The sequence below is a fragment of the Eggerthella hominis genome (assembly GCF_014287365.1).
Classification (GTDB): Bacteria; Actinomycetota; Coriobacteriia; order Coriobacteriales; family Eggerthellaceae; genus Eggerthella; species Eggerthella guodeyinii.
In genome coordinates this window covers 56,840-287,525 of sequence record NZ_JACOOA010000005.1, presented here as the reverse complement: position 1 = coordinate 287,525, position 230,686 = coordinate 56,840, and the positions used below count along the sequence as shown (strand labels likewise).

Here is a 230,686-nt window from a genome sequence, read left to right as displayed (position 1 = left end):
CTCGTCGCGCAGCGGGCAGTACTCGGCGCTGATGACGAGCGTGCGCGGCTGGCCCGACAGGTCGGGGTCGAGCAGCGGGGCGAAGTAGGGGTTGTCGAGGTCGGCGGGGCAGGAGCGGTACAGCTCCATGTAGCCCTCGATGTCGCGCCAGGTGAGCAGGTAGTCCTCGCCGTTCTCGCGCACCGAGTCGAACCACGACGTGAAGGGGTCGTGGTCGTTGTACGTGACGGGGTACAGCAGCATCTGCGTGCGCGGCTCGAAGTCGCCGCGGTCGCGCGCCATGAGCGACAGCGCCGCCGCGAGGTTGCCGCCCGCGCTGTCGCCGAACAGCACCACGTGCTCGGGGTCGACGTCGGCCAGCAGCGTGCCCGCGTACAGCTGGCGCGCCACTTCGTAGCAGTCTTCGGCCGCCTGGGGGAAGCGGTGCTCGGGCGCGCGCCGGTAGTCCACCGACACCACGCGCCGCTCCAGCTGGATGGCCATGGTGGTGCACGCGTCGATGTAGAAGTCCACCGTGCCGTTCACCCAGCCGCCGCCGTGGAAGAACAGGATGGTGCCGCGGGAATCCTCGCACACCTTGAGCCCCTCGGCGAGCGAGAAGTCGAAGTCGAGCGGGGTGAACACGCGCAGCGGCACCTCGAAGCCGTCCGGCATCGTGGCGGTGGCCTCGTCGATGCGGCAGCGGGGGTTGGGCAGCACGAGCTTGGCGCTGACGTCTTCGGCGAAGCGCTGCGCCTTGTAGAACTCCCTGATGTCGGGCCGAAGCCGCGTTGCTGCCTTGAATGCAGCGAGAACCGCCTTGTTGATGGGCATGCGATGCCGTCCTTTCTCGGAAGCCCATCGTAGCATAAGCGCGCCCCGGCAAGCAGAGCGTTACGCAAGGCTCACCCAAGAGAGGAGGGCGGGCGCGTTCACCGGCCCTCCCGCGCACCGCGCGCGGCATGACCCCATCCCCGGGAGCGCGCACCCTCCCGGGAGCGCGAACGGGTGTTTCACGTGAAACATCCGTTCGTGGCGCGGCTACTCCTGCACCTTCAGCGCCAGGGGCACGCGCTTGATGCGCCTCGTGTGCAGGAAGGCGACGACGGCGTACACGGCCACGCCGATGAGCACGACCACGACCAGGCGGTCGGCGGGCGTGAACACCTCGATGCTGCCGTTGTACTTCATGAACACCACCTTGAGCAGGGCCGTGATGCCGCCGATGACGAGCGGCAGGCTCACCAGCAGCGACGCGATCACCGTCACCGTGATGGAGTGCAGGTACAGCTTGTTGATCTCGCCGTCGCGGTAGCCGAACACCTTCATGTACGAGATGGCCCGCGCGCTGCGGTCGATGACGGTCTTGGTCAGCAGGTACATGAGCACGAGGTAGACGAGCACGGCGGCCGCCACCAGCATGCCCACCATGTCGCCCATGGAGTCCCGCATCTGCGCGCCGATCTTGTCCATGTCGGCCGGCGTGAGGTCGCTGGCCAGGTACCGCTCGTCGAGGTCGAGCGCCTCGTCGGACGCGTAGCCGTTGAAGTGGCCGGCGTCGTTGCCGAACAGCTCGTTGAAGTCGTCGAGCGACATATAGACGGCCGTGTCCGTGGAGCCGCCCACCACCGAGGTGGGCACGAGGTCGTAGGACGTGTCGGCGTACGCATCGTCGAACGTGGCGGGTTCTCCCACGACCATGCCGCACTTCTCCGCCAAGCCGCGTCCGACGGCCACCTTGCCGCCGCCTACGTCCACGTCGTCCCAGTAGCGCGAATCCTCCTGGACGCCGTACACGGTGACGGTCTCGGCGCCGCTGTCGAGGGGCCGGGCGGTTTCCAGCTGGGCGGCCGCGTACTTCTCGGCCTGCGCGATGGCGGCGTCGGCGTTCTCCCGCGTGTTCACGGGGTTCGCGTCGGCATCGACGCCGGCGGCCTTCTGCGCCAGCTTCGCCAGCTCCGTCGGGTCCATGGCCTCGAGGTCGGCTTGCGATGCGGTGGCCAGCGTCGTCGCGGCGGCGAAGGCCTCGCGCTCCTCGGCGCTCGCGTCGATCTCGAGCGGCGCCTTCAGCGTGTACTGGTGCTCCGCCGCCAGGTTGTCGCGCAGCGAATCGGCGTAGTGGTCCATCGTCGGCATCATGCACAGGCCGAACAGCAGCAACAGGCTGGCGAACGCTATCCCCACGAACAGCGTGGCGAAGTGCGAGAGGTTGCGCAGGAACACGCGCAGCCGGAAGCGGGCGACGAAGCCCAGGCGCTGGTTGAGGCGCATGCCGCCGCGCACGCCCGCGCGCGCCGTCTCGCGGCGCAGGAACTGCAGGGGCGTGCAGCGCAGCTTCCGGCACAGGCCGACGAACGTGATGCCGATGAGCAGGGCGAACGGCAGCACCGTGGTCAGGAGGAACACGCGCCAGTTCCAGAACGCCTCGTAGGGAGGCAGGCTGTAGCTGTTGTAGTAGAGGTTCTTCATGGGCTCGGCGAGGGCCGTGTAGCCCAGCACGTTGCCCGCGACGGCGGCCGCCAGCCCCACGAAAAGCGGCAGCGCCAGGTAGTGGCCGATCAGCTCGCGCTTGCGGTAGCCCGAGGCCAGCAGCGTGCCGATGATGGCGCTTTCCTCGTCGATGGTGGCCGAGGTCAGCACCACGAACACGAACGCCATGATGATGACGATGAGGAACAGCAGCACCTCCCACATGAGCTGGTCGCCCTCGACGTCCTCGCCGGGGTAGACGATGCCCTGGTTCGCGTCGGCGTCCACGAGGTCGGTGAGCACGGCGCCGTTCTCGCCGAGCGCCTCGACCAGGTCGCTTTCCAGGTCGGTGCGGTCGGCGGGCGACAGGCCGCGGTCGTCGCAGACGAACGAGTAGGTGAACGTCTCGCTGCCGGACAGCCCGTCGAACGCAGGCGCGTCCACCACGCCCGAGCTGAACGTGAGCGTGTTCATGACGAAGTCGCTGTTCTTCTCGAAGAGCGCCGCGTAGTCGGGCAGCGTCATGATGCCCGACACGGCGAAGGCCCGCCCGTCCACCTGCACCTCGTCGCCCACCTCGATGCCGTTGTGCTCGCAGAAGACGCGGTCGAGCGCGATCTCGTCCGCGCCGCGTGGGGCGCGGCCCTCGACGTAGGCGGCCTCGTTGAAGCCGGTGCGGTTCTGGTGGATGCGCACGACGGCATCCTGCACGCCGCCGTCCTGGGCGAGCGCCAGGTCGTAGCTGAAGTTCTCGTGCACGGTGACGCCGAGGTCCTCCACGGCCTCGACGGCCTCGACGGGCGCCTCGAAGCTGGTGGTGAAGCGGCCGTCCTCGACGACGTAGGCGTCGCGCATGCCGTCGATGATGCGCTCAATGCTGCTGGCCGCCACCAAGAAGCCCGAGACGAGCGTGATGGACACGGTCATGAGCAGGAAGATGCCCAGGTACTTGCCCAGGTTGTGCTTCAGCTCGCGGGGCAGGCGGCGGACGAGGGGAGAAGGCACGGCGCACCTACCATTCCAGGTTGCGGGCGGGCACGAGCGCGGCGTTGCGCTCGTCCTCCACGAGCGAGCCGTCGCGCAGGCGCAGGATGCGGTGCGCCATGTGCTTGATGGCGTCGTTGTGCGTGACGATGACGATGGTGCAGCCGAAATCGCGGTTGACCTGCTCCATCAGCTCCAGGATCTCCTTCGAGGTCTGGTAGTCCAGCGCGCCGGTGGGCTCGTCGCACAGCAGCAGGCCGGGGTTCTTCACCAGCGCGCGGCCGATGGCGCAGCGCTGCTGCTGCCCGCCGGACACCTGGCGGGGGAACTTGTCGCGGTGCTCCCAAAGGCCGAGCGAGTGCAGCAGGTCGTCGAGCGGCAGGGGGTTCTTGCTGAGGTAGCGGCACACCTCGATGTTCTCGCGCACGGTGAGGTCGGGCACGAGGTTGTAGAACTGGAACACGAAGCCCAGCTCGCGGCGACGGTACTCGCCGAGGTCCTTGGCGGAGAGCCCCGTGAGCTCGCAGCTGCCGACGCGGATGCTGCCGGCGTCGGCGGGCTCCAGCCCGCCCACGAGGTTGAGGAACGTCGACTTGCCCGAGCCCGACGGCCCCAGCAGCACGCACACCTCGCCCTTCCCGATCGAGGTGGCGATGTCCTTGAGCACCGTCACGCGGGCTTCGCCTTCTCCGTAGTGCTTGTACAAACCGTCTACCGTGAGAAAAGGCCGGGCAGGCGAGACGTTCGTGCTCTGGTTCATGGGCGCTCCTGTGCGGATGGGTATAAGTTAGATGCATCAAACTTTATAGCACTCGCCCTCGGACAGCGCAAGGAAGAAATACCTTTCGGAACACGAACGAATGTTTCACGTGAAACATTCGAAGCCGCGCAACGCTTCAGCGCGAGGGGGCGCGGCGGGCGCGGAGGGTGCAGGGGGCACGGGGCGGCCGGGGCGCGGCGGGCGCGGAGGGCGCTGGGGGCTGGGGGTGCGATGGCGCGAGGGGCGCGAGGCGGCCGGGGGAGGGCGGCCGGGGGAGGGCGTACGCAGAGGGCGTACGCAGAGGGCGGCCGGCCGCGCCGCTGCGCCGCTGCGCGTTTTTTGCCGCGCTGGAAGGGCGGGTCTGATTTCGTTAAACATTGTTCATTGACAATCGTTCAATGGCGTGGCATGATCGACGAGGAACGACGGCGAGGCGGAAGGGCGCGACGTGGTGCGAACGGTGAAGGATCCGGAGGAGCGGAAGCGGGACATTCTCGAGACGGCCATGGAGCTGTTCGTCGAGCGCGGCTACGAGGCGGTGTCCATGCGCGACATCTCGCACGCGGCGGGCATCACGCCGGGGCTGTGCTACCACTACTTCGACTCCAAGCAGAAGCTGTTCTCCGCCGCCCTCGAAGCGTACGCGGAGGAGTGCTGCCGCGACTACCTCCGCATCCTCGACGATGCGAGCATCTCGCTGACCGACAAGATCGACGCGCTGTTCAGCGCCGTCGCCGACGAGGGAAGCCTGCGCTACCACGAGTTCTTCCACGAGGAGGGCAATCGGGAATTCCACCGCCAGCTCGGCTTCGAGCTGTGCGACCGCATCCGCCCGCACATGGTCGCCGCCCTCAAGGCCGACGCGCGCAAGCGCGGCGTGACGGTGGCGTCGCCCGAGGTGCTGGTCGATTTCATCACGCACGGGCAGATGAACATCCTGACGAGCGCGAACGCGCCCGACCCCGAGGCGCTGGCGCTCGTTCGGAGCTACGTCTACGCGCTCCTCGATTCCCAGACCGCGCCGCTGGACTAGCCGCCCCATCCCGCCACACCCGCCCCGGCCCGCCGGGGCATTTTTCGAACCGATGATTGAACAGCGTTTAATGAAGCGAAGGACACAGGAATGCAACGAGACGAACGAGGAAAGGAGCAAGCATGAGCGAATCGACAGACGGCGTCGTGCGCGACGCCAAGGAGGTTTCCCGGCAGGCGTTCGACGCGCAGGCGCCGACGTACGACGACGACATGAAGGGGGAGCACGCGCGCCGGCTCTACCCCTACGTGCTGGAGGAGGTGGCGGCCGCCGCGCCCGCGCGCGTGCTGGACGTGGGATGCGGAACCGGCGCGCTCGCCCAGCTGGTGCTGGAGGCGCTTCCCGACGTCGAGCTGGACGGGATCGACCTGTCCGCGGCCATGCTCGACCGCGCGCGGCAGCGGTTGGGGCGGCGCGCCGCGCTGCACCAGGCGGACAGCGAGCATCTCCCCTTCGCGGACGAGACGTTCGACGTCGCCTACTGCAACGACTCGTTCCACCACTATCCCGACCCGCGCCGCGCGGCGTTCGAGGCGTGGCGGGTGCTGCGCCCGGGCGGCGTGCTCGTCGTGGGGGAGTGCTGGCTGCCGGCCCCGGCGCGCACGGTGATGAACGCGTTCATGCCGTACAACAACGAAGGCGACGTGCGCATATACTCCGAGCGCGAGCTGCGCGATATCCTGGGGACGTGGTTCGGCGAGGTGGGGTGGAAGCGGGCCGGTTCGAACGCGTGCCTTGCGAGGGCGGTGAAATGAGCGGGTTGACCCCGGCCCTCGCGCGCTACCTGCTGGCCATCCGGGACGGCGTCGAGCGGCGCGTGGAGCTGGCCGACCGGCTGGAGGTTTCCAGGCCGAGCGTGACGAAGGCCGTCGAGCGGCTCGAGGCGATGGGGCTCGTGACGGAGGGCCGCGGCCATCGTCTGGCGCTCACCGCGCAAGGCGACGAGGAGGCGCGCACCCTCGCGGCGTCCGTGGAGACCGTCGAGCGGTGCCTCGTCGCCCAGGGCATGGCTCCCGGCTGCGCCCGCCGCATGGCCTGCGAGGGCGCCTTCGTCCAGCCGTGTCCCGTGCGGTACAGATAGGCAATAGAATATGTTGCTATTTCAAATAGCAACATATTCTAACCATTGTAAGCAACGTATTTTGTTGCTATAGTTGCTGTTCCAGATGACAATCGGTAAGGAACGGCTATGGATCACTATTGTGCGCTCGTCGCCGAGGTGCGCGCGGCGCGAAGCTGCGGCGATCGCGATCGCGAGGCTTTGCAGCTCCTCATCGCGGACGCGCTCCCGTATCTCAACGCCCTCTTCGAGGCAGGCATCGAGAAGGACGTCGCCTTCGGCCGCGCCGACGAGGTACAAGGGCTGTTTCGCGACCCCTTGACGGCGTTTCTGTACTACCGCATGCTCGGCTTCATCCTGGGGTTCGACGTGCTGTGCGGCGGCCTGGGCGTGGGGGCGTGGAGCGTGCGCGTCGATTCGGGCGGGTCGGCAAGCCAAGACGGCCCGGCTTACCGCAACGCCCGCGCCGCCCTCGCCGAAGCCGGGAAGGGCCGGCGGTTCGACGTCGCCATCTGCTCGGGCAACCTGTTCGACGACATGCTGGTCACGCTCATGGACCATGCGCTGAGCATCTGCAGGATGAGAACCGCCGTGCAGAACGAGACGGCGCTCGCGGTGGAGCTGCTCCGTCCGCTCGTCCCCTCCGGGCAGGAGGATCGGCCGCCCGCTTCCGCAGAGCGCTTGTCGGCGCTCGGGCTGTCTGTTTTGAGCGGTTGGCGAGACAACAGGGGCCTGATAGGCAGGGCGCTCGCGTGCGGTTCGGCGGGCACCCTGTTTCTCGCGGGGAAGCCGAGGGCCCTCGGCCGGCTTTCCGGGACGTCCTCCGAGTTCGAGCTGACGGGAGGCGACCTCGTGGGGGTGTCGTACGGCCTCGCCGAGATCGCCCGCTCGGCGCGCCAGGGCATCGACCGCCACCTGTCGCAGGGTCGGGTGGCGCAGGAGCGAAACGCCGTCGCGCTCCTCGCGTTCTCCCTCGACCAGCTGTTCGGGCGGTGACCGGGCGGTGACGCCCGCCGCTCGACGAACGGCGGGCGGGCGAAGAAGCCTTACGGCAGGTCGATCACCGTGGTGGTGCTGACGGGGGCTTCGGGGGACTCGGTATCGGCGCTCCAGACGCTGACGGCGGGCGCCGGATCCTCGCCGGCGTCGACGGCGTCCATGAGGGCCTTCCACTCCTCGGGGCTCTCGGGCACGAGCCACACGCCGCCGAGCTCCTCGATGAAGTCGCCGTAGTAGGGGCCGGTGGTGCCGTACACGGTGATCTCGTCGCCCGAAGCCAGCTCGTCCGCCCAGGCCAGCTGGTCGTCGAGCGGCACGTTCGTGGTCACGAACCCCTGCAGCAGCGTGAGCAGCGCGCCGGTTTGCGTCGGATCGGCGTACGCCAGCTCGATGAACTCGGTCATCATCTGGCGGTCGACCACCTGGCGGATCATCTCCTGCTGGTAGCCGGTGTCGCCGTAGCCGGTGCGCGCGCGGGACAGCGCCATCGCCCTCCACGGCGTGAGCGTCTGCTCGCCGGCGTCGAACACCTCGTCGGGGTAGTCCTTCGTGTAGAAGTTGTACGTCAAGCCGTAGGGCAGGTCCAGGTCGAGGCCGCCGAAGTGCTCGACGATGCTCTGCAGCCCGTCGAACCCGACGACGACGTACTGCGACACGTCCACGCCCACGACGTCGGACACGGCGGCGCACTGTTCCTCGGGCCCGGCGATGGTGAGCATCTGGTTGAGCTTCGAGGTGTTGCCGTCGGGGAACACGTAGGCGGTGTCGCGCGGCACGGAGACGAGCGTGATCTGGTGGCGCTCGAAGTCGAGGCGCATGAGCATCATGAGGTCGGCGTGGCCGGGCGTGTACTGCTCCCAGGAGTCGTCGCCGATGACGAGGATGTACTCGGGATCGGGCGCGGGCGGCTCCGGCGTGTCGTTCACGACGAGCTGCTCGGTCGGCGCCGGCTGCGCGTCGCTTTCCTGCGGGGCCGGCGCGGAGCAGGAGCCCAGCACGACGGCGAGCGCCGCCGCCAGCGCGACGAGCAGGGCGAGCAGCCCCGGACGGACCTTCGATGTTGTGCGGCGCTGTGCGATGGCGACCATGCGAACCACTTCCTCGTACGAATGCTGCGTGACGTTTCCGCCTATGATACCTGATAGGCGAACCGACGGGGACGTGATCGGGCTCAACGGCCCGTCGGCGGGCTAAAGGTGATTACAAAAATAATTGAATGAAACGCGATTGGCTTCCGGGAAAAACGGCATGCGATAAAGTCAGACCGGTGCAAGGTTCCCTAGAGTCGAGAGTGCGTTTATTGAACATCAAGCAGATCAGATACTTCGCCTCCGCGGTTGCCCATGGCAGCTTGACCGCGGCGGCGAAACACGAGTACGTCAGCGTGCAGGCGATCTCGAAGTCGCTGAGCGACCTCGAGCGGGAGCTGGGGTACTCGCTCTTCTCGCGCAAGAGCCACGGCATCGCCCCCACGGCGTTCGGCAACGCGTTTCTGCGGGAAGCGACGTCGGTGCTCAAAGGGTTCGAGCGTCTGGAGGCGTTCGCAACGTGCTGGGGGGGGGCTCGAATCTCAGAGCAAGGTGTTCCATATGGCGCTGTGCCTGCCGCCGTTCTACAACTTCGATCAGACGTGCCGTCGCATCGCCGCGATGGCGCAGCGGATAACCAACGCGAGCGTGACGGTGTCGCTGGCTCCCAGCGGCAAGGGCCTGAACGGGCTGCACGTGGGGAGGTTCGACGCGCTCCTCACCCTGGGCGCGGTGTCGCACCCCTCCGTGGACTGCGTGCCCGTGGGCGCCGTGCCGCTCGGCGTGTTCATGGCGAAGAACCATCCCTGCGTGGCGCGCGACGAGGTGCGCCTCGACGACTTGAAGACGTATCCCGTGCTGACCTCCGAGGGCTTCGAGCTGTTCAACGACGTGGTGGTGTCCACGTATCGCAAGCGCGGGGTGGACATCGCGTGCTCGCCGATGACCTCGCAGGAAATCGATCGGTTCCTGCGCGAGCGCCTCGGCTTGGTGCTGGCCGTGGGCATTCCCGCGCTCGGCGGCATGCTGCCCGGCGCGACGATGCGGCTCATGCGGCCCGAGGACGGCTTGCCGATCGCGATTTGCCTGGTCACGGCAAAGGGAGTCAAGCGTCCCGAGTACCGGGCGCTCGAGGGCACCCTCGCCAGCGGCTTGAAGGCGCTCGCGGGCGAGGCCTTCGAGTAGCGCTTGGCGCGCCTCTAGCGCGCGTTCGCGCGCGGCGCGTCGGCGGCCAGCGCGTCGGCGGCGAGGTGCAGCGCGTCGAGGATGCAATCGTTGCAGCTGCGCAGAGGCTGCCTCGTCTTGATCCCCTTGAGCTCGGGGCACAGCGTGGAGCCGTTGTGCGCGCGGAAGTCGGCGACCAGCTTGCGCATGATGCGGTAGGTGCCCTGCTTGCTCGTGGGGTCGTCCTTGCCGTTGCTGTTCGCCAGGCCGATGATCATCGCGGCGCCCGTGAGCGCCCCGCAGGTTTCGGTGAGCCCGCCCATGCCCGCGCCGAGCGCCTCGGCGGCGCGGAAGCACTGGTCCTCGTCGGCGCGCACGGCGGGCGCGAGCGTGCAGGCCACCGCCTGCGCGCAGTTGTAGTTCATGCCGTGCAGCTCGAGCGCGCGTCGGTCGAGCGCCTCGCGGTCGGCCAGCTGCGCCGTGCGGGGATCGGCGTTCGTCATGGGTGCTCCTTTCGTGTGATCGTGGCTATGATAGCGCTTCGCCGCGCTACACGGTATCATGGCCCGAAGGTTTCACGTCGATCGGTTCGGAAGGGGCGTTGTGGGCGCGCAGACCATTCTCATCGTGGAGGACGACGCGGACATCAACGCGCTGCTCGCGAAGATCGCGGCGCGCGAGGGGTTCGCCACCGTGCAGGCGTACTCGGGCACCGAGGCGCTGCTGCGGATGGAGCGCGCGGCGTTCGACCTGATCCTGCTCGACATGATGCTGCCGGGGATGGAGGGCTCCGAGCTCATGGCGCGCCTGAGGGGCGAGCTGGGCTCGTCGGTGCCGGTGATCGTGGTGTCGGCGAAGGCGGGCTCCGCCGACAAGGTGGGCATGCTGGCCGCGGGCGCGGACGACTACGTGACGAAGCCCTTCGACCCCGACGAGGTGGCCGCGCGGATGCACGCGGTGCTGCGCCGCGCCGCGGGCGGGGCCGCGGCGGCCGGCGGGTCGGGCGCGAGCGCGGGCGCGGGCGCAGCCGCAGCCGACGTGCTCGCGCATCGCGACCTGCGGCTGGACGTCGCGTGCAGGCGCGTGACGCTCGGGGGCGCCGAGGTGGCGCTGACCGCGCACGAGTTCGACATCCTGCACGTGCTCATGCAGGCCCCCGACAAGGTGTTCTCGCGCGAACTGCTCTACGAGCTGGTGTGGAAGAGCGGCTACTACGGCGAGGAGAACGCCATCAACGTGCACGTCAGCAACATCCGCAAGAAGCTGGCGGCGGCGGGCGCCGAGGGCGACTACATCAAAACCGTGTGGGGCATCGGCTTCAAGCTGGCGTGACGGGGCGACGGTGCATCTTTATGCTTTCCTTATTCTTTCTTGAGGACTTATTTCCAGCCGGCATCGTAGAGTGCTCCCCGAAGCGAAACGCAAACGGGAGAAAGGGAGCACGGGCATCATGGACGCGGTAATCGAAACGAGGGGGCTGACGAAGCGCTACGGCGGCTTCGCGGCGCTCGACGACGTGAGCATCTCCGTGCGTCGCGGAGAGATATTCGGGCTGGTGGGCGACAACGGCGCGGGCAAGTCCACCCTGTTCAAGCTGCTGTGCGGCCTGGCGTTCCCCACCGAGGGGGAGATGCGGCTGTTCGGCGCGCACGAGCGCGGCGAGGTGGAGCGGCAGCGGGCGCGCATCGGGTGCATCATCGAGAGCCCCGGGTTCTACCCGCAGCTCAGCATCGAGAAGAACCTCGAGTGCTGCCGCATCCAGAAGGGCGTGCCGGGCAAGGACGCGGTGGCGCGCCTGCTGGACGCGGTGGAGCTGGGGCACGCGAAATCGCGCCGGTGCAAGGACCTGTCGATGGGCATGAAGCAGCGGCTGGGGCTGGCCATGGCGCTGATGGGCGAGCCCGAGGTGCTGATCCTCGACGAGCCGGTGAACGGCCTCGACCCCAGCGGCATCGCCGAGATCCGCGCGCTGCTGCAGCGGCTCAACCGTGAGAAGGGCATCACCGTGGTGCTGTCGAGCCACAACCTGCCCGAGCTGGAGCAACTGGCCACCGAGTACGCCTTCCTGCGTCAGGGCAGGCTCATGGAGCAGGTGAGCGCCGAGCAGCTGCAGGCCCGCTGCGCGGACTGCATCGACATCGCGGTGTCGGACGCCGAGCGCTATCTCGTGCTGCTGGAGCGCGAGCTGCATCACGAGCGCTACCAGGTGCTTCCTGACGGGACCGTGCGCATCTTCGACCCGCAGCTGGAGGCGGAGGCGTACAGCCGCCTGGCCGTCGAGCAGGGCATGGGCGTGTCGCGCCTGGAGCGCCGTCGGACGTCGCTCGAGCAGTACTATTTCGAGTTGAAGGAGAAGGGGGCCGCGTGATGCTGAACTACGTGAAAAGCGAGTGGTACCGCATCGTGCACGGTCGCGAGCTGTACCTGTTCACCGGCGCGCTGTGCGCCATCGTGCTGGCGGGGAACGTGCTGCTGTGGGTCATGTCGACCACGCCCGACTTCCCCTACGCCACCGTGCGGTTCTCGATGAGCAACCTCATCTCGATGCTGACGTTGCTGTTCTTCATGGCGGGCTTGCTGGTATGGGTGCTGTTCGCCGACGACCGGAAGGACGGCACGTTCAAGAACGCCATCGTGCACGGCTGCTCGCGACGCGACCTGTTCGTGGGGAAGTGCCTCGTGGCGACGGCGCTCGGGCTGTGCGTCATGGCCGTGGTTTTGGCCGTGTACGTCGGCAGCGCGGTGCTGCTGCTGGAAGGCTCGACCGAGGCCGTGTTCATCCTGCTCAAGGGCGTGGCGGCGGCGTTGCCGTTCACCGTGGCCTGCATCGTGCTGGGCGTGGCGGTGTGCTCGACGCTGCCGAAGACCATCGCCGCGTTTCTGGTGTGGCTGGCCATCGTGAGCATCGTCCCCGGAGTGTTGGGCGTGATCGGGATGGGCGTCGAGCCGGTGGCCCGGTTGGCAAGCTGGCTGCCCGCGAACTTCTTCTCGAGCGAGGTGGCCATCAACCAGAGCGGCCTGGCGCAGTTTCTGTGGGATACGCCCGCGGGGTTGGCGAAGTGCATGATCGCCGGGTTCTCGGGTATCGTGGTGTTCGGCGTCGCGGGGCTGTGGCGCGCGAACAGGGCCGAGCTGTAGGGGCCGGGCGGGGAAAGGTGCGGGCATGACGGTGGTTCTCGGGGTGCTGGCGGCGGTTGCAAGCGCGTGCGCGGCGTACTTCGGCGCGCGCTACCTGCTGCTCAAGCGCTCGCTTCGGCAGGTGAACCGCGACTTGTCCGAGATCGTGGAGCGCCTCGAGGACAACCGCATCGTGAAGCTGCCGGTGCCCGATGCCGAGCTGGAGGCGCTGCTGGGCACGGTGAACCGCGCGCTCGAGGGCATCCGGCGGCAGGCGGTGGCCTACGCTCGCCATGAGGCGGAGCTGAAGACGCAGGTGGAGTGCATCAGCCACGACCTGCGCACGCCGCTGACGGCGATCCTGGGGTACCTGGCCCTCGTGGACGAGGACGGCGTGGACGCGGAGACGCGCGCGTCGCTGGCCACGGTGCGGCGCAAGGCCGACGCGCTGCAGCGCCTCGTGGCGCAGTTCTACGAGCTGTCCCAGGCGCGCAGCGAGGACGCGCCCTTCGAGCGGGGCGCGGTGGAGGTCGGGCGCCTGCTGCGCGAGTCGGTGGCGGGGCGCTACCGCCTGTTCGAGGAGCGCGGGCTGGAGGTGCGCCTGAGCGCGCCCGACCGGCCGGTGACCGTGCAGGGCGACGCGAACGCGCTCGAGCGGGTGGTGGAGAACCTCGTGCACAACGCCGGCAAGTACGCGCGCACGACCTTCGACGTGGAGGTGATCGAGGGGCCGGGCAGCGTGCGCGTCGTGTTTTCGAACGACGTGGACGCGCTGCCGTCCGGCGACGCGGAGCGGCTGTTCGAGCCGTTCTACACCGCGGACGCGGCGCGCTCGGACGCGTCGTCGGGGCTGGGCCTGGCCATCGCGCGGTCGTTGGCGAGCCGAATGGGCGGCACGCTGGACGCGCGGTTCGAGCGGGTGGGCGACGCGTCGTGGTTGCGCTTCGACCTGCGGTTGGACGCCGTCGAGCCCGACCTCGGCGCGCGTTTCTAGCTTCGGTCCGCTGCGCGCGCGGGCTCGTTCGATTCGAGCTCGTGCCCGAACAGGGCGAGGTAGCGGGTGCTGATCTCGTGCGCGCGGGTCATGTCCTCGACGCCGATCTCCTCGACGCAGCGCATCTCGATGGCGCGCAGGGCGTCCATCATCTCGTTGCAGTGCCGGGCGCCCTCGGCGGTGAGGGCGTGCAGCTTGCTGCGCCTGTCGGCGTCGTCCTGGCGGTGCTCGGCCAGCCCGCGCCGCTCGAGGCCGGCCATGATGGAGCCCACGGTCTGCTTGGGGAGGTACAGCACGGCGGCCAGCTGCTTCTGGCTGATGCCCTCCGGATGCTCGCCGAGGAGGTAGAGGATCGACATCGAGTGGTACGATTCGCCGTAGCGCTTCGCGAACTCGCCGTACAGGTAATCCATCTGGAAGAAGTCCTCGTACATGTCGTCGAGGCACTGTTCGATGCGCTCCATCGCCTTCCTTCCGCCGTCGTGCGCACATTTAGTCCGATCTCAGACGATACTAGCAGAGCGACGGGGAATTGCAAGGAGGTGCACGGGACGTTCCCGTTCCGACACGACCGCGGCCGCCCCGGAAGGCGGCCGCGTCGGATAAGGGGGCAGGAGAGGGAGGGGTCCCGCCCCCGTGCGTCAGTGCGCTCGCGGTTAGGCGAAGTCGAGCTCGCCGATGGTCGTGTCCTTGGCGCACGCTTCGCCGACCAGCTGGCCGAACGTCACGCAGCGGCCATGGCTGACGCCGGGGCAGTGCACCGGGTAGTCCTTGCCGAAGAAGTCGCCCTGCACGTTGCCGATGGCGAACAGGCCCTCGATGGGCTCGTCCTCGGCGGTGAGCACCTGCGAGTCGGCGTTCACGTGGAGGCCGAACGGGATGGTGAGCGTGGAGCACACGTTCTTCGTGGCGTAGAACGGCGCGGTCTTCACGGGCGCGAGCCACTGCGCGGGCACGTCGAAGTCGATGTCCTCTCCGGCCTCGGCCATGCTGTTGTAGCGCTCGACGGTGGCCTTGAACGTGTCGGCCGGGATGTCGAGCTGCTTGGCCAGGTCGTCCAGCGTGTCGGCCTTGATGAGCTTGCCGTTGCCCAGCCACTTCTCCATGACGGCGTCGAGGCCGTCGGTGAAGCGGTCGAAGCGCTCGGGCTGCTGCTGCATGAGGTACGTCTCGTAGTCGCCGTCGAAGATGGACCATGCCACGTTGCCCGGGGTGTTCATGCGGGCGTTCGTCAGCATGGGCTCGAAGGGCATCTCGGCGCCGTAGCGCTCGCCGTTGGCGTTCACGGCCAGCCAGCTCATGATGAAGGACGTGAGGTTGAACTCGAGCGTGTCCAGCGTGAACTGGTGGATCATCGGCGCGGCTTCGCTCTTCGACAGGGCGGCCCCGGCCCACATGCCCATGGTCAGGCCGTCGCCGTTGTTGAAGCCGGCCGGCGCGTAGCAGTTGGAGTCCGAGCGGTTCGAGATGGGGCAGAACGCGTCGATCATCTCCTGGTTGCCGCCGATGTCGCCCGTGGCCAGGATGACGCCCTTCTTGGCGTTGTACTGCACGTGCTTGCCGTCCTTCGTGGTGGCGATGACGCCGGTGATGCCGCTTGCCGCGTCGCCCACGAGCTGCGCGGCGCGCGCCTCGAACACGAATTCGGCGCCGTTGTCGACGGCGGAGTTGTACACGAGTTCGCCCAGCGTCACGTTGACCGGCTGGCCGTCGTCGCGGGCGTCGTACTTCTCGCCGCCGCGCACGAACGACACGGCGTCGGGGTAGACGCGCCAGTGGTCGGACAGCGTGGACCAGTTGCCGTACTTCGCCGTGCCGGACAGCGCGGACACCATGCTCACGCCGTTCTTGGAGCCCAGCTCCTCGATGTAGTCGAACACCTCGCCGGAGCGCGAGGCCCACACGTAGATGAGGTCGTAGTTCGTGGTCTGATGCGAGGCTTGATGCAGGAAGCGGGTCGCCACGCGCGGGTCGAGGTCGAAGCCGTTCGCCTTGTGGTACTTGCTGCCGAGGTGGCCCACGTCCACGCCGCGCACGGAGAACGTGGTGTTGCGCTCGATGACCACCGTCTTGGCGCCGTTGCGAGCGGCCGCTTCGGCGGCGTTGATGCCCGCGAGGCCGGCGCCCACGATGACCACGTCGTAGTCCTGCGTCTCGGCCACGTCGGAGATGGGCTCGGGCGCCACTTCCCACGTGTGCTTCGCCGCGGCGTCGCCCTTCGACGAGCCTGCGCCCGCGCTGCCGGTTGCGGCGTCGGAGGACGCGGCGGGGCTGCATGCCGGCAGCGCGACGGCCGCGGCGGCGGCAGCGCCGGTGACGAGCGCGCCCTTCAAGAAATTCCTGCGGTTGATATCCATTCAGATACCCCTTCCCTCAGGACCCCTCGGGGGTCCGTATCCCTTGGTCCCGCTGAGCGGGCTGCGCAGCTGTGCGCTGCGCTGGGATCAGGGTGCGGGTTGGGGGCGCGCCCGCGCAACGCGCGATTCGCCTTATTTTGCAATATCAGGTGTCTCCCGTGACTTATTCCGCCCGCTCACGTGATTCGGGTGACGGCGTCTGATCAGGCGAGAAGACGAAATCGATGAATTGCTGGCGATCGTGCACGCCCGCCTTCTGGTAGATGTGCCGCACGTGGGTGCCCACGGTGTTCTCGGAGATGCTGAGGCGCTCGGCGATCCAGGGCTGGGTGCGCCCGTAGGCCAGCAGCACGCCGATCTCGCGCTCGCGCGTGGTGAGGCCGATGCCGTCGAACCACGCGTCGAGGCGCGCTTCCTGGGTTGCGCGCTCGTCGCCCGAGAGGTCGGGGCGGGCGCGGCCGAACAGCATCCACATGTCCTCGCTGCTGAGCAGCAGCACGGTGGCGATGACCACGAGGTAGCCCACCACGGTGGTCTCGGCGGCCACGTTGCCGTGCATCGTCTCGTCGTTGCCCACGAGCATGATGCCCACGACGGCGCCCACCACGTAGCACAGCACGGCCAGCAGCCGCATGAGCGCGATGGTTTTGAGCGGGTCGCGCGATTGCGCGTAGGAGATCTGGGAGAACGCGACCCAGATGAGCAGGTCGAGGATCGTGTAGCCGCTGATGATGATGGCGCCCGACACCCAGAACAGGTCGGTGCCGAACAGGAACGCCATCAGCATGAAGCCGGCGATCATGGCCAGCAGCCCCACGCGGTACACGGTGCTGGCACGGCGCTCGGCCAGCACGACGATGGCGAAGATGAGCACGGCCGTGATGCCGCGCGCCACCTGCACGAGGATGCCGTTGGAGTACCCGCCGCTGGCGATGGGCGAGAACGACACGAGGTGCTGCAGGTAGCCGAAGCCGGTCATGACGAGGGCTACGGCGCACAGCAGCATCATCGACGTGCCGAGGTGCACCTTCAAGCGCGAGCGCAGGCCGCGCTTCGGCCGCGGGTCGAGCGGGGTGGTGCGGCGATAGGTGCGCAGCTCGGGCGCGATGGCCACGAACAGCGCGCCGGAGACGAGGGGCAGCAGCGCCGAGAACACGGCGGCGGCCTCGGGGATCATGAACAGCAGCGGCGTGTCGATGACGATGGCGCAGGCGAACCCGCCGGCCACGTAGGGCGTGGCGCTGCGCTCGCCGTCGTGGCAGTAGGCGGCGCCCCATCCCAGCTGGTACGTCGCCATGAACGCGCCGGCGCACAGGCCGCCGGCCGCGAGCGCGATCCAGTTGTGGTTCATGCCGGCCAGCAGGAACAGCAGCGAGCCCGCCGTGCCCAGCGCGGCGAACGCGAGCGGCACGCGCTTCTGCGCGAGCAGGCTGTTGCATGCCGCGGGTTTGACGAGCGCGAGGGCGAGCCAGGGCAGGCTCAGCCCGAACACGGCCACGGCCGCGAGCTCCGCCATGAAGCCCTCGGCTTCGGGGCGGACGAAGAACAGGCTCATGAACAGCGCGTCGAGCCAAGCCCAGAAAAACGCCGAGCCGATGATGATCTTGATGCCGGTCGTGCCGTGCACCCGTTCCAGCAGTTTCATGCGATTCCTCCCTAGACGCAGGCGATTATACCCCAGCGCCCCCGTGCGTTTGCGGCTGGCCGAAAGGTGTACCCTGCGCGTGATGTCCGGCCAACCCGAATCGCGTTCGCCCCCTGCCGAATGTTTCACGTGAAACATTTGTTCGTTGGCAATGTTTCGGGGGGGGGGGCGAGCGTTTGCGGCGCGACCCCCGATGCGAACCTGGTCGGGTGCGTCCAGTACCCCCCCCCCCTTTTTTTTGCGGGTCGGGCTGTTTCTGCCGAATCCGGTACGTTCTTGCCATCTGCGCCCTCTTCGAAGACGGAGGGGAGGGCGAGGACGTGAAGCGCGGGGCGGATTCGGATCGCCGCGCCGCCGCGCCGAATGTTTCACGTGAAACATTTGTTCTTGTACGTTGCGGGCGCGTCGCCCCGCCCGCGCAGCGCCGCGCGTGCCCCCTCGACCGCCTTCCCGGCCGCATGCGCCGTTTGCCTCGTTTCCGCCGATGTGGTGCTTGTTACGCATTCGTTCCCCAATATGTTGCGATTTTGATAACATATTGTGCTACCATGGTCGCTCCCACAACGCACCGTAACCGGAGAACGAAGGACCGATACCATCATGCAGATTTCCAAGCGCAACGGCACGACGGAGCCCTACGTCGTCGACAAGATCAAGCGCGCCATGGGCGCGGCGTTCGCCAGCGTGGGCACCCGCCTGGACGACGAGGAGGCCGACCGCCTCGTCGCGGGCATCGAGCGCGCCATGGGCGACGCGGCGCGGGCCGCAGGCGACGCCATCGCGGTGGAGGACGTGCAGGACCTCGTGGAGCGCGCGCTCATGGAGGCGAACCACTACGAGGAGCTGAAAAGCTACATCCTGTACCGCGAGGACCGCGCCCGCAAGCGCGCGGCGCGCGAGCGCCTGTGCGCCCAGCTGCCGGACGTCTCCGCGCTGCCGGGCGTGCTGGCGGCGGTGCAGAAGGAATTCCCCGGCGAGGAGTACGAGCTGGCGCACCTGAGCGCGAAGTTCCAGTCGTTCGCCAAGCCCGACGCCACCGACGACCAGAAGCTGGCCATGCTCGTCAAGGCGGCGGTGGAGCTGACCACGCAGGAGGCGCCGCGCTGGGAGATCATCGCCGCGCGCCTGCTGATGGTGCAGTTCGACCGCGCCCTGGCCGAGCGCTTGGCGGCCCGGCGCATCGGCACCTTCTCGCAGAAGGTCGCCTTCCTCGCCGAGGAGGGCCTGTACGGCGACTACATCCTGCAGCGCTACACGCCCGCCGAGCTCGACGAGGCGGCCGGCTTCATCGACCTCGGCCGCAACGACCTGTTCACCTACGCGGGCCTGCAGCTGCTGCTCGACCGCTACGTCATCCGCACGCATCAGGGCGCGCCGCTCGAGTCGCCGCAGGAGATGTTCCTCGGCATCGCGCTGCACCTCGCCATGGAGGAGCGCGCGGACGAGCGCATGGGCTGGGTGCGCCGCTTCTACGACATGCTGTCCACGCTCAAGGTGACCATGGCCACGCCCACGCTGTCGAACGCGCGCAAGCCGTTCCACCAGCTGTCGTCGTGCTTCATCGACACGGTGCCCGACAGCCTGGACGGCATCTACCGCAGCATCGACAACTTCGCGAAGGTGAGCAAGTACGGCGGCGGCATGGGCCTGTACTTCGGCAAGGTGCGCGCCAGCGGCAGCGCCATCCGCGGCTTCGACGGCGCGGCCGGCGGCGTCATCCGGTGGATTCGCCTGGCCAACGACACGGCCGTGGCGGTGGACCAGCTGGGCATGCGCCAGGGCGCCGTGGCGGTGTACCTGGACGCGTGGCACCGCGACCTGCCCGAGTTCCTCGCCCTTCGCACGAACAACGGCGACGACCGCATGAAGGCGCACGACGTGTTCCCGGCCGTGTGCTACCCCGACTACTTCTGGCAGCAGGCGCGCGACAACATCGAGGGCGACTGGTACCTCATGTGCCCGCACGAGATCGCCACGGTGAAGGGCTACGCGCTGGAGGACTGCTTCGGCGAGGAATGGACGCGCAAGTACCTCGAATGCGTGGCCGACGCGCGCATCAAGAAGCGCGTCATCCCCCTCAAGGACGTCATCCGCCTCATCATCAAGAGCGCCGTGGAGACGGGCACGCCGTTCACGTTCAACCGCGACGCGGTGAACCGCGCGAATCCGAACAAGCACCGAGGCGTCATCTACTGCAGCAACCTGTGCACCGAGATCGCGCAGAACATGGGCGCCATCGAGCAGCTGGAGCAGCGCATCGAGGACGTAAACGGCGAGCAGGTGGTGGTCACCGTGACGAAGCCGGGCGCGTTCGTGGTGTGCAACCTGGCCAGCCTCTCGCTCGGCCACATCGACGTGGACGACCCGCAGGAGCTGGCGCAGGTGACGGAAAGCGCGGTGCGCGCGCTCGACAACGTCATCGACCTCAACTTCTTCCCGGTGCCCTACGCCGAGATCAACAACCGCCAGTACCGTCCCATCGGCCTGGGCGTGAGCGGGTACCACCACCTGCTGGCGAAGCACGGCATCCGGTGGGAGAGCGAGGAGCACCTTGCGTTCGCCGACCGCGTGTTCGGCGACGTGCACTACGCGGCGGTGCGCGCCAGCTGCGCCATCGCGCGGGAGAAGGGCGCGTACGGCTACTTCGAGGGAAGCGGCTGGCAGACGGGCGACTACTTCCGCGACCGCGGGTTGACGGAGGGGCGCTGGGCCGACCTCGCGCGCGACGTGGCCGAGCACGGCCTGCGCAACGGCTACCTGCTGGCCGTGGCACCCACGAGCTCCACGAGCATCATCGCCGGCACCACCGCGGGCCTCGACCCCGTCATGAACCGCTACTTCCTCGAGGAGAAGAAGAACGGCCTCATGCCGCGCGTGGCGCCCGAGCTGTCGATGGACACGTTCTGGTACTACAAGAACGCCCACCTCATCGACCAGGCGTGGTCGGTGCGCGCGTGCGGCGTGCGCCAGCGCCACATCGACCAGGCGCAGAGCATGAACCTCTACATCACGAACGAGTACACGTTCCGCCGGGTGCTCGATCTGTACCTGCTGGCCTGGGAGGAAGGCGTGAAGACCATCTACTACGTGAGGTCGAAGAGCCTGGAAGTGGAAGAATGCGAAGTGTGCTCGTCGTAATGCGTTCCGTCGGCCTGCCGGCCGGCGGAACCTGTCGACAGGCTGCGCCGCGAAGCAAGTCCCCGAAGAGCGCCCCTCGCTGACCGACTACGCCAACCTGCGCGTTGATATGCGCCCTGCGGGCGCATGGAAGGAGATAGCCTGCAATGTCTCAACTCAAGAAGAAGCCCCTGTTCAACCCGCTGGGCGACACCGATGTGCTCGACCGGCGGATGATCGGGGGCAACACGACGAACCTCAACGACTTCAACAACATGAAGTACGAGTGGGTGAGCGACTGGTACCGCCAAGCCATGAACAACTTCTGGATACCCGAGGAGATCAACCTCGGCGTGGACATCAAGGACTACCGCAAGCTGCCCGCGCCCGAGCGGCGCGCCTACGACAAGATCCTGTCGTTCCTCATCTTCCTCGACAGCCTGCAGTCGGCGAACCTGCCCAACGTGGGCGAGTACATCACCGCCAACGAGGTGAACCTGTGCCTGGCCATCCAGACGTTCCAGGAAACGGTGCACAGCCAGAGCTACAGCTACATGTTGGACACCATCTGCGAGCCGCAGGAGCGCAACGACGTGCTGTACCAGTGGAAGGAAGACGAGCACCTGCTGGCGCGCAACGAGTTCATCGGCAACCTGTACAACCAGTTCCAGGACGACAAGAGCCCCGAAGCGCTCGCGCGCGTGCTGGTGGCGAACTACATCCTGGAAGGCGTGTACTTCTACAGCGGCTTCATGTTCTTCTACAACCTGGGGCGCAACAACCTCATGCCGGGGTCGGTGCAGGAGATCCGCTACATTAACCGCGACGAGAACACGCACCTGTGGCTGTTCCGCAACATCCTGCTTGAGCTCAAGGAGGAGGAGCCCGCGCTGTTCACGCCCGAGCTGGTGGAGGAGTACCGCGCCATGATCAAGGAGGGCTGCGAGCAGGAGATTCGCTGGGGCCACTACGCCATCGGCGACGACGTGGCCGGCCTCAACAAGCAGATGGTGACCGACTACATCCAGTACCTCGGCAACCTGCGCTGCACGCAGCTGGGCTTCGAGCCGCTGTACGAGGGCCACGAGCGCGAGCCGGAAAGCATGTCGTGGGTGAGCCAGTTCTCGAACGCGAACATGATCAAGACCGACTTCTTCGAAGCGCGCAGCACCGCCTACGCGAAGTCGAGCGCCCTGGTGGACGATTTGTAGGGAGCGCGGCGCAGGTGCGGGCGGCGCGGTCGACGGCGCTGGCACGACCTGGTTGGTTGGCGCCGCTGCACGGCTCTCGGCTCCTTGTGGGCGCAAAAGCGCTCCCATGACAATTTTCGCCGGTCTGGTTCTCGGCGCGAAGCCGGGAGAAATTTCGCCACCTGGGGTTTCAGGCTCTGCCGAGGCTGCGGCGCGCGCCGCATGCGCCGCGAAATTGTCATGGGAGCGCTTTTGCGCCCACGTTGGCGCGGCATCGTGGGCGGTTGCCGGGCGTTTCGTTACAGCGTCAGCAGGTTTCGCTGGATTTCCTCGCACGCCGCTTCGGGGACGTCGGCCGACTGCGCGAAGGTTCTCCATTCCCGGACGGCCCCGTTCACCTGCTCGGTCAGCTCCAAGGCGCGGATGCGCGGGATGTCCATGGCCTTCGCCGCAGCGAGCAGGTCGTCCAGCCCTATGTTCTCGGCCTTGCCTGCAACGGTCATCTGGTGGCGGGACAGCCACTTGTTGCCCGGATCGTTCGCGTACGTCACGTCGTATGCCGGGGCAAGGCTCCATGTTCCGCGCCTGTCCATCAAAAACGACAGGTTCTTCACGTGGTCGTCCTGGTTCCTGGCCAGAACGTTGAACGTCATTCTGAGGTACAGCTGCTCGAGGCTGTCCTGGCCGAGATTCAGGCGTCGCATGACGCTGGCGGCTTGCTCGTAGCTGTGCGCCGCCGGAGCGTTGAAGTCGAAATGGGCGAGGCCGCCGAGGGTTTGCATATGCAGCTTGCCGCCGTCTGCCGTCCGATCGAAGCGCCTCGTCATGAAATGCCGGCGCCCGTTTTCCTCGAACAGCTCGCACGCGCTCATCTCGAGCCCCGCCGCGATCGCCATGGTGTAGTAGGCGAACTCTATGCGCGTGTACGCAGGTCGATCGTAGGAATCTCCCTTGTCCTTATTCTTCTCGACGCCGTCGAACTTGATCAGCCAGTGCTCGTATCCAGGATCGGCTGCTACCTGCCCCGAGCGAACGTCGTTCGTCGTTCGGTTCCAGGCGATCACGGCTTTCGCGCGGGCGCCCCCGGCCGACGTTCCCACGCTCACCAAATGGGCGAGGCCCTTGGCGTCCATGGTCTCGCGCATTCCCTCGCGCCGGTTCAGCACGTCGTTCGCGACGCCGACCAACGCGTCGATGTCGACGTCGTCGTTGCGGGCGAACCGGTCGTAGGAAGGCTCGTACTCCAAGGCGCCCATTCCGCGTTTGCCGGTATAGAGCAAGCGCTCGACGGCGCTGAGCCTCCGGTAGTCCCTGCCGTGTTGGGCCAGATAGCTGTCCAGCAGGGCGTTGCCGAATTTGTCCGGCAGCGAATCGGCCAGCATGCCGGGCAAGCCGTGGAACGACTCGCCGTTGAGGGTGGGAAACGAGTAGAGGGCGCCGGACAGGGGCATCTCGAGCGGGGAGAGCTCGATGCCGCTCAGCGTGAAATCGGGGTCGTAGTTGAAAACGGGGATGTCGTCGACGTCCTCTTGCTGGACGGCTCCGATGCGGGTGCCCCACAGGGAAACGTTTGCCGCGATCATCGTTCGTCACCCCACGTCCAACCCTTGTTCGGCTGCGCGCTTTTCGAGGAGGCGGCCCGCTTGCGTTTCTGCCGCCCGTCGAATGCCTCGGTGGGCGCCATCCGGTATTCGGGAACCAGCAGGTCGATATTGCGAAGGATTCCCAGCGATCGCAAGATGCCGAGAAAGCCGTCGAGCGCGATGCCGTCGCCCGACTCGAGGCGCGCCACCGTGCGCGAGGAAACGCCGCTTTTCTTCGCCAGCTCCGCTTGGGTGAGCCCGAGCGCGAGCCTTTGGTCGCGGATGCGCTGTGCGAGCTCCGAAAGCACCGCCGTGTTGTTCTCGTAGCCGGTCAGTTTCATATCCACCTCTTTATATGCCATATTTGTCTGTTTTACGCTGCTATTCTATAGTAATCTGCCATATTTGGCTAGTTGCTATTGTTTGATTGAGATCAAGGCGAAACGTTTCCGTGGGCGCTCGCCCGCACAGGTTATACTGTCACCCTATGGAAACCGACGAACCGAAGCGCGGCATACGGAAGTTCTTGCTCAAGCGGATGCTGTTCATCCCGCTCGGCATCGTCGCGCTTGCGGCGACGATGGTGGCGCGGGCGAACCCCGACGCGGCCGAATGGTACAGCCAGGCGGTGTACCCCGTGCTGTCCAGCGTCGTGGGCTTTCTGCCGTCGCTCGTGGGGTTCTCAGTAGCCGAGTGGGTCACGGCGCTGTTCCTGCTGTTCTGCGCGGGGTACGTCGTTTACTGCATTCGCAAGATCGTCGTGAGCAAGGGCGCGCGCCTCATGGCGGCCTACCGCGGCGCGATGGGGGTGGTGGCCATCTGCTGCGTGGTGTACTTCCTGTTCACGGCCTTGTGCGGGCTGAACTACTACCGCTACACCTTCACCGAGCACGCCGGCTACGACGTGGAGGAGGCTGACGCCGATCCGGCGCAGCGCCAGGAGGAGCTCGTGGCGCTCACTGCTTCGCTCGCCGGCGAGCTGGGGCAGACTCGGGCGCTGCTGGGCGACGACGCGGACCTGTTCGAGGCCGAGCCGGGCCAGTTCGAGCGCTACGCGCAGGAGTCGGTGGAGGCCATGCGGAAGCTGGCCGAGCAGTACCCGGTGCTGGAGCGGCCGCTGTACTCGCCGCCGAAGCCGGTGCTCGCCTCCGAGCTGATGTCGTACGCGAACATCGGCGGCATGTTCTTCCCCTTCACGATGGAGTCGAACATCAACGTGGACAACCCGTCGTTCGCGATCCCCTGGGCCATGGCGCACGAGCTGGCGCACCAGTGCGGCTTCATGCGCGAGGACGAGGCGAACTTCATCGCGTACCTGGCGTGCAAGGAGTCGGACGATGCGCTGATGCGCTACAGCGGCTACCTGCTGGCGTACGACAACGCCATCTCGGCGCTGCGGAAGGTCGACCCGGAGGCGGCGAGCGCGATCGCCTCGGGGCTGTCGGCGGCGGTGCAGCGCGACCTCGCCCAGCGCGCGGAGCACTGGGCGAAGTACGAGGGCCCGGTCCAAGACGTCTCCAACGCCGCCAACGACACGTACCTGAAGGCGAACAACCAGACCGACGGCATGCGCAGCTACGGCCGCATGGTCGACCTGCTGCTGGCCGAGCAGCGAGCGGAGGGGGAGGGCGCCTAGCCCCAGAACCCTGCCGCCTCCACCTCTTGCAGGATGACCTCGGCGGGCAGCAGCGTGGCTTCGGCAATGTCGGCGCCGGTGGCGTCCAGGTAGCAGCGCACCAGGTCGTAGCCGCAGGCGTATCCGGCGCAGTAGGGCAGGCCCACCGTCGGGTAGCCCTGCGCCGCGGCGATCTCGTCGCCGTAGAGGTACGCCGACAGCCCGGCCATGCCCTGCACGTCGAGCGCGGCGCGGATGGCGGGCTTGACGGTGCTCTCGAGCACGTCGGCACCCGTCTTCGTCACCCAGGGCCCGGCGTTCTCCTCGCCGTACAGGCTGACGGCGAAGTTCTCGGCCAGCCCTTCGCTCACCATCATCTCGCCGAGGGTGATGTCGTCGCGCCAGGCGATGAACTGGAAGCGCACGTTGTGGTTCGTCTCGTGCGCGAGCGCGGCGGGCAGCCGACGCACGGTGTCGTCGCTGGGCACGAGCCACGCCAGCACGTAGCCGGGGATGCCGCCGTCGCCGCAGTAGCCGTCGCTCGCGGCCAGCGCGGGGTTGTCGGGGTCGCCCAGCAGGATGGAGAACAGGTAGTCCTGCACGCGCAGCTCGATGCCGCGCTCGACGAAGCGGGCGAGCGCGCGCTCGACGGCCTGCCGGCTCGCGCGCCACAGGTCGTCGTCGGCCAAGCGCCGGACGGCGTCGGCCCAGCTTTCGTCCACGCGCGCGGGCGGCAGGATGCCCAGCATCTCGCTGGCCATCACCACGTCGTAGCCGCCGGGCTGCGCGGAACGCAGCGGCACGCGGTAGCAGTCCCATTTCGCCTTGAACGGCGCCATGAGCTCGTGGCGGTAGATGTCGGCGCGCTTCGCGGGCGGTGCGGCGATCATACGCGCGTACGCGTCGCCCGTGCGCAGCGCGCGCACGGCGGGCAGCGCAGGCGACGGCGAGGCGGCAGGTTTCTTGTGGGACATGGGCGTCTCCTCTCATCGGGGAGGCCAATCCTACCCCCTCACGTCGCGTGAGGGTCAACGCCTTCGTGCCCTTTTTCTTCTCGACGCTCCCCATCAGGCGGAAGGGCTATAATAACCCCATGTCAGCCGAAGGGGAGGAGCCCTCATGATCGTGCTTGCCGTCGTGGTCGCGCTTGTCGCGCTGCTTGCAATCGTGCTGGTGGTGAACGCGGCGCGGCTCAAACCGACGCCCGTTCCCGACCCCCTGCCCCCGAGCGGCATCGAGGGCGACGACGCCGCGGTCGCGCGCTTCCAGGAGCTGCTGCGCTGCGAAACCGTGTGGGACCTGCACAACCCCGACGCCGACCGCAGCGCCTTCGACGAGTTCGTCCCGCTGCTGCGCCGTTTGTACCCGACGGTGTTCGAGCGCCTGGAGCTGGAGCTGATCGACGGCTATGGCATCTCGCTGTTGTGGAAGGGTGCCGACCGCGCGCTGGCGCCGGTGGTGCTCATGGCGCACCATGACGTGGTGCCGGCCGACGCGTCCGAGTGGACGCACGACCCCTTCGCCGCCGACATCGTGGACGGCAGGATCTTCGCGCGCGGCGCGGTGGACACGAAGTGCATCTGGGCGGCCCTCATGGAATCCGCCGAGCATCTGCTGAAAGAGGGGTACGTCCCTCCGCGCGACGTGTACTTCTTCTCGTCGAACACCGAGGAGGACGGCGGCGACACGGCGCCCCACATGGTGGAGCACCTCAAAAGCATCGGGCGCGTGCCGTACATGGTGCTGGACGAGGGCGGCGCGGTCATCGACAACCCGCCGCTGGGCGTGAAGGGCCAGTTCGCCGTCGTGGGCGTGGCCGAGAAGGGCATCTTCGACGCGTTCATCACCACGAGCGCCGAGGGCGGGCATGCCGCCACGCCCTCGCTCGAGGACGCCACGGCGAAGCTCGTGTCGGGCCTCGACGGCCTGCAGAAGAACCCGCCGGCGTCCAAGCTGTCCGCTCCGGTGGCGGCCATGCTGCGCGAGCTGGCGGCGCACGGCAGCTGGGCCTTGCGCATCGTGTTCGCGAACCTGTGGCTGTTCCGGCCCGTGGTCATCCGCATCATGCAGGGCGACCCCGAGACGGCGGCCATGGTGCGCACCACGTACGCGCTGACGCAGCTCGAGGGGAGCCCCGCGCACAACGTCATCCCGAAGCGGGCGAAGGCGACGGTGAACGTGCGCGTCGATCCTGGCGAGACGGTGGACGCGGCCTTCGCGCGCATCAAGGAGCGTTTCGACGAGCGCACCTCCTACGAGCTGGCCGAGGTGAGCGAGCCGTCGCCCATCGCGCCGTTTGCGGACGACCCCGCGTTCGACTACCTGCGCGCCGTCATCCGCAGCGTGTATCCCACGGCCGGCATCGCGCCGTACGTGCAGACCAGCTGCAGCGACGCGCGCCGCTTCCATCGCATCTGCCCGCGCACGTACCGCTTCGCCGGCATCCTGTTCAAGGGCGACCAGCGCAACCGCGTGCACGGCCAGGACGAGAACCTCGACGTGGACAGCTTCAAGCGCGGCATCGGGTTCTACACGGAATTCATCCGACATCTCGACCGATTGGGGAAGTGAGGCATCGTGGCCGACACGAAGGGGGCCGCCGAGGCGGCGAAGCAGGGGAAGTTCTTCTACGGATGGTGGATCGTCGCGGGCGGCCTGCTGATCATGGCCACCTGCTACACGGTGTTCGTGAACTGCATCCCGCTGTTCCAGACGCACATCGTGCGCGACCTGGGGCTGACGGTGGGGCAGTTCAACACGGGCGTGTCCATCACCACGGTGGTGGCGGTGTTCGCGTCGCTCGTCATCGGGCGGCTCACCGACAAGTGCTCGGCGCGCGTGCTGGGCACGGTGACGGTGCTGACCAGCTCGATCGTGCTGGTGGGGCTCTCGTTCATCACGGCGGTGTGGCAGCTGTACGCGCTGTGCGTGGTGGCCGGCATGGTGGTGGTGGCCGGCACGCGCCTCTTGGTGTCGGTGGTCATCTCGAACTGGTTCACGCTCAAGCGCGGCTTGGCGGTGTCCATCGCGCTGTCGGGGTCGGGCATCGGCGGCGTCGTGCTGTCGCCGGCCACGAGCGCGATGATCGAGGCGTCCGGCTGGCGCTCGGCGTTCCTGCTGCTGGCGGTGGTGTGCCTCGTGGCCGCGCTGCCGCTCGTGCTGGCCACGTTCAGCACCCGGCCCAGCGACAAGGGCCTGCTGCCGTACGGCGCGGGCCAGGTGGAGCAGACGAAGGCCGACCGCTCGCCCGACCGGCCCGTCAACGTGTCGATCGGCTGGAAGACGCTGCGCTCGAGCACGGCGTTCTGGCTGCTCGTGATCGGCTTCGTGGCCATGGGCATCACGAACGGGTGCATCATCACGAACTCCATCGCGAACATGACGAGCGTGACGGTGGGCGGCACCGAGGTGGTCACCGGCGGGCACTCCACCCTGTGGGCCGGCAGCGTGTGGTCGTTCTACCTGGCCGTGGTCATCGTGGCGAAGGTGGCGCTCGGCGCCATCTACGACCGCTGGGGCATGCGCGCGGGCACGATCCTCGGCACGATCACGTCGGTGCTGGCCGGAACCATGCTGCTGTTCCCGACCACCGACTGGGGCCCCATTCTGGCCTGCCTGTTCTTCGGATTCGCCACCTGCATGGGCACGGTGGCGCCGCCCATCATGGTGGTGAAGGAGTACGGCAAGAAGGACCTCGGCACGGTCACGGGCATCGTCACGGCGTTCGAGCTGCTGGGCGCTGCGGTGGGTGCGGTGGTGTCGGGCGTGATGTTCGACGCGTACCTGTCGTTCGCGCCGGTGTGGATCATGGTGATCGTGGCGAGCGTGGTCATGGGCGCGGCGCTGCTGGCGTCCATCCCCGCGGCGCGCCGCCTCGTGGCGCGGCGGGTGGCTGCGGGCGCGCCCCAGCTGGACGCCGAAGGGTTCGAAATCGACGTCGACGGTCAGCGCTTGACTAAAGCATAGCGTTCTAGTAGGATTTAGCGCGACACACAGGAAGCCCGCCCTGCGGGCACCGGGCGCAGCCGGGCAGGCGCGACCGGAGAAGACGGGAAAGCAGGCGCATCATGACCGTACATGCAAGCGTTGCCGAGCTCATCGGCAACACGCCGCTCGTAGAGCTCGTGAACTACGAGGCGAACAACAACCTGGACGCCACCATCGTGGGCAAGGTGGAGTCGTTCAACCCGGCCGGTTCCGTCAAGGACCGCATCGCGAAGGCGATGATCGACGACGCGCTGGCCGCCGGCAAGATCGACGACGACACGGTGCTCATCGAGCCCACCTCGGGCAACACCGGCATCGGCCTGGCCGCCCTCGCCGCCGCGCGCGGCATGCGCCTCATCATCACCATGCCCGAGACGATGTCCATCGAGCGCCGCAACCTCATGAAGGCCTACGGCGCCGAGCTCGTGCTGACCGACGGCGCGCAGGGCATGAAGGGCGCCATCGCGCGCGCCGACGAGCTGGCGGCCGAGATCCCCAACTCGTTCATCGTCGGGCAGTTCACGAACCCGGCGAACCCGGCCGTCCACGAGGCCACCACGGGCCCCGAGATCTGGGAGGCCACCGGCGGCGACGTGGACATCTTCGTGGCGGGCGTGGGCACGGGCGGCACGGTGAGCGGCACGGGCGCGTACCTGAAGCGCATGAACCCGGACGTGCGCGTGGTGGCCGTGGAGCCGGCGGCGTCGCCGGTGCTGTCCGAGGGGCGCGCCGGCGCGCACAAGATCCAGGGCATCGGCGCGGGCTTCGTGCCCGACACGCTGAACACCGAAGTGTACGACGAGGTGATCACCGTCGCCGACGAGGACGCCTTCGCGGTAGGTCGCGAGCTGGCGGCGAAGGAGGGCCTGCTCGTGGGCATCTCGTCGGGCGCGGCCGTGGCCGCCGCCACCGAGCTGGCGCGCCGCCCCGAGAACAAGGGCAAAACCATCGTGGTGATCCTCCCCGACACGGGCGAGCGCTACCTGACGACGGCGATGTTCGGCTTCTAGGAAGCCGCGACGCGAAGGGCCCCGCGGCATGCCGCGGGGCCCTTCGTCGTGAGAGCCCGTCGCCGTCCGAAACGGACGCTTTCGGACGGCGACGGCATGCGAAGCGGTTTCGCGTGCGAACCTACTCGCCCTCGATGGCGTCGATGGCGTCGATCACGGTGCCGCGGAAGCCGTCCTTCTCGAGCGCGGCCACGCCCTTGATGGTGGTGCCGCCCGGCGAGCAGACGGCGTCCTTCATCGCGCCGGGGTGCGTGCCGGTTTCCAGGTACAGCTTGGACGTGCCCATCATCATCTGCGCCGCGAGGCGGTAGGCGGTCTGCCGCGGCAGGCCGTGCTTCACGCCGGCGTCGCCGAGGGCCTCCAGGAACATCGCGGCGAACGCGGGGCCGCAGCCGGCGATGGAGCTGGCCGTGGACAGCAGCTTGCCGTCGACCCACTCGATGAGCGCGATCTGGCCGAACAGGTTCTCGAACGTCTGCAGCTGCTCGTCGGTGAGCGAATGGCGCTGCTCGCAGGCCACCACGCCCGCGCCCACGGCGATGGGCGTGTTCGGGATGGTGCTGAGGTGGTGGCTGTTCGGGGCGAGGATGCCCTCGTAGAACGCGAAGTCGCGCCCGGCGGCCACCGAGATCACGGCTTTGCCGGCAAGCGTCTCGCGCACCGGTTCCACCACCTGCTCGATGAGGTAGGGCTTCACGGCGAGAACGACGAAGTCGCTGGCTTCCACCACCTCGGCCGCCTCGCGATGCGCGTGCACGCCGAGCTTCTCGGCCGTGGCCTGCAGCTTGTCGAAGTGCCCGGCGCACGCGTGGATGTGCTCGCCCGAGAGCGCGCCCGAATTCACGAGGCCCTGCGCCATCGCCTGGGCCATGTTGCCGAACCCGATGAAGCCGAGCTCGATGCTGCTTGCTGTGTCCGCCATGCTGAGAACCTTTCCGTTGCGACTGCGTTTTTACTGGCTCATGATTGTACGCCAGGCGAGGCGCGCTTCCAAACGACGATTCTGTGACGTGGGGTTCGGGCCGTGAAAAAAGGCCGGAACCCCGAGGGGCTCCGGCCTTCTCGAACCGGTTGCGCCGTCGCGTCGCGTGCCCGTTACGCGGCGGCCTGCTCAACCTCGTCTGCCTCGCCGGCGTCCTTGTCGGCCGAGCGGGCGAGGATGTTCGCGTACACCGCGCCGGAGATGTTGTGCCACACGCTGAACACGGCACCGGGCACCGCGGCCAGCGGCATGCTGGCGAAGTGCACCGTGGCGAGCGAGGTGGCCAGGCCGGAGTTCTGCATGCCCACCTCGATGGACAGCGTGCGCATCTGGGCCTTCGACAGGCGCAGCGCGCGTCCGGTGAGGTATCCCAGCGCGTAGCCCAGCACGTTGTGCAGCATGACCACCACGATGATGAGCGGCCCCACCGTCAGCAGCTTCGCCTGGTTGGCGGCCACCACGGCCATGATGATGAGCGAGATGCCCACCACCGACACGAGCGGCAGCACGTTGGCGCAGACGCTGGCAGCCTTCTCGAAGAAGTAGTTGATGAGGAAGCCCAGCGCGATGGGCACGAGCACCACCTGCACGATGGACAGGAACATGTCCAGCACGTTCACGTCCACGGTCTGGCCGGCGAACAGCAGCACGAGCAGCGGCGTGACGATGGGCGCCATGATGGTGGTGCACGCGGTCATGCCCACTGACAGCGCCACGTCGCCTTTCGCCAGGTACGTCATGACGTTGGAGCTGGTGCCGCCGGGGCACGAGCCCACGAGGATCACGCCCACGGCCAGCTCGGGCGGCAGCTGGAACACCATCGTCAGCAGGAACGCCAGCACCGGCATGATGATGAACTGCGCCAGGATGCCCACGATGACGGCTTTCGGCTTCGTGAACACCACCTTGAAGTCGGCCAGCTTGAGGGTCATGCCCATGCCGAACATCACGACGCCCAGCAGGATGTTCACGTAGCTGGTCTTCACGACGGCGGACACGGGACCGGGAAAGACCAAGGCGATAATCGCGACGGCGAGTGCGATGATCGCCATGTACTTTCCCGCGAAGTCGCTGATCTTGGTAAGCGTCTTCACAGGGGATTCCTTTCTCGAAGGTGGTAGGGTTGGGAAAGTATACCGCTTCACTGGGTGAAGCACGAGGGGCATCCGGGCGAATGCGTCCGGAAATTTTTTCAGCTGAGCCCGCACGGATCGACCGTAGGATTCGTTATAGAGGATAGAGGAGGTGAAGCGGGGCTTGAAGAACAGATTGCGAGACGGCGAGGCGTTCGATCGCTTGGTCGAAGAGCATTACGACGACGTGCTGGCGTACTGCCGACGGCACGCGCCGTCCTACGACGACGCGCCGGACGTGGCGCAGGAGACGTTTCTGCGTTTCGTGCGCAGCGGGCGCTCGCCGGGCGAGGGCAAGCCGCTCGCGTACCTGTTCACCATCGCGCGCAACCTCTGCATCGACGCCGCGCGGGTGCGCCGGCTGCCCGTCGGGCCGCTCGATACGGACCTGCCCGACGGCTCGCCCGACGCGGACCCGGCGGTGGCGATTGCGGGCGGCGAGGTGGGCGCGCTTGTGGAAGCGCTCGACCCCGAGCTGCGCGAGGTGGTGGAGCTGCGCTTCGACCAGGGGTTCAAGGTGGGCGAGATCGCGAGCGTGCTGGGCGTGTCGCGGTTCGCGGTGAACCGGCGGCTCAATCGGGCGCTCGCGGAGTTGCGGCGCGGTTTGGAAGGAAGGAACGAGGCATGAGCGGAACGGGAAAGCGGGACGTGGAGCGGTTGCTGCGGGCGCACTACCGCGCCGAGCGCGGCGCGCCGGACGCGGCGTCGAAGGCGGCGACCCTTGCGGCCGTGCGCGCGGCGGTGGCGTCGGGGCGGCCGGCGGGCGCAAGGATGGGCGCGGAAGCCGCGGCGGGCGCATGCGCGGGCGAGCGCGGCCGCAGGGCGACGTTCGCCGGGTTCGTGGCTGCCCAGGCGCGCTTCATCCATCCGCGCGTGTGGGTGGCGCAGCTTGCGCTCGTGGCGATGATGGTGGCGGTCTGCTTGCCGTCGAGCGGCATGGTGCGCGGCTTCTCGGTCGTCTCGGGCATGCTGGCGGCGGCGACGGTGCTCGTGGGCCTGCCCGACCTGCTGGCCAGCGCCACGCACCGCGTGGCCGAGCTCGAGTACGCCTGCCGCTTCGACTGCCGCGCGGTCGCGTTGGCGCGGCTCATCGTGCTGGGATGCTCGGACGTGGTGGCGGTCACCGCCATCGCGCTCGCGGCGCCGATCGCGCTGGGGGCCGATCCCTTCGCGTCGTTCCTGCACGCGTGCGTCCCTTACTTCCTCTCGTGCGCGGGCGCGCTGCTCGCGGCGCGGCGCTGCCCGCCGTCGCAGGCGCTGCTGCTGGCCTGCGTGTGGACGCTGCTGGTGATGGCGGGGGCGTATGCGGTGCACTCCCTCGCGCCCGGCGCGTACGCCCAAGCGTCGGTCTGGCTGTGGGCGCTCGTGGCGGCGGCTTCGCTCGGTTGGGCCGTGCGCGAGGTGCGCACGTGGCTCGGCAGCATCGCGGCCGGCCTCGACGTGTTCGCGCCCGCCCCGACGCCTCGATGAGCCGATGGATCCGATGAGCCCAGCGACCCCGACCTACCCGACGACCCTACGATGACAAGGAGCATGGCATGGACCTGACGATAGACCGCCTGACCAAGCAGTTCGGATCGAAGATCGCGGTCGACCGCGTGTCGGCGCGGCTCGAGCCCGGCGTGTACGGCCTTTTGGGCGCGAACGGCGCGGGCAAGACCACCCTCATGCGCATGGTGTGCGACGTGCTGCGCCCCACGTCCGGCGAGATCCGCTTCGACGGCCGCGACGTGCGCGTGCTCGGCGACGAGTACCGCGCCTGCCTGGGCTACCTCCCGCAGGATTTCGGCTACTACCCCGACTTCACGGCGCTCGACTTCATGTGCTACCTGGCCGCGCTCAAGGGGCTCGACCGCCGCGCGGCGCGCCGCCGCTCGCTCGAGCTGCTGGAAACGGTGGGGCTCGCCGACGTGGCGCGCACGAAGGTGCGCACGTTCTCGGGCGGCATGAAGCAGCGCTTGGGCATCGCGCAGGCCGTGCTGAACGACCCGGCGGTGCTCGTGCTCGACGAGCCCACGGCCGGGCTCGACCCGAAGGAGCGCGTGCGGTTCCGCAACCTCATCGCCAGCTTCGCGCAGGACAAGATCGTCATCCTGTCCACGCACATCGTGTCGGACATCGAGTACATCGCCGACGAGATCCTCGTCATGCGCGCCGGCTCCTTCATCATGCAGGGCGCGCCGACGGACATCGTCGCGGCGGTGACGGGCAAGGTGTGGGAGTGCCACGTGGACGCGCGGCGCGCCGACGAGCTGGCGGCCACGAGCTGCGTGAGCAACGTCCACTACGCCGCGGACGGGCACGCGGTGGCGCGCGTCGTGGCCGACGAGGCGCCGGTGGCCGGCGCGCGGGCGCTCGATCCCACGCTGGAAGATCTGTACCTGTACGTGTTCCGCGACGAGGTCCCTGCGGCCGTCGCGTCCGACTCCCGAGGAGGGCACCATGCTTGATCTGGTGAGATTCGAACTCAAGAAGCTGCTCGTGCGCCGCACGTCGCTCATCGCCTGCGCGGGCATCCTCGTGATGCTGTGCGGGATCATGACGCTCAACATCGTGCAGACGAAGACGACCTCCAGTGCTGACGAGGTGCTGAGCGGCACCGCTGCCATCGCGTACCAGAAGGAGAAGACCGCCGCGCACGAGGGCGTGCTGACGGTCGAGCGCGTGCAGGACGAGGTGGCCGCCTACCAGGAGCTCGCGTTCTCGAAAGTGGACCCCGTCGACGTGAGCGGGCTCAGCGACCAGGCGGCGTACACGCTCATGAACCAGGCGTACGACGAGGACGAGTTCCGCGCGATCTACGACGCGTACTACTCCTACCTGTTCTCGCCGTGGAAGGAGGGCGCGCTCGAGCCGTACCAGGTGGCCGCGCAGCTCGACGACGGCGCCGCCGACGGGTTCTACGAGGCCATCGCCGACAAGCTGCAGCGCACGCTCGACGACGGCATGGGCGGCACCTGGGTGTACTCCGATGCCGAGCGCGCGTACTGGACGGAGAAGCAGGATGCGGTGGGCGAGCCGCTCGCCTACGGCTACGCGGGCGGATGGAGCGACGTGCTGGCGTGCCTCGGGTTCTTCGCGTTCGCGATGGTGGCCGTCTGCGTGGCGCTCACGCCCGTGTTCGCGGGGGAGTACCAGGATCGCACCGACGCCGTGCTGCTCTCGTCGCGTTACGGCCGCTCGAAGCTCGTGGCGGCGAAGATCATCGCGGCGCTCGTGTTCGCCACGGCCTACTTCGCGCTGGCGACGCTCATCATCATGGGCGCGGCGCTCGCGTTCTTCGGCGCCGAGGGCGGCGATCTGCCGGTGCAGGTGCTGTCGCTGGGCATCCCGTACGACCTCACGATGGCCGAAGCGACGTGGACGGCGGTGGGAATCGCCTACCTCATGACGCTCGGGTTCGCGGCGCTCACGCTGCTGCTGTCGTCGAAGCTGCGCTCCCAGCTGGCCATCTTCGTCGCCTGCGCGGCGCTCATCTTCCTCACGGGCATGGTTCCCTCCGGCGGCAACGCCGTGCTGCTGCACGCGCTGTACCTGTTCCCCCTCAACGCCCTGGTCGACCAGGTGCTGTTCAACGCGCTCGTGTCGTACGAGGTGGGGCCGTTCGTGGTGGATCTCGTGGGCCTGCTCGTTTGCATCTACGCCCTCGTGCTGGTCGTGTGCGTGCCCTTAGCCGCAAGAGCCTTCAGGAGGCACCAGGTGGTGTAGGGGAGGGGCGGGGCGCTACTCCAGCACTCCCTTGACCGCTTCGGCGGCGGCTTCGTTGAACCCTTCGCTGTAGGCGCTCGGCACCACCACCATGCCGCCGTTCTCCTTCACGCTGTCGTACACGAGGTTCATGGTGCGCAGCTGCAGGGCCTTGTCGGGCTTGCCGTAGATGTTCGCGGCATCGACGTACATCTCGGAGATGTCGCGCTCGACTTCGGCGAGGATCAGGCGCGCGTCGCGCTCGCGCTCGGCCTGGGCTTGGCGCGACATGGCGGCCTGCAGCTCCTTCGGGATGACGATGTCCCTGATCTCGACCGAGACGACGGTGATGCCCCAGTCGTCGACCTTCTCCGAGATGATGCGCTTGAGCTCTTCGTCGAGGTACGTGCGCCGCATGGCGATTTCGGAAAGGCAGATCTGCCCGATCACGTCCCGCATGGCCGTTTGGGCGGCAAGGGATATGATCGACTCGTAGTTGCGCACTTCTTTGCAGGCGCGTTCGACGTCCCAGACCACCCAGAACAGCACCGTGTCGACGTTGACCGGCACGAGGTCGGAGGACAGCGTTTCCTCGGCGTCGAACGAGATGGTTCGGATGCGCTGGTCGATACGGGCCGCTTCGGACTCTATCACGGGCAGGGTGAAGTAGATGCCCGGTCCGGCGATGCGGTTGAACTTGCCGAGCCGCATGATGACGGCCTTCTCCCATTCGAAGGCGATGTGGACGGACAAGAAGCAGACCAGGCCGGCGAGCGCGGAGAGCGCGATGGTCCAGATGCTCGTGTTCGACCAGGTGAGCGCCAGTCCGATGGCGGTGGGGACGATGAACATGCACGCTGAGAACACGAACGACCCGCTGTGCGAGGTGGTCGAGCTCTGGTCGCTTTGCTGTTGAGGTGCGCGCGCGGCGGCGTCGTTCGCGTTTTTGTTCCGTGTCATGCTTCACCCTCCTGAACGGGTGCATCGGCGCCTCGACGGCGCGCGACGCGTTTGGAAACCTGGTTGGGGATGTCGTCGATGGGAACCCCGAGATCGAGGCATTGCTTGATCATGATATCGATGACGTTGTCCGCGGGGGAGTCTTCTTTGGGCGCGTCGGGCTGCGCGATGTCGCACACGAACGTGCCGCGCCCGCGGTGCGCCATGAGGTAGCCGTCGTGCAGAAGGCTCTGGTACACCTTGTTGACGGTGTTGTAGTTGATTTTGAGTTTGATGGCCAGGTCGCGTACCGTGGGCAACTTGTCGCCCGGTCGATAGTAGCCCGACGAGATGAGGTACACGAGCCGGTTCTTCAGCTGGAGCCAAATAGGGATGCTGCTTCGCTCGTCTATTTCGAAAACTTCCACTCGGTCACTCCGTTTCCCGTGGCGCTACAGCCCGGCGAACATAAATAGGGAAAGATGCGTTCCCGCCTGCATAAGGCAGTAGCGGAGGAAAAACCCGCCGATGATCACCGATGCGCCGGTGCAACACACGATTACGCGCAAGGCGATAGATCGCGCGATCATGATGACTTCGATGCTCAGGGGAATTATAAGGCCGCACGCCGCGAAACCCAGCCAGAATTGCCCGGCGTAGCTCCCGATGGCGAGCGATTCCATCGAGACGAGCGCCGCTGCGTTATCTCGCAGCGCAAGCGCCATGATGCCGCAGAGGACGATCTCTCCGACGATGACCGCGCAGTCCGCGGCGATGAGGGCCCTATCCGGTTCGGCGAGCTGCGTTCGCGCAGATCCGATCTTGCTGCTGGCGAACGACGCGACGATCAGGACGGCCGCGATTCCGGTCGACAGGGCCGAAAGCAGGAAGAGCGCAGGCAGCAGGGGCGACGACCAGAGCGGCACGGCGGCGATGCCTGCCAGGAGGATGCCGGTGTACAGCGCCACGATCAAGGCGGTCGCGGCCGAAAGCGCCTTGACGACGCGGAAGGCCGTCGTGTCAGACCCCTTCCCGCGCAGCTCCATGGCGATGCATGCCACGATGAGGACGGCCAGGGCGATCAGCGAGAATGCGCCGATGGATATGGGCGTCAGCGTGGGCTTCAGGAACAGAAGGTACGCATCGGAAGATCGACCGAGATCCTTGAGCAGGCAGAGCGCGCCGAATGTCAGAGCAGCTGCCGTAAGGACGAGCGAGGGTAGCCAGACAGCGTGGGCGAACGGCGTCCAAGCGCCATGGCGATGAGACGCGATGCGTTCGCAAGCGTACGCAACCAGGTAGAGGCCCGTCCCGAGTCCCCCGAAGAAGAGGTACCACGTTATGAGGTCGTTCGCCAGCACCGGCGCCGCTTCGCCTCCTCTCAACCTGCATCGCTGCGAGCCAGCCGTCGTTGCGACGAGATCGCCTTTGCCGCTCGCAGGATCGCGTAGCAGCCGATGATGCCAGTATAAACGACAATGCTGCCGAACGCCTTCTGTCCGGCTCCCGAAGCCGAAGGGGCGAGAATGAGCAGAAGATGGAGATAGATGAGGAAGAAGAACGGATAGGCGAGCATCTGCACGCGCTTCCATCGCTGCGCGTCCATGCGTTTCCGCAGGCTTTTGAACGACGTGAGCGTGAGCGGCGCCAGGAGGACGACGAGCATCGCCGAGACTGCGAACGACGCGATCATGGTGGCGGGCATGCCGCCCAGGTTACCGGGAACGTAGCGGAGGTAGGACGCTCCGTAGCCGACCACGTGGCCGCAGGCGAGTATCGCGGCGATGATGGACAGCTCCCCGCGGATGGGCGTCAGGTAGCGTCGCGGCTTGGAATCGTCCGGAAGGACGCCGATGAACATGACTACGGCGAACATCCCGAAGGCGAGCAGGCACCGTTGCACGTAGGGCTGCAAGGCACGGTCGAGCATCGGCGCGAAACTGCCGAAGGCATGCGAGGCGAACAGGGTCGCCACGATGGCCGCGGCTGCGTAGAAGACGATCGGGCGGGCTTTGATGGCGTTTCTGCACGCCAAGGCGAACAGGACGCTTGCCGCGAGTGCGATGAGGGGTTCCATGGACGACCTCCTGTCGTTAGGGGGCGATGAGCGCGGTTCCGAAGCGTCCGACGGCGCGGTACAGCGGGTGGGCGCTTTCCTCTGTGCAGCGCGCGAAGAAGCAGGCGAACCATTTGGTCGCGTGGATGCGCTCGAATTCCGCGAGGCGCTCGGAAGCCGCCGCTTCCGCTTTCCCGTCCCCGTCGCGCAAGGCGCATGCGCGCTCGCCGTGCAGGCGGGCTGCGAACTCGAGTTCGGTGGAGATGCAGTCGGCCGGTACGTTGGCGTCGCTGCTGCGCTTGAACCCCGCTTGGCGATAGCATCGCTCGGCATCGAGGGCTGCGGGGTTGACGAACAGTCGCGCGCCGGTTTTCGGCTTGCCCGCCCGCACACGCTCCTCGTCGAGGAAAACGCCTTCGAACAAGGGGATCGCCGGGTGGTCGGGGTGGTTGAACAGCCGCGTGTACTCGCGGCGGGCGTCGGCGAGCGATGACGATCCTGCGGTCAGGCTGGCAGCGAGCTCGGCGAGCTCGGCGCGCGCCCGGCTCGTTGCCGCTCGATCGAGCGAGAGCTCGCGAGCGATCGCTTCGACATCGCGTTCGAGCGATTCGTCGCTCAGACGGGGGAACCAGCTTGCATCGGGAAATTGCAGGAGCAACGCGACGAGCGCGTAGCCGTCGGCGAGCGCCGTCTCCCGCACGAGGTCGCTGGAGATCGGTTGGTCGGTCGTTTTCATGACGCCTCCTCGGACGCCCCCTTGGGCGCCGCAGCCGAACGTGGCGCGCTTCGGCTGCGGCGGGAAGGAGGGAAATCGTGCTAGCTTTTCTTGGCCGTCACGTAGTAGACGTTCGGCTCGGTGCCGGCTTCTACGAGCAGCCGCTCGTAGTCCTTGCCCTTGAGGAACGTGGCGACATCGCTGTTCGGGTCGTCCATATCGCCCCAATGCCGCGCGCGGCCCGGACACAGCTCCATGCAGGCCGGCACTTCGCCGCGGTCGAGGCGGTTCGTGCAGAACGTGCACTTCTCGGCTGTGCCCGCCTTGTGCTGCGGCGCGTCGTAATCCCCGAGCGGGAAGTCCACGACGTATTCCGGCTCGTCCTCGATGAGCGTGCGCACGTCGTAGGGACACGAGGTTATGCAGGTGCCGCACCCGATGCAATCGTCCTGTTTGATGGCGACGATGCCGTCGTCGCGCTGGTAGGACGCTCCCGTGGGGCACGTGGCCACGCACGCCGGCTTACTGCAATGCTGGCAGTTGACGGGGTAGTGCATACGGTGCAGGTCGGTGGGGTAGGTGCCCCGTGCGGTGTCCATGTAATCGCCGCCGTCGGTATCGACCCTGTTCCACCAAACGGTTTGAGCGAGGTTGTTGTTGACCTTGCAGGCGACGCTGCATGCGTGGCATGCGATGCAGCTTGAAAGGTCGATCGCCATTGCGTATCGCGTCATGATGCCTCCCTCCCTATGCCTTCTCGATTTGGCACAGCGTATCGAACGGATGGTTCGTGGGGTAATAATCGCGCGTAGCTATCGAGGTCAATTCGGAGTAATGGCCCTCTTTGTACTGCTCTTGGAGCCAGGTGTGCTCGGTCCAGACGAGCCCGGGCCGCATGCTGGGATCGAGATGGGCTTTCATGACGACGCTTCCCCGATCGTTGAATACGCGCGCATAATCCCCTTCGACGATGTTGCGTTCCTGGGCGTCGTCCGGGTTTATCTCGACCGTCGGTTCGGGCTGCAGCTCCGTGAGGATGGGGCTCAGGGCGAACGTCGAGTGGACTTTGAACTTGTCGCGGTGCGTGAGGATCGTCAGCGGATAGGTTTCCCGCAGCGGATTGCTCTCATAGGCCTCGATGGGTTCTTCGTAGAAGGGGAGCGACAGCAGAACCGTGTCGAGCTGCTGACCGTAGTCGTAGCGGGGCTTCACGTCTTCGAGGAAGAACTCGGCGCGGCCCGACGAGGTGACGAAGGGGTTCTCGTCGCGTCCGTACAGATACGTTTCGGGAAGGACCTGGATGCGCTTCTTATCCTTCACCGTGTCGAGATCCAGGCCCAATGCCCGGGCACCGTCGCTGTCGAGGAGGATGTTGTGGTAATCGTCGGTGGTCAGGTCCATCCCCTTCAGGCCCATGCCTATGCCCAGCAGTCGCGCGATTTCGACGTCGTCCTTGCATTCGAACTGCGGCTCGATTGCCCTTTCGTTGAAATCGCACGTCATGCCCGGTGTGGTCGAGATCGTCTCGTATTCGAACCAGTGCGGTGCCGGTAGGATGATGTCGGCGTATCGAGCGGTGTCGTTCATGATCGTGTCGACGAACACGAACAGCTCCACCTTGTCGAGCGCCTTGATGAGGGCGTTGCGGTCGGTGTGACACGCCAGGGGGTTCGAGCAGTAGCAGAACAGGCTCTTGACCGGGAACGGCATGTCGCCGTACGTCCCCGTCTCCATGATCTGGGGAAGGTAGAGCAGCGTCGTCGAAAGCCCCCCGATTGCGCCTTCGGGATAGAGGAGGCCGGCCATGTTGGCGGCCGCCCAGCCCGAGCTCGATCCGCCTTGGGCACCGCCCACGCCGGCACCCGGCTTTCCGAATTGGCCGGTGACGAGCGGCAGCGTCATCTGGCAATGCGTGATGCTGGCGCCGTTGCCCCAATGGTCGTTTCCGAACCCGACGTTGAGGTTGGTCGGCCCCTCGGCGTACATCCGCGCAAGCTCGCGGATGGTGTCGGCCGGAACGCCGCATGTTTCCGCGGCCTTTTCCGGGGTCCATTCGGCTATGCGCTCGACGAGCATGTCGAATGCGGTGGTAACTTCGTGTCCGTCAAGCGTGAAGCTGCCGCGAATGGCCGGCGAGGCGATTTCCTCGAGCGTGCCCTGCTTTCCGGTTTCGTCTACGACGACGATGGGGTCGATGACGGTCGGTTGGCCTGTCATGGGGTTGAGGGGGCCTTCTTGGGGCTCCGTCCCGAAATCGCTCATGCGGAGGAACTTGTTGGTGCCTCTCTTGACCAGATAGGGTGCGACGGTGTACTTCATCAGGGCCTCGTCGTCTTGGAGGCCTTCGTCGATGACGACTTTGACCATCGACATGGCCAAGGCGCCATCGGTTCCCTGTTTGATGGGCACCCATAGGTCCGCTTTCGCCGCCGCGTCGGTGTAGTTGGGATCGATGACGATGTGCTTGGCGCCGTTCTTGAACGCTTCGAGGAGGTAGGGCCAGCGGGCCATCTGCGAGATGGTGGTGTTGGCCCCCCAGGTGAATATATATTTCGAATCGAGGACGTCGCGCGGATGATTGCCGATGAGGTAGGTGGCCATGCCGTACATGCGCCAGCCCTGCTCAAGCGCTCCCATATCGTAGCCCTGCTGATAGGTCGTGCCGCCGAGCAGGTTGAACAGGCGCGAGTACACGAAGTAATTGTAGGCGTACGTGCCCGCCCCGAAGGTTTGACCGATGCTGGCGGGCCCGTACTCCGCGAGGTAGCCCTTCCATTTCGTGCAGATGTATTCGATGGCTTCGTCCCAGGTGAGACGTTCCCATGCTTCCTCGCCGCGCGCGGTGCCCTCCACGCGTCGCATGGGGTACTCGATACGCTCGGGAGCGTATATCCTTTGCGCTTGGGTCAGCCCGCGCTGGCAGATGCGCGTATCGAGGGGATTCTCCTGAGGCTTCACCGAGGTTTTCACGACTTTGCCCTCGCGGACGTGCACGTTCATGCAGCATCCGCCTCCGCAGTTCCCTCGGCAGATCCCCTGAAAGATTCGCTCGTCAGGAGGCTCTACGGGTTGTACAGCCTCCTCGAGCTCCGGTTTCGGAGCGCATCCGGCTCCTGACAGGGCGACGAGCCCTAAAGCCGCCGCCGACCCTTTGAGAAACGTCCGTCGGCCAAAGCTCGCTTGGGACGCGGTTTCAGTGCTGGTATTCAGACTCATGTCTCATACCCCCTTGTTCCACAGAGTTGATGTTTCCTGCGTGAAAACGAGAAAGATCATTCAGTGGCTGCTCCTCCCCATGATCGTTCGAGTAAGGGGATCCCCATTCCCTACGTGCTGTGCAGAACGACATGTCGAAAGGTGAATGCAAGGCGATGGCCGCGTCCGGATTCCCCCAGTATCCTCCTTCATATTGTCTATATTATCATACGAATACTATGATTAATAGGTATGGCGGAGGAAGGGGTTATCCTATTTTCAGGATCATGCGCTGTGCCGGGGTCGGCCCCTTCGGGCGACATCGGGCGGTGCAGGGGAGGGCGCGTCGAGGCGTTGCAAGATGCCGTGCGCCTACCTCCGTAACCCTCGACGAAGCTTAAAGTGTCAGATTGGCACTCCAAGCTTCGTCGAGCTCTGCTCGATGCAATTGAAAGCGATAGTCTTCCGGAAAGCAATTCTCGGATAATGGGAGGCTATTCGGATCGGGAGGTCTCCTTTTCGAGCAGCTTCTCCAGGGTGCGCCAGGCGAGCTCGGCGCACTTGACGCGGGCGGGCATGCGGGCGATGGACTCGAGCTCGGCGGCCTCGTCGAGGTCGGCGCGCTCCTCGTCGGTGAGCGGGCGGCCCTTGATCATGTCGAGGTAGAGGCCGCTCAGGCGGCGCGCCTCGTCGACCGTCTCGCCGGTGACGAGGTCGGCCATCATGTCGGCGGCCGCCTGGCTCACGGCGCAGCCGTGGCCGGTGAAGGCGGCTTCCTCGATCACGTCGCCCCTCAGGCGCAGCGCCAGCGTCAGCTCGTCGCCGCAGCTGGGGTTCACGCCGTCGTGCGTGCACGTGGGCTCGTCCATCTGGTACTTGTAGTCGGGGTGCGCGTTGTGCTCCATGAGCGCCGCGGTGTAGATGCTAGCCATTGAACGTCCTCCAGACGGTATCCAAGCCGGCGACGAGCGCGTCGATGTCGCCCTCGTCGTTGTAGAACGCGAGCGACGCCCGGCAGCACGACTCCACGCCCAGCCAGGCGAGCAGCGGCTGGGCGCAGTGGTGCCCCGCGCGGATGGCCACGTTGTGCTCGTCGAGGATGCTGGCCACGTCGTGCGGGTGGATGCCGCGCACGTTGAAGCTGATGGCCCCGTGGTGCTGCGCCGGGTCGGGGTGGCCGATGATCTCGATGTACGGCAGCGCCGCCATGCGCTCCATGGCGGCGCGCACGAGCGCCTGCTCGCGCGCCTGCAGCGCGTCCCAGCCGATGCCCTCGAGGTAGCCGAGCGCGGCGGCGGTGCCCACGATGCCGGCGGCGTCCTGCGTGCCGGCCTCGAACTTCTCGGGCACCGGGGCCCATACGGCCCCGTCCTGCGTGACCGACGAGATCATCTCGCCGCCCGTGAGGAAGGGCGGCATGGCCTCCAGCAGGTCGAGCTTGCCCCACAGCACGCCCACGCCGAAGGGCCCGAGCGCCTTGTGCGCCGAGAACGCGAAGAAATCGCAGCCGAGCTCCTGCACGTTCACGGGCATATGCGGCACCGATTGCGCGCCGTCCACCACCATGAAGCCCCCGTGCGCGTGCACGCGTCGGGCCATGGCCGGAACAGGGTTCTCGATGCCGAGGACGTTCGACACCTGGGCGGCGGCGACGATCTTCGTGCGCGGGCCGATCTTCGCGTCGAGCTCCGCCTCCGAGATCACGCCGTCCTCGTCGGGGAAGAGGTACACGAGGCGCGCGCCCGCGGCGCGGCACGCCTGCTGCCAGGGGATGAGGTTCGAGTGGTGCTCCATGATGGTGATGCACACCTCGTCGCCCGGCTCGAGCACGGTGGGCGCGAAGGCGAGCGCCACGAGGTTGAGCGCCTCGCTCGCGTTGCGGCAGAACACGATCTCGCGCGCGTCGGCGGCCCCGATGAACCGCGCGACGTGGGCGCGGGCCTCCTCGATGGCCTCGGTGGCCTCCACCGACAGGCGGTAGAGGCCGCGCAGCGCGTTCGCGTTCATGGTCTCGTAGAAGGCGCGCTGCGCGTTGAGGGCGACGGCGGGGCGCTGGGCCGTGGCCGCGCTGTCGAGGAAGGCGAGGTCGGGGTTGGCCGCCAGCAGGGGGAAGTCCTGCTGGTAGGGGTTCGCGGCGATGTTGGCGGGGTCGGTTGCGCGGGCGCTCATGCGACGGCCTCCTCGAGCGCGATGCCGCGGGTTGCGGCGAGGCGGGCGACGGCGGCGCGGGTGCGCTCGTCGGGCGCGTCGATGGCCGCTCCTTGATACGTGGCGGTGATGAACAGGCGCTCGGCGTCGTCGGGGGAGATGCCGCGGCTGGCCAGGTAGAGCAGCTGCTCGGGGCGTACGTGGCCGATGGTGGCGCCGTGGTTGCCGGCCACGTCGTCCTCGTCGCAGAGGATGACCGGCACGGTGCGGTTCACCACGCGCTCGTCGGCCAAAAGCACCGTCTCCTGCTCGGAGCCGACGGAGCCCTTGCAGCCGTGCACGAGCTCGATGGTGCCGCGCAGCGTCTTGCTCGATCGGCCCGCCAGCACGCCGTTCGCGTCGAGGTTGCAGACGGTGCGGCGCCCGCGCTGGTGGGCGACGTAGTTGAAGTCGCGCTGCTGGGCGCCGTGCCCCAGGTAGCGCGTGTCGATGTCGAGGCGCGCGTCGTCGCCGCGTAGGTCGGCGTCGAGCCCCGTGTAGGAGCGGCCCGCGCCCAGCACGATGTGGCGCACCTGCACGCGGGCGCGCTCGTCGGCCACGATGCCCGCGTCGTCGAGGGCGATCCACGAGTCGTCGAGCGTCTGCGTGCAGCTGACGTCCACGTGCGCGTCGGCGCCGGCGAACACGCGCAGCCGCGTGCCCACGACGCCGGTGCCCGGGGCGGGCGAGTCGAGCGCGATGGCCAGCGACAGCGACGAGCCCGGAGCGGCCACGACGTCGATGGCAGCCGCGTTGGCCGCGCCGTCCACGCCCTCGACGCGCACCGTGGCGCAGGTGCGCTCGCCGGGGCGCGTGGCGAGCACGATAGGCTCGCCCGCCACGAACTCGAGGTACTCCCGCGCCTCGTCCCCCATGCCCGTGGTGAACACGTCGGAAGGGGCGAGGTAAAGGTTCTCAAGCGCCTGCTGCTGATAGAGGGAGAGAGCCCCATCCTCCATGGCTGTCGTCCCATCCTCCATGGCTGCAGGGAGGGTTCCTTGGTCGTCAACCTGGTGCGCAGCCGATGTCGGGACGCTCGCGGGTTCAACGGGGGAGAGCCCCTGCGCGGCCAAGAGAAGGGGGTCGGCCATGGAGCGGAGCGCGCGATCGAACGCATCAGCTTCCCCTCGCAGCCCTTCCTCGCATGACACCTCAACCTGCTGGGCGGACGCAAGTCCGCTGGGCAGCTCGATGTCCGCATCGTTCATGTGCAGGCGGTGCCACGTGGGGGCGGGCATCGCGTTCGCGTGTTCTATCGTGAGGGTTCCCATTATCCGATGGCCCCTTCCATTTCAAGCTTGATCAGGTTGTTCATTTCCACGGCGTACTCGAGCGGCAGCTCCTTCGACACGGGGTCGGCGAAGCCGTTCACGATCATCGTGCGCGCCTCCTCTTCCGACACGCCGCGGCTCATCAGGTAGAACACCTTGTCGTCGCCGATGCGCCCGATGGTGGCCTCGTGGCCGATGTCCACGTGCTTGCAGCGGATGTCCATGGCCGGGATGGTGTCCGAGCGGCTGAGGTCGTCCAGCATGAGCGACTGGCACGACACGCTGGCTGCGGCGCCTCGAGCGTTCTCGGTGGCCACGATGGACGAGCGGAACGTCGAGACGCCGCCGCCCTTCGAGATGGACTTCGTCTCCACGGTGGCCGACGTGTCGGGCGCGGCCAGCACCACCTTGCAGCCGGTGTCGAGGTTCTGGCCCGCGCCGGCGAACGTGATGCCGGTGAAGCTGCTGGTCGCCTTGCGCCCGGCGAGGATGGACATGGGGTAGAGGTAGCCCACGTGGCTGCCGAACGACCCGCTGATCCACTCGACGGCGCCGCCTTCCTCCACCACGGCGCGCTTCGTGTTGAGGTTGTACATGTTCTTCGACCAGTTCTCGATCGTGGAATAGCGCAGGGAGGCGCGCTTGCCCACGAACAGCTCCACCGCGCCGGCGTGCAGGTTCGCCACGTTGTACTTCGGGGCCGAGCAGCCCTCGATGAAGTGCAGGCTGGCGTCGTCCTCCACGATGATCAGCGTGTGCTCGAACTGCCCCGCGCCCTTCGCGTTCAGGCGGAAGTAGCTTTGCAGGGGGAAGTCCAGCTGCACGCCCTTCGGCACGTAGACGAACGAGCCGCCGCTCCACACCGCGCCGTGCAGCGCGGCGAACTTGTGGTCGGTGGGCGGGATGAGCGTCATGAACTTCTCGCGGATGAGCGCCTCCCACTTCGGCTCGCGCAGCGCCTCCTCGATACCCGAGTAGACGATGCCCATGTCGGCGGCCGTTTTCTGCATGTTGTGGTACACCAGCTCGGAGTCGTACTGCGCGCCGACGCCGGCCAGGTAGGCGCGCTCGGCCTCGGGGATGCCCAGGCGGTCGAACGTGTTCTTCACGTCGTCGGGGAGGCTGTCCCAATCGCTCGCCTGTTCGGCGTTCGGCTGCACGTACGTCACGATGTGGTCCATGTCGAGGCCCTCGAGGCCGGGGCCCCAGTCGGGCGCCTCCATGCGCTGGTAGGTGTCGAGCGCCTTCAGGCGGAAGTCGAGCATCCAGGACGGCTCGTCCTTCTTGGCCGAGATCTCGCGGACGATGTCGGGCGTGAGGCCCGCGTCGAGGTAGCGGGAGGCGTCGGTCGCGTCGCTGATGTCGTACAGCGTGCGGTCGACGTCTTCGACGTAGGTGCGGTTTTCTGCTGGCATGTGGGCCTCCTAGCGCTCGATCTGCTCGAATTGCTCGAAGCCCTGCTCGTCGATGGCGTCGATGAGCGACGCGTCGCCCTCGGCAGCCATGCGGCCGCGCACCATGACGTGCACGCGGTCGACGTCGAGGTGCTCGAGGATGCGCGTGTTGTGGGTGATCACCACGAGCGCGCCGCCGGTGGTGCGGCGGTACGCGTCGATGCCGCGCGACACCACGCCGAGCGCGTCCACGTCGAGGCCCGAGTCCGTCTCGTCGAGGATGGCCAGCTTGGGGCGCAGCAACAGCAATTGCAGCATCTCGAGCTTCTTCTTCTCGCCGCCCGAGAAGCCCACGCCCAGCTCGCGGTCGAGATACGACGGGTCCATGTCCAGCTCGTCGGCCAGCGCGCGCACGTGCTTCTTGAACTGCTTGCCCTTGAGCTCGCCGTCGCGTCCGGCCATCGTGGCGCGCAGGAAGCTGGACAGCGGCACGCCGGGGATCTCGACGGGCGCCTGGAAGCTGAGGAACAGCCCCGCGCGCGAGCGCTTGTCGGGGGAGAGGTCGGTGATGTCCTGGCCGTCGAACTCGACCGTGCCGCCGTCCACCGTGTAGGCGTTGTCGCCCATGACGACGTGGCCGAGCGTGGACTTGCCCGCGCCGTTCGGGCCCATGATGACGTGGGTCTCGCCCGCGCCCACGTCGAGGTCGATGCCGTGCAGGATGGGGGTTTCGTCGGCCGAGGCGGAAAGCCCGCGGACGGAGAGGAGCGTATCGCGCGTCGTGGTCGTCATGTGCTGTGCCTTTCGTTAATCATATAGTTTTGCTAGGATTAAGATAAGGGCAAGCGAGAAATTGTCAAGACTTAATCCTACTTGTTTGCTAGAATTTACGGAAACCGGTCGAAGCCGCCTCCTTGGCGCGAAGCGTGGCTTGCGGTTCCCGTCTCTATGGCGCGGGAATGCGTTTGCGAGCCGATGCGCGTGTTCCGCGCCGATTCGCGACGGGCGCGACGGGCGCGGCGCGCGATCGGCGCGATGCGGGACGGGCTGGCCCCACGGCTTTCGTCGCGCCAAAGAAACAGGGCAACCCTACCGCTTCGGCGGCTGCCCCTTCCGGGCGCCCGCCGCTCGTGGATGGCCGGTTGCGAGAAGGTTGACCGCCTGCTGGGCGCAGCACGAACGGATGTTTCACGTGAAACATCCGCAGGGAGGAACGCGGGACCGTCGCGCGGGCGCGCTCATGCGCGCGGCACGCGAAACGGAAGCGAAAACGGAAAGGACGACGGATGCTCGTATCGACGAAAGGGCGCTATGCGCTGCGGCTCATGGTGTGCGTGGCGCGCGCCGGCGCGGAGGGCAAGGTCGCCCTGCGCGAGGTGTCGGAGCGCGAGGACATCTCGCTCAAGTACCTCGAGCAGCTCGCCCGCCCGCTCGTGCAGGCGGGCCTGCTGCGCAGCGTGCGCGGCAAGGGCGGCGGCTACGCGCTGGCCCAGGAGGCCGCCGCCATCAAGGCCGGCGACGTGCTGCGCGCCGTCGAGGGGACCACGGCTCCCGTCGCGTGCCTCGACCTGGAGGAGGGCATGGCTTGCCCGCGCGCGGGGGAATGCACCACCGTGCGCTTCTGGGCCGGCCTCGACGGCGTCATCGAGCGCTACGTGGACGGCGTCACGCTCGCCGACCTGGCCGGCGAGCCCGGCCCGCTGCCCGTGCCCGCTATCTAACGCGGGTGTGACGAGGCCCTAACGAGTTAGATCACGATGACTTTTCCGCTCCGGGGAAGCGATGCGCGCGCCATACAATGACCGGACAGCGTATCGAGGTTCCACCGAAGGAGTTGCATGAAACGGGTTATCGTGATCGGCGCCGGCGTGGCCGGCTTGGCGGCGGCTGTGCGGTTGCAGCACGCCGGATACGAGGTGACGCTCTTCGAGAAGGAGCCGCTCGTGGGCGGCAAGATGAACCAGATCCGCGAGGACGGGTTCACCTTCGACGTGGGGCCGACCATCGTCATGATGCCCGAGCTGTACCGCGAGGTGTTCGAGGCGTGCGGCCGCGACGCGGACGACTACATCCCCATGGAGAAGGTCGAGCCGCTCATGGACATCTCCTTCGGCCCCGGCGACCGCATGCGCCTGTCGAACGACCTCGCGTCCATCACCGCAACCGTCGAGGCCATCGGCGAGAAGGACGCGCAGGGCTACTTCGAGTACCTGGCGCTGCTGTACAAGCGCTACCTCATCGCGAAGGACAACTTCCTGCAGCGCTCGTTTCGCAAGCCCTCCGACTTCTACAACCCGAAGAGCCTCGTGGCCGGCGTGCGCCTCCACACGCTCGGCGACGCGTACTCGTCGGTGGCGCGCCACGTGCGCGACGACCGGCTGCGCAAGGCACTCGCGTTCCAGACGCTCTACATCGGCATCTCGCCGTTCGAGGGGCCGTCGCTGTACATGATCATCCCCATGATCGAGCTCGTGTACGGCGTGTGGTTCATGAAGGGCGGCATGTACACGATGGCGCAGGCGCTGGGGCGGCTGTTCCTCGAACAGGGCGGCGACCTGCGCATGTCCACGCCGGTGGAGCGCATCGTGGTGGAGAACGGGTGCGCGTGCGGCGTGGAGGCGGGCGGCGCCACGCACTACGCCGACTACCTCGTGTGCGACGCCGACTTCCCGTACGCCATCACGCAGCTCGTGGACGAGGCCGACGCGCGCGGCAAGTACACGCCGCAGAAGATCGAGGAGATGGAGTACTCCTGCTCGTGCTTCATCCTGTACCTCGGCCTGGACAAGCGCTATCCTTCCGACGCCGTGCACTCCATCAGGTTCGCCTCCGATTTCGAGCGCAACATCGACGACATCTTCGACGACGCGCGCTTCCCCGACGACCCGTCGTTCTACTGCTACGCGCCCTCGTCGCTCGACCATTCGCTCGCGCCCGAAGGCTGCTCGACGCTGTACGTGCTCGTGCCGGTGCCGCCGCTGTCGCCCGCGTCGCCGCGCTGGACGGACGCGGAGGTGGCGCGCTATCGCGACCAGGTGCTCGACCTCATGGAGCGCGAGACGGTGTACGAGGACGTGCGCGACCACATCGTGTTCGAGCGCGCCTACACGCCGCTCGACTTCGCCGAGCGCTTCAACGCCTACGACGGCGCGACGTTCGGCCTGCGGCCGACGCTCGCTCAGAGCAACTACTGGCGGCCGCACAACAAGGCCGCCGACTGCAACTGCCTGTACTTCTGCGGCAGCAGCGTCCATCCGGGCGCGGGCGTGCCCATCGTGCTGATGAGCGCGAAGCTGGCGGTGGAGGAGTTGATGCGCGATGACCGCGTCTCCTAGCGCGTTCGCCGACCGCGCCGACGATTTCGCCTGGTGCGAGAGCGTGATCGAACGGAACTCCAACAGCTTCTACCGGGCGTTCTCGCTGCTGCCCGAACCGAAGCGCCAGAGCGTGTACGCGCTGTACGCGTTCTGCCGCCTGGCCGACGATTGCGTCGACGTCGACGCCAGCGCGGCGAAGCTCGAGCAGGTGAACGACGATCTCGTGGGCTTCTTCGCGGGGCGCGTGCCCGACGCGCCGCTGTGGCGCGCGCTCGACGCCGTGTGCTCCCTGTTCGACCTGGAGGCGGCGCCCTTCTTCGACATGCTGGAGGGGCAGCGCCGCGACCTGGCGTTCCGCCAGCCCGAGACGATGGGCGACCTGGAGGAGTACGGCTACTTCGTGGCGGGCTCGGTGGGGCTCATGCTGCTGCCGATCCTGCACGCCGGCTCTGCGGTGGACGATCGCCTGCGCGACAGCGCGGTGGCGCTCGGCGTGGCCATGCAGCTGACCAACATCCTGCGCGACGTGGGCGAGGACCTGGCCAACGGGCGCGTCTACCTGCCCGCCCGCGTGCTGGAAGCGGCGTCGTACGGGCCGGAGCGCCTGCGCGCGCACGTGGTGGACGGGTCGTTCCGGGACGCGTGGGAGGCGGTGGCGCGCCGCTCGGAGGAGCTGTACCGGCCCATGGAGCGCGACGTGTTCGCGCTCGACGGCGACAGCCGGCTGCCCACGCTGTCGTCGCTGTACCTGTACCGCGGCATCCTGGACGAGGTGCGCGCGGGCGGCTACCAGTGCTTCGAGCGCCGCGCCGCCGTGCCGAAGGACGCCGCGGCGCAGCTGGTGGGCGACGCCGTGCGCGCGCTCGAGGAGGGAGGGCGATGATGGAGAACCTGATCGGCCTGGGCGTCTCGCTCGCGTACGTGCTGGCGGTGCTGGGCGCCTCCAGCCTGGCCGCGCGCCGCGGCGCCACGTCGGAGGCCACCCGCAAGCTCGTGCACATCGCGCTGGGCGGCTGGTGGCTCATCGCGGCGGGGTTCTTCACCTCGGCCGTGTGGGCGGCGGTGCTGCCCGCCACGTTCGTCCTCGTGAACGCGTACGCGTACCGTCGGCAGAAGCTGACGTTCATGGAGCGCGACGGCGGCGAGGACACGCCGGGCACGGTGTACTACGCCGTGTCGCTGACGGCGCTCGCGCTGTTCTCGTTCGGCATCGGCGCGCCGTACGTGGGCGCGCTCGGCATCTTCTGCATGGCGTTCGGCGACGGGTTCGCCGCCGTGTTCGGCAAGCGGTTCGGGAAGCGGAGTGTGCCCGGCGCGCCGGGCAAGACCTTCGTGGGAAGCGCGACGATGTTCCTCGCGAGCTTCGCGTCGTGCGCCGCCGTGCTGGTGACGTCCGGCGTGCCGATGGCCACGGGCATCGCGCTCGTGTTGGCGGCGGCGGCCACGCTGCTGGAGTTGTTCTCCGTGGACGGGCTCGACAACCTGTTCGTGCCGCTGGGCGTGTCGGCGCTGTACGCGGTCGCGTTCCTGCCCGCGGCGGCGTACACGCCCGCGCTCGTAGGAATGCTGCTGTCCGGCGCGGTGGCGCTCACGTCGTTTCGGCTGCGGCTGCTCACCGTGCCGGGCGGCCTCGGCGCCGTGGCGGTGGGCACGCTCGCGTTCGCCATCGGCGGCTGGCCGCTGTGGTTGCTGCTCATGTGGTTCTTCGGCAGCTCGAACATCGCCTCGAAGCTCATGGCGCGCCGCGCGGCGAAGCGCGACGGCGGCGCTCCCGCGTCGCGCAAGCACGGCGGCCCGCGCAAGCTGCGGCAGGTGCTGGCGAACAGCGTGCCGTTCCTCGCGTGCGCGCTGGCCTACACGGCGCTGGGCGACCCGTGGCTGCTCATCCTCGCGTCGGGCGCGCTGGCGGCCAGCACCGCCGACACGTGGGCGTCCGAGGTGGGCGTGTACAGCCGCCGGCCGCCCGTGAACATCCTCACGCGCGAGCCGATGCAGCGCGGGCTGTCGGGCGGCGTGAGCCCGCTGGGGCTCGCGGCCACCGTCGTCGGGTCGGCGACCTCGGCGTTTCTGGCCATGCTGCTGTTCCACGCGTTCGGCTACGCGCTGCCCACCGGGCCCGACGCGTTCTTCTTCATCGTCGCGTGCGGCATTGTGGGCTCGCTCGTGGACAGCCTGCTGGGCGTGCTCATGCAGGCGAAGTACCGGTGCCCGGGCGACGGCGAGGACGACCTCGTGGAGACGCCGCCGTGCGGCGCGCAGGCCGCGCTCGTGTCCGGCTACGCCTGGGTGACCAACGACGCCGTGAACCTCATGAGCGGCATCGCCGTCGTGCTGCTCGGGCTGCTCGTGGTGGTGTAGGGAGCGGCGCCCGGACGGCGGCACCGGCGATCTGGGCGCAAAACGGCACCCATGACAATTTTGGGATGCATTCGACTGCCGTATCGCTTCGGTGACGCACAAAAGCCCAGGTGGCGAAACCCCTCTGCTCGTTCACCGCACGATTTCTCCCTTCGGAATTGTCATGGGTGCCGTTTTGCGTCCAGAAACTTGGCGCGGCGGGGCGCGAGGGGGGCGTTGCGAGGGTTCTGTGGCTTGACGGTAACGTTTGGGTGGAGAACGTACGGGCTTCATATTCCTCGGGTATGTTCGAAGGGAGAGACCGGCGATGGGCGCCGGCGAGAACGACGCGAGGAGGACGTGCGATGGCGCAGCGGGCAAGCGACGAGGGGACCAAGAAGGGCGGCCTTTTCGACGATCTGTCGTTGGCGCAGGTGGCTGCCGGTGCGTTAGCCGCGGTCACCTCCATGTTGCTGGCTTCCCAGATCGGCATCTACGGCTCGGTCATCGGCGTGGGCGTGGGCTCCGTGGTGTCGGCCGTGGCATCGCAGCTGTACAAGAAGTTCCTGCAGCGCTCGGCCGACAAGCTGCGCGACCTGCATCCCGGCGAGACGGCGGCGATGGGGGCGAAGGGCTCGAAGGACGACGCGGGCGAAGGCGCGGATGCGGAAGGCGGAACGGGCGCGGGCGAGCGCGCGGACGCGGCATCGCACGCCGCGGCGACCGCGCGGCTCGACGCCGCCGAGACGACGGCGCTGCCGACGGCCCCGTCGCGCACCCGCACGCCGCGCGCGGACGACGCCTCGCTCAGCGGCGACGCGGCCGTGCGGCGGGCGCGCGCCGAGCGCCAGCGCAAGAAGAAGTTCAAGCGCGGCGTGGTGATCGTGTCCATCGTGTCGGCGCTGCTGGCCGTGGCGGTGTCGGCGTTCGTCGTCGACTTCGTGTCGGCCGGCCAGGGCGTGGGCGCGAAGACCGACCCCATCCTGCCGTCGCGCAGCCAGCCGGTCGACGATGCGCCGGCCGCTTCGTCCGGCACCGACGCTTCGTCGGGCTCCTCCTCGTCCGGGACGAAGGACGACGCGTCCAAGGACTCCTCGAAGGACCAGAACAAGGACTCGTCGGGCGATCAGGGCTCGTCGGGCTCGGGCTCCGGCTCGGGAACCGATTCCGGGTCGAGCTCGGGGTCGGGGTCGTCGGGGTCCGGTTCGTCGTCGGGCTCGGGCTCCGGTTCGGACACGGGGTCGTCGGGTTCGGGCGGCTCCACGGGCTCCGACGGCTCGTCGGGCAGCGGCAGCGGCTCGGGCAGCGGCGATACGGGCTCGGGCGGCGCGACGCCCAACACGGGCAGCGACGGCTCCAGCGGCGGTTCCGGCTCCGGCTCGGGCAGCGCGAGCGGCTCGACGGGCTCCGGAAGCACGGCCGGATCGACGACGGGCTCCGGCGCGTCCGGCACCCTCGGCTCCGCCCAGCCGGCCACGGCCGCGACCGCAGGGGCCGCGGCGGCGTAACGGCGCGGCAAGGGGTATACTGGCCGGTATGGAATCCCTCGCCGTCAACATCCCCGACGTCGCGCTCATCATCGAGGGCGGCGGCATGCGCGCCAGCTACACGGCGGGCGCGGTGGTCACGCTGCTCGAGCGGCAGCTCAACTTCGGCCGCGTCTACGGCATCTCCGCCGGTTCCAGCCACACGGTGAACTACGTGTCGCGCGACATCGCGCGCACGAAGGCGTCGTTCGTCGATCTCGTGAAGGACCCGCGCTTCGGCGGTCTCGGCAGCTTCGCGCGCGGCACCGGCTACTTCAACGCCCCGTACCTGTACGAGGGCATCGCCGAGGAGCACGCGGGCTCGGGCGACACGATGGCGTTCGATTGGGAGACGTTCCGGCGCAATCCCGCCGACGTGCACATCGAGGGCTTCGACGCGGAGGCGGGCGCCACGGCCGCGTGGACGAAAGCCGACATGCCCACGATGCGCGCCATGATGCTGCGCGTGCGCGCGAGCTCCACGATGCCGCTGTTCATGCCGCCCACGACGATCGACGGGCGCACGTACCTCGACGGCGGCATGGGCGAGAGCTGGGGCATCCTGCTCGACGCGGCGCGACGCGACGGCTTCGAGCGGTTCTTCATCATCCGCTCGCAGGTGCGCGGCTACCGCAAGAAGCCCCTCGCCGCGCCCGTGCGGGCCCTGTTCCGCACCGCATTTCGGACGTATCCGGCGGTGGCCACGCGCACCGTCGAGCGCTGGCGCCCCTACAACGCGCTGTGCGACGAGGTGGAGCGGCTCGAGCGCGAGGGCGCGGCGTGCGTGTTCTATCCCGAGGAGATGCCCGTGTCGAACAAGGAGACGAGCTACGCGAAGCTGCAGGCGGCCTACGAGCGCGGGTACGCGCAGGCGCAGCGAGAGGCCGATGCGTGGGAGTCGTGGCTGCGTCCCGCGCAGGCGACGGGGTAGCGCGTGGAGCTCGGCATCACCATACCCCTGCAGCGCCACCTGCGCCTGCCGCGGCCGCCGTACGGCGAAGTGGACGACCTGCTGTTCTGCTGGGAGGCGCATCGCGTGGCGCTCGGCGGCTGCGACATGCTGCTGTTGGCGAACGCGAGCAACCGGTTCGCGGCGTTCGCGTGCATGCAGCCGGGGGAGTGGCGCGATTGGGAGCGCGTTGCGCTCGCGGCGCTGCGCGCCTCGCTTGCGGCCAGCGGGTTCGACGAGGGCGCGATCGACGCGTACCTGTTCTTCGGCGGCGCGACGGACGTGACGCGCACGCACGGTCGGCGGCCCGTCGCGTTCCTCAACGTGCTCGTGGACAAGCTGCTGCCGCTCTCGCTGCCCCTTCCGCTCGACGAGGGCGCGCCGTTCCCGCTCGAGCTGTGCCGCCTCGCCAACGAACGGATGGCGTGCCGGGCGGCCGGCTTCGAGGGCCTCGGCCTGCCGGCCGAGCGCTTCGCCGCCGACCTCGCGCGTTTGGGGATCGGCGCCCCGGCGTAGGCGCACGCGCGCGGCCGTGCTACCATGGTCGCCGACAGAAAGGACGCGCATGACGGCAACCGGCGACACCGCCACCTCGAAACTCGAACTGATCATGGGGCGCGACGGGCTCGCGCGCCTCGCGGAGTCCACCGTCATGGTGCTGGGCGTGGGCGGCGTGGGCTCGAACTGCGTCGAGGCGCTCGCCCGCGGCGGGGTGGGCCGGCTCATCGTGGTGGACCACGACGTGGTGCAGGCCAGCAACATCAACCGCCAGGCCATCGCGTTTCGCAGCACCATCGGCCGCAAGAAGGTGGACGTCGCGCGCGGCATGATCGCCGACATCAACCCCGACGCGCAGGTGGAAGCGCTCGACGAGTTCGTGCTGGCCGAGAACGTGCCGGCGTTCCTGGGCGCCTACGCCCACCGCGTGGACTACGTGGTGGACGCCATCGACACGATCTCGGCGAAGCTGGCCGTCGCGCAGTACGCCGACGCGCACGGCGTGCGCCTCGTCAGCAGCATGGGCGCGGCGAACAAGCTGCGGCCCGACTGCTTCCGGTTCGCCGACGTGTTCGACACGGTGAACTGCCCGTTGTGCCGCATCATGCGCAAGGAGGCGCGCAAGCGCGGCATCCGGCAGCTGCGCGTGCTGTACTCGTGCGAGCAGCCGGTGGCCGTGCCCGTGCGCGAAGGCGCCGAGCGGCGCGAGCGGTCGAACCTGGGCACCGCCTCGTTCGTGCCGCCCATCATGGGTCAGATGATCGCCGGCGAGGTGCTGTGCACGCTCGCGGGCGTGGGGCAGCGCGACGGCGCGGACGCGGGCGAGGGCGAGGGGCGCGCATGAGCGGGCCGGCGCTGTTCGACATGCATTGCCACCTGGACTTCGCTCCCGACGCGCAGGCGGCGGCGCGCGCGCTGGCCGCGCGCGGGATGGGGGCGTTCTCGGTGACGGTGACGCCGCGGGGCTACGCGCGCGCCGCTGAGCTGCTGGCGCCCTGCGATGCCGTGCGCGTGGGGCTGGGGCTGCATCCCTGGTGGATCGCCGACGGCAGCTGCGACGAGCGGGACGTGGCGCTGTTCGAGCGGCTGGCCGCGGACGAGCGCTTCATCGGCGAGGTCGGCCTCGACTTCGCGGGCGATCGTGCGGCTGCGCGCGAGGCCCAGGTCGCGGCGTTCGAGCGCGTGGCGCGGGCGTGCGCGGGCGGCGGGAAGGTGCTGTCGATCCACGCGGTGCGCGCGGCGGGCGAGGTGCTCGACGTGCTCGAGCGCGCGGGGGCGCTGGCGGGCAACGCCTGCATATTCCACTGGTTCTCGGGGACGTCCGACGAGCTGCAGCGGGCCCTGCGCGCAGGGTGCTTCTGCTCCGTCAACCCGCGCATGCTGGCCGCGAAGCGCGGCCGCGCCTACGCGCAGGCCGTCCCCGCCGAGCGCCTGCTGCTGGAAACCGACGCCCCGTCCGAGGCCGGCGAGCCCTACGATCCCGCCGCCGAGGCCGCCCGCTTGGCCGCCCTGCTCGAAACCCTCGCCGAACTGCGCCGCACACCCGTCGACGCCTTGGCCGCCCGCATAGCCCAAACCAGCCGCGCGCTGCTCGACTTCGCCTGAGGCGGCCCCTCGTCAACCAGCAGCCTCTTCGAGTGCGAGCGCCTGCCCGTTCGCGTGGCCCGTCCGTGGCCAGATCCGACAGGTTTGGGAGAGGTTCTTGAGTTATGCACCCCTCTGGCAGCCAAGATAGCGCGCACGGCACGGGTTTTCGAACATGCATTTCATGTAGTGCCTGTTCAGCGTGGAGGACTGTATCCTTGCCTCTTTGCGCACTGTCTGCTAAGGGTGCATAACTCGACGACCAAGACGTTTTCGGCTGATTTTCGTGCCAAAGGGGTGCATACCTGGAGGACTTTGCTCGGTAGGTGCTCCGCAGTGGGGGCGAAGCGCGAAGGGCTGTTTGCGAGATCGCCCGCTTCCGACTAGGCAAACACGTGCGGGCTTCTAAAAGCCCGCACGTGGGAGGGAGGGGCGTGCGGCGCGGGGCGTTTCGGAGGGTTCTATTCCTTCGCGATGAGCTCGCGGGCGGCTATGCGGCCGAACACCATGCATTCGGTGATATTGCCGCTGCCCTGGTACTTCGAAGCCCAGATGGAACCGAACTCGCCCGACGAGTACAGGTTGGGGATGGGCTCGCCGTCCACGTCGATGATCTGAGCCTTCTCGTTGCGGCGCGGGCCGCCGTCGGTGTTGAGCACCTCGGGGATGCATTCGATGGCGTAGAACGGAGGCGTGCGCACGGGCGTCAGCTGGTCTGCCGGGCGATGGAACTGCTCGTCCTCGCCGTTGTCGCACGAAACGTTCCACCGGTTCACCGTGTTCACCAGCTCGTCGACGGGAACCTCGATCTGCACGGCCAGCTCCTCGATGCTCTCCGCGGTGTACGCATAGCCGTCGGCCACGGGGTCGATGCTCGGATCGTTCTCGGACTTATCGGTCTGGTTCTGCAACGTGTTGCTCGTGGAGTTCGCGCCGAGGTACGCGCTGTACTTCAGGCCCTCGGAGTCGAAGACGAACCACTGCTTCGGAGGCAGCGGCAAGCAGCGCCAATCGCCGCCGAAGTTCTGGTGGCCGTGGCGGCAGCCGTAATGGAGCTCGAGCGGCCCCTCCTCGCCAGGAGCGAACATCGTCGTGCCTTCCCATTCCTGGTAGAAGCGGCGGCCGTTGATGCCCACGACGATGCCCTGGGCCTTCTTCAGCGAGCGGTAGGCCATCATCTTCTCGCCGTCGATGCTGATGCCGTTCGACCAGGCGCCCGCGAAGCTGTTCATATGCCACATGCTGGCACCGAGCTTCGCGCAGATGCGGTGGCCGTCGCCCGTGTTCATGGTGGCGCCGGCGGCGTGCATGCGCTCGAACGACAGGTAGTCCTGCAGCATCTCGGGGTCGTTCTCGAAGCCGCCGCACGTCATCACCACGCCGCGGCGCGCCTTCGCATAGACGCTCTTGCCGCCCTTCTCGTACACGCCGCCAAGCACCGCCCTCGTCTCGGGGTCTTGCACGAGCGCGGTGAGCGGCGCGTTGGTCAGGCGCGTCACGGCGTCTTCGTGCTGGTCGAGGAATTCGCTCAGAAAGACGCTGATGTGCTTCGGACGGTCGGCGTTGTCGCTTTTGAACTGGCATTTCGAGAACGCGTCCGAATGCTCGATCTCGAAGTACTCGGCTTTGCCGGCCTGCGGCGTCACCTTGACGTCGCTCTCGAACATGCCGAGCCCCGTGAGCCATTCCCAGTTCTCGGCCGCGCCCTGCGCGTACGTCTCGTACATCGACGCGGGCGTGCTGGTGAAGCCTTCCACGAGGGCTTTCACGTAGAGGGCGAAGTTGTCCGGGTCGTCGGTGATGTGGAACGACCCGCTGCACACCGGCGAGTTGCCGCTGCCGGTGGGCGTCGACCCCTTCTCCAGCAGCAGCGTGGTCAGCCCTTCTCCTTCGGTTGCCAGCGCGGCGGCCGTGGCGAGGCCGGCTGCGCCCGCGCCCACCACGATGACGTCGTACTCCTCGTCCCATGAGATGTCGGCCACGGACGTCGCGGCGTCGTTGGCGGCGTTCTGCGCCGGCTTCGGGCCGCACCCCGCCAGTCCGAGCGCGGCCGCGCCCAATGCGGCCATGCCGCTTGCCTTGATGAAGCTGCGCCGCGAGAGCGCGTCGTTCTTTTCCATGTCTCCTCCTTGATTCCGGTGCCTCTGCCGGTTCAGCGTACGACGATGCGAGCGTTTGCGATGAGACCCGGATCGGAGTAAAGGCCTGGTGAGCGTGTCGCCCGAATCGGGCGAACTTGTCCTCGCACCCGGTTGGGGAGGGACGCGGGTTCCGTTCCGTGCGATAATGCGGCACGGGGAGGGATGGAGATGGAAGAGAAGCGGAACCGGTGGGAAGTGCGGGCGGGCACCGTGGCGATGGCGGTGGGGTTCTTCGTGTGGTACACGTGCTCCAACTGGGTGAGCGCGCTGACCTACGACGCCTCGTTCTCGTACTGGTGGCTCAACAAGTCGGGTGCCGTGGTGCTGGTCACCGTTCTCGCCTGCGCCGTCTTGTGGCGCATTTCCGTTCCTGCGCGCGTGGCGCGGGCGCTCGACTGGGCGTTCGCCAGCGTGTACGCGTGCTCGCTCGTCGTGCTGCTCGGAGGGGCGGGCGTGGGGAGGCCGTTTTCGGATGTGTGCGGGCTGCTGCTGTTCGCGGCGGCTCAGACGTGGATGGTCGTGCGCTGGGGGTCGTGCTACGCGCGCTCGTCCACCGACGAGGTGACGCGCGCGCTGCTGCTGGCCATCGCGCTCGTGGCTGCCGCGAAGTGCGTGACGACGTTCTTGCCGGAGACGGCGACGATGGCGCTCATGTTGGCGCTGCCGTTCCTGTCGACGGGGATGCTTGCGGTTCGCCTGCGCGATGCGGGCGACGAGCGTCCTGCCGAGCAGTGGTTCTCGCGCGCGTCGCTTCCCTCGTTCGGCCGCATCGTGATGGCGATGGCGGTATTCTTCTTCATCTGGTCCATCCTCAACATGACCTTGAAGCACGGCACCGGCCACTACAGCTTCGGCGCGGCTGCCACGCCGGTGTACACGCTGCTGTCGCAGGCTATTCTTTTCGCGTTCTGCGCGTTCACCTGCTGGTGGGTGTTCGGGCGCCGCCGCCGTCTCGACATCACCGTCGTGTGGCGTTTCACGTACGTGCTCATGGCGCTCGCGCTGTTCATGCTCGTGGCGTTCGGCATGGCGCAGTTCATCCAGGCGTTCACGGGGGCGGCCGTGGTGGTGGCGAAGATGTTCTTGTGGCTGGGGCTGGCGAACGTGGCGCATCATGGCGTGTTCAAGCCGTTCATGGTGTTCTGCCCGGGCATGCTGCTGTACTCGCTTCCCGATTGGCTGGGGCGCAGCGCCGCGTCGTTCCTCGGGCTGGAGTCGCTCAACCCCGCCATCGCCTCGTTCATGCTCGTGGTGACCGTGGTGATGGTGGCGTTCTTCCTGCCGTCGCGCTCGCCCGACGTGCAGCTGCTGCTATCCGATCTGAACGGCGACGGGCATCGCGTCATCGGCGAGGGGGACGGCATCGACGAGCGCTGCCGCGCGGTGGGGGAGCGGCGCGGGCTCTCGCCGCGCGAAATCGAGATTATGCAGTACCTGTGCAAGGGCCGTTCGCGCCCCTACATCGCCGAGACGCTGTACCTGTCGGAGAACACGGTGCGTACCCACTCGCGCCGCATCTACGGCAAGCTCGACGTGCATAACAAGCAGGAGCTGCTCGACCTCGTGCGCGGGGAATGACGGCCGCCATCCTGCCGTTTGCTTGCCCCGCGCTACGGCTTCCCACCGGCATGGTGACGGTTGCTCGCGCTTGCGCTCGGCGCGGGGCGCGCTCGCGTATCGTGGACGGGTACGCAGGCGGCAGCGGCGGCGAAGGAGGCGGCAGGGCATGTTGACGAGCACCGTGCACGATGTGGCCCTCGTGTTCGAGGGCGGCGGGATGCGCAACTCGTACTCGGCCGGCGCGATCAGCGTCATGTTGGAGCGCGGGCTGTTCTTCGACGACGTGTACGGGCTGTCCGCGGGCGCGACGAACGCGATCGACTACCTCTCGCGCGACGCGCGTCGCAACGAGGCCTCGTTCACCACCTGCCTCGACGGCCTGTCGTTTCGCTGGTGGGTGACCCCGTTCGTGGACACCGACGGCGTCAGCGCTGCGCTGCACGGGGACGCGCGGGCCCGCTCGGGCTGCGCGCTGCCGTTCGACTTCGACGCCTTCCAGGCGAACCCGGCGCGCGCGACCATGCAGGCCATCGATCGCGACACGGGCGAGACCGTGTACTTCACGCGCGACGATTTCCCCACGGAGGCTGCGCTCATGGAGCGCGTCCGCGCCTCGACGAGCTATCCCATCGTCCTGCCGCCCACCGTCATCGACGGGCGCGCGCTGTACGACGGCGGCATCGGCCGGGGCGGCGGCATCATGGTGCCGCGCGCGCTGGACGATGGGCTGCGGAGGTTCTTCGTGGTATGCACGCGCCCGCGCGGCTTCCGACGGCCGCTCAAGCCCAAGCGCTTCTACGACGCGTTCTTCTGGCGCCGGCCCCGCATGCGGGAGGCGCTCAACACGTGGAGCCGCCGCTACGACGCCGAGCTCGACCGGCTCGATCAGCTGGAAGCCGAGGGCCGCGCCTACGTGTTCTACGCGAACGACCAGGGCGTCAAGAACACCGAGCGCGACGTGGAGAAGCTCGCGCGCAACTACGAGCGCGGCCGCGTGCAGGCGCGCTCCGAGCTGGGCGCATGGATGAGGTTCCTCGAACGCCGCTGACGGGAACGTCCCCGTCTAGCGCCAGTCGTCCTCGTCGGCGAACTGCCAGCCCAGCAGGGCATCGCCTATCAGGCGGAACGTGAAGGGGAGGGGCTTTTTGAGGTTGCCCTGGTCGATATGCTCCGAGATGCCTTCCAGCTCGTCGAGCAGGTCGAAGAACGACGTTTCTTCAAGCGAGGGCATGCCGGCGGCTATCTCGTCGGGCGAGATGGTCATGATGCCCAAGACGATGTCGAGGTAACCGCCGAGCTGGTCGTTGCTGCGCTGCAGCTCCTCCACGGCGTCCTTGTCGAAGAACGACTCCTCGATACAGTACCAGCCTTTGACGTCGTCGTCGGCATCGTCTTCCATGAGCTCGCTGGGGATGATGCCGTGCTCCGCGAGATCGTCCACGGTGAAGCACGACATGAGCGTGTCGGGCGTGACGAGCACCCCGTCTTCGTCATCGAGGTCGCTCATCACGTAGACGACGCGTGCGACCAGCCCGTTTTCCACGACGTCCAGCGCCACGCCGTAGTGGTATCCCGGATTCGCGTGACGCGTGCCCCAGTAGAGTTCGCCGTTGTTCTCGATAAGCGTTTTGACGGTTGCGGCCATGGGGATCCCCTTCGCGTGACGTGCCTGATCGGATCAGTCGAGTATAGAGCATCGCGGCGCGCGGTGGTACGATGGTCGCCGACTGAAAGGAAAACGACATGCCGATCATCCATCTCGACGGCCTCGACGACCCGCGGCTCGCGGCGTACTCGGGCATGACCGACGCGCAGCTGCGCGACTGCCCCGACAGCGTGCACGGCCTGTTCATCGGCGAATCGCGCAAGGTCATCGAGCGCGCGCTGGCCGCCGGCGTGCGGATGCGCTCGCTGTTCATGGAGGAGAAGTGGCTCGACCAGACGATGCCGCTCGTCGATTCGCTGCTGGACGGCGACCCCGCCTTCCCGGTGCTCGTGGCCACGCGCGAGCAGTTCCATGCCCTGACCGGTTACGAGGTCACGCGCGGCGCGCTGGCCGCGTTCGAGCGGCCCCCGCTGCCGAGCGTGCCCGACCTCCTGGCGAACGCGCGCCGGGTGGCCGTGCTCGAGGACATTACGAACTACACGAACATCGGGGCCGTGTTCCGCTCGGCTGCGGCGCTCGGCATCGACGCGGTGCTGGTCACGCCCTCGTGCCACGACCCGCTGTACCGCCGCGCCGCGCGCGTGTCGATGGGGACGGTGTTCCAGGTGCCGTGGACGCGCATCGGGGGCGAGCGCGCGTGGGCGACCGAGGGCGTGCCGCTGCTGCGCTCGCTGGGCTTCGCGACGGCCGCGCTCGCGCTGTCCGACGACGCGCTCTGCCTGCACGACCGGCGTCTGCGCGATGCCGACCGCCTCGCGCTCGTGCTGGGCACCGAAGGCGACGGCCTGGCCCCCGCAACGATCGCCACCTGCGACTACACGGTGAAGATCCCCATGGACCACGAGGTGGACTCCCTCAACGTGGCGGCCGCCAGCGCCGTAGCGTTCTGGGAGCTCAGGACGAAGTGGCGGTAGGAGCTACCCCAGATCCAACCCGCTGATGACCTCCTGCAGCGCCTTCGCCGACGCTTGCAGCCTTGCCAGCTCGTCGGTCGACAGCGGGCAGGGCACCTGGTACTCGATGCCGTCCTTGCCCACCACGGCCGGCATCGACAGCACCACGTCGTGCAGGTCGTGCACGCCATGCTGGAAGTTCGACACGGGCAGGATGGGCTTCTCGTCGCGCACGATGGCCTCGCAGATGCGCTTCACCGACATGGCGATGCCGTAGTAGGTGGCCCTCTTCTTCGCGATGATCTCGTAGGCGCTGTTCTTCACGTCCTCGGCGATGCGCTGCATGGACTCGTCGTGGTCGAAATGGCCGCGCAGCTCGCAGAAGTCGTTCACGGGGATGCCCGAGACGTTCGCCGTGCTCCACGCTGCGATCTCGCTGTCGCCGTGCTCGCCGATGATGCGCGCGTGGACGTTGCGCGGGTCCACGCCGAGGTGCTCGCCGAGGATGTACTTGAAGCGCGCGGTGTCCAGCACGGTGCCCGAGCCGATGACGCGGTTCTCGGGCATGCCCGACAGCTTGAGCGCCACGTGCGTGAGGATGTCCACCGGGTTCGACACCACCAGCAATATGCCCTGGTAGTCGCGCCGCGCGATCTCGGGGATGATGGACTTGAAGATGCCCACGTTCTTGTGCACGAGGTCGAGGCGCGTCTCGCCGGGCTGCTGGTTCGCGCCGGCCGTGACGATGATGATGGCCGCGTCCACCGCGTCGTCGTAGTCGCCCGCGTAGATGTTCATGGGGCCGGCGAAGGGCATGCCGTGCGCGATGTCGAGCGCCTCGCCCTCGGCGCGGTCGCGATCGACGTCGATGAGCACCATCTCGGTGAACAGCTCGCTCTGCATGAGCGCGAACGCCGTGGCCGAGCCCACGAACCCGCATCCGACGATGGCCACTTTCCGATCATTGACAACGCGCTGCATAGGCACCCTTCCGTTGGCTCGTACGCTTCATGTTCGACTGAGAACCTACTGCATGCCGCTGCCCGCGTCAAGGACGTTCATCGATTGTCTGTACCGAAAGAGGGATAGGGGTTCCATTCTGATCGTCTGGCGCGCGGAGCGTGCCAGGCATCGTTCGGGCGAAGAGGGGAAGGTAGGCCGCATGCGGGGAGGGGGTCCGCCGATGCTCGTCGTGCGATTGACGGGAAAGCGCAGGGCCGGCCGGCATGGGCCGCCCCTGCGTGTGGGGTAGGTCGAAGATACGGGCCCCTAGGCGGCTGCGAGGTCGATGGAGATCGCGGGGATGACGGTGGAATCGTCGCTCGCGGTGGCGCTGTCGACGGTGATATCGACGCGCGTGCCCGTGATCAGGCCTCCCGTGGTGTCGGTGGCCTTGTCTTTCGCGAACGTCATCGTTGCTCCGTCATCGGTGACGATGGTGACGGTGTTCATGGTGCCGTCCGTCACCGCCCCTGTGTACACCGCGTTCGTCGCCGCGTTCGCGTCGTCGTCCTCCACGCTGACGACCGTTGCCGTGCTGGGGTCGCTCGTGAGCTCGCCGGTGTACGTGATGCTGACCGAGTTCCCCGTCTGGATGCCGTTCTTGTAATGGTGCTGGGCATCCGTCACGTTCAGCGTGATCTCGACGCCGTCTATCTCCACGGTCAGCGTGTTCATGGATGCGTCCTTGACCGTGCCCGTTGCAGTTTGTTGGGTGGGCTCGGGTGCGGGCGTCGGATCCGGTTCAGGCGCGGGGACGGGGGTGACTACCGGGGCCGGCTCGCCGCCTTCCGTTTGGGGCGTGGCCGCCGGTTCGCCGCTCGTCTTGGCGGGCGCTGCGCTCGCGGTCGGGGCCTGCGTGGTCAGGTAATCGCCGTAGATGTAGGCATCGGTGCCGTTGTAGTTGACGCGCGACCAGCCGTTGTCGCACACGCCGGTGCGCTGGATGGATTGGCCTTGGGCAAGGTTCCCCAGAACCTCGGAATCCGTGGAATACGAAGCGCGTATATGCACGCCTGCCGTGGCGTACGTCGTTTCGTCCACGGCCTTGATGTTCATCTGCTGCTTGGCCTGCTCGACGGTGTTGGGGTCGTTGTCGGTTATCTTGACCACCTTGACGCTGGAGCTGTCGGTACCGTCGATCGTGCCGAGATAGGTCACTACCACCCAGTTGCCTTCGCGCATGCCGTTCACGAAGTCGTGTTCGCAGTTGCTGGAGTTGAACGTGATCTCGGTTCCGTCGTTCTGCTTGACGGTGATGGTGTTCATGCTCATGTCGACCAGCGAGCCGACCACCTGCTGCTCCTGCTGCTGCGTGGGCGCCGCTCCCTTGTCCTCGACCAGCGTCACGTTGACTCCCTTTGTGCCGTCGGCGCCCAGATCGCCTTCGTAATGCACCACGATCTCGTCGCCGGCAACCATGTTGGCGGCCGATACGGTGGCTTCCGACACGTCGAACGTGTAGGATTGCGCGTTGCTCTCCATCACCAGATCCTTGCCCGAGAAGCTCACGAGCGTGCCTTCGATCGAGGCTTCCTGCTTCTCCGCTGCCTGTTGTTGCGGCTGCGGGTCGGCCTCCTTCTGATCAGGGCTGCTGCATCCTGCGAGTGTTCCCGCAAGCACCGCCGCCGCTATCAGCGTTGCCGCTTTCCATCCTCTTCCCCTCATCGCGAATCTCCTTTTCAGCAGGGTGCGCTCACGCACCGCATGGCTTAGGTATGTCCAAAGACTTCTACGATTATATCTTCGGGAATGTTTGCCGATACGCTTTCGACCACGGTTCAACAGGCGGTGGAGGACGCAAGTTCCGTGCGGCAGTTGGGCGGCATCGAGATGGCCGTCGCCTGCGGTGAGGCGTCGCTCTCGGCGTGTTTGAGATCGCGGCCCGCCTCGTCAAGGACGTTCATCGATTGTCTGTACCGAAAGAGGGATAGGGGCCCTATACTGATCGCATGCGCGCGAGATGCGCCGCGCCGGGCCGTTGCGAGGAGGAGCCATGTCCGCGAACCGTCAGAAGCTCAAGCTGCTGTACCTCATGCAGATGCTCGAGGAGGAGACCGACGCCGAGCGCGGCCTCACGATGACGCAGGTCCTCGAGAAGCTGGAGGAGCTGGGCATCTCGGCGGAGCGCAAGTCCATCTACCGCGACATCGAGGCGCTGCGCGAGTTCGGCGTGGACGTGCGCACCTATCAGCGCGCGCCGGTGGAATACGCCGTGGAGCACCGCGCGTTCGCGTTCGCCGAGCTGCAGCTGCTGGTGGACGCGGTCCAGAGTTCGCGCTTCCTCACGCAGCGCAAAAGCGACGCGCTCGTGGAAGGCGTGAAGCAGCTGGCCTCGCGGCGGCAGCGGGCGCTGCTCGACAAGCGCGTGCACGTGGAGGGCCGCATCAAGATGCAGAACGAGTCGGTGTTCGGCAGCGTCGACCGCATCCAGGAGGCCATCGCGCGCAAACGCAAGATATCGTTCACCTACTTCAAGTACGACGCGGCGAAGCGCAAGGCGCCGCAGCGGGGCGGCGAGCGCTACGTCGAGACGCCCGTGCAGCTCGTGTACGCCGAGGGGTACTACTACCTGGTGGTGTTCAACGAGAAGCACGACGGCTTCGCGAACTACCGCGTCGACCGCATGGACCGCATCGAGGTGCTCGACGAGCCGGCGCTCAAGAACGAGCGCATCGCCACGTTCGACGCGCGCGAGCTGGAAAGCCGGGCGTTCGGCATGTACAGCGGTGAGCCGGTGGCGGCCACGCTGCTGGTGGACGAGGAGGTCATGGGCGCGGTCATCGACCGGTTCGGCAAGGACGTGGAGTCGATGCCGACGGGGGAGGGCCGGGCGCGCGTGTACGCGACGGTGATGAAGAGCCCCGTGCTGTTCGGCTGGCTGGCCCAGTTCGGCGGGCGCATCCGCATCGAGAAGCCGGCATCGCTCGCGCAGGAGTACCGCGCCTACCTCGCCGACATCGTCGCCGCGTACGAGTAGGCGCCGCCGCGCCAGCGCCCCGGCTGCCCGCGCGCCTCACACCGCTCGCGGCATCGCGGCCGCGCCGTGCTTGCAGGCAGGCCGGCCGTCGCCGATGACGAGCCGTCCGCCGTCGTCGAGAACGACCTCGAGCTCCACGAGCAGCCCGTGCTCGTCCGTGCTCATCACGAGGTCGCTCACCCGCCGCCCGATGGCGTACGAGCAGGGGCGCAGGCTCTTCCAGCGCAGCCCCGCCACGGGCGCGTCGGTTTCCACGCTGCCGACATGCAGCGCGATGTGCGGCTCCCGCATCACGAACGCGGCGAGGTCGCACGTCTCCAGCCTGAGGACGGTGGGCGCGCCGGGCAGGTAGGCGCGGGCGCGCTCGTCCCAGAGGGTGAGCACGTCGGCCACGTACGCTCCGATCGCCCCGCACGCCTGCCGTCTGGTGGCGGCGGCCAGGCCGCGCGCGTCGTCGAACCATCGCTGGTACAGGCTGGCGAACGCCGCTGCGGCGTCGACGGGGGCGGATGCGCTCATCGCGCGTCCCCCGCGTACGGTACCGCGCGCCCCTGGCGCCACGGGTCGGCTTCCGCGTCGACCTGCAACGCGCGCAGCTCCGTTCCCGGCTTGGGCTCGCCGAGGACGAGCGCGCCGTCCCCGTGCTGGAATCCTGCGATGCAATAGGTCGCCCTATGGCGCGACGGTTCGTGCATGATGCTTCCTCCTCTTTCGCTTCGATGTCGCCTATCCTAATCGTGTGCGTGGGCGCCACGTGTCCCATGCGTGGGACATGCGCACGGTTTTTCGCGATCACGGTCGCTGATGCGTGCAAATGGCGTGCACATGCGGCTCTTTGTGATGAAAAATCGGGTTTTTGGCAATCCGCGCCCATCCGAACCTGCTGTTTTGCCACCACGGAAACCGGCGACCTGGGGTTTCGCGCATGGAAATCCCCGAGAAGAACGCCAAGATTGCCAAAAACCCGATTTTTCCGCACATAGCCCAGCCCCACCGTGCATCCGGGTTCCATCCACCGTGCGTCCGAAGGTCGCGTCCCGATTCGTGCATTCGGGTCCTCGTCCTCGAGGCGAAGCGCGCACGCGGAGGACGCCGGCGCGTCCGTCCATCCCGTGTGCCTTCTTCGCCGGTTGGTTGGCAGGGGGTTGCGAGCCGCCTCGTTGCGTTAGAATGACGCACGGAGACTACGGGGCGCGCAGGGCGCGCGGCCTCGATTACGGGATAGAGTGGACGGAGAACCGTTGAGCAAGCTATCGATAGCGCCCCGGTCGCGCGACGACGCGCGCATCGCCGCGCAGCTGGGCGCATACGGGCGGCGCGTGGAGGCCACCCCGCCGGGCATGTGCCCGCTGGCCGTGCAGCTGACGATGCTGCAGGCGAGCGGCGCGCAGACGTGCGGCAAGTGCGTTCCGTGCCGCGACGGCATCCCGCAGCTTGCGACGATGCTGCAGCGCGTGGTGGACTGCGACGCGGACGAGGGCGTGCTGGAGAACCTGCGCGCGCTCGCCGAGATGATCCGCGACACGTCCGATTGCGCCATCGGCTACGAGGCCGCGCGCCTCGTGCTCGAGGGCCTCGAGACGTTCGCCGACGAGTACGCCAGCCACCTGCACGCGCGTTCCTGCCAGGCGGGCGTCGGCCAGACGGTGCCGTGCGAGACGATGTGCCCGGCGCACGTGGACGTGCCCGGCTACATCGCGCTCACGGCGGCGGGCGACTACGCCGGCGCGGTGAACATGGTGCGCAAGGACAACCCGTTCCCCACGGCGTGCGCGTTCGTGTGCGAGCACCCCTGCGAAACGCGGTGTCGCCGCACGCTCATCGACGCGCCGCTCAACATCCGCGGCATCAAGAAGTTCGCCGTCGACCAGATGCCGGCCGACCAGGTGGCGCCGCCGCAGCGCGGCGTGGACACCGCGCGCACCGTGGCCGTCATCGGCGGCGGCCCGAGCGGGCTCACCTGCGCGTACTTCCTCGCGCTCATGGGGCACCGCGTGACGGTGTTCGAGGAGCGCTCCCAGCTGGGCGGCATGCTGCGCTACGGCATCCCCGCCTACCGCTTCCCGCGCGAGCGCCTCGACGAGGACATCCGCGGCATCCTGAACGCCGGCACCATCACGGCGCGCTGCGGCGAGGGCGTCGGCGCGCACGAGATGGCCGAGATCGCCGACACCTACCATGCCGTGTACGTGGCCGTCGGCGCCCAGACGGGCAAGACGCTCTCGCTCGACGGCGTGGATGCCGAAGGCGTCATGTCGGCCGTCGACCTGCTCGGCGCTATCGGCGACGGCGTCTACCCCGACTTCACGGGCAAGCGCGTGGTCGTGGTGGGCGGCGGCAACGTGGCCATGGACTGCGCGCGCACGTCGGTACGCGCGGGCGCGTCCGAGGTGTCGGTGGTGTACCGCCGGCGCCAGGACGACATGACGGCGCTTCCGGCCGAGGTGGAAAGCGCCATCGCCGAAGGCGTGGAGATGATCGTGCTCGAAGCGCCGGCGTCCATCGAGACGGACGAGCGGGGGCGCTGCACGGCGCTCATCACGCAGCCCCAGATGATCGGCCCGGTGCGCGGCGGCCGACCGGCGCCGGTGGCGGCCGACAAGCCGGCGCGCCGCATCGAGGCCGACGTCATCCTCATCGCCGTGGGCCAGAACGTGGTGTCGGCCCCGTTCGAGGAGTTCGGCATGCAGACCACCTGGGGATGCTTCAACGCCGACGAGCGCCTCGCGGCCGAGGGCTACGACAACGTGTTCGTGGGCGGCGATTGCCAAACCGGTCCCTCGACGGTGATCCGCGCCATCGGGGCGGGGAAGGTGGCCGCGCGCAACATCGACGAGTTCCTGGGCTACCACCACACGCTGCCGTGCGACGTCGAAGCGCCGCCGGCCAGCCCGAACGACCGCACGCCCAAGGGGCGCGTGGAAATCACCGAGCGACCCGCGCGCGAGCGCAAGCACGATTTCGAAGGCGTGGAGACGGGTATGAGCCGCGAGGAAGTCGTGCAGGAATGCGGACGCTGTCTGCGCTGCGACCACTTCGGGTGCGGCGTGTTGGAAGGAGGTAGGCACCAGTATGCCTAGCATCACGATAGACGGAACCACCCTCGACGTTGCCGAGGGCGCAACCATCCTCGATGCCGCGCGGCAAGCCGGCATCCGCATCCCCACGCTGTGCTTCCTGCGCGAGCGCAGCGCCGTCGCGTCGTGCCGCGTGTGCGTCGTGGACGTGGAGGGGCTCGACCAGCCGGTGCCCTCGTGCGCCACGCCCGTGCGCGACGGCATGGCGGTGCACACGAGCTCGCCGCGCATCGAAGCGTACCGCCGCATCGCGCTCGACCTCATCATCGCCGATCACGGGCTCGATTCCACGAACTACTGCTTCTCGTGCGACAAGAACGGCGCCTGCGAGCTGCAGGCCCTCTGCCGCGAGTACGGGGTGCTCGAGTCGCCCTACGAGACGGCGCAGAAGCGCGAGCCGGTGCTCGACGACAACCCCTTCCTTTCCTACGACCCCAACCTGTGCATCCGCTGCCAGCGCTGCGTGGGCGCGTGCAACGACGCCGCGCGCAACCACACGCTGCGCACGGGCAAGCGCGGGACGCGCACGCTCATCGAGGCCCCGTTCGGGGAGGGCTGGCGCGCCACCGACTGCGAATCGTGCGGCAACTGCGCGCAGGCGTGCCCGACGGGCGCGCTCACCGAGAAGCGCCGCGCGGCCTACCGTTCGTGGGAGACCGAGCGCGTGCGCACCACGTGCCCGCACTGCGGCGTGGGCTGCCAGCTCGACCTCGTGGTGAAGGGCGGCGCCATCGTTGACGCCGAGGCTGCGCCGGGACCCTCGAACCGGGGGCTCTTGTGCGTGAAGGGCCGCTCCGCCAGCTTCGACTTCGTCGACGCGCCCGACCGCATCCGCACGCCGCTCGTCAAGAACCGCGAGACGGGCGAGTTCGAGCCCGCCACCTGGGACGAGGCGCTCGATCTCGTGGCCCGGCGCTTCACGGAGCTGCGCGACGCCCACGGCGGCGAGTCGCTGGCGGCGTTCGCCTGCTCGCGCTCGACGAACGAGGACATCTACCTGTTCCAGAAGATGGCGCGCACCGCCCTCCAAACGAACAACGTGGACTGTTGCGCGCGTGTTTGACACGCCCCCACGGTCGCCGGTCTGGCGACCATGCTCGGTTCCGGCGCGATGACGAACTCCATCCAGGACGTCACGCGCGAGGCGGAGGTCATCATGCTCGTGGGGTCGAACCCCGAGGAGGCGCACCCCGTCATCGGCATGCAGATCCGCGCGGCGGTCGAGCGCGGCTGCCGCCTCATCGTGGTCGATCCGCGCGACATCGGCCTGGCGGCGCATGCCGACATCCATCTGAAGCTGCGGCCGGGAACGAACGTCGCGTTCGCGAACGGCATCGTGAACTACCTGATCCAGAACGACCTGTACGACGAGGAGTTCGTGCACGAGCGCACCGAGGGCTTCGAGATCCTCGCGGCCACCGTGCGCGACTACACCCCTGAGCGGGTGGAGGACATCTGCGGCATCGACCGGCGCGACCTCGTGGCCGCGGCCAAGATGTACGCGACGGCCAACGCCGCCGCCATCGTGTACTGCCTCGGCGTGACGGAGCACTCGACGGGCACCGACGGCGTCATGGCGCTGTCCAACATCGCGATGATCGCCGGCAACCTGGGGAAACCCGGCGGCGGCGTGAACCCGCTGCGCGGACAGAACAACGTGCAGGGCGCCTGCGACATGGGCGCCGGCCCCGACGATCTGCCCGGCTACCAGAAGGTGGCCGACCCCGAGGCGGTGCGTCGCTTCGAGAGGGCGTGGGGCGCGACGCTGCCCCGCGCGCGCGGCCTCAAGGCCACCGAGTGCTTCCCGGCCATGGTGGAGGGCGGCGTCAAGGGGCTGTTCCTGTTCGGCGAGGATCCCGTGCGCACCGATCCCGACACGCACCATGTGATCCGCGCGCTCGAGGCGCTCGAGTTCTTCGTGGTGGACGACCTGTTCATGACCGAGACGGCGAAGTACGCCGACGTCATCCTGCCCGGCCGCAGCTACGCCGAGAAGGAGGGCACGTTCACGAACACCGAGCGGCGCGTGCAGCGCGTGCGCAAGGCCGTGGACATTGCGGGCGATACGCGCCTCGACACCGACATCTTCATCGAGGTCATGAACCGTATGGGCTATTCGCAGCCGCACCTGACGGCGGCCGAGGTCATGGACGAGATAGCGGCCGTCACGCCCACGTACGGCGGCATGAGCCACGCGCGCCTCGACGGCGATGCGGTGGGCGGGCGCGGCCTGCAATGGCCCTGTCCGAACGCGGAGCATCCCGGCACGCCCATCCTGCACATGGGCGAGTTCGCCCAGGGCCTCGGCGCGTTCTCCACGCCCGACTACCAGCCCTCGGCCGAGCTGCCGGATGCGGAGTACCCGCTGGTCATGATGACGGGACGTATCCTGTACCAGTACAACGCCTGCGCCATGACCGCGCGGACCGACGGCGTGAACGAGATCGCTGACCATTCGTTCATCGAGCTCAACACGCGCGACGCCGAAGCGCTCGGCATCGCCGACGGCGACCCCGTGCGCGTCTCGTCGCGCCGCGGTACCATCGCGTCCACCGCGCACGTGTCCGAGAAGACGAACCCCGGCCATACCTGGATGCCCTTCCACTTCCAAGACGGCAACAGCAACTGGCTCACCATAGCCGCGCTGGACCGCGTGTCCAAAGCCCCCGAGTACAAGGTGTGCGCCGTGAAGGTGGAGAAGGCGTAAGAGAAAGCGAGTGCGATCGTGAAAACGATTCAGGTTGTTGCAGCCATCATCAAGAAAGATGGCAAGATTCTGGCTACGCAGCGTGGTTACGGCGACCTTGAAGGAGGTTGGGAGTTTCCTGGCGGAAAAGTCGAACCGAACGAAACGCCTGAGGAGGCTCTCGTTCGCGAGATTGAAGAGGAATTGCGAACGCGCATCGAGGTTGAATCGTATCTTACGACCGCCGAACATGATTACGAGAAGTTTCACTTGAGCATGCGATGCTACGTCTGCTCGCTTGTCGAGGACCATATGGTCCTCACCGAACATCATGCGGCGCGCTGGCTCGATGGCGAGACCATCGATTCCGTAGCATGGCTTCCGGCCGACATCCAGGTGGTCGAAGCGATCAAAGCGGCGAACCTCGTATAAGACGTGGCTCGCCGCTTTCGAGTGGGCTATTGGTCCAAATCGCTTGTGAGGTAGTCGTATAGGTCTGCTCGCACCGGCTGGTCGAGGTGGTAGGTGATCTCGACGGCCGAATTAGTGGTGTTGGGCATAGTGAAGAGGCGGTACGTTCCACTTGGGGCGATCTCCCCAAGGAAGTAAAACTCCTTGCCTCCGTCTTTGTCGTCCTTGTTCTTGCGAACGAACAGGTACGAGCGCATGCCGTTTCCGGGCCACGCTTGCAGGCGTTTGATTTCGGGGGATTGAAGCGTTCTCGGTGCTTTCGAGATGGCTATGAGCTCGCGGTCCGATACGAACCGGTCTTCGTATCGGATGGTGTCGCTAATGCTCGGGTCTTTGTCGTAATTGATGAAAACGGGAAAGGTGTTCGTGCCTTCGTCGTACTTATATCCGCTGATGATCTGGCCGTTTACATCCTTTTCCCAATTGAGCAGCCTGCAGACGTCTTCGTACGTGTACTTGGCGTTAAGAACGAAGCTCGTGTCGCGATACGGCTCGCCGTATAGCGATGCGTTTCTGGAGATGCCAAAATCGATTGCCTCGAGAACCTGGCGCTTGAACTCCTCCTGGTTGAGCGAAGCGGCGAATTTCGCATTCAGCAGGTATCGTTCTCCGTCGAACGCAATAAGAGGTTGTCCGGACGACGAAAAGCTTCCGGAGAGCACCCGGCAGGCGGATTCGACGGTTCGTTGATTCGTCGATCGCCCCGTTGCCTCGAAGATGGCCTCGAAAAAGCGTTTGGTGGGTAGCTCCGAATTGCTCATGAGCTCTTTCATGAGCAGAAGCTCTTCGATGCGCTTTCCATTCGCTAGTTTCTGAGAAATGAATTTCAACGCGATGCATTGTGCGTCATCGAAAACGGTAGCGTATCGAGGCTCGTAGCGCTCGAGAAAAGCATGGTATGAGCCGAACTTCGCGAATATGCGTTGAGGGTCGATCGACTCGTTCTCGTCGAAATCGAACAAGGTGGGAATGCGACCGAGCATTTGTTTCAGATGCTCGTATTCCTCGCGAATGAGTTTGACCCCGTTGAAGCTGCCGTCGTCGATGGAGCGGAAAATGCGCGTTTCGGATACGCGATCGAAATTGATGGTTGAACAGCCGGGTATGATGGTCGAACCCTCTTTTACGAATGCTCGCAAACTGTCTTTGTTGTACGTGCGATCTCCCGATAATGCGATGGGGATGAAATAGTTCTTCTGGTAATTGCCGATGAAGTCGAGGACGAGCGTGTACTCTTTTTCTTCGGCCTTTCTCAATCCGCGGCCGAGTTGTTGGATGAACACGATTGCCGATTCCGTTCGGCGAAGCATGATGATCTGGTTGACGGAGGGTATGTCGATCCCCTCATTAAAAATGTTCACGGAGAATATGTATTCGATTTCTCCGTTCTCGAGCCGGAGGATGGCGTCGTCGCGAACCTTGTCCGAGTCGTTTCCGCTCAGCGCCATCGTTCGGTATCCCAAAGCATTGAGCTCTTTCGACAGGGCAGCCGCCTCTTCGTTCTTATTGCAGAAGATGAGCCCCCTTCGGTTCTTCTTGTCCACGGAGTATGCTTCGATTTTCTCGGCAATGTGACGCGCGCGCTCCTGGGAGCAGAGCATAGCGAAGAGCCGCGGATCATCGACGACTTCGTCATCGATGAGCAAGTCGGCGATCCCGAAGTAATGGAAAGGTGCCAGCATGTCGTTTTCAAGTGCGTCCTGCAGCGTGATGCGATATGCTATAACGTGATTGAACAGGCTGTACACGTCGTAGCCATCGGTTCTGTCGGGAGTTGCGGTCATACCGAGGAAAAAGGCAGGCGTAAAGTGATCCATGATGGCTCGGTAGCCATCCGCACCGCTGCGATGCGCCTCGTCGATGATGATGTAGTCGAATTCGGTAGGATCGAATTCGACAAGGTGCCTCTTAAGCGTTTCAACCATGGCGAATGTGCATTGCGCGGTTGGCTTGGCCGAGCCGGATCCGTATGTCTCATAGGTGTAGCGATCGCCGAGGACCGTTTCGAAGCTCTTTTTCGATGCATCGAGAATACGCATTCGGTGAGCGACGAACAACACGCGTTGAGGTTTGGTTGCGAGAACGTCGAATGCTGAGAGGTAGGTCTTGCCGGTCCCTGTCGCGGATATCAACAACGCTCGCGGTTCTTCGCGGTCATGCAGCTCGTCAAGCGCTTCGAGCGCATGCTGCTGCATGCTGTTCGGAACGACGGTCGATTCGCCGTCGGCACTAAGAACCGTTTGTCCAGCTTTGAACGTGCTCCTGCGAGTGCTCTTAGGAGCGTCTTCCTTTGCGTTGTATCGTTCGTATTCGCCGATCCATGCTTCGGTGAGGTTCGTCGTGACGGCATCGCTCCAGAGATTCTCGAACTCTTTGCACGCGGATTTGAGCATTTCTCCGTTGGCGTACGAATGGAAGAGCACGTTCCATTCCTTATTGCAGGTGAGGGCGGTTTGCGTGCAGTTAGAGCTGCCGATGATGACGGTGCTCAGCTCCCCCTTGTTGAAGAAGTAGCCTTTTGCATGCATATTGCCCTGGTAGACGCGCGTTTCGATATTCGGAAACTCGAGGAGTTTTCTCAGCGCTGCCGGACTGTTGAAATTCAGGTACGTGGAGGTGAGAAAGCGCCCGGGAATACCATTGTCACGCAGCTCGTTGAGCACTTCGATGAGCGCTTGCAAACCGCCATCCGAGATGAAGGCGACGGAGAAGTCGAAGCTTGCGCACGATTTGAGCTGGGTTTTGATGACCGAAAGCAGGTTGGTGGCGGATCTTTGATCGTTCGCTATGATGCGTGGGTTGAGAGGGCTGTCCGATCGTTCGGTTTCTTTTCCCGAGTCGATGTAGCTCGCGTGGAGACACTGCTCGAAACTGACGATCGCATAATCACGAGGATCGGCCAATGCTAGCTTCTTTCGTCGGGGACACTACCGTTTCAGTATACTCGAGCTGGACTTCGATGAGTATCCGGGTTCGGGACATCCCGACGCGTTCCTTCCGCCACGTTTCCAAAAGATTTCAAGGGCGTGGGGCTTTGTTGAAGTTGACCTGCGCGCGTTGACGATGCGGGCGGTGTCCGTGCATCATTGACCCATACTTTTTCGGAACATCACGGTGAGGAGCGGCACATGACGAAAACGCGCGTCGGCATATTCGGATACGGCAACCTCGGGCGCGGCGTGGAGCTGGCCTGCAGGCAGAACGACGACTTGGAGCTTGTGGCGCTGTTCACGCGCCGCGACCCGGCGAAGGTGGTGCCGGCCACCGCGGACGTGGCGGTGTACGCCGCCGACGACCTGGCGGCGCATGCAGACGACATCGACGTGCTCGTCCTGTGCGGCGGCAGCGCGAACGACCTGCCCGAGCAGACGCCGGCGTGCGCGAGCCTGTTCAACGTCGTGGACTCGTTCGACACGCATGCGAACATCCCAGCCCACTTCGCACAGGTGGACGCCGCCGCGCAGGCGGGCGGCAAGGTGGCCATCATCTCGGCCGGCTGGGATCCGGGCATGTTCTCCATCGCGCGCCTGTACGCCTCCAGCGTGCTGCCCGACGGGCGCGACTACACGTTCTGGGGCCGCGGCGTCTCGCAGGGCCACAGCGACGCCATCCGCCGCATCGACGGCGTGGCCGACGCGCGCCAGTACACGGTGCCCGTCCCGGCGGCGCTCGAGGCCGTGCGCAACGGCGAGAACCCGCAGCTGACCACGCGTCAGAAGCACACGCGCGAGTGCTTCGTCGTGGCCGAGGAGGGTGCCGATCTGGCCGCCATCGAGCAGGCCATCGTCGAGATGCCGAACTACTTCGCCGACTACGACACCACGGTGACGTTCATCTCGCAGGAAGAGCTCGACCGCGATCATGCCGGCATCCCGCACGGCGGTTCGGTGATCCGCTCGGGCGCGACCGGCGAGAAGGGTGAGCACACCCACGTGGTGGAGTACTCGCTCAAGCTGGACTCGAACCCCGAGTTCACCGGCAGCGTGCTCGCGGCCTGCGCCCGCGCTGCGCATCGTCTGAGCCGCGAGGGCGCCGTGGGCTGCAAGACGCTGTTCGACATCGCGCCGGCCTACCTCTCCGCGAAGAGCGACGAGGACCTGCGCGCCGAAATGCTGTAACTGCGCGGATCGCGCGCCTGCACAGGCGTTGCAAAGGGCCCCGAGGGTACGATTTCCCATCGTCCGCTCGGGGCCCTTCTTTTTTTCTGGGGGGAGGGGGTCAGGGGCGGGCGTCTCGATTCCTGCTCATGAGCCGCGCCGATTCCGCCAAAACGGCATGCCCTTCGTCGTCCATCGCGTCGTAATACCTCTCAAGAGCGGCACGGTGGGGGTCCTCCGACGCCGGCGCGTGCACGAGCCCCGCGATCTCGTCGATGGTGCAGTTGAGCGCGACCGCGCAGTTGTACGCCTGCTCGAGGGTCATCTTCGTCGTGCCGGTTTCCCATGATTTGTAGGTGTGCCTGTTAACGCCGATCTTATCTGCGAAAACGTCCCTGCTCTTGTATCCGGCGAGTTTCCTCAACCGCATCAATTGGAGATCCATGATGTCTTTCCTTCGATCGGCGAATGAGCAAATCATACAAGGAACGTGTCGAATGTTCAATTTACTTGGATGTTTTCGCTTGACATAGATACATATGCTATCTATTATGCTCGACAATAGGTATGTAACCTATCCGTTACACCTACCGAGAGCGTATGGACATCCGCTTGTCGTCGGGCCTCGTCGTTTGCCTGGCAACAAGACGTTCGGATGGAAAGGGACGAGGTGGCAGGCTACAGCAACAAGGCGTTCTCACAGCGCCTGGAGGCGAGACGCGTCGAGGCGAAGCTGTCGCTTGAGGGCCTCGCCATCGAATCGGGCATTGCATCCGGTTTGATCGCTCGCTACGAGGCGGGACAGGCCACGCCGGATCTGGAGACGGCCTATACGCTCGCATTGACCCTCGGGTGCGGCATCGACGATTTGGCGGGTTTGCCGTTGCCGAGGGAGCGCGGACGATCTCGCACTTGAACCGCCGACGTTGCAGCGACCCTGCGGCAAGCCCATCCCTCCCTTCCGAGCTTGCCGCAGGGGTCCGAAAAAGAGGCGCGAAACAAGGGGCGGAATCGAAAGGGGCGGTTCATGGGGAAGACGAATGCGCGTTTGCGACACCTTGTATTGGGTTTGGCGGTTGCGGCGGCTACGGTGCTCGTCGGTTGCGCGCCGCAAGCGAATGACGTGGCGGGAAGCGGCAGCACCGGTCAGGACGAACCCGCTGCCGTCGATTTCTCCTGGTCGCAAGAAGCGGATTGCGCGATGTGCCATGCGGCGGAATCGGCGTCCATGGAGGATGCATCCTGCCAGGCTGCGATGCACGAACAGCAAGGCGTGCCGTGCTCGGGATGCCATGCGGACGAAGCGGGGCTGGCAACCGCTCACGAAGGGGCCACGACCGCATCTTCCGCCCCTGCGCGCCTGAAGTCGACTTCGATCGACGAGTCGACGTGCACGAGCTGCCATGGGGACCGTGCGGCGCTTGCCGTCGAAACGGCAGAGAGCGCTGCGCTCGTGGATTCGCAAGGCACGACGGCGAATCCGCACGAGCTTCCTTCGTCGCCGGACCACGACGGCATCGCTTGTTCCGATTGCCACCAGATGCATGTCGCCGGCGCTTCGGGCGAGCTTGCCAAGAAAACCTGCATCGCATGCCATCACGAGGACGTATTCGAGTGCGGAACCTGTCACGAGGAACAATAGGCAGGTAGAGGGCCTGCTTGTTGCATAAGGAAAGGGGAGCGTCATGGAACATGCGGTATCGAGGAGAGGGTTTCTGGCGGGCGCGGCACTTGCTGCTGCGGGAGTTGCGGGTGCGGGCCTTGTCGGCTGTTCGGACGGTGCGTCGGCCGCGGGCGGCGCATCCGCCCCGACGTCGTCCGCTATTCCCAGCGCATGGGACGAGGAAGCCGAGGTCATCGTCGTCGGCGGCGGCGTAGGGCTGGCGGCCGCTATCGAGGCGGCCGACGCGGGCGCGAGCGTCGTCCTCCTGGAAAAAGGCGACCATGCGGGAGGCTTGTGGATGACCGCCGGCGGCAGCTGCACGATGGGCGGCAACAACGTCGTGCAGCAGCGCGACGGCGTCAAGGACGACGACGAGGCGTGGTTCGAAGCGGAGATGTACAGCTGCGAGTACCGCGGCAACGCCGAGATCATGCGCATGCTCGTCGAGAAGGGCGCCGATACGGTGAAGTGGATGGAGGATCTCGGCATCGTGTGGGCGCCTATATCCGCAGGCGTGCTGGGCGGCGATGTCAAGCGCGGTCTGGCTCCGGATGTCAACCCCGGCGTGTACGAGGGCGGAAAGGGCACGCCGAACAGCGGCATCTGCTGGACGCAGGTGTGGGAGAAGAAGCTGGGCGAGCTCGAAGTGCCCATCAAGCTCGAGCATCGCATGACGCGCGTGTACCGCGAAGCCGACGGCCCCGTCGTGGGCGTGGAGGTCGAAACTCCCGAGGGGACCAAGAACTTCAAGGCGACCAAGGGCGTGATCCTCTGCACGGGCACGTGGACCGACAACGCCCATATGGCAGCCGGATGGGATCCGCGCATCGTCGGGCCCGACACCTACGGCGACGGCGGCGTGCCTGCCGAGAACCTGCTGTACGTCGACAGCTCGGGCGACGGCCATATCGCTGCATCGAAGATCGGCGCCGCGTTCGCCGACATGTCGTTCGTGTCGTATCTGTACCTGTTCTTCGGCGCGCGCTCCTACTGGGGTTGGGGCGAAGACCCGGTCGATTGGACGACGAACGAGAACTACGCGGCAGGCAAGGGCCTCTCCCGCAAGCCGGAGCTGTACCAGAAGCCGATCATCGTGAACGGGAAGGGCGAGCGCTTCGTCAACGAGGCGTCGGCTGCCGACGAGATTCCTGCCGGCCGAGGGGCGCTCTCCGAGAATCCCGAGATGCCGTTCATGGAGGCGTACTTGTCGCTCGAGCAGCCGCGCAACGTGTGGATGGTGGCGGATTCGACGACGGCCGAGGAGTTGAAGTGGCCGATCGACGAAATGAGCAAGCCCAACCCGAAGACGGGCAGCATGTTCGATCCCGCATGCCTGGCCATCGCCGACACGATCGACGACTTGGCGAAGCAGATGGGCATCGACGCGGCGGCCCTCAAGGCGACCGTCGACCAGTACAACGCCGATGCCGATGCGGGCGAGGACTCGGCGTTCGGCAAGCCCGGCCCCCTGAACAAGATCGCGACGCCGCCGTTCTATGGCGCGAAGGCGAGCCTCATCCGCCACACCCAGCGCAACGGCGTGCGGGTGAACACGAAGTCGCAGGTGATCGATGGCTGGGCGGCGATCGACAACCCGCTTGAGCCTGCCGCTTCCATCGACGACGAGCCGGTGATCCCTCATCTGTACGCCGCGGGCGAGTTGGGCGACGCGCTCGGCTGGCGCCGCGTGCACAACTCGCTCGGCCATTACACGACCGCCGCCCGAAACGCCGGCGCGAATGCCGCGAAGGAGACGGAGGCGTAGCGCGTCTCGCGAGTACTACCCCGCTTACGAGGGCCGGCCGCATCGCATCCGATGCGGCCGGCCCTTTCTCGTCAGATCAAAATGCCGTTGCAGTGGTCGATCTCGTGCTGGATGATCTGGGCGGTGAATCCCGTGAACGTTCCGGTGCGCGGCTTCATGCCGAGGTCCTGGTAGCGCACCTTGACGGTGCGGTAGCGCGTCGCGGTTCGTGTGCCCGCAAGCGACAGGCAGCCCTCCTCGGCGGGGTAGGCGCCCGCCTGCGACACGATCTCGGGGTTCAGCATGACGAGGTAGGAGCCGTCGTTGTCGAAGGCGATGATGCGCTTGAGCTGGCCGATCATGTTCGCGGCCATGCCCACGCAGGAATGGCGGTGAGCCTCCAGCGTGTCGAGCAGGTCCTGCGCGATGGGCAGGTCGGCCTCGGCAGCCGGCTCCGATGGGCGTTGCAGGACCAGCTCGTTTCTCATGATAGGACGAATCATCGCGGTGCGCCTCTCCGGAATCGCGGATGTTTCCTGCGATTCTACCATGCGCCCGCCGTCACAGGATCGCCGCAGCCAGCGCGGCGAGGGCGAACAGGGTGCCGAACGCCGCCGCGACGACGCGCTCCCCGGAGGTGAGCTCGAAGCCGACGCCGCGCATGCCGTCGAGCCGGCGGGCCTTCGCATGACGGGGGCCTGGCTTCTCGCTCAGCAGGCCGCCGGGGATGACCCGGACCTGCACGGGTTCGGCCGTGCGCTCGTGGGCTCCGCGGATCTGCTCGGCGTGGGCTGCGCTGCTCATAGGGTTCTCCTTCGTTTGCTTTGTTCTCGTACCGTGCAGGATACCGGAGGACCGAGGGTCCGCATGTCCCACTAAGGGTACAGCGAAGCGAGCGTAAAAAAGCCCGACGGACTATCCGCCGGGCTGATCGCACGAGGTGGAGCGAGCGCTACTCCTTACCGGTCCAGCAGTACGTGCACACCTTCTCGGGATCGATGCCGATGGCTTCCAGCATGCCGTCGAGCGACTGGTAGCCCAGCGAGTCGAAGCCCATCTGCTCGCAGATGGAGCGCAGCATGCACTTCCCGCGCTCGGTGGAGCCGTCGGCGTACTCGTCGAGGTGCTGCGCGCCCTCGTCGCCTTCCAGCTGGTGCACCATGCGGCGCGAGAGCAGCTCCATATCGGAGCGGCTGCTGGAGAAGCTCAGGTACTTGCAGCTGAACATGATGGGCGGGCAGGCCGAGCGCATGTGTACTTCTTCGGCGCCGCACTTGTACAGGAAGTCCACCGTCTCGTGCAGCTGCGTGCCGCGCACGATGGAGTCGTCCACGAACAGCAGCTTCTTGTCGCTGATCAGCTCGGGGATGTGGATTTGCTTCATCTTCGCCACGCGGTTGCGCACCTCTTGGTTGCTCGGCATGAACGAGCGCGCCCACGTGGGCGTGTACTTGATGAACGGGCGCGCGAAGGGGGTCTTGCACTCGGTCGAGTAGCCGATGGCGTGGGGCACGCCCGAGTCGGGCACGCCGGCCACGTAGTCCAGCTCGGGGATGCCGCCGTCGCCCGCTTCGTCGCGCGCCATGATGGCGCCGTTGCGGTAGCGCATGACCTCGACGTTCACGCCCTCGTAGTTCGAGTTCGGGTAGCCGTAGTACACCCACAGAAACGCGCAGATCTTCATCTTGTCGCCGGCGGGGGAGATGGTGCGGTACTCGTCGGGGTTCACCAGCACGATCTCGCCGGGTCCCAGCTCGTACTCGTCGCGGAAGCCCAGCTTGTGGTACGCGAACGACTCGAACGAGATGCAGAAGCCGTCGTCGCTCTTGCCGATGAGCACGGGCAGGCGGCCCATCCGGTCGCGCGCGGCGATGATCTGGCCGTCCTGGGTGATGATGAGCAGCGTGAGCGACCCGTCGATGGATTCCTGCGCGTGCTTGATGCCGGAAACGAAGTCGTCCTTCTGGTTGATGAGCGCGGCGACCAGCTCCGTGGTGTTCACTTTGCCCGAGCTCATGGCCATGAACTGCCGTCCGCCGCTGGCGAAATTGGCTTCCACCAACTCTTCGGCGTTGTTGATGGCGCCCACGGTGGTGATGCCGAACGTGCCCAGGTGGGAGCGCACGAGCAGCGGTTGCGGATCGGTGTCGCTGATGCAGCCGATGCCGCTGCAGCCGTGGAAGCCCTGCAGGTCGTCTTCGAAGCGCGTGCGGAACGGGGTGTTCTCGATCGAGTGGATCTCGCGCTGGAAGCAGCCTTCCTCGGCGTCGTGGAAGATCATGCCCGCGCATTTCGTTCCCAGGTGGGAGTGGTAGTCCACGCCGAAGAACACGTCCAGCACCACGTCGTGATGTGCTGCCGCCCCAAAGAATCCGCCCATTGCTTGCCTTTCGTCGTGCCTGCTGCTCGTCCGTGTCAACAAAGGTTTTAGTATACGGCTCCGAGCGGTCCGAAGGAACCAAACGCGCGCACGATTCGCGGTTTCTGCACGATCGCGGGCGTCACTTCTGCTTGTCGGCCTTGTCGGGCACCAGGAATATGAACACGAGGGAGCTGATCAGCAGCAGGAACGGGTAGAACAAAAACGGGATGATCTGGAACGCCGACACCGCGAAACCCAGCTCGGCGGCGGCCGAGATGGCCACGAGCATCTGCGCGCCGTAGGGCAGGATGCCCTGGAACACGCACGAGAACGTGTCGAGCAGCGACGCCGTCTTGCGCTTCGAGATGCCGTACGTCTTCGCCATGTCGGCCGCGATGGGGTTCGAGATGACGATGGCCACGGTGTTGTTCGCGGTGGCGATGTCCATGGCGCCCACGAGCAGGCCCATGCCCAGCTGGCCGCCCTTCTTGCTTTTGAACAGGCTCTTGATGCCGTTCAGCAGCGCGACGAAGCCGCCGTACTCGCGGATGAGCGCGCAGATGGCCGACACGAGCAGCGCTACCATCGTCGTCTCGAACATGCCCGCGGCGCCCGAGCCCATGTTGGCCAGCAGGTCGGTGGCGGCGGTGGCGCCCGTGGCCACCATGATGATGGAGCCCGACAGGATGCCCAGCAGCAGCACGATGAACACGTTCACGCCGATGATGCCGCCGATGAGCACGATGAGGTAGGGGATGAGCTGGACCAGGTCGTACTCGTGCACGACGCTGCCGCCGAGATCGGCGCCGAACGACAGCACGAGGATGACTGCGAGCGATACCAATGCCGCCGGCAAGGCGATCTTGAAGTTCTCGCGGAACTTGTCCTTCATCTGGCATCCTTGGCCCTGGCAGGCCGCGATGGTGGTGTCGGAGATGAACGAGAGGTTGTCGCCGAACATGGCGCCGCCCATGACGCTTGCCACGCACAGCGGCAGGTCGAAGCCCGACGCGGCCGACACCGCCACGGCGATGGGCGTGATGAGCGTGATGGTTCCCACCGAGGTGCCCATCGACAGCGACACGAAGCAGCTGACCACGAACAGCACCGCCACGGCGAACTGCACGGGGACGACGGAAAGCAGCAGGTAGGCCACGCTTTCAGCGCTGTCGCGGCCCACGGTGCCCACGAAGATGCCGGCCACCATGAAGATGAGTACCATGGTGACGATGGTCTTGTCGCCCATGCCGCGGCCCATGATGACGAGCTTGTCGTCGAAGGGGAGCTTGCGGTTCTGGAAGCACGCCACGAGCAGCGCGAGGAGGAAGATCACCACGACGGGGATGCTGTAGAACCCCATGGGAATGCCCATCCCGTACTCGAACAGAACGCCGAGCCCCAGGTAGCATACCAGGAACACCCCGATCGGCAGCAGCGCTTTGACGTTGCCCTTCTTGGCGGTTTCGGTGGTTTTCTCCTCCATGTTCGCCCCTTCTTACCTTCGGTCGTTACGTGCGGTTTCCCATGATACCGCAAGGCGGGCGCGATGGGGGCCGGGGCGCGCGCTCCGAATGCTACACTGTGTCCGGAACGGATGAGCGGAGGAAAGCGACGACATGAAGAAGATATTGCTGGTGGCGACGGGCGGGACCATCGCGTCGGTGGAGGACGGGCGCGGGCTGGCTCCGGCGCTCGGCGGCGAGGAGCTGGCGCGCTACGTCCCCGAGATCGAGGGGTTGTGCGACTTCGACGTGGTGCAGCCCATGAACATCGACAGCACGAACATGCGCCCCATCGACTGGATGCGCATCCGCGACGAGATCGTGGGCGCCTACGACGCCTACGACGGGTTCGTGGTGCTGCACGGCACCGACACGATGGCCTACACGGCCGCCGCGCTGTCCTACCTGGTGCAGGGCAGCCCGAAGCCCATCGTGCTGACCGGCTCGCAGCAGCCCATGGCCAGCCCCTTCACCGACGCGAAGCTCAACGTGTACCAGAGCCTGCTGTTCGCTTGCGACGACCGCTCGTGCGACGTGTCCGTCGTGTTCGGCGGCGCGGTGATCGCGGGCACGCGGGCGCGCAAGCAGCGCACGATGAGCTTCAACGCGTTCACCAGCGTGAACTTCCCCGAGATCGCGCTCGTGCGCGGCGGGCGCGTGGTGCGGGCCGGGGCGCCGGTCACGTGCGCGGGCGGGGGCGGCGCGCCGCGCGTGTACGACCGGATGAACGAGCGCGTGTTCGTGCTCAAGCTGACGCCCGAGATGGACCCGAGTATCTTCGACCTGCTCAAGCGCGACTACGACGCCGTCATCCTCGAGACGTTCGGTATCGGCGGCATCCCCGACTACGGCGACTACCGCCGCGCCATCTTCGGCTGGGTGGACTCCGGGCGCACGCTCGTCGTGACCACGCAGGTGCCCGAGGAGGGCTGCGACCTGGGCGTGTACGAGGTCGGCCGCGCGTACGCGGGGCACCGCGGCATCCTCAAGGGCGGCGACATGACCACCGAGGCGCTCGTGGCGAAGACCATGTGGGTGCTCGGCCAGACGGGCGACCCCGACGAGGTCCGCGACCTGTTCTACCGCGTGGTGAACCACGACCGGGCGGTGGAGGAAGGCTAGGCGTCCTCGCCCCCGGCGCGACCGGTGCCGAGGCGCACCGTGCGCAGCGGCTGGTAGATGGCGCCCGCGCGGTCGAGCGTGCTCTTGTACAGCGTGACGTCGACGGCTTCGTCGTCTTGGGGAAACGCCAGATGGGGCAGGCCGACGTGCGGGATGCGGGCGCGGCGCGCGAGCGTGAGGTGCGCTTTGAACGGCTTGGCGTCGAACGGCACGTCGCGGTCGCGCAGCTCGTCGCGAAGGCGCGCTGCCAGCTGCTCGAGCTCGGGCGCGGGGGCGATGCCCAGCCATAGGGTCGCGTCGCTTGCGCGACCGAATTTCCCCAGGCCGTCGCTGCGCAGCGGAACGGGGGACGCGCCGGTGCAGGCGGCTTCCAGCGCGTCGGTCGCGGCGGCGAGCTGCGCCTCGTCGACGTCGCCGAGGAAGGCGAGCGTGAGGTGGTAGGTGTCGCGCGGCAGGAAGCGCCCCTCCATCGACGCGCTCAGCCGGCGGGCGAGCGCGGCCGCGTCGTCGGCGAAATCCGGCGGCAGGTCGAGTGCGATGAACGTCCTCATGCGGCCTCCTTATTCCATGTCGAGCGGCATCTTGCGCGCAGGCGCGGGGAAGCGGCGGTCGAGCAGCGCGAGGTCGTCGCGAGTGAGGCGCAGGTCGAGCGCGGCGGCGTTGTCGCGGGCGTGTTCGGACGCGGCGGCCTTGGGGATGGCGACGACGTCGCCCGATCGGATGGCGAACGCGAGCAGCACCTGCGCGGGCGTGGCATCGTGGCGTGCGGCCACCTCGGCGACGGACGGATCCTGCAGCAGCCCGCGGGCGCGGGCGAGGCGACCGGCCTGCGCGAGCGGGCAGTACGCCATGAGGGGGATGCCGCGCGCGGCCTGCCAGGGCGCGAGGTCGAACTCGATGCCGCGCGATCCCAGGTGGTAGAGCACCTGGTTGACGGCGCACGCGTTGCCGCCCGGCACGCTCATGAGCTCCTCCATGTCGGCCACGTCGAAGTTCGACACGCCCCAGCGGCGGATGAGCCCCTCGGCCCGCAGCTCTTCCATGCAGGCCACCGTCTCGGCGAGGGGCACGTCGCCGCGCCAATGGAGCAGGTAGAGGTCGAGCGCGCCCGTCCCGAGCCGGTCGAGCGAGGCGCGGCAGCTGTCGAAGATGTGCGCGCGCCCGGCGTTGTGCGGGTAGACCTTCGACACGAGGAACAGCCCGTCGCGGTCGAGCGGGGCGATGGCCTCGCCCACGAGCCGCTCGGCGGCCCCCTCGCCGTACATCTCGGCCGTGTCGATGAGCGTCATGCCGCACGCGACCCCCGTGCGCAGCGCCTCGATCTCGCTCGCGCGCCGGGCGAGGTCGTCGCCCATATACCACGTGCCCTGCCCGATGGCAGGTACAAGCGTCCCGTCGGGAAGCTTCACGGTGCGGTTCGTCATAGGGGGCTCCTTTCCCTCGAGCTTCGCTACCATTCCAGTTCGCGCTCGGCCCAGGCCTTCATCTCTTCCAGGATGGGGACGAACGCGCGCCCGCGTTCGGTCAGCCGGTACTCGACGCGCGGCGGAACTTCCCCGTAGTCGATGCGCTCGATGAAACCGTCGTCGGCCAGCTCGCGCAGCTGCTTCGACAACGTCGACTCCGAGATGCTCCCGATGCAGCGGCGCAGCTGGCCGAAGCGCGAGACGTCCTTCATGCCAAGGTAGAACAAGATCTCGATCTTCCACTTGCCGCCGATCATCCGTTGCAGCGTTGATACCGCGGGGCAGCGCTCCACTTCATCGCCCGACCGTCGCGCCATGCGCATCCTCCGTGTTCGTCCCTACTCCATAAAATGACAGTACTTCATTCTTCGTAGCTCAAGGAGCATAGTACAGCCGAGCAACGAGGAAAGGAAGGACCATCATGCATTTTGCGCGTTCGATCTGGCGCCCGCCGTACGAGGCGGGGTCGGCGCTGTTGCAGGTGACGGCGGGGTGCACGCACCATCGCTGCCGCTTCTGCGACCTGTACGACGTGCCGTTCGCGCTGTCGCCCGACGACGAGGTGGAGGCCGACATCGACGAGCTGGCGCGGTTCTCGCCCGGGGCTCGTCGCGTGTTCATCACGGGGGCGAACCCGTTCGGCGTGGCGAACGCACGGCTTGCGCCCATCTTGGAGCGCATCCGCGCACGCATCCCCGGTGTGAGGACGATCGGCGGGTTCGTGCGCATCGGCGATCTGCGCCACAAGTCCGACGAGGATCTCGAGCAGTGGGCGCGTCTCGGTGTGGATGACCTGACCATCGGCGTGGAGACCGGTTTCGATCCGGCGCTCGCGTTCATGGACAAGGGGCACACCGCCGCCGACGAGCTTGAGCAGTGTCGCCGGCTCGACGCGGCGGGCATCCGCTACAGCTTCTTCTATCTGGCCGGCATCGCGGGCGCAGGGCGGGGAGAGGAGGCGGCGCGGGCATCGGCGGAGGTGTTCAGCCGGCTGCGCCCGGTTCGGATCGGCGTCCTGTCCATGACGCTGTTCCCCGCGTCGCGCCTTGCCGAGGATGTGCGTGCGGGGCGGTTCCAGATGGCGAGCGAGGGGGAGCTGCTGCGGGAGATCCGCACGCTCGTCGGCGAGCTGAGGTGCGAGACGGCGCTGTCCACGGCCCACGTCTCGGACGCGGTGCATGTCGAAGGGCTGCTCCCGCGCGACTGCGAGCCGATGGTGGCGCGTCTCGACCGCGCCATCGCGCAGCTCGACGAGGACGCGCTGTCACGGTACCGCCGCAGCATCCGGTCGTTGTGAGGGGGCGTGATGGAGTTCTCCGGACGCACGTGGCGCCCGCCGTACGAGCGGTACACGCCCATCGTCGAGGCCACCGCGGGATGCGCGTGGGGCCGCTGCACGTTCTGCACGCTGTTTTGCGAGGAGCGGTTCTCGGTCGGTCGGCTCGATCGTTTCGAGTGCGATCTCGACGAGGTCAAGCGCTTCGTTCCCCATGCGCGCCGCTTGTGGCTCACGGGAGGGAGTCCCTTCCAGATGAGCTTCCGGCAGCTTGAGGAGCGGGCGATGGCCGTATGGGATCGCCTCATCAAGTGCCAGAGCATCGCCATGTTCGCTTCGGTTCGCGACATCGCTCGCACGTCGGACGAGGAGCTGCGGAGGCTGCGCGCGTTGCACGTGAACGGCCTGACGATCGGCATGGAGAGCGCGAACGACGAGGTTCTCGAGCGGGCGGGGAAGGGGTACGGCCGCGCGGACGTGCTCGCGCAATGCCGGCGATTGGACGCGGCGGGCATCGAGTACAACCTGATCTACCTGACGGGGCTTGCCGGTCGCGGGCGCGGGAGGCACAACGCGCGCACGACCGCCGAGGTGCTCAACCGGCTGAATCCGCGGATACTGGAGATCAGCTCGCTCGAGCTGATGCCGGGAAGCGAGCTGGCTCGCCGCACCGCAGCGGGAGAGTTCGCGCCGGCGAGCGCGGCGGAGCGGATCGACGAGCTGCGCGTGCTGGTCGAGGAGCTGCAGCTGCGCGTGCACCTGGAAGCGAGCTCGCAGACGAACCCGCTTCCACTGGTGGGGATGCTGCCGTACGACAAGCCCTTGCTGATCGCCGCGCTCGAGGAGGGCGCTGCGCGGGCGCGCGCTACCCCCGCTTGGAGCCCTGCCGGCTGATGCCGCCCTTGTGGCCCGATGCCTTGTTCGGGCCCAAGCCGCCGCGCAGGGCGCGGTTGAGCTTGGGCGGCAAGGGGCGCTCGGCGGCGTTCGGTTTCTTGTCCATGCGGCTAGACCAGCTTGCCCTTGCAGTGGTCGATGCCGTGCTGGATGATCTGCGCCGTCCAGCCGGTGAAGTCCTTCTTACGCGGCTTCAGCTCGCCGTCGACCAGCTCGTCGTACCCGACCTTGACGCGGTCGAAGCGCGTCACCTTGGAGTCGGCCTCCAGCGACAGGCACCCCTCGACCGTCTTGAACGCGCCGAGCGCCTGCAACAGGCGCGGGTTGTACATGACGTGCGGCTGATCGTCGTCGTCCAAGTACGCGATGATGCAGGTCGTGGCGCCGATCTGGTTCGCTGCCAAGCAAGCGGCGCCGTCCATTGACGTCAACGTTTCCACGAGGTCGTCCGCCACCTGCGCGTCCTCGGCCGTGGCAGGGGTGCACGCCTGCGAGAGGATGGCCTCGTCCTTTACCAGTTCTTTGATCATGATGCTCCGTTCAAGGATGTCTCGTCGTTCGATGCTTGTCCGAGGATTCTATCATGAAGGAGGGGGCGGGTTGCCGCTGCCGTCGTTTTTGCGCTTGAGCTTGCCCGCGATGCGCGACGCCTTGTCGGCGGCAGCATGGCCGAGCTTGGGAGCGTCGTCGTGCACGCGGGTTGCGGCGGTCTTCGCGCCGTCGGACACCGCGTGCCCCAGCTTGGGAGCCGTCTCGCGCACGTGCTCGGCCGCCGTCTTCGCGCCTGCCGCAGCGGCTTTCGCGCCGGTCTGGGCTCCTGCGGCGACGGTCTTGGCCCCGGCCTTCGCCGTGCGGGCGATGTCGGGCGCCACCTCCTTGGCCTTCGCGGCCGCTTTGCGCACGTAGGGCTCGGCCACTGGCGCCACCTTCGGCGCGACTTTCGCCACCGTCCTCACCGTGGGCATAGCGCGGGTCGCCACGCGCTTGGCGCCGGCAGGCAAAGGCGCGAAGCGCAGCACCCTCTCAGCAACATCGACGGCCTTGTCGAAGGTCTCAGCATACTCGGCCGCGGTCTTGGATGGCTTGCTCGTGTCGCGCGCGGGTTCGCTTGCAGCGTCAGCGGTGTTCTCGTTCATGGCGTCCTTTCATGCGATGAGACGGAATCGGTTCGCGATCATTGTGCTGTGGAACGTGAAAGATTGTCTCATCAGAGTGGATAGTAAGCCGATGTTCGATGGCGCTAATCCAATTGCGTTAGATATGCGAAACGCTTTGTATGGTCAAAAAGACGCTGATGAGGATTGTGCCGACGTCGATGCCAGTACTGACAACATAATCGAGCATGCATTTGCCGCGCTTCCACTTGGAGGGGTACTTGTTCGATATACTGAGTCGTACCACTGTGCATGGTTCGTGCACTAAAAGAGCGATGGTTACTTATGCACCTTGTATTGATCTTTTGCATTTTGACGCAATGCGGCTCCTCTCGTTCTCATCTATTTCCTAGAGGGCGTTATGCAGCCAGCTATTTCTCGCTTTCTCAAAATCCGCTCTCAATTGAGCGAGCCTTGTATAATAGGTATTAAAGTGTTTCGAAACTTCAGCGGCTCTTTCTTTTGACGAAGGAAAAGGTAAGACGATTTCGAGGTATCTTGACCCGGCGTCTTCTCTATTTGTCTGCATAAACACTATTCGCTGCCATTGGGCAAGCACGACGTCCAAGTCCATCGCCCAAGTGAGATAACTTGCGTCAAAAGGCGCCTGATCGGTTACGGAAAGCACCAGGATTTCTTTTGTAAGAACAACTTCTTCTTGTCCGGGCAGTATCATAGAAGGTTCGCCAATATTCTTTGAGCACCTTAGAGGCGTAAGAATGCTATATGCTTGCAATCCGCTCGAAGGGCCTTTCCAATATTTCTCTGCGACGTTTTTGGGCACTAGGTTGGTTGGGTTGATGTTAACCAGACCTGCGCGAAGGTCGGATACTTTTATATAGGGAATGCTTCCGTTTCTTAAGTCTGCAGATGGACTCCCGTGTCCTCCTCGGGCAACTATTAATTCTTGTTCAATTAACTCGCCAATTGTTTTAAACGTAAAATCAGGGATTTTGCTGGAAAGATAATTGTGAAAATCATCAATTTTTGATCGATCTGAGTATTGAGGGACACCGATGTACGGTGTCTGTTCCGCCTTCAAATAACGAGAAGAGAGAGTAAGGTCTCCATTTTTGATGGATTGAACATCTTCCAAGACGACATCGTCAATCTGGTCGATTCTCTCGCCTCGATCGCTAATCTTAAAAAGATCACCCCCGTCTTTATTGATGCCTATTGTGGGGGCGCTCGAAACCCAGACAAAACCTTCTTTAAACCAATTAGGTTTTTGCATCGAAGTCAAATGCTTATCGGAGCTTCCTTTTTCGAATACGTAAAAGTTTGTTTTTGCTCTGCAAAATCCCTGAAAAGCTTCCATAGGGATATTAAGGACTCCCCTTAATATGAAACGCTCGTTTACCCATTTTCTAAACCATTCGTACGATTTAGAAAAGAAGTAAGTTTCAGGCAACACTATGCCAAGTCGGCCTCCTTCTTCGAGAAGGTTCCAACATTGTTCTACAAAGACGATGCCTAACTCTGTATCGTTGTAGTCGGAGGCAGGCGCGCCGCCAGATGTGTGCCTGCAGATGGAGTACCCGTTTTTTCTTGCGTCTGAAGCGGAAAGCTTGAGTCCAACTCCGAAAGGTGGGTTTGTCGCTACGACCGTATATCCTCCTTCGTCCATCATATCGAGAAGTCTTGGATAGCTGTCTTTCCAGCGATTTTTGCGTATCGAGTCCCCTACTATGACATTCGTCGATCCATCACCGATACCAACCATAAACGACCGAGTCAATTTAACGTTTATTGCATCGCGATCTACTCCAAAAAGATTGTAATGCGCCCATGTTCTCGCTTCTGCTTTTTGCGCATCAGTTTGGCATGAGGCGAGTACTGTCGAATAGGCCGAATCCAAAAACCCTCCTGTGCCACAGGCGGGGTCTATCATTTTATCGTGGGAAGTTATCCCTAAAAGCGACACCCCAGCTTCTATGACCCTCCAAGGGGTGAAATATTGCCCATCGCCAATTTTGAGATTAGCGGTTCTGAAAACCTGAAAAGCTATCGACAAAGCTGTCGGTTCAGCCTCTTTCATATTCAAAAATTGAAGCTCAAGTACGATTCTCTGAATGGAATCGACATCGAATCTCACGCAGTCGCTATCGTCTGATGTAAAAAGAGTTGGATGAGCGTTTCTGTATCTTTTGTAATAGGAGTTAATTAGCCGTGCGGTTTCGCAGGGGTCATCATGCAGTTGAAAAGGCACAGGCTCCGTTGGATGCATCATCGCTTGTGTGTCTGAGTCAAGCTTTATCATAAGCACATTAGCTATTTCATTGAGCCTTTGCTCCGGTCTTGTTGAAAGGGAGTCCATTGCAGCAATTCCATCGAGAATAGCATCGAAGGTAGCTCGAAGCTTTGCGGCGCTTGGTCGGAGAAGATCCGAATAACGCAAAGGATCTTTGGTCGCTTTGATAATATTATCTGCTGGCCTGGGGGGATTAGTGCTCTTTTCGACATCCCAGCTTCCATCAGGGAGCTTATATACTTTTGCAGATTCCGTTCCGTTGGTCCAAAAACCCAATCGAGCATGAGGCTCTAACCCAAGATAAATTTCAAGTTGAGAAATGCCTGCGCTAATGTCCGGCTGTTTGGTTTCAATCAGAATATCGACATGGTCCCACAGACCGACATTTTCTGGCGAGTCGAATATCGCAAGGTCGCACGGAAACCCTTTGAAAGATTTGCCAGCCTCTCGTTTGCTTGCTTCCGAAGGATTTTGGGGGACGCGCCACTCTTTATCCTCCGTGTCGCAAGACGGGCATATAATCTGGTCTCGATTCCATCCTGAGCTAACTAGTTGTTCGAGTAGGGGCAGACGAACTAAGTTGTGTTCCGGTCTGTTGGCGGAGTTCTTCATTAAAGGCTCTTTCTTGAAAATGGTTAAATGCGCTGTGTATTGCGAAGATCGCGACCGTTTTTATTCCCACTCGATCGTCGCAGGGGGCTTGCTGGTGATGTCGTATGCTACCCGGTTGACTCCTGGGACTTCGGCGACTATACGACCTGACACGCGCGCCAGCACGTCGTACGGCAGCTTCGCCCAGTCGGCGGTCATCGCGTCGGAGCTCTCGACGGCTCGCAGGATGATGGGGTAGGCGTACGTCCGCTCGTCGCCCATGACGCCGACGCTCTTGACGTCGGGCAGCACGGCGAAGTACTGCCACACGCTGCGCTCGTCGTTGCGGTCGCCGGTCTCCTCGAAGATGCGGGCGTTGTAGGCGTCCAGCTCCTCGCGGACGATGGCGTCGGCGTTCTTCAAAATCTCCAGCTTCTCGCGCGTCACCGTGCCGATAATGCGGATGGCCAGGCCCGGGCCGGGGAAGGGCTGGCGATGCACGATGTGGTCGGGCAGCCCGAGCGCCGTGCCCAGTGCGCGCACCTCGTCCTTGAAGAAGTGATCCAGGGGCTCGATCAGGTCGAAGGACACGCCGTCGGGGAACGGGATCAGGTTGTGGTGGCTCTTGATCGTGGAGGCCTTGCCGCCGGTCTTGCGGGCGCCGCTCTCGATGATGTCGGGGTAGATGGTGCCCTGGGCCAGGTACTTCACCGGACGCCCGCCCTCGGCGAGGTCCTCCGCCACGGCGAAGAACTCCTTCCAGAACTGCGAGCCGATGATGCGGCGCTTCTGCTCGGGCTCGACGACGTCGGCCAGCAGCGCGGCGTAGCGGTCCTCGGCGTGCACGTGCACGAAGTCCACGTCGAACTGCTTCGTGAACACGTCCTCCACCTCTTCGGGCTCGTTCTTGCGCAGCAGGCCATGGTTGATGAACACGCAGGTCAGCTGCTTGCCGATGGCCTTCGCACACAGCGCGGCCACCACGGAGGAGTCCACGCCGCCCGACAGGCCCAGGATCACGCGGTCGCTGCCCACCTGCGCGCGGATGGCTTCGACGGCGTCGTCGATGATGGAGTCCATCGTCCAGGAGGGCTCGAGGCCGCAGATGCCGAACAGGAAGTTCTTCAGCAGCTCGTCGCCGTGCGGCGTGTGACGCACCTCGGGGTGGAACTGCGTCGCGTACAAACGCCGCTCTGCGCACTCCATCGAGGCCACGGGACACGTGTCGGTCGAAGCCGTCACCGCGAAGCCCGCGGGCACCTCGGCCACGGCGTCGCGGTGGCTCATCCACACCGTCTGCTCGACAGGCGTCTCGCCGTACAGCAGGGACGCACCCTCGTCGCAACGCGTCAAAGCGGCGGCCCCGTATTCCCCGGCGTCGGTGTGGCCCACGGTGCCGCCCAGCGTGACGGCCATGATCTGCTGTCCGTAGCAGAAGCCCAGCACGGGGATGCCCAGCTCGAAGATGCCCGGGTCGATGGACGGCGCGTCCTCGGCGTACACGCTGGCCGGTCCGCCCGACAGGATGATGGCCGCCGGCGCGAGGGCGCGCACTTCCTCGGCGGTGATGTCGCACGGGACGATCTCCGAGTACACGTGCTGATCGCGCACGCGGCGGGCGATCAGCTGCCCGTACTGGGCTCCGAAATCGACGACGATGACCAACTGGCTGGACGGGGTGGTGGACACGGGTGGCTCCTTCGCATGAACGTATCGCTCTCGTTTTTCGCTAGCCATCTTACACGAAAAGCAAGCGATTGGCGGCTTGGCGAAGTGCGCTGCACAGGCTTTGCATGAAGGAGCTATAAGTAAAATAATTAAGGTATATCTCTTTCCGTATGCCGTATACTGAACCTATGGTTGAAGGGGGTGCGATGGTGCGAGGTCTTGCGAGGCTGCTGCTTGTCGGGTTGCTGCTGGCGTGCGGCGCGTTGCTGCCCGCGTGCGAGCGCGAGACGCCGGCGCCGATAGCGCCTCCCGAGCACGCCGTCGCGCTGGACGCCATCCCCGCGTTCTCGGGCGATCCGTTCGTCGAGATCGACGGCAACGAGCCTTCCTTTTCCGAGGCCGAGCATCAGCTTGCGGCGTTCGAGGCGTATGCGCCGCTCGACGGGCTCGGGCGATGCGGGACGGCGTTCGCGGTCGTCGGTCCCGAAACGATGCCGACGGAAGAGCGCGGGAGCATCGGCGGCGTGAAGCCGTCCGGCTGGCACCTCGTCAGGTACGACATCGTCGACGGGGCGTACCTCTTCAATCGCTGCCACCTCATCGCGTACCGGTTGGCCGGCGAGAACGCCAACGAGCGCAACCTCGTCACGGGAACGCGGTTCATGAACGCCCAGGGCATGGCGCCGTTCGAGAGACGGGTTGCGGATTACGTCGATCGGACGGGCAATCGCGTTTTGTACCGCGCGACCCCCGTGTTCGAGGGGGACGATCTGGTTGCGCGCGGCGTCCATCTCGAGGCGGAATCGATGGAGGACGACGGGGCGGGCGTCAGCTTGAACGTCTTCGTCTACAACGCGCAGCCCGGCATCGAGATCGACTACGCGACGGGGGAGAGCCGGCTGGACGGAACGCTCGCGCCTCCGGACCGATTCGACGCGTCGCAGCACGCCTACATCCTCAACGTCAACACCAAGCGCTTCCATCGGCCCGATTGCCCTTCGGTCGACGACATGAAGGCGGCCAACCGGGAAGGCTTCGACGGCACGCGCGAGGAAGCCGAAGCGCGCGGGTACGCTCCCTGCGGAAGATGCGAGCCGTAGCGATCTCGGCCTCCTCGCGATGTTGCCCCTGTGGTTTCTCTTCGCTCCTCGCTCATCCTCGTGTACAATTCGCGGCATGGAGAACGCGCGAAACGACATAGAGGCGCTTGACGACCTGGAGCTGGACGCGCCCGCGCCCGCCCCGGCGGTCGACGATGCGCCCGCGGCGAAGCGCCCGCGTCGGGAGCCGCCGTCGGACGAAGAGCGCCAGCAGATGCACGCCTCGTTCAACGACCGCATCTCCTATCTCTGCAAGATGGCGGCGCTCGTGGTGGCGCTCGTCTCCCTTGCCACCATCGCGCTCGGGCAAGAGCTTCCCCAGTTCGTTCTCATGGGGCTGTGCCTGTCGGTGGCGCTGCTGGCCATCGCCATGCTGCAAGACCATCATCAGCGCAAACGATAACCGCATCGACTCAACCAAGGATACGCACGCATGATCATCGAAGCATTGAAGGCTTTCCTCATCGGCATCGTGGAAGGCATCACCGAATGGCTGCCCATCTCCTCGACCGGCCACATGATCCTCGTGGACGAGTTCGTGAAACTGCAGGTGTCCGACGAGTTCCTCGCCCTGTTCCTCGTGGTCATCCAGCTGGGCGCCATCATGGCCGTGCTCATCCTGTACTTCCACAAGCTCAACCCGTTCTCGCCGAAGAAGGACGCCGTCGAGAAGAAGAGCACGTGGCGTCTGTGGGGCATGGTGGCCATCGGCTGCATCCCGGCCGCCATCATCGGCCTGGCGTTCGACGACCTGGTCAACGAGTACTTCTACAACAAGGTGACCGTGGCGGCCATGCTCATCCTGTACGGCGTGGTGTTCATCGTGCTCGAGCGCCGCAACCGCCGCCGCCTGCGCGAGGCCGAGGCCGCCCTCGAGGCGCCGCGCGGCCGCCATGCGCGCGTGGCGTACGGCGACGCGGCCGACGAGGCCGAGGCGTCGCTGTTCAAGATCACCGACGTGGACGAGATCGACTGGAAGACCGCGCTCAAGATCGGCTGCTTCCAGGTGCTGGCCATCATCCCCGGCACGAGCCGCTCCGGCGCCACCATCATCGGCGGCATGCTGGCCGGCTGCTCGCGCACCGCGGCGGCCGAGTTCACGTTCTTCCTGGCCATCCCCATCATGTTCGGCTGGGGCCTCGTGAAGTGCCTCAAGTTCTTCGCGGCCGGCATCGCGATGACGTCCACCGAGGTGCTCGTGCTCGTGGTGGGCATCGTCACGGCGTTCGCCATGTCGGTGGTGGCCATCAAGTTCCTCATGGGCTACATCAAGAAGAACGACTTCACGGCGTTCGGCTGGTACCGCATCGTCGTGGGCGTGCTCGTCCTGGGCTACTTCGTCTTCGAGAGCATGGGCATGCTGCCGTAAGGCGCGCTTGCACGGAGCATCGCACGGTTCGCGGCGCGCCTTCGGGCGCGCCGCGTGCGTTCGGGGAGGCGTCTCGGGCCTCGGAGGGCTCTCGTCCCCGCGATATCCCATGAACTTCCTCGCAAATTCGGGCGGCGCGTCGTTGGAGCGCGTCGCTTTTGCTATGATGTCAGGCACACGTGATGCCCGCGACGCGGGTCGAGCGTTACCGCATTTGAGAGTCATGAGAGGAAAAGCCGATGTCTGAAGAGAACAGCTCCCTGGCGGAGATCCAAGAACATCGTGCCAAGATCGACGAGATCGACCAGCAGATCGTCGCGCTGCTCAACAAGCGCGCCGGCCACTCGCTGGTCATCCGCGGTCTCAAGCCCGGAGCCCATCTTGGGCTGTACGACGCCAAGCGCGAAGAGGAGATCTTCGCGAAGGTGAGCAGCTACAACGAGGGTCCCCTGTACAACGAGAACCTGCGCGAGATCTACTCGGCCATTCTCAAGATCATGAAGGAGACCCCGTCCGTATGAGCGAAGCGAAGATTGCCCCCATCCCCGACTTGGGAACCCGCACCGACGAGATCACCATCTTCGCCGGCCCCTGTTCCGTCGAGTCGGTCGAGCAGTTCGACGAAGTGGCGGAATGCGTCGCGGGCCTCGGGTTGCAGTGGATTCGCGGCGGCGCGTTCAAGCCCCGCACGAACCCGCACTCGTTCCAGGGCCTGGGCGAGGAAGCCCTCAAGATCATGCGCGACGCGGGTCAGAAGTACGGCCTCAAGACGCTCACCGAAGTCATGGACTCGGCGCACTGCGAGCTGGTCCACTCCTACGTGGACGGCCTGCAGGTAGGCGCGCGCAACTTCCAGAACTTCAGCCTGTTGAAGAAGATCGGCCAGGTCACCGCCGAGTCGCATAAGATGGTGCTGTACAAGCGCGGCTTCGCGGGCACCATCGCCGAGTGGCTGGCCGCCACCGACTACCTCACCGCCGAGGGCAACGACAACGTGGTGCTGTGCGAGCGCGGCATCCGCACGTTCGAGACGGCCACGCGCTTCACGCTGGACATCGCCGCCATCCCGGTGATCCACAAGCAGTCGCTGTGCCCCGTGTGCATCGACGTGTCGCACCCCGCCGGCCAGCGCGACCTCGTGCCGGCGCTCGCCTACGCCGCCGTGGCGGCCGGCGCCGACTCCATCATGATCGAGGTGCACCCCAACCCGCCCGTGGCCCTGTCCGACGGCCCGCAGCAGTTGACGCCCGCCCAGTTCGAGGTGCTCGTCGCCAAGTTGCGCGAGATCGCCGCCGTCTTCGGCAAGAAGATCGTGTAAAGAATCGAGCGCGTCCGACGGCCTGAAAACCGTCGGACGCGCCCCTTTTGTAAAAACTTTACCCGAACTTTACCTTCCCTTGACCAGGGTCTTACCGACTCCCCGGTATCCTTTCGGTTCACGTGCTTGAGCGCTTGCAACCGACGATGCGAAGGGGAGTCCCGCGTGAACGCTCCGATGGAAACCGTGTTCGGCCTGGCTGGCGGACTGGCCGTGTTCCTGTTCGGCATGAACATGATGTCCGAGGGCCTGCAGAAGGCCGCCGGCGCCAAGATGAAGTCCATCCTGTCCCTGCTCACCTCGAATCCCGTGCTGGGCGTGCTGGCCGGCGCGGTAGCCACCGCCGTGCTGCAAAGCTCGAGCGCCACCACGGTCATGGCCATCGGCTTCGTCAGCGCGCGCCTCATGACGCTGCGCCAGGCCATCGCCGTCATCTTCGGCGCGAACATCGGCACCACGATGACCGCGCAGCTCATGGCGTTCAAGATCAGCGACTACATCTGGCTCATCGTGTTCGTCGGCTTCATCGTGTGGTTCGTGGCGAAGGACGAGCGCATCAAGAACATCGGCCAGACCGTGTTCGCGTTCGGCCTGCTGTTCGTGGGCATCGACACGATGGGCGCGGTCATGAAGCCGCTCGCGCAAAGCGACGTGTTCCTGGGGCTCATCGACCAGGTGAAGGGCATCCCCGCGCTCGGCGTGGTGGTGGGCACCGTGATGACGCTCGTCGTGCAAAGCTCGAGCGCCACCATCGCGGTGCTGCAGAGCTTCGCCTCGCAGCCCGGCCCCGACGGCGTGACCAGCGTGCTGGGCCTCCAGGGCGCCATCCCCATCCTGCTGGGCGACAACATCGGCACCACCATCACGGCGCTGTTGGCCTGCATCGGGCAATCGCGCGACGCGAAGCGCACGGCCGTGGCGCACAGCGTGTTCAACATCACGGGCGCGCTCGTGTTCATCTGGTTCGTGCCCCTCATCGCGCAGTTCGTGCAGTTCCTCACGCCCGGCCCCGATCTCGACGTCATCGCGCGCCAGATCGCGAACGCGCACACCACGTTCAACGTCGTGTGCACCCTGCTGTGGCTGCCGCTCATCGGGGTGATGGTGAGGATCGTGACGTTCCTCGTGCCGGGCAAGGCCGACGGGGAGGCGCACGCCGCCCTCGTCACCCTCGACGACAAGATCCTCGGCCAGCCGGTGTTCGCCATCAGGATGTTCGGCGAGGAGTTGCAAGCGTACTGCGACAAGGTGCGCGCCATGCTGGGCGCCCTGCCCGGGGCGATCGCGAACCGGGACGCCGCCGCGCTCAAGGCGCTCCAGGCCGATTGCGCGCAGGTGGAGGCCGCTGAGGGGGAGCTGGCGAACTACGCGGTGGAGCTGCTGAGCGCGGGCGCGACGTCCGAGCGGCAGGCCGCGGAGATATCCGACCTCATGTTCATCGTGGACGCGGTGGGGCGCATCGGCTCGCGCTGCGGCGAGACGGCCGCGCTGTACGGTGAGCGCCTCTCGACCAAGAAGCCGTTCTCGGACGAGGCGCGCGAGGAGCTGGCCGAGAGCGCCGCGATGGTGTCGGACATGTACGATGCGGTGCTGCGGTTCCTGAGCGATCAGGACGCCGCGTCCGAGCGGGTGCTCGACGAGCGCCGCCGCCAGATCATCAAGCGGCAGAGCCGGGCGCGCAAGGCCCACTTCCGCCGCGTGGGCAGCCAGCTGTGCGCGCCCGAGAACAAGGCGGTGTACAACCAGCTGCTGCTGTGCCTGGAGCGCGCCGGCAACGAGTGCTCGAACCTCGTGGAGCACGGCGCGGAGCTGTCCATGTGGGGCGATGCGCTGGGCGCCGACCGGCGTCCGGATGCGCCCGCCGGCGAGCTGGCCGAGGCGCTCGCGTAGCGGTCCGCGCGCTTGCGCAGATTGCGCGCGTTTGCCCGTCGCCGGTCGAGAAACGCGGTAGAATACGGAAGCTTGTTTTCACCTCCATCCGTAGGAGACTGCTCATATGTCAATCGATATCGACAGCTTGAACGGGCCGCAGCGCGAGGCGGTCGTCACCATCGACGGGCCGCTGCTCGTGCTCGCGGGCGCCGGCTCGGGCAAGACGCGCGTGCTCACGTACCGCATCGCGAACCTCATCGAGAACCACGACGTGGCCCCGTGGGAGATCCTCGCCATCACGTTCACGAACAAGGCGGCCGCCGAGATGCGCGAGCGCTTGAACGGCCTGGTGGGCCCCCGTTGCCGTGGCATGTGGGTGTCGACGTTCCACAGCATGTGCGTGCGCATGCTGCGCTCCGACGCCGAGAAGCTGGGCTTCACCCGCAACTTCACCATCTACGACACCGACGACCAGAAGCGCCTGTACAAGGAGATCATGGCCGAGTTCGACATCGATCCGAAGCGCTTCCCCGTGAACGCCCTCATGAACCGCATCTCCGCCGCGAAGAACGAGCTCATCGTGCCGAGCGCCTTCGAGAAGGAGGCCAACGACCCGGTGGGGAAGGTGGCCGCCCGCGTGTACGCGCGCCTGCAGGAGCGCCTCAAGGCCGCGAACGCCTTCGACTTCGACGACCTCTTGCTGTACGCCTTCCTGCTGCTCAAGAACCACGAGGACGTGCGGTCGGCCTACCAGAGCCGCTTCCGCTACATCATGGTGGACGAGTACCAGGACACGAACCACGCCCAGTACTCCATCACGGGCCTGCTGGCCGAGGGTCATAAGAACATCATGGTGGTGGGCGACGACGACCAGTCCATCTACTCGTGGCGCGGCGCCGACCTGCGCAACATCCTCGAGTTCGAGCAGGACTACCCGAGCGCCCACACGGTGAAGCTCGAGCAGAACTACCGCAGCGTGGGCAACGTGCTGGCGGCCGCGAACGCCGTCATCGCGAACAACCAGCACCGCAAGGCGAAGAAGCTGTTCACGAGCGCCGAGGACGGCGACAAGATCCAGGTGTACATGGCCGCCGACGAGCGCGACGAGGGTCGCTGGATCGCCGGCGAGATCGAGAAGCAGCGCGCGGCGGGGCTGTCGTACAACCAGGTGGCCGTGTTCTACCGCACGAACGCGCAGAGCCGCATGCTCGAAGACATGCTGCTGCGCGCCGGCGTGCCGTACCGCATCGTCGGCGGCACGCGCTTCTTCGACCGCGCCGAGATCCGCGACGTGATGGCCTACCTCACGCTCGTGGTGAACCCGGCCGACGACATCGCGGCGAAGCGCGTCATCAACGTGCCGCGCCGCGGCATCGGCAAGACCACCATCGAGCGCATCGAGCAGTTCGCCCGCGAGATGGGCATGACGTTCATGGAAGGCGCCGAGCTGGCCATCGTCGACCCCGAGCTGCGCGCGTCCGCGCGCCAGGCCATCGGCGAGTTCGTGGGCCTCATCAACGAGGCGCGCACCTACGGCGGCGACCTGCGCAAGGTCATCGAGATGATCATCGACAAGAGCGGCCTCATCGGCGCGTTGCAGGCCGAGAACACCGACGAGGCGCGTGGCCGCATCGAGAACATCCAGGAGTTCCTCGGCGTCGTCGACGAGTTCACCGAAACCCACGAGGACGAGGACGCGATGTACGAAGCGCCCACGGCGGGCGGGGCGGAGCTCGCGGACGAGGAGGCCGCCCCGGCGTTCTCTGCACCGGCGGATGCGCCGGCCGGGTCGTTCTACGCCTTCGCGGGCGCGAACGAGCTCGCCGGTTCGTCCGAGGACTCGCCCGTGCGCGTCCTGCGCGGCGACTCGCTGGCCGACTTCATCGAGTGGGTGCGCCTGCGCACCGACCTCGACACGGTGGCCGAGGACGGCCATGCCGTCACCATGATGACCGTGCACTCGTCGAAGGGCCTCGAGTTCGACTGCGTGTTCGTGGCCGGCATGGAGGAGACGCTGTTCCCCCACATGAACAGCGTGGGCGACGCGGCCGGCATCGAGGAGGAGCGGCGCCTCGCGTACGTGGCCATCACGCGCGCCCGCAAGAAGCTGTTCCTCACCTGCGCCTACGCCCGCCAGATCTTCGGCCAGACATCGTCGAACCCCATCTCCCGGTTCGTCCAGGAGATCCCCTCCGAGCTGCGCCAGACCACCGGCCTCGGCTCGGCTGGCTTCAGCGGCACCGGCTGGGAGAAGCGCGGCAGCCGCAAGGGCATCGCCGGCAGCGGCACCGAGGCGGGCGGCGGCCGCGTGTTCGGGCGCTCGAGCGCGTCGGGCCCGACGAACCGCACCGACGACCGCGCCGCGCGCGTGAGCGGCTCCTGCGTGCGCCCCGGTGCCGAGAAGAAGGCGGCCGCGAAGATGACGTTCGCCGCCGGCGACACCGTGGACCACAAGACGTTCGGCCGCGGCAAGGTAACGAAGGTGGACGGCGACACGCTGTTCGTGAAGTTCTCCAAAACCGGCCAAACCAAGAAGCTCCTCAAGGACTACGCGCCCATCGTCAAGATCGGCTAGCGCGAAGCCCGCATCGGACACGGTGCGGGCTTCGTCGTTTCTTCGCGGTTTCGGTTCCACTTTCGTTCGACCTCTTGCAACGCGCTGCGCTATCCCGCATGATGAACGCATCGACGACGTGCGGTCACCACCGATCCACAACCCCGCGCTCTTCGTCCCGCTGGCGAGAGAAAGAGGTTCCCATGAAGATCGTCACTGATTCTTCCGTCATGTTCTCCGTGGAAGATGGTGCGCGGCGCGGCATGACCGTGCTGCCGCTCGTCGTGGCCATCGACGGCCAAACCTGGCTCGAATACGAGGACATCTCGGCCGAGGAGTTCCTGGCGAAGGTGCGCGCGGGCGCGTTGCCGCAAAGCGCGTCGCCGCCGCCGGCGCTCACGCTCGCGGCCTACGATACCGACGACGAGGTGATCCACCTCGCCATGGCCGACGGCCTGTCGGGCGCCTACGAGGTGGCGTGCGGCCTGGTCAAGCAGGCGCGTCATCCCGAGCGCGTGCAGGTGGTGAACACGCGCACGCTGTGCGTGCCCCATCGGGTGCTGGCCTGCACGGCGGTGCAGCTGGCCGGGCAGGGGCTCGACGCGGCGGCCGTCCTCGAGGCGCTGGACGCCCAGATCGCCACCGCGCACTCCTACCTCATCCCCGAGGATTTCGACTACCTGCGCCGCGGCGGGCGCCTCACGCCGCTCGCGGCCACGTTCGCCCACCTCGTGAAGGCGTTCCCCGTCATGAAACAGACCGACGACGGCACGCGCCTCGAGAAGATGAAGGTGGCGCGCTCGTTCGCGAAGGCCGTCAACGCCATCGCCGACGATCTGGAAGCGCGCGGCGTGGGCGAGGGCTTCTTCCTCAGCGTCAGCCATGCCGACAACCCCTCGCAGGCCGAGGAGGCGTCGCGGATGCTGGCCGAGCGCTTCCCGGGATGCCGCCGCGGCATCTTCGAGCTGGGCCCCGCGTTCATCACGCAGGGCGGCCCGGGCTGCCTCGCCATCCAGGCCATCGACCTGGGAGCGTTCCCCGACCTCGTGCTGGATTAACCCGAAGCGCGCGCCGCGCCCGTAGCAAGCGGGCGCGGCGCGGAACGGTTCTACACGCCGGCGGCGGCGTTCTCGCCGGCCAGCTTGCCGAACGTGAGCGCGCAGGCCAGGCTGTGGCCGCCCACGGTCACGGGGTACTCTACGAGGTAGCGCCCGCCCTGGGTGTTGCCGGCCACGTACAGGCCCTTGATGGGCTCGCCCGCGTCGTCGAGCGGATGCAGGTCGGTGTCGCACTCGAGGCCTCCCATGAGCACGAGCATGCCGGCGCTGTCGAAACGGCAGGCGTAGAACGGCGGCGTGTCCACGGGGAACATGCGCGTGCCCAGCTTCCCGTAGTCCTCGTCCACGCCCTTCGCGGCCAGCTCGTTGTAGCGCTCGATGGACGCCTTCACGTTCTCCACGGGCAGCCCCATGCCCTCGGCCAGCTCCTCGATGGTGTCGGCCTTGAGCGTGACGGCGCCCTCCACCATCTCGTCGGTGGTGTAGCCCAGCGCGAAGCCCTCGAGTACGGTGGCGTAGCGGTCCTTCTCGTCTTCGGGGATGTAGTAGTTCACGAAGCCGTGGCCCGTGCCCTGCGCCAGCAGCTCGTCCTTCCAGTTGGCATCGAAGATCTGCCACGACTTCGTGCCCTTGAGCGCCAGATCCGGGTCCTTCGAGGCGGGCTGGCGCGACAGCTGGTCGGCGATGTTCTGACCGGGGATGTCCTCGTTCATGAAACGCTTGCCCTCCATGTTGAGTTGGAGGAACGCGTCCACGCCCAGCGCGCCGCCCATGTGGTGCGTCATGGGGGCGAAGGGTCCCAGCTCCATGTGGCCGCCGGCCCACACGCCCATGCGGTGGCCGTCGCCCGTGTTCGCCACCTCGCCGTTCGCGTCGAGTGACCCGTAGTAGCTGGCGAACTCGTCGGCCTGCGGGGCGTAGTAGTGGCGCATCTCGGGGTTGCCGCCGATGTCGCCCGTGCACAGGCACACGGCCTTCGCGTTGATCTTCGTGTACTGCTTGCCGTCCTTGTCGTGCACGTACGCGCCGACCACGGACCCGTCGTCGGCGGTGATGAGCTGCTCGGCGAACGTGGAGAAGATGAGCTCGGCGCCGGCCGCCTTGGCCTTGTCGCGGCAGTTCTCGCAACCCCATTGCATGTTGGGGTTGAGGTTGATGGTGCCGTGGAAGAACGGGTAGTACTCGGTCTTGTAGTCGTAGCCCTCCAGCGGCGGCCAGAAGATGGGGCGCAGGAAGTTCGGCTTGTCAGTTTGCTTGTTGTCGGCGGTCTTGGGGATCAGCTCGTAGTCGGCACCCTCCACGAACCAGTCGAACGCCTCGCCGGAGTGGTCGTACCAGTAGTTGAGGAAGTCGGGGTTGGGACGGTAGCACATGTCCTTCATGAGCTGGTTCACGATGTCGCCCTTCGGCGCCCACGTGATGCCCGCGCCCAGCTGGATCTGCGAGTCCACCACGCCGAACGCGCCGGCCATGCTGACCACGCCGATGTCGGGCTGCTTCTCGATGCCGATGACTTTCGCGCCGGCTTCGGCCGCGGCGCGCGCGGCGGCCACGCCCGCCAACCCCAAGCCGATGACCAGCACGTCGCAGTCCTTCTCCTCGGCCACCTCGGCAGGCGCTTCGGGCTTGGCGAGGAAGGCGGGGGTGTACTCGGTGGGGTTCGGCATGGCGGCCGCGCTCGTCGAGGCACCGCCGCCCGCCCCTGCCGCATCGGCGTCCTTGCCCTGGGGCGCGCAGCCCGCCAGCCCTGCGCCCGCGGCGACGGCGGCGGTGGCTCCCAGGCCGAGGAATGCGCGGCGCGACATGCCCGTGGGATTCGTGTTCGTCTTCATGGTAGTGCTCCCTCCTGTTGGTTTTCCCAGTGCTCGGCGACGCCTTCCCGGGGCGTTCGCCTGTCGGCACTCTAGCGCGCGCGGCGGTGGGCGCGCTTCCTCCGCCAGCGGGTGATTTTTGCAAAACCGCAGGTCTGCACCACCTGAAACGGGTGATATGCGCCATGGCGGCAAAACGGTCGGGAAGATGCATCGCGCGACCGGGTATACTGGGGAACGAGGCGGGCTTCAGCGACACCGGGGGAGGGTCGCGCTCGAGGTGGAGGGTGCATGGGTGCTTTGCGAACGGCGTTCGACGCGGTGAAAACCAAAGAGGCGGTGTTCTTCAGCGGGTACGCGCTGTACCTCGTGTTCTCCTACATCGCCTTCCATTCGTTCACCATCTTCGCGCCGGCCGACGCGCTCGACCCCTCGTCCCAGACGCTGTTCCTCGCCACCGTGCTCGTGGCGCGCATCGCCGTGTTCGTGGTCGTCGCGTTCTTCTCGCTGCGCTCGTCGGGCCCGCAGACGGTGATCTCGGTGCTCGTGGCGTGCGGCATCGCGCTGTTCGGCTTCCTCGTGTGCGGCATGGCGCTGCAGTTTTCCGACGACGTGGACTTCTCGCGCATCCTGCCGTGGCTGCTGTTCGGCGGCGTGTGCCTGGGCGCGGGCGACGCGGTGATGGTGCTGCTGTGGGCGCGCTTCTGCAAGACGCTCACGCTGCGCGCGGTGTACCGGTACGTGCTCGTGTGCAACGTGCTCAGCCTGGTCGTGTACTTCTGCATGACGTTCCTGCCGTCCGGCGTCATCATCCCGGCCACGGCCGTGGTGTTCGTGGTCTCGTCGGTGTTCGTGAAGCGCTCGCTCGACATACGCGCGCGCATCGACAGCGAGTACTCGCGCCCCGTGATGAAGAGCGCCGCAGTGCAGCTGTGGCGGCCCGTGTTCGGCACGGCGGTGTTCTGCTTCATGAGCGGCCTCATGATGCAAATATCGGGTCAGCAGGAGCTGCCGCTGTCCACCGTGCAGCAGACGTCCATCGTCACGTCGGCGGTGGTGGTGGCGCTGCTGTTGCTGCCGACGCTGTTCATGAAGAAGCCGTTCAACATCGGGCGTCTGTACAAGATGGCGCTGCCGCTGTCGGCCGCCGGGTTCTTGCTGCTGCCGCTGCTGTGGAACGCCGCCGGCGGCATCGTGAACGCGTTCGCGCAGCTGGGCTCGATGGTGGCCAGCATCATCCTGTGGTGCATGCTGGCCGATATGGCGCGCGACACGCGCCTGCCCTCGGCGCTCGTGTTCTCGGCGGCGCTCGCCTGCACGAACGCAGCGCAGCTGCTGGGCATCCTCGTGGGGTTCTTCAACGCGTCGCGCTTCACGGCGGACAGCCTCACGCTCACCGTGGCGGCCCTCGTGTCGCTGTACCTGCTGTCCATGCTGTCGCTCGTCCTGTTCAGGGACAAGGGACCGGGGCCCGATGAGGCGGCGGCCCCGGCGCCGCAGGTGGTGGTCCATGAGGAGCAGTGGTTCGCCGACCGATGCGCGCTCTTGGCGCGCGACCATCAGCTCACGGCGCGCGAGACCGAGATCTTTGCGCTGCTGGCGCAGGGGCGCACGGTGCACGGCATCTCGGAGAAGCTGTTCGTGTCCGAGAACACGGTGAAGTCGCACATCAAGAGCATCTACCAGAAGCTCGGCATCCACGTGCGCTCCGAGCTCATCGACCTCGTGAACGGCGACGACGACGGCGACGCGGGTGGGGGCGCGGCCGGTGGGGGCGCGGCGCTCGCGGCGCGCTAGGCGCAGTCCGGGCAGTAGGCGCAGGCCGTCGGCGCGGCGGCGATGCCGCCGAGCGCGCTTTCGCGCAGCTCGAAGGGCAGCGAGCGTCCCACCTTGCGCATGGCCTCCACCGTCTGGTCGAAGTCGACGAGGTTGCCGATGCCCGCGAGCGCGATCTGCGCGCTGACCAGCGCGACGGCGGCTCCGGCGGCGTTGCGCTTCTGGCAGGGCTCCTCCACGAGGCCGGCGATGGGGTCGCACACGAGGCCCATCATGTTCGTCAGCGCGTTGCTGGCCGCGGCGAAGCACTGCGCGGGCGTGCCGCCCATGAGCTCGACGGACGCGGCGGCGGCCATCGCGGCCGCCGAGCCCACCTCGGCCTGGCAGCCGCCTTCGGCCCCCGACACCGTGGCGTTGCGCGTGATGAGGTAGCCGATGGCAGCGGCGGCTGCCAGGCCGCGCGCGAGGTCGTCGTCGCCGTAGCCGCGCGTGCGCTGCAGCGCCAGCAGCACGCCGGGCAGCACGCCCGCCGAGCCGGCCGTGGGCGCGGCCACGATGCGGCCCATCGACGCGTTCGTCTCGAGCACCGCCATCGCGTAGGCGATGGCGCACGACAGCTGGTCGTCGCACAGCTCGCCGCCGCGCTCGTGCAGGTCGGCCAGCTTGCGCGCCTCGCCACCGATGAGGCCGCCCATCGAGGGCAGCGCCTCGTCGATGGGGCGTCGGGCGGCGCACCTCATCACGGCCAGCGCCTCGCGCAGGTACGCCGCCGCGCCGTCGGCGTAGCCGAGGCTCGCGGCCAGCGCCGCCTCGCGCGCGAGGAACGCCTCCGACAGCGTCGCGCCGTGCTCCTCGCAGTACGCTAGCAGCGCTGCGCCGTTGCCGAAGTCCAGGTCGGCGAACCGTTGGAGCGCGGCGGCCACGTCGGGCACGGCGACGCGCTCGACGTCGGCGCGCGCGTCGCCGGGGATGATGCGCACGTCGTAGATGGCGGGATGGTCCTCGATGGCCGCCTTCGCCTCCGCGCCCACCGCCTGATCGGTCTCCAGCACGGTGTAGGCGGTGTCGCCCTTGCGCTCGCGGTACATGCGCGTGGTGGCGATGTTCACGCCCTCGTCGCTGATGCTCTGCGCGATATGGGCCAGCACGCCCTTCTCGTCGCGCTGCCGCACGACGATGCTCGCGCTCTCGCCGGTGATGCGCACGTCGATGTCGTCGATCTTGCGGATGACGGCCGCGCCGCCGCCGATGCTCTCGCCGCGCACGTCCATCGCGTTGCCCGCGGCGTCCACGATGCGGACGTCGATGGTGTTGGGATGGTCGTATTCCGCGTCGGGCAGCGTGACGAACGAGAACGCGAGCCCCGCCTCGCGCGCAAGGTCGAAGGAGTCGCGGATGCGCAGGTCGTCGGTGGCCAGCCCCAGCATGCCGGCCACGAGGGCCTTGTCGGTGCCGTGGCCGGTGAGCGTGTGCGCGAACGACCCCAGCAGCCTGAACTCCACCGTCTTCGGCTCGGCCAGGCACAGCCGGCGCGCCATGTAGGCGATGCGCAGCGCGCCCGCCGTGTGCGAGCTCGAAGGGCCCACCATGATGGGGCCGATGACGTCGGTGAGGCCGAGTGTTTTCATGGACGCTCCTCGCTTTGCCGGTTCCGCTGGTCCTGCGCACGGTCGGGGTCGGATCGTGCGCGCCTATGGTATCACGGACGGGTGCGGCCGTCGCGTGCGGGCGCTTTTTGGCTCTTTCGTGACATTTGCGCCCGAAACGGCTGATCGGGCGACACCCGTTTCGCCCGTCCCGCTATACTGGGGGTTCTCGGCAGCCGCGCGGCCCCGCATCGGGGGCGCAGCGAGCATCCGCATGACTGCAACGTGAGCGGGGCGCCGCGCGTGAGCGCCCTCGGATAAGGAGTACAGCAATGTCGGCACCGATCATCGTCGTGGGTCATAAGAACCCGGACAACGATGCGATCAGCGCAGCGGTGGGCTACGCGTATCTGAAGAACGAGCTTGCCCGCCGGTCGCAGGATCCCGAAGAGGCGTCCCGCGTCTACCGTCCCGTCCGCCTCGGCCCCCTGCCGCCGGAGACCGCCTGGATCCTCGAGAGGAACGGCATCCCCGCCCCCGACATCATCGCCAACGTGTACGCGCGCGTGTCCGATGTCATGACGCCCGATCCCATCTCCATCGGCCACGACGCCACCTTGCTCGAGGCGGGGCGCCTGCTGCGCCAGCACAACGTGCGCGCGCTCGTCGTGACGAACGACGACGGCACGTACCGCGGCCTCATCACCACGCGCATGATCGCCGAGCGCTACATCACCGCCACCGACGCGCTCGAGGAAGGCGGCTCGAACGAGATGGCCGTCGCGAGCGACCTCATCGCCTCGCTGGGGCAGAGGGTGGAGGACATCACGGAAACCGACGTGCTCGTGCTCAGCAAGGACGGCCTGTTGAAAGAGGCCGTCGAGGACCTCATGGCTAGCGCGTTGCGCGAGGCCGTCGTGCTCGACGACGAGGGGCGCGCCATCGGCATCGTCACGCGCTCGGACGTGACCGTGCGCCCGAAGCGCAAGGTGGTGCTCGTCGACCACAACGAGATACGCCAGGCGGTCAACGGCATCGAGGAGGCCGAAGTCGTCGAGATCGTCGACCATCATCGCATCGCCGACGTGATGACGGCGAACCCCATCAAGTTCCTCAACCTGCCGGTGGGCTCAACCGCCACCATCGTGGCGATGGAGTTCCGCCGTCACGACGTGGAGCTGCCGCCCGCCATCGCGAGCGTGCTGCTGTCCGCCATCATGACCGACACCGTCATCCTCAAGTCGCCTACCGCCACCTACGTCGATCGCGAGCAGGTCGAGTACCTGGCCGGAATCGCGGGCGTCGATCCCATCGAGTTCGGCCTGTCCGTGTTCAAGTGCCGCGGCGGCGAGGACGACATGCCCGTGTCCAAGCTCGTGGGGGCCGACTCCAAGGAGTTCCAGATCGGCGACTCCACCGTGCTCATCGCGCAGCACGAGACGGTGGACCTGCCCGCCGTCATGAAGCGCGAGGACGAGATCCGCGCGCACATGCGCCGCCTTCGGGAGGATCACGGCTACGAGTTCGTGCTGCTGCTCGTCACCGACATCGTGGCCGAGGGCAGCCAGTTCTTGTGCGAGGGCAACCGCCGCATCGTCAACCGCGTGTTCGGCATCGAGTGCACGGGCGAGGGCGGCACGTGGATGCCCGGCGTCCTCAGCCGCAAGAAGCAGGTGGCGGCGCGCATCCTAGGCGCGTAGGGGCGAGGGCTCGCGCCAGCGCGCTTCGAACCGAGAGACGAGGAAGCCGTGGAACGCCGCGGCTTCTTTGCTGAGAAGGCCGTGTGCCGGCTCGATCTCGATAGTGCGCGCGAACGGGGCGTCGGCGATGGCCGTCAGCGTGGCGCTGCTGTCCTCGAGGCTGCCCCAGCTGCGCTCGGGCCAGAACCCCACGCCCAGCCCCAGCCCGATCATGTTCTTCACCACGGCGGGGCTGTCGCTCTCGAACGCCACGCGCGGCGCGAACCCCGCCTGCGCGCATGCCTCGTCGCACACGGCGCGGAACGTGCGGCTGCCCGCGAGGCAGATGAAGGGCTCGCCCTCGAGATCGGTCAGCGCGAGCGGCCCGCCCGCGGCGCGCTCGGCGGGCACGGCGATGCCGATGCGCTCGGTGAAGCGGCGGGCGGCCGTGGCCGCGCCGTCCGCGCGCACGGTGCGGATGCGCAGGTCCCAGCGGCGCGCCGCGGTTTCCTGCGCCACCACGAAGCGCGCGTCGGGGTGGGAGGCGCGGTACGCCGCGATGGCGTCCACCGCCAGGGCCGAGGCCGACTCGATGGCGAGGTGCACGGCGGCCTGCTCGCGGCCGGCCACCACCGCCAGCTCCTCCGGCAGCTCGTCGAGGGCGGCCAGCAGCGGCGCGATGCGCTTCTGGAGCGCCGCGCCGCACGCGGTCAGCCGCACGTTGCGCCCGACGCGCTCGAACAGCGTCACGCCCAGCTCGCGCTCGAGCCGGCGGATGGACTGGGTGAGCGCGGGCTGGGCCACGTTGAGCTTCTTCGCGCTGTTCGTCACGTGCTGGGTGCGCGCCACCTCGTCGAAGTACCTGAGCTGCTGCAGTTCCACCGCGATCCTCCCGATCGTCGTCCGCCCGGACCCTTATCCATAAGGTTCATCATATCATTTAAACATGAATTCATATTGGACAACGCAGGGACGAGCGCGTAGGGTGGTGGACGTTGCGGTACGGCGAGGCCGGCGGTCGAGATGCGACCCGGCACGATAAAGGAGATGATAGGCTCGTGGCAGAGCTCTTGGAAGCGGCGATGCTCGTGTGTTTCGGATTGTCGTGGCCGCTCAACGCGTACAAGAATTACAAGGCGGGCACGGCGGCCGGATCCAGCTGGCAGTTCATCGCGCTCATCACGGCGGGCTACGTGGCCGGCATCGCGGCGAAGTTCGTGTCCGGCTCGGTGAACTGGGTGCTGGCCGTGTACCTGCTCAACATCGCGTGCATCGGCGTCAACTGGTTCGTGTACTTCCGCAACCGCCGTCTCGATGCGCAGCGCCGCATCGAGTTCGAGCGCGTCGAGGCTTAAGGCCCGCGACGCCGAAGCGCCGCGGGCCGCGTGCGCGCTACAGCAGCACGTCGGAGAGGGCGCGCTTCGGCACGTAGTGCACGCCCGCCCCGTCGCGCCAGTACTCGGTGGCGCCGCCGGCCGGAAGATCGACGATACGCACGTCTTCGACGGGCTTGCCCAGCGCCAGCACGAGATCGGGCTGGAAGCGCTCCGCGTCGATCCCCAGCGCCTCGGTCAGGCTGCGCTTCTTGAACGATGCGACGATGCAGCCGCCGAAGCCGGCCTCGACGGCCTGCAGCATGACGGTCTGCGCGGCGATGCCCTCGTCCCAGGCGGTGAAGGTGTCGGCCAGCGTGCGCTCGTTGTCGCGGCACACCACGATGTAGGCGCTCGGCCGCTCGCCCGGCTCGGGCCCCGGCCAGTCGGGCAGGGCCTTCGCCCACGCGCAGCACGAGAACACGCGCTCGCAGGCGCGCTCGTCGCTGACGATGGCGTAGCGCAACGGTTGCGCGTTGCCGCTTGAAGCCACCAGCCGCGCGGCGTCCACCCACGCGGCGAGCAGCTTGCGATCGATGCGGTCGCTTTCGTCGAAACGGCGATAGCTTCGACAGGATTTGATGATGTCCTGCACTCGGAACCTCCCTCGATTTCGCGGTACGGATCGCGTGGCCCCGTTGCCGGGGTTCTCGCGAGTATGGTGCTGCTGCTGATTATAATGGCTTTCGGTAACCGAACGCATCGTCGTTGCCAAGCGTTTTGCTTGGCGGCTGAAGGAAGGACCATCCATGCAAGCGAATCGTCTGCTCGACCTGTTCTGCGAACTCGTCCGTATCGAAAGCCCGTCGTTCCACGAGGCCGCGATGGCCGCCCGCTGCGCCGACGAGCTGCGCTCCCTCGGCTTCGAGGTGCGCTTCGACGACTCGGCCGCCCGCGTGGGCTCCGACACCGGCAACCTCGTCGCGCATCTTCCGGGCACGCGGGCGGGGCACGTGGTGTTCTCGGCGCATATGGACACCGTGCAGCCGTGCGCGGGCATCGAGCCCGTGGTCGTCGACGGCATCGTGCGCTCGGCGGGCGACACCATCCTGTCGGCCGACGACAAGGCCGGCGTGGCGGCCATCCTCGAAGGCGTGCGCTCGGTGCTGGAGGCCGACGCCCCGCGCCCCGACGTCACCGTGCTGTTCACCACCTGCGAGGAGCAGCACCTGCTGGGCTCGAGCGCGCTGGCCGACGGCCTGCTGCCCGCGGGCGCGCCCTGCTACGTGCTCGACGCCGACGGCGCGCCCGGCACCGTCATCACGGGCGCGCCGTGCCACTGGACGCTCAACGCCGCGTTCGCGGGCCGCGCCGCGCACGCGGGCGTGTGCCCCGAGGAAGGCGTCTCGGCCATCGCGATGGCGGCCGCGGCCGTCGCCGCCATGCCGCTCGGCCGCCTCGACGAGGCCACCACGGCCAACGTCGGGTTCATCGAGGGCGGCGGCGCGACGAACGTCGTGCCGGACGCCTGCGCGCTGGCGGGGGAGTGCCGCTCGCTGTACGCCGAGCGCGCCGAGGCCCAGAAGGCGGCCATGACCGAGGCGCTCGAAGCCGCGGCGGCGCGCTTCGGCGGCACGGTGGACGTCGCGTGGACGAAGAGCTACGACGCCGTGCTGTTCGACGAGGAGGACGAGCTCGTGCAGGCCATCGCCCGCGCCGCCCGCGCGGCCGGCCTCGAGCCGCGATTCCACCGCTCCGGCGGCGGCTCGGACGCGAACGTCCTGGCCGCCCGCGGCGTGCGCCCCATCACCCTGGGCGTGGGCATGGCCAGCTTCCACTCCGCCGACGAGCACATCGCCGTCGCCGACCTCGAGGGCACCGCCCGCCTCGTCGAGGCCCTCATAGCCGAAGGCGTCGAGTAGGGGGGTGCGGGCGGCGCGCGTTTCCGGGTCTAAGCCTGCGGAAGCGCGCCCGCCCGCGCCGCCTCGAACGATTTGAACGGGATCGGCCCGGAAAGCCCGTTCTCCGATCGTTTCGCCCGCGTGCAGCGCGCCATGGCCCGACGGTAGTCGAGCACCTCGACGCGCCCCGGTTCCTCGCCATCGACGACCGCCTGCACGAAGCGCTTCGCCTCCTCGTATTCGCGCGCGTCTTCGACGTCCACCTCCAGGATGACGGGCGTCCCGTCGGGCTCGTCAGCCCAATACTCCACGAATGCGCGGGCGAAGCGTCCTGTGGGGCCGTCGGTTGCCGTGCGGGCGCGCCGCGCCTCGACGGACGCGCGGCTGACGAGGACGCGTCCGTCCTGGCGCGTGCCGGCCAGCACCCCGTTGGCCACCATGGCGTTGACGCGGAAGCGGCTCAAGCCCAGCAGCTCGCCCGCCTCGTCGGGGGATATGAGATCGTTCTCGTCGGCATCGTCGAGCAGTTTGCCCACCGCCATGCCGGGTCTCGTGATGGGCGGGGCCAACTCGATGCGCCGCTTCGCCTCCTCGAGCGTCGGGACGGTGCGGGTCGCCAGACGGGGGTAGCGCACCTCGAACGCCCCGTCGTCCGTTTGCACGATGCACCCTCCGGGAACGGGTGCGCCGTTGATGCGCACGTCCCAGCATCGCGGCTCTCCCTCGGCCCCTTCACGCTCGTGCCAGGTTCTGATCTGCCGTGTCATGGTTCCTCCTTGTCTCGGTCGGTGTCTCGGTCGGCCGTTCGGCGAACGCGGGGCAGCGGGGATAGCGCCCGCCGAACCGCGCCTCGATGGCCGCGATGGTTCCGTAGCGCCCCAGGTCTTCCAGGTTCTCGCGGGTAACCCAGCCGTATCCCAGCAGATCGCGGGCCAGATCGTCGCAGTACGTGCACGTGTGGCAACGCCGATTGCACGTCGAGGTCCGCTTGAAGTGGGAGGTTCGGTCGAGCGCCTTGTTGTCCACGTGCGCGCTGTGCTCGATGCCGTAGAAGCCGATGCTGCTGCACAGGATGTCGAACAGGTTGCCCTCGTAAGACTCGTCGAGATAGGCTTGCGTGCAGCGCAGGACCTTGCTCGGCAGCATATCGCGCCCGACGATCTTGAAGAAGCGGGTGATCTTCTCGTAGCGTACCAGGTCTTCCGGGCGCACCCAGTTCGATTTGAACACCTGGCCCGGATCGCGCAGGATGATGTCTCCGCAGGCGAACGAGAACGCCGTACCTTCCGAGGCCGTCTCCCTCGATTTGTGCGAGATATAGTTCATGTGGAACTTCCGGTACGGGCACTTGTCCAGGCACCCTTCGTTCACCATGAGCTTGACCTCCACGCCCAGTCGATCGGTCATCTGGCGCAGCAGCTTGAGGTCCTTGTTCGCGCTCGTGTCCACCGTCACGGTGCTCGCGCCGGCGCGAGCATACGCTTCCGCACGGGAAAAGCAGTCGATGTCGGCCAGCACCGAGGCGCTGATCTCGATGGCGGGGCACGCGTCCCGCACGCGCTCGATCAAAAACGGGTTCGCGAGCGTCACCGCCTCCACGCCGCGCTCCTCGTGCATGTGCCGGACGAAGCCCACCTGCCGGCTCACGGTTTCCCGGTCGTACCATTCCGCGCCTTCGCACGTCGAGTTCATCGTGATGTCCGCTCGCACGCCGCCGTCGTGGATGCGCTCGACGGTCTCGACGAACGCGCGTTCCGTCGTTTCGGCCCCCACGCGTCCCGATCCGGTCACCGATTGCGGCGCGTTCAGATACACCTCGCGGATCGCGTTGCCATCGCGACCTCGGAGTTTCAGAAGCGCATCGAGCGTCCCGGGGTCCCCGTTGAAGGGGACGGAGAATTCGTATGCGGTCATGAGCTGCCTTTCCTCGGATGCCCGGCAGCATCGCTGCCGCCTACGCGGCGCGAAGCTGCCGGGCCGTTCGACCGTGCCTACTTGCCCTCGGCGGCGTCCCATGCCGAAAGCGCGGCGGCGCTGCGTCCTGCGATGCGCCCGACGCACCAGTTCTCCGAACCGTTGCCGCCGGTGATCGCGTACGTGTGGCCGTTCATGTTGCCGAACGAGCCCGCCGAGTACAGGCGCGGGATAGGCTCGCCGTCCGGGTCCACGACGTTGGCGTGCTCGTTGCGGCGCGCGCCGCCGATGGTGTTGCAGATGCCGGGGTAGAGGGGGATGGCGTAGAAGGGGCCCGTCTCGATCTTGCCCATCTCCTCGCGCCCGAAGTCCTCGTCGACTCCCTTGTCCACCAGCTCGTTCCAGCGCTCGACGGAGGCCTTCAGCTTATCCGCGTCCATCTTGTCGTCCCACTTGCTCTTGGCGAGGTTCGCGGCCAGCTCGTCGAGCGTTGCTCCCTGCGTGATCCATCCGCGCTCGAGCTCCCATGCGTTGTCGGCCGACCAGCCTTCCCATCCGCCCAGCTCGGGATCGAGGCCCTCGGTCATGTAGCCGATCCCCATGCCGCCGTTCTCCTTCGCGGCGCCGCCGACCATGCCGCCCCAGCTGCCGCCCTCGAACGACGTCTGGTCGAAGACGTACCAGGAGGGGATGCGGTCGAAGTCGCAGATCTCCTCGTTGAAGTTGGCGTAGGGTTTCCACCCGCCGTGCGGGCTCGACGTGTCCTTCTCGCCCCAGCGCTCACCCAGCCGGTTCACCTTGATGTAGTTCGGCGTGGGGCTGGACACCGAAACGCCGCCGGGGACGATTTCCGGGTCGTCGAACCAGGCATCGTCGCCGCCGCACACCTGCTGCATGTGCCAGAGGTCGGCGCCCACCTTCTGGGCGATCTTGATGCCGTCGCCCTCGTTGTACTTCCAGCCGTAGAATCCGCGCATCGGGTAGCATTTCAGATACTTGGCCTGCAGCTCTTCGTTGAACTCGAACCCTCCGGTGCACAGGATGACGCCTTTGGAGGCCTTCACGGCCTTCTTCTCGGCGTCGTCGCCGATCAGCGTGTAGCATCCGACGATCTCGTTCGTCTCGGGGTTCTGGATGAGCTCCTCGTCGTGGCAGTCGAACACCACGTCGATGCCGCGGTCCTGACGATGCTGGTCCATGGCTTCGAAGAACGCCTTGCCGTAGCCCGTTCCCGCACCGACGTACATCTCCTCGTATCCGGTGAAGATGTCGTACTCGGCACGCGGCGTCTCGCCCAGCGTGTATTCGAGGCCGTACTCGTCGGCGTAATCGGGATTCTGCACGGCTTCGTCGGCCCATGCCTGGCAGACCTCCATCGGCGTCTGGCCGTGGAACGCCTCGAACGCGAACTGCGCTGCCGCGTCGGCATCGTGGGGCGCGGTCCACTGCCCCATGTTGATGGACGACGAGCCGCCTCCGCGGAACGGGGCCTTCTCGAGGAACAGCACCTGCGATCCTTCGTCGTAGGCCGTGATGCCGGCCCAGAGCCCGGCTCCGCCGTACCCGATCACCAGGACGTCCGTCTCGTAGTCCCAGGTCGCGGGCATCCAGCTGGGCGTCGCCTCCTCGGCCTGCGCCGTGCAGCCCGAAAGCGCCGTAGCTCCCGCGGCGCCTGCTGCGGCGAGCGCCGATCCCTTGAGAAAGCTGCGCCTTGAGATTCCTTCTTGCATGATGCCTCCTTGTTGTAGCGGTTCGCTTGCATCCGCCTTCGTGCTCGGCGGACGGTACCGAAAGAAAACGGCCGCGCCCGATCGCCGCTCCGAATGAGGGAGGGGGTCGAAGGGTGATCGGGCGGCGCCTTCGGTTAGTCGTGGCAGGTGTTGCACTCGTAGATGCCCATGTGGTGGCAGCTGATGCAGGCTTTCTGGGCCGTTTCGGCGATGTCGTCGGAAGCGTGCATGTCGTGGCAGCTGCCGCAGGTGACGGTCTCGTGGTCTGCGTTCTCGGGCAGGTCGTGCGGATTCACGACGGTGCCGTTGCTGTCGGTGAGCAGCGTGCTCGACGAGGTCTTCTCGGCCAGCGTCTCGTAGCTGCCGTGGCAGGCTTCGGCTTGGCAGGTGGATTCTGCGACGTCGGTCGTCTTGAGGCGTTTTGCCCCCTTGTCTCCGTAGGCGACGCCGTCGTGCGCGGAGGCCAGACCGTCGACATCGCTGTGGCACGTGGTGCACGTGAGTGCCGCATGGTTGGATGCCGCGCATGCGCTGTCGCTGAAGGAGTCGCCTTCCACGGTGTGGCAGACGGCGCAGTCGGCCTCGGCCGAGAAGGCGAAGTCGCCCGTTGCGATGGTAGTTGCGGCTTCGGCTTCGCCTGAGGATTCCGATGGATCCGTCGAAGCCTGCGGTGCGCAGCCCGCGAGGCACACCGAAACAAGGATGACGATCGACGCGACGGTCGCGACGCCCCGCTTCAGCGTGTTTTGTTGTTGCATGTTTGCCCCCTTGCATGATGACTGCCACTTCTTCCGCAGTGGCCGCGGTGCTTGAATGCGATGGCGAGAGTTTCGACCGGCAGCCGGGCCTTCGCATCATCCGAAAGCGATGCTCCGCGTTGCTGCTTGGGATGATTTTCCGGAGCGGCTATCATCTATTTCGGATGAATCGCCTGATGAGGGGTGTCTCGTCGCGAAGCCGGCAACCATGATCTGCCCAGGTCGCCCAAGCGAATGTTGCTATACTGAAGGGGGATGGATGCGAGCGGTTGCCTCTTGCGGCGGCTCGAAAGGGGAGATCATGGGGAATGCGAAACGCGCGGGCACGGCCCGCGTCGCCAAGGGATCCGCCGTTGGCTCGGGGAGCGAGGGCGGTGCCCGGCGCGCGACGGCGTGGATGCCGGTGTGGTGCGTTGTCGGCCTGGTCGGCGCTCAGGCGTGGATGCCGGCCGTCGGGCTCGTCGCCGACAAGTACCGCTCGTCCGCGTTCTCCGTCGACGAGCTTGCCCCGCTGCTGCTGTCGTATCTCGCGTCCCTTGCCGTCGTCTCGGCCCTGTTCGCGGTTCTGCGCATGCGAAGCCAGCCCTCGAAGGGAACGTACGGCGTACTGGCGGGCGCGGCTTTCTCCTGCATCGGCGCCCTGCTGCTGCATTTGCTCGACGGCATGGCCCCCGATCGCGTGGCGTTCCTGTTCTCCCTGTCCGGAGCGTTGCTGGGGGCGGGCAACGGCCTTATGGCGCTCGTGTGGAGCTCGGCGATCGCCCGCCTTCCCGGTCCCGCGCAGGCGGGCAGCAGCGTCGCGGTCGTCCTGGGGTGCTGTTCCTTGGCCGCTTTCGCGCAGGCGGTGGGGGCGAACGCGCTTCTGCTGGGGGCGACGATGGCGCTGGCCGTCTCGTCTGCGCTCTGCTTCGTGCTTGCGGCCAGCCGGGGCGACGTCGTCGAATCGCCGGCCCCTCAGAAGGGGGTCGGTTCCGCGTATGTGCGCGTCGGGGCGGCGATGGGCTGTTTCGGGTTCCTGTTCGCGATGATGATCATGCAGTTCGTCATCGCCCCGCACGGCCGCGCGAGTGCGTTCACGTGGGCGTACGGGTACGCGGGCGTGCTTGCCGCGGTGGTGTTCCTCGTCCTCGTTCGCGTCGTGCGCTCGTCGTGGGACTTCCTGTTCGCCTTGCGCTTCGTGGCCGTTCCGCTGATCGTCGCGTTTTACCCGTTCGACACGGGAACCGATTTCTCCGTCAAGTTCGCGCTCTGCTTCTCGACGTTGGCGCTGTGGTGCTTTTGCACCATCGCGCCGGGCGTCTTGCGCGAAGCGGCCGACGTGCTGCACGCGCCGGTATACGTCATGGCATCCGTCGGGGTCGGGGGGCTGTGCGGCGGCGCGGCGGTCGGCTATTGCCTCGCCGGCGTGATCGAGGCGGTCGGTCCCACGACGAACTACTTCATCAAGATCACGGCGATCCTCGCCATGGTGCTCGGGCTTCTCGGGACGAACATCGTGGTGACGAAGGGCGGGCTCGTCCGGATATTCAGGAAAGCCGCGGTGGCGACGGGGTCGACGACGGAGAGCGATTCCTTTCTGGAGGAGAAGGCGGCGCTCGTTTCACGGTGCTACGGGCTTACCAGCCGGGAGTCCGACGTGCTGCGCATCTTGGCGAAGGGCCACGGATTGGGGAGGGTGCAGGAAGAGCTGTTCATCTCCGAGGGCACGGCCATCACCCATCGGCGCCACATCTACCAGAAGCTCGACGTCCACGCCAAATCCGAGTTGATCGACCTCGTTGCCCGCGCCGACGAGGCATGCGAGGAAGACTGATCGAAGCGCGTCCCCGTGAACGTGTTTCACGTGAAACATCCGTTCTGATCCCCGCTTTTTTGGCGCGCGATCGAACGGGACGCGGCATCGGCCTTCCGAGCTTGCGCCGCCGCGGGTGCCGCAAAACCGCACCATTTGGGTGAGAACTGCACGGAAACGGGGCGGGAGGGCTCGCCAAACGTTTGGCTGGATTACTGCATCGCCACGATCAAGCGCGCTCGCTGCTCGGCAAAAAAACTTCTTGATTCTTTGAGAAACGGTGAACTTTTCGTCGACGGTTCGCCATGTATCCGCATTTCACCTGCGGATACGGATGTCAAGAGGTGTAGATACTCCCGGATGCGTGGCGTTTGACAACCCTGATGGCCGATGGTAGAGTTCACCTTCGCGTCTCTCAGGAGGCGATAGTTTTCGTGTGCGTACCAGCTGAACGCACTTGGAAACGGTGTTCAAGCGGGCGTCTAGCGGTACTAGGCGTTCGGACAAGCAAGAGGTAAAAGGAGAGAAGCTTTGCCTACCATTAACCAGTTGGTCCGCAAGGGCCGCAAGCAGGCGGTCGACAAGAGCAAGACGCCTGCCCTCAAGGGCAACCCGCAGAAGCGCGGCGTGTGCACCCGCGTGTTCACGACCACGCCGAAGAAGCCGAACTCGGCCCTTCGCAAGGTCTGCCGCGTGCGCCTCGTCAACGGCATGGAAGTGACCGCCTACATCCCGGGCGTCGGCCACAACCTCCAGGAGCACTCCATGGTGCTGCTGCGCGGCGGCCGCGTGAAGGACCTCCCCGGTGTGCGCTACAAGGTCATCCGCGCCGCGCTCGACTGCGCCGCCGTGGACAACCGCAAGCAGGCTCGCAGCCGCTACGGTGCCAAGCGCCCGAAGTAACACCCGCTAAGACGCGCGGGCCGCATCAACCGTCGAAGCCCAAAGGGGGCTGGCGGGCGGTCTAATGAACGGAGAGAAAGCCGTTCCGAAGCGCGCAGGACCCAGAAGGAGAACACATGCCGCGTCGTGCAGCAGCAGTCCGTCGAGAAGTTCAGCCGGACGCCCAGTACAACAACCGCCTCGTCACGCAGCTGATCAACAAGATCCTGCTTGACGGCAAGAAGGCCACCGCCGAGAACATCGTCTACGGCGCCTTCGCCATCGTCGAGGAGAAGACCGGCGGCGATCCGCTGTCCGTGTTCAAGAAGGCCATGGACAACGTCCGCCCCACGCTCGAAGTCAAGCCGAAGCGTGTCGGCGGCGCCACCTACCAGGTGCCGATGGAGGTCAACTCCCGTCGTGCCACCACGCTTGCTATCCGTTGGATCGTCGACTTCTCGCGCAAGCGCAAGGAGCACACGATGAAGGAGCGCCTTGCCGCCGAGATCATGGACGCCGCCGAGAACACCGGCGCGTCGGTGAAGAAGCGCGAGGACCTGTACAAGATGGCCGAGTCGAACCGTGCGTTCTCGCACTACCGCTTCTAAAGGAGGACTCGACTCATGGCTAAACTGGAACTGAAGGATACGCGCAACATCGGCATCATGGCCCACATCGACGCGGGCAAGACGACGACGACCGAGCGCATCCTCTACTACACGGGCAAGACCCACAAGATCGGCGAGGTGCACGACGGCGCCGCGACGATGGACTGGATGGTGCAGGAGCAGGAGCGCGGCGTGACCATCACCGCCGCCGCTACGACGTGCTTCTGGAACTACCCCGGTGGCGCGGACGACGGCAAAGAGTACCGTTTCCAGATCATCGACACCCCGGGCCACGTGGACTTCACGGCCGAGGTCGAGCGCTCCCTGCGCGTGCTCGACGGCGCGGTCGCGGTGTTCGACGCCGTGGCCGGCGTGCAGCCGCAGTCCGAGACGGTGTGGCGCCAGGCCAGCCGTTACGGCGTGCCCCGCATCGCCTACATCAACAAGTACGACCGCGTGGGCGCCGACTTCTTCCACGCCATCGACACCATGAAGGATCGCCTGGGCGCGCCGGCCGTCGCCGCGCAGATGCCCATGGGCGCCGAGGACAACTTCTGGGGCGTCATCGACCTCGTCACCATGACCGCATGGGACTTCAAGGCCGACGAGAAGGGTATGACCTACCCCGAGCCCATGGACGCCATCCCGGCCGAGTTCGCCGAGGAGGCCGAGCTGCGCCATCAGGAGCTGCTCGAGGCTGCCGCCGACTGCGACGACGATCTCATGGAGAAGATCCTCATGGAGGAAGAGGTGACGGTCGACGAGCTGAAGGCCGCCATCCGCAAGGGCACCATCGCCTGCCAGATCCACCCCGTGTTCGTGGGCTCGTCCTACAAGAACAAGGGCGTGCAGGAGCTGCTCGACGCCGTGGTGGACTACATGCCGTCCCCGATCGACGTGCCGGCCATCAAGGGCACGAACCCGGACACGGGCGAGGAAGACGAGCGTCCCTCCGACGTGAAGGCGCCGTTCTCAGCCCTGGCCTTCAAGATCATGACGGACCCGTTCGTGGGCAAGCTCACCTACCTCCGCGTGTACTCGGGCCAGCTCGACTCGGGTTCCTACGTGAAGAACGCGTCGAAGGACAAGAAGGAGCGCATCGGCCGTCTGCTGCAGATGCACTCGAACCAGCGCGTCGACATCGACGGCTGCGCCGCGGGCGACATCGTCGCCGTCGTGGGCCTCAAGGACACCTCGACCGGCGACACGCTGTGCGACGAGAAGCACCCGATCATCCTCGAGTCCATGGAATTCGCCGAGCCGGTTATCGACATCGCCGTCGAGCCGAAGACGAAGGCCGAGCAGGACAAGATGGGCATCGCGCTGCAGAAGCTCGCCGAGGAGGACCCGACGTTCCGCGTGTCCACCAACCAGGAGACCGGCCAGACGATCATCGCCGGCATGGGCGAGCTGCACCTCGAGATCATCGTCGACCGCCTGCTGCGCGAGTTCAAGGTCGAGGCCAACGTGGGCAAGCCGCAGGTTGCGTACCGCGAGACGGCCACGAAGGAAGTCGACAACGTCGAGGGCAAGTTCGTGCGCCAGTCCGGCGGTCGCGGCCAGTACGGTCACGCGGTCATCAACCTGCTTCCCCAGGAGGCCGGCAAGGGCTACGAGTTCGAGAACAAGATCGTGGGCGGCGTCGTCCCCAAGGAGTACATCACCCCGATCGACCGCGGCATCCAGGAAGCCATCAACTCGGGCGTGCTCGCAGGCTACCCGGTTGTGGACATCAAGGTCGAGCTCGTCGACGGTTCCTACCACGACGTCGACTCCTCCGAGGCGGCGTTCAAGGTCGCCGGTTCCATGGCGGTCAAGGCCGCGCTCAAGAAGGCCGCTCCGGTCATTCTCGAGCCGATGATGGCCGTTGAGGTCGAGACGCCCGAGGAGTACATGGGCGACGTCATGGGCAACCTGTCCAGCCGTCGTGGCCAGATCCAGGGCATGGGCGACCGCGGCAACGCCAAGACCATCAAGGCGAAGGTTCCGCTGTCCGAGATGTTCGGCTATGCCACCGACCTGCGCTCCACGACGCAGGGTCGCGCTTCGTACACGATGCAGTTCGATTCGTACGAGGCAGTTCCGAAGAACGTGGCAGAGGAAATTATCAGCAAGGCCGGCGGCAACGCCTAGGGCGTGCGCGCGAGCATAACGGAGGTAAAGTAAGTGGCTAATCAAAAGATTCGCATCCGCTTGAAGGGGTACGATCATGAGATCGTGGACCAGTCCACGAAGCTCATCGTCGATACCGCGCAGAAGACGGGTGCCAAAGTGTCCGGTCCCATTCCGCTGCCGACGGAGCGCAACCTGTACTGCGTCGTCAAGGGCCCGCACGTCGACAAGGATTCGCGCGAGCAGTTCGAGATGCGCACGCACAAGCGTCTCATCGACATCCTGGAGCCGACCCCGAACACGGTCGATTCCCTGATGCGCCTCGATCTCCCTGCCGGCGTCGACATCGAGATCAAGCTGTAAAGGGGGATGTGCGATATGATCAACGCCATCTATGGTAAGAAAATCGGCATGACCCAGATCTTCAGCGAGGACGACCGCGTCATCCCCGTGACGGTGATCCAGGCTGAGCCGAACAAGGTCTGCCAGGTCAAGACGAAGGACAGCGACGGCTACGAGGCCGTGCAGCTGGGCTTCGGCGCCATCAAGGAGAAGAAGGTCAACAAGCCGATGGCCGGCCACTTCGCCAAGCAGGGCGCTGCTCCCACGCGCTACCTGCGCGAGGTGCGCGTCGAGAACGCCGGCGAGTACAACGTGGGCGACGAGCAGACGGTCGCCGCGTTCGCCGAGACGAAGAAGGTCGACGTGACCGGCACGTCCAAGGGTAAGGGCTTCGCTGGCGTCATGAAGCGCTACGGCCATCGCGGCGGCCCGGGCGGCCACGGTGCGCACTTCCACCGCGCCCCCGGTTCGGTCGGCCAGTGCGCCACGCCGTCCCGCGTGTTCAAGGGAGTCAAGCTCCCGGGCCACATGGGCGTCGACACCGTGACCGTGAAGAACCTGGAAGTCGTCCGCATCGACGAGGAGCAGAACCTCATCCTCGTCAAGGGCGCCATCCCCGGCGGCAAGAACGGCGTCGTTCGCGTCCGCATGGCGTAGTTGAAGTAACCTATAAGGAGCTTGTATATCATGACGACTATCGAGATCAAAGACGCGAGCGGAAAGAAGGCCGGCACCACCGACCTCACCGCTTCCGTGTTCGGCATCGAGCCGAACGTGCCCGTCATGCACCAGGTTGTGCGCGCCCAGCGTGCGTCCTGGCGCCAGGGCACGCACAGCACGTTGACGCGCGGCCAGGTGCGCGGCGGCGGCAAGAAGCCGTGGCGCCAGAAGGGCACCGGCCGTGCCCGTCAGGGCACCATCCGCGCCCCTCAGTGGGCTGGCGGCGGCGCCGTGTTCGGCCCGCATCCGCGTTCCTACGCGTTCCGCGTGAACAACAAAGAGGTCAAGCTGGCCATGCGCTCCGCGCTGTCCGCGAAGCTGGCCGACGGCGAGCTGTACGTGGTCGACACGTTCAACTTCGAGAAGCCCTCGACGAAGGCGGCTGTAGCTGCGCTCAAGGCCCTCGGCCTCGACCGCCGCACGACCGTCGTCATCGCCGACGACGACGTGAACGCCTACCTGTCGTTCCGCAACATCCCCACGGTGAACATCCTGCCCGTGGCCGAGGCGAACACCTACGAGCTGATCGACAACAAGGCGCTCGTGTTCACGGCCGACGCCCTGAAGCGCATCGAGGAGGTGCTTGCATAATGAAGGACCCCCGCGAGGTTATCATCCGCCCCGTCATCACGGAGCATAGCTACGACCAGATGGAGAAGAACACCTTCACCTTCGAGGTTGCCAAGGATGCCAACAAGGTTGAGATCCGCCAGGCCGTCGAAGCCATCTTCAACGTGACGGTGGTCAAGGTCAACACGCTCAACGTGAAGCCGAAGCCGAAGCGCGTGCGCTACCAGCTCGGTAAGACCCGCGCCTGGAAGAAGGCCATGGTCACCCTCAAAGAGGGCGATACCATCGAGCTCTTCGCTTCCTAAGCGACCCGCACATCGTGCACCCAAGCGCCCCTGCATTCGCGGGGGCGCTTCTGCGTGGTGCGGCGCATCGCCCCCCCCCGCACCCGGCGCCTCCCCAAGCGAGCCGTTCCGCCGGGTCGCCGGATGGTTCGCGCGAACCATATGTTCTCGTTCGTCGTGCATGCGCGTTCAACGGGCCGGCGTTCGTGACGGCGGCGTGTTGTTGCTGGCGCTGGGGGATGGGTTCGTGTATGGTGGGGGAAACGGGTATTCGAGCTGATGGAAGAAGGCAGGCATGGCGTTCGTGGAGTTTCGCGACGTGCGCAAGGTGTATCGCATGGGCGAGGTGGAGGTCGCCGCCGTCGACGGCATGACCTTCGACATCGAGCGCGGCGAGCTTGTCGTGGTCGTGGGCCCCTCGGGGGCGGGCAAGACGACGCTGCTCAACATGCTGGGCGGCATGGACGCCTGCTCGTCGGGCACCATCATGCTCGACAACCGCGAGATCAGCGCCTTCTCCGAGAAAGAGCTCACGTACTACCGCCGCTACGACATCGGGTTCGTCTTCCAGTTCTACAACCTCGTGCAGAACCTCACGGCGCTCGAGAACGTGGAGCTTGCCAGCCAGATCTGCAAGCACCCGCTCGACGCGGGCACGGTGCTCGAGCAGGTGGGGCTGGGCCATCGCCTCGACAACTTCCCGGCGCAGCTCTCCGGCGGCGAGCAGCAGCGCGTGGCCATCGCCCGCGCGCTCGCCAAGAACCCCAAGCTGCTGCTGTGCGACGAACCCACCGGCGCGCTCGACTACCACACGGGCAAGGCCATCTTGAAGCTGCTGCAGGACACGTGCTTCGAGACGGGCAAGACGGTGGTGCTCATCACACACAACTCGGCGTTCACCGCCATCGCCGACCGGGTGATCCACATCCGCGAAGGCCGGGTGGCCGGCGTCGAGGTGAACGAGGCTCCCGTGTCGGCCGAGACGATCGAGTGGTAGCGGCACGAGAGTGAAAAGCGCGTTCAACACCGAAACCCTGCGTTCGATCACCCACTCGCTCGGGCGCTTCCTGGCCATCGCGGCCATCGTCGCGCTGGGTACGGGCTTCTACGCCGGTCTGCGCATGACCGCGCCCGACATGAAGCTGGCGGCCGACGAGTACTTCGACGGCACGTCGCTCATGGACATCCGCGTGCTGTCGACCCTCGGCCTCACCGACGACGACATCGCGGCGCTGCGCCACGTCGAGGGCGTCGAGGCCGTCATGCCCGCGCGCGAGACCGACGTCATGGTCACCATCGACTCCGAGCAGTACGCCGCGCGCATCCACTCGCTGCCCGACGCGGCGCGCACGAGCGACACCTCCGACGGCGTGCACGCGCGCTCCGACGATCCGGACTATCTGAACCGCCCCCTCCTCGTGCGGGGCTCGTGGCCCCAGAAGGCGGGGGAGTGCGTGCTGTCGTCCAACCTCGTGGAGAACGACGCCATCGCCATCGGCGACACGGTGACCATCACCGAGGGCACGCAGGACGTGGACGACACCCTCGTCACGCGCACGTACACGGTGACGGGCTTCGTGAACGCGCCGTACTACGCCACGTCGTCGAGCATGGGCGAGACCACGCTGGGCTCGGGCTCCATCCAGCAGTATATGTACGTGCCCGAGAGCGACTTCTCGGCCGACCTCCCCTATACCGAAGCGTACGTCACCGTGCGCGGCGCGGCGGACGAGCACGCGTCGAGCGACGCGTACGACCGGCGCGTGGCCGAGGTGATGGACCGCATCGAGGCGCTCGCCCCCGAGCGCGAGCAGGCGCGCGTCGACGGGTTGAAGGCCGACGCCCAAAAGGAGCTCGATGAGAAGCGCGCCGACTACGAGCGCGAGAAGGCCGACGCGCAGGCGCAGCTCGACGACGCGCAGCGCCAGCTCGACGAGGCCGCCGCCACGATCGCCCAGAGCGAGCAGCAGCTGGCCGACGGCCAGGCGTCCTACGACAGCGGCGCGGCCGAGCTGGCGAACCAGAAGGCGAGCGCCGAGGCGCAGCTGGCCGACGCCGAGCGGCAGATCGCCGACGGCCAGGCCCAGCTCGACGCGCAGCGCCCCGCGCTCGAGGACGGTGCCGCCCAGCTGCAGCAGGGCTGGGACGCCTACGACGCGCAAGCGGCCCAGGTCGAAGCGCAGCTCGCGCCCGTCGAGGCGCAGATCGCCGCCGGCCGGCAGCAGCTGTCTCAGATGCAGGCCCAGCTCGACGAGCTCAACGAGGATCCGGAGGCCAACGCCGAGGCCATCGCGGCCCTCCAGCAGCAGATCGCGGCCCTCCAGCAGCAGCTTGCCGCCGCGCAGCAACAGGTCGACGGCGCGCGCCAGCAGCTGGCCGACGCTCGGTCGACCCTCGACCAGCAGCAGGCTTCCTACGATGCCGGCAAGGCGCAGTTCGACGCGAGCGCCCAGCAGCTCGAGCAGGCGCGCGCCGAGCTGGCCGCCGCGCGCTCGCAGGCCGACTCCCAGATCGCCGCGGCCCAGCAGCAGCTCGACAGCGCCGCCGCGCAGCTGCAGGACGGCCGCGCCCAGCTCGAGCAGGGCCGCGCCGACTACGACAGCGGCCTCGCCGAGTACGAGCGGCAGAAGGCCGACGCCGACGAGCAGCTGGCCGACGCCGAGCGCCAGCTCGACGACGCCCAGCGGCAGATCGACGACCTGGAAAGCCCCGAGTGGCTCGTCATGGACCGCACGGCCAACTACGGCGCCGCCAGCTTCGAGGCGGACGCCGACCGCGTGGACAGCATCGCCGCCGTGTTCCCGTTCATCTTCTTCCTCGTGGCCGCCCTCGTGGCCCTCACCACCATGACGCGCATGGTGGAGGAGGAGCGCGCGCTCATCGGCACGTTCAAGGCGCTCGGCTATCGCCGGGGGCGCATCGCGTCCAAGTACCTCGCGTACGCGGCCGTGGCCAGCGGCGCCGGCAGCCTCGTGGGCATCCTCGTGCTGTCGCAGGTGCTGCCCGCTGTCATCATGAAGGCCTACGGCATCATCTACTTCGTGCCCGAGCTGCCGCTGCCGCTGCCCATCGATCCCTGGTTCGCCGGGCTCGCGGCCGGTCTCGGCGTCGGCGTGACGCTGTTCGCCACCTGGGCCGCTGTCACCGCCACCCTGCGCGAGCGCCCCGCGCAGCTCATGCTGCCGCGCGCGCCGAAGGCCGGCAAGCGCATCCTGCTCGAGCGCATCGGGCCCCTGTGGCGGCACCTCTCGTTCTCGTGGAAGGTGACGTTCCGCAACCTGTTCCGCTACAAGAAGCGCTTCATCATGACGGTCATCGGCATCGCGGGCTGCACGGCCCTGCTGCTGACGGGCCTCGGGCTGTCCAACGCCATCAACGACATCATCGACAAGCAGTTCGGCGAGATCACGAAGTACAACGCCACCGTCACGCTGGCGGACGACCTGTCCGACGAGGAGCGGCAGCGCGTGGACGACCTGCTGGACGACGGCTCGCTCGTCACCGCGCACACGATGGTCATGCGCCAGAACATGCTGGCGAGCGGGCCGGACGAGCAGGACAAGCGCATGGAGCTCGTCGTGCCCGAGGATCCGGCGTCGTTCGACGACTACGTGGCCCTCGACACCCGGGTGGGCCACGAGCCGGTGGAGCTGGCCGACGACGGCCTCGTGCTCACCGAGAAGCTGGCGGGCGAGCTGGGCGTGCGCGTGGGCGACACCGTCGCGCTGACCGAGCAGGACGCCCTCGGCAACGCGACGAGCGCGTCCTACGAGGCAACGGTCACGGGCATCGTCGAGAACTACGTGTACCACTACGCCTATATGGGCCCCGCGCTCTACGAGCGGCTCATGGGCGAGGCGCCCGACTACCGCACCGTGCTGGCCATCACCACGTCCGATCCCGACCGGCGCGCGCAGCTGTCGAGCGACCTGCTGGCCATCGGCGGCGTGAAGACCGTGGCGTACAACGACGAGACGATCGACGCGTACCGCGACATGATGTCGAGCGTGAACATGATCGTGGTGGTGCTCGTCACGGCCGCGGCGGCGCTCGCGTTCATCGTGCTGTACAACCTCACGAACATCAACATCACCGAGCGCATGCGCGAGATCGCCACGCTCAAGGTGCTCGGCTTCACGCCGCGCGAGATGAACGCCTACATTTTCCGCGAGATCTTCCTGCTGGCGGCAATCGGCTGCGCGGTCGGCCTCGTGCTGGGCGTGTGGATGGAGAGCTTCGTCGTGGTCACGGCCGAGGTGGACCAGATCATGTTCGGCCGCGACATCCACGCTGCAAGCTTCCTGCTGGCGTTCCTGCTGACCATGCTGTTCACCGTGCTCGTCATGCTGGCCATGCGCGGCAAGCTGCACCGCATCGACATGGTGGAAAGCCTCAAGTCCAACGAGTAATGCGCTACAATGAGCGCTTGACGATCAAACTAGAAGGGGACGCCTTATGAAGGTAACCGAAAAGAAGCTCGACGACGGCCAGATTCTGCTGGAAGCCGTCGCATCCACCGCCGAGGTCAGCCACGCCCTCACGGTGGCCCAGTACGGGTTCGCCCAGCAGATGGGCATCCAGCCCACGCCGGGCATGTCCGTCGAGCAGGCCGTGGAGAAGCAGCTGGGCATCAAGGACCTCGACGCCGTCGTGCAGCAGCAGGCCGTGGAGTACCTCGTGCCGTTCGCCATCGACAAGCGCAACATAACGCCGGCGTTCCCGGCTCAGCCGAAGGCCGACGGCCCGCTCAAGCGCGGCCAGACGTTCTCGTTCGAGCTGCGCGTCGCGCCGAAGCCCGACTACGAGCTGACGTCCTACGAGCCCGTGTCCATCACCGTGCCGCCGTTCGAGGTGGAGCAGGCCGAGGTGGATGCCCAGATCGCCCAGATCGCCGAGAGCTACGCCGAGTTCGTGTCGGACGAGCCGCACCCGGTGCAGAGCGGCGACGGCTTCCTGCTGGCCCTCGACGCCTCCCAGAACGGCGAGAAGATGGACAACCTGTCCACCGAGGGACGCACGTACCTCACCGGCATGGGCCTCATGCCCGAGGACTTCGAGAAGCACCTCATCGGCATGAACGTGGGCGAGACGAAGTCGTTCTCGTTCGACCTGCCGGGCATGGGCGCCGAAGGCGATGCCAAGGGCGACACCATCGACTGCACCGTCACCGTCAAGGAGATGCAGAAGAAGGTCGTCCCCGCCATCGACGACGAGTGGGTGGCGAAGAACCTGCCCATGTACCGCGACGCGGCCGCGCTGCGCGGCGGCATCGCCGAGCGCTTGACGGCCGACCGCCGCGCGCAGTACGAGGCGTACAAGCTGCAGGTGGCCGCCTCCGAGCTTGCCAAGCGCTTCCAGGGGCGCATCCAGGACGAGGTGTACGAGGCCATGCAGAAGACGCTCGTGTCCAACCTGCGCGGCCAGCTGCAGCAGCAGGGCATCCCGTTCGAGCAGTTCGTGCAGAGCCAGGGCGGCGAGCAGCAGTTCGGCATGCTCATGATGATGCAGACCCGCGAGATGCTCGTTCAGGGCTACGCGCTCGACGCGCTGTTCCGCCACGAGAAGCTCACGCTCGCCGACGAGGACATCGACGCGGCCTGCCGCTCGATGAACCCGCAGAACCCGGACGCCGTGAAGCGCGAGATGCAGGAGAACGGGCGCGGGTTCGCCCTGCGCGAGGCCGCCGAGCGCATGAAGGCGAACCAGTGGCTGCTCGACCACGCCACGGTCACCGTGGAGGACCCGAAGGAGCCGGCGCCGCAGCAGTAAGCGCCGCAGGCAGCGAGAAACGAGAAGGGGGAATCGGCTTCGGCCGGTTCCCCCTTCTTCTTCGTCATTGCGAAGCGAAGCGTCTCTAGGAGCGCTCGCTCGCCGCGATGACGGCCGCCGCATCCTCGGGCGGCAGCGGCCGCGAGAACAGGTAGCCCTGCATGAGGTCGCAGCCGCAGTGGTTGAGGTAGGCGCGCTGCTCCTCGGTCTCCACGCCCTCCGACAGCGCCTCGGAGCCGATGGACGAGAAGCACGCGATGAGGTACGGCAGGAACGCCGCGTTGTCGCTTCCGGCCGTGGCCGACCACAGGATGCTCTTGTCGATCTTCACCACGTCGAACGGCAGGTTGAGAACCGTGGACAGGTTGGAATAGCCCGTGCCGAAATCGTCGAGGTAGAAGCGCACGCCCTCCTCGCTCATGCGGGTCATGAACGTGCGCACGGCCTCGGGGTTCGCGATGATGGCGCTCTCGGTGATCTCGATGCGCAGGTACGACGCGGGGATGCCGTGGCGCTCCACGATGGCCAGCACCCTTTCCGCCAGGTCGTTCTGCACGAACTGCACCGACGAGAGGTTCACCGACACGCCGCGGAACGCGGTGCCCGGATGCTCGTCGCAGTAGGCCCGCACGAACGCGCACGCCCGATCGAGCACCTCGTAGGTGAGCTCGGGGATGATGCCGGTCTCCTCGGCGATGGGGATGAACTCGTCGGGCGGGATGGGTCCCAGCTGCTCGTCGTACACGCGGCACAGCGCCTCGGCGGTGACGAACGCGCCCGCCTTCTCGGACCAGATAGGCTGGTAGTGCACGGTCAGGCTGTTGTCGGCCACCGCCTCGCGCACGATGTCGGCGATGGTGCTGCGCCGGTTGATGGCGTCCATGATGGCGGGCGTGCAGATGCACGACGACCCCGATTCGAGCCGCTTCGCCTTCGCGGCGGTGTATTCGAGCGCGGTCACCACGTCGGCGGGGGTGTGGGCGATGGCGGGGTACGACACCACGCCGATGGCGGCCGTCATCGTGTAGGAGTAGCCGCCGATGGTCCAGGGCTGCTCCAGCCGCTCATGCAGCGCATCCAGCACCGCGTCCACGTCGTGGTCCGGGTTGCCCTGCACCTCCTCCTCGTCCATGAGCAGCGCGAACTGGTCGCCGCTGTAGCGGTACAGGCGCACGGTGGGCCCGAGCGTCTCGAGGAACTGCGCGAACTCGCGCAGGAAGCGGTCGCCGTTGTCGTGCCCGAACTTGTCGTTGATGAACTTGAAGTTGGACAGCGACACGAGCAGCGTGGTGAACGGCCGCTGCTTGTCGTGCATGAGCGCCACCATGGACAGGAACTCCTGGCGGTTCGGCGCGCCGGTCAGCAGGTCCACCGACAGGCGCTTGTTCTGCAGGTACAGGTAGATGATCAGCAGCGAGCACGCCGCGGCCGAGCCCGACAGCAAGTAGGAGGGGAACACCTGCTGCACGGCGATGACGGCCACGGCCACGAGCGGGAACACGGCCAGGATGCGCTTGATGGCCGGGTCGATGGGCGAGCGCGTGAACACGACGAGCGCGAAGCACGCGATGCAGTAGAAGTAGAACACGAGGTACGTGGTCAGGATGAGCGGCCCCTGGTGGTAGCCGCCCGCATCGTCGAACCAGAACAGGCAGTTCGTGGCGAAGTTCGCGATGACGCAGAGGAAGTACAGCACGCAGGGGACGGCGCTCACGGCGATCTGCCAGCGTCCCACCGAGCTGGCCTCGCCGACCACGGCGACGGCGTAGTAGAAGTACACGGTTCCCAGCAGCGGGGTGAGCACGAAGTAGACGGCCGTCACGAGCCAGGTGAGGGGCAGCAGCTCCGCGGGCGCGTAGGCGATCATGAGCGTGGAGGCCAGGTTGGTGCCGATGGCGCCCAGCGTGGTGATGAGGCAGAGGCGGAACAGCAGGTTCTTGCGCGACGGCACCGCGTGGCTTTTGCGCGAGTACACCGAGATGATGAGCACGATGATGAAGGCGATCATTTCCGCCGAGACGTTCCATGCCATAGTGTCCGCCGTTCACGCTTTCTCGCAACTTCCCCGATGCGCCCCAAGCGCACTGCGCTCATTGTACCCCACCTTCGGGCGCTCCAAGCGCGCGTATTCGACACGGGGAGAGGTTGTCTTCGCGGTTGAATCGCCTGCTGCGCGGGCGGTTACACGAGCACGAGGCGGGCGCGGTGGGGAAGGCCGATGTCGCCGATGACGCGGCTGGGGTCGATGAGCGAGCCCGTGTCCTCGGACATGAGCGCGTTGCCGCGCACGACGTCGGGCCGGGCGGGCGCGCGGGAGGCCAGCGCGCGGGCGATGAGCAGGCTCGCCTCGCGCACGGTCAGCGCGGAGGGCACCCAGAGGTCGTAGGCTTCGCGCGTGGCGGGAAGCAGGACGTTCACGAGAATCTCGTCGCGCATCACGCATCCTTTCCGCGCATCCGATCAACTATGAGCAATAGTATCATGGTATTGACGGCGGCGGGGGGCGCGAAGGCGCGTTTTGAACGAAACCGGGAAGCGGGGAGGGCCCCGCCCGCCCGTGGAGCACTTGTGCGCAGGTTGTGTCTGTGAAATTGCTTCTTGAATACAAGGCGTTTTCTGCGTATAATTCTCGGTTGCGTCTGGACTTTGATGGATACACCCGGACGCGTGGCAACCGGAGTCGCACGTACCCAGCCTCCCTGAGGTACACCGGCGGCAATCGGAGCCACGAAGAGACGAAGGATTCTCGGTGTACGGAGAGGCGTGCGAGCGAGAATCCGCAGAAAGGAAAGCAATGGGAGTCAAACAGTACAAGCCGACCAGCCCCGGCCGACGCTTCCAGACGGTCTCGGACTTTGCCGAGATCACGACGTCGAAGCCGGAGAAGTCGCTGCTTGCGCCGCTGTCCAACAAGGCAGGGCGCAACAACAACGGCCGCATCACCACCCGTCACCAGGGCGGTGGCAACAAGCGCCGTTACCGCATCATCGACTTCAAGCGCAACAAGGACGGCGTCCCCGCGAAGGTGGCGACGATCGAGTACGACCCGAACCGCAGCGCCCGCATCGCCCTGCTCAACTACGTTGACGGCGAGAAGCGCTACATCCTTCATCCGAAGGGCCTCCGCGTGGGCGATACCGTCATGAGCGGTGTCGAGGCCGACATCAAGCCGGGCAACGCCCTGCCGTTGGCCAACATCCCCGTCGGCACGCTCATCCACGCGGTGGAGCTGCAGCCGGGCAAGGGCGCCGCTATCGCCCGTTCCGCCGGCACGAGCATCCAGCTCATGGGCAAGGAGGGCGACTACGCCATCCTGCGCATGCCTTCCTCCGAAATGCGCCGCGTGCTCATCACGTGCCGCGCGACGGTGGGCGAGGTCGGCAACGCCGAGCACTCCAACATCAAGATCGGCAAGGCCGGTCGCAACCGTTGGAAGGGCATCCGCCCCAGCGTTCGCGGTACCGTCATGAACCCGGTCGACCACCCGCACGGCGGCGGCGAGGGCAAGAACAAGTCCGCTGGTCGTCACCCGGTCACCCCGTGGGGCGTTCCCACGAAGGGCCATCGCACCCGCAATCCCAAGAAGGCTTCGAGCCGCTTGATCATCCGCCGTCGCAAGAAGTAGCGCAAAGCGTTAAGGAGTAATAGTGAGTAGAAGTTTGAAGAAGGGTCCTTTCGTTGAACCGCGCCTTCTTGATCGTATCGAGAAGATGAATGCGGCGGGCGAGAAGAACGTCGTGAAGACCTGGTCGCGCTCGAGCACCATCTTCCCGGAAATGGTGGGTCACACCATCGCCGTGCACGATGGCCGCAAGCACGTGCCGGTATACGTTACGGAATCCATGGTCGGCCACAAGCTGGGCGAATTCGCCCCGACCCGCACGTTCAAGGGTCATTCCGCCGACAAGGGCAAGAAGAGATAAGAAGGGGTGAAAACAATGGAAGCTAAAGCAATCGCACGCTACGTCCGCGTTTCGCCCCGCAAGGCGCGCATCGTCATCGATCTGATTCGTGGCAAGTCCGTGCCCGCCGCTCGCGAGATCCTGCAGTTCTCCGACCGCGCCATCGCCGAGGTCGTCGCCAAGACGCTGAACTCCGCTGTGGCCAACGCCGAGAACCTGCACCATGTGCGTCCGGAAACGCTCGTCGTGAAGACGGCCTTCGCCGACGAAGGCCCCACGCTCAAGCGCATCCGTCCGCGCGCCAAGGGCTCCGCTTCGCGCATCCGCAAGCGCACGAGCCATATCACCATCATCGTCGCACCGCGAGAGGAGGCATAAGCCGCATGGGTCAGAAAGTAAGCCCCACCGGGTTCCGCCTCGGCATCACCGAGGAATGGCGTAGCCGCTGGTATGCCGACAAAGACTATGCCAAGAACCTGGCAAACGACTTGGCCATCAGGAAGTTTTTGGACAAGCAGCTCGCCCGTGCCGCCGTCTCCAAGGTCGAGATCGAGCGCGCTGGCGACAAGATCAAGATCATCGTGACCACCGCCCGCCCGGGCGTCGTGATCGGCAAGAAGGGCGCCGAGATCGACTCGCTGCGCAAGAAGCTCGAGAAGGTCGCCAACGGCCCCGTGTCCATCGAGGTCGTCGAGGTCAAGCGCCCCGAGCTCGACGCCGCGCTCATCGCGCAGTCCGTCGCCGAGCAGCTCGAGGGCCGCGTCGCCTTCCGTCGCGCCATGCGCAAGGCTGTCCAGTCCGCCCGCAAGAGCGGTGCCAAGGGCATCCGTATCCAGTGCTCCGGTCGTCTCGGCGGTGCCGAGATGAGCCGTCGCGAGTGGTATCGCGAGGGTCGCGTGCCGCTGCACACGCTGCGCGCCAAGATCGACTACGGTTTCGCCACGGCTGCCACGACGATGGGCTCCATCGGCGTGCAGGTGTGGGTGTACCACGGCGAAGTGCTCCCCGGCCAGAAGGCTCCCCAGCCGGCGCTCGAGGGCAGCTCTCGTCCCAGCCGTCCCCGTCGCAACGATCGTAACGATAGGAGGGCAAAGTAAATGCTCGTACCTAAGCGCGTTAAGCACCGCAAGGTGCAGCGTGGTTCCATGAAGGGCAAGGCCAAAGGCGGCACCCGGTTGAACCACGGCGAATATGGCATCCAGGCGCTCGAAGCCGCATGGATCACCAACCGTCAGATTGAGGCAGCCCGTATCGCCATGACCCGCTACATGAAGCGTGGCGGTAAGGTGTGGATTACGATCTTCCCGGACAAGCCCATCACGCAGAAGCCTGCCGAGACCCGCATGGGTTCCGGCAAGGGCAATCCCGAGGCGTGGGTCGCGGTCGTCAAGCCCGGCCGCATCATGTTCGAGATCGGTGGCGTCGACGAGGAGACCGCTAAGGAAGCGCTCCGTCTCGCCATCAACAAGTTGCCCATCAAGTGCAAGATTGTTTCTCGTGAAACGGAAGGGCAGGAATAAATGAAAGCAGCAGAGATCCGTGAGCTGTCTGCCGACGATTTGCAGGCGAAACTCAAGGAAGCGCGCGCGGAGCTTTTCAACCTGCGCTTCCAGATGGCCACGAGCCAGCTTGACAACACCGCCCGCGTGAAGCAGGTCAAAAAGGACATCGCGCGTATTCAGACCGAGATGCGCGCCCGCGAGCTGAGCGCTTAGCTCGTCAGGAAGGTAGAGTACCCATGAGCGAAGATCGTAACTCCCGCAAGGTCCGTCAGGGCGTCGTCGTGAGCGCCGTCAACGACAAGACCTGCGTCGTGCAAGTCAAGGAGCGCAAGCCGCATCCGGTGTATGGCAAGATGATGACGACGACGAAGAAGTTCCATGCCCATGACGAGAACAACGAAGCCGGCCTCGGCGACACCGTTCAGATCATGGAAACGCGTCCGCTGTCGAAGATGAAGCGCTGGCGCCTCGTCAAGATCGTCGAGAAGGCCCAGTAGTCCCGCGCGTTTATCGCGAGAGACTATCGAGATGAAAGTTAGGTTGAAGCAATGATTCAGATGCAAACCATGCTCGCAGTGGCCGATAACTCCGGCGCTCGCAAGGTGCAGTGCATCAAGGTCCTGGGCGGCTCCAAGCGCCGCTACGCGGGACTGGGCGATGTCATCATCTGCAGCGTTAAAGAAGCCGCGCCGAACACCAACGTGAAGAAGGGCGATGTCGTCCGCTGCGTGGTCGTGCGCGTGAAGAAGGAAGTTCGTCGTCCCGACGGCAGCTACATCAAGTTCGATCAGAACGCAGCCGTCCTGATCGACACGAACGGCGCGCCGCGCGGCACGCGTATCTTCGGGCCCGTCGCCCGCGAGCTGCGCGACAAGAAGTACATGAAGATCGTGTCCCTGGCACCGGAAACGCTCTAAGGAGGTGTTGCGCAATGAATAGCATGAACATCAAAAAGGGCGATAAGGTGAAGGTCCTGTCCGGCAAGGACAAGGGCAAGGAGGGCGTGGTCCTGCATGCCCTTCCCCAGAAGGAACGCGTCGTGGTCGAGAAGGTCAACGTCGTCAAGAAGGCGCTGCGTCCCACGCAGCAGAACCCGCAGGGCGGCATCTCTTCGGTCGAGGCTCCCATCCACGTGTCGAACGTGATGCTGGTGTGCCCGAGCTGCAAGCAGCCCACGCGCGTGAGCAACAAGCGCGACGAGAACGGCAAGAAGGTCCGCGTCTGCAAGAAGTGCGGCAAGGACATCGCCTAGTTTGCGAAGGTGGCGCGGCGCTTCGGCGGCGTGCCCCTTCGAGCAATGACCCCCGCTGGCCACAAGGCCGGTTGGGGACGCAGGGTCGGAAATCCTGCGTTTAATTCATCGAAAGGATTAAGGACATATGACTGCTCCTCGCTTGAAGGAAAAGTACACCAACGAGATCGTGGCCAAGCTCGAGAAGGAACTGGGCCTCGATAACGTGAACAAGGTTCCGCGTCTTGAGAAGATCGTCGTCAACATGGGCGTGGGCGCCGCTGCGGCCGACCACAAGCTGCTCGACGCCGCCATGGGCGACCTGCGCATCATCACGGGCCAGCAGCCCTGCGTCACGCGTGCCAAGAAGTCCATCGCCGGTTTCCACGTGCGCGAAGGCCAGCCCATCGGCTGCAAGGTCACCCTCCGCGGCGACCGCATGTGGGAGTTCCTCGACCGCCTGCTGGCCACCGCGCTTCCCCGCGTGCGTGACTTCCGCGGCATCTCGCCGACCAGCTTCGACGGCCGTGGCAACTACACCATGGGCGTGACCGAGCAGCTCATCTTCTCGGAGATCGACTACGACAAGATCGATCGCACGCGCGGCATGGACATCACGTTCGTGACGTCCGCGCAGGACAACGACAGCGCGTTCGCACTGCTCGATGCGCTGGGCTTCCCGTTCAAGGACAAGGAATAACAGCCGCGAAACCCCACCCAAGGCTGTCGCTGGCAGCCTGCGCTGCAAGTGCACTCGAGCCCGTCCGGATGATCGGACGGGCTGGATATAAGAAAGAAGGATTTGCATGGCTAAGAAATCGATGGTCGCCAAGGCCAAGCGCGAGCCGAAGTTCTCGACGCGTCAGCATAACCGCTGCACGCGCTGCGGACGTCCCCGCGCCTACTACCGCAAGTTCGGCCTGTGCCGTATCTGCTTGCGCGAGTTGGCCAACAAAGGCGAACTGCCCGGCGTGACCAAGGCGTCGTGGTAGGCGCTACGACGGACTACGCTCGGGTGTGCCACGGTTCAGGCGGAGGCGTTATGGGCGCCGACGAACCGAACCGCTAGGCTCATCACGGACCAAAGGAGAAAATCACTATGACCATGACCGACCCCATTGCAGATATGCTTACGCGCGTGCGTAACGCTAACTCTGCCGGCAAGCCGACGGTTTCCATGCCGTCGAGCAAGAAACTTGTCGAGATAGCCCGCATCATGCAGGAAGAGGGCTATGTCCAGGGCTACGACGTCGTCGAGGGCGAGCCGCGCGCTACGCTCGAGATCACGTTGAAGTACGGCGACAAGAAGGCCAAGACGATCCGCGGCATCAAGCGCATCTCGAAGCCCGGCCTGCGTATCTACGCGGGCAAGGACGAGCTGCCTCGCGTGCTCGGCGGCCTCGGCACGGCGATCATTTCGACGAGCAACGGCGTGATGACCGATCGCGACGCCCGCAAAAAGGGCGTTGGCGGCGAAGTCATCGCCTACATCTGGTAGGAAAGGGAGGTTTGATATGTCTCGTATCGGCAAACAGCCCGTCACCGTTCCTGCCGGCGTCGATGTGACCATCGACGGCAACACCGTGACGGTGAAGGGCCCGAAGGGCGAGCTCACGCGCAGCTTCCCCTCCATCATGATCATCAAGCGCGAGGGCGACGACGTCATCGTCGAGCGTCCGGACGACACCCGCGAGGCGAAGGCCTACCACGGCCTCGTGCGCACGCTCATCGCCAACATGGTGGAAGGCGTGTCCACGGGCTTCACCAAGAAGCTCCAGCTCGTCGGCGTCGGCTACCGTGCCGCGCTCAAGGGCAAGGACCTGGAGCTGCAGCTCGGCTTCTCGCATCCGGTTTCCATCGAAGCCCCCGAGAACATCACGTTCGAAGTCCCGAGCCAGACCGAGATCATCGTGTCCGGCCCGAGCAAGGAGCAGGTCGGCCAGGTGGCCGCCAATATCCGCAAGTGGCGCAAGCCTGAGCCGTACAAGGGCAAGGGCATCCGCTACGAGGGCGAGCTCGTGCGCCGTAAGCTCGGCAAGGCCGCTAAGGGCGACTAAGCGTAGCCGCGAACGATTGAGATCGAAGGGATTATCATGAACAAGCTTCAGAAAAAGCAAGCTGCGCTGGCTCGTCGCCATCGTCGCGTTCGCGGAAAGATCGCCGGTACGGCGGCCCGTCCCCGCGTGTGCGTCACGCGCAGCAACTCCAACCTGTACGTGCAGGTGATCGACGACGTCGCCGGAAAGACGATCTGCGGCGTTTCCACGCTCGGCCCGGACTTCAAGGCTACGGGCAAGAACGGCGCGACCGTCGAGGGCGCTGCCGCGCTCGGCGAGATCGTGGGCAAGAAGGCGCAGGAATCCGGTGTCACGGAAGTCGTGTTCGACCGTGGCGGCAACCTGTATCACGGGCGCATCAAGGCTTTGGCCGATGCTGCTCGCGAAGCAGGCTTGAAATTCTAGAAGGGGTTAAGGTCTATGGCTCGTAACAAACAAGACAACGCCGCGGTCCCCGAGCTTCAGGAACGCGTCGTCTACATCAACCGCGTGTCCAAGGTCGTCAAGGGCGGCCGCCGCTTCGCGCTTACCGCGCTCGTGGTGGTCGGCGACGGCAACGGCCGCGTCGGCGTGGGCATGGGCAAGTCCCAGGAAGTGCCGATCGCCATCAAGAAGGGCGTCGAGGACGCGAAGAAGAACATGTTCAGCGTGCCGCTGACGGCCGAGAAGACGCTGCCGCATGAGATCATCGGCGAGTACGGCGCCGGCCGCGTGCTCATCAAGCCGGCTACGCCCGGTACCGGCGTTATCGCCGGCGGCGCGGCCCGTGCGGTCATGGAGCTCGCCGGCGTGACCGACTGCTTCGCGAAGTCGCTCGGCACCGACAACGTGATGAACGTGGTCAAGGCCACCGCCGAGGGCCTCAAGAGCATGGAGAGCCCCGAGCAGGTCGCGGAGCGCCGCGGTCTGTCCGTCGCTCAGATCTACGGCTGGAAGGAGAAGAACTAATGGCTGACGCAAAGAAGACGCTGCGCATCACCCAGGTGAAGAGCTCCATCGGCTACAAGGAGGATCAGGGCAAGACGCTGCGCGCCCTGGGTCTCGGCAAGATCAACCGCACCGTGGACCAGGTGGACAACGAGTCCGTCCGCGGCATGATCTTCAAGGTGAAGCACCTTGTCAAGGTCGAGGAAATCTAGGCTTTTGCTTTATAGCAAGTAAGATATAATGATTCATCGGCGTGCCGCAACGGCGCGCCGATGGTCGATTTACGGAAGTTTGCTGGCGGCGAGCTGCCAGCGCCGGGATGCGTCCCGGACAGCGAAAAGAAGGAGAATCACAACATGGAACTCAAGGATCTCAAGCCGGCTGAAGGTTCGCGCAAGCCCCGCAAGCGCGTGGGTCGCGGTCCCGCGTCCGGCACCGGCAAGACGGCCGGCCGTGGCATGAACGGTCAGAAGTCGCGCGCTGGTGGCGGCAAGGGTGCCGGCTTCGAGGGTGGCCAGACGCCGCTCGCTCGTCGTCTCCCCAAGCTCCCGGGCTTCAAGAACATCAACCACGTGGAGTACCTGCCCGTCAACGTGAAGCGTCTCGAGGAGCTCTTCGAGGCCGGCGACGTGGTGAACGGCGAGAGCCTCAAGGCCAAGGGCGTCATCAAGCATGAGGACGCGCTCGTGAAGGTGCTCGGCGACGGCGAGATCACGAAGGCCCTCACCGTGCAGGTGGATAAGGTGTCTGCTTCGGCCAAGACGAAAATCGAAGCAGCTGGAGGAAAGGTCGAAGAGCCTTGCTAAGCTCGATCATCGATGCATTCAAGGTACCGGAGCTGCGCAAGAAGATCTTGTTCACCCTGGCCATCCTCGCGCTGTATCGTTTCGGCGCGTACGTGCCGGTGCCCGGTATCCCGTTCAACGAGTTCGCGAACTCGTTCCAGGACTCGGGCGTGTCCATGACCATGCTCGACCTGTTCACGGGCGGCGCGCTGTCGAACTTCTCGGTGTTCTCGCTCGGCATCATGCCCTACATCACGGCGTCGATCATCATGCAGCTGATGCAGGGCGTGATTCCCGCCATCGGCCGTTGGGCCAAGGAGGGCGAGACGGGTCGTCGCAAGATCACGCAGATCACGCGCTACCTGACGCTGGGCCTCGGCCTGATCAACGCCGTGGGCTACCTGCTGCTGTTCAAGTCGCCGCAGTACGGCGTGGTGTTCTCGACGGCCGTGCCGGAGGTTCTCACCGACGTCCTCGTCGTGTTCACGCTCGTGGCGGGCACCGCGTTCATCATGTGGATGGGCGAGCTCATCACGCAGCGCGGCATCGGCAACGGCATGTCGCTCATCATCTTCGTGAGCATCGTGTCGCGCGTGCCGAGCGCCATCTTCTCGTCGATGAACCTGACGGCGGACACGGGCATGGGCATCGCCATCACGGTGCTGACCCTGATCGTGGTGCTTGCCTGCATCCCCGCGATCATCTTCGTGGAACGCGCGCAGCGCCGCATCCCGGTGAACTACGCCAAGCGCGTGCAGGGTCGTAAGATGATGGGAGGCCAGTCCACCTACATTCCCCTCAAGGTGAATGCGGCGGGCGTCATCCCGATCATCTTCGCGAGCTGCCTGATCTACTTCCCGGCGCAGCTGGCGGCCCTGTTCAACGTGGACTGGCTGACGGCGGTGGCCGACGCCATCTCCACCGGCTGGGTCAACTGGATCCTCACGGTGGTGCTCATCGTGTTCTTCGCGTACTTCTACACCTCCATGGTGTTCAACCCGGAGGAGACGGCCGACAACCTGCGCAAGCAGGGCGGCTTCATCCCCGGCGTGCGCCCGGGCACGGCGACGGTGACGTACATCAAGAACGTGCTGCATCGCGTCACGCTGCCCGGCGGCATCTTCATCGCCGCCATCGCGGTCGTGCCGACGATCATCTTCTACTTCACCGGCAACACGCTCATCCAGGCGTTCGGCGGCACCTCGATCCTCATCATGATCGGCGTGGCCCTCGACACCATGAACAAGGTGGAAAGCCAGCTGAAGATGCACAACTACGACGGCTTCTTCAAGTAGGGAACCGTACAAGCGTGCAAGAAGGGGAGGGCCTGCGGGTCCTCCTCTTTCGTTCTTGGCGCAAGATTCTCCCGGGGATGCCCGCATCGCGCGCCAGAAGGGAGAATGCCCCCTCTGGTCGAGGTCCCTCCGTTTTCCGGTGGTCTTCCGTGTTTTTGGGTCGGCGATAGTTTCCGGTGCGGGGCTTTGGTACAATACGGCGCATCGATTGTATGTCGAAAGGATTGAACCATCATGAATATCGTGTTGTTGGGGGCGCCGGGTGCCGGTAAGGGCACGCAGGCGGCCAAGCTGGTCGAAGAGTTCGGTACGCCGCATATCTCCACGGGCGACATGCTCCGCGCCGCCGTGAAGGCCGGCACGCCGTTGGGCCAGAAGGCGAAGTCCTACATGGACGCGGGCGATCTCGTGCCCGACGACGTCATCATCGGCCTCGTCACCGAGCGTCTGCAGGATCCGGATACCGAGAAGGGCTTCATCCTCGACGGCTTCCCGCGCACGTCCGCCCAGGCGGTCGCGCTCGACGCCGAGCTGTCCAAGCTGGGCCGCCCGCTCGACGCGGCGCTGCTCGTGGACGTGGACCCCGAGGTCATCGTCAAGCGCCTCACCTCGCGCCGCATGTGCCGCGACTGCAACTACATCGGCACGGCAGCCGACGAGACGTGCCCCAAGTGCGGCGGCGAGATGTACCAGCGCGACGACGACAACGAGGCCACGGTGCGCAACCGCCTCGACGTGTACGAGAAGTCCACGGCGCCGCTGATCGACTACTACCGCGGCTGCGATCTGCTCGTCTCCATCGACGGCGACCGCGACCCGAACGTGGTGTACGGCGACGTGAAGCAGGCGCTGGGCCTGTAAGGCGCGCCGCGCGCGGCTTTTTGCACGCAATCTTGAAGGCGGATGGGGCTTGAGCTGCCCCCTCCGCCTTTTTTCATCTATAATTCTTTACCATTATGCCGACCGTACGCCAGAACATAGCCTATGCCTATACCGGCTTCATGAGCAGGCACCGCCCGGCGGTGATCCACTTCGTCAAGAGCGCGCTCGTCATCGTGGCGATCTCGCTTCTGCTGGAGACGTTCCTGTTCAACATCAACTATTTCACGTCGGCGAACTACAACACCATCTCGCTGAACGACAAGCTCACCTTGCAGGAGACCACCGACGACCAGTACAAGGTGACCGCGGTGAACCACGTGCTGGAGTTCTCGAACCTCAACACCGAGGTGCACAACGTTTGGCTCAATTTCGACTACCTGCAGCCCGCGCAGGAGCTGACGGTGAAGATCCAGTTCACCGACGACGCGCACCACACGTACTTCGACTCCACCGAGTACACGGTGGGCGTGCCGGAGGTGGGGGTGTCCACGTTCAGCGACCAGAGCGAGTACATCAACCTCAACACCACGGGCCTCGTGAAGAACCTGCGCATCGAGATCACCGGCGACGACGTGAGCTATCCCATCAAGCTGAGCGACGTGTGCATCAACGCACACCACCCGTTCGACTTCAACACGACGCGCTTCTTCGTCTGCGTGGGGCTGCTGGCGCTCGTGTTCGCGTTCCGCCCGCGCTCCGCCATCTACCGCATCGGCATCGTCAGCGAGCCGCGCAAGTCGAAGGCCGCCATCATCGCCACGGTGGCCATCGAGGTGTGCCTGCTCAGCTCGTTCATGTTCCTGGGGTCGAACCTCGTGGGCGTCGCCACGCAAAGCTACAACAGCGGCTCGTGGGACGGCAAGAGCCTCATCAACACGTTCGAGGTGGGCGGCGACAACGCGCAGCAGTACGCGGAGCTTGCGAAGGCCATGGCGCACGGGCAGCTGTACCTGGAGGAGGAGCCGCCGCAGTGGCTGCAGGACTCCAACGACCCCTACGACAAGGGCGCGCGCGACGAGATGCAGAAGGAGACGGGGGAGTCCTACCTCTTCGACGTGGCGTACTACGAGGGGCACTACTACGTGTACTTCGGCGTGGTGCCGGTCATCCTGTTCTACCTGCCGTTCTACCTGCTCACGGGCGCGAACTTCCCCACGGCCATCGGCGTGCTCATCGCGGTGGTGGCCTTCGTGCTGGGATGCTCGGCGCTGCTGGACCGGTTCGCGCGCTACCACTTCAAGCGGGTGAGCCTGGGGCTGTACCTGCTGCTGCAGATACCGCTCGTCATGTGCTGCGGCGTGCTGTACCTTCTGAAGTTCCCGACGTTCTACTCGCTGCCCATCGCGCTGGGCCTGGCGTTCTCGGTGTGGGGCCTGTACTTCTGGATGAAGGGGCGCGCCTCGGCGGGGCCCGAGAAGTGGTACCTCGCGGGGTCGCTGTGCATGGCGCTCGTGGCGGGCTGCCGTCCGCAGCTGCTCGTGCTGTCGCTGCTGGCCTTCCCGCTGTTCTGGCGCACGTACATCACGAAGCGCCGGCTGCTCACGCCGCGCGGCGCGCGCGAGTTTGGCTGCCTGATCGCGCCCTACCTCGTGGTGGCCGCGGGGCTGATGGCGTACAACCACGCGCGCTTCGGCTCGTTCACGGACTTTGGCGCGAACTACAACCTCACGGTGAACGACATGACGAAGCGCGGCTGGAACGTCGGCCGCCTGGCCCCGGCGCTGTTCGCGTACTTCCTGCAGCCGCCGAGCGCGACGGGCGTGTTCCCGTACCTGCAGCCGGCCCCGTTCGACACCACGTACATGGGGCAGACCATCAAGGAAGTCACCTTCGGCGGCATCTTCGCGTGCCTGCCGGTGCTGTGGGTGCTGCCGTTCGCGCGTCGCATCCTCAAGCTGCGCATCAACCAGCGCTCCACCCGCACCATCGCGGGCGTCATCATCGTGCTGCTGCTGGGCGGCGTCATCGTGGCGCTCGCCGACGCGGAGATGGCCGGCATCCTGCAACGGTACTTCGCCGACTTCAGCTTCATGTTCCTGGCGGCGGTGGTGCTGCTCGTGTTCATCGTGAACGAGAACTTGAAACCGGGTTCCACCGCGCAGAACCTGCTCATGAAGGTGCTGCTCGTGCTCGTGGCCGTTTCGGTGCTGTACAGCACGCTGCTGTGCTTCGTGCCGGAAACGGGTTGGTACTCCGACGTGTACCCTTGGGCATATCGGAATATCATCGAAGCCGCGCAGTTCTGGACGTAGGTTCGCGTTCGCATCGCATCCGTATCCGCATGCGCATTTCCATCCGTTCGATCCGAGAGAAGAGAGGTTCTATGGAATTCATCATCGCCGACAGCACCGAGGATATGAGCCGCCGGGCGGCCGACCGCATCGCATCGTTCGTCGAGGCCGATCCCGCGTGCGTGCTGGGCTTGGCCACGGGCACGACGCCCATCGGCCTGTACGCCTGCCTCGTTGACGATTGCGCGCAGGGCAAGATCAGCTTCGCCGACGTCACCACGTTCAACCTGGACGAGTACCGCGGCCTCGATCCCGAGCACGATCAGAGCTACCGCTACTTCATGAAGAAGCACCTGTTCGACCACGTGGACATCGACCAGGCGCGCACGCACGTTCCCGAGGGCTCGAACCCCGACGCCGAGGCCGTGTGCGCGGCCTACGAGCAGGCCATCGAGGAAGCGGGCGGCATCGACCTGCAGCTGCTCGGCCTCGGGCCGAACGGGCACATCGGATTCAACGAGCCCGAGGACACGTTCCCGAAGGCCACGCATTGCGTCGACCTCACCGAGAGCACCATCCAGGCGAACAGCCGCTTGTTCGACCGCGTCGAGGACGTGCCGCGCCAGGCGTACACGATGGGCATCGGCACCATCATGGCCGCGCGCAGCGTGCTCGTGGTGGTGGAGGGCTCCCACAAGGCGGAGATCGTGAAGCAGGCGTTCTTCGGCCCCGTGACGCCCGAGGTTCCGGCGTCCATCCTGCAGTTCCACCCCGACGCCACCGTCATCGTCGATCCGGCGGCGGGCGCGCTGTGCAAGTAACGCGCTGCGCGATGCCGTCAGCGCCTGTGAGGCAATCATGGAAGGAGCGTGTATGCTCATAAAGAACGGAAGCGTGTTCAACGGCGAGGGCTTCGAGACGCGCGACGTGGCCGTGCGCGGCGACCGGTTCGCAGGAGCGGAAGCGGCCCCGGCCGACGGCGAAGTCGTCGATGCCGCGGGATGCTACGTGATCCCCGGGTTCGTCGACGTGCACTTCCACGGCTGCGTGGGAGCCGATCTGTGCGACGGCACCGACGAGGGCCTCGCCGCTATCGCCCGCTACGAGGCGAGCCGCGGCGTGACCGCCATCTGCCCCGCCACGATGACGTACCCCGAGGACGTGCTCATCGCCATCGTGAGCACCGCCGCCGCGCACGAGGAGGCTGCGGACGAGGCGGCGCTCGTGGGCGTCAACATGGAGGGGCCGTTCATCTCGCCCGACAAGATCGGCGCGCAGAACCCCGCGTACGTGCAGGTTCCCGATGCGGGCATGATGCGCCGGGTGCAGCAGGCGGCGGGCGGCCTCGTGAAGCTCGTGGACATCGCACCGGAGGAAGAGGGCGCGCTCGCGTTCATCGACGAGATGGCGGGGGAGATGCGCGTGTCGATCGCGCACACCACGGCCGACTACGACTGCGCCCGCGAAGCGTTCGAGCACGGCGCGCGCCAGCTCACGCATACGTACAACGCCATGCCCTCGCTGCATCACCGCAAGCCGGGCCCCATCCCCGCCGCGTTCGAGCGCGACGACGTGACCGCCGAGCTGATCGCCGACGGCGTCCACATCCACCCCGCCATGGTGCGGATGGCGTTCAAGCTGTTCGGTGACGACCGCATGATCCTCATCAGCGACTCCATGCGCGCCACCGGTTTGGAGGACGGGGAGTACGACCTGGGCGGTCAGAACGTCATCGTGCGCGGCAACCTGGCCACGCTGGCGGACGGGACGATCGCCGGATCGGCCACCGATCTGGCCTCGTGCGTGAAGTGGGCGGTGCGCGAGGCGGACGTCCCGCTGGCAAGCGCCGTCAAGGCCGCCACCGCGAACCCGGCGCGCGCGATCGGCATCGACGCCGATCGCGGCACCATCGAGGAGGGCAAGATCGCCGATGCGGTGGTGCTCGACGAGAACCTCGAGGTGAAGCACGTCATCCTGCGAGGCAACCTGCTGAAGTAGGCGAGGGGGGGGGAGCGACCCCCTGCCCGTCGAGGAGCCTCCCTTCTCCTTTGCGCCCGCGAACTCTGCGGGAGGAGTGGATTGCGCGGCGGGCGCAACCCACGCATTCCGCAGGTTGTCCCGCCGCGCATAGGTAAGGCGCACGGGGGAGCTCGGAACCCTACCGTTCGGTGACGCTCTTCCTTCGCGTTGGCGGCATTCGGGCGGCGGGGTTCGCTTGCATCCTATACTCTCCTTTTACGTTGAAGCAGAAGGAGAGGCAAGCCTATGTCGATGGATGTCGCGCTACCGACCGTCGGCGTCCTGGCGGTATTCGTCGCGCTGCTCGTCGTGCTCAAGATCATGCGCTCGAAGGGCCTGAGCTTCACGGTGCGGGTGTTCACCGCCCTCGGCCTGGGCATCGTGCTGGGCCTGGGAATCCAGCTGCTGCTCGGCCGCGACGGCGAGGCCGTCACGACGGCGCTCGACTGGATATCCATCGTGGGGCAGGGCTACATCGGCCTGCTCAAGATGCTCGTCATGCCGCTCGTGTTCGTGGCCATCCTCGGCGCGTTCACGCGCGCGGAGGTTACCGAGCACTTCGGGCGCATCGCCGCCGCGGTGCTGGCCGTGCTGCTGGGCACGGTGACCATCGCCGCCATCGTGGGCTGGGGCGCCACGGTGCTCACGGGGCTCACGAACGCGGGCTTCCTCGACGGCGCGACGCCCGATGCCGCGGAGCTGTCGTCGCTCGCCTCCCAGCAAGGGCAGGTGAGCGACCTCACGCTGCCGCAGGAGATCCTCTCGTTCATCCCCACGAACCCCTTCGCCGACCTCGCGGGCATGCGCTCCACGTCCACCATCGCGGTCGTCATCTTCTCGGCCATCCTCGGGGTTGCGTACCTCAAGCTGCGCGACAAGGACGGCGAGCAGGCCGACTTCTTCAAGCGCCTCGTCGACAGCCTGTACGGCATCGTCATGCGCGTGGTGGCCATGGTGCTGGGGCTCACGCCCTACGGCATCCTCGCGCTCATCGCGAAGGTGATGGCCACGAGCGACTACCACGCCATCCTCGGGCTGGGGAAGTTCGTGCTCGTGTCGTACGGCGCGCTGCTGGCGGTGCTGGGCGTGCACTGCCTCATCCTGCTGGCGAACCGCGTGAACCCGGTGACGTACTTCAAGAAGGCGTTCCCCGTGCTGAGCTTCGCGTTCGTGTCGCGTTCGAGCGCGGGCGCGCTGCCGCTCAACATCGAGACGCAGCATCGGGCCCTCGGCGTGGACGGCGCGTCGGCGAACCTCGCGGCCAGCTTCGGCATGTCCATCGGCCAGAACGGGTGCGCGGGCGTGTACCCGGCGATGCTCGCCACCATCGTGGCGCCCACGGTGGGCATCGACGTGCTGTCGCCGACGTTCTTCGTGCCGCTCATCGTCGTGGTGGCCATCAGCTCGTTCGGCGTGGCCGGCGTGGGCGGCGGCGCGACGTTCGCCTCGCTCATCGTGCTGGGGACGATGGGGCTGCCCATCGAGGTGGTGGCCGTCCTCGCATCGGTCGAGCCGCTCATCGACATGGGCCGCACCGCGCTCAACGTGAGCGACTCCATGGTGGCGGGCATCACCGCCTCGCACGTCACCGGCAACCTCGACCGCGCGGTGCTCCACGATCCCGAAGCGCGCGTGACCGCCGACGCCCACGTGGGCTAGCGCGCGCGATCTTCCATCGAACGCTTCGCCTTGGCCTCGTACAGCTCCCTGTCTGCGGCGCGGATGAAATCCTGCAGCGTGCGGATGCCGCTTTCGTAGCGAGCGCCGCCGACGCTGACGCGCATCTCGTAAGGTGCCCCCGCCTCCTCGTTGAGCTGGGCGAGCTCCGCGTTGAGAAGCGCGCTCGCCGCGACGGCGTCGCAGGTGCCCGGGGCGTCTTTCACGATGATGAACTCGTCTCCGCCGTAGCGCGAGAGGAAAGCCGGCTCCTTCGCGCTGAGGCGCCGCATGGCGTCGGCGACGCGTTGGAGCGCTCGGTCTCCCTCCACGTGCCCGTAGGTGTCGTTGATCTGCTTGAAGCGGTCGACGTCGATGATGAACAGGCAAAGCGTGCGCTCCGCGTCGCGATGCCTCATCTTCTGGGCCACGTACTTCGCCAGATGCGTCCGGTTGTTGAGCTGCGTGAGCGGGTCGAGCGAGATGTTCTGCTCCTGCATGTTGAGGTACACCCATAGCAGCGAGAACGTCATGCCGACGCAGGTGAGCGGCACGCCGGGCAAGGCGGCCTGCAGGCTGATGAACAGCAGGGGGAATATCGCGAAGTAGGTGAGCGTCAGATACTGGGAACGCAGCGCGAAGTTCTCCTTCTTGAACGCGTTGAGCACCGCGTGGACGGCCGTGACCGCGCCGTAGCCGTACACGATGGCGAACTGCACGTAGTACCCGTCTCCCCGCTCGTAGGCGCCGGTCTCGTCGATGGACAGCACCCAACCGGTCGCGGCGGACGACACGATGAGTGCGAACGAGATCATCAGCGGAATCGCGCAGATCAGCAGACCCCGGCGCGTGCGGGCGAAGCGCGAGCGCTGCACGCGTTCGGAGTAAACGAACCAGCAGTAGCTGGCGACGGTGGCGAGGAAGTAATAGGATGCGTTGATGAGGAAGCTGCCGAGGAATCCCACGTCGAGCGCATCGGTCATCACGAAGGTCCAAACGATGTCGAGCGAGAAGGCGGCGATGCCCGCGCAGAGCACCGCAACGAACCAGGTCTGCGTGTCGCGCGATTCGTTGCTCTTGGTCGCTTTGATGGCCAGCAACAGCAGGATGAGCACGCATAGTAGGTTCACTTCGATATACAACAACAGGGGTTGCACGAGCGCTCTCCTCGTTTGCGGGCTCTTGCACGGCGCGGCAAGCTTCGCATAGAAGTATACCGTATTCCTAGGAGTTGGAGGGGGCGCGGGTTCCGCAGGGGCTTTTGTCGGCGTTGCCGTCGTGCGGACGGAAAACGAAAAGAGCCGCCGCGCGGGGCGCGCAGCGGCTCGTGTCGATGGAGCGTTGTGCCGGATTGCGGCTTAGAGCACGGCCGGCAGGCTCGCGGCGGCCACGGACTGGCCCACGCGGCGCATCATCTCGTCGGGCAGCGTGACGTTGATCTGCGCGTCCAGCTCGGGATGCTCTTCGGCCAGCACGCGGTTGCACTCGCTGATCACGAGGTCGCCGCCCACGCCAGAAGCCACGCGGCCCAGCACCAAGAGCGTCTTGATCTCGTAGAACGCGCTGTACAGCACGAGCGTGTGCGCCAGGTACACGCCGATGGAGCGGAAGATGTCGAGCGCGCCGGCATGGCCCTCGTCGGCCAGGCCCTGCACCACCTTGAGCTTCTCGGCGGGGGAGAGCGTCGGGTCGAGCTCGATGCCGGCGGCGGGCGCCAGCTTGATGACCGCGTCCTGGCTGAAGTACTTGCAGCCCACGCCGAAGTCGCCGGACCACTCGTCCTGCATGGCCTCGGGCGACAGATCGACCGGCGCGAACGCCAGCTCGTTGATCCAGCCCAGCACGTTGCCCTCGTCGTTGACGTAGCCTACGGCCTCGGAGGTGCCCATGGCGATGCCGAGGATGTCGCCCGAGCCCGTGCTCATGAAGCCGGCGAGCGCGGTGACGTCGCCGTCGTTGGCCACCACCAGGGGCACGTCGCCGATCTCCTTGCCGGCGCGGTCGTAGATGCTCTTGACCTCGTCGCGGCGCTCGCGCGGCACCTTGATGAACAGGGAGGCCACCATGGGGCTGTTGCCCACGAACGTGCCGGCGGACGACACGCCGATGGCGTCGACGCGCGGCATCTTGGATGCGGCGGTCTTGAACGCCGTCACGATCTCGTTGAAGTGGTACTCCGGATCTTCGGTGACTTTCGGGAACCACACGACCTCTTCGGAGTACACCGATTCGCCGTCGATGACGGCCGACACCTTGCGATCCGAGCCGCCCGCGTCGAAGCCGATGCGGCAGCCCTCCATGTGGCCGCCGATCTTCTTGGCGGCCTCGTTGGCGGCGGGGAAGTCGGCCTCGGAGCAGGCGATGACCTCGAGCGGCTTCTCGTACACGTCGCCCACGAAGCCGTAGTCGAACGCGCGCGCGCCGTCGGGCGCATAGGCGGCCGCCAGCTTCGCCGCGATGTCGTCGCAGCCGCAGAGGTAGACGCGGAAGCCGCCGATGCTCCACAGCTCGAACTTCACGAGGCGCTCCACGTAGCGCAGGTCGGCCTCGGCGAACTCGCCGCCGCGGATGAAGCTCTTGCGCACGGAGATCAACCCGTCCTCGCGCTCGACGGCCACGGCGATGGGCGTGTGCGCGTCCTCGAGGTAGGCGCGCATCCACACGCCGAAGGGGATGAACCCGTCGTCGAGGACGGGAACGTTCTTGATGTCGTAATCGATACCCAGGTAGTTCATGGCGTTAGTCTCCTATCAGCTCGGTCAGCACGCGCTCGGTCATGGACAGCGCGCGGGGGACGTGGAAGGGCCCTTTGAACGTGGAACCCTTGGTGGGCGGCATGGTGGGCAGGCCGTCGCGGCGCAGGTAGCCGTACCATTCGCCGTACTCGGGGTCGGCGAAATGCTGCTTGCAGTAGTCCATCGTCTTCAAAAGCCAGTCCAGGTAGTACTCGTCGCCGGTGTCGCGGTACGCCTTCGACGCGGCGATCATGATCTCGTTGTGGGGCCACCACAGCTTCATGTCGTGCTCGTACGCCTCGGTCGGCAGGCCTTTGGCATCGATGAAGTACAGCAGTCCGCCGTACTCCTCGTCCCAGCCGGCTTCGATGGCCAGGCGGAATATCTGCTCGGCGCTGCGGTGCAGCTCCTCGTCGCCGCGGAAGTTCGCCTCGTCCATCATGAACCAGCTGCACTCGATGTCATGGCCGGGATTGACCACGCGCCCGGCGGTGTACCACAGCTCCGGCTCGCCGTCGAGGTTGACGCTTTCCAGCGTGCAGCCCAGCTCGGGACGGTAGTGCTCGTTCACGATGCGGTCGGTGCACTCCTTGGCGTGGCGGTTGTACTCCTCGGTGTTCGCGGGGTCCACGCGGCGCATGATGCCGATGATGTTCAGGAAGATCATCGGGTCGCCCAGCGCGCGGCCCGACCGCGTTTCGGGGATGGTCTTGGGGCCGAGGCCCGTCGGATCCTCGATCAGGCCGTTGTTGAGGTCGTAGATCATGCGGTACGCACGGCGCGCCCGTTCGAGGTACGCGTCCTCGCCCGTCAAGCCGTAGTACTCGGCGTTGGCGATGGCGTAGAAGCCCTCGGAGAAGCAGTAGCGCCTCTGACGCAGCGGGCGCCCTTCGGCGGTCACCGTGAAGTACAGGCGGTCGCCTGCCTCGCGGTTGATGCAGTGGTCTTCCAGGAAGTCGAGGCAGCTCTTGGCGGCCACCATCCATTCCGGCTTCTCGCCGTACAAGCGGCACAGGTGCGAGAACGTCCAAGCGCAGCGGCCCTGCATCCACACGCTCTTGTCGGTGGAGTAGATCTGGCCGGTGCGGTCGAGGCAGGTGTACACGCCTCCGTTTTCCTCGTCCATGCCGTGCTCGAGCCAGAAGGCGACGCAGGCGTCGAGCTCCTGGCGGAGCCAGTCGCGCGCCTCGATCAGCTGTGCGGTGGTGTCAGCGGTCACGGAGCCTCCTTACTTCGGCTGCCCGACGGTGGGGCAGGCGCACCAGGTGGACTGACGCGTCTGAGCGTCGGCCTCGAGCAGGCCCGCGCCCTTCAGCACCTCGACGATATGGTCCACGTCCTCGCCCTCGAGCGCGCACACGGGCTCGCGCATCTGGTTCGTGTTGAACACGCCCATCTGCCACAGCGCCGTCTTGAACGCGCCCACGCCGGCGCCGAAGCCCACGGTGGCCTTCACTTCGCGCGTGACGTACATGAGGCGGGCGAGGTGGTTCTGGATCTGGCGCACGCGCTCCCAGTCGCCGGCCTGCGCCGCGCGCCACTGCTCCACGTAGCTTGCCGGGTCGATGTTCGCGAGGCCCGGCACCGAGCCGTCGGCGCCGCCGAGGTACGCGCCGTCGACGACCACCTCGTGGCCGGTCAGCAGCTGCAGCGGGTGGCCGGCGTCCTCGTTCTGCAGGCACATCCAGCGGAACGACACGTCGTCGCCCGAGGAGTCCTTCACGCCCTGCAGCACGCCGTCCTCGCCGAGGCGCACGAGCATCGTGGGATCGAGCTTCGTGTGCACGCAGGCGGGCAGGTCGTAGGCGAACAGCGGCAGGTCGGTGTACTCGCGGATGGCGCGGAAGTGGCGCTCCACCTCTTTGGGGCCGCCCAGCGCGTAGAACGGAGCGGTGGCGACGAGGGCGTCCACGCCGAAGCCCGCAGCGCGCTTGGCCTGGTCGATCACGCGCATGGTCTCCATGTCGATGATGCCCGTGAGAACCGGCACGCGGCCGTTCACCATGGCGACGGCCTCCTGCAGCACGTGGTAGCGCTGCGCGTCGGTGAGGAAGGCCACCTCGCCGCTGGAACCCAGGAAGAACAGACCGTCGACGCCGGCCTCGATCATGCGGTTGATGGAGCGCTCGAGCGCCTCGAGGTCGAGCTGGCGCTTCTCGGTCAACGGAATGACGACCGGGGGAATGACGCCGCGGAACGGTGAATCAGTCATAGGAAACAAGCCTCTCTTCGTTCGTCGGTAAACGGTAAAAGGGTAAACTCCCTCAGCGCAAGCGTCAACGAATGAGGCAGGTCACCACATAAAAAGCGCCCCCGGTGTAGGAACCGGGGGCGCGATGAAAACGGGTGGGGCGCTACTTGCCCAAGTCGGGGTGGAGCAGCGACGGGGCGGCGCCCAGCAGCAGCTTCGTGTAGTCGTGCTGCGGACGCTCGAACACGTCCTTCGACGCGCCGCGCTCCACGGCCTCGCCGGCGTTCATCACGATGATCTGGTCGGAGATGTAGCGCACCGTCTGGATGTCGTGGCTGATGAACACCATGGACAGGCCCAGGTCGCGCTTGAGGTCCATGAGCAGGTTCAAGATCTGCGCACGCACCGACACGTCGAGGGCGCTCGTGGGCTCGTCGGCGATGATGGCGTCGGGCTCCAGCGACAAGGCGCGGGCGATGGCCACGCGCTGGCGCTGGCCGCCGGACAGCTGGCCCGGCAGGGCGTCGAGCACGGAGTTCGGCAGGCCCACCATCTCGATGAGGTCGAGCACGCGGCGCTCGCGCGACTTCTTGTCGCCCACCTTGTGCACGGTGAGCGGGTCCATGAGCTGGTCGTGCACGCTCATGCGCGCGTTCAGCGCCGTGGCGGGGTCCTGGAACACCACCGAGATCACGCGGCCGATGAGGCGGCGTTCGGCGGCCGTGCGCTTCGTCACGTCCTGGCCCTTGAAGTACACCTTGCCCGACGTGGGCTGCTGCAGGCCGCACATCACGTTGGCCGTGGTGGACTTGCCGCAGCCCGACTCGCCCACGATGCCGAGCGTCTGACCCGGCATGAGCTTGAGGGTGAGGCCGCGCACGGCCTGCACCTTGTTCGGATGCAGGATGGAGCCCGTGCGCGTCTTGAACGTCACGCGGATGTCGTCGAGGAAGATGATGGGGGTGGGCTCGCCCGCCTCCGCTGCGGGCTGGGCGCCCGCGTTCACGCGTTCCTGCTCGCTCATATGATGGCACCTCCTGGGACGTACGGTTTGATGCCGAGGCGCTTGAGCTCGCTGTCGGGCAGCTCGGCGAAGTAGTGATCGGTGTCAGCGACGCGCTTGAGCACCGGACGCAGCTGCGAGACCTTGTCGGGATGGCTCGAGCGCGGCGTGAAGCGGTCGCCCTCGGGGAAGTCCTTGGGGCTGGGGACGCTGCCGGGCACCTGGTGCAGGCGCGTGCCGCCTGCTTCGATGGACAGCACCGAGCCCAGCAGGCCGCGCGTGTACTCGTGCACGGGGTGGCACAGGATGTCGGACACGGGACCCTGCTCGACCACCTGGCCGGCGTACATGACGGTGATGGAGTTGGCCACCTCGGCGACGAGCGCGAGGTCGTGGCTCACGAACACCATCGCGAAGCCCAGCTCCTTCTGCAGTTTGTTCAAGAGGTCGATGACCTGCTTCTGCACGGTCACGTCGAGGGCCGTGGTGGGCTCGTCGGCGATGATGACCTTCGGGTCGCGCGTCAGCGCCATGGCGATGAGCACGCGCTGGCGCTGGCCGCCCGACAGCTCGTGGGGGTAGGAGTCCAGCGTGCGCTTCGGGTCGAGGCCCACGAGCTCCAGCAGCTCCTCGGCCGTGCGGGTGCCGCCGCGCTTCGTGAGCTGCTTCATCTGCGCCTTGATGAGCATGGACGGGTTGAGCGAGGACAGCGCGTCCTGGTAGATCATGGCGATCTCGCGGCCGCGCAGGGCGTTCATCTGCTTCTGGTTCATGTCGAGCAGGTTCTGCCCGTCGTAGAGCACCTCGCCCGTGACGGTGGCCTTCGGGTCGAGCAGGCCCATGATGGTGAGCGAGGTGATGGACTTGCCGCAGCCGGACTCGCCCACGAGGCCCATGGTCTGGCGCGGGCGCACCACGAAGCTCACGTGGTCGACCACGTTCACGTCGCCGTGGCGCGGGAACTTGATGCAGAGGTCCTTGACTTCCAGGATGGGCGGCACGTCGGTGCGCGCCTCGAAGCGGTCGGTGCGCGTCTTCTCGACGGCCTGCAGCTGGGAGAGGCGCTGCTCGAGCATCTCGGCCTGAGCGGCGTAGGCCAGCGTCGGGTCGGCGACCATCTTGTCGGCCTCGCGGTTGGCGGCCAGCGCGTCGTCGGCGGCCTTGACCGGGGCCTTGGGCGCGGCGGCCATGGCGTCGGTGATGCCCTCGGACAGGATGTTGAGGCACAGCACGGTGATCATGATGGCGAGGCCCGGGAACAGCGCCTGCCACCAGCGGCCCGCCAGCACGCCGCCGCGCGCGTCGGCGAGGATGTTGCCCCACGTCGGCGTCGGCTCGGGGATGCCGGCCGAGATGAACGACAGGGAGGCCTCGAACACGATGGCGTCGGCCACGAGCACGATGGTGAACACCATGACCGGGGCGATGCAGTTGCGGATGACGTGCTTCACGAGAATCCACGGGGCGCGGGCGCCGGACACGACGACGGCGCGCACGTAATCCTGGTTGTACTCGCTCACCACGTTGGCGCGCACGATGCGGGCGATCTGCGGGATGTACAGGAAGCCGATCGCGAAGATGAGCGAGGGCACCGAGTTGCCGAACACGAGCACGAACGTGGCGGCCAGCGCGATGCCGGGGAAGGACATGATGACGTCCAGGATGCGCATGATGACTTCCGACACCCACTTGCGGGCCACCGCGGCGATGGCGCCGATGATGGAGCCGCACACGAGCGCGAAGGCCGTGGCCCCGAGGCCGATGATGAGCGAGTAGCGCGCGCCGTACATCATGCGCGACAGCACGTCGCGGCCCTTGTCGTCGGTGCCGAACAGGAACTGGGCGTCGGGCGCCTGGCGGGCGGTGAAGATTTCCAGCGGGTTGTGCGGCGCCAGGACGTTGGCGAGCACGGCGATCATGACGATCAGGATGAGCACGATCAGCGAGATGCGCGATCCGATGCTCATGGCCTTCCACCGGCGGAAGTGCACGTTGCCGGCGTTCGATTCCATAGACTCTGTGAGGTTTCCTCGAAGTTTCACCATGTCGCTACACCGTCCTGATTCGCGGATCGATCAGGATATAAAGCATATCCACGATAATGTTGATGATGATGAAGGTGATGGCCACCACCAGCACGACGCCCTGCACGAGCATCGTGTAGCTGGACTGGATGCCCGAGAGGATGGCCATGCCCATGCCGGGGAGGTTGAAGATGACCTCGATGACCACGGCGCCGCCGATGAGGTAGCCGATGCGCAGGCCGAGCACCGTCACGGGGGTGATCAGCGCGTTGCGCAGCACGTTGCGGGCCACCACGACGCGCTTCGGGATGCCGGCGCCGAGGGCCGTGCGCACGTAGTCCTTGTCGAGCTCCTCGACCATGGACGTGCGGATGACGCGGGTGAGCTGGCCTGCCACGGGGACGCCCAGCGCGACGGCCGGCATGGCCATGCGGGCGAGCCAACCGCCGGGATCGGAGGTGAGGGAGGGCAGCGCGCCGGATGCGGGCAGCAGGTGCAGCATCGACGAGAACAGCAGGATCATGAGCACCGCCAGCCAGAACGAGGGCGTCGCGATGCAGGCGATGGAGAACACGCGGATGATCTGGTCGGGCCATCGATCTCGGTACAGGGCCGAGATCACGCCCAAGATCACCGCGATCACCACGCCGATGATGAGGCCGAAGAACGTCAGCTGCAAGGTGACGGGCAGCGCCTCGCCGATGCGGTCGGCCACCGAGGCGTTGTTCGCGCCGTAGGTGCCGAGGTCGCCCTGGACCAGGCCGACGATGAAGTTACCGTACTGCACGAGAATCGGATCGTTCAATCCGTGCTCCTCGCGATACTGCTCGGCTTGGGCTTCAGTGGCGTTCTCGCCAAGGACCGAGTACGCCTGGTCGATGGGTGAGAGCGCCATGATGAAGAAGACGAGGATGGTGACACCGAAGATCATGATCGGCAGCGCTATGAGGCGTCGTCCGATTAATCGTAGCAGGTTGCTCACCGTATCCCCCTTTCGCTTCGTGGGCCCGAGAGCCCGCTTGCACTGACAACTGCTGCCTGCATCGCGCGCACAGGCGCGGTAAGCGTGTAGACAACCAATCGTATTTTATCTGATCTGCGCAGATTATGCAGAGAAATAAGAGCGATCTTGAACCATATCCTGCGCCGCCGGTTCAAGCGTTCCTCCAGATCAGGATTTCCCCTGATCGCACACGAGAAACCAGCTGCTTCCCGTGCTGCGGGCGTGCTCGCAGCCGACGCACGCGACGCCGGGGCAGAGCTCTTCGGAGCGCAGGGAGGCGTCGAAGAGGTCGGCGGGCAGCGTGCGCGCAGCGGGTTCGGCGCCTTCGATGCACGACGCGATCATCGCAGCCAGCTGGCGCATGCCGCGCGCGTTGGGGTGGGTGCCGTCCACGGCTTCGTAGTCGACGCCGAACGCCTCGAGGTCGGCCACGCGGCAGCCGTGCTCGCGCGCGGACGCGCGGATGGCTTCGTTGTAGGCGCGAAACGGCGCGCCGCGCAGGTTCCAGGCGAACGTGGGGCGCTCCTCGCCCGCCACGCGGCCGGGGCAGAGCGTGCAGCACCACGTCTCGGCCTGCGGGTACGTGGCGCGGAGGCGGCTGAGCAGCAGGTCGTATGCGGCGCGGAATCCGGCGACGGCGTCGGGGGAGGCGCATCCGGGGGCGTGCGGTTCGATGGCGTCAAGGTCGAGCGTTGCGGGCAGGGCGTTGCCGCGGCCGGCGGCCTGCGCCGCCGCGCCGCCCCAGCCGTAGTCGTTGATGCCCATGAATGCGATGACGACATCGGGCTGCACGCCGTGCGCGGCCAGCGCGTCGATGCGCTCCTGGCTGCTCCCCGCGGGGAAGCCCGCCCCTTCCACGAGGCTGCCCGAGAAGGCGCTGTTCGCCAGCAGCCACCCGTCCAAGCGGGCGACGACCTGGGACCACCAGGTGTCGGCCGGCGTCAGCACGCCGGTCTGCGCGCAGCGGTCCCCTTCGTAGAACACGCGGTAGCCGGGCGGGATGCATCCGTCGAACGTGCTGATGGAGTCGCCGAGGATGGAAATGGATCGCATGGGCCCTCTTTCTCAAAAGCAAGGGCCCGCCCCTTGCGGAGCGAGCCCTCTCGTTGCGTTTACCTCAGATGATGCGTGCGCTTACGCCTTCACGCTGGCGCCGAGGAACACGAGGCCCGTCGTGGCGATGGGCTCGAAGCCGGTGATCTGCGTCTCCTGATAGCCCGTGGCCAGCTCGCGGTGGAACAGCGGGTACAGCGGCACCTCTTCGGCCAGCAGGTCGAAGCACTTGTTCCACAGCTCCTGCTGCTCGTTGCCGGTGGCCTCGCGCGCCTGCTGCATGAGCGTCTGCAGCTCGTCGAACTTGCCGTCGCCGGCCTTCTTCCAGCAGCTGCGGCCCTGGGTCCACACGTTGTCGCCGTACCACCAGGACATCAGCAGGTCGGGGTCGTTGCCGAAGCAGGTCGGGTCGCCCGGGGTGAGCATGACGTCGTAGGGCAGCACGTCAGCCGACTCGGCCAGGGACGCCCAGTCGACCTTCGTCTCGTTGATGGTGCAGTTCAGGCCGATGTCGTCCAGGTTGTTCTTGATGCCTGCGGCCAGATCCTTCACCCAGTTGTTGTTCGTCATCAGCTCGAAGCTCAAATCGGTGACGCCGGCCTCGGCGAGCAGGCTCTTGGCCTTCTCGGGGTCGTAGGTGTACACCGTGGAGGCCTTGTGGTAGTTCTCGTGGCTCTCCGGCAGGAAGCCCGTGACCTTGGCGGCATGGCCGGCCATGGCGTTGGAGATCAGCTTGTCCACGTCGACGGCGTAGTAGAACGCCTGGCGGACGCGCTTGTCGTTGAAGGGCTCCTTCAGCGTGTTGAACATGAAGAACGGCTGGTTGAAGCCCTGGATGTAGTCGACGGAGGCGCCGGCGGCCTGAAGCTGGTCGGCGTTGGCGTCGGGCACGTTCTCCATGACCTGAACCGTGGCCTCCTGCAGCGCGGTGGTGCGGGAGGTGTTGTCAAGCAGGATGTCCCAGTGCATCTTGTCGGCGGTCGCGGCGTACTTGCCGTTGTAGTTCGTGTTGGGCACGAACTCGATGGCGCCGCCGTCGTCGCCGTTGATGGTGTCGTACATCCAGGGGCCGGAACCGATCGGCTTGGTCTTCAGGTCGTCGTCGGTCAGCGTCGCGGGGAACACCTTGACCACGCTCAGACGGCCCTTGAGCAGGCTGTCGAAGGGGTACTTGAGCGTGAAGGAGACGGTCTTGTCGTCCTTCGCGGACACCGTGTCGATGAACTCGAGGAAGGCGCCGTAGGTGGCGTCGGCCATGTTCTTCTCGAACGCGTTCACCACGTCGGCGGTCGTCACGTCGGTGCCGTCGGAGAACTTGGCGCCGTCGCGCAGGGCGACCTCGTACTCGGTGTCGGAGACCTTCGTGGGCTCGCCGGCGGCAAGCGCGTTGTAGGTCTTGTAGGTGTGCAGGTCGAGGTCGTACAGGCCCTCGAACACGTGCCACGTGGCGGCCAGCATCAGCGCGGAGCTGTTGCCGATCGGGTTGACGTTCGTGCTCGTGTAGGCCATCGCGCCGGTCAGCGTGCCGCCCTGGGCAGCCGTGCCGGTGTCGGTCGTGCCCGCATCCGTCGACGGGGTGGACGTCGTGTCGCCGCCACCGCCGCAACCTGCCAGGCTGAGACCGGCCGCTGCGGCTGCAACGGCGCTGCCTGCCAAGAACGTGCGGCGAGACAAAGACGCTTTCATAGGCTGTTCCATTGGTTTCCCTCCATTTCGGTATCGGGGCAGGAGGCCCCGAACGTACGTGCGTGCTTGCGCACGCGCACAACAGCACTGCCTATTATCGGGGAAAACCCTGAGAAAATAAAGAACCTGTAAGCTCAATGTTGTGATGATTATTTCGCTGAGAGAATAGTTTACCTGGGAAAATCAGTGGTATCATGCGCGGGATGGTTCGTAAGCAACATAAAAGTAACGGTTGGCTAACGGTGTTCCTCGGCACTGAAAACCGGCCGTTTCCCGCATTGGTGGACCGCCTTGCGCGCCCGGCGCTGCCCGCGCCCGCCAAGCTGCTGCCGCCGCCCGCGTCGAGCGAGGCCGTGCGCAAGTCGATGATGGGCAACAAGCGCAGCAACACGAAGCCCGAGTTGCTCGTGCGCCAGCGCCTGCGCGCGGCGGGCCTGACGGGCTACCGGCTGCAGTGGAAGGTGCCCGGCCATCCCGACGTGGCATGGCCGGGCAAGAAGGTGGCGCTGTTCGTGAACGGGTGCTTCTGGCACCGGTGCCCGCGGTGCAAGCCCAGCATGCCGAAGCGCAACGTGGAGTACTGGGTGGTGAAGTTCGAGCGCAACGTCGAGCGCGACGAGCGCAGCCGCGCCGCGCTCGAGGAGCTCGGCTGGACCGTCCACGTGATCTGGGAGTGCCAGCTCAAGAAAAAGACGATCGACGAAACCTTCGCCGAGCTGCTGCCCGTGCTCGCCGAGGAGCTGGGGAAGGAACTCAAGGACGCGTAGCCTCCCGCCGCCGCGCGCGGGGCCCGTCTTCACGCTCTCCCTACATTTGTGGCCGTTTGCCGACGTGGGCGACCGCGGCGAGCCGCCCATCGTCCTCGTCGCGCCGCAACGCGATTTCGGGCTGGTATCATGAATGCCGTGTATTCTGTCAGGCGAAGCAAACTGAGCTAGAGGAGAAGGTCGGGGCCCCGATGCGCTCGGTCGGGCGAGCATCCCCTTCGAAGGAGAGGAATATGACGAGAGAATTCAAATCCATGGACGGCAACAACGCCGCCGCGTACGTCTCCTATGCGTTTACCGAGGTGGCGGGCATTTATCCGATCACCCCGTCGAGCCCGATGGCCGACTTGGTGGACCAGTGGTCCGCCGCTGGGAAGAAGAACATCTTCGGCACCACGGTGAAGGTGTGCGAGATGCAGTCCGAGGGCGGCGCCGCGGGCGCGGTGCACGGCTCGCTGGCCGCAGGCGCGCTGACCACCACCTACACCGCCTCCCAGGGCCTGCTCCTCATGATCCCCAACATGTACAAGATGGCCGCCGAGCAGCTGCCGTGCGTGTTCCACGTGAGCGCGCGCACGCTGGCCACCCAGGCGCTGTCCATCTTCGGCGACCACTCCGACGTCATGGCGTGCCGCCAGACGGGCTTCGCCATGCTCGCCGAGACGAACGTGCAGGAGGTCATGGACCTGTCCGCCGTGGCGCACCTGTCCGCCATCAAGGGCCACATCCCCTTCATCAACTTCTTCGACGGCTTCCGCACCTCGCACGAAGTGCAGAAGATCGCCGTGTGGGATTACGAGGACCTCGCCGACATGTGCGACATGGAGGCCGTGAGCGAGTTCCGCGACCACGCCCTGAACCCCGAGCGTCCGGCCATGCGCGGCAGCCATGAGAACGGCGACATCTTCTTCCAGCATCGCGAGGCGTGCAACGGCGTGTACGATGCGCTGCCCGCGGTGGTCGAGGACTACATGCACCAGGTGAACGCCAAGCTGGGAACGAACTACGAGCTGTTCAACTACTACGGCGCCCCCGACGCCGACCGCGTGATCGTGGCCATGGGCTCGTTCTGCGACGTGGTTGAGGAAGTCGTCGACTACCTCAACGCGCAGGGTCAGAAGGTGGGCCTCGTGAAGGTGCGCCTGTACCGTCCGTTCGTGTCCGAGAAGTTCATGGCGGCGCTGCCCGCGACCGTGCAGAAGATCGCCGTCATGGACCGCACGAAGGAGCCGGGCGCGCTCGGCGAGCCGCTGTACATGGACGTCATCAACGCGCTCGCGCACGAGGGCCGCGCCGACCTCACCGTGGTGGGCGGCCGCTACGGCCTGGCGTCGAAGGACACCCCGCCGTCTTCGGTGTTCGCCATCTACCAGGAGCTCGAGAAGGACGCGCCGGCGCGCGAGTTCACCGTCGGCATCGTCGACGACGTGACGAACCTGTCGCTGCCCGAGGATCCGAACAGCCCGAACACCGCGGCCGAGGGCACCATCGAGTGCAAGTTCTGGGGTCTCGGCGGCGACGGCACCGTGGGCGCGAACAAGAACTCCATCAAGATCATCGGCGACCACACCGACAAGTACGTGCAGGCCTACTTCCAGTACGACTCGAAGAAGACGGGCGGCGTGACCATCAGCCACCTGCGCTTCGGCGATTCGCCCATCCGCAGCACCTACTACGTGAACAAGGCCGACTTCGTGGCCTGCCACAACCCCTCCTACGTCACCAAGGGCTTCCGCATGGTGAACGACGTGAAGCCGGGCGGCGCGTTCATGATCAACTGCCAGTGGACGCCGGAGGAGCTTGAGCACCACCTCAACGCCGAGGCGAAGCGCTACATCGCCAACAACGACATCAAGCTGTACACCATCAACGCCATCGACCTCGCCGCCGAGATCGGCATGGGCAAGCGCACGAACACCATCCTGCAGTCGGCGTTCTTCACGCTGGCGAACGTGATCCCGCAGGACGAGGCGCTCCAGTACATGAAGGACGCCGCCACGAAGTCCTACCTGAAGAAGGGCCAGGACGTCGTCGACATGAACCACCGCGCCATCGATGCGGGCGCTACGGCGTTCGTGCAGGTGGAAGTGCCTGCAAGCTGGGCAAACGCCGTGGACGAGGGCGAGGCTCCCGTGCTCGAGGGCCGCTCCGAAGTGGTGAAGATGGTGCGCGACATCATGGAGCCGGTCGGCCGCATGGACGGCGACCGCCTGCCGGTGTCCGCGTTCCTCGACCACGCCGACGGCCAGTTCGAGCAGGGCGCGGCCGCCTACGAGAAGCGCGGCGTCGCCGTGAGCGTGCCCGCGTGGGATGCCGCTTCCTGCATCCAGTGCAACCAGTGCGCGTTCGTGTGCCCGCATGCCACCATCCGCCCGTTCGCCCTCACCGAGGAAGAAGCCGCCGCCGCTCCCGCCGCCACCGTCATGGTGCCGGCGAGGGGCAAGGCCGCTGCCGGCCTGCAGTACACGCTGGCCGTGTCCCCGCTCGACTGCATGGGCTGCGGCGTGTGCGTGAACGTGTGCCCCTCCGACTCGCTGACGATGGTGCCCACGGAAAGCCAGCTGGCGCAGCAGGACGTGTTCGACTACTGCGTTGACAACGTGTCCGAGAAGCCCGCGCTCGAGGATGCCACGGTCAAGGGCAGCCAGTTCAAGCAGCCGCTGCTGGAGTTCTCCGGCGCCTGCGCCGGCTGCGCCGAGACGGCGTACGCGAAGCTGGTCACCCAGCTGTTCGGCGATCGCATGTACATCACGAACGCCACCGGCTGCTCGTCCATCTGGGGCGGTCCGGCCGCCACGTCGCCGTACACGGTGAACGCCGAGGGCCGCGGCCCGGCGTGGTCGAACTCGCTGTTCGAGGACAACGCCGAGCACGGCCTGGGCATGCTGCTGGGCCACGAGGCGGTGCGCAATCGCCTGATCGCCAAGCTGGAGGAGATGGCCGAGAACGACAAGACGCCGGCCGACCTCAAGGAGCTTATCGCGGCGTACATGGACACCGCGGAGGACAGCGAGGCCAACGCCAAGGCCGTCGAAGCGCTCATTCCGGGGCTTGAAGCCGCGGTTGCCGACGGGTGCCCTGCGGCCCCCGAGATTCTCCAGGACAAGGAATACCTGTCCAAGAAGTCCGTCTGGATCTTCGGCGGCGACGGCTGGGCCTACGACATCGGCTACGGCGGCCTCGACCACGTGCTGGCTTCCGGCGAGAACGTCAACGTGTTCGTGTTCGACACCGAGGTGTACTCCAACACGGGCGGCCAGGCGTCCAAGGCCACCAACATCGGCCAGGTTGCCCAGTTCGCCGCTGCCGGCAAGGACATCAAGAAGAAGAGCCTCACCGAGATCGCCATGGCGTACGGCTACGTGTACGTCGCGCAGGTTGCGATGGGCGCCAAGCCGGCCCAGACCATCAAGGCCATCGCCGAGGCCGAGGCGTATCCGGGACCGTCGCTCATCATCGGCTACTCGCCGTGCGAGATGCACTCCATCAAGGGCGGCATGGCGAACTGCCAGGACGAGATGAAGAAGGCCGTCGATTGCGGCTACTGGAACCTGTTCCGCTTCAACCCGGCCGCCGATGCGGGCAAGAAGTTCACCCTCGACTCCAAGGAGCCGTCGGGCGGCTACCAGGAGTTCCTCATGAACGAGGCCCGCTACAGCCGTCTGACCCGCGAGTTCCCCGAGCGCGCCGGCGAGCTGTTCGAGCGCAACGAGAAGGCCGCGATGGATCGCTACGAGCACCTGCTCAAGCTCAAGGACGTCTACGCCGAGGCGTAAGCCGAACCTCTGAGAGCACCGCACGCTGAAAGCCCCCGGCATCCGCCGGGGGCTTTTTCGCGCATGAGGGCGCCAGGGGAGGGGCGGTCGTTATCCGTCGATGCGGTCGGCAAACTTGTAGCCGACGCCCCACACGGTGAGCACGTACGCTGGCTGGCTCGCTTTGTCCTCGATCTTCTCCCTGATGCGGCGGATGAACACCGTGATGGAATTGGTATCGACCGCACTGTCCTCGCCCCAGATGTGCTCGTATATGTGCTCGCGCGTGAACGCCTGACCGGGGTTTCCCGCCAAGAGGGCGAGTATCTCGAACTCCTTGCCGGTCAGATCGAGCTTCACGCCGCGCTTGCGCACGACGTAGCCGCTGAAATCGATCTCGAGATCGCCGATGACGCTCGTTCCTGCACGAGCGTTCGCTCGTGCGAACGCGAGGTCTGACTTATGTCGATTGAGATGCGCCTCGATGCGCATGAGCAGCTCTTCGTTGTTGAAGGGCTTCACCAGATAGTCGTCCCCTCCCGCTTTGAACCCGATGCCCTTGTCCACGATGTCGCCCTTTGAGGAGAGGAACAGAATGGGAATGCGCCGCCCCTGCGCCCGCATCTCGCGGCACACGTCGTAGCCGTTCATCTTCGGCAGCATGACGTCGAGCAGCAGCAGGTCGGGGTGCTCTCGGCCGAGCATGTCCAGCCCGGTTCGGCCATCCGACGCGCAGCAGAATTCATAGCCTTCGTCGCAGATGATGCATTCGAGCGCCAGCTGCAGGCTGGGGTCGTCGTCGATGAGCATTATCTTATGCATAGTCTGCTCCTTCTGGTGGCAGGTTGGCGGGTATGCGCACGGCGAACGTGCTGCCGATCCCCGGTGCGCTTTCGACTTCTATGCTGCCTCCGTGCAGCTCGACGAGCTCCTTGCACATGGCGAGTCCGAGGCCGCTGCCGCCGTACGAGCGGCTGATGGAGCTGTCGGCCTGGGTGAACTTGTCGAAGATGCGCTCCAGATCGTCTGCCTCGATGCCGACGCCGGTATCGCTGACGCTCAGAACCACGCACATGCCGTGCTCGTCGTAGCGACAGGCGATGCGAACGCATCCGCCAGCGGCCGTGAACTTCACGGCATTGCCCGCAAGGTTTTCCGCGACGCGATGGAGCTTTTCCGCATCACCGACGAACAGCGGAATGTCGTCGGCGACGGAATACTCGACGTGCACGCCTTTTCTGTGAGCGAGCGGGTCGATGGTGGGCTGCAGACCCGCAACGACGTCGACCATGTCGGTCACTTCGAGGCACAGGTCCTCCTTGCCCGCTTCAAGGCGGGCCATCACGAGAATATTGTCGATCATATCGAGCAGCGCTTGGTTGTTCGTTTCGAGCTCCGACCAGAGCCGCTCGTCGTCGGCCGAGAGCTGGTGGCGCTCCTTGAGGATGCCGGAGAATGCCATCGACGCCGCGAGTGGGGTTTTGAGCTCGTGGCTCATCATGGCGAGGAAGTCGCTCTTGTACTGGTTCTCGTCGGCGAGGCGATTGTTCGTGCTCGCCAGTTCGCGTCGCTGGGCTTCAAGCGCTTCGTTCGCCTGGCTCAGCTGCTGGGTTCGCGCGTCGACCGTTTCCTCGAGCGTCGTGTGCGATCGCTCGAGCTCATCGGCCATAGTGTTGAATCCGCGCGTCAGAACCTGAATCTCCTTCGATTGCCCGTCGGGGTTCAGGCGCGTGTCGTAGTCGCCTTTCTCGAAGCTTTCCATCCCTCGTTTCACCTGATCGATGGGCTTGGTCACCAACGAGTTGATGGCGACCCAGATGATGGAAATGGACGCGATCACCGCAAGCGCGCTCAACAGCACGCTCTGCTCCCTGCTGGTTTGCGCGGATTCGATATACGTGGTCGCGGGGATGGCGAGGGAGATGGCACCGTACAGGTCGCCTTCTTTGAGCCCTTCTTTCGGATAGCCGGCAATATCGATTTCCCCGATTGGTTCGCCGTGGCATTGCAGACAGGATGTTTCCATGTCCATGCGTTTGAGATAACGGAAGTACGTACCCTCGTCGAACTCCTCGAAGCGGTAGTATTCGCTGAGCGACGGGTCGTTCGAGAAAGATTCGAGCGCCTCACGCTCGAACGCATCGGGCTCGTCGAAGTCGTTGCGCGGGGAGAGGGCCACGTAACTCGTCTGGTAGTTGGTGGCGCGCGAGAACAGCGATCCGATCGAGCGGCCGGCGATGGAGCACTGCAATCCCTTGAACTCGTAGTTGCCTTGGGAATCGTAGTTGATGAGGTCTTGGTTCACCGTCATGAAGAACCATACGGCATCCATGTTGGCCGAGATGGCCCGTGCCTGCTCCGTGAGCTCCTGCCCGATGCGTTCGCTGCTGGAATGCTGCTGCCACAGCACGTTTGCCCCCAGCATCGCCACGATAACCGATACGAGGAGCACGATAAACTTCACGCGAAGCGAACCAGACGATTTCATGTATCCCGCATCCCCATTCTGCAGGTGTATGAGGCTTACCAGTATAGCATTTTCACGGCGCATTCTCGGGAGGCTCGGGTGTGGTATCGTTTGGTCTGATGAAGTGCAAACGTGTGCTCTGACCAGGAGAGTAATGAATTGGCAATATCTGGTCAGGGAATTGTCACACCCTGTCAATGTCTATGACGCGCGTTGGTTCCTATACTCGGGCTATCGGTTAGGGGCAAGGGACGAGAAGGAGCGGATGATGACCGACAGCATGTCGAACAAGACAACGATGGACCGAAGGAGCTTCGTAACCGCAGGCGCGGCCGTCGCGACCGCGCTGGCAACTGCCGGTGCGCTGTCGGGGTGCGCACCGAAAGCGAAGCAGGAGGCGGAGGGGATCGGTGCGTTTGCGCCCGAGGGAACGTTCGAGGGCGGCAAGACCATGACGACCCTCAACGATGGCGAATGGAAGAACGTTCCCTGCTTTCATGGGTGCGGCAACGCCTGCGTGAACAAAGCGCTGGTGAAAGATGGCGTCGTCGTGCGGACGAAAACCGACGATACGCACGAAGACACCCTCGGGCGTCCACAGTTCCGCGGGTGCTTGCGCGGCCGCTGCATGACCGAGCTGGAATTCGGAGCCGACCGCTTGAAGTACCCCATGAAGCGCAAGAGCTGGAGTCCGGAAAACCCGCACGGCGAATTGCGCGGAACAGACGAATGGGAGCGTATCAGCTGGGATGAGGCGCTTGATATCGTGGCCGATCAGCTGCGGGCGGTGTACACCACCTATGGGCCGCGTGCCGTGTACAAAGACTGGGATCTGTACCACCAGCGCAGTCCTGTTCTCGATGCGTGCGGAGGGTTTTTGACTACGTGGGATACCGCTTCCTTCGGCAGCTATCTGTCGGACGTGTCCCAACTCGGCATGCCCTTTCTGGACGACTGCGCGTCGAGAGATCTCGGGCTGCCTTTTTTGGGTGAGGGCTCGGTTAATGATCGCTTCGACCTGGTTGAGAACCCCGACTTGATCGTCCTGTATGCGCAAAATCCTGCTTGGAGCGCAAACGGGCTTGCGGGATGGCTGTTTTGGCAGGCAAAGCAGCGCGGGGCAGAATTCATCTGCGTCGGCCCTGAGAAAAATGCCAGCGCAAACTTGTACGATGCCAAGTGGATACGCCTGTTGCCGGGAACCGACACGGCGTTTCTGCTCGCGGTGGTCTACGAGATGGTGCGCCTGGACGCCGAGCAAGGGGACGTGATCGATTGGGATTTCCTGCACACCTACTGCGTTGGATTCGATGACGAGTCCATGCCGGCGGAAGCGAAGCTGCAGGAGAACCTGTTGGGCTACGTGCGCGGCGACTACGACGGCATTCCTAAAACCCCTGAATGGGCGAGTGCCGTGTGCGCGACGCCGCCCGAGGACATCACCTACTTTGCCAACGCGGTGAAGAAGACGACCAACGCGATTCTCTCTCATGGCTATGCAGCAGGGCGCTGCTCGGGGGCGGAAGAGGTGCCGCAGCTGTTCCTCACGGTGGGATGTCTCGGCGGCCATATCGGTAAACCGGGAAATGCGTGCGGGGTCTATTATTGCGACCGGAGCGGTGTTGGCGGCACTATGATATTCAAAGCTGGCGACCCGGGGGATGCGTGGGACGTATCGAGCTGCGAGCCGCTCTGCGCACCGGAAAAATCGTTCGTTTCCGGAAGCTGGGATGCTGGAGATTACGTCAACGGTAATCAGATTTTCGACGCGGTGGTCGAGGGAGGCTACCAAAACGTTGGAATATGCTGGAATGGAAGCTGGAAGCCTATCGAGCAGGCCACCTGCGATATTCATTTTATCGAGGGCAAGAACGATTCCAGCCTGAGGTCGGCGCCGAATACGGTGAAGGGTATCGAAGCGTACCGAAGCGTGGATTTCGTCGTCATGCGCGACTACATGGCCAAGGCGAATTGCTGCTACGCCGATGTGGTTTTGCCGACGACGGGGCGCCTGCAAGAAGACGATGTGATGGTTGGCGGGCAAGGGGATCGCGAAGCGATTCAATACTTCACGAACGTGCTCGATCCCGAGGACGAGGCGAAGTCGAACCGATGGGTTGACGAGCAGCTTCTCGAGCGTTTGGGCTACGATCCCTCGAAGGTGTATCCGGTGAGTTCCGGACAGGCTCTTTATAATAAGGTTGCCGGGGCCGCCATGATGAACGACAAAAAGGAGTACGAAACCCTGATTACGCTCACGCAAGAAGACATCGACGAAATGGGAGCGCAAGGTAAGCCTCAGGAGGGAAAAATCACCCTTGCTGAACTCAAGGAACAGGGTATTTATTCAATCGAGCGTCACTCGGGCGATGCATTCTGCCACATCGGCTACGAGGAGTTCATCAAAGACCCGGAGAAGAATCCGCTCTCGTCCTCTTCGGGAAAGTTCGAGCTGTACTGCCAGGAAAAAGCCGACGCGTACAACATGATCAGTTTCGATGGCGAGCAGTTCAAGCCCTATCCCACCTATCATGACATCGCCCGCATCGAAGGCTACGATTTCGTCTGCTTCAGCCCGCACTATCTTCGAACCGCCTGCACCGACTTCGGAAATGTCGCCACCTTGCGCGAAGCGTGGATACTGCCGCTGACGATCAATTCGAACGATGCGGCGGCACGGGGCATCGCCGATGGCGACACCGTGCTGGTGAGCAGCCCCTACGGCAAAATACTGCGCAAGGCAACCGTCAGCGGGCAGATTATCGAAGGTGCCGTCGGCTTGCCGAACGGAGGCTGGCCGAAGTTCGACGACGAAGGCATTGATCGGGGCGGCTGCGCCAGTACGCTCATGGGAGCCAAGCCGACGGGCATGGGGATCTCCGGGCACAACAATATCTGGGTCACGTTTGAAAAATGGACGGCATCCGAGCTTGAACCCGACTGCGACTGGCAGCTGCGGGTCGAGGCGAAGGCGTAAGGGGGAGCGACATGAAACGCGTAGGATTTTATTTCAACAGCGCTCAATGCAAGGGTTGCAAGACCTGCCAAGTTGCCTGCAAGAAGCGCAACGGCCTGCCGATCGGCATCAACTACCGCCAGGTGCATACGTTCGAGGTCGGCGCGTATCCCGACGCAAGCTGGTATCATGTGTCGGTAACCTGCAACCATTGCGAGAATCCCGCCTGCGTGCGCGCGTGCCCGACGGGTGCCATGTACAAGTCCGACGAGGACGGCACGGTTCAGCACGACGACGGCGTATGCATCGGGTGCCAGCAATGCGTGAACAGCTGCCCCTACGGCGTTCCACGCTACTTCCCGGAGCTCAAGATCGTGGGCAAATGCTATGCCTGCAAAGACACGCGCGAAGCCGACGGCGCGCCAACGTGCGTCGCATCGTGTCCCCAGCGCGCCCTCGAGTTCGGCCCGTTCGAGGAGCTTGCGGCCGCGCATCCGGATGCGATTGCCGATATCGCGTGCTTTCCCGCCTCGACCGAAACCGACCCGAGCGTGCTCGTGGACGTGAAGCCGATGGCGCTCGAGGAGGAGTATCGGGAGCTTCGCCTGTAGCTCAAGGGCGGCATGGCGAACTGCCAGGACGAGATGAAGAAGGCTGCGATGGATCGCTACGAGCACCTGCTCAAGCTCAAGGACGTCTACGCCGAGGCGTAAGCCGAACCCCTGAGAGCACCGCACGCTGAAAGCCCCCGGCATCCGCCGGGGGCTTTTTCGCGCACGAGGGCGCCAGGGGAGGGGCGCTGCCGACTGCGTGCCTTTCGTGGCAGATTCGGGGAGTTTTTCGTCATTTTCGCCCGCAGCGCGCGTCCGTTTGCGCGCATGCGCCCTGCGCGGCTCGCATCGTGCCTGGTGGGGAGTCTCGGCGTCGCGCGGAGCCGCGCTTGGACGCGATAACGCGACGAAAAACTCCCCGAATCTGCCACGAACGTCGCGGGTGCGAGGTACGCTGCCGCGAGGGGCGCATGCGCGCGAGCTCGCGAGCGTCAGGGGCGCGCAGCGCGCAGTGCCCTACACTAGAGGGGGCGCGGCGCGGGGGCGCCGTCCCGCCCGTTAAGAATTTGGAAAGATCCCGGTAAGAAAGTCTCCATTTTTGGAACATGGCAATTAACGTGGGGGATTTTTACTCTAGTAGCAGACTCGAAAAGGCTACTCCTGGGGGATGCGATGAGGGGGAGAGGGAATGACGAGTTGCATGGACGATAGGCGAGCTGCGTTGAAGATGAGCCGGAGGGGCTTTATCGAGACGAGCGTTGCCGCAACCGCCGCGCTCGCGGCAGGAAGCCTTGTCGGCTGCGAGAACAAGGTGATTTCGAAAGAGGGGTCAGAGGAGGATCGGAGCTCTTCCGAGGGCGTATGGGTGAGCGCTGCATGCTGGCACAACTGCGGTGGACGCTGCGTGAACAAAGCGCTCGTAAAAGACGGAATCGTAGTTCGGCAGAAAACAGACGACTCCCATGAGGACAGCCCCGCGTATCCTCAACAGCGCAGCTGCATTCGCGGCCATTCGCAACGCAAGCAGTGTTTCGCGGCCGATCGCTTGAAATACCCGATGAAACGCAAGAACTGGAAGCCGAACGATCCGCGAGGCGAATTGCGTGGCAAAGACGAATGGGAGCGCATCAGCTGGGACGAGGCTTTCTCGTACGCAGCGGAAGCGCTACGGAAGGTATACGAGGAGCACGGTCCTCGGAGCGTGCTTTCGCGCGGGGGGAGCACGACGATGCGAGTGCTCGAGGCGATGGGCGGCTGCTGCGGCATCGCGGACACGACGTCAATGGGCACGTACTGCCTCGATACGACAAAGTTGGGCATGCCTCTGATGGACAGCTCGTCGGGTTCTGCCAACGATCGCTTCGACTTGAAGCATGCCGACTGGATCGTGTTCGAAGGATGCAATCCCGCATGGGCGTCTCCCGGATCGCCCTGCTATCACTTTATCCAAGCGCGCGACGCCGGAACGCGATTCGTCATGATCTCGCCAAGCTACAACGCGACGGCCCAGATGCTCGATGCGCGCTGGATTCAGGTGCGTGCCGGAACCGACACGGCGTTCATGCTTGGGGTTGCATACGAGATGGTGATGCTCGATCGGGAACGGGGGAACGTCGTGGATTGGGATTTCCTGAACGACTATACCGTCGGTTTCGATGCCCAACATATGCCCGACGACGCTCGGCTCGAAGAAAACTTCAAAGACTATCTCATGGGTTCGTACGACGGTGTTCCGAAGACGGCGGAATGGGCGAACGTCGTATGCGGAACGCCGGTAGACGACATCCGTTGGTATGCCGAGTTGTTGGGAAAAACCAACAAGGTGATGATGCTGCATAGCTTCAGTTTCGCGCGATGCCATGATGCCGAAGACGTTCCTCAGCTTTTCATGACGCTTGGGGCAATGGGCGGTCATTTCGGAAAGAGCGGGCATGCGTGCGGATCGACCTATCATTCCGGTGCGGCGAACGGAGGGCCTGCGCTCGTGGTGGCAGGGAAAAGCGGTCTTGAACCTATTGAGACCGACGTTGACGATCGCATCCTGGGACCGGTTCTGTGGAAGAGCATTCTCGACAAAAGGTATCGCTATATCGGCGATTTCTATGCGAACGCATTCACCGAGGGCGAGGATCGCGACATCGATATCCGTGCGATATTTTACGAGCAGTCGGCGCGCTTGCAAACGAGCCCCGACCTTATGCGGGGAATCGAGGCGCACCGCTCGGTTGACTTCGTGTTCTGCAATGCCCAGTTCTTCACAACGCAGGCGCAGTATGCCGACATCGTGCTGCCGGTCACAACCGAATGGGAGCGCGTCGGCGGCTTTGCGTCGGGAAACAGGGAGGCGCTCTTTGTTTATACGCAGGTGACCGAGCCGCTGTTCGAAGCAAAAACGGACCAGGAGATCGGAGTCGGTTTGGCAAAAGCGCTCGGCCTCGATCCGGACGCCGTCTACCCGCTTTCGGAAAAACAGCAATTCATGAATCAGATCCTCGGGTCGACGGTCATGAACGAGCAAGGAGATAGGGAGCCGCTCGTTACGGTTACGGACGGCGATCTCAAAGCGTGGCAATGTGAGGGCTCGTCGCAAGAGGGCCGCGTAAAATTGGAGGAGTTTCTAGCGGACGGGTGCTATCAGGTGGAACGTCGGGAAGACGATGGCTACGGGTTCATCGCGTATCGGGCGTTCGTCGAAGATCCGGACGGCCATCCGCTGCCAAGCGCTTCGGGGAAATTCGAAATCTATTGCCAATGGAAAGCCGACGTCATCGCGGGTTTCGGTTTTTCGGATTGCTTTAAACCGTACCCAACGTATCATCCGGCGGTCGAAGGCTATGAAACGTGCTTTAGCGATTTTGAGCAAGGGACGAAGGGGGAGTATCCGTTCTTGGCGTACAACCCCCATTACTACCGTCGTTCGCATAGCGTGCTCGACAACGTCGCGTGGCTGCGCGAGGCATGGCCGAATCCCGTGTATATCAGCAGGGTGGATGCTGAGGAGAAAGGCATCGTCAGCGGTGATGACGTGTGCATCTACAATGCATTCGGCAAAATCGTTCGAACGGCAAGCGTGCTTGAGACGATCATGCCCGGTATGGTGGGAATACCGCATGGCTCATGGATCGAGCTCGACGAGAACGAGGAGTATGACGTGGGCGGCGCCGACAACGTCCTTTGCGGTCCTATCGTGAGCGGCATGGCGGTGACGGGGTACAACAACTATACCTGCAACTTCGTAAAGCATGCAGGCGATCCGCTTGTCCCCGATTGCGAGAAGCCGCAACGTGTCGTCGATTTGGAAGGAGCGCAACGATGACGCGGGATGGTATCGAAGTTGTGCGCAAGGGCTTCTATTTCAACCAACGAAACTGTATCGGCTGTAAGACGTGCCAGATCGCATGCAAGGATAAAAACGATCTCGATATCGGCGTGGTGTTTCGCCATGTGAACGATTACGAGGTGGGGACGTACCCGGATGCGACGGGCTACCATTACGCGGCGACGTGCAATCATTGCATCGATCCCGCATGCGTCGCCGTGTGTCCCAATGCTGCAACTTATATCGATAAAAAGGACGGCACGGTGCAGCACGATGACGAGAAATGCATCGGCTGCGAATACTGCGTGAAGGCTTGTCCCTATGGGGTTCCGCAGTATATAGCGTCGCTTCAGAAAGCGCATAAGTGCGATGCCTGCATTCTGCTCAGGGCGTCGGGTGAGCATCCGGCTTGCGTTGCCTCGTGCCCGATGCGGGCTTTGAGCTTCGGGCCTATCGAGGAATTGCGCGCTCTGCATCCCGAGGCGGTGGACGAGATCGTCGTGCTTCCCGATGCATCGCAAACGAATCCCTCGGTTGCGATCGACCCTAAACCTGCGGCTTTGGTACCGGGTCCGATCCAGGTGGTGCTTTGAAATGAAATCCACGTTTCGACAGGGCCGCAGCGGCGGGCGTCATCCCTCCCTCCTCGCTCGCTGCGGCTCGCGTCAGAAGGGGAGAGCCCCACGCGGCCCTGAGTCGGTGTTGCGTGCTCGTGCGAAAAGGATAGAGGGTGCGTTTTGAGAAATATCAAGCTGAAGACGAAATTCGCGGGGCTCATCGTTGCCTTGCTCGCGGTGTCGCTTGTTGCCAACATCGGGTGGACCTCGGTGAACAACCGCGCCCAAATGGAGAACGAGCTGCGCGAGAAGGGCGAAGTGCTCGCGCAGCAGATGGATGCCGTCTGGGAGTTCATGGCGTCGAACCAGTATCGGTTGGAGCAGATCTCGTACACCGCCGACGGTGTGTACCAGGGTTTGCATTGCGCCATCGTAGGGCGCAGCATCGGTGCGTTGTTCACGTCCGAATCCACCTATACGACGCGCTTCGTCAACTTCAATCCGCGTAATTCGGCGGATCAGCCTGACGAATTCGAGTCTGCAGCCCTCGACGCGTTCAACAGGGGGGAAGGTGCGGAGTATTACGGCATCACTCAATACGAAGGCAAAGAGGTGTTCCGCTATCTGGCCCCGATGAGAATCGAGGAAAACTGCCTTGATTGCCACGGAGAGCCCGCTGGCGAGATCGATGTGACGGGCTACGCCAAAGAAGGTTGGGAGATCGGGGATGTCGGAGGCGCCATCAGCATCGTCATGCCGCTCGACGTGTACATGGAAAGTGAGCAGGCTTCCACTATCCAAGACGTGATTTTCTTCGGCGGCATGCTGGTGGTCTGCCTGCTCATCATCTACGCGGCGCTCACCTATCTCGTGACGCGACCATTGGGGAAGATCCAAGCGGGCGTCGAGTGCATCCAGACCGGTGATCTGGAGGTACGTTTGGCGCAGTCGGAGTCGTCGCGCGAGATGAACACGCTGATGACCGAGTTCAACAGGATGGCGGGCGAATTGTCCGGAATCTACAACAACCTTGAAACGCAAGTCGCAGATCGAACGGCGCAGCTTGCAGAGGCCAATGCTGTATTGGAGAAGCAGCGGGCTCAGCTTGAGCAGGCGAACGAGCGCTTGCGCAACGACAACCGATACAAGTCGGACTTTCTCGCCATGATGAGCCACGAGCTCCGCACCCCGCTAACTTCGATCCTTGCGTTCGCAGAGTTCCTCAATCGCGATTGCGAACCGCATGATGAGCGCGAGGCCGAAACCCGGCGCGAGATCGAAGCGAACAGCCGTGCGCTGCTGCTCATGATCAACGACATATTGGAGATGAGTCGCCTCGATGCGGGGAAAACGGATCTGAGCATCGAAGTGGTGGACGTGGGCGATGTTGTGGGCATGGTGAGTACGGTGGTGCAGCCGCTCGCAGACAAGGACAAGATCGACTTTTCGTGCGAGATCGATCCGGATGTTCCGCTGATACGAGCGGACTTCGAGAAGATCCGCCATGTGCTGGAGAACCTGTGCGGCAACGCGATCAAATTCACGCCCGAGGGAGGGTCGGTGTCGCTGCGCATCGTCAACCATCCCGAATGCGGCGAGATATGGCTCAAAGTGTCCGACACGGGTATCGGCATTGCGAAGGCGGATCAACAGCGTATTTTCGATCGTTTCGTGCAAGCTGACTCGTCGCCGTCCCGCAAGTACAACGGAACGGGGCTTGGGCTTGCGTTGGCCAAGGAATACACCGATATGCACGGTGGAGCCATTTCAGTGGAGAGCGAACCGGATGTCGGCAGCGTTTTCACCGTGCGCATCCCGGTTGAATCGAAGGGGGAATGATGGTGCCGAAAGCGAAGGTCATGCTCATCGACGACGATGAAAGCCTCCATGTGCTCATTCGTCGCATTGTGGAGGAGGCGGGCTACGAATTCTGCTCCGCGCTTGATGGGGAACAGGGATTGAGGTTGCTGGCAGCCGAGAGGCCGGACCTGCTGTTGCTCGATGTGATGATGCCCGGTATGAACGGGTTCGACGTGTGCCGGTCCATGCGCGAGGATGGCAGGCGCATCCCCATCATATTTCTCTCGGCAAAAGGCGACATCGTCGACAAGAGCATCGGATTCAAAGCGGGTGGCGACGACTACGTAGTCAAGCCGTTCAGTTCGGATGAGCTGCTCCTGCGCATCGAGGCGCATCTTCGCAGGCATCGGGACGATCTCGCATTCGCCAAAGCCGTCAGCCGCGAAGGCAGCAACAAGACGGGCGATCTGGAGATCCTGTTCAATCAATACGAGGTGCGCCTGCGAGGCGCGCAGGTTGATCTCACCGCTAAGGAGTTCGAGATTCTCGCACTCCTTGCCGCCAACCCCGGCCAAGTCTTCACGCGCGGTCAGATATACGAGCACATATGGGGTAGCGAAAGCGAGGTGGACGAGAGCAGCATCACGGTATTCATGCGGAAGATTCGCGAGAAGATCGAGGACAATCCCTCGCAACCGAAATACCTCCTCACCGTTTGGCGCGTTGGCTACAAGTTCGCCGAACGAGTGTAAGGACGGAACTCTGACGAGTAGGGAGGTGAGGCGCTCGCTTTTTTGATCGAGGCGGATTCCTTTCACGGCAAAGGGCCGGAAAGGAGCGTTCCGTATTGCAAGGACGAATTGGACGAAACCGTACTATCAAAGGGGGATTACATGGACGTTTTTGACGTTGGCATGCCCGCGACAAACCTGAGCCGTCGACAGTTCATGAAAGGAAGCATGGCCGTTGCGGCATCCGCCGCAGCGCTCTCCGCTTTCGGATGCGCTCCGTCGACCGAGGTAAAAGAGGACAAGAGCACGGCGGCGGCGGTGAATCCTGAAGAGGGAGGCACGTGGGTGCCTGCCGCTTGCTGGCACAACTGCGGCGGTCGTTGCGTGAACAAGGTCATGGTCAAGGAGGGGTCGGTCGTTCGTCAGAAGACCGATGACTCGCACGAGGATTCGCCGGAGTACCCTCAGCAGCGTGGGTGCGTGCGCGGCAAAGCGCAGCAGCAACAGTGCTTCGGCGCAGACCGCATCCTATATCCGCTGAAGCGCAAAGGGTGGCAGCCTGGCGGCGGTGAAAATGCGAATGGCTCGATGCGCGGCAAAGACGAATGGGAACGTATCAGCTGGGACGAGGCAATCGAGCTCTCCTGTCAGGAAATCAAACGCATCAGTGACGAGTACGGACCGACGGGCTTCTACTGCAAATCGCCCGATGCCGCCATCAACGTGATGTGCGGATGCGTGCGCGGTTGGGACACCACTTCGCACGGAACCTATACGCTGGGCTGCGACATGATCGGCCTGCCGCCCACCGACACCGGCAAGGCAAACGATCGTTTCGACCTCCCGAACGCCGAGTACATCATCATGTACTCCTCGAATCCGACGTGGTCTGCGGCCGGCACGCCGACGTACTACTTCATCCAAGCCAAGGAAGCGGGGACCAAGTTCGTCAGCGTCGATCCGCTCTACAACGCATCCGCCCAGATGCTCGACGCCGACTGGATTCCGGTGCGCAACGGCACCGACATGGCATTCATGCTCGCAACCGCATATGAGATGCTGCGCCTCGACGAGGAGGAAGGCGATATCGTCGATTGGGAGTTCCTCGACAAGTATACCGTTGGCTTCGACGCGGACCACATGCCCGCAGACGCGAAGCTGAACGAGAACTTGAAGGACTACGTCCTTGGAACGTACGACGGTACGCCGAAGACGCCCGCATGGGCCGAGCCCATCTGCGGCGTTCCCCCGGAGCAGGTCACGGAATTCGCCCGCATTCTCGGCAAGAACAACAAGACCATGCTTCTGCATAACTACGGCATGGTGCGCTGCAACGGCGCCGAGATGATCCCGCAGATGCTGATGGCGCTGGGCGCCATGGGCGGACATATGGGCAAGTCGGGCCATGCCTGCGGCGGTAACTACCATGCCAACTGCGGCAACTACGGCCCCAACCTTGTTTCTGCCGGCAACGCCAAGAAGCCGAAGACGACGAACCCCTGCTCGACGGGCGTTCGCCAACCTCAGTTGTACGACATCATCCTGGCAGGCGGCGGGGAGTTTTACGACGTATCCAACTCGTACGGCAGTTTCCACGAGCCCATTCCGACCACGCTCGGCCCCATCAAGGGCATCTTCCATGTAACGGATGCGACCTTGCAGACGTCCCTTCATCAGAAGGCCGGCATCGAGGCGCATCGTGCGGTGGACTTTGTGCTGACGCGCGCGCAATTCATGACGACGAACGCTCTGTATTCGGATATCATCCTTCCGGTCACCACCGAATGGGAGCGTCCCGGCAGCGTGACAACGTGCAACCGCGAATTCGTGTACTGCTATTCGAAGGTGACCGATCCGCTCGGCGAGGCGAAGACGGATCAGGAGATCGGGATCTTGCTGCTCGAGGGCATGGGCATGGATCCGAAGCTGGCGTTCGATACGTCGGAAACCCAGCAGTTCTTCGAGCAAATCGCAGGCAGCACGATTATGGGCGACAGCGGGGAGATGGAACCGTTGGTGACCATCACCGATGCCGACATAAAAGAGTGGGGCGTCGAGGGCGAACCTCAAGAAGGCGTTATCTCCCTTGCCGATTTCGTGGCGAACGGCGGATATCAGTACAAGCGCACTCCCGATGACGGACAGGGGTTCATCGGCTACGAGGATTTCGTGACCGATCCCGAAGCCAACCCCCTCTCAAGCGCAAGCGGAAAGCTCGAGATTTATTGCCAGGCGCGCTACGACCTCATGGCGTCTTTCGAATACGATGGCATCGAGCAGTACAAGCCGTACCCCACCTACGTCGTTCCCTGCGTCGGGTTCGAATCCACCTTCAAGGATGGGAAGATCGATGGGGAAAAGGGCGACTATCCTTATGTGATGTACAATCCGCACTACTTGCGCCGCTCCCATACGGTTTTCGACAACTGTCCCTGGTTGCGCGAAACGTGGGCGAACCCCGTGTTCCTCAATCGCCAGGATGCGGAACAGAAGGGCGTCAAGGATGGCGATACGGTTCTCATCAGCACGCCGGTGGGCAAGGGCCTGCGCACGGCCGCGGTGCTCGACGTCCTCATGCCGGGTATCGTCGGCGTGCCCCATGGTGCATGGGTGGACGTCGATGAGAAGACCGGCATCGACCGCGCCGGTTCCGACAACTATCTGATTGGTGCCGAGTACGGCGGTATGGGCGTCTCCGGGTACAACAATCAGATTTGCACGTTCGAGAAGTACGATGGCGATGCGCTCGAGCCGGACTGCGACTTGCCGCAACGCATCGTTTCCGCTTAGGCTGCGAGGGGGATTGACTAATGGCTATTGGATTCTACTTCGATATGACGAGGTGCACAGGATGCCGTGCGTGTCAGGTGGCATGCAAGGACAAGAACCGTTTGGATGTCGGAACCGTATACCGGCATGCAAAGACGTTCTCGGTGGGCGCGTTCCCGAACGTGACCGCGTACAGCTATTCGGCAAGCTGCAACCATTGCGAATCGCCGGCATGCTTTTCGGTGTGTCCGACGGGCGCTATCGAAAAGCGTGAAGATGGTGCCGTCGTCATCGACCGGGAGGCATGTTCGGGGGACGGTTCGTGCACGAAGGCATGCCCGTACGGCATCCCGCAGATTCTTCCGGATGGCAAGGCGGGCAAGTGCGACAGCTGCTATCTGATTCGCGAGGCAGGCGGGCAGCCGGCTTGCGTTGCCGCGTGTCCGAACCGAGCGCTCGATTTCGGAGAGTACGATGATCTGGCGAAAACGTATGGATCGGATTGCGTCAGCGAGATCGCAATCCTTCCGGGAGCGGATACCACGAAGCCGAGCCTGCTGATCAACGCCAAGGATGCGGCGAGCGAAACGGGCTTTGTCGACGTCAACTGGTAAGTTAAAAACGTATGAAGCGCACGGGCGGGGTTTGGAACGCCCTTGTCCCGCCCGTGTTGTTGCGAGGTTCGTCCTCGCCTATGAGCTACACTGTTCGCGTGACGGAATGCCCCTCGACGAGATGGGCGATGAGGAGGAGATATGGAAGAACGGGCGATCGAGGCGTTAGGAATGCGCCTTGCGAACAGGGCGTACCTGTATAGGATTTTTCATATTGCGTTCGGTGCGGAACCGAGCAAAGAGGAGCTTTCCGTTCTCGGTTCGAAGGAGACGATCGACGCAGCGCAGTATCTTGCGGATACCTGCGGCTCGGAGGCGTTGTTGGACGTCGTGCGCTTGTTCTCGTCGTTTGCGAGCAAGGCCGCGGACGGCGCATACGTTGAGTCGATGAGGTCGGATTTCGCGAAACTGTTCCTTGTCCCCGGCGCATCGTACGTGCATCCGTGGGAGTCTCCCTATATCGGCAAGGAAGCGATGTTGTTCCAGGAGAGCACGCTCGATGTTCGCCATCGGTATGCCGAATACGATTTCGTTGCCATGGAGTTCGGCCATTTTCCCGAAGACCACGTATCCATGATGCTCGATTTCCTCGCTCACCTCAGCTCTCGTGCGTTCGATGCATTCGAAGCTGGACGGGACGACGAGGTCAAGCGCATCCTTGCATCCCAAAGGGACTTCGTGACGGCGCATCTTTTGAACTGGCTTGCCGATTTCCATGCTGCATTGTGCGACAAGGACGAGGCGGGCACCTACCGTCGCTTCGCATCGGCGCTCCGCGCGTTTCTCGCGCTTGACGAGGGATTTGCGGAGTCTGCCCTAGCGGAGCTCGATGCGATGGAACAGGAATGTTGAACCTGGACGAGTATCGCGCGGCTTTCGACGAGGTGCGCGTCGATTTCGAAGAGGCCGTAGCGGCGTTCGGGTTGCCGTTCGAGCGCGGCGAGGGGCAGCCGCGCTCTGATCGAGCTCGGGCGGTTTGCCAGCATCGCGATAACGGATGCGCGAGCCTGTGGAGCGGCTGGATATCCCCGGCCTGCATCGCCTGTCGTACGGGCGAAGAGACGGCGACGTTCTTCGTGTCGCTCAAGTGTACGCGACGGTGCTATTTCTGCTTCAACGAGAATCAGGAAGATTACGCCTACTATCGAACGCACGAGCGGGATATCGTCTCAGAACTGAAGGCGGCTCATGCGTCGGGTGCTCGCTTCCGCCATCTTGCCGTCACAGGGGGCGAGCCGTGTCTCCATCCAGAGGCGCTGCTCGCGTTCGTGCGCTGCGCGAAAGAGCTGTATCCGGGCGTACATGTGCGCGTATACACCAGCGGCGACTTGTTGCATGACGGGCTGCTCGACGAGCTGCGCTGCGCTGGTCTCGACGAGATTCGCTTCAGCGTGAAGCCGGAGGAAGGTGCGTCGGATCGCGAGACGACGTTCGGTCGAATTGCGGCCGCGGTCGATCGCATACCGGACGTGATGGTCGAGATGCCGATCATTCCCGATACGCTCGACGATATGAAGGAACTGCTGAAACACCTCGATCGCCTGGGCGTGCGCGGCATCAACCTCCTTGAATTTTGCTTCCCGCTCTCCAATGCCTCAGCGTTCGAGGCGCGTGGGTTCAAGCTGCGGCGCAATCCGTATGTGATTCCCTACAACTATTGGTACGCTGGCGGTCTTCCTATTTCGGGCAGCGAGACGGCGTGTCTCGAGTTGCTGCGGTTCGCTTCCGACGAAGGCCTGGGTATGGGCGTGCACTATTGCTCGCTCGACAACAAGCTTTCGGGGCAGATATATCAGCAAAACAAGCCATTCCTGCTCGATAGCGCTTTTGCCGCCTCGCACGCGTGGCTTTCGTTCGACGAGGCGGATTACTTCCTCAAGTGCGCCAAGGTGTTCGGCGACGATGCGGAGGCGGTGCGGGCGCGCGTGGCGGATCTACGATGCCTTGCGGACGAGGATGACGGATCGCTCGCGTTTCCGCTCGCATCGGCCCCGCTCGTCGCGGAGCGGATACCCTCGGCGGAGATTGGCGTGAGCTTCAACGTTCTCGAGCCCGACGAGAACTGCCTCCCGCACGTGCGCGAAGTTGCGTTGGAGCGTTTGCGCTAGGCGTCGTTTACCGAGAGCGTCCCCGCGAGCTCTTCGAGCAGGGCTGCGTCGACGGCGATGAACGCGGCGACGGCCGCGCACAGCGTCGGGTACAGGTAGTCCGTGCGAGCGCCTTTCGCACGCTCGGCGAACGGCGGAAGCCAGGTGAGCAGGTGGTCGTTCTCGAACGAGCGCTGCACCTCGACCAGGCGGCCGAACTCCTGTCGATCGTCTCGGCGCAAGGCCTCGAGCGATCGATCGGCGAGGTGCGCCAGGAAGTCGAGTTCGTACACGATGCCGTCCTCCGCTTCACGCGTTTCGGCGTCGGTGCGATAGCCTTCGGCTTCGTAGCGCTTGCGTACGTCGGTCGTGCTTTCGAGGAAGAGGAGCTCGCGCGGGTCGAGGTACACCGATTCCCAGAAGGGCGCGACGATCTTTTCCGGCCCGATGAACAGCGTCGTGTATTCGCGGCGCAGGGCGGCGAGGGTTTGCGCCGCGTCGTCGTTGTGCGAGAGGGAGCGCATCGTCTGCGCAAGACGATCAAGCTCGCGATGCCCGTCGACGGCGAACGCTTCGATCGACGCGACGGCCGGCTCGCTCGCGAGCAGCTCCAGGAGCGTCTCGTCCGGCTCTTCGGCATATGCGTGCCGGAACAACATGAGGGCGAGCGTGCGTTGGCGCAGGATCGCTTCGGTTGCGTCTCGAGGGTCTTCCATGGCTGGTTCCTCTCCGTTTCCCTTACCGTGCGTTAAGATTCATTACTCAAAAACTATCCCGTTTACCAGGGGAAATGCTTGTTTGCGCCCCCTTTGGCGGCTATATTATAGCGTGTCGGAACCGATGATCAAGCCCCGGCGAAAACCCGGAGTTTCGCAGCTGCCGAACCGGCGCGCTGTGCGATCATCGACATGCATTGAGGAGTAGGGGGAGCTTATGGGAAGCCTCATCCAAGAGGTATCGGGCAAGGTGCTCAGTCGTCGCGGCTTCGTCGCCGGCAGCGCGGCCCTCGCCGCGTCGCTTGCGGCATCGTCGTCGCTCGTGGCCTGCCAGCCCGGCAGCCAACAGCAGGCGGAGCAGGGGGCCGAGTCCGCCGAAGGCGAGGGCGTTTGGATTTCCGCAGCCTGCTGGCACAATTGCGGCGGCCGTTGCGTCAACCGCGTGCTCATGAAGGACGGCGTGGTCGTGCGCCAGGGCAGCGACACATCGCACGAGGACAGCTTCGAATGGCTGCAGCAGCGCGGGTGCCCGCGCGGCCGCTCCCAGCAGCAACAGTGCTTCGGGGCCGATCGCCTGAAGTACCCCATGAAGCGCGCAAGCTGGCAGCCGGGCGGCGGCGAGGCGTCGCACGGCGAGCTGCGCGGCAAGGACGAGTGGGAGCGCATCAGCTGGGACGAGGCCATCGGCTACATCGCCGAGGAGGTACGGCGCATCTACGACTCCTACGGACCGCGCGCGGTGGTGGGCAACGGCGGCCCCGGCATCGAGCAGGTGCTGGTGAAGCTGGGCGGCTATCTCCAGGTGACGGATACCAGCTCGTGCGGCACGTATTCGTTCAACGTATCGAAGCTGGGTTTGCCGGCGACCGACCTGGGCGAGACGAACGACCGGTTCGATCTGAAGAACGCCGAGACCATCGTCGTCGTCGGCGGCAACTCCGTATGGTCGTCGGGCGGCACGACCATGAACAACTTCAACCAGGCTGTCGAGGCGGGAGTGAAGTTCGTGTACGTCGGGCCTTCGTACAACGCCACGGCCGCGTACTTCGATGCTCGCTGGATACCCATCTACCCGGGAACCGACACGGCGTTTCTGCTGGGCGTCGCCTACGAGATGCTCCAGCAAGACGTGGTCGACCGGGAGTTCCTCGACACGTACTGCGTCGGATTCGATGCCGACCATATGCCCGAGGACGCAACGCTCGACGAAAACTTCGAGGGCTACCTGCTGGGCGAATACGATGGCCAGCCGAAGACCGCCGCGTGGGCGAGCGCCATCTGCGGCGCCCCGGAGGAGGATATCGCGTGGTTCGCGGAAACCGTGGGCAAGGACCACAAGGTCATGCTGTTCCACAACTACGCGCTTGCGCGCTGCACCAGCGCCGATAACGTCCCGCAGCTTTTCATGACGGTGGGCGCCATGGGCGGCCACATGGGAAAGTCGGGCCACGCGATGGGCGGCGCCTACAAGACGTTCGCGGGCACGCACGGCCCCACGCTGGTCGCGTACGGCGAGACGGGCGTCAAGGCGATGGCCAACCCCGTCAAGGAGTACATCACGGCGCCGCTCTTGTGGCAGAGCCTGCTCGACGGATCGTTCAACAGCACGGGCAAAGCGTATTCGAACGAATTCAACGCGCAGGACATCAAGCAGGCCGACGTCAAGTACCTGTCTCTCGAGGGCGCCGCGCGCGTGCAGAACACGCCTTCGTCGGTGACCGCCATCGAGGCGATCCGCAGGATGGACTTCGTCACCTGCTCGTCGCACTTCTTCAACGCGCAGGCGAAGTACGCTGACATCGTGCTGCCCATCACCACGGAATGGGAGCGCGTGGGCGGGTTCCCCGGTCACCAGCGCAGCCGCGAGACGGTGATCGTGTACACCCAGGTCACCGAACCGCTGTACGAAGCGAAGACCGATCAGGAGATCGGGACGATGCTCGCCGAGAAGCTCGGCCTCGACGCGAAGGAGCTGTGGCCGATCAGCGAGAAGCAGCAGTTCTTCAACCAGATTCTCGGCTGCACGTTCGTCGATCAGGCGGGCGAGGACCAGGTTCTCGTCACGATCACGCAGGAAGACATCGACGCGTGGGAGTGCGAGGGCGCGCCGCAGGAGGGCGTTGTGGGTTTGGACGAGTTCCTGAAGAACGGCTGCTACACCATCAAGCGGGCCGAAGGCGACGCCTACGTGCGCATCGGGTACCAGGACTATATCGAAGATCCCGAAGCGAACCCGCGTCCCAGCGATTCCGGCAAGTTCGAGATCTACTGCCAGTACAAGGCGGACACGCTGAACAGCATGGGCTACAGCCCCGACGGCACGTTCAAGCCGTATCCGAACTACGTAGCCGCGCCTGAAGGACGCGAGGGCGCCTTCGTCGACGGCGTCGTCGGCGGGGAGCCGAGCGCGTACCCGTTCGTGGTGTACAACCCGCATTACCTCCGTCGCGCGCATCCCGTGCTCGACAACGCTCCGTGGTTGCGCGAGGCCTGGCCCAACCCCGTGTTCCTCAACGCGTCCGATGCCGCCGCGAAGGGCGTGTCGGACGGCGATACGGTGCGGGTGTTCAATGCGCACGGCGCCACGCTGCGGACGGCTTCGGTAACCGAGATCGTCATGCCGGGCTGCGTCGGCCTGCCTCACGGCGCGTGGCTCGACTACGACGAGGAGGCCGGCATCGATCGCGCCGGCACCGACAACGTGCTGTGCGGCACGGTGACGAGCGGCATGGGCACGTCGGGGTACAACAATTACAACTGCGATTTCGAGCGTTACGACGGCGAGGCGCTCGCTGCCGATTGCACGCTGCCTCAGCGCATCGTGTCGCTGGACTAAAGGGGGAACAGCATGGCCATGAAGCAAGTGGGGTTCTACTACGACCAAACCCGGTGCGCCGGATGCAAGACCTGCCAGGTAGCGTGCAAGGACAAGAACCGCCTCGAGGTGGGAACGGTGCTGCGCGAAGTGCGTACGTACCAGGTGGGCGCGTTCCCGAGCGTGAAGATGTACCATTTCGCCGCCACCTGCAACCACTGCCAGGTGCCCGCCTGCAAGGACGTGTGCCCGGTGGGCGCCATCACGAAGAACGAGGACGACGGCACGGTGGTCATCGACCACGAGGCGTGCATCGGCTGCTCCTCGTGCGTGAACGCCTGCCCGTACGGCGTGCCGCGCATCGACGAGAAATCCGGGCTCTCGTACAAGTGCGACGGATGCATCGAGCTGCGCGCGCAGGGCTATCAGCCGGCATGCGTGGAGGCGTGCCCGTACCGTGCGCTCGCGTTCGGCGACATCGAGGAGCTCAAGGCCCGCTACGGGAGCGAGCTGGTTACCGAGCTTCCCGCCATGGGCGAGGGGAAGACGGGGCCCAACACGCTCATCAACCCACGCGCGGTTGCCGTCGAGGAGCTGGGCGTGCCGATCACGCTGTAGCGGCCCGGGGGCGTCCGCCGATCATTCCGCGCTGCAAGCCGCCCTCCCGGCTTGCAGCGCGATCGCGTTGCGGGTATCGTTCGGTGTGCGCGAACCGCGAAGGGGCCAAGGGGGTGCGGGGATGAATCGAAAAGAAGCGCGTGCGTCTCGGGGGAGGCGCACGCTGATCGTGCAGTACGTCGTGCTCATGACGTGCATCGCTTCGGTTCTGGTGGTGGCGTACAGCGCGTGGTCGTACGGGCAGCAGACGCGCCAGATCGAGGAGCAGATGCTGTCGGAAGCGCGCGTGCTGGAGAAATCGGTGCAAGCCACCTGGGATTTCATCGACTACGAGCAGCCGAACATCAACTACGATCGCGATGGGACGTACAACTTCAAGGGGTTGTACTGCTCGCTTGTGGGCAAGAGCGTCGGCAAGATATTCTCCATGAGCACCGACTACCAGTACACGTTGCGCTACACGCGCAACGATCCCCGCAATGCGCTCGACGAGCCCGATGCGTTCGAGAAGGCGGCGCTCGACAGCTTCTACGCCGAAGGGCAAGAGGAATACTACGACGTCGTCGACGACGGGCAGGGCGGCAAGAACTTCCGCTACGTGGGCGCCATCTACCTGACCGAGAGCTGCATGGATTGCCACGGCGGTCCGAAGGGCGAGCTCGACGTGACCGGGTTCGAGAAAGAGGGGCTGGCGGTCGGCGATATCGGCGGAGCGGTCAGCATCACGGCTCCCGCGGGGCTGTACCAAGCGGGCATCGACCTCAACACGGGGCGTACGGTGCTGTTCTTCGTGTTGTTCCTTTCCGTCGCCTTCGGGGCCAGCGTCCTGTTCTTCAGGCACAACGTGACCGCGCCCATCGCCCATCTCGAGGATGCCATGGTCGACATGGGACGCGGCAACCTCAAGGTGGATATCGACGACGTGGGACGCACGCGCGAGCTGAACGACCTGGCCGAGGGCGTGCGCGCCATGGCCGGCGAGCTCGATGCGCTGTACACCACGCTCGAGGAGAAGGTGGATACCCGGACGAGGCAGTATCGGGAGGCCAACGAAATGCTCGAGGAGCAGCGGGAGCGGATCGCCCGAGCCAACGAGCTGCTGGCCGAGACGAACAAGAAGCTGCAGGAGGAAAACGAGTACCGCACGAACATCGTCGCCATCCTGAGCCACGAGCTGCGCACGCCTCTGACGGCCATCCTCGCGTTCGTGGATCTGTGGGAAACGTCGGGGGAAGAGCACAGCGAAGAGAGTCGTGAGTGCATCGCGAAGGTGAAAACGCACAGCCTGACCTTGTTGGAGATGGTCAGCAACGTGCTGGACATGGTGCGGGTCGAATCCGGCGCGCTCGAAATCGCGAATGAGACGATCGACCTGGTGGACGTGGTTCGATCGGTGGTGGACGTCGCCGATCCCATCGCTCAAAACAAGCGGATCGCCATCGTGTCGCGCATCGACGGCGACGTGCCGCTCATCAAGGGCGACTGGTCCCAGATCGAGAAGGTACTGGGCAACCTCATGAGCAACGCCGTGAAGTTCACCGAGGAAGGGGGGCGCGTGTCGTTCGACACGACGTTCGACGCGGCGAAGAGCTGCGTTGTGTTCTCGGTGTCCGACGACGGCATCGGCATCGCCCAGGAGCGCCTCGACGGCATTTTCGATCGGTTCGTGCAAGCGGATGCTTCGATATCGCGCAAGTACCGGGGCAGCGGTTTGGGGCTGTCGCTGGTGAAGAAGACGGCGCAGGCGCTCGGCGGCGACGTGCGGGTGGAAAGCGCGTTGGGGGTGGGCAGCACGTTCACGGTGACCTTGCCCGTCGAAGTGGTCGAGGAGGATGAGTTCGATGAAGATACTGATTGCCGATGACGAACGCGATCTGTGCGATGCCGTTCGCAAGATCGTGGAGCGGCGGGGCCACTCCTGCCTTGCGGTGCTCGACGGGGGAGCGGTGCTCGAGACGTACCGGCGCGAGCGTCCCGACCTCGTCATCCTCGACGTCATGATGCCCGAGGTCAACGGGTTCGATCTGTGCCGGGAAATTCGCGAGCTCGATGCGAAGGTGCCCATCATCATGCTGTCGGCGAAGAGCGACATCGTGGACAAGAGCATCGGGTTCGCCGCCGGCTGCGACGATTACGTGGCGAAGCCCTTCAACGGCCAAGAGCTGCTCATGCGCATCGAGGCGGGGCTGCGCCGCGCCTCGATCAGCGAATCGGGCGAGGCGGGACGTCGCAGCCGCGCGATCGTGCGCGTGGGCGACATGGAGATCCGCCTCAAGAAGAACGAGGTGCTCGTGCACGGCGCGTACGTCAACCTCACGCCCAAGGAGTTCCAGATCATCGCGTTCCTCGCGAACCACCTCGGCGAGGTGTTCACCGCCCAGAGCATCATCGAGAACGTGTGGGGCCCGTCGTACATGCCGGAGTCGGCGAGCATCGCCGTGTTCGTGCGCAAGATTCGCAGCAAGATCGAGGACGATCCCTCGAAGCCCCGCTACCTGCAAACCGTATGGCGCGAAGGGTACCGCCTGGGAGACGAGGGCATGATCGGCCCCGGCGACGAGCCTTCGCGCGAGGACGCCGCGCGCTAACCCGCGTTCTCGATGCCCAGCAGGCCGAACAGCTCTTTGCGGGAGTGGACGTCGAGCTTCTGGTAGATGTGCTTGGTGTGGGTCTTCACGGTGCTGTTCGCCACGAACAGCTCGCGTTCGATGTCGGCCGGCTTCTTGCGCTGCGCGAGCAGCAGCAGGATCTCCTCCTCGCGCTGCGTGAGCGCGAACCGGTCGGCCAGCTCGTGGCACTTCGTTCCCAGGCGGTTGCGCTCCTGGGCCAGCTCGCTGTTGCTGAACGCGCCCTTGAGCACGGCGCCCCACGGCGACGACAGCTGGCGCTCGGACAGCAGAAACGCCGTCGCGGCGATCACCGACACGGCCACGATGCCCGCCGCGGCCACGTCGAGCAGGGGCGAGGGGGTCGCGTGGTCGAACATGCCGCGCGCGAAGATGCCGGCCTGCACGGACAGCAGGCGCACGGCCCTCTCGATGCCGAACAGCCACAGCGCGTTCATGCCGTAGCGGTACGTCAGGTTGCTGAGGATGACCATGATCACGATGAGGCACAGCGAGTAGCTTCCCAGCGCGAAGAAGCTCGAGAACTCGCTGCCGAACGGGATGAACGCTTGGAACGGCACGAGCGAGAGGATGAGCAGGGGGCATGCGAGCTTGCACACCGACGAGAAGCGGAACTCGCCGCGCTTCACGCTGATGCCGACGTACACCACCGCCGCCGCGAACACGCACCCGAGCCCCGAGTTGATGCCGAGCATGCCGTTGAACACGTACTCGCACAGCCCGTACGCGAACGAGTACAGCCCCACCACCGCCATCGGCTTCCACGGCAGCGAGAACGACCCCCAGGCGGCATGGGGCCGCTCGTCGTCGGGCAGCATGCGGTAGGCGCGCTGCAGGCAGGCGAGCGACGCGACGGGCACGAGGCAGGCGCACACCCACAGCCACGGCACCAGCAGCCCCTTGAACAGCCACAGGATGAGCGACCCCACCACGATGCCGCCCGAGTAGTACAGCCCCACGCGCAGCGGGTTCAGGCAGCCGAACAGCTCCGACCACAGCAGGATGATGAAGGCGATGCCCACGCCGCCGAACAGCACGGCGGGCAACCCGACGGCCGCGGCGCACGAGGGCGCGTACAGCGAGAAGAAGTTGAGGCTGGCCGACGCGATCATGAGGAAGCCCGTGAGCGGCGTCATCCAGCGCTTGCCGTACAGCGGCGCGATGCGCCGCGAGAGCAGCGCCATGGCGATGAGCGTGATGGCGGCCACGATGTCGAACACGGTGTAGCCGAGCCCGGTCGCGGTCTGCGCCGGGAAATCGATGGTGCCGTTCGCGTAGACGGTCTCCGTCCATGCTCGGAACATGCCCATGCCGGTGAAGCAGAACGGCATTCCGAGCGCCTTGCCCTTCGGTCGATCCATGGTTCCCCTCCCTCGTCCGACCCGAGGTTGATTATAGGGGGTTTGCCGGCCATCGATGCTGGTCTTGGGCAAAATCCCCCTGTTTTCAGCGAGGTGGGGGAGAGCGCGGGCGCGAACTTCCCCCTGCCGCGATGCGCGGTGGATGATGCGGCGGCCCCCGCTGCGGCGTACGGTGGCCTCCGGCGCCTGGAAAGCGTCGGATCAAGCAAGCGAGCATCGAGAAGATCAGGGAAAGGGAGGCGGTTTTCATGCAAGACTTGACGCGCAGGGGGTTTCTGACGGCTGCGGCGGCGACGGCGGCCACGGCGGCGATCGCGGGCATGGCGGGGTGCGCGCCGCAGGATGCGCAGACGAAACAGGATGCCGAGGCTGCGAGCGCGAAGACGCGCTGGAGCTGGGAGACGAAGCCCGAGCCCATCCCCGCGGGCGACATCGCCGAGACGATCGAAACCGACGTCTGCGTGGTGGGCTTCGGCGCGACGGGCGCGCCGGCGGCGTTGGCTGCGGCGCAGAGCGGCGCGAAGTGCGTCGTGCTGCAGAAGGAGAGCACGGTGGTGACGAACGGGTGGAGCGCCGCCGCGTTCGGGTCGCGCCGCTTCCTCGAGGCGGGGCAGACCTACAACCTGGGTGAGATCTACGCGCAGTTCGCCGAACTGTCGAACGGCCGCGACAACCCGCGCGTCGTGCGCCTGTTCCTCGAGCGCAGCGGCGAGGTGATGGACTACCTGCTCGACCAGACGCCCGAGCAGGAGCCCGTGCTGCTGGAGAGCGGCCACACGTTCGGCTGGTACATCAACAACGACATGTCCACGCGCTACGACCAGTTCAAGAAGCTGCTCGAGAACATGGCCGGCAAGGCCGAGGCCGCGGGCGCGCAGGTGCTGTACAAGACGCCGGCCGTGCAGCTCGTGCAGGATGAGAGCGGGAGGGTGACCGGCGTCATCGGCGAGCGCTCCGACGGCAGCTACGTGCAGGTGAACGCAGCGAAGGGCGTGGTCATGGCCACGGGCGACCTCTCCGACGACGAGGAGATGGTGGAGTGCTACACGCCCATCCTCAAGGGCGTGCAGAATATGCACGGCGCGCCGTGCAACACCGGCGACGGCTTCAAGATGGCGCTGTGGGCCGGCGCGTCCATCGACAGCGCGCCGCACTGCATCATGATGCACTTCGATCCCACGTGGATGCCCGAGGGCAACGCGCCGTACTCCGGCATCCCCTGGCTGCGCGTGAACCTCAAAGGCGAGCGGTTCGCGAACGAGAACCTGGGCTACCAGAGCGTCGTCACCTCGGTGCGCCTCCAGCCCGAGCAGACCGCCTTCCAGATCACCGACGCGAACTGGGCCGTGCATGCCTCGGTGGACGACTACCAGCACCCGAACAGCCACAGCCGCCACACCACCAACCCGCAGGCCGATTGGGACGACGCCATCAAGCGCGGCGCCATCGTGCAGGCCGACACGCTCGAGGAGCTGGCCGACGCATGCGGCATCCAGAAGGACGCCTTCCTCAAGACGGTGGCCCGCTACAACGAGCTGGTGGACAAGGGCGTGGACGAGGATCTGGGCGTGCGCGGCGACTACCTGTCCTGGAACGCCATCAAGGAGCCGCCGTTCTACGCGCTCAAGCGCATGCCTGGCGTGCTGGCCACGGTGGGCGGTCTGACGGTGAACGAGAAGCTGGAAGTGCTCGACACGGCCGGCGAGCCCATCCCCGGCCTGTACGCCGGCGGCGACGCATCGGGCTCCTACTACGGCGACGACTACCCGCTGTTCATCACGGGCGGCTCGCTCGGCCGCGCGTTCGCCTTCGGCGTGCTGGCCGTGCGCTCGGCCCTCGGCAAGCTCGACGAACCCCTCGACGGCCTGGGCGCGAGCGCCTAGCCGAGAACGTACCCCGCCGCGCCGAACCCCTCCCCGGCGCCGGCTTCGCAGCGGCCCGAAGCGCACGGCGTTTCGGGCCGCCGTGCGTACGGACCGGTGTCAGGTGCGCGTTGCCGATGCGCGCGGCGTGTCCATGCGCTACCATGGAGTCCCGCCCCCGTTTCCGAAGGAGCCGACGCACGCCATGGACGAAGCAAGAGATTCCGCCCCTCATGCCCTCGACCGATTCTCGGACGAGGTGCGCGGCTGGTTCCTCGACGCCTTCCCTGCTCCCACGCCGTTGCAGGAGCGGGCCTGGGACGTCATCGAGGGCGGCGACAACGCGCTCGTCATCGCGCCCACCGGCTCGGGCAAGACGCTCGCGGCGTTCCTGTTCGCCATCGACGAGCTCATGCGGGAGAAGGCGCGCAGCGCGCAGCTGCCGAAGAAGGAGCGTCCGGGCAAGGGCGTGCGGGTGCTGTACATCTCGCCGTTGAAGGCCCTCGGCGCGGATGTGGAGCGCAACCTGCAGGCGCCGCTCGCGGGCATCGCGGCGCGGCTCGCGGCCGACGGCGCCGCCGTACCCGAGGTACGCACGGGCATGCGCACGGGCGACACGACACCCGAGGCGCGCCGCAGCCTGCAGCGCAACCCGCCCGACATCCTCATCACCACGCCCGAGTCGCTCTACCTCATGCTCACCTCGCAGGCGCGTGAAACGCTGCGTACGGTGGAGACGGTCATCGTCGACGAGGTGCACGCGCTGGCGGGCAGCAAGCGCGGCGCGCATCTGGCCCTCAGCCTCGAGCGTCTCGACGACCTGCTGGAGCGGCCGGCGCAGCGCATCGGGCTGTCGGCCACCGTGCGCCCGCGCGACGAGATCGCGCGCTTCTTGGGCGGCCCGCATCCCGTGCGCGTGGTCGCCTCGGAGGGCCGACCCGACATGGACGTGCGCGTGCGGGTGCCCGTGCGCGACATGACGGCCGTGCCGGTGTACGGGGGAAGCGACCTGACCGGCGGCGATGCTGCGAAGCGCGGGGGAGGCGCCCACGGAGGCGGGCCGCGCCGCGCGCCCGCGGAAGACGCCTGGAAGTCCGACCGCGCGATGCGCGCCGCCATGGCTAACCACGCGCTGCCCGCGAGCACGACGAGCCCCGACAGCCGTCTGGGCACGTCGTCCATCTGGCCCTACATCGAAGCGACGATCCTCGACGAGGTGCTGGCGCACCGCACCACCATCGTGTTCGTGAACTCGCGCGGCCTGTGCGAGAAGCTGACCGCCCGGCTGAACGACCTGTACGCGAAGCGGACGGGCATCGCGCGCAGCGCGGACGAGGACGCCCCGGCCGCGCCCATCCGCTCGGACCTCGGCTCCACGACGGAGCTGAGCGGCGGCGCTCCGGCCATCGTCGCGAAGGCGCACCACGGCTCGGTGTCGAAGGAGAAGCGGCTGCAGGTGGAGCGCGAGCTGAAGGCGGGCGAGCTGCCGTGCGTGGTGGCCACGTCCTCGCTGGAACTGGGCATCGACATGGGATCCATCGACCTCGTGCTGCAGGTGGCCGCCCCGCCGTCGGTGGCCAGCGCCCTGCAGCGCATCGGCCGCGCGAACCACCAGGTGGGCGGCCGTTCGACGGGAGCCATCTTCCCGCGCACGCGCACCGAGATCATCGACGCGGCCGTGGCGGCCGAGGGCATGTACGAGGGCCGCATCGAGCAGACGGCGCTCGTGAAGAACGCGCTCGACGTGCTGGCGCAGCAGACGGTGGCCGCCGTGGCCATGGACGAGCTGGCGGCGGACGACTGGTACGACACCGTGCGCCGTGCGGCGCCCTACGCCGAGCTGCCGCGGCGGGCGTTCGACGCGGTGCTCAACATGCTGGCGGGCCGCTACGCGACGGCCGACCTGGCCGAGTTCTCGCCGCGTATCGTGTGGGATCGCGAGCATGGGCGGTTGTTAGCGCGCCCGGGCACGCAGCGCCAGGCCGTCACGTCGGCCGGCACCATCCCCGACCGCGGCATGTTCTCGGTGGTGCTGCCCGAGGGCGACGGCAACGAAGGCCGGCGGCGCGTGGGCGAGCTCGACGAGGAGATGGTGTACGAGTCGCGTGTGGGCGACATCATCACGCTCGGCACCAGCTCGTGGCGCATCGGCGAGATCACGCGCGACCGCGTGATCGTGGAGCCCGCCCCCGGGCGCTCGGCGCGCCTGCCGTTCTGGCACGGCGAAGGGGTGGGGCGGCCCGCCGAGACGGGGCGCATGCGCGGCGCGTTTTTGCGCGCGATCGTCGGCGGCATCGAGGGCGACGACGCGGAGGCGGACGAGGGCGGCGGCTTCGGCGTCTCCTCCGCGGTGCGCGAGCGCCTGGCTGCGGACGGCCTCGACGACGACGCGCAGCGCAACCTCGTGGAGCTCGTCCGCTCGCAGCGTGCGGCCACGGGCACGATTCCCGACGACAAGACGCTCGTGGTGGAGCGCTGCGAGGACGAGCAGGGCGATTGGCGCGTGCTGCTGCACTCGCCGTACGGGCGCCGCGTGCACGAGCCGTGGGCGATGGCGGTGTCCGACCGCATCGCCCAGATGTACGGTTACGACGCGCAGGCCATGGCGGCCGACGACGGCATCGTGCTGCGCATCCCCATGACCGAGACGCGTCTGCCGGGGATGGAGCTGTTCGTGTTCGACCCCGACGAGCTCGACCGCATCGTGCGCGACCGCGTGGACTCCACGTCGCTGTTCGCGGCGCGGTTCCGCGAGTGCGCTGCGCGCGCCCTGCTCATGTCGCCCATCGCGCCGGGCAAGCGCGCCCCGCTGTGGCAGCAGCGCCTCAAGGCCGGCCAGCTGCTGGAGGCCGCGCGGCGCGAGCACGAGTTCCCCATCCTTGCGGAGACGGCGCGCGAGTGCCTGCAGGACGTCTACGACATGCCCGCGTTGCACGAGCTGATGGAGCGCGTGCAGGCGGGGTCGGTGCGCGTGGTGGAGGCGCAGACGTCCGTGCCGTCGCCGTTCGCCGCGCCCCTGCTGTTCGGGTACGTGGGCGAGCATCTCTACGCGGGCGACCTGCCGCACGCCGAGCAGCGCGCCTCGCTGCTGTCGCTCGATCCCACGCTGCTGGGCGAGCTGCTGGGTTCCGCCGACTTGGGCGAGGTGCTCGACGCGGAGGTGACCGCCGGCGTGGAGGCCAGCTTGCAGCGCCTCGCCGCCGACCGGCGCATGCGCGGCGTCGAAGGCGTGGCCGACCTCTTGCGCGTGCTGGGCCCGCTGTCCGTCGAGGAGGTGGCGCAGCGGCTCGAACCGATGGACGGGATCGAGGCCGAGGGCGCGACCGCGACCGCGGCTGCGACCTCGGAGGACGCGCGCGCGGCGCTCGAGGAGCTGCACGCCGCGCATCGCGCGTTCCCGACGGTCGTCGGCGGCGTCGAACGCTGGGCGGCGGCGGACGACGCCGCGCGCCTGCGCGACGCGCTGGGAACGGCAATCCCGCCGTGGGCGGAAGCGGTGGCGGTCGCGGGGGCCGAAGAGGAGGAGGGCGCGCGCCATCCCCTCGACGAGCTGCTCGCACGCTACGCGCGCACGCACGGCCCGTTCTCCGCCGAGGCCGCGGCCGCGCGCTTCGGCCTCGGTGTCGCCGTCGCGCAGGACGGCCTCGCGCGCCTCGCGTCGGCCGGCCGCCTCATGCAGGGCCGGTTCGGCGAAGACGACGACGGGCGCGCGCTCGCATGGGTCGAGGCGGGCGTGTTCCGACGTCTGCGCTCGCTGTCGTTGGCGGAAGCGCGCCGCGCCGTGCAGGCCGTGAGCCAGGGCGCGTACCTGCGCTTCCTGCTCGACTGCCAGGGCGTCGGCCCGCTCGGCGAGGAGGGGTACGAGGGAATCGACGGGGTTGCCCAGGTGATCGCCCAGTTCGAAGGCGTGTTCCTGCCCGCCGGCGCGTGGGAGGGGCACGTGTTCCCCAGCCGCGTGCGCGATTGGCGCCCGGGCATGCTCGACGAGCTGCTGGCCTCGGGCGACGTCGTGTGGGCGGGAGCGCGCCGCGAGGGCGACGACGAGGGCGCCCCGGCGGGGCCTCCGTCCGAGCGCCGCGGCCGCAGCGGACGGGAGCGCGAAGGGGCGGGGCTCGTCGCCTTCTATCCCACCGACTCGCCGTTCGCGCCTGTGCAGCCCGATCTGGCCGATGCGCCCTCCGACGCTCCGGATGCGGCCTCGTCGATCGCGCCTCCGACCGTCGAAGGGGCGGTGGTTGACGCGCTCGGATTCGGCGGTGGGCTGTTCTTCCGCCAGATCGTCGACGCGGTGCGGCGTCGGCTCGCGCCCGAGTTCGTCGACGAGGCCGCCGTGGCCGTGACCATGCGCGAGCTCATGTGGGACGGCCGCGTGACGAACGACACGTTCGCCCCCGTGCGCGCCGCCCTCGACGCCGCGGGCGGCGCGGGGCCCAAGCCGCGCAGCGCGCCGAAGCGCCGCGTGAGCAGCCGCCGGTCGGGCCTGCGCCCGGCCGACCCGTCGACGATGCGAGGCATCGCGTCGGCCCAGGCCGCCGTGGGCGCCGCGCTCACGGGACGCTGGTCGCTCACGATGCCGTCGTCCGAGAACGACACGGTGCGGGCCATCGCGCTCGTCGAGTCGATGCTCGACCGCTACGGCGTGCTTTCGCGCGACGTGGTGCAGCTGTCGGGCGTGCCCGGCGGCTTGGGCGCGCTGTTCCCCGTGCTGCGCCAGATGGAGGACACGGGCGACCTGCTGCGCGGCGCGTTCGTGCAGGGCCTCGGCCCCGCGCAGTTCGCCGCGCGCCAAACCGTCGACGTGCTGCGCACGTACGAGGCGAGCGACGAGGAGGCCGCGCGCCGCGAGACGGTGGTGCTCGCCGCCGACGATCCCGCCAGCCTGTTCGGGGCGGGCATCCCCTGGCCGCCGGTCGCCGGCGACGATGCCGAACCGCAGGCGGAACGCCCCGCGCGCCCGACGCGGCGCGCGGGCGGCCTCGTCGTCGTGCGCGGGGGCGAGCCGGTCCTGTACGCTGCGCCGGGGTTGCGCTCGCTGCTGTCGTTCACGCACGACGGCGAGGCGCTCGCCGACGCCGTGCGCGCGCTCGTGGCGCACGAGAAGCGCGCGCTCAAGCGCGCCGGCGCCGAGGGGGCCCGCAAGAAGGTGGTCGTGGAGACGTTCAACGACCGATCCGTGCTGGCAACCCCGGCAGCCGACCTGCTGCGGGAGGAGGGCCTCGTCCGCCTCCCCGACGGCATGCGCCTCTACGTCTCGCCGTTCTGACGAACGGCCCTCGCTGACTCGCTGCGCCCACCTGCCCGCCCATCATGCGCCCTGCGGGCGCATGGGCCGCATCGCTTCGCTCGCGACCCTCGTTCGCGCTCGCGCGCGAATCGACCGCTCCCCACATCGCGCAATCTGCGGATGGCGCGCCTCGGGCCCGTTCGGTATGGTCGATCCATGGAGGCGCCGGGCGCGGCGCGGTCGGACGAGGAGGGGGCGGCTTCATGGCGTGGCGCGAAAGCGATCATTTCCTCGAGGGGCTCGACCTGCAGACGGCGCCCGCCTACTGGGCGCGGCGCCGACCCGACCACCTGGCGTTCGTCGACGCCGAGCGGCGCCTCGCGTACGCCGAATTCGCCGCGCTCGTGGACCGCTGCGCGCGGGGCATGCGCGCGGCGGGCGTCGGCACGGGCGACATCGTGGCGGTCATGCTGCCGAACTGGCACGAGGCGCCCGTCGTGTTCTTCGCCGCCGCGCGGCTGGGAGCCGTGCTCGTCTTCTGCGACGAGGTGATGGAGGAGGCCGACCTCGCGCTCAGGCTCGATCGCGTCGATCCCGCGCTCGTCGTGCTCGCCCGCGCCGACCTCGCCGAGGCGGCGCGCACCCACGCGCCCCGCGCCCGCGTGGTCACCGTGCGCTTCGACGCGCCCGGCTGCACGGCCTTCGACGACCTGCTGGCCGACGGCGACGGCCCCTGCGAGCCCGCGCCCGTCGACGCGCTCGAGGATCCCTTCGTCATCGCGTTCACGTCGGGCTCCACCGGCCAGGCCAAGGGCGTCGTGCTGTCGCAGGAAAGCTCGCTGTTCTCATGGCGCAGCTACGGCCGCGCCATGCAGTGCACCTCGGACGACGTGTTCGCCGTGCCCATCCCGCTGTCGCACATGTTCGGCGTGAACATGGGCATCGTGCTGCCCGTCATGTTCGGCGCCACGGCCGTCCTCGTGGAGAAGTTCGAGCCCCACGACCTCCTGCGCACCGTCGAGCGCGAGCGGGTGTCGGTGATCTACGGCGTGCCCACGGTGTTCGGCCGCGTGCTGCTCGACCTCAAGAAGCATCCCGCGGACCTGTCCAGCGTGCGCACGGGCCTCGTGGGCTCGGCCACCGTGGCGCGCGAGCTGGTCGAGGACGTGTGGGAGCGGCTGCGGTGCCGGGTGGTGGTGGGCTACGGCTCCACCGAGGCCGTGGCCGTCACGTGCACCACCGTCGAGGACGACCTCGAGCACACGGCGTCCACGGTGGGCCGCCCGTTCCCTGGCGTGGAGGTGCGTCTGCTCGGGGACGACGGGGCGCTGAGCGAGCGCGGCGAGGGCGAGCTCGTCGTGCGCAGCCCCTGCATGATGCGCCGCTACTGGCGCGACCCCGAGCGCACCGCCGAGAGGTACGCTCGGGGCTGGCTGCGCACGGGCGACGCAGCCGCCATCGACGACGAGGGCTACGTGCGCATCCTCGGGCGCATCGACGGCATGATCATCCGCGGCGGCTTCAACGTGTACGCCGCCGAGCTCGAGCACCTCTACAGCGCGCATCCCGCCGTGCTCGAGGCCGCGGCGTTCCCGCTGCCGCATTCGGAGCTCGGGCAGCAGATCGTCGTGGCCCTCACGTGCAAGCGCGGCACGCCCATGGACGCGACGGCGTTCCGCCGCTGGGCCGAGGGCCGCATCGCGAAGTTCAAGCTGCCCGACCGCATCGTGTTCTTCCACGAGCTGCCGAAGCTGCCCACCGGCAAGATCGACGCCTCCGCCATCAAGGCGGCGGTGCAGCCCTGACAACGCAAAAGGAGCCGCCCGAGGGCGGCTCCTTGCTCGCGCGTTCCAACCTAGCCGAGCAGCTTCTCCACGTAGGCCAGCTTCACGCAGACGGTGAACACGTCCATGGCCTCGTCCAGCTCCTCGAGCGGCGGCAGCGTGGGGGCGATGCGGATGTTCGCGTCGTGCGGGTCCTGCTTGTAGGGGTAGGTGGCGCCGGCGCCCGTCATCGTGACGCCCGCCTCCTTCGCCAGCCCCACGATGCGCTTGGCGCACCCCTCGGGTGCGTCGAACGACACGAAGTAGCCGCCGCGCGGGTTGCTCCACGAGCAGCCGCCCACCTCGTCGAGGCCTTCCTCGAGCTTCGCGTTCACCAGCTCGAACTTCGGGCGCAGGATGGCGGCGTGCTTGCGCATGTGCGCCGCCAGGCCCTCGGCGTCGCGCAGGAAGCGCACGTGGCGCAGCTGGTTCAGCTTGTCGTGGCCGATGGTCTGCACGCCCACGCGCTTCTTGATCTCGGCGACGTTGGCCGGGCTCGCGGCCAGGGCGGAGATGCCCGCGCCCGGGAACGTCACCTTCGAGGTGGAGGCGAACTTGAAGCAGCGGTCCTCGGTGCCCGCTTCGCGGCAGGCCGCGGCGATGTCGAGCAGCTGGTCCTGCTCGGCCGCCTCGTCGAACAGGTGGTGCACGCAGTACGCGTTGTCCCAGAAGATGCGGAAGTCGTCGGCGGCGCACTCCATGGCGGCCAGGCGGCGCACCGTCTCGTCGGAGTACGTCACGCCGCCGGGGTTCGAGTATTTCGGCACGCACCAGATGCCCTTCACGGAGGCGTCGGAGGCGGCGATGCGCTCAACCTCGTCCATGTCGGGGCCTTCGTCGGTCATCGGCACGGGGATCATCTCGATGCCGAACTCCTCGGTCACGCCGAAGTGGCGGTCGTAGCCCGGAGCGGGGCAGATCCACTTCACCGTGTCCAGCTTGCTCCACGGCGTCGAACCCAGCGTGCCGAACATCCAGCAGCGCGCCACGGCGTCGTACATGATGTTGAGGCTGGCGTTGCCGAACACGATGACGTTGTCGGCCTCGTCGTCCAGCATGGAGGCCATGAACTCCTTGGCCTCGGGAAGGCCGAATCCCACGCCGTAGTTGCGGCAGTCGGTGCCGTCGGCGGCCACGCAGTCCTCCATCGTGGTCACGGTTTCGAGCAGCGGCATGCTGAGGTCGAGCTGCGCCTTGGCGGGCTTGCCGCGCGCCATGTTGAGCGCCAGGCCCCGCGCCTTGATCTCGCCGTATTCGCGTTCGAGCTCCTCCTTGAGCGCCGTCAGCTGAGCCTGATCCATCTCCGCGTACGTGGGCATCGTGCTTCCTTCCATTGTGGGTCGTGTGTACGATCCCCAGTATAAGGTTACGGGGATGGCCCGTCGATAGCGTTTTCGCCGAACGACGACCCGGTGTCTGCCGCGCAACGCCGCCGCCGCGCCCGCCGCGCCGGGCTCGCCGCGCGCTACGATGCGGGTTCCCGACGAAAGGAGGCGCTCATGCCCATACCCGATCCGCGCGCCAACGAGAAGAAGGAAACGTACATCTCGCGCTGCATGGAGCATATCACCCGCTACGAGAAGGACAGGTTTCCCGACCAGGACCAGCGTGCCGCCATCTGCTATTCCACCTGGGACCGTTGGCAGAAGGACCACGGCCATCCCGAAAAGGCCGAGAAATGAAACACGGATGAGACGCGGGGGCGGGCACGATGGCTCGCCCCCGCTCCAAGTAGTCGCGCTGCGCCCCTCTCGGTTGTCGTATAATCCCCTCGTTTCTAACGGAGGTTTTGCACAGAGGAGAGGGGAGGAACACCCGTGGTTTCCAACGATTTTCTGGTCGTGTTCGCGATGCTTTTGTACTTCGTCGCGGTGCTGACCATCGGGTTCGTGTACGCGAAGCGCTCGAACTCGTCGACGGCCGAGTACTTCCTCGGCGGGCGCGGGGTGGGGCCGTGGCTCACGGCGCTGTCGGCCGAGGCGTCCGACATGTCGGGTTGGCTGCTCATGGGCCTGCCGGGCGTGGCGTACTTCACCGGCGCGTCCGACGCCATGTGGACCGCCATCGGGCTGGCCATCGGCACGTATCTCAACTGGAAGTTCGTGGCGAAGCGTTTGCGGAAGTATTCCGTGGTGGCGGGCGATTCCATCACGCTGCCGGAATTCTACAGCAAGCGCTTCCACGATCGGAAGAACATCGTGTCCACCGTGGCCGCGCTCATCATCATGGTGTTCTTCTGCGTGTACGTGGGCAGCTGCTTCGTCACGTGCGGCAAGCTGTTCGCCACGCTGTTCGGCCTCGATTACGCCACGATGATGGTGCTCGGCGCCATCATCGTGTTCCTGTACACGCTCGTGGGCGGCTACCTGTCGGTGGTCACCACCGACTTCGTGCAGGGCGTGCTCATGTTCTTCGCGCTGGCCACCGTGTTCGTGGGGTCGGTCGCGTGGGCGGGCGGCGTCGACAACACCGTCGCGTTCCTGCAGAACATCCCCGGCTTCCTGAGCGGCACCCAGATAGCGGTGCCCCTCGTGGACGACGCGGGGCGGCAGCTCGTCGAGGGCGGGGTGCCGCTGTTCGGCGACGCGGCCGACTACCCGCTCATCACCATCGCGTCGATGCTGGCCTGGGGCCTCGGCTACTTCGGCATGCCGCAGGTGCTCGTGCGCTTCATGGGCATCCGCTCGGCCGACGAGGTGAAGAAGTCGCGCGTCATCGCCGTCACGTGGTGCGTCGTGTCGCTGGCCTGCGGCATCTGCATCGGGCTCGTGGGGCGCGCCATCATCCCCACCGACTTCGCCACGCAGGCGCAGGCCGAGAACGTGTTCATCGTGCTGTCCCAGATGATCCTGCCGCCGTTCATGTGCGGCGTCGTGGTGTCGGGCATCTTCGCGGCGTCGATGAGCTCGTCGTCGTCCTACCTGCTGATCGCCGGCTCCTCGGTGGCCGAGAACATCTTCCGCGGCGTCATCAAGAAGGACGCCACCGATCGCCAGGTCATGATCGTGGCGCGCCTCACGCTCGTCGCGGTGTTCCTGTTCGGCATCATCGTGGCCTACGACGAGAACTCGTCCATCTTCGGGGTGGTTTCCTACGCCTGGGCGGGCCTCGGCGCCTCGTTCGGCCCCCTCACGCTGTGCACGCTGTACTGGCGGCGCACGAACATGCAGGGCGCGCTGGCCGGCATGCTCACCGGCACGGCGGCCGTGCTCGTGTGGCACAACCTCGTCAAGCCCCTCGGCGGCGTGTTCGGCATCTACGAGCTGCTGCCCGCGTTCGTCCTGTCGCTCGTCGCCATCGTCGCGGTGTCGCTGCTCACGGCGCCCCCGTCCGAGGCGGTCGTGCGCGAGTTCGATCACTACATGGACGAGGGGGAAGCGGGCGTCGAAAGAAGCGCGCAGTAGACGGCGCGTCCACGGTTCTACAACATCTAGAGGAGGCCACCACAACACCTGGTGGCCTCCTTGTTTATCCTATCGTGCCTGATGGCGGGCTTGTTTGTGGCTTCGTTACGGGCGGGAAACGCCTTCGGCACCGCGGCGTTTCCCGACGTGGGGGCTTTGAACTGGGGTTATGAAACGCGTTCACAACCTTTTTTGACCATCCGCGCGAACGTGGTATTATGCGTTCAGCTTTTGCCCATACATACTACGTGCTCAATCTAGGAGGATTTCATACATGAGCGAGCATACAATCGGACTGAGCAGGCGAACATTTCTCACCGGCGCGGCTGCGCTCGGTGCCCTCTCCGTCATGGCTCCGACGACCGCCTTCGCCGAGACCGCTGCTGAGAAGCAGGCCGAAGCCGATGCGGTGCGCAACCAGCTGATCGGTTTGCAGACCGATCTCGAGGCTGCCGAAATCAGCTATTACGCCGCGCTCGACGAGCGCGATGCCGCGCAGACGGCGATGGAGGCCGAGCAGGCCAAAATCGACGACGCTAACAGCCAGATCAGCGATTTGCAGGACAAGCTGGGCACGCGTGCCCGCAACATGTACCGCAACGGATCTACGAGCTTCGTCGATTTCGTCCTGGGTGCCGCCTCGTTCGAAGAGTTCACCCAGAACTGGGATCTCCTCAACAAAATGAACGAGAACGATGCCGACATGGTCGACCAGACGAAGACCCTGCGCGAAGAGCTTCAGACCGCCAAGGACGAGTACTCCCGCCAGGAGCAGATCGCCTCGGCCAAGGCCGAAGAAGCCAAGCAGATCCAGAGCGAGGTCCAGGCCAAGGTCGATCAGGCCACCGAGCTGGTCAGCTCCCTCGACGCCGAGGCCCAGGAGCTCCTCCAGCAGGAGCAGGCCGCAGCGGCTGCCGCAGCGGCGGCGGAAGCTGCCGCCGAGGCCGAGCGCCAGCGTCAGGCGGAGGCCGCGGCGAACACCGGCAACTCCGGTGGCGGCAGCGGCTCTTCCGGCGGCGGCGGTGGCGGCACCTCCGGCGGCGGTGGCGGCGGGTCCGTCGTGTACCCGAGCCGTCCGGTCGGCTCCTACGACTCGGTCGTGGGCTACGCCATGAGCCGCATCGGCTGCCCCTACATCTGGGGTGCCGAGGGTCCCGACTCGTTCGACTGCTCCGGTCTGGTCACGTGGGCGTATCGCCAGGTGGGCATCTCGCTGCCGCACCAGAGCGAGGCGCAGTACTCGGCGGCGAGCTACGTCGGCTCGGTTTCCGAGGCGCGACCGGGCGACGTCCTGTGGCGCTACGGCCACGTCGGCATCGCGGTGAGCTCGGGCGGCTCGCACTATGTGCACGCCCCCACCTTCAACGCGTACGTGCGCGACACCGACCCGCTGTCGTGGGCGCAGTTCACGAACTGCCTACAGTTCTAAGGTTCCATACGATGACAAAGGGAGGGCTTCGGCCCTCCCTTCTTTTATACTATGGTACGAACCGTTGGGCTCGCGCACGAAAGGAGATCGACCATGCGCATATCCGTCGAACTCGAGCAAGGGCTGCTGCCCGACCGCTTCGGCAAGCACGCCCCTGCGGCGTACCAGCTGGACGGCCATCCCATCCGCTCGTTTCCCATCGAGATCGCCGACGTGCCCGAAGGAGCGCGGTCCCTCGCGCTCACGCTCCTCGACTACGACGCCGTTCCCGTGGGCGGCTTCTGCTGGATACATTGGCTCGCGTGCGACATCGCGCCCGATGTCGCGCTCATCCCCGAGAACGCCAGCGCGTCGGGCGAGCTCGCCTGCGTGCAGGGCTCGAACAGCGATTGGTCGCCGTTGGCGGGCAGCTGCACCGACCCGCGCATCGTCCATCGCTACGCCGGGCCGTACCCGCCCGACAAAACGCACGACTACACGCTCACGCTGTACGCGCTCGATCGCACGCTCGACCTTCCCGAGGGCTACTTCCTCAACGAGTTCCGCCGCGCCGTCCGCGGGCACGTGCTGGCCGAGGCGTCGCTCGAGCTTCCCAGCCGGGCGTAGGGGAGGGGCGTCCGTGGAAGCAGCGCGCATCGTCCATCCGCTCGAACCACTGTATACGGAGCGTTCGCGCGTGCTCGTCCTGGGCACGATGCCCTCGCCGAAGTCCCGCGAGGTCGGCTTCTACTACGGTCATCCGCAAAACCGGTTCTGGAAGGTGCTGGGCGCGCTGTTCGGCGAACTCGAGCCGCTCGGCATCGAGGGACGTACCGCCTTCCTCCACGCGCACGGCATCGCGCTGTGGGACGTGCTGGCCTCGTGCACCATCGTCGGCGCCTCGGACGCGAGCATCGCCGACCCGGTTCCGAACGACCTGGCCCGCATCGCCGCCGTCGCGCCGCTCGAGGCCGTGTTCACCACGGGAGGGAAGGCGACGGCGCTCTACCAGCGTTTCGGAGCTTCCCAGCTTCCCCGCGTCGCGCACACGGGGCTTCCGTCCACCAGCCCGGCAAACGCGCGCATGCGCCTCGACGATCTGGTGGAGGCGTATCGCCCGCTGCGCGACGTCCTGGACGCGGCGAACCCCGCCCGTGCGTGATCCTCGCGGCGCTTTTCCGGCGTTCGCGGCCGCACCCCTCGGCGATTCGCTGGGCGGGGAGGTCGAGAAAAGGAGGAATGATGGAGACACACCCGGGGGCGTGTAGGCAGTTGACACGCTGGTGTTCCTAGCGTATTATTCTCCTGCTCGCGCGTTCGGGTTCGCCGAAAAGCGCGGCAGGCAGCTTGATAAATACACATGAATTAAGCAGCGAATTATGGGCGTGTGCCCGAGTGGCTAAAGGGGACGGGCTGTAAACCCGTTGGCTATGCCTACCTAGGTTCGAATCCTAGCGCGCCCACCATTTTTCGCCTGTGTAGCTCAGTCGGTAGAGCACTTCCTTGGTAAGGAAGAGGTCGTCGGTTCAAGTCCGATCGCAGGCTCCATTTTTTGCTACCTGGCGGTGTAGCTCAGTTGGTTAGAGCACACGGTTCATACCCGTGGCGTCACTGGTTCAAATCCAGTCACCGCTACCATTGTATTATTTCGCGTCCGCTTTGTCGGACGCGTCGTTATTTTGTTTTCGTTTCGCGAAAATATCTTATAAGGAGGATGAAACATGGCTAAGGCTAAGTTCGAGCGTTCCAAGCCGCATGTTAACATCGGCACCATCGGCCACGTCGACCACGGCAAGACGACCCTGACGGCCGCCATTTCCAAGACGCTGTCCGAGAACGACGGCTCGCATGGTTCCGCCCACGCTGACTTCACGGCGTTCGAGAACATCGACAAGGCCCCCGAAGAGCGCGAGCGCGGCATCACGATCTCCATCGCTCACATCGAGTACGAGACGGATGCTCGCCACTACGCCCACGTTGACTGCCCCGGTCACGCTGACTACGTCAAGAACATGATCACGGGTGCTGCTCAGATGGACGGCGCCATCCTCGTTATCGCCGCCACCGACGGCCCGATGGCCCAGACCCGCGAGCACATCCTGCTCGCCCGTCAGGTCGGCGTTCCCTACATCGTGGTCTTCCTGAACAAGTGCGACATGGTCGACGACGAAGAGCTCCTCGAGCTCGTCGAGATGGAAGTTCGCGAGCTGCTCGACTCTTACGAGTTCCCCGGCGACGACACCCCGATCATCCGCGGTTCCGCTCTGAAGGCCCTCGAGGGCGACAAAGAGTGGCAGGAAAAGGTCTGGGAGCTCATGGACGCCGTCGACTCCTACATCCCGACGCCGGAGCGCATGGTCGACAAGCCGTTCCTGATGGCTGTCGAGGACACGATGACCATCACCGGCCGCGGCACCGTTGCCACCGGTCGTGTGGAGCGCGGTACGCTGCACGTCAACGACCCGCTGGAGATCATCGGCATCAAGGAGACCGCCAACACGGTCTGCACCGGCATCGAAATGTTCCGCAAGCTGCTCGACGAGGCTCAGGCCGGCGACAACATCGGCTGCCTGCTCCGCGGCGTCAAGCGCGAGGACATCGTTCGCGGCCAGGTTCTCTGCAAGCCCGGTAGCGTGACCCCGCACACCGAGTTCGAGGGCCAGGTTTACATCCTGACGAAGGAAGAGGGCGGCCGCCACACGCCGTTCTTCGACGGCTACCGTCCGCAGTTCTACTTCCGCACGACGGACGTGACGGGCGTTGCCCACCTTCCCGAGGGCGTCGAGATGGTCATGCCGGGCGACAACGTGGAGATCAAGGGCGAGCTCATTCACCCGATCGCCATGGAAGAGGGCCTGCGCTTCGCTATCCGCGAGGGTGGCCGCACGGTCGGCTCCGGTCGTGTTACGAAGATCATCAAGTAACACCGCTTCATCGCAATCAGGCGGGGCCCGCTCCAAGCGGGCCCCGCTCATGAGAATTCATGTGTATGAGATCCAAGCTCGTTTCAGTTGAGGCATAAAGGAGAATTCATGCGTACGTTGGTCACTTTGGCGTGCACGGAGTGCAAGCGCCGTAACTACACGACCAAGAAGAACAAGCAGAACAATCCTGATCGTATCGAGTTGAAGAAGTACTGCAAGTGGTGCCAGTGCCACACGGTGCACAAAGAAACCCGATAGCGTATCAGAGGTTTGCACGAGCATAGGCCAGTAGCTCCAATTGGTAGAGCGGCGGTCTCCAAAACCGCATGTTGGGGGTTCGAGTCCCTCCTGGCCTGCCAGCTCGAGTATATGAGCAGCTTGCATCAGGTTGCTTGGATGAGCAGCTTGTGATCAGGCTGCTTGTTTGGCGTTTACACGGATACGAATCCCCGGTTAAGGAATCACATGGCGAAGAAATCAAAGACACAGCGAGCGAAGGCATCTGCCGCACGCGCAGCCCGCAAGGAGCAGGCGCTTGAGGCCGAGGTCGCTGCCGAGGCGAACAAGAACGCCGAGGCCGATGCTGCTGCGACCGAGGCGCCTAAGAAGCGGTTTTTCAAGAAGGCCGACAAGAGCGACGCGGCTGCGGAAAGCGGCAAGCAGGCGAAGGCCCCCGTCAAAGCCGTGGAGAAGAAGGTCGAGAAGGCTCCCGAGAAGAAGCCCGCTAAGAAGCGGCGTTTCGGGTTCTTGAAAGACGTGCGCACGGAGCTCAAGCGCGTCACGTGGCCGACCAAGCAGGACGTCCTGCGTTGGAGCGTCGTCGTGGTGGTTGCGCTCGTGTTCTTCGGCGCATACGTCGCCGTGCTCGACAACGTCGTCATCACGCCGTTGCTGATTGCTATTTCCGGTTTGGGGGTCTAGGCGCATGGCGAAGAAGTGGTACGTCCTGCACACGTATTCAGGATACGAGAACAAGGTCAAGAAGAACCTCGAGACGCGCATCGAGACGATGGGCCTCGAGAACAACGTCTTCGGCATCGAGATTCCGACGGAGATGGTCACCGAGATCAAAGAGGGCGGCCGTCGCGTCGAGAGCGAGAAGAAGGTGTTCCCGGGCTACGTGCTCGTCCGCATGGAGCTCGACGACCGCAGCTGGGCTGCGGTTCGCAACACCCCGGGCGTGACCGGGTTTGTGGGTGCCGACGGCAACCCCGCGCCGCTCACGCGCGACGAGTACAACAAGATCATGAAGCGCACGAGCCGCGAGGCTCCGAAGAAGACTTCGTCGAGCCTGGAAGTGGGGCAGTCGGTGAAGGTGGTCTCGGGTCCGCTCGCCGAGTTCGACGGCGTGGTGTCCGAGGTGTCGCCCGACGCCGGCAAGGTGAAGGTCATGGTCTCCATCTTCGGCCGCGAGACGCCGGTCGAGCTCTCGTTCGATCAGGTGGCCAAGATTTAAAGGTGCGAACACAAGCGGCGTCGCGTGCCCGCGTGGACCGGGGCTTCTCATTCGACCCTGCCGCTTTGTTGATAGATTTTGAAATAATGCGTTTTTGCGATTGTGATCAGCTGAAAGGAAGCTCTCATGGCTGAAAAGAAACAAACCGGCTTTATCAAGCTGCAAATCCCCGCGGGTGCCGCGAACCCGGCTCCTCCGGTCGGCCCGGCCCTCGGCGCCCAGGGCGTCAACATCATGCAGTTCTGCCAGGCGTTCAACGCCCAGACGCAGGACCAGTCCGGCACCATCATCCCGGTCGAGATCACGGTGTACGAGGACAAGTCGTTCACGTTCGTGTGCAAGACCCCGCCGGCGGCCATCCTCATCAAGGAGAAGCTGGGCATCAAGAGCGGTGCGGGCATCCCGCACATGCAGGTTGCCGGCACGCTCACGGAGGATCAGCTCCGCGAGATCGCCGAGATCAAGATGCCGGACCTCAATGCCAACACCATCGAGGCCGCCATGGAGATCATCGCCGGCACGGCTCGCAGCATGGGCGTGCGCATCGAGGGTCGCGACCTGAAGATCAAGTACGTGCCTTCCAAGAAGGTTGCCGCCATGCTCCAGGGCAAGACGCTGGAGGACTAGCTCCCCAGCCGTTCGATACGGAATGACCGGCCGCCGTCACGGCGGCCGTTGTTCGATGAGATAGCAGTGGAAGAGCGCTGAGAGCGCTCGCTACGCACCACGAAAGGAAGCATCATGACGAAGCAGTCCAAGAACTACCGTGCCGCGGTCGAGAAGATCGGCGAAGGCACCCGCGCTCCCCTCGAGGCGCTCGCCCTCGTGAAGGACGTCGCGTTCGCGAAGTTCGACGAGACGGTCGAGGCGGACTTCCGCCTGGGCATCGACACCCGCCAGGCCGACCAGCAGCTCCGCGGCACCGTGAGCCTGCCGAACGGCTCGGGCAAGACCGTCCGCGTGGCCGTGTTCGCCGAGGGCGAAGCCGCTCGCGCCGCCGAAGAGGCGGGCGCCGACATCGTCGGCACCGACGAGCTGACCCAGCAGATCCAGGCCGGCGAGTTCAACTTCGACGCCGCCGTCGCCACCCCCGACCAGATGGGCAAGGTCGGCCGCCTGGGCAAGATCCTCGGCCCCCGCGGTCTCATGCCGAACCCGAAGCTGGGCACCGTCACCAACGACGTGGCGAAGGCCATCAACGAGCTCAAGGGCGGCCGCGTGGAGTACCGTGCCGACCGCTACGGCATCGCGCACGTCATCCTCGGCAAGGTGAGCTTCACCGCCGAGCAGCTCGCCGAGAACTACGGCGCGGTGTACGACGAGATCCTCCGCATGAAGCCGTCTGCCGCGAAGGGCAAGTACGTGAAGTCCATCACGGTGTCCTCCACGATGAGCCCCGGCGTGTCGGTCGACCCGTCCGTGGTCCGTGGCTACACGGATGCCGCCGCTGAATAAGCGCAATCGCAAACGCTGGGAAAAGGAGCCGCAAGGCTCCTTTTCTTTTGCCTGATGGGCGAACAAATGTTTCACGTGAAACATTCTGGTCGTACGATGCTGCAAACGCGGCAGTACGGCTTCCGTTTTCGATCTCAAAGTGATATCATATTCGTATCACCTCGTTTCGGAGGCAGAACGGGCGAGCGCATGGGGCGCAGAGCCTGAGAGAGAAAGGGAACATCATGTCCGTCGAGAAGACCGTCCACGCGAGGAGCGGCTGGCCGATGCTGGCGCTCATGCTCGTCGTCACCGCCCTGTGCATCGCGCTGATCGTGGTGGGAGCGACCATGCTGCCGCCCGACGAAGCGCCCATCACGACGGGGACGCAGACGCTCGGCGTCGTGCTGCTGGTGGTGGGCATCGTCGCGGTGTGCGTGGCGCCGCTCCTGATGCTGATGGGCTTCTTCACCATCCAGCCGAACCAGGCGCGCGTGCTCATCCTGTTCGGCGACTACAAGGGCACCGTGCGCGACGAGGGCTTCCACTGGGCCAACCCGTTCTACTCGCGCAACGCCGGGGCCACCGTCGACCCGCAGACGGGCAAGCCCGTGGGGAAGTCGACGAAGGTCTCGCTGCGCGCCCGCACGTACAACGGCGAGCACCTCAAGGTGAACGACAAGTGCGGCAACCCCATCGAGATCGCCGACGTCATCGTGTGGCGCATCGAGAACACGGCGAAGGCGCTGTTCGACGTGGACGACTACAACACCTACGTGCACACGCAGAGCGAGACGGCGCTGCGCCACGTGGCCACGACGTACGCCTACGACCAGATGCCCGGCGAGCCCGAGGGCGAGATCACGCTGCGCAGCAACATCGAAGAGGTGTCCGAGGCGCTCAAGGAGGAGCTGGCTGTGCGGCTCGAGAAGGCCGGCGTGATCATCGACGACGCGCGCCTCACGCACCTGGCGTACGCGCCGGAGATCGCCCAGGCGATGCTCCGCCGCCAGCAGGCCGAGGCCGTCATCGCCGCGCGCGAGAAGATCGTGCAGGGCGCGGTGAGCATGGTGGACATGGCCCTGGCCGAGCTGTCGGCGAAGAACGTGGTAGACTTGGACGACGAGCGCAAGGCCGCCATGGTGTCGAACCTCATGGTGGTGCTGTGCGGCGAATCCGACGCACAGCCCGTGCTGAACACGGGTACGCTGTACCAGTAGGAAGGAACGCCGCGGCTCGGGCGCATGCTGCCCGGGCCGCAGGCGCGGTGGCAAGCTATGGCGAAGCGAAAACAGTATCCCTTGCGCATCGACTCGGACGTGTGGGCCGGCATCGAACGGTGGGCCGCCGACGATCTGCGCAGCGTGAACGCCCAGGTGGAGTTCATCCTGCGCCGGGCGCTCAAAGACGCAGGGCGCCTCAAGGAGCCGGGCGGCAAGCAACCCGGCCAACCGGGGTCGGAAGGGGACGGCGAAGCGCCCGCGGAGTGATTCCGCGGGCGCTTTTCGTTGCGGGACGAGCTGGGACGAGCCGGGAAGGGAAGGGGCGGGCCGCTTACGCCAGCACCGCTTCGCGCTCCTCCAGCTTCTCGCGCGCGGGGGCGCGCTTGGAATCGTGCTCGGCGTTCTGCACGCGGCCGAGCTTCGTGTTGTCCTCCTTGCGGTTGCGCAGCGCGCGCACGGGGCTTTGCCCGTCCTCCACGCGGTAGTCCTCGCCGTGCTGCTTCTGCTCCTCGCGGACGACGCGGTGGCTGGGCACGTCCTGCACCCGTCCGTTCACGCGGTCGTTCCATCCGAAGAAGCGGTAGTCGCTCGGCAGGTCGTCGACCTCGACGAACTCCTCGCCCTGCGCGGTGAGCGTCACCTGCTCGTCGAGCACCTCGCGCACGTAGTCCTTCGTGGGATGGAGGTCGAGCAGCTCGGGGAACTCGCCGTCGGGGATGAGCGCCTGCCACTCCTCGTCCTCGTGCTTGTATAGAAGCTCGGCGGCCTTGTGCAGGTGCGCGACCTCCTGCTCGAAGTGGCGCTCCCAGATCTTCTTCACGTACGGGTCGACCTCGGTCTCGTAGAACGAGTAGTACAGATACGCTTCCATGTACTCGCGCAGCAGCAGGTTCTGCAGCCAGGTGGCCGACGGGTCGAGCAGCGCGCCGTAGTGCGTGACGTGCTCTTCCTCCACCATGCCGATTTCCAGGTAGAGGTCGCGCGCGACCCCTTCGGGCTGCGTGTTGCCCAGGTTCATGTAGAAGTTCATGGTCTGCTGCTCGCCGGCGGTGAGGATGAGCGCGCCGAGCGTCGTGCGGATGTCGGCCGTCTTGGCGTTGCGCGGCGCGCGCACCGAGTCGAACGGATGGCGATGGTGCGCGATGGTGGGGCGGCCGGGCGTGATCTCGATGGTGTCGCGCACGAGCTTGTGCGCCGGCAGATCCTCGTCCATCTTGAGCAGGTTCGCGTAGCGGTACAGGTGGTCGAAGTCCTCGAGCAGGGCGAAGTCCATGCACGACTTCGCATACGCGTCGGGCTCGTGCATGGCGAGCCATGCCGTGAGGTCCACGGCCAGCTGCTCGTAGCCGATGGTCGTCTCGAGCGGCGTCTCGTCGGAGGGCGACAGCCAGTTCACGTGCTTCTGCTGGCCGGCTTCGATGCGGCGCAGCAGCGCGAGCTCGCGGCGCAGGTCGTTGTCCTCGCAATTGCGGTTGAAGTTGTGGCCGAACATCACGGCTTCCACCTCGATGCCGTTCATGAGGATGATCCGGGCCTTCGTGTAGGGATCGGTGTCGAGCTTCTTGTACGGGCGGGGCGAGAGGTCCTTCCAGTCGAGCATCATGTCCTCGAGGGGCTTGGACGGTTTCAAGTCAAACGGGTTCATAGAGCCTCCTGTTCGTCGGTTGGCGATCCGTGCCGCTCCATGCTAGCAAGGACTGCCCGTACGGCTTTCCGGCCGCCCTGCGGGCGTTTCGGGGGCGTGAAGGGGCTGTAACGGCTGCGGAAGCCGACGGGGCAGTGCTATACTGGGCGGCGGCAAACGAAAGCGTATAAGGCAAGGTGCGAACGCGAATGATCATCAGGAAGTCTCCGGCCGAGATCGAGGCCATGAAGGAAGCGGGTCGCGTGTCGGCCAAGGTGCTGCGTGAGGTGGGGGCGCAGGTGCGGCCCGGCGTGTCCACGCTCGAGCTGGACGAGCTGGCCGAGGCGCTCATCCGCGCGGAGGGCGGCATCCCCGCGTTCAAGGGCTACGGCGGGTTCCCCGGCTCCATCTGCGCGTCGGTGAACGAGCAGATCGTCCACGGCATCCCCTCGCGCGGCGTGGTGCTGCGCGAGGGCGACATCATCTCCATCGACACCGGCGCCATCGTGGACGGGTGGGTGGGCGACAACGCCTGGACGTACGCGGTGGGGAAGGTCTCGCCCGAGAAGAAGCGCCTGCTCGAGGTGACCGAGCAGTGCATGTGGGCCGGTCTCGACGCCGCCCGTCCGGGCAACCGCCTGGGCGACATCGGCCATGCCGTGCAGAGTATCGCCGAAGCCGCCGGCTACGGCGTGGTGCGCGAGTACGTGGGACACGGCATCGGCCGCGACATGCACGAGGACCCCAACGTGCCGAACTTCGGCCGCAAGCACACCGGCGTGAAGCTGGAAGCGGGCATGGTGCTGGCCATCGAGCCGATGATCAACCTGGGCACGTACAAGACGCGCCAGATGTCCGACGGGTGGCTCGTGTGCACGCGCGACGGCCAGCCGTCGGCGCACTTCGAGAAGACGGTGGCCATCACCGAGGACGGCCCCGTGGTGCTCACCACCGAAGAGGGGCATCGGCGGCCGGTGTAAGGCGTCAGCCCGAGAGCGCGCCGCGGCCGAACGAGAGCACGATGCCGACGTAGATGACGGTTTCGATCATGCCGAGCACCAGGAAGAGGGTTCGGAGGTTGCGGGGGCTGTCGATGCCGTGAACGAGCCCCCTGGCGAAGAGCGCCTCCGCCTTCCAGGAGACGAGCGCCAAGGCGAGGTTGGGAAGGGCGAGGAGGCCTGCTATGGGCAGCAGGTCGTACTTGGAGCCGTAACGGTCGATCGTGCCGTCGATGCCGACGTGCATCGCTGTGGTATCGGGCAGCGACCCGAGCGCCGCCGCCGCCACGGCGAACGGCGCGATGCACAGCGCCAGCCAGACCGCCCATTCCCAAGCCTTCACCCGGCTCCTTCCTTCCCGCGCCTGCGTTGCCTTGCGCGTTACTTCAGCTGCTTGCCGTCGGTGTCCCAGTAGAAGCGCTTGAACTTGGGGATCTGGTTCACGTGCATGGCCTTCGCCCAGAAGTTGTGGACGAGCGAGTCGGGCGCGTAGTGCAGCGGGTAGGGCTCGGGGGTGCGGCGCAGCGTCTCGAGGGCCTGCTGCAGGCGGGCGCGGTTCTCCATGCTGCGGTCGAGCACGTAGCGCGGCACGCAGCTGTACACGAACGGATCGTACGCTTCGCGGTAGTCGATGGCCTCGCCCAGCAGGAACTCGCGCACGATGAGCTCGACGAAGTTCACGCCGCCCAGGCTCAGGTAGTACGTGTTGCGGCCGCAGCGCGTGTTCACCTCGAAGAAGCGGAACGCCCCGTCGCGCTCGTCCAGCTTGATGTCGAAGTTCGCGAAGCCGCGGTAGCCCACTTCTTTGAGGAAGCGCTTGGCGCACGCGATGATCTCCTCCTCGCGCTCGCCCATGATGCACAGCGGGTTGCCCAGCGCGGTGGGGTCGTGATCCTGCAGGCACACCACGCCGCCCGACACCACGCGCACGTCGCCCGAGGCGTCCGAGAACGTCGTGAGCGTGCGGATGGCGTCGTCGCCGCCGGGGATGAAGTCCTGCAGCACCAGCTCGTTGTCGTAGTCCGACGCGCGGATGTCGCGCCACACCTGCGCCAGCTCCTCGGCGCTGTCGATCTCGTAGATCTTGCGCTTGCGGGCGATGGTGGCGTCCTGGAACTGCGCGGAGTTCGACGGCTTCGCGATGAGCGGGTAGGGGAAGTCCTGCACGGGCAGGTTCTCGGGGCCGTCCGGGCCGCAATCGAAGTACCACGTGCGCGGGAAGGGGATGTCCAGCTGCTCGCACAGCTCGTAGAAGCGGCGCTTCTGCGTGATGTCGTCGAGCAGGTCGAAGTCGATGTAGGGGACCGTGTACCCGGCCGCTTCGAGGCGCTGCTTCCCCGACGAGAGCATGCGCGCGTGGCAGTCGTCGCAGCCGAGCACGAGCAGCACGCGGTCGGGGTCGTCGGCGCGCACCTGGGCGGCTGTGCGCTCGAGCGCGTCGTAGAGGCCTTCCGGGTCGTGGATGAGCGGTTCCAGGCGGTAGTCGGTGAAACGGCTCGACGACAGCATCTTGATATCCTGCGTGGCCAGCACGATGGTGCGCTCTATTCGATAGGCGCGGTGCAGCTCGCGCACGTAGCTGTAGGCCAGGATGTCGCCGCCCACGACGACCGGCTGCAAGCGGCGGGCGACGTCGGCGGAAGAGGCGATGCGGGGTGAAGCGGGCATGATCGAAATCTCCTTCAGATACGGTGATCAGGTCATTATCCCACAGCCCGCCCGCCCCGTGCGCGCTTCATGAAAAGAGCCCACAGATGCGCTTCTGCCGCTTCGCGAGTTCGCTCGGGAAGCCCTTCGGACACGGGAATCGGCGCGAAGTAACCAATTTTTGCGTTTCGCGTGCTTTTCGAGTGCGTCTCGAGCGTCGATGGCTGAGTCGGGAATCGCTGACCTGGGACGATGCAGCTCCTCCATGGTGTGGCGAGGGCTGGGAGCTCGTTCGGGCGGCGAAATTGCACGCAAAACGAAAGAATTGGTTAGGATGCGGGAATTTCGCTGCCGCCGACGCGTTTGGTTGTGTAATTCGGCTGAGTCCGTCTGCGGTTTTCCCTTGTGAATCTTGGGATTAGAGGGAGCGTGGCGTATCATACCGGAAGATGTGAACGTATTCGTGCCGCGTGATCGTGCGGGCACGCGCTCAGGAGGAGAACCAGCCACATGTGCGGATTCGTGGGATTCACTGCGGTCGATTTCGACCGGGAAACGAACAAGGCGGTCGTCAAGGACATGGCCGATCGCATCGCCCACCGCGGGCCCGATGACGAGGGCTTCTTCGTGGACGACGACATCGCGATGGGATTTCGCCGCCTGTCCATCATCGACCTCGAAGGCTCCCGCCAGCCCATGCAGAACGCCGACGGCACCGTGACCGTCACGTTCAACGGCGAGATCTACAACTTCCAGGAGCTCCGCGCCGAGCTCGAGGCGCTCGGCTACGCCTTCGTCACGAACGGCGACACCGAGACCATCGTCCACGGCTACGAGGCGTGGGGCACCGACGTGTTCGAGAAGCTGCGCGGCATGTTCGCCATCGCCATCTGGGATGCGCCGAAGAAGCGCCTCGTGTGCGCGCGCGACCTGTTCGGCATCAAGCCGTTCTACTACCAGCACGACGGCAACCGCCTCATCTACGGCAGCGAGATCAAGGCGTTTCTGGCGCATCCGGCGTTCGCCAAGGAGCTCAACCGCGAGATGCTGCCGCAGTACCTGTGCTTCGAGTACATGAACGACTCGCAGACCATGTTCAAGGACGTCCACAAGCTGCTGCCCGGCCACTTCATGGTGTTCGAGGACGGCGCGTTGAACATCGAGTGCTTCTACCGCATCACGTACAAGATCGACGAATCGAAGGGCCTCGACGAGTGGGCCGACGAGATCAACCGCGTGTTCGACGAGTCGGTGGCGGCGCACGAGATCGCCGACGTGGAGATCGGCAGCTTCCTGTCGGGCGGCATCGACAGCTCGCTGGCCGCGTACTGCATGGGGCAGCACGCCCCCGACATCAAGACGTTCTCGGTGGGCTACGACATCGGCTGCGAGGACAAGCTGGCCGAGATCGACGCGCTACCCGACTTCGACATCAAGCTGAACGAGCTGGACGATGCCACGGCGTTCGCCGAGTGGGCGCAGCTGCCGAACTTCCAGACGCAGGTGAGCGCCGAGGAATTTCTCGACATCGTGCCCACCGAGCAGTACCACATGGACGAGCCCCTCGGCGCGCCGAGCGCCATCCCGCTGTTCTTCGTCAGCAAGCTGGCGCGCGAGCAGGTGAAGGTGGTGCAGTCGGGCGAGGGCGCCGACGAGCTGTTCGGCGGCTACTGGATCTACCACGACCAGTTCGAATTCGACAAGTACTTCAAGGTGCCGCGCCCCCTGCGCGCCGCCGCGGGCGCCGTGGCCGAAAAGCTGCCGCCGTTCCACGGGCGCCGTTTCGCCATGCGCGGTTCGGGCGGTCCCGAGAAGTCGTACCAGCGCGCGAGCATGAACTACATGTGGGACGAGATCCCCAACGTGCTGAAGGACTACGCGGGTCCGTGCAAGCCCTGGGAGTGGTGCAAGCCGCACTTCGACGAGGCGGCCAAGCAGGACCTCGACATCATCACGCAGACGCAGTACGTGGACATGGTCAGCTACATGCCGTTCGACATCTGCCTGAAAGCCGACAAGATGTCCATGTCGCAATCGCTCGAGCTGCGCGTGCCGTTCCTCGACAAGAAGGTGCTCGACGTAGCGCTGCAGCTGCCCACGGCCTGCCGCGTGGACGACGACCACGCGAAGTACGCGCTGCGCGTGGCCGCATCCAAGCTGGGCTTCCAGAAGAAGGTGGCGAACATGCCGAAGCAGCCGTTCATCACGCCTTTGACCGTGTGGCTGCAGACCGATCTGTACTACGACCGCATCAAGGAGGCGTTCACGAGCGACGCCGCGCACGAGTTCTTCAACGTGGACTACCTCGTGCAGATGCTCGACGACCACAAGTCGGCCGACTTCTCCACGGTGGAGGGGCGCGGCAAGCTCAAGATGATGCGCATCTGGAACATCTACTGCTTCCTGTGCTGGTACGAGGTGTTCTTCGGGAAGTCGAGTGAGCAGCTGAAGCCGAAGACGAAGGTGGCGTAAGGCCTCTTCGCGCGTATTGCGCGCATTTCGCCCTGTCGACGACCGCCCTCGGGCGGTCGTTTTGCGTCCCTCCCCGACAACGAGAAGTTGCTGCGGCGTCAATGCATGCATGACGGGGGCTGCGTGCGGGGCGTGGTACGCTGACAGCGTTGAAACACGTGTTGAACGAAGCATCACCTCGAGGGGCATCAAGCGAAGATGCCGGGCCTTGTGCGGCTTGGGCATCGCATACATTCGAGTGACCGGAGGGATCACGTGGATACGTCTACATCAACGAATCATGGGGAATCGAACAACGCGAACGGCGGCTTCTCGCGCAGGGCGTTCGTCAAGGGCGGCCTGGCCGCCAGCGTCGCCGCGCTGGGCGGGATGGCGCTGACGGGATGCGCCGCCGCGCCGGCATCGTCCAAGAAGGCGCAGGCGGCCGATGCCGCCGCGCCTGCCGACGAGGTGACCGCGCGCCTCGTCGAGCGCGTGCACGACGCCAACCTGCCCGACGCGGCGCCCATCCTGCCGGTCGAGCCGCCGGCGGCGTGGGACGACGAGGCCGACGTGGTCATCGTCGGCGTGGGCGGCGGCGGTATCGTGGCCACGGCGTTCCTCGCGCAGCAGGGGCTCAAGGTCATCGGCATCGAGAAGGAGGGCCAGGTGGGCGGTGCGAGCCGTCACGCCTGCACCTTCGCCAACGTGTTCGGCGGCTCGAAGGACCAGAACGCGCTCGAGTTCGGCGTGCCCACGTTCCCGCCCGACGCCAAGGCGTTCACCCGCATGTACGAGGAGCAAAACGCGTACTCCATCGACGAGAAGTTCCTCATGAACCAGCTGCTCATGTCGGGCGCGGCGTGCGACTGGATCATGGAGCAGGACGGCATGAACATGGAGTGCTTCGGCCCCATCTGGCACGATGCCGACGTCCATAGCGGCAAGCAGAGCGTCGTGCTGGGCATGAACAACCCCACGAACGCCCTGGAGGCCGTCGCGCTGGCGGCGGGCGCCGACATCCGCCTGTCCACGAAGTGCGAGAAGCTCGTCGCCGACGGCGACCGCGTGGTGGGCATCGTCGCGAAGGGGACGGACGGCGCGGAGCGCTACGTCAAGGCGTCGAAGGGCGTCATCCTGTGCGCCGGCGGCTTCGGCATGAACCGCGACCTCATCCGCGCCTACCTGCCGAGCGCCTACGAGGGCACCGTGCAGGGCGGCCCCATGCCGTCGCACACGGGCGAGGCGTTCCGCATGGGCCTCGGCATGGGCGCTGACTTCTCCGGCTTCGACTCCTGGAGCTGCTGGGAGGGCGCCATCGACGAGGAGACGGCGGGCGGCGACGGCCAGTTCTGGCACTACTTCTGGCACGGCGAGCGCCAGCTGTTCCACAACCCGTGGCTCATCATCGACAAGCGCGGCAACCGCCAGCCGTACTTCGCGGCCACGCAGGAGCTGTTCGCGAACCCGGGCGGGCAGATGGGCGACCTCAGCAACTGCGCCGCGTGGATGTCGGCCGTGGGGCACCACGTGTACTCCATCTGCGACTCCAACTTCCCGACCACCGTGTTCGAGAAGAACGTGCTCACCGACGAGGGCACCGACCGCAACCGCATCCCCATCACCGACGCCAGCACGCTCGTGGACACGAAGGGCCTCGTGTCGGCTGATTGGCTCGCCGAGGTGGACGAGGCGGTGGAGCGCGGCGCCGTGAAGAAGGCCGACACCATCGAGGAGCTGGCCGATATGCTGCTGCTCGACCGCGACGTGCTGGTGCGCGCCGTGAAGGAGTACAACGAGCTGTGCGCGAAGGGCGTCGACGAGGAGATGTCCACCCCGTACGATCCGACGTGGCTGCATCCCGTGCAGGATCCGCCGTTCTACGGCGCCATCGTGGGCAGCCAGATGGCGAAGACCATGTGCGGCCTGCGCACCGACGAGCACCTGCAGGTCATGCGCGAGGACGGCACGCTCATCGACGGCCTGTACGCGAACGCGACCACGGCCGGCGGCCTGTCGGGCGAGGCGAACTATGGCTGCTTCTGGAATTCGACGGTGTTCGGCGGCGTGGGCACGAGCTGGATCACCGGGTGGATCGCGGCGAAGTCGCTGCTGGACGCCTAGCGCCGCATGCCGTTGCGGATGAAGCTGACCAGCTTGAGCGCCAACGGCTTCGCGAGCGTCTCGCGGTAGGCGAGGCACAGGGGGAGGTCGATCCGCTCGCCCGGGTGGAACGGCATGAAGACCGACTGCGGGTAGGCCTCCTCCATGCAGGGGTCGTAGGGTTGCAGGTGCACCCCGCCGCCGCTGCAGAACGCGTCGATGGCGTCGTCGTTGAGCGGCACCTCGCGGAACAGCGGGTTGAAGCCGCGGGCGTGGCAGGCCGCCACGAAGCCGGTGGTGAACAGGTCGAAATCGAAGGGGCTCCTGATGGGGACCCCTTCGAGGTCGGCTATCGCGAGGGGCGCGCGCTCGCACAGCGGGTTGCCGCGCAGCGTGATCGCCCGCGTTTCCACGGGGCCGAGGGCGAGCAGCTTGATGCCCGGGCGCTTGTACGCGCCGTGGACGAAGCCGAGGTCGATGGCCTCCTCCTCGAGGGCGTTCAGGATGGCGGTGTCGGACATCTTGAACGTCGAGACGGCGCAGCCGGGCGTGCGGGCGGCGAACTCGTTGACGAGCGCCACCGCCTCGTGCCCGTCGTTGAAGAACAGGTAGTCGAGCGGGAACGACTTGAACGCGATGGCGAGCGATTCCGGGGCCACGTCGCCCGTCTTGCGCTCTTGGACGAACCGGTCGATCTCGTCGAGCTCGCGCAGCACCGCGTCGGCGTGCGCGAGGAACTGCAGGCCCTCGTCGGTGGGGTGCATGCGCTCGCCGCGGTCGAACAGCTCGAAGCCCGCCTCGTGCTCGAGCGCGCGGATCGCCTTGGAAACGGCCTGCTTGGAGACGAACAGCTCCTCGGAAGCCTTCGCCACGCTTCCGCAATGCGCCACCGCCGACATGTATCTCAACTGATGCAGCTCCACGGCACCTCCCCTGTGCTCGCTTGCGTGCTTGCTCGCGCCCGCTTTGCGGCAGGCGCTGGCGCTACCCGCGTCCCAGCTTGCCCTTCACCTTGCTCGCGATGGAGCTGACGAAGGCCGCCTCGGGCACGTGCAGCTTGATGGACAGGCCGAACGTCACCACGAGCGCCACGATGCCGCCGACCAGCACGTAGGCGAGCGCCTGCGGAATGGAGCCCGACAGCGGAGCCAGATACGTTTGCAGCGCGAACAGCACGCCGCCGCCCGCCGCCGCTCCCAGGCCGCCGAACACGAGGCCGCCCAGGCACGCCTTCACCACCGAGCGCAAACCGAACGGCCCCAGGTGGCGCCGCAGGTAGATGAACAGGCACACGTCGGCCACCACGTAGAACAGCACCTCGGCCACCGCGATGATCTCGATGGGGAAGCGCTCCACGTTCGCCGCGCCGAACATCGTGAGCGCGATCTGGGCCGCGCCGGCCACGAAGTTGAACACGGCGAAGACGCCCATCTTCCTCAGGCTCGAGAATATCTTCTGCAGGTACGTGTTGATGCCGTACACCGGCAGCGCGAACGCGAGCACGGACATGTACGTGGCGATGGAGGAGACGTTCTCCATCGTGAAGGCTCCCGCGTGGTACAGGGTGACCAGCGGCAACGAGAACACCATGAGGTACAGCGCGAAGGGGATCATGAAGAACAGGATCTGGTTCGTGCCCCCGACGATACCGCGCTTCACGCCCTCCATGTCGCCTTCGGCCTGCATGTCGGCAAGCTCGGTGAACATGGCGGTGGTGATGGGCACCGCCAAGAACGCGTAGGGGAGCGTGAACCACTGGCGCGCGTACAGCAGGATGGACGGGCCGTTGTCGGCGAAGCCGTACGATGCCGCGTTTTGCACCGACACCACGATGAGCGAGCACAGCATGACGAACACGGCCGGCACGCCGATGGCCACCGTCTCGCGCAGCGAAGGATCGCGCAGGTCGATGCGCGGGCGCACGCGGATGCCGTTCTTCTTGAGCGCCGGCAGCTGGATGGCCAGCTGCACGAACACGCCCAGCGGGTTGCCGAACGCGATGATGTACAGCGCGAGCTCCTGGTTCTGCGGCGCCACGACGGCGTACAGCACGAAGGTCGTGATGACGATGACGTTGTTCGCCACGGGCGCGATGGACGACCAGAGGTAGTCGCGATTGGCGTTGAGCAGGCCCGATACGATAGCGGTGGCGCCGTACATCACGATCTGTATCGCGAAGAACTGGAAGAAGAACACCGACTGGGCCATCTCGTTCTGGTCGGAGTAGAAGCTTTGCGTGTAGATGGCCACGCTGGGGAAGGCCATGCACAGCGCCGACACCACGCCGAGGAACAGCACCACGATGGTGAGCAGGTTCGACGCGTAGCGGTTGGAGGCGTCGCGCCCGAGCTTCTTCTTCACCGACATATATACCGGAAGGAATGCCGTGACCAGCATGCCGCCCACCACCAGTTCGTACAGCTGGTTCGGCAGGTTGTTCGCCACCTGGTAGGAGCTCGACAGCAGGGTGGATCCCAGCGCGAAGGCCATGACCCAGGTGCGGGCGAAGCCGGTGATGCGCGAGAGCATGGTGCATATGCTCATGAGCGCCGCCGACGATCCGACGGCGGACGTGGCATCCTCGGGCTCGGGCTGCTCGACGCGGGCGAGCGTGCGGTCGGTGCCGGCGTGCTTGCTGATGATGGGCAGCTCCGAGGTCGATCCGGGGAACGCGGCGCGCTCGGCGCGCGAGCTGGGCATCGCCGGGGCGACGCGTGCGCGCTCGCGCTCGCGCGGGTCGGGCGTCGAAGGCTCGAAGGGGTCGCGGGGCGGGGTGGTGCGATCGGGGCCGGCGTGGCGGCCGCCGATGTGGATCTCGGAGGTTTCCCCCGGCGCGGCCGCGCGCAGGCGGGCCTTCGCGCTGGCGGGGTCGAGCCGTGGCTGCGGCTTGGGGACGACCTGCTGGGCCACGGCCGCCGCGATGACGGTGCGGTCGAGGCCGGCGTGGCGGCCGCCCACTTTGATTTCCGACGTGGAGCCCGGGTCGGCCGCGCGCACGTGGGTGCGCTGGGGACGCAGAGGCGCAGCGGCGGGCTGCTCGGGTGCCGGTTCGGCAACGCGCGTGTGTTGAGCTCGTGCGAGCTTGTCGGACATGGACGGACGCTTCCTCATGCTTCGGATATAATGGCCCCATCATAGCAAACCCGGAAAGAAGACCTTCATGCACATCCTCATCGTACGCAATAATTCCAACTCGCAAGCGGTGGACGCATCGCTGCTGCTCGCGACGTACCTTGCGACGCAGGGCCTCGAGTATACGCTGGTCGATTCGTCCGATCTCTCGTGCCGCTGCGACCACGACGGCGTGAACGCGGCGCTGGCTGCGGGCGTCGAGATGACGGTGGTGCTCGGCGGCGACGGAACCATCCTGCGCACCGCGCGCCAGATCGGCACGTCGGGCGTGCCCATCCTCGGCATCAACTTCGGGCGGTTGGGCTTCCTGGCGAACTCGAGCGACGACGGCGTGATCGCCATCGTATCGTCCGCGCTGGCCGGCGACGTGGTGGCCGAGCAGCGCACGAACCTCCGCATCGACGTGGTGTGCGAGGGCGAGGTCGACCCGTGGGACGACGACAGCGATGCGGCCGTGCCCGACTTCGACGATCCTGCGCGCACGTTCTTCGCGCTCAACGAGCTGGCCGTGACGCGCGGCGCGAACGGCCGCATCATCGACTTCGGCTTAAGCATCTCGGGCGACCACATCGCCGACATGCGCGGCGACGGCCTGGTGGTGGCCACGGCCACCGGCTCGACGGCCTACGCGCTGTCGGCGGGCGGGCCGCTCGTGGCGCCCGGCTTCAACGGCCTCGTGGCCGTGCCGCTGGCGCCGCACACGCTGCACTCGCGCGCCATCGTGACGGCGGCCAACGACGTGGTGGAGATGGACCTGTCGCTCAACCGCGACCCCCGCGAGGCCACCCTGTTCGCCGACGGCGAGCTGCTCACGTTCGACGCGCCGGTGAAGCGCGTCTACGTCGCCCGCGGCACCGCCCCCACCACGCTGCTGCGCTACCAGCGCGAAGGCTTCTACGAACACGCCGCGAAGGTGTTCTTCTAAGCCTTCGCGCCCTGTGAGCCCATTCGCCCCAAACACACGCTCGAAGAGCGTCAAGCGTGTGTTTGGGGCGAATGGGCGCGTTCGGCAGGGTCGGCGACGCTATTCGTTTAGGTTTTCGACGGCGAATATTTGAGCTGACGAGGATCGAGAGCGCGTAAGACGGCGTTCCGTCCGGGCTACTTCGTTGCTTTGGGGAATGCCGTAGCGTTTGAGGAGACGCGCGAACGAGGCTGCGTCCATCACGTCTTTGTACGAGAATCGCACGATTGGCATGTTGTACAACGTGAGCTGCGATTCGCGATGCTGCTCGTCGGCGAGCACGCGCAGCGACGTCCTGTTGCCTCGCATCGATTCGTCCTCGTATTTCTGCATGCCATCGAACTCGCCCATGACGTGGCTGCCGTCGAGGCGCGTCCAGAGAAAGTCAACGCGAAAGGTTCGCCTGCGATCCAGGGGCCGGGGAAGGACAACCTGGAGCTGGGGAATCTCAAAACCTTGCTGTATCATCGTCGCGCGGGCGATGGACTCGCCGCCGCTTTCGCTGCGCGCGTCGGCGTATAGCATCGTCCTGACGGCCTTGTTCGCCCCGGGGAGGTTTCCGCCTATTCGTTTGAAGCGGGAAACGAACGAGCTGGGCCTTTCTCCGCTGAGCCGCAGCGCTCCGTCGGCGGTGGCCAAAGCTTGCCCGAAGTTCTCAGTGCGCATGCAGTCGAATACGGTTCGGGTCAGCGAGGTGACTCGAAGGCCTTGCACGACGACGGGGCGGTCGTTATCGACGATGTGCCATGCGACGATTCCCGAAGACGAGGTTCGGTTCGCCTTCGATGTGGCGACATGCACGGTTTGCAGGCTCTCGAAGGCTACGGGCAGCCCGAATGCGATGGCGGCCGACTCGCGGCAGAACGTCCAATGCGGATGAAGGTTCTGCATGGTGCGCAACACGTGAAGCGCTTGCTGGGGCTTCGCAAGGGCGTGCCAGTACGGGCTTCGCGCGTACATGCCCCGAGCCGGACGGACGGCTTTTTCCTGTTCAAGCTGCCGCCTGAGGCTTTCCCTGATGCGGGGGCTGGACGGGACGAGACAAATCTGCTCGCGTTCGGCATGCGAGAAGAGGCGAGCAAGCTCGGCATCGTTGGTTCTGCCCATGATACGAGTCACCACCCTTCGCCTCCGTACGGCGTGTCGCCTATTGTCTCATGCTCGATGAATCGATTTCAACGATGCGCGAAGATGCCCTCCCAAGTTACACTTTCGCCCCAAACACACGCTTGGAGCCCTCCCGGCGTGTATTTGGGGCGAATCTTGGTTGTCGGAGACGTTCACAGCCACAAGCGGTAGGCGACGGCGGGGTCGTAGTCGATGAGTTGCAGGCAGAAGTCGGACGGGTCGAGGTCGTCGAACGCGTTCTGGTCCTTGAGGACGTTCTTGTTGACCTTGAACGGCAGGATGATCTCGACCGATTCGCCGGGTTCGACTGCGTCTTGTCCCGACCTGTATATCTCGTTCGCGAAGTAGTACGCGTCGTCCAGGCGCGCGCCCGCGCCGAGGCTGTCGTCGATGTAGTCGAGGTTCTCGCCCCATAGGGAGAAATTATGCATGGGGAAATCGTGCTGCAGGTTGATCGCTTCGGACGAGACGTTGGCGACTGAGACGGTCACCGCGACGAGCTTACTGCTTTCGTAGGCGGGGTAGTAGGTTCCGGCGTACTCGGGATACCAGTCGGCGAAGCTCTTGGCCGAGATCACCTTGATCTGGCTCACGGACAGGTCGAAATCCGGAACGTCGTATTCCCATTCGCCCGCCTCTTTCCAGGCTTCTTCTATCTCAGACGGTATTGCCCGCTCTATCTCTTCCGGCCTGCCGTTGTAGGCTATTCCCTGCGTGATGCCGTGGGCTTTCAGCGTGGAGCCGGGCGCGAGGTCTACGATCTCGCTTGCGGCGTACCCGGTCTCGGAATAGAGCCCGTCGCCGATGCGGGGCTCGGGCTCGTGCGGCGTCCCCGGGATATAGCGTCCCACGAACCAACCCATGACGAGCGCGATGGCGATCAGGCAGACGGTTCCAATGGTGATGCGAACGCTTCGCGTGTTCTTCATGACAGCCTCCTCAAGTTGGCGACGATCGGCGGCGATGGCCGATTCGATTCGAGCCGAACCTATCATCGTCCGCCGCGTTGCCGCAACGGTGATTTATTTCACCCCTGCGCTGATCTGGGTTGCATGCTATCGTGAGTTGCAGTGGGGAAGCAAGAAGGCGCGCGGGATGCGAAGGGAAATCGGCATGGCGGATATCATAGCAACGACGATGATTCTCGTAAGTGTGAGTGTGACGTTTTGCGCCGGATGCTACGCCGTAGCCCATGCCGCATACTTTAACGAGCCGTCCAGGGCGGATCTGCTGCTCGCGTTTTATCGGGTCGTCGTTTTCGCCGGAGCGGTCGTGGGGTGCCTAGCTTTCAGCGAGGCGTACGGCAATGCCGCATCCGCCGTGTTCGCGGTCATTCTATGCGGATGCTCAATAGCCGTGGGCTCGTTCCTGAACAAAACATGGGGTCGAGAAGAGGACGTCGAGCGGCAGAGGATCGAGGAGCTGCGTGCGCTCGTCGATCGGTATCGGGAGGGGGAGGACTCCGTCGAGGCCCGGTGTGCGCGGGCGGCGCGGACGTTCGATCTGACGCGGCGCGAGGAGGAGGTTCTGGCCTTGCTGCTGGAGGGGCGCACGCGCTCCGAGATCGCGCGCGAGCTGTACGTGTCGGGCGATACGGTGAAGACGCATATTCGGAACCTGTACCGCAAAACGGGCGTGGCGGGGAAGGACGAGCTCGTCGAGGCGATGGGCGTGCAAGGCTGACCCGATCCCTTCCTGGTATTCAATACCTCGTCAGAGGATAATGGATACTGCCTGATCATATGGGTGAAACTATCATCGATTGAAAAAAATTGAAGCGGCTCCAAATATTCCTTCCAACGCCATTGACTTGCCATCTCCCGTGGCGTATCTTAGCTAACTAAGTTCCCATGTTTATAACACGGGGGCTTCCGTAAAAGGGGTACAGTACGTATGAGCGAGCAAGAGACGACGAGCACGCAGAGCCTTCCAGTAGACGATGTCGAACCGAACACCTCCCAGCATCAGACGGGCAGCGAAAACGCCGCCGATGGTGCCGTGCAGGGGCAGGGTTCCGACATACCTTCTGATCCGGTGTCTGCTTCGACCGCAACCGATACCGGGGCTTCCAAAACCACGTCATCCGCTTCAAACGCCGCAGCCGAAGTTGCCAAGAAAACCGGCAAGATCCTCGGCATGTCCAAGCACGTGTTCGCCGGCCTCGTGGCCGTCGTCGCCGTGTCCGCCGCGGTGGTGGCGGGCGTCGTGCTGACGCAGCAGCCCGCGCTAGAGGATTGGTACGACTCG

General features: G+C 65.8%; 201 protein-coding genes, 4 tRNA genes and 1 pseudogene (2 of these 206 cut by a window edge). 131 read left to right on the top strand and 75 right to left on the bottom strand.

The genetic code is table 11. From position 1 onward, the window contains the following. The 3 genes from H8S61_RS12480 to H8S61_RS12470 all read right to left on the bottom strand — a co-directional run. A protein-coding gene (locus H8S61_RS12480) for an alpha/beta hydrolase (RefSeq protein WP_160942622.1) crosses the window boundary here: on the bottom strand, positions 1-813 show its 5' portion. 207 nt of this gene lie to the left of the window's left edge; 813 of the gene's 1,020 nt are visible here — the first part of the coding sequence; its start codon is at positions 811-813; its stop codon lies beyond the left edge, outside the window. Positions 814-1,020: 207 nt separating this feature from the next. Continuing rightward, positions 1,021-3,453: an FtsX-like permease family protein gene (locus H8S61_RS12475; protein WP_186939207.1), complete on the bottom strand. Its 2,433-nt coding sequence runs from the start codon at positions 3,451-3,453 to the stop codon at positions 1,021-1,023. A 7-nt stretch (positions 3,454-3,460) separates the two neighbouring features. Then, entirely contained in the window at positions 3,461-4,192 is a 732-nt protein-coding gene (locus tag H8S61_RS12470; protein ID WP_186939206.1) for an ABC transporter ATP-binding protein, read from the bottom strand. Positions 4,193-4,640: 448 nt separating this feature from the next. Between H8S61_RS12470 and H8S61_RS12465 the strand changes: the two genes are divergently transcribed. The 4 genes from H8S61_RS12465 to H8S61_RS12450 all read left to right on the top strand — a co-directional run bounded on the left by H8S61_RS12465 (position 4,641) and on the right by H8S61_RS12450 (position 7,281). Continuing rightward, positions 4,641-5,225, top strand: a complete 585-nt coding sequence (locus H8S61_RS12465) for a TetR/AcrR family transcriptional regulator (protein ID WP_160942625.1) — start codon at positions 4,641-4,643, stop codon at positions 5,223-5,225. Positions 5,226-5,347: 122 nt separating this feature from the next. After that, positions 5,348-5,980, top strand: a complete 633-nt coding sequence (locus tag H8S61_RS12460) for a class I SAM-dependent methyltransferase (RefSeq protein ID WP_186939205.1) — start codon at positions 5,348-5,350, stop codon at positions 5,978-5,980. After that, positions 5,977-6,306: a metal-dependent transcriptional regulator gene (locus H8S61_RS12455; protein WP_186939204.1), complete on the top strand. Its 330-nt coding sequence runs from the start codon at positions 5,977-5,979 to the stop codon at positions 6,304-6,306. Before H8S61_RS12460 ends, H8S61_RS12455 begins: the two co-directional genes overlap by 4 nt. Before the next feature lie 108 nt (positions 6,307-6,414). Beyond that, positions 6,415-7,281, top strand: a complete 867-nt coding sequence (locus H8S61_RS12450; protein ID WP_186939203.1) for a hypothetical protein — start codon at positions 6,415-6,417, stop codon at positions 7,279-7,281. A gap of 50 nt (positions 7,282-7,331) precedes the next feature. Here the strand turns inward: H8S61_RS12450 and H8S61_RS12445 are convergent, their stop codons facing one another. Then, entirely contained in the window at positions 7,332-8,372 is a 1,041-nt protein-coding gene (locus H8S61_RS12445; RefSeq protein ID WP_186939202.1) for an LCP family protein, read from the bottom strand. A 128-nt stretch (positions 8,373-8,500) separates the two neighbouring features. Here H8S61_RS12445 and H8S61_RS17745 point away from each other — a divergent pair. Both H8S61_RS17745 and H8S61_RS12435 read left to right on the top strand, forming a co-directional pair. After that, positions 8,501-8,755, top strand: a pseudogene (locus tag H8S61_RS17745) (LysR family transcriptional regulator); the annotation flags it as partial. 118 nt (positions 8,756-8,873) lie between these two features. Beyond that, the gene (locus H8S61_RS12435; protein WP_186939201.1) at positions 8,874-9,497 is read left to right on the top strand and encodes a LysR substrate-binding domain-containing protein; all 624 of its coding nucleotides are present in this window, start codon (positions 8,874-8,876) and stop codon (positions 9,495-9,497) included. 14 nt (positions 9,498-9,511) lie between these two features. On the opposite strand, the gene H8S61_RS12430 is transcribed toward H8S61_RS12435, so the two are convergent. After that, positions 9,512-9,979: a C-GCAxxG-C-C family protein gene (locus tag H8S61_RS12430; RefSeq protein ID WP_160942630.1), complete on the bottom strand. Its 468-nt coding sequence runs from the start codon at positions 9,977-9,979 to the stop codon at positions 9,512-9,514. A gap of 100 nt (positions 9,980-10,079) precedes the next feature. On the opposite strand from H8S61_RS12430, the gene H8S61_RS12425 reads away from it, so the two are divergent. From H8S61_RS12425 to H8S61_RS12410, 4 genes are all read left to right on the top strand, one after another. Next, on the top strand, positions 10,080-10,808 hold the full coding sequence (locus H8S61_RS12425; protein WP_186939200.1) for a response regulator transcription factor: 729 nt from the start codon (positions 10,080-10,082) through the stop codon (positions 10,806-10,808). 118 nt (positions 10,809-10,926) lie between these two features. Next, positions 10,927-11,844 (top strand): ABC transporter ATP-binding protein, encoded by a 918-nt coding sequence (locus H8S61_RS12420; protein ID WP_186939199.1) that lies wholly within the window; start codon positions 10,927-10,929, stop codon positions 11,842-11,844. Continuing rightward, the gene (locus H8S61_RS12415; RefSeq protein ID WP_222617711.1) at positions 11,844-12,614 is read left to right on the top strand and encodes an ABC transporter permease; all 771 of its coding nucleotides are present in this window, start codon (positions 11,844-11,846) and stop codon (positions 12,612-12,614) included. Before H8S61_RS12420 ends, H8S61_RS12415 begins: the two co-directional genes overlap by 1 nt. A gap of 25 nt (positions 12,615-12,639) precedes the next feature. Beyond that, positions 12,640-13,587, top strand: a complete 948-nt coding sequence (locus H8S61_RS12410; protein ID WP_186939198.1) for a sensor histidine kinase — start codon at positions 12,640-12,642, stop codon at positions 13,585-13,587. Here H8S61_RS12410 and H8S61_RS12405 read toward each other — a convergent pair. From H8S61_RS12405 to H8S61_RS12395, 3 genes are all read right to left on the bottom strand, one after another. Beyond that, positions 13,584-14,051, bottom strand: a complete 468-nt coding sequence (locus H8S61_RS12405) for a MarR family winged helix-turn-helix transcriptional regulator (RefSeq protein ID WP_186939197.1) — start codon at positions 14,049-14,051, stop codon at positions 13,584-13,586. The two genes, H8S61_RS12410 and H8S61_RS12405, sit on opposite strands and share 4 nt — an antisense overlap. A 192-nt stretch (positions 14,052-14,243) precedes the next feature. Continuing rightward, positions 14,244-15,944: an FAD-dependent oxidoreductase gene (locus H8S61_RS12400; RefSeq protein WP_186939196.1), complete on the bottom strand. Its 1,701-nt coding sequence runs from the start codon at positions 15,942-15,944 to the stop codon at positions 14,244-14,246. 163 nt (positions 15,945-16,107) lie between these two features. Further along, positions 16,108-17,589 carry a helix-turn-helix domain-containing protein gene (locus H8S61_RS12395; RefSeq protein WP_160942637.1) on the bottom strand — a complete coding sequence of 494 codons (1,482 nt, stop codon included), beginning with the start codon at positions 17,587-17,589 and terminating at the stop codon, positions 16,108-16,110. Between the two features lie 600 nt (positions 17,590-18,189). Between H8S61_RS12395 and H8S61_RS12390 the strand changes: the two genes are divergently transcribed. Next, entirely contained in the window at positions 18,190-20,727 is a 2,538-nt protein-coding gene (locus tag H8S61_RS12390) for a ribonucleoside-diphosphate reductase subunit alpha (protein WP_186939195.1), read from the top strand. A 146-nt stretch (positions 20,728-20,873) separates the two neighbouring features. After that, on the top strand, positions 20,874-21,917 hold the full coding sequence (locus H8S61_RS12385; RefSeq protein ID WP_160942639.1) for a ribonucleotide-diphosphate reductase subunit beta: 1,044 nt from the start codon (positions 20,874-20,876) through the stop codon (positions 21,915-21,917). 278 nt (positions 21,918-22,195) lie between these two features. On the opposite strand, the gene H8S61_RS12380 is transcribed toward H8S61_RS12385, so the two are convergent. Together H8S61_RS12380 and H8S61_RS12375 are read right to left on the bottom strand one after the other, a co-directional pair. Beyond that, the gene (locus tag H8S61_RS12380) at positions 22,196-23,479 is read right to left on the bottom strand and encodes a type II toxin-antitoxin system HipA family toxin (protein WP_186939194.1); all 1,284 of its coding nucleotides are present in this window, start codon (positions 23,477-23,479) and stop codon (positions 22,196-22,198) included. Beyond that, the gene (locus H8S61_RS12375) at positions 23,476-23,820 is read right to left on the bottom strand and encodes a helix-turn-helix transcriptional regulator (RefSeq protein ID WP_160942641.1); all 345 of its coding nucleotides are present in this window, start codon (positions 23,818-23,820) and stop codon (positions 23,476-23,478) included. Before H8S61_RS12375 ends, H8S61_RS12380 begins: the two co-directional genes overlap by 4 nt. A 146-nt stretch (positions 23,821-23,966) precedes the next feature. Between H8S61_RS12375 and H8S61_RS12370 the strand changes: the two genes are divergently transcribed. After that, positions 23,967-25,115, top strand: a complete 1,149-nt coding sequence (locus H8S61_RS12370) for a DUF3810 domain-containing protein (protein WP_186939193.1) — start codon at positions 23,967-23,969, stop codon at positions 25,113-25,115. On the opposite strand, the gene H8S61_RS12365 is transcribed toward H8S61_RS12370, so the two are convergent. Next, positions 25,112-26,068 carry a DUF2268 domain-containing putative Zn-dependent protease gene (locus tag H8S61_RS12365; RefSeq protein WP_186939192.1) on the bottom strand — a complete coding sequence of 319 codons (957 nt, stop codon included), beginning with the start codon at positions 26,066-26,068 and terminating at the stop codon, positions 25,112-25,114. The genes H8S61_RS12370 and H8S61_RS12365 overlap by 4 nt on opposite strands. 145 nt (positions 26,069-26,213) lie before the next feature. Between H8S61_RS12365 and H8S61_RS12360 the strand changes: the two genes are divergently transcribed. The 3 genes from H8S61_RS12360 (at position 26,214) to cysK (ending at position 30,091) form a co-directional block, all read left to right on the top strand. Next, a complete protein-coding gene (locus H8S61_RS12360) occupies positions 26,214-27,665 on the top strand; it encodes a M20/M25/M40 family metallo-hydrolase (RefSeq protein WP_186939191.1) in 1,452 nt (483 codons plus the stop codon). Positions 27,666-27,671: 6 nt separating this feature from the next. Then, positions 27,672-29,060, top strand: a complete 1,389-nt coding sequence (locus tag H8S61_RS12355) for an MFS transporter (protein ID WP_186939190.1) — start codon at positions 27,672-27,674, stop codon at positions 29,058-29,060. A 101-nt stretch (positions 29,061-29,161) separates the two neighbouring features. Continuing rightward, on the top strand, positions 29,162-30,091 hold the full coding sequence (gene cysK / locus H8S61_RS12350; protein ID WP_160942646.1) for a cysteine synthase A: 930 nt from the start codon (positions 29,162-29,164) through the stop codon (positions 30,089-30,091). A 121-nt stretch (positions 30,092-30,212) separates the two neighbouring features. Here cysK and proC read toward each other — a convergent pair whose 3' ends face one another. Together proC and H8S61_RS12340 are read right to left on the bottom strand one after the other, a co-directional pair. Continuing rightward, positions 30,213-31,013 carry a pyrroline-5-carboxylate reductase gene (proC, locus tag H8S61_RS12345; RefSeq protein WP_186939189.1) on the bottom strand — a complete coding sequence of 267 codons (801 nt, stop codon included), beginning with the start codon at positions 31,011-31,013 and terminating at the stop codon, positions 30,213-30,215. 173 nt (positions 31,014-31,186) lie between these two features. Beyond that, positions 31,187-32,167: a bile acid:sodium symporter family protein gene (locus H8S61_RS12340; RefSeq protein ID WP_160942648.1), complete on the bottom strand. Its 981-nt coding sequence runs from the start codon at positions 32,165-32,167 to the stop codon at positions 31,187-31,189. Positions 32,168-32,330: 163 nt separating this feature from the next. Between H8S61_RS12340 and H8S61_RS12335 the strand changes: the two genes are divergently transcribed. The 4 genes from H8S61_RS12335 to H8S61_RS12320 all read left to right on the top strand — a co-directional run bounded on the left by H8S61_RS12335 (position 32,331) and on the right by H8S61_RS12320 (position 35,914). Then, positions 32,331-32,834 (top strand): RNA polymerase sigma factor, encoded by a 504-nt coding sequence (locus H8S61_RS12335; protein ID WP_186939188.1) that lies wholly within the window; start codon positions 32,331-32,333, stop codon positions 32,832-32,834. Continuing rightward, on the top strand, positions 32,831-33,676 hold the full coding sequence (locus H8S61_RS12330; protein ID WP_186939187.1) for a hypothetical protein: 846 nt from the start codon (positions 32,831-32,833) through the stop codon (positions 33,674-33,676). The genes H8S61_RS12335 and H8S61_RS12330 overlap by 4 nt, the downstream gene beginning before the upstream one ends. Before the next feature lie 68 nt (positions 33,677-33,744). Continuing rightward, positions 33,745-34,656, top strand: a complete 912-nt coding sequence (locus tag H8S61_RS12325) for an ABC transporter ATP-binding protein (RefSeq protein WP_186939186.1) — start codon at positions 33,745-33,747, stop codon at positions 34,654-34,656. Beyond that, positions 34,649-35,914, top strand: a complete 1,266-nt coding sequence (locus H8S61_RS12320; RefSeq protein WP_186939185.1) for an ABC transporter permease — start codon at positions 34,649-34,651, stop codon at positions 35,912-35,914. The genes H8S61_RS12325 and H8S61_RS12320 overlap by 8 nt, the downstream gene beginning before the upstream one ends. A gap of 15 nt (positions 35,915-35,929) precedes the next feature. Here the strand turns inward: H8S61_RS12320 and H8S61_RS12315 are convergent, their stop codons facing one another. The 12 genes from H8S61_RS12315 to sufC form a co-directional block, all read right to left on the bottom strand. Continuing rightward, positions 35,930-36,853, bottom strand: a complete 924-nt coding sequence (locus H8S61_RS12315) for a slipin family protein (protein ID WP_160942653.1) — start codon at positions 36,851-36,853, stop codon at positions 35,930-35,932. Further along, positions 36,850-37,260, bottom strand: coding sequence for a GntR family transcriptional regulator (locus H8S61_RS12310; RefSeq protein WP_160942654.1), 411 nt, complete (start codon positions 37,258-37,260; stop codon positions 36,850-36,852). The genes H8S61_RS12315 and H8S61_RS12310 overlap by 4 nt, the downstream gene beginning before the upstream one ends. 24 nt (positions 37,261-37,284) lie before the next feature. After that, entirely contained in the window at positions 37,285-38,193 is a 909-nt protein-coding gene (gene nrfD, locus H8S61_RS12305) for an NrfD/PsrC family molybdoenzyme membrane anchor subunit (RefSeq protein ID WP_186939184.1), read from the bottom strand. Positions 38,194-38,213: 20 nt separating this feature from the next. Then, entirely contained in the window at positions 38,214-38,807 is a 594-nt protein-coding gene (locus tag H8S61_RS12300) for a ferric reductase-like transmembrane domain-containing protein (protein ID WP_186939183.1), read from the bottom strand. A gap of 118 nt (positions 38,808-38,925) precedes the next feature. Then, a complete protein-coding gene (locus tag H8S61_RS12295) occupies positions 38,926-39,624 on the bottom strand; it encodes a TorD/DmsD family molecular chaperone (protein WP_160942657.1) in 699 nt (232 codons plus the stop codon). Between the two features lie 80 nt (positions 39,625-39,704). Further along, positions 39,705-40,337, bottom strand: a complete 633-nt coding sequence (locus H8S61_RS12290) for a 4Fe-4S dicluster domain-containing protein (RefSeq protein WP_186939182.1) — start codon at positions 40,335-40,337, stop codon at positions 39,705-39,707. A gap of 13 nt (positions 40,338-40,350) precedes the next feature. Continuing rightward, positions 40,351-42,819, bottom strand: coding sequence for a molybdopterin-dependent oxidoreductase (locus tag H8S61_RS12285; RefSeq protein WP_186939181.1), 2,469 nt, complete (start codon positions 42,817-42,819; stop codon positions 40,351-40,353). A gap of 473 nt (positions 42,820-43,292) precedes the next feature. Continuing rightward, positions 43,293-43,730, bottom strand: a complete 438-nt coding sequence (gene sufU / locus H8S61_RS12280) for a Fe-S cluster assembly sulfur transfer protein SufU (RefSeq protein ID WP_160942660.1) — start codon at positions 43,728-43,730, stop codon at positions 43,293-43,295. Beyond that, positions 43,723-44,967 (bottom strand): aminotransferase class V-fold PLP-dependent enzyme, encoded by a 1,245-nt coding sequence (locus H8S61_RS12275; protein WP_186939180.1) that lies wholly within the window; start codon positions 44,965-44,967, stop codon positions 43,723-43,725. Before H8S61_RS12275 ends, sufU begins: the two co-directional genes overlap by 8 nt. Continuing rightward, positions 44,964-45,944, bottom strand: a complete 981-nt coding sequence (locus H8S61_RS12270; RefSeq protein WP_255466598.1) for a SufB/SufD family protein — start codon at positions 45,942-45,944, stop codon at positions 44,964-44,966. The genes H8S61_RS12275 and H8S61_RS12270 overlap by 4 nt, the downstream gene beginning before the upstream one ends. A gap of 311 nt (positions 45,945-46,255) precedes the next feature. Beyond that, positions 46,256-47,671, bottom strand: a complete 1,416-nt coding sequence (sufB, locus tag H8S61_RS12265) for a Fe-S cluster assembly protein SufB (protein ID WP_160942663.1) — start codon at positions 47,669-47,671, stop codon at positions 46,256-46,258. A gap of 9 nt (positions 47,672-47,680) precedes the next feature. Further along, positions 47,681-48,442, bottom strand: coding sequence for a Fe-S cluster assembly ATPase SufC (gene sufC / locus H8S61_RS12260; protein ID WP_186939178.1), 762 nt, complete (start codon positions 48,440-48,442; stop codon positions 47,681-47,683). A gap of 494 nt (positions 48,443-48,936) precedes the next feature. Here sufC and H8S61_RS12255 point away from each other — a divergent pair, with 494 nt between their 5' ends. The 9 genes from H8S61_RS12255 (at position 48,937) to H8S61_RS12215 (ending at position 57,882) form a co-directional block, all read left to right on the top strand. Further along, a complete protein-coding gene (locus H8S61_RS12255) occupies positions 48,937-49,371 on the top strand; it encodes an RrF2 family transcriptional regulator (protein ID WP_160942665.1) in 435 nt (144 codons plus the stop codon). Between the two features lie 117 nt (positions 49,372-49,488). Beyond that, positions 49,489-50,985, top strand: a complete 1,497-nt coding sequence (locus H8S61_RS12250) for a phytoene desaturase family protein (protein WP_186939177.1) — start codon at positions 49,489-49,491, stop codon at positions 50,983-50,985. After that, positions 50,969-51,850 (top strand): phytoene/squalene synthase family protein, encoded by an 882-nt coding sequence (locus H8S61_RS12245; RefSeq protein ID WP_186939176.1) that lies wholly within the window; start codon positions 50,969-50,971, stop codon positions 51,848-51,850. The genes H8S61_RS12250 and H8S61_RS12245 overlap by 17 nt, the downstream gene beginning before the upstream one ends. Continuing rightward, a complete protein-coding gene (locus tag H8S61_RS12240; protein ID WP_255466597.1) occupies positions 51,847-53,325 on the top strand; it encodes a DUF92 domain-containing protein in 1,479 nt (492 codons plus the stop codon). The genes H8S61_RS12245 and H8S61_RS12240 overlap by 4 nt, the downstream gene beginning before the upstream one ends. Positions 53,326-53,669: 344 nt before the next feature. After that, entirely contained in the window at positions 53,670-54,812 is a 1,143-nt protein-coding gene (locus H8S61_RS12235; protein WP_186939175.1) for a hypothetical protein, read from the top strand. A gap of 28 nt (positions 54,813-54,840) precedes the next feature. Further along, positions 54,841-55,761: a patatin-like phospholipase family protein gene (locus H8S61_RS12230; protein WP_186939174.1), complete on the top strand. Its 921-nt coding sequence runs from the start codon at positions 54,841-54,843 to the stop codon at positions 55,759-55,761. A gap of 3 nt (positions 55,762-55,764) precedes the next feature. Continuing rightward, positions 55,765-56,295: a DUF6933 domain-containing protein gene (locus tag H8S61_RS12225; protein ID WP_186939173.1), complete on the top strand. Its 531-nt coding sequence runs from the start codon at positions 55,765-55,767 to the stop codon at positions 56,293-56,295. 49 nt (positions 56,296-56,344) lie between these two features. Beyond that, positions 56,345-57,121 carry a tRNA threonylcarbamoyladenosine dehydratase gene (locus H8S61_RS12220; protein WP_186939172.1) on the top strand — a complete coding sequence of 259 codons (777 nt, stop codon included), beginning with the start codon at positions 56,345-56,347 and terminating at the stop codon, positions 57,119-57,121. Continuing rightward, positions 57,118-57,882, top strand: coding sequence for a TatD family hydrolase (locus tag H8S61_RS12215; RefSeq protein ID WP_186939171.1), 765 nt, complete (start codon positions 57,118-57,120; stop codon positions 57,880-57,882). Before H8S61_RS12220 ends, H8S61_RS12215 begins: the two co-directional genes overlap by 4 nt. 440 nt (positions 57,883-58,322) lie before the next feature. Here the strand turns inward: H8S61_RS12215 and H8S61_RS12210 are convergent, their stop codons facing one another. Next, positions 58,323-59,981 (bottom strand): FAD-dependent oxidoreductase, encoded by a 1,659-nt coding sequence (locus tag H8S61_RS12210; protein ID WP_186939170.1) that lies wholly within the window; start codon positions 59,979-59,981, stop codon positions 58,323-58,325. Positions 59,982-60,170: 189 nt separating this feature from the next. On the opposite strand from H8S61_RS12210, the gene H8S61_RS12205 reads away from it, so the two are divergent. Together H8S61_RS12205 and H8S61_RS12200 are read left to right on the top strand one after the other, a co-directional pair. Continuing rightward, positions 60,171-61,580 (top strand): response regulator transcription factor, encoded by a 1,410-nt coding sequence (locus tag H8S61_RS12205; RefSeq protein WP_186939169.1) that lies wholly within the window; start codon positions 60,171-60,173, stop codon positions 61,578-61,580. Between the two features lie 148 nt (positions 61,581-61,728). Further along, entirely contained in the window at positions 61,729-62,610 is an 882-nt protein-coding gene (locus H8S61_RS12200) for a patatin-like phospholipase family protein (RefSeq protein WP_186939168.1), read from the top strand. A gap of 15 nt (positions 62,611-62,625) precedes the next feature. Here H8S61_RS12200 and H8S61_RS12195 read toward each other — a convergent pair whose 3' ends face one another. Further along, positions 62,626-63,207 (bottom strand): hypothetical protein, encoded by a 582-nt coding sequence (locus tag H8S61_RS12195; protein WP_160942676.1) that lies wholly within the window; start codon positions 63,205-63,207, stop codon positions 62,626-62,628. A 98-nt stretch (positions 63,208-63,305) separates the two neighbouring features. Between H8S61_RS12195 and H8S61_RS12190 the strand changes: the two genes are divergently transcribed. After that, positions 63,306-64,142 carry a TrmH family RNA methyltransferase gene (locus tag H8S61_RS12190; protein WP_186939167.1) on the top strand — a complete coding sequence of 279 codons (837 nt, stop codon included), beginning with the start codon at positions 63,306-63,308 and terminating at the stop codon, positions 64,140-64,142. A 3-nt stretch (positions 64,143-64,145) separates the two neighbouring features. Here the strand turns inward: H8S61_RS12190 and H8S61_RS12185 are convergent, their stop codons facing one another. Both H8S61_RS12185 and H8S61_RS12180 read right to left on the bottom strand, forming a co-directional pair. Then, a complete protein-coding gene (locus tag H8S61_RS12185; RefSeq protein ID WP_186939166.1) occupies positions 64,146-65,102 on the bottom strand; it encodes an L-lactate dehydrogenase in 957 nt (318 codons plus the stop codon). A 288-nt stretch (positions 65,103-65,390) separates the two neighbouring features. Next, positions 65,391-66,788: an SH3 domain-containing protein gene (locus H8S61_RS12180; RefSeq protein WP_186939165.1), complete on the bottom strand. Its 1,398-nt coding sequence runs from the start codon at positions 66,786-66,788 to the stop codon at positions 65,391-65,393. A 328-nt stretch (positions 66,789-67,116) separates the two neighbouring features. Between H8S61_RS12180 and H8S61_RS12175 the strand changes: the two genes are divergently transcribed. After that, positions 67,117-68,100 (top strand): helix-turn-helix transcriptional regulator, encoded by a 984-nt coding sequence (locus tag H8S61_RS12175; RefSeq protein ID WP_186939164.1) that lies wholly within the window; start codon positions 67,117-67,119, stop codon positions 68,098-68,100. 36 nt (positions 68,101-68,136) lie between these two features. Here H8S61_RS12175 and H8S61_RS12170 read toward each other — a convergent pair whose 3' ends face one another. Further along, a complete protein-coding gene (locus H8S61_RS12170) occupies positions 68,137-68,619 on the bottom strand; it encodes a hypothetical protein (protein WP_186939163.1) in 483 nt (160 codons plus the stop codon). Between the two features lie 722 nt (positions 68,620-69,341). Here H8S61_RS12170 and H8S61_RS12165 point away from each other — a divergent pair. From H8S61_RS12165 to H8S61_RS12155, 3 genes are read left to right on the top strand one after another with little or no spacing between them, the layout of a single operon-like run. Next, positions 69,342-71,180, top strand: a complete 1,839-nt coding sequence (locus tag H8S61_RS12165) for an NAD(P)-binding protein (RefSeq protein ID WP_186939162.1) — start codon at positions 69,342-69,344, stop codon at positions 71,178-71,180. Next, positions 71,173-73,884 carry a formate dehydrogenase subunit alpha gene (gene fdhF, locus H8S61_RS12160; RefSeq protein WP_186939161.1) on the top strand — a complete coding sequence of 904 codons (2,712 nt, stop codon included), beginning with the start codon at positions 71,173-71,175 and terminating at the stop codon, positions 73,882-73,884. The genes H8S61_RS12165 and fdhF overlap by 8 nt, the downstream gene beginning before the upstream one ends. Positions 73,885-73,902: 18 nt before the next feature. Beyond that, entirely contained in the window at positions 73,903-74,295 is a 393-nt protein-coding gene (locus tag H8S61_RS12155; RefSeq protein ID WP_160942688.1) for a (deoxy)nucleoside triphosphate pyrophosphohydrolase, read from the top strand. A 26-nt stretch (positions 74,296-74,321) separates the two neighbouring features. Here H8S61_RS12155 and H8S61_RS12150 read toward each other — a convergent pair whose 3' ends face one another. Next, positions 74,322-77,237 (bottom strand): DEAD/DEAH box helicase, encoded by a 2,916-nt coding sequence (locus H8S61_RS12150; RefSeq protein WP_186939160.1) that lies wholly within the window; start codon positions 77,235-77,237, stop codon positions 74,322-74,324. A 225-nt stretch (positions 77,238-77,462) separates the two neighbouring features. Here H8S61_RS12150 and H8S61_RS12145 point away from each other — a divergent pair, with 225 nt between their 5' ends. Continuing rightward, positions 77,463-78,452 (top strand): diaminopimelate dehydrogenase, encoded by a 990-nt coding sequence (locus tag H8S61_RS12145; protein WP_186939159.1) that lies wholly within the window; start codon positions 77,463-77,465, stop codon positions 78,450-78,452. A 100-nt stretch (positions 78,453-78,552) separates the two neighbouring features. Here the strand turns inward: H8S61_RS12145 and H8S61_RS12140 are convergent, their stop codons facing one another. Next, entirely contained in the window at positions 78,553-78,876 is a 324-nt protein-coding gene (locus H8S61_RS12140) for a helix-turn-helix transcriptional regulator (protein ID WP_160942691.1), read from the bottom strand. A 210-nt stretch (positions 78,877-79,086) separates the two neighbouring features. On the opposite strand from H8S61_RS12140, the gene H8S61_RS12135 reads away from it, so the two are divergent. The 3 genes from H8S61_RS12135 to H8S61_RS12125 all read left to right on the top strand — a co-directional run bounded on the left by H8S61_RS12135 (position 79,087) and on the right by H8S61_RS12125 (position 81,859). Next, positions 79,087-79,347: a helix-turn-helix transcriptional regulator gene (locus tag H8S61_RS12135; protein ID WP_186939158.1), complete on the top strand. Its 261-nt coding sequence runs from the start codon at positions 79,087-79,089 to the stop codon at positions 79,345-79,347. A gap of 207 nt (positions 79,348-79,554) precedes the next feature. After that, positions 79,555-80,073: a cytochrome c3 family protein gene (locus H8S61_RS12130; RefSeq protein WP_186939157.1), complete on the top strand. Its 519-nt coding sequence runs from the start codon at positions 79,555-79,557 to the stop codon at positions 80,071-80,073. A gap of 43 nt (positions 80,074-80,116) precedes the next feature. Next, positions 80,117-81,859 carry an FAD-dependent oxidoreductase gene (locus H8S61_RS12125; protein WP_186939156.1) on the top strand — a complete coding sequence of 581 codons (1,743 nt, stop codon included), beginning with the start codon at positions 80,117-80,119 and terminating at the stop codon, positions 81,857-81,859. A gap of 71 nt (positions 81,860-81,930) precedes the next feature. On the opposite strand, the gene H8S61_RS12120 is transcribed toward H8S61_RS12125, so the two are convergent. The 4 genes from H8S61_RS12120 to H8S61_RS12105 form a co-directional block, all read right to left on the bottom strand. Continuing rightward, a complete protein-coding gene (locus H8S61_RS12120; RefSeq protein ID WP_186939155.1) occupies positions 81,931-82,341 on the bottom strand; it encodes a peptide deformylase in 411 nt (136 codons plus the stop codon). A 58-nt stretch (positions 82,342-82,399) separates the two neighbouring features. Beyond that, positions 82,400-82,642 (bottom strand): translation initiation factor 2, encoded by a 243-nt coding sequence (locus H8S61_RS12115; RefSeq protein WP_186939154.1) that lies wholly within the window; start codon positions 82,640-82,642, stop codon positions 82,400-82,402. 148 nt (positions 82,643-82,790) lie between these two features. Further along, positions 82,791-84,218 (bottom strand): amidophosphoribosyltransferase, encoded by a 1,428-nt coding sequence (locus H8S61_RS12110; RefSeq protein ID WP_160942697.1) that lies wholly within the window; start codon positions 84,216-84,218, stop codon positions 82,791-82,793. A 121-nt stretch (positions 84,219-84,339) separates the two neighbouring features. Continuing rightward, a complete protein-coding gene (locus H8S61_RS12105; protein ID WP_186939153.1) occupies positions 84,340-85,683 on the bottom strand; it encodes a Na+/H+ antiporter NhaC family protein in 1,344 nt (447 codons plus the stop codon). A 133-nt stretch (positions 85,684-85,816) separates the two neighbouring features. On the opposite strand from H8S61_RS12105, the gene H8S61_RS12100 reads away from it, so the two are divergent. Next, positions 85,817-86,824 (top strand): asparaginase, encoded by a 1,008-nt coding sequence (locus H8S61_RS12100; RefSeq protein ID WP_186939152.1) that lies wholly within the window; start codon positions 85,817-85,819, stop codon positions 86,822-86,824. On the opposite strand, the gene thpR is transcribed toward H8S61_RS12100, so the two are convergent. From thpR to H8S61_RS12085, 3 genes are read right to left on the bottom strand one after another with little or no spacing between them, the layout of a single operon-like run. Further along, positions 86,821-87,375: an RNA 2',3'-cyclic phosphodiesterase gene (gene thpR / locus H8S61_RS12095; RefSeq protein ID WP_186939151.1), complete on the bottom strand. Its 555-nt coding sequence runs from the start codon at positions 87,373-87,375 to the stop codon at positions 86,821-86,823. The genes H8S61_RS12100 and thpR overlap by 4 nt on opposite strands. Before the next feature lie 9 nt (positions 87,376-87,384). Beyond that, a complete protein-coding gene (locus H8S61_RS12090; RefSeq protein WP_186939150.1) occupies positions 87,385-88,248 on the bottom strand; it encodes an aldo/keto reductase in 864 nt (287 codons plus the stop codon). Positions 88,249-88,274: 26 nt separating this feature from the next. Continuing rightward, on the bottom strand, positions 88,275-88,607 hold the full coding sequence (locus H8S61_RS12085) for a winged helix-turn-helix transcriptional regulator (protein ID WP_186939149.1): 333 nt from the start codon (positions 88,605-88,607) through the stop codon (positions 88,275-88,277). Positions 88,608-88,711: 104 nt separating this feature from the next. Here H8S61_RS12085 and H8S61_RS12080 point away from each other — a divergent pair, with 104 nt between their 5' ends. Both H8S61_RS12080 and H8S61_RS12075 read left to right on the top strand, forming a co-directional pair. Beyond that, complete coding sequence (locus H8S61_RS12080; RefSeq protein ID WP_186939148.1) at positions 88,712-89,587, top strand: radical SAM protein; 876 nt, start codon at positions 88,712-88,714, stop codon at positions 89,585-89,587. Between the two features lie 9 nt (positions 89,588-89,596). Next, positions 89,597-90,460, top strand: a complete 864-nt coding sequence (locus H8S61_RS12075) for a radical SAM protein (RefSeq protein ID WP_186939147.1) — start codon at positions 89,597-89,599, stop codon at positions 90,458-90,460. Here H8S61_RS12075 and H8S61_RS17490 read toward each other — a convergent pair. The 5 genes from H8S61_RS17490 to guaA form a co-directional block, all read right to left on the bottom strand. After that, entirely contained in the window at positions 90,432-90,566 is a 135-nt protein-coding gene (locus tag H8S61_RS17490) for a hypothetical protein (RefSeq protein ID WP_255466596.1), read from the bottom strand. The two genes, H8S61_RS12075 and H8S61_RS17490, sit on opposite strands and share 29 nt — an antisense overlap. A 4-nt stretch (positions 90,567-90,570) precedes the next feature. Then, entirely contained in the window at positions 90,571-90,990 is a 420-nt protein-coding gene (locus tag H8S61_RS12070) for a peptide deformylase (protein ID WP_092199809.1), read from the bottom strand. A 51-nt stretch (positions 90,991-91,041) separates the two neighbouring features. Beyond that, complete coding sequence (locus H8S61_RS12065; protein WP_186939146.1) at positions 91,042-91,596, bottom strand: hypothetical protein; 555 nt, start codon at positions 91,594-91,596, stop codon at positions 91,042-91,044. 367 nt (positions 91,597-91,963) lie between these two features. Continuing rightward, on the bottom strand, positions 91,964-94,477 hold the full coding sequence (locus tag H8S61_RS12060) for an HsdM family class I SAM-dependent methyltransferase (RefSeq protein WP_186939145.1): 2,514 nt from the start codon (positions 94,475-94,477) through the stop codon (positions 91,964-91,966). Between the two features lie 60 nt (positions 94,478-94,537). Next, positions 94,538-96,145 carry a glutamine-hydrolyzing GMP synthase gene (gene guaA, locus H8S61_RS12055; protein WP_186939144.1) on the bottom strand — a complete coding sequence of 536 codons (1,608 nt, stop codon included), beginning with the start codon at positions 96,143-96,145 and terminating at the stop codon, positions 94,538-94,540. A 185-nt stretch (positions 96,146-96,330) separates the two neighbouring features. Here guaA and H8S61_RS12050 point away from each other — a divergent pair, with 185 nt between their 5' ends. From H8S61_RS12050 to H8S61_RS12015, 8 genes are all read left to right on the top strand, one after another. Beyond that, complete coding sequence (locus H8S61_RS12050; RefSeq protein ID WP_186939143.1) at positions 96,331-97,224, top strand: DNA/RNA non-specific endonuclease; 894 nt, start codon at positions 96,331-96,333, stop codon at positions 97,222-97,224. Positions 97,225-97,300: 76 nt separating this feature from the next. Further along, positions 97,301-97,627, top strand: a complete 327-nt coding sequence (locus tag H8S61_RS12045) for a hypothetical protein (RefSeq protein ID WP_035586164.1) — start codon at positions 97,301-97,303, stop codon at positions 97,625-97,627. Between the two features lie 30 nt (positions 97,628-97,657). Beyond that, positions 97,658-98,593: an undecaprenyl-diphosphate phosphatase gene (locus H8S61_RS12040; protein ID WP_154333765.1), complete on the top strand. Its 936-nt coding sequence runs from the start codon at positions 97,658-97,660 to the stop codon at positions 98,591-98,593. A 239-nt stretch (positions 98,594-98,832) separates the two neighbouring features. After that, entirely contained in the window at positions 98,833-99,114 is a 282-nt protein-coding gene (locus H8S61_RS12035; protein ID WP_035586161.1) for a chorismate mutase, read from the top strand. Next, positions 99,111-99,911, top strand: a complete 801-nt coding sequence (gene aroF / locus H8S61_RS12030) for a 3-deoxy-7-phosphoheptulonate synthase (protein WP_052106177.1) — start codon at positions 99,111-99,113, stop codon at positions 99,909-99,911. The genes H8S61_RS12035 and aroF overlap by 4 nt, the downstream gene beginning before the upstream one ends. A gap of 165 nt (positions 99,912-100,076) precedes the next feature. Then, a complete protein-coding gene (locus H8S61_RS12025; protein WP_186939142.1) occupies positions 100,077-101,801 on the top strand; it encodes a Na/Pi cotransporter family protein in 1,725 nt (574 codons plus the stop codon). Positions 101,802-101,907: 106 nt separating this feature from the next. Beyond that, positions 101,908-104,358 carry an ATP-dependent helicase gene (locus tag H8S61_RS12020; RefSeq protein ID WP_186939141.1) on the top strand — a complete coding sequence of 817 codons (2,451 nt, stop codon included), beginning with the start codon at positions 101,908-101,910 and terminating at the stop codon, positions 104,356-104,358. Between the two features lie 182 nt (positions 104,359-104,540). Continuing rightward, the gene (locus H8S61_RS12015) at positions 104,541-105,395 is read left to right on the top strand and encodes a DegV family protein (protein WP_186939140.1); all 855 of its coding nucleotides are present in this window, start codon (positions 104,541-104,543) and stop codon (positions 105,393-105,395) included. Between the two features lie 50 nt (positions 105,396-105,445). Here the strand turns inward: H8S61_RS12015 and H8S61_RS12010 are convergent, their stop codons facing one another. Next, the gene (locus H8S61_RS12010) at positions 105,446-107,227 is read right to left on the bottom strand and encodes an FAD-dependent oxidoreductase (RefSeq protein ID WP_186939139.1); all 1,782 of its coding nucleotides are present in this window, start codon (positions 107,225-107,227) and stop codon (positions 105,446-105,448) included. Between the two features lie 270 nt (positions 107,228-107,497). Here H8S61_RS12010 and H8S61_RS12005 point away from each other — a divergent pair, with 270 nt between their 5' ends. Then, the gene (locus H8S61_RS12005; protein WP_186939138.1) at positions 107,498-109,003 is read left to right on the top strand and encodes a helix-turn-helix transcriptional regulator; all 1,506 of its coding nucleotides are present in this window, start codon (positions 107,498-107,500) and stop codon (positions 109,001-109,003) included. Here H8S61_RS12005 and sdaAA read toward each other — a convergent pair. After that, positions 109,000-110,610 (bottom strand): L-serine ammonia-lyase, iron-sulfur-dependent, subunit alpha, encoded by a 1,611-nt coding sequence (sdaAA, locus tag H8S61_RS12000; RefSeq protein ID WP_186939137.1) that lies wholly within the window; start codon positions 110,608-110,610, stop codon positions 109,000-109,002. The two genes, H8S61_RS12005 and sdaAA, sit on opposite strands and share 4 nt — an antisense overlap. A gap of 290 nt (positions 110,611-110,900) precedes the next feature. Between sdaAA and H8S61_RS11995 the strand changes: the two genes are divergently transcribed. After that, positions 110,901-112,268, top strand: a complete 1,368-nt coding sequence (locus H8S61_RS11995) for a putative manganese-dependent inorganic diphosphatase (protein WP_186939136.1) — start codon at positions 110,901-110,903, stop codon at positions 112,266-112,268. Here the strand turns inward: H8S61_RS11995 and H8S61_RS11990 are convergent. Continuing rightward, positions 112,257-113,129 (bottom strand): LysR family transcriptional regulator, encoded by an 873-nt coding sequence (locus tag H8S61_RS11990; RefSeq protein WP_186939135.1) that lies wholly within the window; start codon positions 113,127-113,129, stop codon positions 112,257-112,259. The two genes, H8S61_RS11995 and H8S61_RS11990, sit on opposite strands and share 12 nt — an antisense overlap. 176 nt (positions 113,130-113,305) lie before the next feature. Here H8S61_RS11990 and H8S61_RS11985 point away from each other — a divergent pair, with 176 nt between their 5' ends. Then, positions 113,306-113,602 (top strand): hypothetical protein, encoded by a 297-nt coding sequence (locus H8S61_RS11985; RefSeq protein WP_160942724.1) that lies wholly within the window; start codon positions 113,306-113,308, stop codon positions 113,600-113,602. A gap of 37 nt (positions 113,603-113,639) precedes the next feature. Here the strand turns inward: H8S61_RS11985 and H8S61_RS11980 are convergent, their stop codons facing one another. After that, positions 113,640-114,215 carry a nitroreductase family protein gene (locus tag H8S61_RS11980; protein ID WP_160942725.1) on the bottom strand — a complete coding sequence of 192 codons (576 nt, stop codon included), beginning with the start codon at positions 114,213-114,215 and terminating at the stop codon, positions 113,640-113,642. Between the two features lie 154 nt (positions 114,216-114,369). On the opposite strand from H8S61_RS11980, the gene H8S61_RS11975 reads away from it, so the two are divergent. Next, on the top strand, positions 114,370-115,482 hold the full coding sequence (locus H8S61_RS11975) for a M20/M25/M40 family metallo-hydrolase (RefSeq protein WP_186939134.1): 1,113 nt from the start codon (positions 114,370-114,372) through the stop codon (positions 115,480-115,482). A 29-nt stretch (positions 115,483-115,511) separates the two neighbouring features. Here the strand turns inward: H8S61_RS11975 and H8S61_RS11970 are convergent, their stop codons facing one another. The 4 genes from H8S61_RS11970 to H8S61_RS11955 all read right to left on the bottom strand — a co-directional run bounded on the left by H8S61_RS11970 (position 115,512) and on the right by H8S61_RS11955 (position 119,863). After that, the gene (locus tag H8S61_RS11970) at positions 115,512-116,228 is read right to left on the bottom strand and encodes a MerR family transcriptional regulator (RefSeq protein ID WP_186939133.1); all 717 of its coding nucleotides are present in this window, start codon (positions 116,226-116,228) and stop codon (positions 115,512-115,514) included. Further along, positions 116,194-117,375 carry a U32 family peptidase gene (locus tag H8S61_RS11965; protein WP_186939132.1) on the bottom strand — a complete coding sequence of 394 codons (1,182 nt, stop codon included), beginning with the start codon at positions 117,373-117,375 and terminating at the stop codon, positions 116,194-116,196. The genes H8S61_RS11970 and H8S61_RS11965 overlap by 35 nt, the downstream gene beginning before the upstream one ends. A 77-nt stretch (positions 117,376-117,452) precedes the next feature. Next, positions 117,453-119,105, bottom strand: a complete 1,653-nt coding sequence (locus H8S61_RS11960; RefSeq protein WP_186939131.1) for an FAD-dependent oxidoreductase — start codon at positions 119,103-119,105, stop codon at positions 117,453-117,455. 134 nt (positions 119,106-119,239) lie between these two features. Next, positions 119,240-119,863: a hypothetical protein gene (locus H8S61_RS11955; protein WP_186939130.1), complete on the bottom strand. Its 624-nt coding sequence runs from the start codon at positions 119,861-119,863 to the stop codon at positions 119,240-119,242. A gap of 301 nt (positions 119,864-120,164) precedes the next feature. On the opposite strand from H8S61_RS11955, the gene H8S61_RS11950 reads away from it, so the two are divergent. The 11 genes from H8S61_RS11950 to H8S61_RS11900 all read left to right on the top strand — a co-directional run bounded on the left by H8S61_RS11950 (position 120,165) and on the right by H8S61_RS11900 (position 132,942). Further along, positions 120,165-121,676: a response regulator transcription factor gene (locus H8S61_RS11950; RefSeq protein ID WP_186939129.1), complete on the top strand. Its 1,512-nt coding sequence runs from the start codon at positions 120,165-120,167 to the stop codon at positions 121,674-121,676. A gap of 510 nt (positions 121,677-122,186) precedes the next feature. Beyond that, positions 122,187-122,558: a 30S ribosomal protein S12 gene (gene rpsL / locus H8S61_RS11945; protein ID WP_035586133.1), complete on the top strand. Its 372-nt coding sequence runs from the start codon at positions 122,187-122,189 to the stop codon at positions 122,556-122,558. A gap of 116 nt (positions 122,559-122,674) precedes the next feature. Continuing rightward, complete coding sequence (gene rpsG, locus H8S61_RS11940) at positions 122,675-123,145, top strand: 30S ribosomal protein S7 (RefSeq protein ID WP_035586130.1); 471 nt, start codon at positions 122,675-122,677, stop codon at positions 123,143-123,145. Positions 123,146-123,160: 15 nt separating this feature from the next. Next, a complete protein-coding gene (fusA, locus tag H8S61_RS11935; RefSeq protein WP_160942732.1) occupies positions 123,161-125,278 on the top strand; it encodes an elongation factor G in 2,118 nt (705 codons plus the stop codon). 33 nt (positions 125,279-125,311) lie between these two features. Next, positions 125,312-125,620: a 30S ribosomal protein S10 gene (gene rpsJ / locus H8S61_RS11930; protein ID WP_009304899.1), complete on the top strand. Its 309-nt coding sequence runs from the start codon at positions 125,312-125,314 to the stop codon at positions 125,618-125,620. Between the two features lie 15 nt (positions 125,621-125,635). Next, a complete protein-coding gene (gene rplC, locus H8S61_RS11925) occupies positions 125,636-126,256 on the top strand; it encodes a 50S ribosomal protein L3 (RefSeq protein ID WP_154333774.1) in 621 nt (206 codons plus the stop codon). Positions 126,257-126,286: 30 nt separating this feature from the next. Continuing rightward, a complete protein-coding gene (gene rplD / locus H8S61_RS11920) occupies positions 126,287-126,910 on the top strand; it encodes a 50S ribosomal protein L4 (RefSeq protein WP_160942733.1) in 624 nt (207 codons plus the stop codon). Then, positions 126,910-127,194 (top strand): 50S ribosomal protein L23, encoded by a 285-nt coding sequence (gene rplW, locus H8S61_RS11915; RefSeq protein WP_154333776.1) that lies wholly within the window; start codon positions 126,910-126,912, stop codon positions 127,192-127,194. Before rplD ends, rplW begins: the two co-directional genes overlap by 1 nt. A 274-nt stretch (positions 127,195-127,468) precedes the next feature. After that, positions 127,469-128,170: an ABC transporter ATP-binding protein gene (locus H8S61_RS11910; RefSeq protein ID WP_186939128.1), complete on the top strand. Its 702-nt coding sequence runs from the start codon at positions 127,469-127,471 to the stop codon at positions 128,168-128,170. A gap of 10 nt (positions 128,171-128,180) precedes the next feature. Next, on the top strand, positions 128,181-131,582 hold the full coding sequence (locus H8S61_RS11905; RefSeq protein ID WP_186939127.1) for an FtsX-like permease family protein: 3,402 nt from the start codon (positions 128,181-128,183) through the stop codon (positions 131,580-131,582). Positions 131,583-131,628: 46 nt separating this feature from the next. Further along, entirely contained in the window at positions 131,629-132,942 is a 1,314-nt protein-coding gene (locus tag H8S61_RS11900; protein WP_186939126.1) for a trigger factor, read from the top strand. An 85-nt stretch (positions 132,943-133,027) separates the two neighbouring features. Here the strand turns inward: H8S61_RS11900 and H8S61_RS11895 are convergent, their stop codons facing one another. Together H8S61_RS11895 and H8S61_RS11890 are read right to left on the bottom strand one after the other, a co-directional pair. Then, the gene (locus H8S61_RS11895) at positions 133,028-134,974 is read right to left on the bottom strand and encodes a putative bifunctional diguanylate cyclase/phosphodiesterase (protein ID WP_186939125.1); all 1,947 of its coding nucleotides are present in this window, start codon (positions 134,972-134,974) and stop codon (positions 133,028-133,030) included. Between the two features lie 149 nt (positions 134,975-135,123). Next, a complete protein-coding gene (locus H8S61_RS11890) occupies positions 135,124-135,378 on the bottom strand; it encodes a hypothetical protein (RefSeq protein ID WP_160942738.1) in 255 nt (84 codons plus the stop codon). Between the two features lie 358 nt (positions 135,379-135,736). On the opposite strand from H8S61_RS11890, the gene rplB reads away from it, so the two are divergent. The 23 genes from rplB to H8S61_RS11775 all read left to right on the top strand — a co-directional run bounded on the left by rplB (position 135,737) and on the right by H8S61_RS11775 (position 151,432). Next, positions 135,737-136,567, top strand: coding sequence for a 50S ribosomal protein L2 (gene rplB, locus H8S61_RS11885; RefSeq protein ID WP_154333782.1), 831 nt, complete (start codon positions 135,737-135,739; stop codon positions 136,565-136,567). A 22-nt stretch (positions 136,568-136,589) separates the two neighbouring features. Beyond that, entirely contained in the window at positions 136,590-136,865 is a 276-nt protein-coding gene (rpsS, locus tag H8S61_RS11880) for a 30S ribosomal protein S19 (protein WP_009306352.1), read from the top strand. Between the two features lie 15 nt (positions 136,866-136,880). Then, a complete protein-coding gene (rplV, locus tag H8S61_RS11875) occupies positions 136,881-137,222 on the top strand; it encodes a 50S ribosomal protein L22 (protein WP_154333783.1) in 342 nt (113 codons plus the stop codon). Positions 137,223-137,227: 5 nt separating this feature from the next. Next, the gene (gene rpsC, locus H8S61_RS11870; RefSeq protein WP_101723128.1) at positions 137,228-137,941 is read left to right on the top strand and encodes a 30S ribosomal protein S3; all 714 of its coding nucleotides are present in this window, start codon (positions 137,228-137,230) and stop codon (positions 137,939-137,941) included. Then, positions 137,942-138,364: a 50S ribosomal protein L16 gene (rplP, locus tag H8S61_RS11865; RefSeq protein WP_154333784.1), complete on the top strand. Its 423-nt coding sequence runs from the start codon at positions 137,942-137,944 to the stop codon at positions 138,362-138,364. Beyond that, complete coding sequence (rpmC, locus tag H8S61_RS11860) at positions 138,365-138,559, top strand: 50S ribosomal protein L29 (protein ID WP_009306348.1); 195 nt, start codon at positions 138,365-138,367, stop codon at positions 138,557-138,559. It begins immediately after the preceding gene. A 23-nt stretch (positions 138,560-138,582) separates the two neighbouring features. After that, a complete protein-coding gene (gene rpsQ / locus H8S61_RS11855) occupies positions 138,583-138,843 on the top strand; it encodes a 30S ribosomal protein S17 (RefSeq protein WP_101723126.1) in 261 nt (86 codons plus the stop codon). 51 nt (positions 138,844-138,894) lie between these two features. Then, positions 138,895-139,263: a 50S ribosomal protein L14 gene (gene rplN / locus H8S61_RS11850; protein WP_101723125.1), complete on the top strand. Its 369-nt coding sequence runs from the start codon at positions 138,895-138,897 to the stop codon at positions 139,261-139,263. Positions 139,264-139,277: 14 nt separating this feature from the next. Then, positions 139,278-139,598 carry a 50S ribosomal protein L24 gene (rplX, locus tag H8S61_RS11845; RefSeq protein WP_154333785.1) on the top strand — a complete coding sequence of 107 codons (321 nt, stop codon included), beginning with the start codon at positions 139,278-139,280 and terminating at the stop codon, positions 139,596-139,598. Between the two features lie 127 nt (positions 139,599-139,725). Then, positions 139,726-140,277, top strand: coding sequence for a 50S ribosomal protein L5 (gene rplE / locus H8S61_RS11840; protein ID WP_154333786.1), 552 nt, complete (start codon positions 139,726-139,728; stop codon positions 140,275-140,277). 106 nt (positions 140,278-140,383) lie between these two features. Beyond that, positions 140,384-140,569, top strand: a complete 186-nt coding sequence (locus H8S61_RS11835; RefSeq protein WP_101723122.1) for a type Z 30S ribosomal protein S14 — start codon at positions 140,384-140,386, stop codon at positions 140,567-140,569. Between the two features lie 107 nt (positions 140,570-140,676). Beyond that, complete coding sequence (gene rpsH, locus H8S61_RS11830) at positions 140,677-141,075, top strand: 30S ribosomal protein S8 (protein ID WP_154333787.1); 399 nt, start codon at positions 140,677-140,679, stop codon at positions 141,073-141,075. 16 nt (positions 141,076-141,091) lie between these two features. Continuing rightward, positions 141,092-141,634 (top strand): 50S ribosomal protein L6, encoded by a 543-nt coding sequence (rplF, locus tag H8S61_RS11825; protein WP_160942739.1) that lies wholly within the window; start codon positions 141,092-141,094, stop codon positions 141,632-141,634. 36 nt (positions 141,635-141,670) lie between these two features. After that, positions 141,671-142,039, top strand: a complete 369-nt coding sequence (gene rplR, locus H8S61_RS11820) for a 50S ribosomal protein L18 (protein ID WP_154333789.1) — start codon at positions 141,671-141,673, stop codon at positions 142,037-142,039. Positions 142,040-142,054: 15 nt separating this feature from the next. Next, positions 142,055-142,582, top strand: a complete 528-nt coding sequence (rpsE, locus tag H8S61_RS11815) for a 30S ribosomal protein S5 (protein ID WP_154333790.1) — start codon at positions 142,055-142,057, stop codon at positions 142,580-142,582. After that, a complete protein-coding gene (gene rpmD / locus H8S61_RS11810; protein ID WP_154333791.1) occupies positions 142,582-142,773 on the top strand; it encodes a 50S ribosomal protein L30 in 192 nt (63 codons plus the stop codon). Before rpsE ends, rpmD begins: the two co-directional genes overlap by 1 nt. Positions 142,774-142,917: 144 nt before the next feature. Beyond that, positions 142,918-143,367, top strand: coding sequence for a 50S ribosomal protein L15 (rplO, locus tag H8S61_RS11805; RefSeq protein ID WP_160942740.1), 450 nt, complete (start codon positions 142,918-142,920; stop codon positions 143,365-143,367). Next, positions 143,361-144,641, top strand: coding sequence for a preprotein translocase subunit SecY (gene secY, locus H8S61_RS11800; RefSeq protein WP_154333793.1), 1,281 nt, complete (start codon positions 143,361-143,363; stop codon positions 144,639-144,641). The genes rplO and secY overlap by 7 nt, the downstream gene beginning before the upstream one ends. 234 nt (positions 144,642-144,875) lie before the next feature. Beyond that, on the top strand, positions 144,876-145,502 hold the full coding sequence (locus H8S61_RS11795) for an adenylate kinase (RefSeq protein WP_101723114.1): 627 nt from the start codon (positions 144,876-144,878) through the stop codon (positions 145,500-145,502). A gap of 95 nt (positions 145,503-145,597) precedes the next feature. Beyond that, entirely contained in the window at positions 145,598-147,775 is a 2,178-nt protein-coding gene (locus tag H8S61_RS11790; RefSeq protein WP_186939124.1) for a glycosyltransferase family protein, read from the top strand. Between the two features lie 71 nt (positions 147,776-147,846). Continuing rightward, positions 147,847-148,575, top strand: coding sequence for a glucosamine-6-phosphate deaminase (gene nagB, locus H8S61_RS11785; protein WP_160942742.1), 729 nt, complete (start codon positions 147,847-147,849; stop codon positions 148,573-148,575). Positions 148,576-148,627: 52 nt separating this feature from the next. Continuing rightward, positions 148,628-149,752: an N-acetylglucosamine-6-phosphate deacetylase gene (gene nagA / locus H8S61_RS11780; RefSeq protein ID WP_186939123.1), complete on the top strand. Its 1,125-nt coding sequence runs from the start codon at positions 148,628-148,630 to the stop codon at positions 149,750-149,752. Positions 149,753-150,019: 267 nt separating this feature from the next. Further along, entirely contained in the window at positions 150,020-151,432 is a 1,413-nt protein-coding gene (locus H8S61_RS11775) for an L-cystine transporter (protein WP_186939122.1), read from the top strand. Here H8S61_RS11775 and H8S61_RS11770 read toward each other — a convergent pair. From H8S61_RS11770 to H8S61_RS11730, 9 genes are all read right to left on the bottom strand, one after another. Further along, positions 151,429-152,586: a GGDEF domain-containing protein gene (locus tag H8S61_RS11770; RefSeq protein ID WP_186939121.1), complete on the bottom strand. Its 1,158-nt coding sequence runs from the start codon at positions 152,584-152,586 to the stop codon at positions 151,429-151,431. The two genes, H8S61_RS11775 and H8S61_RS11770, sit on opposite strands and share 4 nt — an antisense overlap. Before the next feature lie 201 nt (positions 152,587-152,787). After that, a complete protein-coding gene (locus H8S61_RS11765; RefSeq protein ID WP_154333799.1) occupies positions 152,788-154,164 on the bottom strand; it encodes an ROK family protein in 1,377 nt (458 codons plus the stop codon). A 4-nt stretch (positions 154,165-154,168) separates the two neighbouring features. Beyond that, positions 154,169-155,383: an AGE family epimerase/isomerase gene (locus H8S61_RS11760; protein ID WP_186939120.1), complete on the bottom strand. Its 1,215-nt coding sequence runs from the start codon at positions 155,381-155,383 to the stop codon at positions 154,169-154,171. A gap of 9 nt (positions 155,384-155,392) precedes the next feature. After that, positions 155,393-156,376 carry a dihydrodipicolinate synthase family protein gene (locus H8S61_RS11755; protein ID WP_186939119.1) on the bottom strand — a complete coding sequence of 328 codons (984 nt, stop codon included), beginning with the start codon at positions 156,374-156,376 and terminating at the stop codon, positions 155,393-155,395. 142 nt (positions 156,377-156,518) lie between these two features. Next, positions 156,519-157,379 (bottom strand): ABC transporter ATP-binding protein, encoded by an 861-nt coding sequence (locus H8S61_RS11750; protein ID WP_186939118.1) that lies wholly within the window; start codon positions 157,377-157,379, stop codon positions 156,519-156,521. Next, positions 157,376-159,403 carry a dipeptide/oligopeptide/nickel ABC transporter permease/ATP-binding protein gene (locus H8S61_RS11745; protein ID WP_160942748.1) on the bottom strand — a complete coding sequence of 676 codons (2,028 nt, stop codon included), beginning with the start codon at positions 159,401-159,403 and terminating at the stop codon, positions 157,376-157,378. The genes H8S61_RS11750 and H8S61_RS11745 overlap by 4 nt, the downstream gene beginning before the upstream one ends. A 4-nt stretch (positions 159,404-159,407) precedes the next feature. Further along, on the bottom strand, positions 159,408-160,364 hold the full coding sequence (locus H8S61_RS11740; RefSeq protein WP_160942749.1) for an ABC transporter permease: 957 nt from the start codon (positions 160,362-160,364) through the stop codon (positions 159,408-159,410). Between the two features lie 189 nt (positions 160,365-160,553). Beyond that, the gene (locus H8S61_RS11735; protein WP_186939117.1) at positions 160,554-161,438 is read right to left on the bottom strand and encodes an SGNH/GDSL hydrolase family protein; all 885 of its coding nucleotides are present in this window, start codon (positions 161,436-161,438) and stop codon (positions 160,554-160,556) included. Between the two features lie 81 nt (positions 161,439-161,519). Further along, the gene (locus H8S61_RS11730) at positions 161,520-163,136 is read right to left on the bottom strand and encodes an ABC transporter substrate-binding protein (RefSeq protein WP_160942751.1); all 1,617 of its coding nucleotides are present in this window, start codon (positions 163,134-163,136) and stop codon (positions 161,520-161,522) included. A gap of 269 nt (positions 163,137-163,405) precedes the next feature. Between H8S61_RS11730 and H8S61_RS11725 the strand changes: the two genes are divergently transcribed. After that, a complete protein-coding gene (locus tag H8S61_RS11725; RefSeq protein ID WP_366458396.1) occupies positions 163,406-163,891 on the top strand; it encodes a very short patch repair endonuclease in 486 nt (161 codons plus the stop codon). A 233-nt stretch (positions 163,892-164,124) separates the two neighbouring features. Further along, positions 164,125-167,667, top strand: coding sequence for a pyruvate:ferredoxin (flavodoxin) oxidoreductase (nifJ, locus tag H8S61_RS11720; protein ID WP_186939115.1), 3,543 nt, complete (start codon positions 164,125-164,127; stop codon positions 167,665-167,667). Positions 167,668-167,757: 90 nt separating this feature from the next. Here the strand turns inward: nifJ and H8S61_RS11715 are convergent, their stop codons facing one another. Together H8S61_RS11715 and H8S61_RS11710 are read right to left on the bottom strand one after the other, a co-directional pair. Further along, complete coding sequence (locus tag H8S61_RS11715) at positions 167,758-168,468, bottom strand: response regulator transcription factor (RefSeq protein ID WP_160942754.1); 711 nt, start codon at positions 168,466-168,468, stop codon at positions 167,758-167,760. Then, positions 168,461-170,134, bottom strand: coding sequence for an ATP-binding protein (locus tag H8S61_RS11710; protein ID WP_186939114.1), 1,674 nt, complete (start codon positions 170,132-170,134; stop codon positions 168,461-168,463). The genes H8S61_RS11715 and H8S61_RS11710 overlap by 8 nt, the downstream gene beginning before the upstream one ends. 247 nt (positions 170,135-170,381) lie before the next feature. Here H8S61_RS11710 and H8S61_RS11705 point away from each other — a divergent pair, with 247 nt between their 5' ends. The 10 genes from H8S61_RS11705 (at position 170,382) to H8S61_RS11660 (ending at position 185,518) form a co-directional block, all read left to right on the top strand. Then, on the top strand, positions 170,382-173,090 hold the full coding sequence (locus tag H8S61_RS11705; protein ID WP_186939113.1) for a molybdopterin-dependent oxidoreductase: 2,709 nt from the start codon (positions 170,382-170,384) through the stop codon (positions 173,088-173,090). A gap of 11 nt (positions 173,091-173,101) precedes the next feature. Then, positions 173,102-173,680: a 4Fe-4S dicluster domain-containing protein gene (locus H8S61_RS11700; protein WP_186939112.1), complete on the top strand. Its 579-nt coding sequence runs from the start codon at positions 173,102-173,104 to the stop codon at positions 173,678-173,680. A 640-nt stretch (positions 173,681-174,320) separates the two neighbouring features. Next, the gene (locus H8S61_RS11695; RefSeq protein ID WP_186939111.1) at positions 174,321-176,936 is read left to right on the top strand and encodes a molybdopterin-dependent oxidoreductase; all 2,616 of its coding nucleotides are present in this window, start codon (positions 174,321-174,323) and stop codon (positions 176,934-176,936) included. Further along, complete coding sequence (locus H8S61_RS11690; protein ID WP_186939110.1) at positions 176,933-177,532, top strand: 4Fe-4S dicluster domain-containing protein; 600 nt, start codon at positions 176,933-176,935, stop codon at positions 177,530-177,532. Before H8S61_RS11695 ends, H8S61_RS11690 begins: the two co-directional genes overlap by 4 nt. A 144-nt stretch (positions 177,533-177,676) precedes the next feature. Then, positions 177,677-179,335, top strand: coding sequence for an ATP-binding protein (locus H8S61_RS11685; protein WP_186939109.1), 1,659 nt, complete (start codon positions 177,677-177,679; stop codon positions 179,333-179,335). Beyond that, on the top strand, positions 179,332-180,048 hold the full coding sequence (locus H8S61_RS11680; protein ID WP_186939108.1) for a response regulator transcription factor: 717 nt from the start codon (positions 179,332-179,334) through the stop codon (positions 180,046-180,048). The genes H8S61_RS11685 and H8S61_RS11680 overlap by 4 nt, the downstream gene beginning before the upstream one ends. Before the next feature lie 141 nt (positions 180,049-180,189). Beyond that, positions 180,190-182,817, top strand: a complete 2,628-nt coding sequence (locus tag H8S61_RS11675) for a molybdopterin-dependent oxidoreductase (protein ID WP_186939107.1) — start codon at positions 180,190-180,192, stop codon at positions 182,815-182,817. 20 nt (positions 182,818-182,837) lie between these two features. Further along, positions 182,838-183,410 (top strand): 4Fe-4S dicluster domain-containing protein, encoded by a 573-nt coding sequence (locus tag H8S61_RS11670; RefSeq protein ID WP_186939106.1) that lies wholly within the window; start codon positions 182,838-182,840, stop codon positions 183,408-183,410. Positions 183,411-183,551: 141 nt separating this feature from the next. Next, a complete protein-coding gene (locus H8S61_RS11665; protein ID WP_186939105.1) occupies positions 183,552-184,262 on the top strand; it encodes a TorD/DmsD family molecular chaperone in 711 nt (236 codons plus the stop codon). Next, positions 184,256-185,518, top strand: a complete 1,263-nt coding sequence (locus tag H8S61_RS11660; RefSeq protein WP_255466593.1) for a radical SAM protein — start codon at positions 184,256-184,258, stop codon at positions 185,516-185,518. Before H8S61_RS11665 ends, H8S61_RS11660 begins: the two co-directional genes overlap by 7 nt. Here H8S61_RS11660 and H8S61_RS11655 read toward each other — a convergent pair. Further along, positions 185,515-186,213 (bottom strand): TorD/DmsD family molecular chaperone, encoded by a 699-nt coding sequence (locus H8S61_RS11655; protein ID WP_186939104.1) that lies wholly within the window; start codon positions 186,211-186,213, stop codon positions 185,515-185,517. The genes H8S61_RS11660 and H8S61_RS11655 overlap by 4 nt on opposite strands. Before the next feature lie 217 nt (positions 186,214-186,430). Between H8S61_RS11655 and H8S61_RS11650 the strand changes: the two genes are divergently transcribed. From H8S61_RS11650 to H8S61_RS11635, 4 genes are all read left to right on the top strand, one after another. After that, on the top strand, positions 186,431-189,049 hold the full coding sequence (locus H8S61_RS11650; protein ID WP_160942763.1) for a molybdopterin-dependent oxidoreductase: 2,619 nt from the start codon (positions 186,431-186,433) through the stop codon (positions 189,047-189,049). A 12-nt stretch (positions 189,050-189,061) separates the two neighbouring features. Beyond that, positions 189,062-189,646 carry a 4Fe-4S dicluster domain-containing protein gene (locus tag H8S61_RS11645; RefSeq protein WP_235904993.1) on the top strand — a complete coding sequence of 195 codons (585 nt, stop codon included), beginning with the start codon at positions 189,062-189,064 and terminating at the stop codon, positions 189,644-189,646. A gap of 121 nt (positions 189,647-189,767) precedes the next feature. After that, positions 189,768-191,510 (top strand): ATP-binding protein, encoded by a 1,743-nt coding sequence (locus H8S61_RS11640; RefSeq protein ID WP_186939103.1) that lies wholly within the window; start codon positions 189,768-189,770, stop codon positions 191,508-191,510. Then, complete coding sequence (locus H8S61_RS11635; protein WP_186939102.1) at positions 191,488-192,234, top strand: response regulator transcription factor; 747 nt, start codon at positions 191,488-191,490, stop codon at positions 192,232-192,234. The genes H8S61_RS11640 and H8S61_RS11635 overlap by 23 nt, the downstream gene beginning before the upstream one ends. Here H8S61_RS11635 and H8S61_RS11630 read toward each other — a convergent pair. Further along, positions 192,231-193,634, bottom strand: a complete 1,404-nt coding sequence (locus tag H8S61_RS11630; protein ID WP_154333819.1) for a helix-turn-helix transcriptional regulator — start codon at positions 193,632-193,634, stop codon at positions 192,231-192,233. The genes H8S61_RS11635 and H8S61_RS11630 overlap by 4 nt on opposite strands. 248 nt (positions 193,635-193,882) lie before the next feature. On the opposite strand from H8S61_RS11630, the gene H8S61_RS11625 reads away from it, so the two are divergent. From H8S61_RS11625 to H8S61_RS11615, 3 genes are all read left to right on the top strand, one after another. Then, positions 193,883-195,517 (top strand): FAD-dependent oxidoreductase, encoded by a 1,635-nt coding sequence (locus tag H8S61_RS11625; RefSeq protein ID WP_160942846.1) that lies wholly within the window; start codon positions 193,883-193,885, stop codon positions 195,515-195,517. A gap of 184 nt (positions 195,518-195,701) precedes the next feature. Then, a complete protein-coding gene (locus tag H8S61_RS11620) occupies positions 195,702-200,759 on the top strand; it encodes a DEAD/DEAH box helicase (protein WP_186939101.1) in 5,058 nt (1,685 codons plus the stop codon). Between the two features lie 224 nt (positions 200,760-200,983). Next, positions 200,984-202,525, top strand: coding sequence for a class I adenylate-forming enzyme family protein (locus H8S61_RS11615; RefSeq protein ID WP_186939100.1), 1,542 nt, complete (start codon positions 200,984-200,986; stop codon positions 202,523-202,525). A 50-nt stretch (positions 202,526-202,575) separates the two neighbouring features. On the opposite strand, the gene H8S61_RS11610 is transcribed toward H8S61_RS11615, so the two are convergent. Further along, positions 202,576-203,862, bottom strand: coding sequence for an aspartate aminotransferase type Ic (locus H8S61_RS11610; protein WP_186939099.1), 1,287 nt, complete (start codon positions 203,860-203,862; stop codon positions 202,576-202,578). A gap of 180 nt (positions 203,863-204,042) precedes the next feature. Between H8S61_RS11610 and H8S61_RS11605 the strand changes: the two genes are divergently transcribed. From H8S61_RS11605 to H8S61_RS11525, 17 genes are all read left to right on the top strand, one after another. After that, positions 204,043-204,225 (top strand): hypothetical protein, encoded by a 183-nt coding sequence (locus H8S61_RS11605; protein WP_160942770.1) that lies wholly within the window; start codon positions 204,043-204,045, stop codon positions 204,223-204,225. A 135-nt stretch (positions 204,226-204,360) separates the two neighbouring features. Then, entirely contained in the window at positions 204,361-205,947 is a 1,587-nt protein-coding gene (locus H8S61_RS11600) for a sodium/proline symporter (protein ID WP_366458321.1), read from the top strand. 274 nt (positions 205,948-206,221) lie between these two features. Further along, positions 206,222-207,376 (top strand): C40 family peptidase, encoded by a 1,155-nt coding sequence (locus H8S61_RS11595; RefSeq protein WP_160942772.1) that lies wholly within the window; start codon positions 206,222-206,224, stop codon positions 207,374-207,376. 93 nt (positions 207,377-207,469) lie between these two features. Continuing rightward, a complete protein-coding gene (locus H8S61_RS11590; RefSeq protein ID WP_186939098.1) occupies positions 207,470-207,982 on the top strand; it encodes a YbhB/YbcL family Raf kinase inhibitor-like protein in 513 nt (170 codons plus the stop codon). 13 nt (positions 207,983-207,995) lie between these two features. Next, a complete protein-coding gene (locus H8S61_RS11585) occupies positions 207,996-208,517 on the top strand; it encodes a DNA-deoxyinosine glycosylase (protein ID WP_186939097.1) in 522 nt (173 codons plus the stop codon). 219 nt (positions 208,518-208,736) lie between these two features. Then, positions 208,737-208,821: transfer RNA gene (locus tag H8S61_RS11580), tRNA-Tyr, on the top strand. 6 nt (positions 208,822-208,827) lie between these two features. Next, positions 208,828-208,903 (top strand) — tRNA-Thr (locus H8S61_RS11575). A 13-nt stretch (positions 208,904-208,916) separates the two neighbouring features. Then, a tRNA-Met gene (locus H8S61_RS11570) sits at positions 208,917-208,993 on the top strand. Between the two features lie 83 nt (positions 208,994-209,076). After that, on the top strand, positions 209,077-210,279 hold the full coding sequence (gene tuf / locus H8S61_RS11565; protein ID WP_160942775.1) for an elongation factor Tu: 1,203 nt from the start codon (positions 209,077-209,079) through the stop codon (positions 210,277-210,279). Between the two features lie 108 nt (positions 210,280-210,387). Next, positions 210,388-210,537: a 50S ribosomal protein L33 gene (gene rpmG, locus H8S61_RS11560; protein ID WP_080803366.1), complete on the top strand. Its 150-nt coding sequence runs from the start codon at positions 210,388-210,390 to the stop codon at positions 210,535-210,537. Positions 210,538-210,561: 24 nt separating this feature from the next. Next, positions 210,562-210,638, top strand: a tRNA-Trp gene (locus H8S61_RS11555). Positions 210,639-210,744: 106 nt separating this feature from the next. Beyond that, entirely contained in the window at positions 210,745-211,200 is a 456-nt protein-coding gene (gene secE, locus H8S61_RS11550) for a preprotein translocase subunit SecE (protein ID WP_160942776.1), read from the top strand. 4 nt (positions 211,201-211,204) lie between these two features. Continuing rightward, positions 211,205-211,735 (top strand): transcription termination/antitermination protein NusG, encoded by a 531-nt coding sequence (gene nusG / locus H8S61_RS11545; RefSeq protein ID WP_009306289.1) that lies wholly within the window; start codon positions 211,205-211,207, stop codon positions 211,733-211,735. Positions 211,736-211,861: 126 nt separating this feature from the next. Next, positions 211,862-212,362 (top strand): 50S ribosomal protein L11, encoded by a 501-nt coding sequence (rplK, locus tag H8S61_RS11540; protein WP_160942777.1) that lies wholly within the window; start codon positions 211,862-211,864, stop codon positions 212,360-212,362. Between the two features lie 114 nt (positions 212,363-212,476). Further along, positions 212,477-213,190 (top strand): 50S ribosomal protein L1, encoded by a 714-nt coding sequence (rplA, locus tag H8S61_RS11535; protein ID WP_160942778.1) that lies wholly within the window; start codon positions 212,477-212,479, stop codon positions 213,188-213,190. Between the two features lie 224 nt (positions 213,191-213,414). Then, complete coding sequence (locus H8S61_RS11530; RefSeq protein ID WP_186939096.1) at positions 213,415-214,389, top strand: SPFH domain-containing protein; 975 nt, start codon at positions 213,415-213,417, stop codon at positions 214,387-214,389. Between the two features lie 57 nt (positions 214,390-214,446). Beyond that, a complete protein-coding gene (locus H8S61_RS11525) occupies positions 214,447-214,659 on the top strand; it encodes a type II toxin-antitoxin system antitoxin (RefSeq protein WP_160942779.1) in 213 nt (70 codons plus the stop codon). Between the two features lie 64 nt (positions 214,660-214,723). Here H8S61_RS11525 and H8S61_RS11520 read toward each other — a convergent pair whose 3' ends face one another. Continuing rightward, on the bottom strand, positions 214,724-216,037 hold the full coding sequence (locus H8S61_RS11520; RefSeq protein ID WP_186939095.1) for a hypothetical protein: 1,314 nt from the start codon (positions 216,035-216,037) through the stop codon (positions 214,724-214,726). 188 nt (positions 216,038-216,225) lie between these two features. Between H8S61_RS11520 and map the strand changes: the two genes are divergently transcribed. Beyond that, entirely contained in the window at positions 216,226-216,996 is a 771-nt protein-coding gene (map, locus tag H8S61_RS11515) for a type I methionyl aminopeptidase (protein WP_154333833.1), read from the top strand. Between the two features lie 4 nt (positions 216,997-217,000). Here map and H8S61_RS11510 read toward each other — a convergent pair whose 3' ends face one another. Next, positions 217,001-217,357 (bottom strand): DUF1648 domain-containing protein, encoded by a 357-nt coding sequence (locus H8S61_RS11510; protein ID WP_186939094.1) that lies wholly within the window; start codon positions 217,355-217,357, stop codon positions 217,001-217,003. 38 nt (positions 217,358-217,395) lie between these two features. Further along, on the bottom strand, positions 217,396-218,682 hold the full coding sequence (locus tag H8S61_RS11505; RefSeq protein WP_186939093.1) for a carboxylate--amine ligase: 1,287 nt from the start codon (positions 218,680-218,682) through the stop codon (positions 217,396-217,398). A 489-nt stretch (positions 218,683-219,171) separates the two neighbouring features. Here H8S61_RS11505 and asnB point away from each other — a divergent pair, with 489 nt between their 5' ends. Beyond that, positions 219,172-221,133, top strand: a complete 1,962-nt coding sequence (gene asnB, locus H8S61_RS11500) for an asparagine synthase (glutamine-hydrolyzing) (protein WP_186939092.1) — start codon at positions 219,172-219,174, stop codon at positions 221,131-221,133. A gap of 255 nt (positions 221,134-221,388) precedes the next feature. After that, complete coding sequence (locus H8S61_RS11495) at positions 221,389-223,236, top strand: FAD-binding protein (RefSeq protein WP_186939091.1); 1,848 nt, start codon at positions 221,389-221,391, stop codon at positions 223,234-223,236. On the opposite strand, the gene H8S61_RS11490 is transcribed toward H8S61_RS11495, so the two are convergent. Both H8S61_RS11490 and murJ read right to left on the bottom strand, forming a co-directional pair. After that, positions 223,233-224,123, bottom strand: coding sequence for a LysR family transcriptional regulator (locus H8S61_RS11490; RefSeq protein WP_255466592.1), 891 nt, complete (start codon positions 224,121-224,123; stop codon positions 223,233-223,235). The two genes, H8S61_RS11495 and H8S61_RS11490, sit on opposite strands and share 4 nt — an antisense overlap. Before the next feature lie 76 nt (positions 224,124-224,199). Next, positions 224,200-226,308: a murein biosynthesis integral membrane protein MurJ gene (murJ, locus tag H8S61_RS11485; RefSeq protein WP_186939089.1), complete on the bottom strand. Its 2,109-nt coding sequence runs from the start codon at positions 226,306-226,308 to the stop codon at positions 224,200-224,202. Between the two features lie 67 nt (positions 226,309-226,375). Here murJ and H8S61_RS11480 point away from each other — a divergent pair, with 67 nt between their 5' ends. Then, positions 226,376-227,272, top strand: a complete 897-nt coding sequence (locus H8S61_RS11480; RefSeq protein ID WP_186939088.1) for an NAD(+)/NADH kinase — start codon at positions 226,376-226,378, stop codon at positions 227,270-227,272. A 99-nt stretch (positions 227,273-227,371) separates the two neighbouring features. On the opposite strand, the gene H8S61_RS11475 is transcribed toward H8S61_RS11480, so the two are convergent. Together H8S61_RS11475 and H8S61_RS11470 are read right to left on the bottom strand one after the other, a co-directional pair. Beyond that, a complete protein-coding gene (locus H8S61_RS11475) occupies positions 227,372-228,418 on the bottom strand; it encodes a type IV toxin-antitoxin system AbiEi family antitoxin domain-containing protein (RefSeq protein WP_186939087.1) in 1,047 nt (348 codons plus the stop codon). A 173-nt stretch (positions 228,419-228,591) separates the two neighbouring features. Then, a complete protein-coding gene (locus H8S61_RS11470) occupies positions 228,592-229,368 on the bottom strand; it encodes a DUF5028 domain-containing protein (protein WP_186939086.1) in 777 nt (258 codons plus the stop codon). Positions 229,369-229,711: 343 nt separating this feature from the next. Between H8S61_RS11470 and H8S61_RS11465 the strand changes: the two genes are divergently transcribed. Further along, entirely contained in the window at positions 229,712-230,122 is a 411-nt protein-coding gene (locus H8S61_RS11465; RefSeq protein WP_366458313.1) for a helix-turn-helix transcriptional regulator, read from the top strand. 210 nt (positions 230,123-230,332) lie between these two features. Beyond that, positions 230,333-230,686, top strand: the beginning of a protein-coding gene (locus tag H8S61_RS11460) for a flagellar protein FliS (RefSeq protein WP_160942795.1). The gene runs 387 nt beyond the window's last position; only the first 354 of its 741 coding nucleotides appear in the window; the start codon lies at positions 230,333-230,335; the stop codon falls past the right edge of the window.

Coding starts and splice junctions, on each gene's coding strand:
- H8S61_RS11610 (WP_186939099.1), bottom strand. CDS start 203,862: ATGCCCACGTACGCGGAGATGGATCAGGCTCAGCTGACGGCGCTCAAG.
- rpsC (WP_101723128.1), top strand. CDS start 137,228: ATGGGTCAGAAAGTAAGCCCCACCGGGTTCCGCCTCGGCATCACCGAG.
- H8S61_RS12200 (WP_186939168.1), top strand. CDS start 61,729: ATGTTGACGAGCACCGTGCACGATGTGGCCCTCGTGTTCGAGGGCGGC.
- H8S61_RS12320 (WP_186939185.1), top strand. CDS start 34,649: ATGCTTGATCTGGTGAGATTCGAACTCAAGAAGCTGCTCGTGCGCCGC.
- H8S61_RS12420 (WP_186939199.1), top strand. CDS start 10,927: ATGGACGCGGTAATCGAAACGAGGGGGCTGACGAAGCGCTACGGCGGC.
- H8S61_RS11665 (WP_186939105.1), top strand. CDS start 183,552: ATGGAAGAACGGGCGATCGAGGCGTTAGGAATGCGCCTTGCGAACAGG.
- H8S61_RS12290 (WP_186939182.1), bottom strand. CDS start 40,337: ATGACGCGATACGCAATGGCGATCGACCTTTCAAGCTGCATCGCATGC.
- H8S61_RS12430 (WP_160942630.1), bottom strand. CDS start 9,979: ATGACGAACGCCGATCCCCGCACGGCGCAGCTGGCCGACCGCGAGGCG.
- H8S61_RS12050 (WP_186939143.1), top strand. CDS start 96,331: ATGGTGCGAGGTCTTGCGAGGCTGCTGCTTGTCGGGTTGCTGCTGGCG.
- rplO (WP_160942740.1), top strand. CDS start 142,918: ATGGAACTCAAGGATCTCAAGCCGGCTGAAGGTTCGCGCAAGCCCCGC.
- murJ (WP_186939089.1), bottom strand. CDS start 226,308: ATGTCCGACAAGCTCGCACGAGCTCAACACACGCGCGTTGCCGAACCG.
- H8S61_RS12460 (WP_186939205.1), top strand. CDS start 5,348: ATGAGCGAATCGACAGACGGCGTCGTGCGCGACGCCAAGGAGGTTTCC.
- H8S61_RS11745 (WP_160942748.1), bottom strand. CDS start 159,403: ATGGTGAAACTTCGAGGAAACCTCACAGAGTCTATGGAATCGAACGCC.
- H8S61_RS12080 (WP_186939148.1), top strand. CDS start 88,712: ATGCATTTTGCGCGTTCGATCTGGCGCCCGCCGTACGAGGCGGGGTCG.
- H8S61_RS11765 (WP_154333799.1), bottom strand. CDS start 154,164: ATGAACTACCTGGGTATCGATTACGACATCAAGAACGTTCCCGTCCTC.
- rplE (WP_154333786.1), top strand. CDS start 139,726: ATGACTGCTCCTCGCTTGAAGGAAAAGTACACCAACGAGATCGTGGCC.
- H8S61_RS11675 (WP_186939107.1), top strand. CDS start 180,190: ATGGACGTTTTTGACGTTGGCATGCCCGCGACAAACCTGAGCCGTCGA.
- rpmC (WP_009306348.1), top strand. CDS start 138,365: ATGAAAGCAGCAGAGATCCGTGAGCTGTCTGCCGACGATTTGCAGGCG.
- H8S61_RS12415 (WP_222617711.1), top strand. CDS start 11,844: ATGCTGAACTACGTGAAAAGCGAGTGGTACCGCATCGTGCACGGTCGC.
- H8S61_RS11640 (WP_186939103.1), top strand. CDS start 189,768: ATGAATCGAAAAGAAGCGCGTGCGTCTCGGGGGAGGCGCACGCTGATC.
- H8S61_RS11795 (WP_101723114.1), top strand. CDS start 144,876: ATGAATATCGTGTTGTTGGGGGCGCCGGGTGCCGGTAAGGGCACGCAG.
- H8S61_RS12405 (WP_186939197.1), bottom strand. CDS start 14,051: ATGGAGCGCATCGAACAGTGCCTCGACGACATGTACGAGGACTTCTTC.
- H8S61_RS11655 (WP_186939104.1), bottom strand. CDS start 186,213: ATGGAAGACCCTCGAGACGCAACCGAAGCGATCCTGCGCCAACGCACG.
- H8S61_RS12040 (WP_154333765.1), top strand. CDS start 97,658: ATGATCATCGAAGCATTGAAGGCTTTCCTCATCGGCATCGTGGAAGGC.
- H8S61_RS11480 (WP_186939088.1), top strand. CDS start 226,376: ATGCACATCCTCATCGTACGCAATAATTCCAACTCGCAAGCGGTGGAC.
- H8S61_RS12455 (WP_186939204.1), top strand. CDS start 5,977: ATGAGCGGGTTGACCCCGGCCCTCGCGCGCTACCTGCTGGCCATCCGG.
- H8S61_RS12270 (WP_255466598.1), bottom strand. CDS start 45,944: ATGGAGGATGGGGCTCTCTCCCTCTATCAGCAGCAGGCGCTTGAGAAC.
- H8S61_RS12105 (WP_186939153.1), bottom strand. CDS start 85,683: ATGGAGGAGAAAACCACCGAAACCGCCAAGAAGGGCAACGTCAAAGCG.
- H8S61_RS11670 (WP_186939106.1), top strand. CDS start 182,838: ATGGCTATTGGATTCTACTTCGATATGACGAGGTGCACAGGATGCCGT.
- H8S61_RS11590 (WP_186939098.1), top strand. CDS start 207,470: ATGCGCATATCCGTCGAACTCGAGCAAGGGCTGCTGCCCGACCGCTTC.
- H8S61_RS12410 (WP_186939198.1), top strand. CDS start 12,640: ATGACGGTGGTTCTCGGGGTGCTGGCGGCGGTTGCAAGCGCGTGCGCG.
- H8S61_RS12315 (WP_160942653.1), bottom strand. CDS start 36,853: ATGACACGGAACAAAAACGCGAACGACGCCGCCGCGCGCGCACCTCAA.
- H8S61_RS12400 (WP_186939196.1), bottom strand. CDS start 15,944: ATGGATATCAACCGCAGGAATTTCTTGAAGGGCGCGCTCGTCACCGGC.
- H8S61_RS12075 (WP_186939147.1), top strand. CDS start 89,597: ATGGAGTTCTCCGGACGCACGTGGCGCCCGCCGTACGAGCGGTACACG.
- H8S61_RS12180 (WP_186939165.1), bottom strand. CDS start 66,788: ATGAGGGGAAGAGGATGGAAAGCGGCAACGCTGATAGCGGCGGCGGTG.
- H8S61_RS11965 (WP_186939132.1), bottom strand. CDS start 117,375: ATGACCGCATACGAATTCTCCGTCCCCTTCAACGGGGACCCCGGGACG.
- H8S61_RS12380 (WP_186939194.1), bottom strand. CDS start 23,479: ATGATCGCGGCAAACGTTTCCCTGTGGGGCACCCGCATCGGAGCCGTC.
- H8S61_RS12185 (WP_186939166.1), bottom strand. CDS start 65,102: ATGCAGCGCGTTGTCAATGATCGGAAAGTGGCCATCGTCGGATGCGGG.
- tuf (WP_160942775.1), top strand. CDS start 209,077: ATGGCTAAGGCTAAGTTCGAGCGTTCCAAGCCGCATGTTAACATCGGC.
- rpmD (WP_154333791.1), top strand. CDS start 142,582: ATGGCTGACGCAAAGAAGACGCTGCGCATCACCCAGGTGAAGAGCTCC.
- H8S61_RS12235 (WP_186939175.1), top strand. CDS start 53,670: ATGGCGCAGCGGGCAAGCGACGAGGGGACCAAGAAGGGCGGCCTTTTC.
- thpR (WP_186939151.1), bottom strand. CDS start 87,375: ATGAGGACGTTCATCGCACTCGACCTGCCGCCGGATTTCGCCGACGAC.
- nagB (WP_160942742.1), top strand. CDS start 147,847: ATGGAATTCATCATCGCCGACAGCACCGAGGATATGAGCCGCCGGGCG.
- H8S61_RS12295 (WP_160942657.1), bottom strand. CDS start 39,624: ATGAAAACGACCGACCAACCGATCTCCAGCGACCTCGTGCGGGAGACG.
- H8S61_RS11530 (WP_186939096.1), top strand. CDS start 213,415: ATGTCCGTCGAGAAGACCGTCCACGCGAGGAGCGGCTGGCCGATGCTG.
- H8S61_RS17490 (WP_255466596.1), bottom strand. CDS start 90,566: ATGGACAAGAAACCGAACGCCGCCGAGCGCCCCTTGCCGCCCAAGCTC.
- H8S61_RS12250 (WP_186939177.1), top strand. CDS start 49,489: ATGAAACGGGTTATCGTGATCGGCGCCGGCGTGGCCGGCTTGGCGGCG.
- H8S61_RS12275 (WP_186939180.1), bottom strand. CDS start 44,967: ATGAGCGCCCGCGCAACCGACCCCGCCAACATCGCCGCGAACCCCTAC.
- H8S61_RS11700 (WP_186939112.1), top strand. CDS start 173,102: ATGAAACGCGTAGGATTTTATTTCAACAGCGCTCAATGCAAGGGTTGC.
- rplB (WP_154333782.1), top strand. CDS start 135,737: ATGGGAGTCAAACAGTACAAGCCGACCAGCCCCGGCCGACGCTTCCAG.
- rpsH (WP_154333787.1), top strand. CDS start 140,677: ATGACCATGACCGACCCCATTGCAGATATGCTTACGCGCGTGCGTAAC.
- fusA (WP_160942732.1), top strand. CDS start 123,161: ATGGCTAAACTGGAACTGAAGGATACGCGCAACATCGGCATCATGGCC.
- H8S61_RS11475 (WP_186939087.1), bottom strand. CDS start 228,418: ATGGGCAGAACCAACGATGCCGAGCTTGCTCGCCTCTTCTCGCATGCC.
- H8S61_RS12285 (WP_186939181.1), bottom strand. CDS start 42,819: ATGAGTCTGAATACCAGCACTGAAACCGCGTCCCAAGCGAGCTTTGGC.
- nagA (WP_186939123.1), top strand. CDS start 148,628: ATGCTCATAAAGAACGGAAGCGTGTTCAACGGCGAGGGCTTCGAGACG.
- H8S61_RS12240 (WP_255466597.1), top strand. CDS start 51,847: ATGATGGAGAACCTGATCGGCCTGGGCGTCTCGCTCGCGTACGTGCTG.
- rplW (WP_154333776.1), top strand. CDS start 126,910: ATGAAGGACCCCCGCGAGGTTATCATCCGCCCCGTCATCACGGAGCAT.
- H8S61_RS12060 (WP_186939145.1), bottom strand. CDS start 94,477: ATGAAGAACTCCGCCAACAGACCGGAACACAACTTAGTTCGTCTGCCC.
- H8S61_RS11660 (WP_255466593.1), top strand. CDS start 184,256: ATGTTGAACCTGGACGAGTATCGCGCGGCTTTCGACGAGGTGCGCGTC.
- H8S61_RS12120 (WP_186939155.1), bottom strand. CDS start 82,341: ATGATTCGTCCTATCATGAGAAACGAGCTGGTCCTGCAACGCCCATCG.
- H8S61_RS11650 (WP_160942763.1), top strand. CDS start 186,431: ATGGGAAGCCTCATCCAAGAGGTATCGGGCAAGGTGCTCAGTCGTCGC.
- rplR (WP_154333789.1), top strand. CDS start 141,671: ATGAACAAGCTTCAGAAAAAGCAAGCTGCGCTGGCTCGTCGCCATCGT.
- rplV (WP_154333783.1), top strand. CDS start 136,881: ATGGAAGCTAAAGCAATCGCACGCTACGTCCGCGTTTCGCCCCGCAAG.
- H8S61_RS11620 (WP_186939101.1), top strand. CDS start 195,702: ATGGACGAAGCAAGAGATTCCGCCCCTCATGCCCTCGACCGATTCTCG.
- H8S61_RS11755 (WP_186939119.1), bottom strand. CDS start 156,376: ATGACTGATTCACCGTTCCGCGGCGTCATTCCCCCGGTCGTCATTCCG.
- H8S61_RS12435 (WP_186939201.1), top strand. CDS start 8,874: ATGGCGCTGTGCCTGCCGCCGTTCTACAACTTCGATCAGACGTGCCGT.
- H8S61_RS12100 (WP_186939152.1), top strand. CDS start 85,817: ATGAAGAAGATATTGCTGGTGGCGACGGGCGGGACCATCGCGTCGGTG.
- H8S61_RS11895 (WP_186939125.1), bottom strand. CDS start 134,974: ATGGCATGGAACGTCTCGGCGGAAATGATCGCCTTCATCATCGTGCTC.
- H8S61_RS11710 (WP_186939114.1), bottom strand. CDS start 170,134: ATGAAATCGTCTGGTTCGCTTCGCGTGAAGTTTATCGTGCTCCTCGTA.
- H8S61_RS12085 (WP_186939149.1), bottom strand. CDS start 88,607: ATGGCGCGACGGTCGGGCGATGAAGTGGAGCGCTGCCCCGCGGTATCA.
- H8S61_RS11960 (WP_186939131.1), bottom strand. CDS start 119,105: ATGCAAGAAGGAATCTCAAGGCGCAGCTTTCTCAAGGGATCGGCGCTC.
- secE (WP_160942776.1), top strand. CDS start 210,745: ATGGCGAAGAAATCAAAGACACAGCGAGCGAAGGCATCTGCCGCACGC.
- H8S61_RS12145 (WP_186939159.1), top strand. CDS start 77,463: ATGACGAAAACGCGCGTCGGCATATTCGGATACGGCAACCTCGGGCGC.
- sufB (WP_160942663.1), bottom strand. CDS start 47,671: ATGCCAGCAGAAAACCGCACCTACGTCGAAGACGTCGACCGCACGCTG.
- H8S61_RS11970 (WP_186939133.1), bottom strand. CDS start 116,228: ATGACACGGCAGATCAGAACCTGGCACGAGCGTGAAGGGGCCGAGGGA.
- sdaAA (WP_186939137.1), bottom strand. CDS start 110,610: ATGAAAACACTCGGCCTCACCGACGTCATCGGCCCCATCATGGTGGGC.
- aroF (WP_052106177.1), top strand. CDS start 99,111: ATGAGCGAAGCGAAGATTGCCCCCATCCCCGACTTGGGAACCCGCACC.
- H8S61_RS12190 (WP_186939167.1), top strand. CDS start 63,306: ATGCCGATCATCCATCTCGACGGCCTCGACGACCCGCGGCTCGCGGCG.
- H8S61_RS11695 (WP_186939111.1), top strand. CDS start 174,321: ATGGACGATAGGCGAGCTGCGTTGAAGATGAGCCGGAGGGGCTTTATC.
- H8S61_RS12255 (WP_160942665.1), top strand. CDS start 48,937: ATGCTCGTATCGACGAAAGGGCGCTATGCGCTGCGGCTCATGGTGTGC.
- H8S61_RS12125 (WP_186939156.1), top strand. CDS start 80,117: ATGGAACATGCGGTATCGAGGAGAGGGTTTCTGGCGGGCGCGGCACTT.
- sufU (WP_160942660.1), bottom strand. CDS start 43,730: ATGGCTAGCATCTACACCGCGGCGCTCATGGAGCACAACGCGCACCCC.
- H8S61_RS12215 (WP_186939171.1), top strand. CDS start 57,118: ATGAGCGGGCCGGCGCTGTTCGACATGCATTGCCACCTGGACTTCGCT.
- H8S61_RS12065 (WP_186939146.1), bottom strand. CDS start 91,596: ATGAACGAGAACACCGCTGACGCTGCAAGCGAACCCGCGCGCGACACG.
- H8S61_RS11470 (WP_186939086.1), bottom strand. CDS start 229,368: ATGAAGAACACGCGAAGCGTTCGCATCACCATTGGAACCGTCTGCCTG.
- H8S61_RS11995 (WP_186939136.1), top strand. CDS start 110,901: ATGTCGGCACCGATCATCGTCGTGGGTCATAAGAACCCGGACAACGAT.
- H8S61_RS11950 (WP_186939129.1), top strand. CDS start 120,165: ATGGGGAATGCGAAACGCGCGGGCACGGCCCGCGTCGCCAAGGGATCC.
- sufC (WP_186939178.1), bottom strand. CDS start 48,442: ATGACGACCACGACGCGCGATACGCTCCTCTCCGTCCGCGGGCTTTCC.
- H8S61_RS11645 (WP_235904993.1), top strand. CDS start 189,062: ATGGCCATGAAGCAAGTGGGGTTCTACTACGACCAAACCCGGTGCGCC.
- H8S61_RS12470 (WP_186939206.1), bottom strand. CDS start 4,192: ATGAACCAGAGCACGAACGTCTCGCCTGCCCGGCCTTTTCTCACGGTA.
- H8S61_RS11735 (WP_186939117.1), bottom strand. CDS start 161,438: ATGCGATCCATTTCCATCCTCGGCGACTCCATCAGCACGTTCGACGGA.
- H8S61_RS11775 (WP_186939122.1), top strand. CDS start 150,020: ATGTCGATGGATGTCGCGCTACCGACCGTCGGCGTCCTGGCGGTATTC.
- rpsG (WP_035586130.1), top strand. CDS start 122,675: ATGCCGCGTCGTGCAGCAGCAGTCCGTCGAGAAGTTCAGCCGGACGCC.
- H8S61_RS11520 (WP_186939095.1), bottom strand. CDS start 216,037: ATGAACCCGTTTGACTTGAAACCGTCCAAGCCCCTCGAGGACATGATG.
- H8S61_RS12370 (WP_186939193.1), top strand. CDS start 23,967: ATGGAAACCGACGAACCGAAGCGCGGCATACGGAAGTTCTTGCTCAAG.
- H8S61_RS12390 (WP_186939195.1), top strand. CDS start 18,190: ATGCAGATTTCCAAGCGCAACGGCACGACGGAGCCCTACGTCGTCGAC.
- H8S61_RS11975 (WP_186939134.1), top strand. CDS start 114,370: ATGCAAGCGAATCGTCTGCTCGACCTGTTCTGCGAACTCGTCCGTATC.
- H8S61_RS12195 (WP_160942676.1), bottom strand. CDS start 63,207: ATGGCCGCAACCGTCAAAACGCTTATCGAGAACAACGGCGAACTCTAC.
- H8S61_RS11890 (WP_160942738.1), bottom strand. CDS start 135,378: ATGCGCGACGAGATTCTCGTGAACGTCCTGCTTCCCGCCACGCGCGAA.
- rplD (WP_160942733.1), top strand. CDS start 126,287: ATGACGACTATCGAGATCAAAGACGCGAGCGGAAAGAAGGCCGGCACC.
- H8S61_RS12210 (WP_186939170.1), bottom strand. CDS start 59,981: ATGGAAAAGAACGACGCGCTCTCGCGGCGCAGCTTCATCAAGGCAAGC.
- H8S61_RS12220 (WP_186939172.1), top strand. CDS start 56,345: ATGACGGCAACCGGCGACACCGCCACCTCGAAACTCGAACTGATCATG.
- proC (WP_186939189.1), bottom strand. CDS start 31,013: ATGGCGGACACAGCAAGCAGCATCGAGCTCGGCTTCATCGGGTTCGGC.
- rpsQ (WP_101723126.1), top strand. CDS start 138,583: ATGAGCGAAGATCGTAACTCCCGCAAGGTCCGTCAGGGCGTCGTCGTG.
- rplF (WP_160942739.1), top strand. CDS start 141,092: ATGTCTCGTATCGGCAAACAGCCCGTCACCGTTCCTGCCGGCGTCGAT.
- rpsE (WP_154333790.1), top strand. CDS start 142,055: ATGGCTCGTAACAAACAAGACAACGCCGCGGTCCCCGAGCTTCAGGAA.
- H8S61_RS12230 (WP_186939174.1), top strand. CDS start 54,841: ATGGAATCCCTCGCCGTCAACATCCCCGACGTCGCGCTCATCATCGAG.
- H8S61_RS11790 (WP_186939124.1), top strand. CDS start 145,598: ATGCCGACCGTACGCCAGAACATAGCCTATGCCTATACCGGCTTCATG.
- H8S61_RS12450 (WP_186939203.1), top strand. CDS start 6,415: ATGGATCACTATTGTGCGCTCGTCGCCGAGGTGCGCGCGGCGCGAAGC.
- H8S61_RS12395 (WP_160942637.1), bottom strand. CDS start 17,589: ATGAAACTGCTGGAACGGGTGCACGGCACGACCGGCATCAAGATCATC.
- rplK (WP_160942777.1), top strand. CDS start 211,862: ATGGCTGAAAAGAAACAAACCGGCTTTATCAAGCTGCAAATCCCCGCG.
- map (WP_154333833.1), top strand. CDS start 216,226: ATGATCATCAGGAAGTCTCCGGCCGAGATCGAGGCCATGAAGGAAGCG.
- H8S61_RS11635 (WP_186939102.1), top strand. CDS start 191,488: ATGAAGATACTGATTGCCGATGACGAACGCGATCTGTGCGATGCCGTT.
- H8S61_RS12015 (WP_186939140.1), top strand. CDS start 104,541: ATGAAGATCGTCACTGATTCTTCCGTCATGTTCTCCGTGGAAGATGGT.
- H8S61_RS12375 (WP_160942641.1), bottom strand. CDS start 23,820: ATGAAACTGACCGGCTACGAGAACAACACGGCGGTGCTTTCGGAGCTC.
- rplP (WP_154333784.1), top strand. CDS start 137,942: ATGCTCGTACCTAAGCGCGTTAAGCACCGCAAGGTGCAGCGTGGTTCC.
- H8S61_RS12360 (WP_186939191.1), top strand. CDS start 26,214: ATGATCGTGCTTGCCGTCGTGGTCGCGCTTGTCGCGCTGCTTGCAATC.
- H8S61_RS11505 (WP_186939093.1), bottom strand. CDS start 218,682: ATGCCCGCTTCACCCCGCATCGCCTCTTCCGCCGACGTCGCCCGCCGC.
- H8S61_RS11605 (WP_160942770.1), top strand. CDS start 204,043: ATGCCCATACCCGATCCGCGCGCCAACGAGAAGAAGGAAACGTACATC.
- H8S61_RS12005 (WP_186939138.1), top strand. CDS start 107,498: ATGGGTGCTTTGCGAACGGCGTTCGACGCGGTGAAAACCAAAGAGGCG.
- H8S61_RS12140 (WP_160942691.1), bottom strand. CDS start 78,876: ATGGATCTCCAATTGATGCGGTTGAGGAAACTCGCCGGATACAAGAGC.
- H8S61_RS12330 (WP_186939187.1), top strand. CDS start 32,831: ATGAGCGGAACGGGAAAGCGGGACGTGGAGCGGTTGCTGCGGGCGCAC.
- H8S61_RS11750 (WP_186939118.1), bottom strand. CDS start 157,379: ATGAGCGAGCAGGAACGCGTGAACGCGGGCGCCCAGCCCGCAGCGGAG.
- rplA (WP_160942778.1), top strand. CDS start 212,477: ATGACGAAGCAGTCCAAGAACTACCGTGCCGCGGTCGAGAAGATCGGC.
- H8S61_RS11680 (WP_186939108.1), top strand. CDS start 179,332: ATGATGGTGCCGAAAGCGAAGGTCATGCTCATCGACGACGATGAAAGC.
- H8S61_RS12110 (WP_160942697.1), bottom strand. CDS start 84,218: ATGGGCGGATTCTTTGGGGCGGCAGCACATCACGACGTGGTGCTGGAC.
- H8S61_RS11705 (WP_186939113.1), top strand. CDS start 170,382: ATGACCGACAGCATGTCGAACAAGACAACGATGGACCGAAGGAGCTTC.
- H8S61_RS11690 (WP_186939110.1), top strand. CDS start 176,933: ATGACGCGGGATGGTATCGAAGTTGTGCGCAAGGGCTTCTATTTCAAC.
- H8S61_RS12175 (WP_186939164.1), top strand. CDS start 67,117: ATGTCCGCGAACCGTCAGAAGCTCAAGCTGCTGTACCTCATGCAGATG.
- H8S61_RS12445 (WP_186939202.1), bottom strand. CDS start 8,372: ATGGTCGCCATCGCACAGCGCCGCACAACATCGAAGGTCCGTCCGGGG.
- H8S61_RS11615 (WP_186939100.1), top strand. CDS start 200,984: ATGGCGTGGCGCGAAAGCGATCATTTCCTCGAGGGGCTCGACCTGCAG.
- H8S61_RS11630 (WP_154333819.1), bottom strand. CDS start 193,634: ATGGATCGACCGAAGGGCAAGGCGCTCGGAATGCCGTTCTGCTTCACC.
- H8S61_RS12010 (WP_186939139.1), bottom strand. CDS start 107,227: ATGAAGACGAACACGAATCCCACGGGCATGTCGCGCCGCGCATTCCTC.
- rplN (WP_101723125.1), top strand. CDS start 138,895: ATGATTCAGATGCAAACCATGCTCGCAGTGGCCGATAACTCCGGCGCT.
- H8S61_RS12115 (WP_186939154.1), bottom strand. CDS start 82,642: ATGAGCAGCGCAGCCCACGCCGAGCAGATCCGCGGAGCCCACGAGCGC.
- H8S61_RS11730 (WP_160942751.1), bottom strand. CDS start 163,136: ATGGAACAGCCTATGAAAGCGTCTTTGTCTCGCCGCACGTTCTTGGCA.
- H8S61_RS12365 (WP_186939192.1), bottom strand. CDS start 26,068: ATGTCCCACAAGAAACCTGCCGCCTCGCCGTCGCCTGCGCTGCCCGCC.
- H8S61_RS11910 (WP_186939128.1), top strand. CDS start 127,469: ATGGCGTTCGTGGAGTTTCGCGACGTGCGCAAGGTGTATCGCATGGGC.
- H8S61_RS11835 (WP_101723122.1), top strand. CDS start 140,384: ATGGCTAAGAAATCGATGGTCGCCAAGGCCAAGCGCGAGCCGAAGTTC.
- cysK (WP_160942646.1), top strand. CDS start 29,162: ATGACCGTACATGCAAGCGTTGCCGAGCTCATCGGCAACACGCCGCTC.
- nifJ (WP_186939115.1), top strand. CDS start 164,125: ATGACGAGAGAATTCAAATCCATGGACGGCAACAACGCCGCCGCGTAC.
- nusG (WP_009306289.1), top strand. CDS start 211,205: ATGGCGAAGAAGTGGTACGTCCTGCACACGTATTCAGGATACGAGAAC.
- H8S61_RS12385 (WP_160942639.1), top strand. CDS start 20,874: ATGTCTCAACTCAAGAAGAAGCCCCTGTTCAACCCGCTGGGCGACACC.
- H8S61_RS12170 (WP_186939163.1), bottom strand. CDS start 68,619: ATGAGCGCATCCGCCCCCGTCGACGCCGCAGCGGCGTTCGCCAGCCTG.
- H8S61_RS12245 (WP_186939176.1), top strand. CDS start 50,969: ATGACCGCGTCTCCTAGCGCGTTCGCCGACCGCGCCGACGATTTCGCC.
- H8S61_RS12135 (WP_186939158.1), top strand. CDS start 79,087: ATGGAAAGGGACGAGGTGGCAGGCTACAGCAACAAGGCGTTCTCACAG.
- rplC (WP_154333774.1), top strand. CDS start 125,636: ATGATCAACGCCATCTATGGTAAGAAAATCGGCATGACCCAGATCTTC.
- H8S61_RS11900 (WP_186939126.1), top strand. CDS start 131,629: ATGAAGGTAACCGAAAAGAAGCTCGACGACGGCCAGATTCTGCTGGAA.
- rpmG (WP_080803366.1), top strand. CDS start 210,388: ATGCGTACGTTGGTCACTTTGGCGTGCACGGAGTGCAAGCGCCGTAAC.
- H8S61_RS12020 (WP_186939141.1), top strand. CDS start 101,908: ATGTCAATCGATATCGACAGCTTGAACGGGCCGCAGCGCGAGGCGGTC.
- H8S61_RS12090 (WP_186939150.1), bottom strand. CDS start 88,248: ATGACGAACCGCACCGTGAAGCTTCCCGACGGGACGCTTGTACCTGCC.
- H8S61_RS11525 (WP_160942779.1), top strand. CDS start 214,447: ATGGCGAAGCGAAAACAGTATCCCTTGCGCATCGACTCGGACGTGTGG.
- H8S61_RS12325 (WP_186939186.1), top strand. CDS start 33,745: ATGGACCTGACGATAGACCGCCTGACCAAGCAGTTCGGATCGAAGATC.
- H8S61_RS12070 (WP_092199809.1), bottom strand. CDS start 90,990: ATGATCAAAGAACTGGTAAAGGACGAGGCCATCCTCTCGCAGGCGTGC.
- rplX (WP_154333785.1), top strand. CDS start 139,278: ATGAATAGCATGAACATCAAAAAGGGCGATAAGGTGAAGGTCCTGTCC.
- H8S61_RS12045 (WP_035586164.1), top strand. CDS start 97,301: ATGGAGAACGCGCGAAACGACATAGAGGCGCTTGACGACCTGGAGCTG.
- H8S61_RS12035 (WP_035586161.1), top strand. CDS start 98,833: ATGTCTGAAGAGAACAGCTCCCTGGCGGAGATCCAAGAACATCGTGCC.
- asnB (WP_186939092.1), top strand. CDS start 219,172: ATGTGCGGATTCGTGGGATTCACTGCGGTCGATTTCGACCGGGAAACG.
- H8S61_RS11715 (WP_160942754.1), bottom strand. CDS start 168,468: ATGCATAAGATAATGCTCATCGACGACGACCCCAGCCTGCAGCTGGCG.
- H8S61_RS12205 (WP_186939169.1), top strand. CDS start 60,171: ATGGAAGAGAAGCGGAACCGGTGGGAAGTGCGGGCGGGCACCGTGGCG.
- H8S61_RS11625 (WP_160942846.1), top strand. CDS start 193,883: ATGCAAGACTTGACGCGCAGGGGGTTTCTGACGGCTGCGGCGGCGACG.
- H8S61_RS11955 (WP_186939130.1), bottom strand. CDS start 119,863: ATGCAACAACAAAACACGCTGAAGCGGGGCGTCGCGACCGTCGCGTCG.
- H8S61_RS11595 (WP_160942772.1), top strand. CDS start 206,222: ATGAGCGAGCATACAATCGGACTGAGCAGGCGAACATTTCTCACCGGC.